We start from the raw sequence: 230686 nt of genomic DNA, 5'->3' as shown, positions 1-230686 counted from the left end.
TTGATCAACTGAAAGGAGATGTGATGGTGTCAGATCGTTTATCAGAAGTAAAACAAACGATCGATGATGCGGTTCAAACATATGAAGCACCATTTAAAAAAGCGAATCCACCTAAAACGTTTGAAGATATCCATGAACAGATTCAGGATGCTAACAAGCATATGAAAATAGCGATTTCTAAGATTAAAAAAGGATATGATAAAAAGGATAAGACGCTTGTTTCAGAAGGAAAAGCTACCTTACAGAAAGTAATCGATCAATTCAATGAAATACAGTTCCAATAAAAAAACTGGCATGATCCATAATATGAATCGTGCCAGTTTTCTTTTTGTATTATCTTCTTTCGATATTCTATATAATAAATGAAAGACTTTAAGTAATTATTTTCGATATGTCCACGCATCGCTTTTATATTTTTCCATTAAACGATTCGTCTCATCTCTTAATGCATCGGTCATTTCAAAAGGAACTAATTTTTTGTTTAAACCTTTTTCAAAACCTTTAAAGAATGCTTCTTCCATCATTTCTATCGTTATTTCTTTATCTGTTAGATCCTGTATACTGACCGCCTTAGAATAAAAGGCTTTTTTCATCTTATCTTTAAGTCTCGGATTTTGATATGTAAATAAGTCAAAAAGCTCGTCAACGTCAATGGACTGCAAAATAGAACCATGTTGAAGTATCACACCTTTTTGACGGGTTTGTGCACTGCCTGCAATTTTACGACCCTCTACAACCAGTTCATACCAACTAGGTGCATCAAAGCAGACTGAACTTCTAGGATCTTTCAGTTTAGCGCGTTGTTCTTCTGTTCTTGGAACAGCAAAATAAGCATCAAAGCCTAAATCAATAAAACCTTCGAGTAGACCTTGAGAAATAACACGATATGCTTCAGTAACAGTCTTAGGCATTTCAGGATGTTCTTCAGGTACGATAACGCTATATGTAAGTTCTTTATCATGTAGTACACCGCGACCACCTGTAGCACGACGTACTAAACCATATCCATTTGATTTTACCTTTTCTAAATCAATTTCTTTTTCTAATTTTTGAAAATAACCAATTGAAAGTGTCGCAGGATTCCATCCATAAAATCGAATAACAGGAGGCAGCTTACCTTCTGAAACAAAATTAAGTAATGCTTCATCCAACGCCATATTAAAATAAGGATCATTTTGCTTCGTATTTAAAAATAACCATTCTTCTTTTTTACTATTTTCCATCTCAATCAAACTCCCCAACGTAATCACACAAAATAAAAATAAAAAGAAAATAAAAGTAAAATAACTTTGAAATCATATGATTTTATTACTATAATAAATCTATGATTATAAAAGGAGGACTACTAAAATGACGATGTGGTATATTTTAGGAATCGTACTTCTTGCTTTGTTAGTTTACATTCTAATTAATTACTCTATCAATCGTAAAGCTGTTACTGAATTAAGTCAAGATGACTTTAAAAGCGGTTTAAGAAAAGCGCAGGTCATCGATTTACGTGAAAAAGCAGATTATGATTACGGACATATTAATGGTGCAAGAAACATTCCAATGACAATATTCAGAACGAGAATGCTTGGGTTACGTAAAGATCAACCGATCTACTTCGTAGATGCAAATGGTATCTCAAGTTATCGTGCAGCTCGTATGCTTAAAAAGCATGGTTACAATAATCTTTATATGCTGAAAAATGGCTATAAAGACTGGAAATATGATTTAAAAGTGAAAAAATAATTTTATAATTTTTTGACGAGACAAATTTGTCTCGTTTTTTTATTTTTAATATAAATAAGCAAAGCACGAAAGAATTCATGCTTTGCTTAAACTTAAAACTCTATATTACTTTTCAATCGTTCCTGAATATTTTAATACTGGTTTACGTGCTGCCATTGTTTCATCTAGACGGCCGATAACAGTATCGTGTGGCGCTTCTAATACGATATCTGGATTTTCTTCTGCTTCTTTAGCGATTTGAATCATCGTATCACAGAATGAATCCAATGTTTCTTTTGATTCAGTTTCAGTTGGTTCAATCATCATACATTCCTCAACATTTAATGGGAAGTAGATTGTTGGTGGATGGAAGTTAAAGTCTAACAGACGTTTTGCCATATCTAACGTTCTCACACCAAGTTTCTTCTGTTTAGAACCACTGATTACAAATTCATGCTTACAATGACGATCGTATGGTAATACGAAGTAGTCTTGTAATCTTCTCATCATGTAGTTCGCATTTAATACAGCCACTTCAGATGCTTCTTTTAAACCGTCTGGTCCCATTGTACGGATATACGTGTATGCACGTAAGTAAATACCAAAGTTACCGTAGAATGGCTTAACACGTCCAATAGATTGTTCACGATCATAATCAAATTTAAATCCATCTTCAGTCTTAATAATATGTGGTTTTGGTAAGAATGGTACTAAATCAGCTTTCACACCAACTGGTCCAGATCCTGGTCCACCACCACCGTGTGGTCCAGTGAATGTTTTGTGTAAGTTTAAGTGAACTGCGTCAAATCCCATATCTCCAGGACGTACTTTACTCATGATTGCATTTAAGTTTGCACCATCATAGTATAATTTACCACCGGCAGCATGAACGATTTCACGAATTTCTAAAATATCTTCTTCAAATAAACCTAATGTATTTGGGTTTGTTAACATGATCGCAGCTGTATCTGGTCCAACTACACGTTTTAAATCTTCAATATCAACTAATCCAAATTCGTTTGATTTTACTGTAACTGTTTCAAAACCAGCAACTGTTGCTGATGCCGGGTTCGTACCATGCGCTGAGTCTGGTACGATTACTTTTGTACGGTTGTGGTCTCCATTTGCTTCGTGGAACGCACGAATCATCATTAATGCAGTCCACTCACCATGTGCACCTGCTGCAGGTTGAAGTGTAACTTCATCCATACCAGTAATTTCTTTTAAGTGTTCTTGTAAATCATAAATCACTTCTAACGAACCTTGAATCGTTTTTTCATCTTGTAATGGATGCGCTGCTGCAAATCCAGCCATACGAGCAACTTTTTCGTTGATTTTTGGATTATATTTCATCGTACAAGATCCAAGTGGATAGAATCCAGAGTCGACACCGTGGTTTTTATTAGACAATTCAGTGTAATGACGCATTAAATCTAATTCAGCGATTTCTGGTAACATCGCACGTTCTTTACGAATGAACTTGCTATCTAAAATATCTTCAACTTTTTTATTTTCAACTTCTAATTCAGGTAATGAATAACTGAAACGATTTTCTTTTGAACGTTCAAAAATTAATGGAGAGCTTCCTTTAAGCATTGAACACACCTACTTTCGCGATAAATGTATCGATCTCTTCTTTCGTACGTAACTCGGTAACAGCGATTAACATATGATTTTCATACTTGCTATCCACTTGACCAAGATCATAACCACCAATAAATCCATCTTCTAATAATTTTTCATTGATTTCAGAAATTGGTGCGTTAAATTTAACTACGAATTCATTGAAAGTTGTACCAGCTAATACTGTGAAACCTTCAGCAATCATTTTTTCTTTCATGTAGTTTGCTTTTTGTAAATTTTGGTTCGCCATCTCGTAAGCACCGTTTTTACCTAATGCACTCATTGCAACAGAAGCTGCTAATGCATTTAAAGCCTGGTTAGAACAAATATTTGAAGTCGCTTTGTCACGACGGATATGTTGTTCACGTGCTTGTAAAGTTAATACGAAACCACGGTTACCTTCGCTATCTTGTGTTTGACCTACTAAACGACCAGGCATTTTACGCATTAATTTGTTTGTTGCTGCGAAATATCCACAGTGTGGTCCACCAAGTTGAGCTGGGATACCAAATACTTGTGCATCACCCACAACTAAGTCAGCTCCAAATTCACCTGGAGGTGTTAATAATGCTAAGCTCATAGGGTTACTTGATACTACGAATAATGCTTTTGTACCTTCTGTGTATGATTTAATCGTTTCTAAATCTTCAATACTACCAAAGAAGTTTGGATATTGAACCATAACACAAGCAGTATCTTCATCGATTGCTGCTTTTAAAGCATCTAAATCTGTCACAGTATCTTTAACATCGATTTCAACAACTTCTAAATGTTGACCCGTCGCATAAGTTTGTAAAACAGCACGTGATTGATCATTAACTGCTTTAGAAACAACAATTTTTTTCTTTTTCGTATGACCACATGCAAGCATTGCAGCTTCTGCAAATGAAGTTCCACCATCATACATAGATGAGTTAGCGCAATCCATACCTGTAAGTTCAGCAATCATCGTCTGGAATTCAAAGATAGCCTGTAATTCCCCTTGAGAGATTTCTGGTTGATATGGTGTATACGCTGTATAGAATTCACTACGAGAAATAACATGATCAACTACTGTAGGAATATAATGGTCATAGACACCAGCACCTAAAAATGATGCGTGTGTGTCACTCGTAATGTTTTTATTTGCAAGCGCAGATAATTCTTTTAATAAAGGTGTTTCTGCTTTACGAGGTTTAATATTTAGATTCCCTTGAAAGCGTACGCGTTCAGGAATGTCCTGGAATAATTCGTCGATAGACTGGATACCGATTGTATCCAACATTTCTTTTTTATCAGTTTCTGTTAATGGAATATAACGATGACTCATTTTTTCAACCCCTTAATTTTTATGGAATGGTGTTTTTACTACTTTAGCTGGTACTAATTTTTTACGTACTTGAACAAATACTTCATTACCAATTTCTGTTTGATCAATATTAATCAATGCTAACGCAATTGAACGACCAGTAGATGGTGATTGTGTACCACTTGTAACATAACCAATTTTATTTCCATCTTTATCTTGAACTTCATAATCTGTACGTGCGATGCCACGTTCTAACATTTCTAATCCAGCTGATTTACGAGTCAGACCTTCTTCTTTTTGTTTTGCAAGAAATTCACGACCAATAAAATCGCCTTTATCTAATTTTACGCTGAAGCCCATTTTAGCTTCGTAAGGAGTAATGTCAGTAGACAAATCTTGTCCATGTAATGGTAAAGCTGCTTCTAAACGTAATGTGTCACGCGCACCTAAACCACAAGGTACAACACCTAAATCTAATAAACCTTCCCAAATTGCAACTGTATCTTCTGCAGCACAGTAAATTTCAAAGCCGTGTTCACCAGTATAACCAGATTGACTAAAGATAACGTTCTTACCGAAGATTTCAACATCTTGAATAAATTCAAACATTTTTAATGATGCAATATCTTCTTTAACTTGTGACTTTAATACTTCCAAAGCTTTAGGACCTTGAACTGCAATTTGTCCGTATTCTTTCGATACGTTCGTTACAGTTACACCATCAATTGTGTGTTGTTGTAACCATTCAAAATCGATGTCTGTATTACCTGCATTTACTACTAATAAATATTTGTTTTCACCAAGTTTGTAAGCAACTAAATCGTCAATTACGCCACCATTTTCGTTACAGATCATTGTATATTGTGCTTTTCTGTCAGTTGTCTTCGTAATGTCGTTCGTTAAAACATTTTGAAGATATTCTACAGCTTTTTCACCTTCAACAATAATCTCACCCATATGACTTACATCGAACATTCCAACATTTTCGCGAACAGCAATGTGCTCTTCTTTAATGCTAGAGAATTGAACAGGTAAACCCCATCCAGAGAAGTCAATTACTTTTGCACCGTCTTCAATGTATTTATCATACAATGGTGTTTTCTTTAATTCAGTCATGATTATCCTCCTAAAAATATAATTAAAAAACAGCATAGCAAATGCTATCCTGTTGATTTCTTCAGGTTACGTCCGAAAATTATCCTTTTGCCTGAGAGTTTATATAGCTTGCCCCTTCGGCGATGATCACTCATTCTCTCTAATTTTCATCATCCGTCATTATTTGATTGTGAATTTCCTGTACACTTAAAGTTACATCATGTTCATTATTGACCTTGATGTATGCGATTTCATTATAACGTGAAATTCTGCTGTTGTACAACTTTTTAATTTCTTCAAACGATTTATTCTGAGCATTGGGACGGTTATTATCACCAACAATTCTATTATACACAGTATTAATGTTCGCATCTACCCAAATATTTAAATTATTTTGCTGTAATATTTCCATATTGTTCGGATTTTCAATTATACCTCCTCCAGTTGCTATGATAATGTTCTTGTTTATATATGTTTTTAATACATCGTGTTCCAATTTACGAAAATAGGCTTCCCCAAATTTTTCAAATATTTCAGGAATCGATAGATTCTCTAATTCAACTATGGCTTTATCCAAATCTATAAAGGGTATATGCATTTTACGAGAAAGTAATTCTCCAACGGTTGTCTTTCCAGCACCCATAAAACCAATTAATACGATTGCCATCATTTCCCCCCCTATTTAAAAAAAGCTATTTCTTTTGTGAAATAGCTTCAATAATTTCATTTAAATAATAATGCTCAAGATTATCTAATGTATTAAATTTTAACATGTATCTTGTGCTAAAGTAACTTAAAAAGAAAATTGTAAGCATTAACAACATCAGCATAGATGGAAAGATAAAGCCTTCAGATGATTTGATACGTAATTGTATGCTTGTTGAAACGTTCAATAGACAGGAAAACTGCATTATCACGTATTTCAAAATATGCATTTTTAACTCCTTCTAACATAATAATATATCCCTCTTGGTTAAGCTTTCTGATGATACGCTGTTTGTGATATAGATATTGTATAATATCATCCTCCGTATATATCCAAAGCTGATTATTTACTATTTCTACATAGTCGGCATTACTTAGTTCTTCATAAAGATCTCTTTGGAACATTGCATTATTAACATCAAAATGATCTGTGCTTTTTCCACTTAATTGATAAATATTCATATAAATGAGCGGTAACAAACTCATAATCATTATTATAATCGATAAATTGATCATCATTTCAATCATCGTGAAACCGTTACTTCTTCTTAATGCAGTATACTTTATCTTTCTTATAACAGATCTGGTCACCTTCAATGAAACCACCTCTTTCATTGATGACTATTTCTACATATGCCAAGCGATACTTTTCCAGAGATTGTTTCTTTTGCTCATAAGTATGAGATAATGTGAAATACATTGGCAATAAAGATAAAGTAATTAAAGCAACAACTGAAAAAGAAAGAAAACTATCAATCAGCATAAATCCATCATACTTTTTCAATTCGTATTCTTCCTCTGTGTAACTGTACAACGATTTGATAAAGTGTATCACCAATATAATATTTAATCGTTCCACCTGTTCTAACTCCATTATTCTTAAAAATGATTTCACTATTTGCTAAATTATTTCCTTCATATATTTCACCTTGATTAATTATATATTTACTATTAATCCCTAAAACTTTGGATTGAATATAGATTGTATCGTTCTTAGGTGGGAACGATACAACTATAACTTCACCTGTTTCATAAGATTTCGTCTGATAATAATTTAATAAAGAAATAATTTCATCGTTAATTTCTTCATCTTTTACTTTATTTTCATCAAATTTTGTAACTGGAACGATGATTATGATGATGACGATGATTAACAATACAAGTAATGATTCAATATAACTAAATCCATTATTGTTTTTGTGCCACCGCTTCTCCATTTTCAATATTGATTGGATCACCATTTTTACATTTCACCTGATTTTCCTTTAAAAATTCCGGTACAAGTTCATTAATCGACGTTGGCGTCTTTCCATTCTGAAGTTTATATGCTTCTATTTGTCCTTGTACCATCTTCACCTGTGCTGTACAGCCTGTATTCTGAACATTATCAGATTGTTTTGCGATATTTGGAATAATCACAATGATCAATACCGAAATAACAAGCAAAACAAGCAGCATTTCTATTAAAGTAAATCCATCATTCTTACTGAATTGATTTTTAAAAGATCGAACAAAATGATTACTATGTGTTTTAATAAATTTATACATTGTTATTCCTCCTATTGAATGCCTTCCATCATCTGGAGCATCGGTAATATAATGACTAAATACATTGCGACAATTAATAATCCTAAAACAATAAAGATGATTGGCTGGATACTTTTAATCAATTTGAAAATTTTCAGTTCAAATTTTTTAAAGACGTACTGGCTATAATATTCGAGTTCTCTATCTAACTTCGAATTCTTCTCGCCATGCTGGATAAATTGAATCATAGACTTTTCAAATAACTGCAATTTAGAAACTGCATCTGGAAGTGCTTCACCTTTGATCAATTCCTGGTTAATGCAAGCTGCAATATAACTTAACGTTTGATCATTCTTTTGACCTTCTAAAATTGAGATGACGTTTTTCATCATGACACCATTACTTAAAAAGAATGAAAGTTCAGCACTTACACGATAAGTTATAAATAAACGAAACAGTTGATTAATAATCGGAATTTTTTTAATGGTATAAAGTTGATTTTTAATATTGGATTTTTTAAAAATAAGAAAATAATAAAGTATAAGAAAAATGAGAAGTATTATTGTATATATAATTATTTGTGGAAGTGTATATAGTATATTTGTAAGGATTATGAGTTCTTTGCTTAAAGTCACACCCATAGAACTATACATATTTTTAAATTGTGGGAGTACAGTATGATTAACCGTAATGATTAATGCGATAAATATAATGATAAGTACTAACGGATATTGAATTGTCTTTATAAACTGCTGTTTCAGTTTCCGTTTTGAAAGATTATAAGCATAGCAATGTTTTAACGTTTCGTTAACGTTTCCAAATGATTCACTGAAATGAACCTGCATTACGATATGATTACTATAATTTAATAACTTCAGACAATCTGATAAAGATTTGCCTTGTTCAAGTGCAGTTAATACTAATTTCTTATCTGAAGATTTTACTTCATCATATTGAGAAAATAAAAATTTAATTGCTTCATATTGTGTAAAGCCGTTTTGTGTCATCTCACTTAAGCGGATTAAAAAATCATCTTCATATACTTTTAATTTGTTTCTATTCCAAAGCATAACGTTCATACTCCAGCTGCGTAATCTTTTCTTCGTCATGCAAAACTTGCAATTGTTCAGATAAAGGATGATAATGTTGAACTTTTCTATCATTTAAATAATCACGTACATCGCTTTTTATCAACTGCTCAAAAATACGTGTTCGATTTGTTGTAGTATTAACTAATCGCTGATTAATGATTATTTCCAGACACTGCTCAAGTTCAACTTTTGTTACCCCCATTTCCATCAACCGATGAATAGCACCAAAACATGTATTTGCATGAAGTGTTGACAACACAAGATGACCACTTAAACTTGCATTGATGACTTGTTTTGCAGTTTCAGCATCACGAATTTCTCCTATCATAATAATATCTGGATCACAGCGAAGAATGGCCTTTATTGCGTTCTGATATGTTATATTAGCTTTTTTATTTACATTGATTTGAATCATACCTTGAATTCTCTGTTCAACGGGATCTTCAATCGAAATAATCTGTTTATTTAAATTTAGCGCTGCATAATTTAACATTTGGTACATCAATGTACTTTTTCCGCATCCCGTAGGACCACTAATCAAAATTAATCCGCTTCCTTTATGCATTAAAGATAATAATTCCTGTTCGATTGAAATATTTTGACTAAATAATGCTGGAATTATTCGCATTACACAAGCTTCATGTCCAATCGTATGCGGTAATGTCGATGTTCTGATATTATAAAGTATTTCGTCCTTCTCATAGGTCAATATACCGCTCTGTGCTCTGTTTTTTTCAGAAACATCAAGATGCGTTATAAATTTTACATATGATAATAATTTTTCGAATTGTTCAGTATTTAACTGATTATAAGCATACATATTACCCCCAATTCTGAATTTCATCATGACATTATCTGCTGCGGGTATAAAGTGTACATCTGAAGTTTTTTTAGTGATTGCATCATTCAATATTGTATGTAATAGTTTTTCCATAAATCCCTCCTCTACATTAATATCGGGAACTTCTTCTATTTTATTTTTTTCCATCAGAATTTTTATTTCATTAATTTATTTTCCTATGAAACAATCGTATCAATCCAATTATTCCCATTGATTTTACAAAATTAGAGGTTTACTTATTAAATGCTTATCTTTATAATAATAAGTGATATGAAGAGTTTGAATATAGGGGGAATAACCATATGGATAAAGTTTTTAAAACTTTAGGATTCTGGACAGCGATATTTGCAGTAATGTTCTACGTTGGCGGTATGTCGATGATGTCATTCATTTTCGTTGCTCAAACTGGATTTTTTGTATTATTAGGTTACTTAAAATTAACTGAAAGAATGTATATGTATATTTTTGCAGCATACTTAGTAGTATGTTTCGTAGGATTCACATACTATTCAACTTTCTTATTAGAGCCAAGTTTTGGCCATCACGAATAAAACCTTCCTTAACGGAAGGTTTTTTTAATAGCCATTTAAAAACGGATTACGATTCATCTCATGTTGGATTGTCGTATAGGATCCATGTCCCGGACAAATAATAAATTGCTCATCTAGTGTCATGAGCTGTTGATCAATACTATTTAATAACTGCTGTGTGTTACCCTCGTATAAATCTGTACGACCAATACTTTCCTTGAATAAGGTATCCCCTACTATTGCAAAGTCATCAAATATAAAAGATTGACTACCTGGAGAATGTCCAGGTGTATGACGCACATCAAACGTAAATGAACCAATCGTTTGCTGCCCAAGTTGCATTATTAAAGGTTTTGTCTTCGCAATAACTGGTTCTAAACCATACTGCTTAAATTTTTCTGACCCATTTTTAATCGTATCCGTTAACCAGTATTGCTCTTCTTGCGAAACATAAACTGGTACATTAAATTGCTCACAAATCGCATCTACTGCGCCTATATGATCAAAATGTGTATGTGTGAGAATAACAGCGATCACTTTCTTCTCTAGTGGTAAAACAGCATCGATAATCTTTTCTGGTTCGTCTCCAGGATCAAATATTAATATTTCAGATTCATTATGTAAAATATAACAATTTGTTTGTATTTGACCTAAAGGTAATTTAATTTTATCCATAAGTAGTTCCTCCTAAAAAATGTACTCGACAAAGTTATTTATTAATTATACAATATTAATGATAATAAAAGTAATTTCATGGGGGTTATGTTATGCCGTTTATTAACACAGGCGAATTATTTGAAATCTTTGGTACAAAAATTCATATTGGTGTAAATATCTTTTCACTTTTAATGTTAGCAGTATTTTTCTTATCAATCAAAGCTTTATTAAATGCTGTTAAATCTAAAAATGTATTAGGCATTATCTTTGGCTTATTAGCTACTTTATCATTTGGATTCTTTTCACTAGCAACAATCTTCACATACGGATATCCAATTTTACATCACTAAAAATAAAACCAGGACATTTTGTCCTGGTTTTATTTTTTATTTCAGATGTTTATTTACTGCATCTATCTTGTCAATCATCTTTCGTTTTTTATCTCTTCTGTCATCAATTCTAATATTTGTACATACACGATCTAATCCCTGCTTAAAAGGTGACTCATGTATAGCTTCTAATGCCATAAGACACTCGTGTAGTTCTCCTTCAATCAATGTACTCATCGGTGTTAACATATAATCGATTTTGCCCTGCTGCTTTAATTCTTCTAATATTACTTGAATTTCCGCGATATACTTACTCACACTGATCGACTTACCATCCAAAGGAATTACTACTACATCAATAATTGCCATTATACTTGCTCCTTTTTCACATATTGTTTGATCAAACCTGCAGCACCAATAATTCCAGCATCATTGCCTAAAGTCGCTGTTACAATTTTAGTACCTTGCGTTGCAGGCGTAAATGTTATTTCACGATAAACATCTTCAATATGCTGAATTAAGAAATCACCAGCTTTAGATACACCACCACCAATGATGATATATTTAGGATTCGTTACAACACTGAATACACTTAATGCATACGCTAAATTTCTCGCAACTTTCTTTATAACGTATGTCGCAAATTCATCTCCTGCTTTAGCAGCATCAAATACCATTTTAGCCTGTAATGTTCTATTTTTTATCGCTTCTTCAATCACTGTCTGAAATTGTAGTTCAGCATAGTAATGATAAGATAGATTAACAACACCTGTTGCACTTGCAACTGTTTCTAGACAACCTTTCTTTCCACAATTGCATTGGAATCTTTCTTTAATATCAACTTTAAAATGACCCAGCTCTCCGCCAGAACCATTGTGACCATGGACAAGTTCATTGTTACTTATTATACCACCACCGACACCTGTACCAAGCGTCACGCAAATAACATCAGGTTCATTCTGTCCAGCACCTTTAAATTTTTCTCCTAAAGTTGCTACATTAGCGTCGTTGTCAACATAGACCGGTAATCCACTTAACTTTTCAAATTGTTCTTTTATATTGATTTTTCCATGCCAGTTTAAATTAATCGCTCCATTAACAACACCAGTTTTAAAATCAATTGGACCGGGAACACCTAAACCTATACCAAGAACATCCTCCATATTATAATTTTTGTGTTTCGCGTTAACTATAAATGAATCATAAACATTCTTCAAAATGCTTTCTCCATTATTTTCGGTTTTGGTTGGAATCTCCCATTTATGAAGAATTTCTAAAGTTTCATCAAGAACACCTAACTTGCAAGTTGTTCCTCCAATGTCCGCTGCTAAAATAATCATAATTTTCCCATCTTTCTCTGATTTAATATTAAACGTGCCTGCACAAACTGTTCATTCGTAATAATACCGGCATCATGTAAAGATTTTATCTCCTGATTCATCATTTCAATCGTGTCTTTTTCATCTTTAAAATATATAATAATACCAAATTGTTTAAGTAACTGTTGCACATCGTAAAATGACTGCATTGTTTCACCTGAATTCTTTAAATTCTTTTTGAAGTTTTATATAAGAAGATATTCTATTGCGTTGAATTGCCTTGTTCAAATATTTATTAGCGCTATCATAATCATCCATTGCACGCATAGCCAAAGCCATCTGATAGTTTAATTTATCGCTATCAGGAAACTTGTTCAATCCTTTTTTCCATTCAGCAATACCGTTTGATAAACTTTCCTGTTTTGTCTTCAGCAAACCATAATATACATATGTTTCGTCATTATCATAACCTTTTTGAATAGTAGTAGTTAGAATTTCCTTCGCATCCTGATCATTTCCTGCAGCTATGGCCTGTGCAGCAAATTCATTATAAATATGGTGTTCTTTTTCAGAAAAAATATTAAAGAGTAACAAAATTACTATAATACCTAAACCAGCACTCATCCATTTAAAATACTGACTTTTCATATTATATAAATGTATTAGCATTGCAATGAACAAACCGCCAAATAAACCACCAAAATGAGCATAGTTATTAACATTGGCAAATAAAGAACTTGCTGCAAGATAGATAATACTACCTATTAGTATTTGCATAATAAATTTTTTATCAAATTTCCCACTAAAGATGATATACGCTATTGCTGCACCCATCAATGCACAAATAGCTCCACTTGCTCCAACAGATATAGAAGTCGTATCAAATGCCAGAGAAACTAAATTACCTATAATACCACCACAAATATATATCAGAAGATACTGCCTTTTTAGATATAAATATTCTATAATTTTGCCGAGAATAAATAGTGACATCATATTAAACAATAAATGCTGAAAATCAAAATGGAGAAACATTGAAGATATCACTCTGTAATAATCACCATGCACAAAATTAAAATGCGTTAAGCCACCTTTTTCAACGAGCGTATCGACTTTATGCGTCATATGCCAAATATTCATTGCAATGAAACTAATGATATTGATTAAAATCAATAAATAAGTAAGCGGTGTAAACTTAATCATAGCAGTATCTATCGGATTTTTTTTGATCACTCTATTTTGATACCACGAGACAGATTGTGGCTTTGTTTTACTCGATATTGCTTTAAAAGGTGTATTTAGTGTTTGTTTCACTGACAGAGTATCCGGACATGATATCACTTTAATATTTAAAGGCATCTCATTGATTTGAATTTCCTGATTGATAAGCAATATTTCATAATGTTCAACCGGATGACTTACTAAATGCTCAATTTCTTCATGATGATCCATTATTTTCTGAACCATAAACATCGTTGATTGTGCTGTTTGTTTACTGAGTATTATACGTTTTAATGTTTTTTTACTACGACTATACAGCCATATATCATCCAATGCCTCTGAAGTTGTTATAAAATCATAATCAGTATATTTTATATATTCATAGATGTTTTTCCATATAAACTTCTCTGATATCATTGATTGTCCTCATTAATTATTATTCTTTTCTCAGTAATAAGCATTGAAACTGGTATATCATGTGATTCAATCAACACTTCACCAAGTTGAAGTTCGAAGATTAAACTTACTGTTTGCCCTGTATACTGACTTAAAAATTTATCATAATATCCTCCACCGTATCCAATACGATAGCCATATTCATTGAAAATGACACCTGGAACAATAAGTAATTCTGGCTGCGTACCAACTTCCTGCTGATGGTTCATGATATCTATACCAAATGAATCCTTTACAATATCTTCTTTAGAAGTAAATCTTACAAAATGCATCTGTTTCGTTTTATAGTCGCAATATGGGACATACACTTTTTTACCAAGACCTACTGCATATTCTATTAACCATCTCGTATCTAATTCATGATCCATACTCATCGTGATACCAATAGAATTCGCATTTCTAAATACATCTTCATTAATAAAAGTATGTATTATCGAATCTTCTTTTTCAGTTTTATTTTGGTTATGCTTTAACTGCGCAAGCATCGCTAATCGTAATTCTTTTTTATCTGAATTAATCGTCATTTTTTCACCTCATTTATATTATACAATATATCATACAGAATGGAATGCACATAAAAAAACAGACATGAAAATTCATGTCTGCTCAAAAAATTATTTAGTTTCTCTGTGTAAAGTTTTTTTATTGTCTCTTGCACAGTATTTTGACATTTCAATACGTTCTGGGTTATTACGTTTATTTTTTTTAGTGATGTAGTTTCTTTCACCACATTCAGTACAAGCTAAAGTAACATTAACGCGCATAGTTGTTCCCTCCTCACGTTTCTAAATATCCATACGACTTTTCTATAATAACATGTGTCGCATGAATTATCTAGTACTAATTTATGAATTAGTTAAATCTTTCACCAGTTATCGTGAAATAAACACTTTCAGCGATATTTGTGATGTGATCACCAATTCTTTCAAGGTAACGACCAGCTAAATGTGCTTGTCCAGAAATATATGGATCATTGTCGATTAAATATGCACTATTAATAATTTCTTTATATAAATCATCAATATCATTATCTCGCTCAATAATTTCTTTAACTAAATTCACATCATTATTTTTGTGTGCTTCTTTAAGATCAGCTAGCATTAACATACTAAGTTTTCCCATTGTTTTAAGACGCATCAAAATATATTCATCTTCAAATTTTACTCTTTTACGAATCTTAGCTATATTTACTGCATTATCTGCCATTCTTTCAAGTTCTGAAGATATTTTACTTGAAGATAAAATCATTCTTAAGTCTGTAGCAATGGGTTGTTGTTTTGTAATTAAACTGATAATCTGGTCGTCTATATCACTTTCGATAGCATTAATAACCTGATCATGTTCAATAATTTCTCTAGCAACAGATTTTTCATCATCACTTAATACATTAATACTTTTTTCGATAGCTCTATAAACTTCATCGGCAAGTTTTAAAACACTTTTTTCTAAATGTTGTAAACTTTCTTCGTATATTTCTCTCATATCAACCAAACCTTCCTGAAATATAACGTTCTGTTTGTTCGTCAGCTGGGTTAGAGAAGATTTTATCCGTTGTATCATACTCGTTTACATAACCATTTAAGAAGAATGCTGTTTTGTCTGAAATACGAGCAGCTTGTTGCATGTTATGCGTAACGATAATGATTGAATATTGATTTTTAATCTCCTGAACTAACTCTTCTACTTTTAAAGTTGAAATTGGATCTAATGCAGATGTAGGCTCATCCATTAAAATAACATCTGGTTCAATTGCTAAACAACGAGCAATACAAATACGTTGTTGTTGTCCACCAGATAAGCCATATGCATTTTTATCTAATCTATCTTTTGTTTCATCCCAAATCGCAGCACCACGAAGTGATTTTTCAACGATTTCATCTAAGATTTTTTTATCAGTGATCCCATGGATTCTTGGCCCATAAGTAATGTTATCATAAATAGATTTTGGGAATGGATTAGGCTTTTGGAAGACCATACCTACTCTAGTTCTTAAATGTTCTACTTTATAACTTTTATCGAAGATATTATCTCCACGGTATAGAATTTCTCCTGAAGTTCTTACGCTTGGAATTAATTCGATCATGCGGTTTAAAGTTTTAATATAAGTTGATTTACCACAACCTGATGGTCCGATAATTGCTGTAACTTCATTTTCTAAAATATCTAAATTGATATTTTGTAATGCATGATGATCACCATACCATAAATCTAAATTCTTTGTTTGATAAACAATATTACGATTTGTTGGATTTGGTGTTTGTCCTGTTACGATATTGCGTTCTTTTTTTACATTTTCACTACCTGCATTATTTACTGTTTCAGTTGTAACGATTACTTTTTCATTATTCTTTACATCATTTGAAACTTTTACGTTGTTATTCATTATAAGACCCCTCTCAATTTAAAAACTAGAATTTTTTCTGATATTTATTACGGATAAAAATAGCAATTGAGTTCATGGCAATTAACATGATTAATAGCACGATAATCGCAGCTGAAGATACAAACTGGAATTCAGCTTTCGGCAATTTAGCCCATGTAAAGATTTGCATTGGTAAAGCCTGGAATCTGTCCATAATACTATCAGGTGTTTTCATGAAGATAGTTGGAATACCGATTACTACTAATGGTGCAGTCTCACCAATGGCACGAGATAAAGCTAAAATTGTACCCGTTAAAATACCAGGAATAGAAGCTGGTAATACAACATTTGTAATCGTCTGCCATTTCGTTCCACCTAATCCTAATGAAGCTTCACGAATTGCATTAGGTACTGCTCTAATCGCTTCCTGACTAGAAACGATAATAACCGGTAAAATCATTAATGACATTGTAAGTGCTGCTGCTAAAACCGACTTTCCAAGTGAAAGTGATTCAATACCAGCACCACGTACAAATAACGTTAATCCTAATAAGCCAAATACAACTGATGGTACAGATGCTAAGTTAGCGATATTAACTTTAATAAATCTAGTAAATGCATTATCTTTTGCATATTCTTCCATGTAAATAGCTGTTGCCACACCTAAAGTTACGGCAATAGGTGCAATTGTCATCATTAGCCATAATGTTCCGATTAAAGCACCTTTAATACCTGCTTTTTCTGGTGTTGTAGATGAGAAGTTTGTAAAGAACTGAGGCGTTAAATATCCTGCCCCTTTACGAATAATATCAAATAATAAAATTGCCAGTACAACTAAACCAATCATTGTACATAAGAAGAAAAGAAATTTAACAATTTTATTTTTTGACAGTCTGCCAGAGAGTTTCTTTTCAACTGTTTCATGACTAATTAATTCCATATTAATACTCCTCTCTGAATCGTTTTGTAACCCATTGTGAAATGAAGTTCATAATTAATGTAAATACGAATAATGTAAATCCTACTGCATAGATACTGTAGTAGATATCAGATCCGTAAGTAGCATCACCAGTCGCAACCTGAACGATAAATGCTGTCATCGTTTGTAATGAGTTTGTGAAATCTAAAGAGAATTCTGGTGAACTACCAGCAGCAAGTGATACGATCATTGTTTCTCCGATTGCACGTGATACCGCTAATACGATAGAAGCTAAAATCCCAGATAATGCTGCAGGGAAAACTACTTTAATAGCAGTTTCTAATTTCGTCGATCCTAAACCTAAAGCTCCTTCACGAATTGCTTGAGGTACTGCACTCATCGCATCTTCAGATAATGAAGCAATCATCGGTACAATCATAATACCAATTACTAAACCAGGACTGATTGCATTAAAACTTCCTAAGTCTGGCCATACTGAACGTAATAACGGCGTTACAAATGTTAATGCAAAGAATCCATAAACGATTGTTGGAATCCCCGCTAAGATTTCTAAAATAGGTTTAATAATTCTTCTCGCACGGTCACTTGCATATTCACTTAAATATAATGCTGCACCTAAACCAACAGGGACTGCAAATATTGTAGCGATAAATGTTACTTTTAATGTTCCTAAAATTAATGAGATAATACCAAATTTCGGATTTTGGCCAAACGCATTCCATTCTTTTTCAAGGAAAAAGTCTGCAAATGAAACACGGGTAAAGAACGTAATTGTTTCAGTTAATAATGTAATCAGGATTCCAATTGTCGTTAAAATTGAAATTGAAGCAATGACAGCTAAAATTGTTGGAATCATCTTTTCAATGATGTTTTTCGAAGATCCTTTACTCTTGTTTTGAGCAATTAAATCTTGTACAGAAATTTTATTTTCCATAGTTTAGACTCCTTCATTTTAAAAGGGACGAAAAATTTCGTCCCTTAGAAAAATTTCATATTTGAATAATTATTAAGTTAATAATTATTTAATACCTTCTAATGTTTTTAAAGATTTTTCATATTCTGCATCTTCTAATGCAACATATCCAGATTCAGTTGAAGCATCTTTTGCTTTTTCTAAAGCAAATTTCATAAACTCTTTAAATGCCTTGTTTTCTTTTAAAGAATCATTTTTAGCATAGATGAATAATGGACGACTTAATGGATAAGAACCATCTTTAACTGATTCTTCAGTCGCTTCTACACCCTCACCTTTACCTTCTTTTTGAATTTTAACAGCTTTTAAGTTATCTTTGTTTTCTTGATAGAAATTATATCCGAAGAAACCGATACTAGTTTTATTATCTTGTACTGATTTAACGATTACGTTAGTATCAGCATTTTTCTCAGCTTTAATTTCACCTTCATCTAATACTTCTTCACTAAAGAAGTCATAAGTACCATGTGATTGGTCAGGAGAGAATGCTTTAATTTCTTCAGCTGGGAAGTCAGCACGAACATCTTTCCAAGTTTTAGCTTTTCCAGAGTAAATCTTAGCTAACTCTTCAAATGTTAAGTAATCTACAAAATCATTATCTTTATTTACAGCAACAGTTAATCCATCTGAAGCGATTTTAAATTCAGTATATTCAATTTTTTTATCTTCTAAAGCTTTTTTCTCTTCATCTTTAATATCACGAGATGCGTTAGAGAAGTCAGTTTCTCCAGCGATGAATTTCTCAAAACCACCACCAGTACCTGATGTTCCTATAGCAACCTCAACATTAGGATATTCAGCATTGAATTCTTCATTAATTTTTTCAGTTACTGGTGCAACAGTCGATGAACCGTCTCCAGCTACTTTACCTTCAATATCTTTAGCAGCTGTATCAGTACTAGCACCTTTATCTTCAGAAGCATTATTTTCTTTCTTGTCAGCTGCTCCACCACAAGCACCTAATAATAATGCAGTACCTAAAACAGTTGTTGAACCTACTAATTGCCATTTTTTCATTTTGAAAGTCCTCCTAATTGAATAGACGAATAATTTGTATTTGTTTATTACACTACTTACTATAGTGTAAGATTGTTAATTCAAGATGAATGTAATGTAAATTTTATGTAAAGAAAAAAGACAATGCATAATCGCATTGCCTTTTACTCAAGAAATCTTATTCATTTAAACCAATTTAATTTATGGATTTACTGCCTCAATATTACTTTGCTCTGCACCATTTGATATTGCACTTTGTACACCAGAAGTACCTGTTTCTATCAATTTAGTTCTCTTACCCGTTTTGTCTTTAAAATATTCATTTATTATATCTCTTCCCAAATCTCCTCCAGGTAACCAAGGTGGTGGAACAGGTTGATTTGTATAGATGATAGCGAAACTCATACTCGGTTTGTCCATAGGAGCATAGCCGATATACGTTGAATTAACACGAGATTTACCATCCTGGAAAACTTCAGCTGTTCCGGTTTTCCCAGCACTTTTTACTATCGTATTAGCAAAACTTTTATAGCCTGTACCTAGTTCGTTATTAAAGGCCATATCGAACCCATCTTTCACCTGATCAATTTCTTCTTGTGAATTATTTATTCGATTCAATACTTTTCCTTTAATACTTTCTTTAATTGGTCCTATTTTATCTGTCTTTGAAGCTGCACGAACTTCTTTAACTAGGTGTGGCTGTATACGATAACCATCATTAGCAATTGTTGAAACATACTGCGAAAGTTGTAAAGGAGTATATGTATCATATTGTCCGATCGCTAAGTCCAGATAATTACCCGGATTATTCTTCAGCGTACCTGTTTGACCTGTTACTTCATTTGGTAAATCAATACCAGTTTTAACACCTAATCCAAATTGATTTAAGCCTTTTCTTAGTTTTAATCCTACTTCTGTTATATCAGCAGGTAACGACATATTGTTAGAATAATTTAAACCCGCCATCTTTAATGCCGTCTTAAACATATATACGTTTGACGAGTGCATTAATGCTTCTTTATCATTGATTTCTATTTTGCCTGTTGGATTAAAATATGAACGTTTTTCTACGCCACCTTTAAATACTAAAGGTTGGTCAATCATATCCTCTCCAACATTTATCGCATTATTACTATATCCAGTAAGTAATGTTGCACCTTTTACCGTAGACCCAACTGCATATTGAGATGTAAATGTCCCATAATGATAGTCTGATATCTTACCATTCTTATCAATTTGCCTTCCAGCTAATGCAAGAATATCTCCATTATTAGGATCCTGTACGACTACTAAAACTTTATCCATCGATTTGGCATTCATAGAGCGTAAAAGTTGAATATGCTTATCTACTAATTTTTCAACTTGAAGTTGTAGATCTATATCAATAGATAAAACCAGATCATTTCCTCTTGATCCTTCAGAAATCACTTCTGAATTGATGATTTTCCCTGATTTATCTGTTAAATAACGCATCTTTTTCTTTTTACCTCGTAACACATTTTCATATTGAAATTCGAGATAACTTTGTCCTACTCTATCATTACGCGAATATCCTTTAGATAAATAATAGTCTACTAATTCTTTAGGTAATCCCTCTTCTTTTGATGAAACATTTCCAAACATTGTACGTAACGTCTTACCATAAAGATATTTTCTGTCCCAGTCCATCGTAGTATTCACACCAGGCAATTCACTTAAATTCTGAGAAACTAATGCATATTCTTTTTCTGATACATTATCGTTTCTAATAATTTGAGGACTTAACTGACTACCACTGCTCATTTCGCGAAAAATTGCTGCTATTTCTAATTCATCTTGTGACATTGATTTCAATTTCTCTTCTGTTAACTTTCTATAAACCGCTTCATTATATTCATCCTGAGAAATTTCACCGGTATCAAATAATTGTAATTCTTTCTTCATCAACTGATCCACTTCATCTTTATGCGTCAATATAAAGAAATCCTGCTTATCTCTTAAAGTCAATGCATCTGTAGGCATAGACATCAATTTATGTAATTTCTTTGCAGTATCAAGCATTTCACTGCGACTTGTCATACGGTCACGTGTGTATGTAATCGCTTTCTTTGAAGTATTATCAACCAACAGTTTACCATTGCGATCATAAATTCTGCCTCTTGGAACTGATTCATTTACTTCTATATTTTCATTATTATCCACTGCTTTTTTATACGTTTCACCTTTAACAATCTGAAGGTATCCTAATCTAAGAACAAGGATGATTAATAATGAAACAATTGCCATAAAAATAACGCTGATTCGACGGTTCATCAGTCGCTTTTGTTTAAGTTCATTTGATTCTTGTTTAACACGTTTCAAAGGAAATCCCCCATCACTAACCATTTATCTTTTAATAATATATGAATTAACACATATTTTCTATATTTTTGATATAAAAAGAAAAATAAAGAGACATTTCAGATGAAATGTCTCTCCATTATAACGAATTATGATTTACTACTATTTAGCAGCTAAATATAATTCGTTTACTTTTTCCCAGTTTACTACATTCCAGAATGCTGCAATATAGTCTGGACGTTTATTTTGATAGTTTAAGTAATAAGCATGTTCCCAAACATCTAAACCTAAAATCGGTGTTTTACCTTCCATTAAAGGATTCTCTTGGTTTGGTGTAGAAACTACTTCTAATTCTCCATTGTTTACTACTAACCAAGCCCAACCAGAACCAAAACGTGTTGTTGCAGCTTTAGCGAATTCTTCTTTAAAAGCATCTAAAGAACCAAATTTAGCGTTGATTGCATCAACTACTTCACCTGTAGCTTCTTTACCTGGTGCAAGTAAAGTCCAGAATAATGAGTGATTATAGTGTCCACCACCATTATTTACAACAGCTGTTTTCTTATCAGCAGGTACTTCGTTAATTTTTTTCATTAAATCTTCGATAGAAAGATCCGCAAATTCTGTTCCTTCTACTGCAGCATTCAAGTTAGTAACGTAAGTGTTATGGTGTTTCGTATGGTGAATCTCCATAGTTTCTTTATCGATGTGTGGTTCTAATGCATCATATGCATATGGTAATTGTGGTAATTCAAAAGCCATAATTAATCATCCTCCTTAAGTTTTAAGTACATATTTATCATATCAACTTAAGATAGCGTTCTCAACTACTTTGCTTATATATCAAAATGATTATTTTTGATAGAATAAAAGTGTTGTCTTATCTCCATACATCTAAAACATTCAAGGAGGAAATAATTTGTATTTTAAGCACCTGAAAAGGTTAATGAAGCCTAAACAATACCCTTTTTTCAGAACAGTAAAGCTCAGATATATTTTTTTACATATATTAATCATTGCAATTCTTTTCTCTATTCCAAATAGTATTCATTATTACAATGCCATTAATGTTGCAAATCAGATGGTAGAAAATAAACAGCATGAGATACCTGACTTTAAAATTAAAGATAATGTGCTTGTCTTGAAGGAAGAACAAATAATTGATGTCCCACCTTATAAAATTTTATTTTCAAATAAAAAACAATCACCTGAAAATCATGTCATGTCGTTTCAGAAATACGGGATACAGGTAGATGAATCAACTTTCTTGTCTTATTTAAATTTGCCGATGTTTCATGACAAAACGACTTTTATCACTTTTTTAAAAACATATACTGCTTCTAGTTACTTTTATCTGTCAATCATTATCGGTTTCCTGATTTTCATTCAATTTATCACTACTGTCATAAAAATTATTTTTATCAGTACAGTTGCTCATGTTATCTCAGTGTTATTCAAAAGAAAATCTCGATTTATGAACTGGCTTAAAATAACAACATTTTTATTAACACTACCTTCGATTATTTTATTTTTAGGGTTATTGAATATAAAATACAATGCGGTATTCATTATAAGCTCATGGACAGTACTAACAGTCCTCATTTTAGCGACTGTACATTATTTACCTCGTAAAAAGTAAAGTTTGAATCTTAAAACAAAACAATACAATTTAATGTTAATATTCTATATAATAAATATGTTATGACATTATTCATACTTAAAATTAAAGGAGTTTTATAAATGCCTGAAATCACACATAGAAGAAATACACGTCCAGTGAAGGTTGGGGATCTTACAATTGGTGGAAGTGATGAGCTTATCATTCAAAGTATGACGACAACGAAAACGCATGACGTTGAAGCGACTGTTGCAGAAATTAAGCGTCTTGAAGAAGCAGGTTGTCAAATTGTACGTGTAGCTTGTCCAAAAGAAGAAGATGCACTGGCAATTGCAGAAATTAAAAAACAAATTAATATCCCACTTGTTGTGGACATTCATTTTGATTATAAATTAGCTTTACTAGCTATCGAAGGTGGCGCTGATAAAATCCGTATCAATCCAGGTAATATCGGCCGTCGTGAAAAGGTAGAGGAAGTTGTAAAAGCATGTAAAGCAAAAGGAATACCAATCCGAATCGGAGTTAACGCCGGATCACTTGAAAAACATATCATTAAAAAATATGGTTATCCAACTGCAGATGGTATGGTTGAAAGTGCATTACATCATATAAAAATATTAGAAGACCTGGATTTTCATGATATCATCGTATCAATGAAAGCAAGTGACGTTAACTTAGCAATAGAGGCCTATACAAAAGCTGCACAAGCCTTTGATTATCCATTACATTTAGGTATTACTGAAAGTGGTACATTATTTGCAGGTACTGTTAAATCTGCAGCAGGTCTTGGTGCAATCATGAGTTTAGGCATCGGAAATACGTTACGTATCTCTTTATCAGCGGATCCTGTTGAAGAAGTTAAAGTAGCTAGAGAACTGTTGAAATCATTTGGTTTAGCAAGTAATGCAGCAACTTTAATTTCTTGTCCTACTTGTGGCCGTATCGAAATTGATCTCATCTCTATCGCAAATGAAGTAGAAGAATACATTTCAACGATTAAAGCTCCGTTAAAAGTTGCTGTGCTAGGCTGCGCAGTAAATGGTCCGGGCGAAGCACGTGAAGCAGATATTGGTATTGCAGGTGCGCGTGGTGAAGGCTTATTATTTATGAAAGGTAAAACAGTCAGAAAAGTACCCGAAGAAACAATGGTAGAAGAATTGAAGATTGAAATTGATAAATTAGCTGAGGAATACTTTAAAAAGCAAGCTGAAGAAAAATTAAATCAAGAGCAGGCAGTAAATGAATAAAAAGTTTCGTATGGGCATAGATATTGATGGTACAGTAACATGCCCTACTGCATTAGTACCTTATCTTCAAAGATCATTTAATAAGGATTTTAAATATGAAGATATTACCGAATATGATTTATCAAATGTACTGAACATTCCGGAATCAGAAATTTATCAGTGGTTTAAAGATTATGAACATGAAATATATAAATATTCTCCTGTTCATAATGATGCAGATCAGGTCTTATCGAATTGGGCCAATTATTATCAATTGATCTTTATTAGTGCCAGACATTCATACTTACACGAATTAACAATCGACTGGTTCAAAACACACAATGTTCCCTATCATCACATTGAACTTACAGGTTCGCATGAAAAGATAGAAACAGCAAGACGTCTGAAAGTTGATGCATTTTTTGAGGATAAACTTGATAATGCTATTGAAATTCATAACGCATTAAACATTCCAGTGTATTTATTTGATACACCTTATAATCAAAGTGAATTACCAGCTGGCGTTACAAGAATAAAAACCTGGGTGGAATTAGATACTTTAATTAAAAAACAATTTCCAATAAAAAATGGAGAAGACAGTTAATTGTCTTCTCCATTTTCTTATTTACATCGCTCACATAATCCATATAGCTCAATTTTATGACTATGGATTTCAACGTTATCAAGTTCTGCTTCAAATGTGGCAATCGGACAAAATTCAACGACACGTGTTTCACCGCATTTTTCACAAATAAAATGATGATGATGATGTGTCGTACAAGAGAGTCTAAATTTCTTTTCACCATCAAGTTCTGTCACTTCGATAATATTTAATTCATCAAATAAATTTAAATTTCTATAAATTGTATCAAATGAAATACCTGGATATTTCTCATTTAGAACTTCCTGCATTTGTTTGGCATTAAGGTATTTGCTTGTATCATGTAACATATTTATCATATCACGACGTTTGTCCGTATATTTATGTCCATTGTCTTTTAAAACTTTAATCGCATCATCAGTATTCATTTGACATACCTCCTTTTTCTTTCATATTACTGATTGAAAGGGCAAAAAGCAACACTAATACAAGCAGCATTACAATTACCCCACCGGGAGATATATCTAAATAAAAAGCAATAATAAGTCCGATTAAGACCGAACATTCGCCTATCACAACACTCCAAAGCATCAGATGCTTATAGCCTTTTGCAAAACGCATTGCACTTGCTACTGGAAGTGTGATTAAACTACTTACTAAAAGAATACCAACAACACGCATTGATGCAGAAATAACAAGCGCCACCATCAGCATAAATAAAATATGTACGAACTTCGGTACACCAATTATTGCTGCATATTCCTCATCAAAAGATAGAATAAACAACTCTTTATATAATACAAAGATAAATACAAGCACTAAAACAAAGATTGCTAAAATAATAAATACATCATTTAAAGTTACTGCACTGATACTTCCGAATAAATAGCCAAAAAGATCCTGATTAAATCCATCAGCAAATGAAATGAAGATAACGCTCAATCCAATTCCAAAACTCATGATTATCGGTATCGCCAACTCCTGATAATGCTTATAGAGAGAGCGCAATTTTTCGATTAACAGAGAGCCTGTTATTGAGAATAATATCCCAGTCCATACCGGATTAATTGTAACTGCAATAAGTTTAGATAATAGCATTCCAAATGCTATACCACCAAGTGTAACATGGCTTAATGCATCTGCAATTAAAGAAAGACGACGTACTACTATAAATGTCCCGATTAATGGTGCAAGAATTCCTATCAGCATCCCACTCAGAAATGAATAGCGGATAAAATCAAATTCCCACAAAGCTTCTATTAAGCTCATTGACAACACTCCCTACTATGATTATGGTCAACAAATTGTACAGGATGACCATAAATTTTAGAGATTTCAACTTCATCTAAAGACTTGAATTGATGTGTTGTCCCGTGGAAATGAAGATGTTGATTGAGACAGGCAACTTGAGTGGCTGTATCCACGACTACACCTATATCATGCGTAACCAGCAAAATTGTGATTCCTTCCATTTTAAGTTGCGCAAGTAATTCATAGAACTGTGCTACATGTTTTGCATCAATACCAACTGTCGGTTCATCGAGTACTAATACAGAAGGATTTGAAATGAGTGCACGTGCAATAAATACACGTTGCTGTTGACCACCAGAAAGCTGAGATATATTTTTATCTTTTAAATGCGTGATATTTAATCGTTCCAGCATCGCTTCAACTTTTTGTTCATCCAGTTTATTAAATTTTTTAAATAACGGTTTAATTTGAATTAAACCACTTCTTACAACTTCAAATACCGTAGCCGGGAAACCACCACTGCTCGCGTTTGCTTTTTGAGAAACATAACCGATACCTGTCAGTTTTTTTTGTGATTTCATATTTTTACCGTTCATATAAATGCTGCCTGATTGTACCCTTAATATCCCCAGGATTAATTTTAACAATGTTGACTTACCTGAACCATTCGGTCCTACAATCGCCAGAAAATCTCCCGGATAGATACTGATGTTAATATCTGATAATGCTACTTTATCTGGATATCGATACGATACATTTCGAATTTCAAATATTGGCTCCAATTGCTTCAGTCCTTTTTGAGATAAAAAACAAGCATTAATCAAAGATTAATCCCTGTTTTAAATTTTATTGATGAATAATTTTTTCTAGTAAATCTGCATCAAACTGATTATTTTTAATCATTTCAATTTCAAATTTATACGGTGGCTTTTTATTCTTTTTATCATCGCCAACTTGAACATATGGTGTCTCTAAAATCTTAGGTACTTCTTTAAAGACTTCATGATAAACAATTTTTGATAATGCATCAAAACCAATGTTGCCAAATCCAAAATTTTCATGACGATCTTTACGCGCACCTTGAACATTTTTTGAGTCGTTTACATGTACAACTTTAATTCTATCAATACCGATAATTTTATCAAACGCTTCCAGCACACCGTCAAAATCATTGATAATATCATAACCCGCATCATGTGTATGACATGTGTCAAAACATACTGATAAACGCTCATTATTCTTAACACCTGAAATAATTTCAGCAAGCTCTTCAAATGATTTACCACATTCAGAACCTTTACCTGCCATCGTTTCTAATGCAATACGAACATCATTATTGTTAGATAAAACTTCATTTAAACCTTCAATAATTTTCTTGATACCAGCCTCTTCCCCAGCACCAACATGAGCCCCAGGATGAAGCACGATATCTTTTGCTCCAATTGCTTCTGTACGCTCAATCTCTTTTTGAAGAAACTCAACACCCAGTTCAAAAACTTCAGGTTTTACTGTGTTAGCGATATTGATGATATAAGGTGCATGCACAACAATGTTCGATAAATTATTTTCTTTCATAAATGCAAGACCAGCATCTATGTTTAAATCTTCTATCGGTTTACGACGTGTGTTTTGAGGTGCACCTGTATATATCATAAATGTGGAAGCATTGTAGCTCGCTGCTTCTTCTGCTGCAGCAAGCAACATTTTTTTTCCGCTCATTGATACATGAGATCCAATTAGCATGTTAAATCCCTACCTTTTTTTATTCTCTCTATTCGTACGTTTAGAATGGGCTTTTTTCTCATTACGTTTTAACTTATCTAATTCATAACGGAATTTCTTCTTATAACCCGGCTTCACTTTTTTCTTCCCTTTTAATTTATGTTTTAAATTCTGTTCGATATTATCTTCTTTTTTCTTACGTGATTGGCGCTCAGTTCTATCTTTAATTTCGACTAATTCACCATTTTTAACGTCGCTATGAATGAATGAGAAACCACGTTTCTCAATTTGGTTAATTAAATCTTCTTCATCAGGCGTGTAGATCGTAATTGCAACCCCTGTATAGTTTCCTCGACCTGTTCGCCCTACACGGTGCGTAAAGAAAGCAATATCACGTGGAATATCATAATTGATAACATGACTAACACCATCAATATCAATACCACGACTTGCAAGATCACTCGCAACGACATATTGATATTCAAGATTTTTCACACGTTTCATTTGCTGTGTACGTTCACGTGGCGCAAGACCGCCATGAATCACCCCTACTTTTAAACCCTGTTCTTGTAAATATTCAGCTACTTCATCAGCACGTTCACGACTATTCGCAAAAATAATTGCGAGATAGGGATTAATCGTAGACATTATTTTAGTTAACTGTTCTTTACGATCGTTACTTTTCGTAGGTACAAGATAAAAAGTAATATTTTTATTCGTCTTTGCGTCAGGTTCAATCTCAATAAATTCCGGCTTAGATAAGTATTTATTTAAAAATGGATGCAAAGCTTTAGGTATCGTAGCAGAAAATACTGCGATTTGTGCTTCACGCGATACATTTGCAGCAATCTTATCAACAGACGGCAAGAATCCTAAGTCAATCATTAAGTCGGCTTCATCAATAACGACAGCTCTCGCTAAATGAATATGTAACACATTTTCTTCTGCTAAATCTTTTATTCGATTTGGTGTCCCGATAACAATTTGTGGCTGTACTTTTGATTTTTGAATATCTTTATTCTTATCAGTACCTCCAATATAAAGCCCTGCTTTAATGCCGTCTGTAAATGAAATTAAATGCTCTGCTGCATCATATAATTGCTTTGCAAGCTCTCTTGTAGGTGCAAGAATAATAATTTGAGGATGTTGTACCTCTTTATCAATTTTATTAATTAACGGTAGTAAAAATGCATGCGATTTTCCTGTACCTGTCTGTGATTGTCCAATTAAGTGTGTTTCTTTTTTTAATTTAGGAATAACTCTTCTCTGGATTTCTGTGGGCTGGTTGAAATTTAAATCTTCCACCGCTTCTACTAAATATGGTGCAAGTTCAAATAACTCAAATGGGTGTTTGTCCATCATAATCCTCCTTTTATGTTCATCTCATGTATTATATAGGAAAGAATACGAAAAAGAAAGCAATCATTGTTAAAATTAAAATATTCTAATCATCTTTAAAAGTTTGTTATACTATTTATTAAGCAGATTAATAGGAGGAAAATGCGATGGAAATTATTAAAATAACACCTCGTGGATATTGTTACGGTGTCGTTGATGCCATGGTGATTGCACGTAATGCTTCACTTGATAAAACATTACCACGTCCAATATATATTTTAGGTATGATTGTGCATAATAAACATGTCACTGATGCTTTTGAAAGCGATGGTATCATCACACTCGATGGACCGAACAGATTAGAAATATTAGAGAAAATCAATGAAGGTACCGTTATATTTACTGCTCATGGTGTGAGTCCAGAAGTGAAACGCCGTGCTAAAGAAAAAGGACTTGTATGCATTGATGCAACTTGTCCGGATGTTGAAAATACACATACATTAATTCGAAAGAAAAAAGCAGAAGGTTATCATGTCATCTATATCGGTAAAAAAGGCCATCCGGAACCTGAAGGCGCTGTTGGTGTCGCTCCGGAAATCGTACATCTCGTGGAAAATATCAATGATATCGACAACCTTGATGAAGATTTAAAAAACAATAAACTTATCGTTACAAATCAAACAACAATGAGTCAATGGGATGTAAAACATCTTATGGACGAACTACAAAAAAAATATCCACATATCGAAGTCCATAAAGAAATCTGTTTAGCGACACAAGTGCGCCAGGAAGCAGTTGCAAATCAAGCAGGACAGGCAGACGTATTAATCGTGGTTGGTGACCCAAAAAGTAATAACTCTAACCGTTTAGCACAAGTATCTAAAGAAATCGCTCATACAGAAGCTTACCGTATTTCTGACATTAGCGAATTAAAACTTGAATGGCTTCAGGGTAAGTCAACGATCGCTGTAACTGCCGGGGCTTCAACACCAACACCAATCGTAAAAGAGGTCATCGATTATATTAAATCTTACGACCCATTAAATATTCAGCCAATACCAGAAAAGTCAGGCGTACCAACAGAAAAAATCTTACCTAAAATTAAAAATGCAACACCTGTAAAAATTTTAGATTAATAAAACGATGCTTAAACCTTGTTTTAAGCATCGCTCTTTTTTTATATTACTTTAAATGGATTTGTATCTATTTGTGAAACAACGATATTTATATCTTTGATAAAAGTAGATAAAAGTGCTTTGAGGCCATCTTTCATAACATATTCAGCATAATGTGTGATATCAAGCGCAGCTAGTTCTGCCATTATTAAATCATGTGCTTCATGATATTTAATATCACCTGTAATAAACACATCAACACCTGCTCGCTTAACATCTTTCATGTAATCCATACCTGCCCCGCCAATTATCCCAACTGTATTAATAACTTTATCGTCACCTATCATTTTAATAACATCCAGATTTAATTTTTCTTTGGCAATTTTAGCAAAATCAGATAATAACAAAGGTTCCTTCAATGCTGCTTTTACTCCTGTCCCATATTCAGCCTGGACATCAATTGACCAAATATCAAAAGCAGGTGTTTCATATGGATGATATATTTTTATCGCTTCTAATACATCAGATTCCAAAGATGATTCAAAGACACATTCAATCTTCATTTCTTCTTCCACATGGATTTCACCTTTATTACCGACAAATGGGTTAGCATTTTCTAATGCACGAAATTCGCCTGTTCCTTTTACTGAAAAGAAACAGTGGTCATAATCACCAATTTGTCCAGCACCAACTTCTGCCAACGCTGATTTAAATTGTTCAGCATATGCTAACGGGACAAAAATCTGTAACTTTTGTATCGATCTTTGTTCAGGTAATAATATTTCTATATCTTTTAATGCCAGACGCTCAGCAATCATTGCACTAACACCTTTAGGATGGGCATCTAAATTTGTGTGTAGGGCGATCAACTGTATGTCGTTCTTTATTAAGCTTCTCATTACTTCTCCATAGCCAGAATGTACAATTGATTTTACACCACTAAAAATCAGTGGATGATGGCAAATTATTGTATTTATATTTTTTTCTTTAGCTTCCTGTACAACGTCTAACGTACAATCAAGCGCTGTTAAAATACCTGTAATTACAGCTTCTTCATCTCCAATTAGAAGACCTACATTATCCCACTCTTCTGCAGTTTGCAGTGGTATCTCCTGATTGATTTGTTTTAACAACTCTTTAATCAACATAACCTAACACCTCTTTTAATAATGAGATTTCTTCTTTTAGCTGTTCATGTTTTTGTGCATGAACAGGATCGTGTTCTATCGCTGATAATACTTTTATTAAATGCTGATATTCTCTATTCCATTTTTCGATAAACACTTCATTTTTATTTTGTAAAAGAATTGGGCCGAACTTCAGTGCTTTTTGTGTATATTCCACTTTTTCAGTCGCATATTCAGCAACGATAATTTCGTAGGTATGCTTTTTTTCCTTCATTATCTCTTCAGCGATAATTTCATAGCCAAGTGAAACAAGTGCACGACGAACTGCTTCTGTATGAATATTACTTTGCAGTACTAGACGAGGATGATTACTTAATTTATCTTTACCGGTAGTAATAATGTCTGCGATAAGTGGTCCACCCATACCACAAATAGTAATTACATCAACTTCACCCGGTTTAATGACTTCTAATCCATTACCAAGTCGTACGTCAATAGAAGATGATGCATTGTACTTTTTAACATTCTGAACTGCAGCTTCAAACGGTCCAGCAACCACTTCACCAGCTATCGCAGATCTAATCAGATTATTTTCTAATGCATATAAAGGTAAATAAGCATGATCGGACCCAATATCAGCTAAACGTTCATGCTGTATATATCGAGCTACTGTCTTTAATCTATTATTTAATGGTATCATTATATATCCTTTCAAAAAAAAACCTTTTGCACTTGGCAAAAGATTTTAATTTTTATTATTTTGCTTCTTTTAAGTACTTAACTAATGTATCTAAGTCTTTATCAGAAATTTGTGAAGCGTCGTGTGCTGGCATCGCACCTTTACCTTCACGGATAATCTTCTTAGCATTTTCAGTGTCAGAAATACCTGCTAATTTAGGTCCCATACCACCTTCTAAGTTTTGACCGTGACAAGATGTACAATTGTCTTTAGCGAAAGTTTTAGCATCAAACTTTTGCTCAGTTTTAGCTCCACCTTCACCCTCTTCTTCAGCTTTGTTAGCACCATGTGCTGACATAAAGAAGATTAAGCCTACGCCCATAAGCATAATAAGTAAAAACGGAATTACTGGATTACGATTCATTCAATTTACCTCCCTTTAATTTCACCATATACATATCTATTTTATATTAAAAACAGTGATTGTCAAAGACTTTTCACAATTTAAATTGAAATTTTAATCCATAAAATCTTTAAGACGTTTACTTCTAGAAGGATGACGTAATTTACGTAAAGCTTTTGCTTCTATTTGGCGTATACGTTCTCTCGTTACACCGAACACTTTTCCTACTTCTTCAAGCGTACGGGTACGTCCATCATCTAAACCAAATCGTAATCTTAAAACATTTTCTTCACGATCTGTTAATGTATCTAATACATCTTCCAATTGTTCTTTTAATAACTCATATGCAGCATGATCTGCTGGACTTTGTGCGTCCTGATCTTCAATAAAGTCACCTAAATGACTGTCATCTTCTTCACCGATCGGTGTTTCAAGTGAAACTGGCTCTTGCGCTATCTTTAAGATTTCACGGACTTTTTCAGGTGGTAAATCCATTTCTTCTCCGATTTCTTCTGGCGAAGGATCACGTCCTAAATCCTGAAGTAATTGACGTTGTACACGTATTAACTTGTTTATCGTTTCTACCATATGCACTGGTATACGAATTGTTCTTGCCTGGTCAGCTATCGCACGCGTGATTGCTTGACGAATCCACCATGTAGCGTAAGTTGAGAATTTAAATCCTTTCGTAAAATCAAACTTTTCTACAGCTTTAATAAGACCCATGTTACCTTCCTGTATTAGATCAAGGAATAACATACCACGTCCTACATAACGTTTTGCAATACTTACAACAAGACGTAAGTTTGCTTCTGCAAGTCGTGCTTTCGCTTCTTCATCTCCCTGCTCAATACGTTTAGCAAGTTCAATTTCTTCTTCAGCACTTAATAAATTAACGCGTCCAATTTCTTTTAAATACATACGAACAGGATCGTTAATTTTAACACCTGGAGGCGCAGATAAATCATTAAGATTGATTTTATCATCAGTATCATTCGCATCTTTCTCATTCATTAAAGTGATGTCATTTTCGGCAATCGCTTCAAAAAATTCATCCATCTGATCTGAATCCATCTCAAAATTTTGTAATTTATCAGCGATTTCTTCATGACTTAAATGTCCATTTTTCTTACCTGTCTCAAGTAATTGTGCTTTTACTTGTTCTAAAGTTAATAATTCTGCGATTTTTGTTGTCGTATCGGATTTCTTTGCAGCCATAATAAAACCTCCCAGTATGTCTAGTGCTTTTTCGTTCTTTGATATTGAATGATTTCTCTTACAATGTTATCGCGTGTTTCCATATCACCTATAGCAATGGCATCTTTTAACGCTTGTTTCAGCTGATTCAAATGTGTTAATTCATGCTGCTCTTCATTAAAGACATATACATAATCATTTATTTCATCTGTAGTAGGTTCGGAATTAACCAACATGCTGTCAATTGAAAAACATACCTCATGAATATCGTGAGGAATATGTGTGATGAATTGACTGAGATTAAATTGGTCTTCATTATCGTAATACCCTATTAAAGCCTCATAAATCACTCTATGGTATGCATTTGAGAAATGATGTGCAGGCAGCGAATCTTTATATTCTGTGAATAAATATTTATCTGTCATAAAATGTTTTAGTACAACCCGTTCAGCAGTCTCAATTTTGTTTAATGTTTCTTGTTTGATACCAACATTAATCTGATTAAACGGACGCTTCTTCTGATTTTTTTGTACTTGATATTTTAGACTGTCAAAATCTACTTTAAACAAATCACTTGCTTCATGCAATACTTTTTTCTGTAATACATCAGAATTCATAAGTTTAGCATCTTGAATAATATTATTCAAATGTTTTTCATAAGCTAAATCATTATTCTTTATTTCATTCTGATAATATTGCATATAAAAGCTCAAATAATTAATTTTATGCGTTTGAAAATATTCTAAGAACTGATTTTTCCCTAAATCTCTAATCATCTCATCCGGATCTTTTCCTTTGTGAATCGGTACTACAAACACATTTAATCCTTCTGAAAGTAATGTTTTACCTGATTTTAGTGTCGCTTCAATACCAGCTCTATCTCCATCAAACATTAAAGTTATATTTTGTGCGAGTTTTTTCAGTGATATTACATGCTCTCTACTTAATGCTGTACCCATTGTTGCTACCGCATTATGAATACCTACTTCACCAAGCTTTAATACATCCATAAAACCTTCAAGTAAAATAACTTCATCTGTTTCCCGAATTGGTTTACGTGCAACATCAATATGATAAAGGATATTTCTTTTTTGAAATATTGGTGTTTCAGGACTATTTAAATATTTAGGTTCACTTCCATCAAAACTTCGAGCAGAGAATCCAACTGTATCTCCACGTGCATTTCGTATAGGAAACATAATACGATTACGAAAACGGTCAAAATAACTGAAATTTTCCTCATTTCTGCTTAAAAGACCCGCTTCATATGCAAGTGATTCATCATATCCTCGTTTTTTTAAAAAATCTAATGCAAAATGACTTACATTCGGACTGAAACCAATTTTTTCTTTGGCAATCAAATCATCATCTATACCACGTTTTTGAAGATATTCTAAAGCTGGTTCAGCCTCTTCAATCGCTTTTAATACATAGTGATAATAATCATTTAATAAGTTATGCATTTCAACCATTTTTGTATGGTCATTTTCAACTGTTGGACTATCACTTTGGGCATCAATCTTGATATCAACATTTTCACCTAATATTTTAACAGCTTCAATAAACGATACATTTTCAATTTGTTCGATAAATTGAAAAACATTTCCACCCTTTTTACATCCGAAACAATGACAAATCTGTTTTTCAACAGAAACTGAAAATGATGGCGTTTTTTCATCATGAAAGGGACATAAACCGATATAGTTACGTCCCCTTTTTTCTAATTTTACATATTGACTTACAACATCTAAAATATCATTTTTTTCCCGTATTTCATTAATTATTTTTGGATCGATTTGCAAACTTCCACCTCATCATACCCATATTAATTTCTAGTAATTATTTTAATGATTTCATTCGCTGTCTCTTCAATTGCTTTATTCGAAACATCAATAACTTCACAATTAATTCTTGAGACAATCTCTTCAAAGTATTTTAATTCTTCTAAAATACGTTGATCTTTCGCATAATTTGCGTCATTTTTCAGTCCAAGTTGAGCTAAACGTTCAATTCGGATTTTATTCAATTTTTCAGGATCAATTTTTAATGCGATACATTTTTTAGGATCGATTTCAAATAACTGATCAGGCGGATCAACTTCCGGCACTAATGGTACATTCATTACTTTAAATCTTTTATGAGCCAAATACTGACTTAAAGGTGTCTTTGAAGTACGCGAAACACCGATCAAGACGATATCAGCTTTTGAAAGTCCGCGCGGATCTCGACCGTCATCATATTTTACAGCGAATTCAATCGCTTCTATCTTCTTAAAGTAATCTTCATCTAGTTTATGTACCATACCAGGCTCATTTAACGGTTTTTCTTCAAGCGTTTCTTCTAATAATCCCATTAATGGACCCATTAAATCTACGCTTTTAATATTGTGTTTCGCTAATTCAGACTGCATATACGCTCTGACATTCGGTTTAACTAAAGTGTATACAACGATAGATTTCTGTTCTTTAGCCAGGCTGATGACTTCATTTATATTTTCATGTGTTTCAATATATGGCAGACGAATTGTATCTACAACGTTATTTAACATATTAAACTGAGAAAAACATGCTTTTGTAACGAGTTCTGCTGTTTCACCAACTGAATCTGATGCAATAATTAATCTCATTTCATTCATAAAATAAATTCTCCTTATTCATCTTCGATTAGAGAAACAAATGCTCTCGTTATAGTAGTTTTGCTAATACGACCAGTAACTTCGTAATGTCCATCTTTTTCAACAACAACTGGAATTGAATCAATCTGTTTATCAATAATTTGTTTTGCAGCATAAAATAATAAGTCATCTTTATAACAAACAGAGACATTTGGGACACGCGTCATATAAACATGAATCGGTGTCGTATGAATTTCTTGCCCCCCCATCGAAGCACGGAGTAAATCCTTTCTGGAACATACACCGACAAGATGATTGTCTTTATTTGTTACAAACAAAGTTCCTACGTCATCCAGAAACATCGCACAGATAGCTTCATATGTACTTGAATCTTCATGAATAACGATTGGTACCGACTGGAAATCTTTCACCCGAAACTTCTTAATCGATTCTGAAAGTAGCTGAGTACTGGACTTTCCTGTATAGAAGTAACCAACACGAGGCCGTGCATCTAAATATCCAGCCATCGTTAAGATTGCAAGATCAGGACGTAAAGTAGCACGCGTTAGATTTAATTTCTCAGCAATCTTCTCACCTGTGATGGGGCCATTTTTTTTTACAATTTGTAAAATCTTTTCTTGTCTTTTATTTAACTCTATGACAATCACCCCAATAGTAGACATAGTTTATTTATTATATTATACCTACTCATAAATAAATTTACAAATGTATCGCTTAACAATTGAGCTCAATTAAATTTCATGTTATATTTTAATTAAGCGAGTTAAGGATGGTGAAAGCTTAACAATAAATTGGCGTACATTTACATTGTTAATAATTAAAAGCGAGTAAACACTAATTTGGGTGGAACCGCGGGTATATATACTCGTCCCAAGGCAATCAATTTGCCTTGGGACTTTTTGTTTACTCAAAAATAAATGGAGGATATCAACATGACTGAAAACAAAATGGAAACAATCGTTAATCTTGCAAAACATCGTGGATTTGTATTTCCTGGCAGTGAAATTTACGGAGGGTTAGCAAACACATGGGATTACGGTCCTCTAGGTGTAGAACTAAAAAATAATGTGAAACGTGCATGGTGGCAAAAATTTGTTCAGCAATCACCTTATAATGTTGGATTAGATGCAGCAATCTTAATGAATCCAAAAACATGGGAAGCAAGTGGACACTTATCAAACTTCAATGATCCTATGATTGATAATAAAGACTCAAAAATTCGTTATCGTGCGGATAAATTAATTGAAGACTACATGCATGCTCAAGGTGATGAACACTTTATTGCTGATGGTATGAGCTTTGACGAAATGAAGCAGTTTATCGACGAAAAAGGTATTGTTTGTCCTGAATCAGGTACTGCAAACTGGACCGAAATTCGTCAGTTTAACTTAATGTTTAAAACATTCCAGGGCGTTACTGAATCTTCTACTAATGAAATCTTCTTACGTCCCGAAACAGCACAAGGTATATTCGTGAACTATAAGAACGTGCAACGTTCTATGCGTAAGAAATTACCGTTCGGTATCGCTCAAATCGGTAAATCATTCCGAAATGAGATTACACCAGGAAACTTTATTTTCCGTACACGTGAGTTTGAACAAATGGAATTAGAATTCTTCTGTAAGCCTGGTACTGAAATAGAATGGCAGACATACTGGAAAGAATTTTCTGCTAAATGGTTAAAAGATCTTGGCATTAAAGAAGAAAATACTAAGCTACGCGACCATGACGAAGATGAGTTATCTCACTACTCAAATGCAACAACGGATATCGAATATAAATTCCCATTTGGTTGGGGAGAATTATGGGGAATCGCAAGCCGTACTGATTTTGACTTAACAGCTCATATGAATGCATCAAATGATGACTTCAAATATCACGATCAGGAAACAGGTGAAAAATACGTACCTTATGTTATTGAACCATCATTAGGTGCTGACCGTGTAACATTAGCATTCTTATGTGATGCATATGATGAAGAAGTTTTAGAAGGTGATGACAAACGTACAGTATTACGTTTCCACCCTGCATTAGCGCCTTATAAGGCAGCAATCCTTCCATTAAGTAAGAAATTGTCTGCTGATGCAATGAAAGTTTACGAAGAATTAAGCGCATACTTTGCGATTGACTTTGATGAAAGTCAATCAATCGGTAAACGTTATAGACGTCAAGATGAAATCGGTACACCATTCTGTATTACATTTGACTTCGATTCATTAGAGGATAATCAAGTAACAGTACGTGATCGTGACACAATGGAACAAGTACGTATGCCAATCAGTGAAGTAAAATCATTCTTAGAAGAAAAAATTAAATTCTAAAATAAATTTTAAAAGAGGGTGAGACATAAGTCTTAGCCCTCTTCTGTTTAACAGCTTAAACGGCGGCACAGCAGTTGCCACTACGACAAAAACCGAACAAAAACTATAAATCAAAGAGCGATTTATTAGTTTTGTTCGGTTTTTGCTTGTGGCAGAACACTTCTGTCCCAGCCTCTTTTTATTGTTGATTCATCTGATTTAACTGTTCAATAATTTTGCGAGATTTCAAATAGACGCCTACAAATTCATCATACATTTTAAAGACAAGTGATTCCATCTCTCGAACAACTTCGTCACTAATCTTCATTCCACTTACTTTATCCAGAGGTACTTCATCGAGTAAATAGAGCATGTACAATGCTTTATTTGAGATACGGATAGCATGAGGGTCATCTATTTCTCCAAACTTTGTCACGACACTGTTATATTTAAAAGAATATGCGACAAAATCTTTATGGTCCATCGCACCGTCATGGACACTATATTTAAAGTTGGGTTCATACCCATAAAGCGCCATCATCTTAAGTGAAACAAATAATGCAATTAATGCTTCATCATCACCCTGTGAAATCCTATCCAGGCCAAATTTCAATAACTGAAAAACCAGTTTATTTGACGTATCATCATCGAGACCTCTATCAATCAATTCAACAATATATTGCGCATATGTTAACTTCATTATGTCACTACGAATCGGATAATGACTTTCTATTGTATCTACAGAACTTAATGTTCCCATTCCTTTAAATTGTGAAAATATAAATAGATTTTCATAGAACAAATCTAAACCTGCACCAAACTTTGTTGATTTACGCGCATTTCTAGCCATCACTGCTACTTTTATACCAGCTTCATTTAAAAAAGTGATAATCAAATGATTATCACCATATTCAACTCTCTTGATAACAATACCAACAGACTTTTTAAGCATTAATATTCATCTTCTCTGTAACCGATTTGACGAATAAAGTTCGGTTTATTACGCCAATCTTTTTGTACTTTCACCCAAAGTTCCAGATAGACTTTTGAGCCTAGTAACATTTCGATATCTTTTCGTGCATTTTGACCGATTTGTTTTAACATCGAACCCTTCTTACCGATAATAATCCCTTTTTGAGAATCACGTTCTATATATATAGTCGCCTCAATATCTACCTGATCTTCTGAAACACGTGTCATCTTTTCAACCTGAACACCAATCGCATGCGGGATTTCCTGGCTTGTTAAATGCAGGGCCTTTTCACGAATTAATTCTGCTACGATAAATTCTTCTGGATGATCTGAAATTGTATCTTTCGGATAATACATCGGGCCTTCCGGCATATAACCTTCAATCACTTCCACTAATCGATCAACGTTATTTCCTTGTAGTGCTGAAATTGGCACTACTTCAGCGAACGGTAACAAGTCCTTATATTTTTCAATTTCTTTAATCAATTGATCCGGATGAACCTTGTCAATCTTATTTAAGACTAAGAAAATCGGTGTTTTGTTTGATTTTAATAGCTCAATGATAAATTCATCGCCACGTCCTAAACTTTCTTCCACATTCACCATAAATAATATTGCATCAACTTCTCGTAATGTATTTTTAGCAATCTTCATCATATAATCGCCTAATACATGTTTCGGTTTATGAATACCTGGCGTATCGATAAATATGATTTGAGATTGTTCTGTTGTTAGTACGCCTTGCACTTTGTTTCTTGTGGTCTGTGCTTTATCTGACATAATCGCAACTTTTTGTCCAAGCACTTTGTTCATAAAAGTTGATTTTCCGACATTGGGTCTACCAATTATCGCTACAAATCCTGATTTAAAATTATTTGACATCTTCTAAGTCCCTTCCTGAAAACCCTAACGGTAATAAATCATCTACAGTACGTTTGATTACATCACCTTTAATGTTTGTTAAGTATACTGGCATTTCATCATTGCATAGTTCTTTGATTACTTGTCTGCATGAGCCACAAGGAGATGATGGTGTAGGCGTATCGGTCGTCACAACTAACGCTTCAAAGTCCCCTGGTTTATATCCTTGTGCAATTGCTGAGACAAGTGCAGTACGTTCTGCACAGATACAATCACCATATGCTGCATTCTCAACATTGCAGCCATCAAATGTCGTACCATCTTTAGCGATTAAAAATGCACCCACTTTAAAATTTGAATACGGTGTATATGCTTTTTCTCGTGCCGTCTTAACACCATCTAGCCATTCATTTTTAAGATCCATAATATCCCTCCTAAAATAATTCGATTATATAAGGCATGAAAATAATAATTCCGATTATCGCACTCATGATTGATGATAATAAAACTGCAAAAGCTGCTGTATCTTTAGCATGCTTGGCGAGTTCATGATAATCTTCAGTAACAAGGTCAACGACATATTCTACTGATGTATTTATAACCTCCATAAATAAGACAGAAAAAATTGCAATTATCACAAACATCCATTCTACTTTTGTAATTTGAAAATAAAATGAAAAGATAATTACCATTACTGCAGCAATTAAATGAATCACAAAATTAACATCTTTTTTTAAGAGTGTTATGAAACCTTGTATCGGATATAAAAATCGTTTCATCATCATTCTCTCGTTAAGCCGTAAGCATTTAATATTTCATCCTGACGTCCAAACATTTTTTTCTCATCTGCTTCGTTCATATGATCATAGCCTAAAAGATGTAATAGTCCATGAACTGATAGGAATCCTAATTCACGTTCAAAAGAATGACCATATTCTTCTGCCTGCTCTTCGGCGCGTTTAACACAAATAATAATGTCACCTAAAACACGTGGTGCATCCGGCATTTCAAAATCTTCATCTTCCCCTTCTTCTAAGGCAAAGCTTATGACATCTGTAACACTATCCTTATCACGATATGCTTTATTGATACTTTGAATCTCATCTTCATCGACAAAAGATACAGCAACTTCAGCTTCTTCATGGATTCCCTCTTGATCTGCAGCAAATTGCAATAACTTTTCAATTTCTGTTAAATGATCTACAGCTATCATTTCATTATCATCTATAAAATCAACTGTTAACATTATTCATCACCTTCATATGCATTAATAATCTTCCCAACTAATGGATGTCTCACAACATCGGCAGCATCAAAATGATGCACTTCAATACCACTCACTTTACCAAGTCTCTGAACAGCTTCCACTAAGCCACTCTTTACACCTTTTGGTAAATCGATCTGTGTTTCATCGCCTGTTATAACCATCTTTGAACCAAATCCTAAGCGTGTTAGAAACATTTTCATCTGCGCATGCGTAGTATTCTGTGCTTCATCTAAGATAACAAAAGCATCTTCTAAAGTTCTACCACGCATATATGCCAGCGGTGCAATTTCGATCACACCACGTTCCATTAAACGTGCTGTATGTTCAGCACCTAATACAAAGTGTAATCCATCGTACAATGGTCTTAAATATGGATCAACTTTTTCTTTTAAATCTCCAGGCAGAAATCCTAATGATTCACCTGCTTCTACTGCAGGACGCGTTAGAACGATGCGCTTCACTTTACCATTTCTTAACGCTTGGGCAGCCATAACAACAGCTAAAAACGTCTTACCTGTACCTGCCGGACCTATGCCAAAGACGAGATCATTATGTTTGATATGACGAATATACAGTCTTTGTCCCATCGTCTTAGCTCGAATCGGTTTACCAAAAGCATCTTTCGTGATTTCTTCATCATATAGATCACTTAAATACTGCAAGGTGCCATTTGTTGCCATCTGTACAGCAGACTGAACGTCACGTAAAGAAATGGAAGTGCCTTTACGGATAACAGATAAAAGACTTTTCACTACGCTTTCAGCAACGACTACTTTCTCATCTTCACCATATATCGTTAATTCCTGACCTCTAGTATGAATCTCAACATCAAATGATTCTTCTAAAAACTTCAGGTGTTCATCTTGGTTACCAAGCAATGCTTGAGCTTCATTGATATTATCGAAGCGGATAATTTGAGACATTCAAAAACTCCTTTAATTATTGTTAATTTAACTTTATCAAACTCATGAATAACAAACAATTAATTATTACTGGACAGTTTCTTCAACGACAGGCTGCATAACCTGTTTTGTTAATTTTTTCATATTTTGTACATGAATATTCGGATTAATAGTTAACAGATGTTGTATAAAACGTTCTGCATCGACGGGTTTTACAACAATCTTTTTATTTTTTCTAACAATTTCGATATACGTTATATTTTTAACACGCACAATATTTAATAAATCAATATTCAATATATTTATCTGAGTTGATTCTAATCCTTTTTTTATCACTAAATAATTCGTTTGAATTACATAATATTCATGTAAGAGGATATAGATTAATATTATTCCGATTACAATTGAAGCAATCCCACTCGTCAAGAAATTCATAATACACGCTAAAATGATTAAAATGCTAACGATAAAAACCATTACTTTCTGGAAATTGTTGATGCGACTTTTATAGATCATAATATCACCCTCTTTTATTTTATCAAAAATTTCAAAAAAATAACTATGATACGCAAATTATTTTGCGCACCATAGTATTATCTTCTAGCTTTTGGAGGGCCGAGTATTTCACTGTAAATAATCCCTTTAAGCGTATTTTCTGGTGTGAAATCTACAAGTGAACCTGCTCTATCAATATCGTCTTCCATACGGATCATATTAATACGATTCATCTTCTGTCTTGGTGACAAATGCGGGTCTGCTTCAATTTTCGCAATACGTTCAGCTAGCGATAATTTTTCTTTAGTCTGAATTTTTTCTTCGAATGCCTGAATTTTCTTAGCAGCCGAGCGTTCCACTGGACGTTTTTGATCCTTTACTTCAGATGCTTTATTTTTCACTTGTTGTTCTAATTTTCGAGTTTGCTTAGAACCTGCATCAATACGCTTCTCAATTTCCTTTAATTTTGCTTCCGGATTATTCTTAAAATCGGTAAATTCTTTTTCTAAATTACCGATTGATTGTTGTAACTGTGAGAATACATTTTTAGAATTCACTTGCTGCTTCGTTGATATCGGACGTTTTGATTGATTTGCTTTCTTCTTATTAGCATTTTCATTGAGTGAAGTTACTACACTAATAATAGTAAAAATAATAAATATTATAAATCCTACATCCATCTAATCACCCTTTATTTTTTAGGAGTGTCACTACTATTCGGATCAGTCATTTTATTAATAGAATTTCTCATTCCTGTATCTGATTCAATATTCTTTAAGTTATAATAATCCATTACTCCGATATTTCCTGATTTTAATGCTTGTGCCATTGCTAAAGGTACTTCAGCTTCAGCTTCTACTACTTTCGCTCTCATTTCCTGAACCTTCGCTTTCATCTCTTGTTCTTGAGCAACGGCCATTGCACGACGTTCCTCTGCTTTTGCCTGTGCAATATTTTTATCTGCTAATGCTTGTTCAGTCTGTAAGTCTGCACCAATGTTCTTACCAATATCTACGTCTGCAATATCAATCGATAGAATTTCGAATGCTGTTCCGCTATCTAATCCTTTACCTAATACGGTCTGAGATATCATATCCGGATTTTCTAATACTGAAGTATGTGAAGCACTAGAACCGATAGTTGAGACGATCCCTTCACCAACACGGGCAACGATTGTTTCTTCACCAGCACCACCGACAAGGCGTTCAATATTTGCACGTACAGTAATTCTCGCTTTCGCTTTCACTTCAATACCGTTCATCGCAACACCCGCAATAAAAGGTGTTTCAATAACTTTTGGGTTAACTGACATTTGAACTGCTTCTAATACATCACGACCTGCTAAGTCAATTGCTGCACCGCGTTCAAACGGCAAATTGATATCAGCTCGTTGTGCAGCGATAATTGCATCGACAACGCGGTCAACGTTACCACCCGCTAAATAATGTGACTCTAATTGATTTGTCGTTAAATGTAATCCGGCTTTATGCGCTTTAATTAATGGATCGATAACACGTCTTGGAGAAACACGACGTAAACGCATTCCAACTAATGTTCCGATACCAACTTTAACGCCAGCAGCTAATGCCGAGATCCATAAACCAACAGGTACAAATGAAAATAAAATCATTAATAGAATTAGAACTACAAATGCTATAATACCGATTGTTATTAATCCTGCCATAAAGTTCACTCCTGTTTATTATATTTCTGTTACTACAACTCTTGTGCCTTCCACTTCAATGATACGAACTTCTTTCTCACGTTTAATAAATGCACCATCACTTACAGCATCAATACGTTTCCCTTGATGAATAATAATACCTGAAGGACGTAGTTCAGTTAATGTAGTTGCGGTTTGTCCAACAAGATAGCTTCTATCATCATGAGATGTGTATCCTGACTCTTTATTCGTTGAATCATAGAGGACAACTTGAGAGAAAATCGGTATCGTCTTCTTTAAAAATTTCACTAAGATCACCCACTCTACAATTGCAATAATTAAACAAATTGCTACAAAAACACCCATTTTAGCGACATTATCACCAATCAGTAAAAAACTTGTAATAATGCTTAGCATGCCTATAATACCTAATATTGCTCCCACAACAAAAAGCTCCAGGACTACTAAAATAATACCACCTAAAAACAAGATTATTGATAATGCTTCCATCTGGTTATTAAATAAATTTAGTCCAAGAAAACTAATTGCAGCAATACTACTGATGATGCCTGAAATACCTAGTTTCGGTGAATACAATTGCCACAGACCTGTAGATACCATAATAATCATGAGCAGTAATATCACATAATCATATGTACTGATTTCCAATCAAACACCTCCTTACTTATATTATAACTGAAATTATTTAATAGTCTGTAAATTAATAGCGTTTTTAAGGTAAATTTAAGGTTGAACATCAATTATACATACTTTTTTAAAAAACAAAAAACACACCACAAATGTGGTGTGTCTATCTATAAATAATATTTGAGGGAGCAATTATTATTTAAATTTACGTTTACGTGCTGCTTCTGATTTCTTTTTACGTTTAACACTTGGTTTTTCGTAGAATTCACGTTTACGAACTTCTTGAATTGTACCATTTTTTGAAACAGTACGTTTGAAACGACGTAAAGCATCTTCGATTGATTCGTTTTTACGAACTACAGTTTTAGACATTTAATTTCCCTCCCTCCAAATATCAACGGAACATATTAAACATAGATTTATTTAAATAAATATTTCTATGTACTAAAATATTATAATAGATTATCAATCTACGGTCAACACTCATTTTTTAATTTACAGTAAGTTCCTTATTTTCTGTAACCTTTTTATATATATTTGGAATTACTTTAACAAACTGTCCTTTATTCATCGGATAGCCAACTTCAGTTATCTTAACTTTTACAAGTTCACCAATCAAGCTTTCATCAGCTTCAAATTGTACCTTTAAGTAATTATCAGTGTAACCGACCAACATATTTTCAACACTTGCCTTTTCTTCAGGTATAACCTCTAATACTTCACCTTCAAATCTGCTAGCATATTCTTTAGCAAGCTGATCTGACAGACTAATTAAGCGATGTACGCGTTCATTTTTCACATTCTCATCAATTTGATCTGTCATACGCGCTGCTGGTGTACCAGTTCGCATTGAATATGGAAAAACATGCAGTTCAGAAAAACCGTGGTTCTGAATAAAATCATATGTTTCCTGGAATTCTTCCTCTGTCTCACCAGGGAATCCAACAATAACGTCACTTGTCACAGCAAGACCAGGCATAATTGCATGTAATTTTCTTAATCTTTCTGAGAAGTGTTCCATCGTATATTTACGACGCATACGTTTTAATACTGTATCACTCCCAGATTGCAGTGGAATATGCAAGTGACGCACGACTTTTTCACTTTTATTGATGACATCAATCACTTCATCCGTTAATTGACTTGCTTCAATAGATGAGATACGGATACGTTTTAATCCATCAATCGTTTCTAAGTCACGAAGCAGTTGTGCAAGATTATAATCTTTTAAATCTTCACCATAACCACCTGTGTGGATACCTGTTAAGACAATTTCCTGATAACCAGATTGAACAAGCTGTGTTGCTTGTCTTACAACTTCTTTCGGGTCTCTCGAACGCATCAACCCTCTTGCCCATGGGATGATACAGAATGTACAGAAATTATTACAGCCTTCCTGAATCTTCAGTGATGCACGTGTTCTATCAGTAAAATATGGTACGTCTAGCTCTTCGTACGTACGATTCTTCATAATATTTGTAACGCCGTTAATCGGTTGTCTTTCATTTCTAAACTGTTCAATATACGGTAACATCTTATTTCGATCTTGTGTACCGACAACGATATCAACACCCGCTATATCCATAATTTCAGCTGACGATGTTTGCGCATAACAACCAGTTACACAAATAACCGCTTCCGGATTACGTCTGATGGCACGACGAATAACCTGACGACTTTTCTTATCCCCGGTATTTGTCACGGTACAGGTATTAATCACATAAACGTCTGCATTTGTTTCAAAATCCACACGCTCATATGATGCTTCTTTAAATAATTGCCAGATGGCTTCAGTTTCATAATGGTTTACTTTACATCCTAAAGTATGGAAGGCAACAGTTGCCATTTATTTCACCTCATTTTATTTTCGTTCAATAAATCACATTATATAAAAATAACATTAATTGATAGGAATTTCAATCTAATCATTATAAAAGACAGTGGGATGCTATGTCCATCACACTGTCTTTTATAATAAATTTTTATGATAGTTCAATATGATAACTCATCGCACTCAGTAAATATAGTGGAGCAGTTTCTGCACGTAGTATTCTAGGTCCTAAACCAATTGTCGGTGCATTAAATTGTTTAATCTCTGTTTCACTCAAACCACCTTCTGGTCCAAAGATAACGATTACCTTCGTGCCAGATTCTAGTCTTTTTAATGTCTGATTAAGCGTAGATGTTTCACCATTCTTAGCAGTTTCTTCGTATGCAACGAGTACAACATCATAATCATCTAGTAATGCTGTTAAAGCAGTGCTATTCTTTACAACTTTAATTTCAGGTATCATTTGACGATAACTTTGTTCTGCTGCTTCCTTTATTATCTTCTGAAATCTTTCTACCTTTTTTGCCATTTTCTTTTCATCCAGCTTAATCACAGAATGATCAGATATAAAAGGCAGGAAGCGATATGCACCGAGTTCAGTCGCTTTTTGAATCATCCATTCATATTTATCGTTCTTTAATAAACCGCTCGCTATCGTAACTTGAACAGGGAGTTCTGTACATAGCTCTAATTGTTCACGGGTTATTACTGTAATTTGATTATCAATAGCAGTAATTTCACTTATAAAACTAGCATTGATAAAATTAATGATAATTTTATTTCCGACAGTTTGACGCATCACATTTTTTATATGATGAACATCATCTTTATCAATGATCGCATAGTTTTTATTATTTTCAGCTTCAGTATTTAGAAAATATCGCTGCATATTATGCCTCTTTTCTAGCGGCAATCGCAATCCAGCCATTTTCACGCGTAATTTCTTCTATCTTATAACCAACGCGTTCCAAATGTTCAACGATCATTTCTTCTTTTTCTAAAATGATACCTGAAGTGATCAGTAATCCATTATCATTCAATAATGCATAGCTATCATCAATCATTAGATCAACAATATGTGCTAAAATATTTGCAAAAATGACATCACGTTTTTCACTTTCACCTTTTAATAAGTTGCCTGGTTCCGCTTGAATCGCATCAGCACAATCATTTTTTTCAAAGTTATCCACAGCAACACGTACTGCAACACTATCTAGATCCAGCGCTTTAATGGGTGCAGCACCTAATTGATGCGCTGCTATACTTAAAATACCTGAACCAGTACCGACATCAATAACAGATTGATTTGGTTGAACATATTTCTCTATTAATTTTAAACACATCGATGTTGTAGCATGATCGCCTGTACCAAATGCCATGCCCGGATCAAGCTTAATGATAAACTCGTCATCATTTTGTTTCTCATAATTTTCCCAGCTTGGTACAACAACAAAACTTTCTGAAGCTTTAAATGCATGAAAATGATTCTTCCATTCATTTGCCCAGTCTTCTTCCTGAACTTCATCTGTAGAAATTTCTAATCTTGAGACTTCAACATCCTGTAATCCATTAATCTTTTCTTTAATTACATCAATGATTGCATCAGAATAATCTAATTCACTAAAATACACTTTTACACGCACATCAGATTCTGGGTAATCATCCGGATTTAACTCATAGATTTCACCGTACGTCTCAATACGACCTTTAACAAGTTCTAAACTATCTTCTATAACAACACCATTTGCACCAACTTCATTTAATATATCAGCTATAAATGGTTCAAGCTCATGGTTAACCATCAATGTTATTTCTTTATAGTTCATTATTATTCTCCTTTAAAGAAGCGTTTTGTTTTATCGAAAAAGTTTGAAGGTTGTTCGTTAATTTCCGTACCATCTATTTCAGCAAATTCTCTTAATAATTCTGCTTGTCTATTCGTCATCTTCACAGGTGTTACTACATTGACAGTGACATATAAGTCACCCTTACCATAGCCGTGTACATTTTGAATACCTTTTTCTTTTAATCTGAAGCGTTTACCAGTTTGTGTTCCAGATGGAATTGTAATCTTTGCTTTTCCGTCAAGCGTAGGCACTTCCACTTCATCACCAAGCGCTGCTTGAGCGATTGATAAGTTTAATGTATAGAAAATATCTTCCCCTGCACGTTCAAAATGAGCATGGTCAGCAACTTTGAAGACGACATATAGATCACCAGCAGGACCACCATTAATACCCGGCTCACCTTGACCCGCTAAACGAATTTGTTGTCCAGTATCAACTCCAGCTGGAACAGTTACTTTAATTTTAACGGTCTTAATTACTCGACCTGTACCGCCACAATCATGACATTTTTCATCAAATGTTTTACCAGTACCGCCACAATCATGACATGGTCGTTCAGTTCTTACACGACCAAATGGCGTATTTTGTTCAACCTGTACATTACCACGTCCATGACACGTTTTACAAGTATGCACTTCAGTACCTGGTTTTGCACCGCTGCCTCCACATGTATCACAAGTCACTTCTTTTTTAACTGATATTTCTTTTTCAGCACCAAATACTGCTTCTTCAAAAGATATATTCATCTGATATTGTAAGTCATCACCTTTTCGAGGTGCATTCGGATCACGTCTAGCACCACCGCCAAAAAATGAACTGAAGATATCTTCAAATCCACCGAAACCGCCAAAGTCCTGACCACCAAATCCAGCACCTTGGCCCATACCTGCGTGACCAAATTGATCATACTGTGCTTTCTTCTGATCGTCACTTAATACTTCATATGCTTCTGCGATTTCTTTAAACTTTACATCTGCATCCTCTTCTTTATTGATGTCCGGATGATATTTTTTTGATAGTTTTTTATATGCACGTTTAATCTCTTCTTTAGAAGCACCTTTTTGTAAACCTAGGACTTCATAATAATCTCTTTTCGCCACTTTTCATTCTCCTTTTCTTACTACTTAGTTAAATATGCTGAAAGAAAAAGCCAAAGTCAATAAATTGACTTTGACTTTATGTTATTACTTATTATTTTTTATCGTCATCTTTAACTTCAGTAAAGTCTGCATCTACTACATCATCTTCAGGATTTGTGTTTTGAGCACCTTCAGCACCTTGTTGTGCAGCCATCTCTTCATATAATTTCATAGATAATGCCTGAACGATTTCATTTAAACTATCTTTTTTAGCCTTAATATCTTCAATATCATTGCCTTCTAAAGCCTTTTTAAGATCTTCTTTAGCAGCTTCTGCTTTTTCAACTTCTGCAGCATCCACTTTACCTTCTAAATCTTTAATCGCTTTATCAGTAGCAAATACTAATTGATCTGCTTCATTGCGTATGTCAACTTCTTCACGACGTTTTTTATCTGCTTCAGCGTTAGCTTCTGCATCTTTAACCATACGATCGATTTCTTCGTCGCTTAATGAAGATGAAGATTGGATAGTAATTTTTTGTTCTTTTTGAGTGCCTAAATCTTTCGCTGTAACGTTAACGATACCGTTTTTATCGATATCGAATGTTACTTCGATTTGAGGCATACCACGTGGTGCTGGTGGAATATCAGTTAATTGGAAACGACCTAATGTTTTGTTATCCGCAGCCATTTGACGCTCACCTTGTAATACGTGAATATCTACTGCAGGCTGGTTATCTGCCGCTGTAGAGAATACTTGTGATTTAGATGTCGGAATCGTTGTATTACGTTCAATTAATACAGTAGAAACGCCACCCATTGTTTCAATACCTAATGATAATGGTGTTACGTCTAATAATACGATATCCTGAACATCACCAGTTAAGACACCACCTTGAATAGCAGCACCCATCGCTACAACTTCGTCTGGGTTTACACCTTTATTCGGCTCTTTACCTAATTCTTTTTTGATTGCTTCCTGTACAGCTGGAATACGTGTAGATCCACCAACTAATAATACTTCATCGATATCTGAATTAGATAATCCAGCGTCTTTCATTGCTTGACGCGTTGGTCCCATTGTACGTTCAACTAATTCACGAGATAAATCTTCAAATTTCGCACGTGATAAAGTTACTTCTAAGTGTAATGGTCCAGCTTCTCCAGCTGAGATAAACGGTAATGAGATTTGAGTTGAAGATACACCTGATAAATCTTTCTTCGCTTTTTCAGCAGCATCTTTTAAACGTTGCATCGCCATTTTATCACTTGATAAATCTAATCCATTTTCTTTTTTGAATTCTGCAACTAAGAAGTCGATGATTACCTGGTCAAAGTCATCTCCACCTAAACGGTTATCACCAGCAGTAGATAATACTTCAAATACACCGTCTCCAAGTTCTAAGATAGATACGTCAAACGTACCGCCACCTAAGTCAAATACTAATACTTTTTGTTCTTTATCAGTTTTATCTAAACCGTATGCAAGTGCTGCAGCAGTTGGTTCGTTGATAATACGTTCAACTTCTAATCCAGCGATTTTACCAGCGTCTTTTGTTGCCTGACGTTCTGCATCGTTAAAATAAGCTGGAACTGTGATAACTGCTTTAGATACTTTTTCTCCTAAATAGCTTTCTGCAGTTGCTTTTAAGTTTTGTAAGATCATTGCTGAAATTTCTTGTGGTGAATATTGTTTACCATCAATATTTTCTTTATGTTCTGTACCCATATGACGTTTGATTGAGATGATCGTGTTTGGGTTAGTGATAGCTTGACGTTTTGCTACTTCACCAACTTGCGTTTCACCATTTTTGAATGCTACTACTGATGGTGTAGTACGGTTACCTTCAGGGTTAGCGATTACTTTCGGTTCGCCACCTTCTAATACAGATACACATGAATTTGTTGTTCCTAAGTCAATACCAATTACTTTACTCATTATATAATTCCTCCATTATTTTAAAATTAATTTTTTAAAATTTTTAAGAACGATTACTCATTTACTTTAACCATTGAAGGTCTTAAAACACGTTCTTTTAATTTATAACCTTTTTGAAGCTCATCCAAAACAATTCCAGAATCCTTACTTTCATCGTGTTCCTGCATTACAGCCTGATGTAAATTCGGATCAAATGGTTGATACAGTGCTTCTATCACTTCAAGCCCATTATCTTTCAATGAACTTAACAGACTTTCATAAACCATCTCTACACCTTTATGTAAAGATTTAAATTCTTCACTTTCACCTTTTTGTGCAAGTGCGCGTTCAATATTATCTATTGCTGGTAAAATGTCTCGCAGTACACTTTGCGCACGATACGTTCTTTCAGTATCTAATTCTGCACGTGTTCGTTTTTTATAGTTTTCAAATTCAGCATAAAGACGTAAATATTTCTCTTCTGCTGCTTCTAATGATTTTTTCGTTTCAGTGAGTGCGTCAGTTGTTTCATCTTCTTCAGTAGCTTCAACAGGTGCTTCTGGTGCAACTGTTTCAGTTATATCCTGTTCTACTGCTTCAGTCGACTCATCTGTTTGATCAGTTTTTTCAAATGCTTGTTCTTCATGTTTTTCAGACAAGATATTTACCTCCTTATAACAAGTGATTAATACTTGCTAATTTATTAAAGACTTTTCGGTAACTCATTTGTGTCGGTCCAATGACCGCAATCTTACCATTCATATTATGGAGATGAATCGGTGAAGTTACAATTGAGATGCCTTCTAAGTTTTTATCAATTTCCTGGCCTAACGTTACCTGAATATGATCAGATTCAACCTGACTTAAAATAATCGGTAAGTCATCGGAATCAATTAATTTCAATGTTTCTTTTACAGCATTCAGATTATCAGAATCTATAATTTCATACAAATATTCTCGTCCTTCAAAATATATTGTATGAGATTTTGTACGCGCTTTTTTTACGATTTCAGATTTTAAATGCGTAAGCGGTAACTGTTTAAAGCCCTCTCGATTTACATCTAAATGAATATTACCTTCAATAATTGCAAGTAAATTCTGGTTTAGATAATTGTTCATGCGCTCAATCTCTTGTCTCGTTAAACGTACTTGCCATGAAATTTGTTGATGTTCAACATTACCATTTTCATAGACAATAATTAATACCAGATTAGTCGGTGTTAAATACGTCAAATGAATCTGTGAAATTGATCGTTTATCGATTTCAGTTGTTGTTGCAATTGATAGATATTGTGTATCCATCGCAATATCCTTAGCGAGCATTCTAAAATCAACAAAGTTTGTCTGATCTATAAAAAAATTCTCTTCATAAGGAAATTCTTTTTGCAACGCTTCAACATAAAACTTATAGCCCGCTTCTGAAGGAATTCTACCACTAGAAGAATGCATTTTTTCAATTAAACCATGATCTTCTAATCGCTTCATCTCAGCTCTAATTGTAGCAGGACTAACATCCAGATTATGTTGTTCAATCAGTTTCTTCGAACCGATAGGTGATCCACTATCAACAAAATCCTCAACAATTACGTTTAATAAATGTAATTGTCTATCTGTTAGCATAATTCACCTCGTTAGCACTCTATCACTTCAAGTGCTAATAACAATTTATCAAATTGGTCAAAGTATGTCAACATATAACACTTAATTTTTTTAAAATGAAAAAAAGTTCTTAAAAACCGTGATATTACACAGTTAATAAGAACTTTTCGAACACATCGTTACCATGCATTCTACCTTGTTCAGATAGTTTGACATGGTTATCCTCAACGATGATTTGACCTTCTTTTAGCAAACCTTGAACTACAGTGCCAAAAACATCATTAAATTTTCTATCATATCTTTTCTCGAAATCATTGATGTTGATGCCTTTATTCAATCTCAATCCTAAGAACATGAATTCTTCCATCGAAGCATCAATATCTACTGGAATAATCTCTTTAACAGCACTACCCGTATTCATCGCTTTAATATAATGTGGGACAGGTATTACGTTATAGTAACGTTTGCGGTCAATGTATCCATGGCTGCCAGCTCCTGCACCGTAATATTCTTTATTTTCCCAATAGACCTTGTTGTGCTTTGACTCAAAATCTCCTTTAGCATAATTTGAGATTTCATATTGATGGAACCCATGTTCTGCTAGGAATTTCATTGTATATTCATACATATCCTGGGCGAGAGTCTCATCAGGCATTTGCAGCATACCTTTTTTGTAGAGGTTATAAAATTGTGTCTTGGGTTCTAAAATGAGTGAGTAACTCGAAATATGATTAATATTAAGCTGAACCGCCTGTTCTAGATCGTATTGACACTCTTCAAGTGTCTGTGTCGGTAAATGATACATCAGATCGATGCTAACTGACTCAATTCCTAAACGGTTCGCTTCATCTACAGCACGTTTAATGTCACTTTCTACATGAGTTCTACCCAGTGATTTCAACAAACGATTATTAAATGTTTGCACACCAAGCGATAAACGATTAACACCATAACGTTTCATAATAGCAATTTTATCGGTTGTTAATTCATCAGGATTCGCTTCAACGGTAAATTCACTCGTGATTACAAATCTATCTGTAATATATTTTAGCAATCGTTCTAATTGTACGCCAGATAATGCTGTCGGCGTCCCACCTCCGATAAACACTGTATAAATTTCCTTCTCACTAATCATTCCCAGCTCTTTAATAAGCGCATCTAGATATGCATCGACTGGTTGGTTCTTAATTAAAAATTTATTGAAATCGCAATACGTACAGATACGATTGCAAAATGGAATATGAATATATAAACTCCTCATGCTACCACCTCCAAAATGAAAACACGATTGCTCTTTGAAAGATACAATCGTGTTTTTTTGCTATTCTTCGTCCATTTTTAACACAGCTAGGAATGCATCTTGTGGAATTTCCACAGAACCTACTGCCTTCATCTTTGCTTTACCGGCTTTTTGTTTTTCTAAAAGTTTACGCTTACGTGAGATATCCCCACCGTAACATTTAGCTAGTACGTTTTTACCGATTGATTTAATATTTGTACGTGCAACAATTTTTTGTCCGATAGCAGCTTGAACAGGCACTTCAAATTGTTGACGTGGAATTAAAGTTTTGAGTTTCTCTACAATAACTTTACCACGTTCATAGGCAAAGTCTCTATGTACGATGAAACTTAAAGCATCGACACTTTCACCATTGAGTAAGATATCCATCTTCACTAAGCGACTTTCCTGATAGCCAATTAATTCATAATCAAAAGAGGCATATCCTTTAGTATTTGATTTTAACTGATCAAAGAAATCGAATACGACTTCTGATAATGGAATTTCATAGATGATATTTACACGAATATCGTCCATGTAGTCCATCGTCTGAAAGTTACCACGTTTTCTTTGGCATAATTCCATTACGGAACCGACATAATCATTCGGTACCATAATACTCGCTTTTACATATGGTTCATAAATTTTATCAATCTTTTGAGGGTCTGGCATTTTTGAAGGATTATCTACAATTACTTCACTCTTATCTGTCATTTCACACTTGTAAATAACAGATGGAGCTGTTGCAATTAACTCAATGCCGAATTCACGTTCAATACGTTCCTGAATAATTTCCATATGTAATAATCCTAAGAAACCAACACGGAAACCAAAACCTAAAGCTTGAGAAGTTTCAGCTTCAAATTCTAAAGAAGCATCATTTAATTGGAGTTTCTCTAATGCTTCTCTTAAATCATTGTATCGTCCAGTATCAATTGGATAAATACCACAGAATACCATTGGATTCATCTTTTTATAACCTTGTAGGGGTTCATCTGCTGGATTATCCGCTAAAGTAATAGTATCCCCTACACTTGAATCTGCAACATTCTTAATTGAAGCTGCAATATAACCTACATCACCGACCGTTAATTCAGAAACAGGCAATTGTTTCGGTGTATTGATTCCAACTTCTACCACATCAAATGTTTTACCTGTAGACATCATTTTAATTTTATCTCCAGCTTTAACAGTGCCATCAATAATACGTATTGATGAGATTACACCGCGATAGGCATCAAATGCACTATCAAAGATTAAAGCTTTTAATGGCGCTTCAGGATCGCCCATAGGTGCTGGAACTTTTTCAACGATTTGTTCTAAGATTTCCTCAATACCGATATTTGCCTTAGCTGAAGCAAGTACTGCCTCACTTGCATCCAAGCCAATCACATCTTCAATTTCCTGACGCACACGTTCAGGTTCAGCAGCAGGTAAATCTATTTTATTAATAACAGGTAATAATTCTAAATCATTATCTAGAGCTAAATAAACGTTTGCTAATGTCTGTGCCTCGATACCTTGGGCTGCATCAACTACCAATATAGCTCCTTCACATGCCGCTAAACTTCGTGATACTTCATAGGTAAAATCGACATGTCCTGGTGTATCTATTAAATGGAAAATATATGTTTCTCCATCTTTTGCTGTATAATTTAATTGTACTGCGTTCAGTTTAATTGTTATCCCACGTTCACGCTCTAGATCCATAGAATCCAGCAATTGAGATTTCATCTCTCGTGAAGCAACAGATTTTGTATTTTCTAAAATTCTATCTGCTAAAGTCGATTTCCCATGATCGATATGCGCAATAATAGAGAAGTTTCTTATTTTTTCCTGACGGCTTAAACGCTGTTCATTATTCATCTTTTTGCCCAACTTTCTTAAATTGTACGTATATTTGATTATAACAACTCTTATACAGTTGTTCAATGAGTTTTAAAAAATATAGATTGCATATACTGTCTGAATTTGATAAAATATTTCTTGTTGCAATCAAAATATCTATTTTAAGTGCAAGACATTTCTAGGAGGTGACATTATGCCAAACATTAAATCTGCAATCAAACGTGTTACAACTAACAATAAAGCACAACAAGCAAACATTTCTCAAAAGAATGATATGCGTTCTGCTGTGAAAAATGCAAAAGCGGCAATTGAAAACAACGCTGACAATAAATCAGAATTAGTACAAGTAGCTGTTAAAAAGATTGATAAAGCTGCGAAAAGCAACTTAATCCACGCTAACAAAGCTGACCGTTTAAAATCACAAGTTATGCGTAACAAATAATATTTATAAAAAAAGCGACCTGAGGGTCGCTTTTTTATATTTTTAAGATAAACAATTCTAGTATCAATACTTTATCGAGATAACTGGATTTTAACGCATAGTCTGTAACAGCACATTCTTTCATGATATTTAGTAGTTGTTTCAAATCCATCGACCTTACTTTACGTAATGCTAGTTTCACTCGATATGGATGCACTTTTACTTGTTTCGCTATCTGTGCTTCACTAAATCCTTTTTGTGATAATATTTTCACCTGATAGAACAATCGATACTGACTACTTATCAATGCCAGGAGTTTAATCGGTTCTTCTTTCATATTAATCAAATCTTTCAATAAATGAACTGCTCTTTTCTTATCACCTTTAGCGATAAAGTCAGTGAGTAAAAAGACATTTTGCTCTAGACTTCTACTCACAACTTCAGTGACATCTTTCTTCGTAATGACTGGATTATCTCCAATAAATAATACTAATTTGTCCATCTCTTTTACAACGTTACTGTAATTGAGTCCTGTAAGATGTATCATCTCGTCTAATGCATCCGCTTTAATATCTTTAAACTGTTCATTGAAACGCTTTTTAATCAGCTGTTTCATCCCATTTTCATCTAGCGGTTCTATTTTCTCAGTTGTATGCAATTTCTTAATGCGTTTAACAATTTTCTTTCGCTCATCTAATTTATCCTGTAGCACTTTAAAGATGACAATGTTAGGTCCCTCATACTTTTCGAGAAAATCCACTACTTTATCTAAATTAATTTCATGTGCGATTTTTAATTTTTCACCTGTAAAAATAAAACTATTGTTGATTACAATCACTTTCTGGTCACTCAAAAATGGTAAAGTCATCGCATCTTCAGCAATCACTTCAAATGGTGTTTCCTGTAGATCATATCGACTAAAGTTAAAATCATCCTGTTCATCGATATATTGATGGATAATTTTATCAACTTTATCTTCAACTAACGGTTTTGTACTCCCATAGACTAAATAAATGTGACTCATTATGAGCACTCCTAACGTAAAAATCTTAATTTCATTATAGCTTTTTTCCGTTCATTATCATATACTTAAATAGATAGAAAAGTAGGGGGTTTATGACATGAATCATTTCGAAAAAAATACACAATCTAAAAACAATGACGTTCAAGACTCAGGCTATGCATTTTTAATTGGCTTTGGCGGATTCGCAACAATTTATATTATTGCTCAAATTTTCGACTTAGTAGCGAAATAATTTTTTTAAGGCGGTGAAATCACCGCTTTTTTTATTTATCATGAAATAATGTTTGATACTGTGTCTGAACAATCCCTCTATCTAAATCAATAGTTATTCTTCCATCTTTCTGTGTATTAAAAATTTTGATATCGTTATTGATTAAAGCAGTTACAGTTTCATTATGAGGGTGTTTAAATCGATTATGCCGACCCGCAGAAATAATTGCAAATTTAGGATGTCGGCTAAGTAAAGTTTCACTTGTGCTCGTTCTACTTCCGTGATGACCAATTTTCACTATATCTATAGCATCATCGATCTGACTTAAGATTTCATCTTCATAGTCTTTACTTAAATCACCTAAAAATAATATATTTCTTCCGGGTTTATCGTGTTTTAAAAACACAACGATACTGTCATCATTCTCTTCTCCAGTTTGACCTGCAGATAAAAATCTTAAAGAAACATTCTTGTTATTATTCTCATTTTGACGCACGAACTGAATTTGCGCTTCATGTAAATAATTATTCACATCAATCAATGCTATACCCTTTAATTGTGCTAAACGAATTACCTTCTTATACTTTTCACTGCCATGTGCTTTAGGATTTAAAATAATGCGCTCAACCATCCCTGCCATTATTAAATTTTCAGATTCTCCAAAGTGATCAGCATCAGGATGCGTCAAAATAAGCTCATCAATCTTAGAAATACCTCGGTATTTTAAGAAAGGTATCGTTACCTTGTCACTTATACTTTGTGCATTGCTGCGTCTTTCCCAATGTTTGCTAAAATCCAGCTTTCCTCCAGTATCAATCATTATCGTCTTTCTACCTAGCTCAAGAATAAATGCATCACCTTGACCAACATCCAGAAAGTGAACATAATTATTATTTTCTTTAATATTTTTATTTGTAAATATTAATAAAATTAGCAACAATGCAATGCTTAAACCTTTATAACTTTTTAATTTGCTAAATAGTAACGATAAAGCAATAAACATCAATACATAAATGAATATATGCTGTTGTTCTAATATAATTTCGACTCTGGAAAACTGCGTAAAAAATTTTGTTAACATGTCATTCAATATAAAAGAACCATCTACCCATTGATTTAACCAATTGATATGGATGTTTAACATATATAATAATAGGATGAGCGTACAAATCGGAAAGATAATAAAAGTAAATAGTGGTATGAAAAAAATATTTGTCAACATACCGATTAAATAATTGTTATTAAAATGATAGAAAAGAATTGGAATTGTTGCTAATTGTGAGATAAAGTTAATGAGGAAAAATTGAAAAAGCTTTGATTTTTCATTATATAACGGTAAGATAAGCAAAAAACTAAAACATATAACATAAGATAGTTGAAATCCAATATCATAAACTGTAAAAGGATCATATATTAAATTTAGTATAAATGTGAGCGATAAAAGATCGGTGAGCTGCGTCTTTCGACCTGGATTAAATAAGATCAGCAAAATAAAAATAGTGGACCTCCAAACAGACGGTTGGCTACCGGTAAAAATCATATACATAGGTAGCAACATTAGCATCATCATTTTACACACTATTATTGGAACATTTAATCTCCGTAAAACAAAATAGAACTGTACTGATATCAGTGCAACGTGACTCCCACTGATGGCATAAAGATGATAAATACCTAGTGTTTTAAGTAAGGACATCTCATCTTTATTTAAGTATGATGTGTCACCTAACGTTAAAGCGATTAAATATCCCTTATAAACTATATTGGATTGATACATTGCTAAAGCAACATCTTTTCTATATTTCTGAATATGTTCAATCATATTTAAATCTTGATAAGAACAATTTGGCCAGTCAACGTTTGTTAGCTTTAAGCTACCTTTTTTATGTGCATAATAGAGATAGGCATCATAATGGAAACCTGTAAAATTAGTATTTGGTAGAATATGTTGAAAACTCATTTGAGCTGAACAACTTAGAAATGTTAAACGCATCATTTGTAATCGTTCTTTTTCAGCTTCATTGTTTATCTTGTAGAAAAATTGATATTCTTCCTGTTGTAATGTTAATGATCCCATCAGTAAATTGCCGTCAATTTTTAAATCATCTGAAAATCTGAACTCACCTGTTTTACTGACTTTCGGCTCAAAATCAAATGGCAGTTTTTCACGTTTAAAATCATACATATTATAAAAATAAAACGCAATTAAAAATGCAGCCAAAAAAATTAATAACCATTTTTGTAGCTGCTTTTGAAATATGATTATACAGGAAATTATTATTAAAAAGATTGTAATAACGATAGAATAAGATGAAAGTATTCCTGCTAATACAAGTAATACAACAACTACACCCAAGACTACCTCCTATCTTTACATTTGTTCAAAATATCCTGCTACATGTTTAGGATTGAATTCAATCTTTTCAATATCTATATTAGCCTTTTTTAACAACTCAATTGCATAAGGATGATTCTTATAATCATTCGCATAATATATTTTCTTTATACCTGCCTGAATAATTGATTTCGTGCAATGAATACACGGGAAGTGCGTCACATATATATCAGCACCTTCAGTTGATACACCCATTTTTGAACATTGTAATAGCGCATTCATTTCAGCATGAATTGTACGAATACAATGGCCATTCTCTATGTAACATCCTTCATCGATACAATGTACTTCACCAGATACAGAACCATTATATCCACCTGCAATTACTCGATTATCTTTTACGATTGTTGCTCCAACGCTTAAACGTGTACACGTTGAGCGTAATGCTAATAATTGTGATTGTGCCATAAAATATTCTTTCCATTGAATTCTTTCCATAACATCACCTATGTCTTTTTGAACTCATTGTAATATTTATTCATATTTTATTCAAGGTGATCAAAATTCGTACAGACATTTAAATAGATATATAATCCTTTAAATTTTCAAACGTTTTATCCCCTATACCTTTTATCTCTTTAATTTCATCTATTGATTTAAAGCCACCATTCGTTTCACGATATTGAATAATTTCCTGAGCTTTTTTCGGTCCGATTCCAGGAATTTCTTCTAAAGTGCTTTGTTCAGACGTGTTTATATTAATTACTTTTTTATCAGTTAGATTATTACTATCATGTGTTCCTGCTTGTTGATACATCGAAAACTTATCCTGCTTCACTTCACCTTTAAATGGAACATAGACGACCATCGCATCTTTAACAGGTGCAGCGAGATTGACCGCATCAAGGTCAGCATTTTTAAGGGGTACTGCCAGATTAACAATATCATTAACCACTTGATTGGATTTGGCAGGATATACACCACTGAATTTCACGGCACCTTTGATATCTACTTTCAATTCCGTTACAACTTTCTGCTTATCACTCGTCAATTGAGATTGCTGGTCTACAGGTATTAAAGAAGCTTTTGTTTCTTTAGTATCCATTTGCGCAAACTGGCTTAGCGAAGTATCCTCCTGAATATTCTTTGATTGGTCATAATTTTGAAAGATGATTACTCCACTAAGCATGATAATAATTCCTATAAACAGACTGTACATCTTATTTTTCTCTATCCATGTTTTTATCATTTCTAAATACATAAAAAAACACCTCCACATTATTATCTGTAGAAGTGCTTAAAAATATTTTATTTGTCATAATTTAAATATTATTTCATTATTTCTTTCTTCCTTACAATAAAAAATACACGATCAAAATATGCTTCTTCATTTGAATCCACAACAAAATCAGGATCAAAATCTGCGAATATAGTGATAATCTCAAAACCAATCTGTTCAAGCATCAGTTTATAAGTATCAATATCAAATGTTCTCTGATAATGCTGTTCATCAAAACGATGATAAATATCTTGCTCAATATCTTTGATAAAGAATGTCAGATCATGATAAACAGAAAACGGTACCTCACCTTGAACAGCATGCCAAATATATAACATCTTATCAAGTTCATCACTATAAGTCTGGTTAACAAAATATGTTTCAAATTTAGCTGTGCTATGAACGTCAAAAATAAAGATACCATCATCCTCCAGATGATCTAAAACACTTTGAAACGTTTTCTGTACATCTTCTGGTGCAGCTAAATAATTTAAACTGTCACATAGACAAGTAATTAATTGAAATTTTTGATTGAGTTCCAGTTTTGTCATATCTTGAGCAATAAGGGTCACATCACTACGTTTTGATGCAGCAATCGCTAACATCTCTTCACTCAGATCAACACCTGTCACTTTAACATTGTGTGGTATTAAATCAAGTAAAGCACCCGTGCCTGTTGCTAAATCTAACATATTTTCTTTCAAATATGGTCTTATCACTTCAAGCCATCTATCATATGGCTGATCATACATAAACTGATCATAAATTGATGCAAATTGACCGTAAGACATTAAACTTGCTCCGGCATATACTCAATAATTTCCTGATCACGATATAACTTCTCTAAGTTATAATAGTCACGTTCTTCGTGATGAAATACGTGTACTACAACATCACCTAGATCCACTAAAATCCAGCGTGCTTCATTAAAACCTTCAAGTCGATTTACTTCGATACCATGTTTTTGTGCTTCATCTTTTACTTCACGTGCGATTGCCTGTACTTGACGGTCACTATTCCCTTCACAAATTACGAAATAGTCCGTAATACCTGTAACATTTGCTACATTAATTCCTATAATATCTTCTGCTCTTTTGTTATCGCAAGCGTTAAACGCAAGTTCCAATAATGCTTCTTTTTCCATTCAATCATTCCTTTTCTTTTACTTCTGTAAATTATAATAATTTAAACACTCTATCGTTTTAGGATATATCGGTTTATCATTTTCGATTAAATATAATGCAGTACGTTTAGAAATTTCATAAATTGCTTTATCTAAGTTCTTTTCTTCAAATACAATCTTGCGAATATCATCAACACCAGGTTGTGTACGTCCTGGTTCAATATAATCACTAATAAAGATAATTTTTTCGTTTAAACCCATTCCGGCGCGTCCTGTAGTATGATAATAAATCGCGTTATATATCTCTGAATCTATCTCATGTTTATCCATCATGTATGCAGCAGCTACCGGGCCATGTAATATTTCTGAGTTATATGACAATAAATCATTATCAAGATTATATTTCGTAACTGCCTGATATAACTTACTTAACTCATCGTATTTCGCATAGTCATGCAAAATACCAGCCATTTCAACTATATCTTTATCACCATCAAAAATGTCAGCCATTTTTAAAGCTGTTTCTGCAACGCGAATTGAGTGCTCATATCTTTTCTTAGGTAATTTCTCTTCAACAAGCTTTCTAGCTTTCTTCTGCTTCATATAGATGTTCCTTTCTGATCAATCGCTCAATCGTATCTATTACAAAACAACGGATTGTCTTGCGCTGTGCAATTCGATTACGAATCATTGTAGAACTAATATCCATTCTTGGTATATTAAACGCTATAAATGGTTCAGGCAATTCCTGCGTATCTACATCTCGGTTAACCACAATAAACCTAACCATTTCTTTTAGTTTTTCAATTTCATACCATTGTGCTAGAGATATGTACTGATCTGTACCAATTATAACCGATATGTCAGCACCCGGATATTTTTCTTGCAAATATCGCATTGTGTCATACGTATAGCTTTTACCTTCCCGATGCATTTCTATAGTTTCAATTTCTCCAAAACCTAGATAATCAATCGCTAGTTTCAGCATCGAAATACGGGCATCATTACTCGTATGAGCACCACTTTTCTTTAAAGGACTATGTCCTGTTGGAATAAATAAAAATAAATCTGGCTGTTCCTGATGAAACACTTCATTTGCTACAGTTAAATGTCCGATGTGAACAGGATCAAATGAACCCCCATAGACAATTATTTTCATCGTGGTAATTCAATCTTCTTATTATTTACTGATGGTTTATATAAAATAATTGTTGACCCAATAACCTGCACAAGTTCACCGTATACACGTCGAGCAATTGTTTCAGCAAGTTCTTGTTTGTCATCATCATTATTTTGTAACACACTTACTTTGATTAGTTCTCTTTTTTCAAGCACATCATTGAGCTGTTCAATTAAATTATCACTAATACCACCTTTTCCTACTTGAAAGATTGGATCAAGATGGTGTGCTTCTGCTCGTAAAAATCTTTTTTGTTTTCCTGTTAACATTTATTTCTTCCTTTCAAGGTTGTTTGCACTGCTTCACTCATTGCCAGTGAATCTGCTTTTAATCCCGTCCATAGCTCAAAGCTCTTAGCGCCCTGCATCACAAACATACCTAATCCATTTATTATTTTTAAATTGTTTGATTCTGCTTCCTTTAAAAATGCTGTTTTTTCCGGGGTATAAATAATATCACTCACTACACACGATTTTTTTAAATCATGGCACCGAATCAACGACATCTCATCAAATCCTGTCATTCCGACCGGAGTTGTATTAATGACTAAATCATATACTGAAAGGTCATTTAGCTTATCATATGTCACACCATTAACTTTGAAAGGCCACGTTTCAATACGTTTTAAAGTACGGTTTGCAACCGTGACACGATGATTTTGCATCATTGTATAACTAATCGCTCGACTCGCACCACCGGCTCCTAAAATTAATATATTCATATTTTCATTTAAAATATGATCTATGCTAGATAAATACCCTAATCCATCAGTATTATATCCAATCCAATTGCCATTCTTAATATGAACCGTGTTGACTGCACCAATCATTTTAGCAGCAATATCTATTTCATCACAATAAGCCATAATATCAACTTTAAATGGAATCGTAACATTAAAACCATCTATATTCTTTTGCGCAATGACTTCTTTAATATGATGAAAATGTTTCGGATCGATGTCTAATGCACTATATTCATCATTTCTTCCTAAAGCTTTAAAATTTGCATGGTGCATAACTGGAGATAACGAATGTCGAATGGGATGGCCAATGACTGCAAAATTCATTTCCCCACCTACTTTATAGAATACTTGGTCTTAAATATACATCGACTTGTTTCGGTGCATATACTTCTATAACTGCACCTTTTTCTACAGTTATAAACCCTAGACCAGAAATAATAATATCTTGTTTATCTTCTTTAATCGATAGTGTAGTTCTTTTGACATTATCGAAATCAAAATCTTTTGTGCCTGGTGGTGTTAGTAATTCTCCTATTTGTCGGTGCCATAGCGATTCAGCATTCTCCTGCTTCGTACGATGAATATTCAGCATATTTGAGACAAAACAGTTTAAGCTTCGACGACCACCTGTTAAGTAATCAACGCGTACTAATCCACCTAAAAATAATGTCTGACCCTCGTTCAACTGGAAGTTACGTGGTTTAATCTCATCTTTCGGCATAATCACCTTTAACTCTTTATCACTTACATAATGCGTCATTTGATGTGCCTGAATGATTCCTGGAGTATCATACATAAATGAATGTTCATCTAAAGGAATATCAATTAAATCTAACGTTGTACCTGGAAAATGAGAGGTCGTAATGACATTCTTTTCTCCGACGCTTGTTTCAATTAACTTATTGATTAAAGTTGATTTACCGACATTTGTCGTCCCAACCACATAAACATCTTTTCCTTCGCGGTGTGTTTCAATTGATTCCAATAATTCATCAATACCATGATTCTTTTGTGCAGATATGAGTACGACATCATCAGCTTTCATACCTAAATCTTTCGCCTGTTTTTCGATCCACAGTTTCACACGACGTTTATTAATTAACTTCGGTAATAAGTCCATTTTATTTGCCGCAATTATGACCTTTTTATTTCCGACGATTCGCTTTAAACCATTGATCCATGACCCCTGAAAATCAAATACATCGATTACATTAACGATAATACCATCTTTATCACTTAAAGCATTTAGCATGGTTAAGAAATCATCACTCGTTAAATGCACATCTTGTATTTCATTATAATGTTTTAATCTAAAGCAACGTTTACAAATGACATCCTCTTTATTCAAACTTGAATTTGGAACGTAGCCTGGCTTTGATTGGTCTGTTGACTGCAATGTTGCACCACAACCAATACATTTCATTTCATTACTCAAATAATGTTCCTCCTGAAAATATTTATCAATATATTTATTTTAGCACATAACGCCTACTAAGTATTGTAAGACAAAATAAAAGGGTTGTGCGAGTATGCACGACCCAGATTAAGCGGGTGATCGGAATCGAACCGACAACATCAGCTTGGAAGGCTGAGGTTTTACCACTAAACTACACCCGCATATATTAAATTCGTATAAATATAATAACGAAAATTATCTCTTTTGTAAAGAATAAAAAAATAAAGAGTTCAGGAAATCCCCGAACTCAAAATGACTACTTATTCAGATCTACGATAACGCCTTCTCCACCAATCGTAATCGGTTGCTTACCGTCCCATTTATCAATCATTTGTTTACGAATAATTTTATCTGTTAAAGATTTTTCTAATATAGCATTCGCTTTAGCCTGACCTTCTGCCTCAATTTGTTTTTTCTTAGCATTTTGCTCAGCGATTGCTCTATCTGTCTTTGCTCTTTCTAATTCCTGATTCGCTTTTACTCGTTCGTCAATTGCAGCTTGTGTTGCTTTATCAGCTTTTGGGCTTGAAATCGCAATGTCTTCAACAATAAATCCTTGATCTGTTAAGTTTTGCTGTAGTTGTTCTAACGTATTTTTCTTAATTTCTCCTGTTTTTACACCAAACGTCTCGATAACTGAGAAATTCGCAACGGATTGGCGTAAACCATCTAATACACGAGTTCGCAGAAACCCATTTTCAAGTCCTGTAATATCAGCGTTACCAAATTTATTAAAGATCTTCACAACTTTTGTAGGATCCACATGATAGTTCACACTAATATCCATATTTAAATTTTTACCGTCACTAGTGGCAACATTTAAATCTGTGTATTCTTTCGTCTGCGTACGAATTGGATAATGTACAGCTTTATCTAATGGAAAAATAAAGTGCCATCCTGCAGGTTTCGTTTCTTCTTTAACACCGCTGACTGAATAGATGACCGCTTGGTATCCTTGAGGTACCTTTTCTATAGACATAAATGCTAACATAATACCTAACAATAATAATAACCCAAGAATAGATGTGACTAAGAATGATTTTCTATTGATTGGTTTACGATTATTAGGTTTAATCGTCTTTACTGATTCTGTCGATGAGTTCATTAACTTCTTCCAGCTCCTTCTCTAAATATTTAATTTCTGCAATGTCACTAATCATACCGGTCTTTGCAAATATCTCACTTTCAAGCATCTTCTTTTTACTTCTTAAAGCAGCCTGATTCAATTCATATTTGCGCATATTTTCGATGTTTTGTTGCTCAATCTGTTCTTTCACTTCTCTATGGCTAAAATAATCATAAAGGCGACTTAATACAAAATAAAGAACCGTAAGTACAATCACTAAAATAAATAACCATATTAGAAAAAGTTTCAAATAAATCCTCCTCTTTATAAAGAAGTATTGTATCTATTTTACCATTTTATATTGTTTTAAAAGAATAAACTGACATTTTTAAGGTAAATTTAAGGTTAACAACAAAAAAAGAGACAATGCGCTTGTCTCTTTAAGCAAAAATAGATTTTAGTTTTCCCAGTTGATTAAACCTTTTTTCTTAAAATACGCTAAAAACTTACGCTCAATCATTCTGTTGACACGTGTTTTCCATTCATCATTAGATTTCACTGGTACTACCATTATTGAATAAAATCCATTAGAATTTGCTGCAAGCACATCCGTCATCATCTGATCACCGATAACTACAGTTTCTTCTGGTTGTACTCCCATTGCGACACATGCTTTCTTAAACGCTTGTCCCATAGGCTTGCGTGCGTTAAAAATATAATCTACTTCTAATGGTGTCGCAAATGTTGCAACACGTGCCTGATTATTGTTTGAAACGATCGTAACTTTAATATTGTGATCACGCATACTGTTAAACCAGTTAATTACTTCAGGTGTTGCTAAGGCAACGTCCCAGCCAACTAGCGTATTATCTAAATCAGTAATGATTGCCTTTACACCACGTCCTGATAATTCTTCTGGTGTAATTTCAAATATTGACTTTGCATATTTACTTGGTAATAAATATTTTTGAAATAATCCCATAAGTCACCTCTAAATTTTTTATTGCTTTGTTATACCCTTTTACACAATCAATAACCCCAATCCAATAAGGATTGGGGTATAATGTATTATTCGATTTCTTGATTTGGAGCGTAATCTACTTCAGTACCTGTGTAAATTAAAAATCCGATAATTGCCGTTGCTATTACTGATAATGCCATAATAAATATCATAATGTGCGCCTCCTATCCCCTTAAGCTGGTAATGTCTCTATTAATGATTTTACAATTTTAGAACTTGATACGCAAGCCACTTTTAAGAACTCTTCAAAACTCATCTCTGCCTCACCATTTGCAAGGTCAGAAATAGCACGTGTAATAATAAATGGAACCTCAAATTGATGACAGGTTTGTGCTACTGCAGCTGCTTCCATCTCAACTGCAAGGCTTTCATTAAAGTTTGTTATGATTTCCTGCTTTTGTTCAGATGAGCCAATGAAACTATCACCTGAAACGATGAGTCCGATATGTGCTTTAAGATTATTTTGTTCAATTGCCTGTTGTGTATATTCAATTAATTTTTCATCAGCAAGATATCGTGCAGGCATACCTGGTACTTGCCCTAATTCATAGCCAAAAGCAGTCGCAACAACATCATGATGAAGTACGCTTTGACTAATAACAATATCACCAACAGCTAAAGAAGCACCTAAGCCACCTGCACTACCTGTATTGATAATCATCTCCGGATGATAATTCTGGATAAGAAGTGTTGCACAGATTGCAGCATTAACTTTACCGATACCACTTTGCATTAATACAACATCTTTACCATATAAATGACCTTTAAAGATTTCAACATGGGCAATCTTTTCTGTTTGCAGTTCCTGCATATCACCCTTTAAAATTTCAATTTCTTCCTGCATAGCTCCGATAATTCCAATCACATGAATTCCTCCTAAATAAAAAGTAGATCATAAGATCTACTTTAATGTATATATAATATATTAGCTGATTTCAACGATTTTAACACGCATTTCATTGCCGTTTGGTAATGGAACGTTTACTTCGTCGCCAACTTTTTTACCAAGTAATGCTTTAGCAATTGGAGATTCATTTGAAATTTTACCTTCAAAAGGATCAGCTTCAGCAGAACCTACAATTTTATATGATTCTTCTTCATTACCAGGCACTTCAGTAAATGTTACTGTTCTACCTAATTGAACTTCTGATTTTGAACCATCATCTTCAATAATAACTGCATGACGTAACATCATTTCAATCTTAGTAATTTCCTGTTCAACAAAGCCTTGCTCATCTTTAGCCGCATCGTATTCTGAGTTCTCAGAAAGGTCACCAAAACTACGCGCAACTTTAATTTTTTCTACGACTTCAGGTCGTCTTACTGTTTTTAAATGTTCTAATTCAACTTCTAACTTTTCAAAACCTTCTTTTGTCATTGGGTATTCTTTTTGCATTTCCATGGATAAATCCTTCTTTCTACTAATTCACTCGAATTAATGATTGTATTTTTGTTGTCATAATATCGATAGCAACTGCATTACTACCACCTTCAGGTATAATAATATCAGCATATCGTTTCGTTGGTTCAATGAATTGATTATGCATCGGTCTAACAACAGTTAAATATTGATCAATAACTGATTCCATTGTTCGACCACGCTCTTCTATATCTCTCATCAGTCTCCTTAAAATACGAAGATCTGCATCCGTATCAACATAAATCTTAACATCCATTAAATCACGAAGTGTTTCATTTTCTAAAGCAAAAATGCCTTCTACTATAATAACATCTTTTGGCTCAAATGTAATCGTTTTCTTACTTCTTGTATGATTTGTATAGTCATAAGTTGGAACCTTTACAGTCTCACCATTACGTAAATCAATTAAATTTTGAATAAGTAAATCATTATCAAATGCTAAAGGATGATCATAATTGGTCTTTAAACGTTCTTCAAAGCTAAGATGATCCTGATTTTTATAATAATAATCCTGCTCTATTAAAGCTACACTATAGCCTTCTAAATTTTTAAGTATTTTAGAAGTTACTGATGTCTTACCTGAACCAGAACCTCCCGCAATACCAATGATTGTCGTATGCGCCATTAATTTAGTTCCTTCCTCATCATATTCATTGGATAGACTGGATGTTTTACTTTAATTTGTACGATTTGAAGTGGATGACGCGCTGCATCTAATTCTGAACCCTCTTCATCATAAATAACATCGATTACTTGCTTAAAGTTCTCTATTTCAGGACCAAAGAATTCAATTTCCTGTCCTGGTTTAAAATTATTACGTTGTTGAATTGTTGCGATTTGTGTTTCTTCAGAATAGTCTAACACTAATCCACAGAAATCAAAAGGTGTTTTTTTAGACTGTTCATGACCAAACATTTGCTCTTCAAAACCAGGAACCCCTTCGAAGAATGCACTTGCTGTATCACGATTAGCACATTTATCTAATTCAATTAACCATTCCGGATTAATCTTGAAATTTTCAGGGTCTGCACAATAAGCATCAATTACTTTGCGATAAACAGATACTACTGTAGCGATATAATGAATTGATTTCATACGACCTTCTATCTTCAATGAATCTACGCCGATATCAATCATCTTCGGAATTGACTCAACAAGCTTTAAATCTTTAGGACTCATTGCAAAAGGTGTTGCATCTCCATCATAAACAACATCAAGTTCACCATCATCAACTGTTAATAAATCATAATCCCAGCGACAACTTTGACAACAGCCGCCACGATTTGAATCTCGTGCTGTCATATGGTTACTTAATGTACAACGACCAGAGTATGCAATACACATTGCACCATGAATGAATGCCTCAATCTCGATATCAATTTTTTCTTTCATTTCTTTGATTTCTTCAGCACTCGTTTCACGTGCAAGTACGACACGTTCTAAGCCTTCTGACTTCCAGTATTCAACAGCTTTCACGTTTGATAGTGATTGTTGTGTGGAAAGATGAATTTCAAGTTTAGGCGCAACACGCTTACATGTTTCAATGATTAGCGGATCTGCTACGATAATCCCTGTTGCTCCAGTTCCTTCAAGTGCGATAAGATAATCTTCTAAACCATCCATATTTTCATCATGGGCGATAATATTGGTCGTAATATATATTTTAGCACCATATTTATTCGCAAAGTCTACGCCTTCTTTAATTTCTTCAATTGTGAAATTGTCAGCGTTTGAACGTAATCCGTATTCTTGTCCTCCAAGGAATACAGCATCAGCACCGTAATGTACGGCAATTTTTAATTTCTCAAGGTTACCAGCAGGCGCTAATAATTCTGGTTTCTTTATTATTTGTTTTGGTTGTTTAATTTCTAATTCCGTTTTCATCAAATCATTCCTTAATATACAGTTTGTTTAAATAAGAATCCTTGATCCAGTGGACGATGTTCTGGTTGAATTTCTTCAATCATATCTACAAGATCAAATTTAGCATCCTCATATGCTTCGACATCTTCATCATAAAGGTCAAGCGCTTGTCGATATGCCTTTGTCACTGTCGTAATATATTCTTCTGAATGTAATACGCCATCTATTTTAAATGAATCAATCCCAGCTTCAATTAACTCTTCTAATTCTTCGATAACGCAAATATCATTTGGACTCATAATATGTGTGCCATTACTATCTTCAAAAATTGGATATTTATTATTTCGTTCTTCATCATAAAGTAACATTGCATCTTTAATTTCACGATTTTCAATTTTCATTACTTTATCCTGATACATAAAATAATTACCTAGCAAACTACGTTTCGATTGGAACATACATGTCATGCCATGGACTTGCACTTCAATCGCAACATCACTATGCGCTTTAATGTTTAATACTTCATCAAGAGATAACTCACGTGCAAGTACCGCTCGGTTTGCACCACGTTGTCCCCAGTAGTTCACCTGGAAATAATTCGTTACTAATGTTTCCTGATTCCATTGTAACGGTATCGTATTGCCTAGTTCTCTTTCATACATTACGATTGCTGGATCTCCAAATAAAATTGCGTCTGGTTTTACAACATGTAAAAATTTCATATAATCTTCAACCGCATCTAAATGTTCATTATGAAAAATACCGTTTACTGCAACATATGCCTTCTTATTGTGTTCATGAATTAAATCTATTGCAGCCTTTAAATCTTCACGATTAAATTCTCCTGCCAGACGTAATCCAAATTGTTCTTCTCCGATAACAAATGCATCTGCACCTGCTTCAATTAAGTCACTAATATGAGATAAAGATTTAGGTGTTACTAATAATTCTGTCATAATGTACTCCTTTATTTTTTCACTGATATACTCATTCCATCACCTATATCGATGAAATTCGTATCATACCCTGTATTTTCACTTAACCAAGTATTATATTTCTCGATTTTTCGCACCATCTGTTTAATATTTCTACTGCGCACAATTTCAATATTGCCTACAAAATCGTGGTATAAAATATTATCAGTAATAATTAAACCGCCTTTTCTAACAAGCGGACTGTATAGTTCAAAAAACTTTAATGATTGCGCCTTAGCAGCATCGATAAATAATATATCATATTCTTTGTCGCTCACCTCATCAAATGCTTCAAGCGCATCTTTAAAGATAGGGCGAATTTGTTCTGCTCTGTTATATTGTTCAATGTGCTTTAAAGCATATTGATACATTATTTCATTACGTTCAATCGTTGTGATATGAATATTATCTTTTACTGATGCAAAATGTAATGCACTATATCCAATTGCTGTACCAATTTCTAATACAGAATTTGCATGATGTATGCGAATCAACTGCTTAACGAATTCTACTGATATTTTATCCATAATTGGCACATCATTTTCTTTTGCTACTTCAATTAAATCATCGATTGTACTGACTGGATTTAATTTACTGATATATGTCTCTTCTTTTATCAATTAAAACAATCCTTTAACGAAAAAATTACCAACCACAACGGCTGGTAGTAGTGTTTTATATTTTCATGATATTGTACCATAAAATAACGAAAATTGTAATAGTAAAATTACAACTTGATAAAATCAAAAAAGAATAGGACAAAATATCCTATTCTTATTGCTGACTATCAATATGTTTATCTTTAAGTTGTAAATGCTCTTCATATGTTTTAGAGAAATAGTTCTTACCGTCTTTTGCTGCTAAGAAGTATAAATAATCTGTCTTCGCAGGATTTAAGACACTTTCCATTGACTCTTTACCACTTGTCGCAATAGGTCCAGGTGGTAATCCTGTATTAATGTACGTATTATAAGGGGATTGAACTTTCAAATCTGCTTCATACGTAACAGCTTTATGGCGACCTAGCGCATATAACACTGTAGGATCTGTCTGCAGTGGCATCACTGGATTTGCTTCCATACGATTAATAAATACTGATGCTATCTTAGCTCGATCTGTTAGTCCCGTCGCTTCTCTTTCTACTAATGATGAGAATGTCAGGAATTCATGAAATGTGAGTCGCTTTTCAGTACCAGCTTCTGTCAATAAAATGCCACCATATTTATCCCATAAAGGAAAAGCATTTTCTTCAGTCGCCGTTAGCATTTTATCAACGATTTCTTCAGTCGTAGGATTCTTTTCAGTAAAATCATATGTCGCAGGATATAAATAGCCTTCTAAAGGTACTTTAACATCTTTATTAAAGACCTCTTTTGTGATTAACTTCGGATGTTTTTTCTGCATCTTTTTAATGAAAGCAGGATTATTTACCTCTTTAACAAAATCCGCTTTATTAATTGAAGTTTTCTTTTCAACAATCTCACCGATTTGATTGATTGTAATACCTTCAGGAACATTCATTTTAAAGACAACTGGAATGTATACTTCCCCTTTTTGAAGACTTTTTGAAATTTGTTTAAACGTCATAGAAGGTGATAATTCGTAATTTCCAGCCTGGAAATTAGAAATATTATTAAACTTCAAATAATACTTGAACATCGTACTACTTTTAATGATTTTTTCTTTTTCTAATTTTTCTCCAATCATCGTTGCAGACTCACCAGGTAATATTTCTATCTTTGTAGTAGATTTATCATCTGGATTCAGTGGCTTTTGGCTAGAGCTAATATAAAAATAACTACCAACTGCTAAAATACACACGCCTATTAAAATAATTCCGATAATGATAGAAGAAAGAAGTTTAGAGAAAGATTTTGAATCTCTAATTTCTTTGTTTCTATTCGACATAATCAAACTCCTTTAAGATTAAAGCTCTTCTTCTTCATCAAAGTTAGTGTTTACGAACTCTTCAATCATATCCCACTCTTCATCTGTTTCGATAGGAATTAATTTCCCGCCTTCTCCTTCGCTATCTGGTACATTGATCATTGGAATTAATTCGATTTCTTCCTCTTCATCTGAACCTTCTTCAGCTAAGATAACATATTCTTTCTCAAATCCTGGGTGGAAGAAACTAACAAGTTTACGGTATAAAACTTCGTTGCCTTCTTCATCAAATAAAGTTAATAACTCTTCTTCATTGTTGATATCTAATGTCGCTTCATTTAATTCTTGATTGTTCATTTCTTCTGTCATTTTAATCATCCTTTTTATTTTGAATTTAAATACCCTTGTAATATGAAAACTGCGGCCATCTTATCAATGACCTGCTTTCTTTTCTTGCGTGAAACATCCGCTTCTAACAGTGTTCTTTCAGCACCAACTGTCGATAAACGTTCGTCCCACATTACTATTGTAATGTCAGGACAAACTGCTTTCAACATTTCACTAAATCGAATTGACGCTTCTCCCCTTGGTCCTACTGAATTATTCATATTTTTAGGTAATCCAATAACGGCAGTATCAACATTATTTTCATCTATGATCTTTTTGAGTTCGGCTATCCCAAACTCTTCATTTGCTTCATCGATGCGGAGTGTAGTAAGACCTTGCGCAGTCCAACCCATGGCATCACTTAATGCAACACCAATTGTTTTAGAACCAACATCTAAACCGATAACTTTATTCATTACCTTTTTTCTCAGTTTGAATATAATTTGATACAAGTTGTTCCATAATATCATCACGATCTAAACGTCGGATTTGATTTCTGGCATCATTGTGTCTAGGAATATAAGCTGGATCTCCTGATAATAGATAACCAACGATTTGATTGATCGGGCTATATCCTCTTTCTTCTAAAGTATTATAAACATTCAATAATACAGTTCTTACTTCTTCTTTCGGTAGTTCATCAAAGTTGAACTTCATCGTTTTATCGAAATTTTCCACTGCAATACACTCCTTTGTATGACATTTATTCAATAATATCATACTATAAAACAATTTTTAATTACAATGTATTAATATAATCCTTCACAAATTGTAATGCTGTTGTAATACCAGCTGGATCATTTGCTGCACCTTGCGCAGAATCAGGACGGCCGCCACCTTTACCGCCAGTTGCATTTGCAACACCTTTTATAATGTCTCCAGCTTTCACTTGTGACGTTTTGTCTTTTGGTACACTCGCCATATAAGTCAACTTATCGTTAGCTGCAGCGATAAAGATTACTGCGTCCTGTAATTTAGATCTATAGTCGTCCATAAGTTCACGCAGCATTTTATTGTCTTCTGCATCTACTTCCACTGCTAATAACTTAAGTCCGTTAATTTCTTCAACTTGTTCTGTTATGTCACCCATCTTAAGAGATGCTACTGCTTTATTCAATTCAGTGATTGTTTTTTCCTGACCACGAATCGTAGCTGTTAATTCATCAATCTTACCTGCTAATTGTTCTTTCTGTTTTACTTTCACTTTTGGTAAAATGTCATTCACTGTATTTTGATATGTTGATAAATATTCAAATGCTGCTTTGCTTGTTACGGCTTCAATACGACGTACACCAGCCCCTGTACCTGATTCAGACACCATCTTAAATAAACCTATTTCACCAGTATTGCGTACATGCACACCACCACATAGCTCAATTGAATAATCACTCATTTCAACAACACGAACGATATCACCATATTTTTCACCGAATAAAGCCATCGCACCTTTTTCTTTTGCTTGTTTTATCGGCATTTCATTGATTTCAACCGGTAGATTTGCCCATATTTTTTCATTTACGATACGTTCTATTTTTTCTATTTCTTCATGTGTAACTGGACCGAAATGAGAGAAGTCAAAGCGAAGTCGTTCTGGCGTAACTAATGAACCAGCCTGATTGACATGTGTGCCTAAAACATCTTTCAATGCCTGATGCATTAAATGCGTCGCACTATGGTTTTTAATTACAAATGTTCTGAAGTTTGGATCTACTTGCGTCTTCACTTTAGCACCAACAGTTACTTTACCGAAACGAACTGTTCCTGTGTGCAGATTCTGACCATTTGGAGCCTTTGTAACTTCAGTAACCTCAATCTCAAAATCTTCATTTGATACAATACCTGTATCAGCAATTTGTCCACCACTTACAGCATAAAATGGTGTCTCAGAAAGGATAAACTGTATTGTATCTTCTTTTGAAGCATCTACACTTTCACCGTTTTCAACAATCGCTACTACTTCTGTTTCATTTGTTAAAGTATCATAACCAACGAATTTACTTTCAACTTTAATATTCGATAACACTTCATTTTGAACCTGCATACTTTGCGTCTTTTGTCTTGATTCACGCGCACGTGTTCGCTGTGCATCCATAGCCATTTGGAATCCTTCATGATCAACTGCAATACCTGCTTCTTCAGCTAATTCTTCAGTTAATTCAACAGGGAAACCGAATGTATCATACAATTTGAATACATCTTTACCTTTTAATCGTTTATCTGAATTTTCTGCAGCTTCTTTTAATGCATTGAAATGTACTAAACCTTCTTCAAGTGTTTCATGGAATCTATCTTCTTCAGATTTAATTACTTTTTTAATGAAATCTTTATTTTTATCTACATCTGGATAATATGGTTTCATAATGCTTGCTACGATATCAACAAGCTCATACATGAAAGGTTTATTAATATTTAATTTCTGAGCAAAACGAACTGCACGGCGTAGTAAACGACGTAATACATAGCCACGCCCTTCATTTGATGGTAGTGCACCATCACCAATTGCAAAGCTTACTGTACGGATATGGTCTGCAATCACTTTGAAAGCAATATCATCTTCTTTATTATTACGATATTTTTTTCCTGAAATTTGTTCTGTTGCTGCTATAATCGGCATAAATAAATCTGTATCATAGTTTGTCGGAACATCTTGAGAAATAGAAGCCATACGTTCTAATCCCATCCCTGTATCTATGTTTTGCTTTGGAAGCGGTGAATATGTGTGATCAGGGTTATGATTGAACTCAGAGAATACTAAATTCCATACTTCTAAATAACGCTCGTTCTCTCCACCTGGATACATTTCTTCTGCAGGATCATCTTGGCCATAGCTCTCTCCACGATCATAGAAAATTTCAGTATTCGGACCACTCGGACCTTCTCCGATATCCCAGAAGTTTCCTTCAATACGTGTAATACGGTCATCAGTTAAACCGATATCATTAACCCAGAAATCATACGCTTCAGTATCTTCCGGATGTATTGTAACGTATAATTTTTCTGGTTCAATCGCCATCCAGCGCTCACTCGTTAAAAATTCCCATGCAAATTCGATTGCTTCTTTCTTAAAGTAATCACCAATAGAGAAATTCCCTAACATTTCAAAGAATGTATGGTGACGTGCCGTAAATCCAACATTTTCAATATCATTTGTACGGATTGATTTTTGTGCATTTGTGATACGTGGGTTTTTTGGAATAACGCGGCCATCGAAATATTTCTTAAGCGTCGCAACACCTGAGTTAATCCACAAAAGTGTGTCATCATCAATCGGTACTAACGGTGCTGAAGGCTCAATCATATGACCTTTCTCTACGAAAAAGTCTAAATACATTTGTCTAATTTCTGCTGCAGTCAATCTTTTCATTATTATCTTCTCCTTTAAAATAAAAAAATACACGTTATCCCTAAAAAAGGGACGAACGTGTTCGCGGTACCACCCTAGTTATGACAAAGTCATCACTCGATTAATATTCATAATAATAAGATAAAGTAGCTTCAGTAATATCAAGCATATCTTTCACCAACCGATATGTCTCTAAGTCTTGAGGGATTACCTACTCAGCTTTAAATTTGATTAGTTAAATTATAATTGAATCACATGCTTATCGTCAACTTAAACATAATCATATGGAGATATATCTCCCATATTAATCATCGGTGAAACAAGATGCATATTCTCTTCGGTCATTTCACCAACCTGAAATGGTAATTTTTTAAATACTTCATTTTCTTTATTTTCATCAGTATCGCTGTCGTTTTTTACAATGTCTTTCTGATCATCTGTGCTAAAATAATCCATTAAAAACTGATAAAAAGAAGTGAATCTGGCATTACCCAATCTTTTTATACCATCATTAAATGCATTAACATCTCCGCAAAAGATAAGAGATTGTTTCGCACGCGTTAATCCTGTATATAATATATTTTTCTGCAGCATTCTAAAGTACTGATGGACAACCGGCATAATGACAATCGGAAATTCTGATCCTTGTGCTTTATGTATCGAACAGCAGTAGGCATGGGTAATTTCAATTAAATCAGCTTTTGTATACGTTACTTCATTCCCATCATAATCTACAATGACGACATCCTTATTCAGTGCATTTTCTGCTGCTTTAAAGATACCTACGATTTCTCCGATGTCTCCGTTAAATACACCATCTTCAGGTCGGTTTACAAGCTGTAAAACTTTATCGTGATTTCTAAAGACAACATCACCAAATTCCATTTCTCGCTTTTTATCTTCTGGTGGATTTAATATTTTCTGTAAAACTTTATTCAATGCACGAATCCCTGCATTACCTCGATAAATTGGCGCGAGCACCTGAATGTCCCGCATATCATAACCTTTATTAACAGCTGATGTAACGATTTTCTCGATAACTTCTGGAATTTGATCCGTTTGACATGGAATAAAACTTCTATCACTGTATCGTTTTGTAATATCGAATGGTTCATTTCGTTTAATCTGATGTGCTAGTTCTACAATAGAAGAGCCTTCCTGCTGACGATAAACTTCATTCAGTTCAATCTGAGGAATAATTTGAGACTCTATTAAATCTTTAAAGACTTGTCCAGGACCTACGGATGGCAACTGGTCCTGATCACCTACAAAGATGATCTGAGCGTCATTTGGTACAGCTTTCATCAATTGAAACATTAACCACGTATCAACCATAGACATCTCATCAATAATGATTAACTTTGCAGTAATTTCATTTTCTAAAATATCATCAGGTTTATTATCTCGTGTCCAACCGATCAATCTATGTATCGTCGTTGCTTCCAATCCTGTTGATTCATAGAGTCGTTTTGATGCACGACCAGTTGGTGCTGCAACAACGATTGGAAAGTCCTGACCATCATAGTCATTATAATCAAGACTTAATCCATGCAGTTCTGCATATAGTGTCACTATTCCACGGACAACCGTTGTTTTCCCGGTTCCTGGACCACCTGATAAAATCATCAGTTTACTATGCATCGCCTGCATTAAAGCTTCTTTCTGTTTTTCTGCATATGAAACTTCAAATAACTGTTCAATCTCTCCAATAGCAAGCATTATTTCAGATTGTTCAAATTGCTTCAATTGTTCCTGATGGTTCATTAATCGATGTAATATTTGAACGGTCTTTGTTTCAGAATAAAACAAGCTAGGAATATAAATATTTTTTTCATGTTCCACAAGTAATTTCTTCTCTTCGCAAAGTTCAGTTAAAGCATTCACTAAAGCATCAGGATTAACTTCAGAACCATTTTTAGTTAACAGATTGAAGCTTGTCTCAAGTAGAATCTGATCCGGAATGTAAGTATGCCCATTTTGTAATGACGCCTGCTCCATACCATAGACTAACGCTGCTTTTAATCGTTCAGGATGATTGTTATCTATACCGATATGACGGGCTAATTCATCAGCTTTATTAAAACCTATTCCTTCGATATCCATCACTAATTGATAAGGTGATTCTTTTATCACCCTTATCGTATCATCTTTATAAAATTGATAGATTTTCATTGCAAGCTGAGGACCAAAGCCCCAATCATTTAATTGAATCATGACTTTCTCAATCGCCTGATTTTCATTGATTGTATTGTAAATTAAATCTTTTTTATCTTGTGATAGTTTCGGAATCTGGTCCAGACTGCTTTTATCATCTAAAATAATGTTCAGTGCATCTTCGCCAAGTATTTCAACAATTGTACGTGCTGTTTTTTTGCCGACACCTTTAAATAAATCACTGGAGAGATAATGAATGATACCATCTTTAGATTGAGGTAAATCCTTCTCAAATTTCTCAGCCTGTAATTGTTTCCCGTACTTAGCGTGTAATATAATCTTTCCGGTAAATGTATAAGTATCACCTTCTGCAATTTGAGGTAGGAATCCTGTAACCGTCACTTCATCATCAAAATCTTCATTTGTATCGATTACTTCGGCCTTTAATACCGTATAAAAGTTATCGTTATTCTGAAAAAGTATACGGATAATAGTGCCTTTCACATAAGATTGATCAAATAAAGTGGCGTTCTCCAAGTTTATTCCTCCTTCATTGCTTTGAATGTTTTCAGTGCATGACCAGCTAGCAGATGATCAGGCTGAATATCAATAACACGCTCGAATTCAACTATAGCTGCATCGATATTTTCTGTCATCATATAATCTGCAAGTGCCTTATTATAAATCGCGTCTGTATGATCTGGATTATCACTTAGTACACGTTGTAAAGTTTTAGATGCTTCTTCAAACATATTCATCTGACACATCACTAGTCCATACTGAAAAGTAATTTCCGTGTCATCTGGTTTGAGTTCATGTGCACGCATTAAGAATGGCAATGCAGACGCGAAATCACTAAGATTAACAAATGACATACCAAGCATGTAATATGTATCACCATCTTCCAGTCCATTTTCAATGGCTTTGTGATACAATTTCACCGCTTCTTCAAATCGATCTGCATTATAATATATATTAGCCAGACCATAATATGCACCACCATGAGTCGGGTCTACAGTAATAGCTTTTTGAAAGAAACGTTCCGCTTCAATCGGTTGATTTGAATCCAGAAGTATCGTTCCCATATTAATATAATGGGTCACTTCTTCGGGTTCTTCATCAATTGCTTCTATTAATATTTTTAGTGCCTCTTCATATTGTTTTGTTTCAATCAATTGCATTAAACGTTCGTCATTCATAGTCGTTCTCCTCTATTATATTCATTGTATTATTATATCAAAAAATAAAAAAGAAGACATTGCTGTCTCCTTTGAAATTTATTGTGTCACCACATATGTTAACTGACCAGAATTTTTAAATACTTCATCAATCGTTGCACCGCCTAGACAAACTTCGTTCTGATAGAATACCACTGCCTGACCAGGTGTAATTGCTCTCACGGGTTCCGCAAAAATCACTTTAACCGTATTGTCATCGATACGTTCAACAGTAACATTCGTATCCTTTTGACGATATCTGAATTTAGCCGTACATTCAAATCCATTAGACAAATCAATATCATTGATAAATGAGACGTCAGATGCAATCAAGTAATCACTGTATAAAGCTTCGTGGTCAAATCCTTGCTCAACATACAATACATTTTCTTTTAAATTTTTACCGACAACAAACCAAGGATCGCCATCTCCACCAATACCTAGCCCATGACGTTGTCCAATGGTATAATACATTAGTCCTGAATGTTCTCCCATTTGAATGCCGTCTAAAGTCATCATTTTACCGTTTTGTGCAGGAAGATATCCACTTAAAAATTCTTTGAAGTTACGTTCTCCAATAAAACAGATACCTGTAGAATCTTTCTTTTTAGCAGTTGCTAAGTCGTTGTTAATAGCGATTTCACGTACTTCAGGTTTTTGCAGATGTCCTAAAGGAAACATGACATGTTGTAACTGTTCTTGTGATAACTGATTTAAGAAGTATGTTTGGTCCTTGTTATTATCAACACCACGTAACATTTCAACTGTACCGTCATCATTACGACGAATTTGAGCATAATGCCCTGTAGCGACAAAATCCGCTCCTAACGCTAATGCATGATCTAGAAATGCCTTAAACTTAATCTCTTTATTACACATTACATCCGGATTTGGCGTTCTACCTTTTTTATATTCATCCAGAAAATATGTAAATACTTTATCCCAATATTCTTTTTCGAAATTTACAGCATAATAAGGGATGCCGATTTGATTACAAACACGGATAACATCTTCATAATCCTCTGTTGCAGTACATACACCAAATTCATCAGTATCATCCCAGTTTTTCATAAAGATACCGATAACGTCATAGCCTTGTTCTTTTAGTAATAATGCAGTTACTGAGCTATCAACGCCACCACTCATTCCAACTACTACTTTAGTTTTTTCATTTGTCATTCTTATCTACTCATTTCTATTCATTTCATAAATTTTTTTAATTTGTAATGCAATATAATCAATATCTTCTTCTGTCATTTGATGTGAAAAACTAAATCGTATTGACTGTTTTGTACGTGGATGTTCACCAAACATTGCAGTAAGTACATGACTCGGTTCTATACTACCAGCAGTACATGCAGAACCACTTGATACAAACACGCCATTCATATCAAGAATTGTAAGCATTTTCTCTACATCACTGAATGGAAAATATAGATTAGTGATGTGAGGTAATGATGTATTCATGTCTCCGTTTAATTCAAACGGAATATCGTAAGACTGAAGCGCGTTAATAAAATGTTGTTTCAAATGTATCAATTTTAAACTTGATTGTTCAATATTATCTGTAGCCAATTCTAAGGCTTTTGCCATACCGCTGATATATGCGATATTTTCTGTACCCGCACGACGTTTAATCTCCTGTGCGCCTCCAAGCTGCTGAAATTGTAATGGTGTCTTATCTTTCACATATAGTAAACCCACACCTTTTGGGCCATAGAACTTATGTGCAGTGAGCGTAAATAAATCAACTTTCAGCGATTTTAAGTCAATCGGCATATGTCCAATCGTCTGAACACCATCAGTATGAAAAACTGCCTGATGATCATCTAATAGTTCAGCTATTTCATCAACTGATTGAACAGTTCCAACTTCATTGTTACCAAACATAATAGAAACTAATATGGTATCTTTACGCAGTGCATCTTTCAAAGTATCTACTGTGACAAAGCCTTGTGCATCCACAGGCAAATATGTGACTTCATACCCTTCTTTTTCAAGTTGCTCAAAGACGTGTAATACAGAATGATGCTCAATAGAAGAGGTAATCAAGTGTTTACCCTTATGCTGATTCTGGTATGCAACACCCTTAATTGCCAGATTATTCGATTCAGTAGCGCCACTAGTAAAGACAATTTCTCTTGGTGATGCGTTCAATATTTTTGCAATTTTCATACGTGACTGATCTAAAATTCTACGACCATCACGTCCGATATGATGTATTGACGAAGCATTACCAAAGTGATCACTTAATACTTCAGTTATTTCAGATACAACTTCCGGCGCAACATTAGTAGTTGCTGCATAGTCTGCATATACCTTCATGATTTATGAACATCCTTTCAATTTTTTCAATAACTTATCTTAACACCCTTTAAGAAAAAAAACTATCTAATTAACTTAATTGTAAAAATTGTAAAGATTCTTATTTTGAAAAATACTTTAACGATTTTCAACTATATATAAATAGGAGGAGATTTCATTTGGAACGAATCATATTAGAAATTCTAAATAGCCGTGATGTTGACTTTAACCAGTCAAAAAAACTAGAAAAGTTACGATTAGGAAATGCTGGAGAACAAAACGTTCGAGGAATCATAGCACAATTTGAAGAAATCGACACAATACATGATATTTTGTTTGAAGTTGATGGCAGTTATTTTCAAATTGATCATTTGATAATCTCAGGAAACCATCTGATTATTCTTGATGCTAAGTATTATAGTAGCGACGTTTATATCAAGAACGGCCACTGGTATCTGGATGATTTACAAATAAAGAATCCTTTGACGAGTTTGAATAATACCGTAAATCAGCATTTGAAAAAGTTACTCTATTATCATGACATACAATTAAAAATTTATGGCTATATAGTATGGTGTAATAAAAATGCCTATATATATGGCTTGGAGAAAAAGTTACCGATTATTCACTTGAATCGATTGGAGGAATGTCTTCAAAAATTATCGCGACATGGCGCATCAATGTATACTACTGCCGATATTTTCGAACTACGTTCGCGATATAACCCTTTCCTGAAACACTATCCTGAGAAATTACATACTTTGAAGAAAGGTTTGAATTGTCCTAAATGTTTCAGTCTACTCGGAGAACGCAGTCGAAAAAAATATATTTGTCGCAGTTGTGGAGCATCGTATCATTTAGAAGACATTGTATTTAAAAATTTACAGTATTATTGTCTGGTGAAGGGAGATAATGAAATAGATATTTATGATTTTTATAAATTTATAGATAAGCCTATTTCAGTTCGTACTTTAAATGATTATCTTAAGAAATGGATAGTTATAAATAAGATAAAATACTTTAAAAAGCGACACTATTACTTATTGGATAGTTTATTCTTTACAAAATAGAATAATATATATATTTATTTCGATAAAATTTTTTATGGCGGTATCGGAACTTTTTGTACTACGATTCCGCTATTTCTCATTACCTTTAGCGGTATCGGAACTTTTTGTACTACGATTCCGCTATTTCTCATTACCTTTAGCGGTATCGAAACTTTTTGTACTAAGATTCCGCTAAAATTTCATCTACTATACACAAGCATATAATTATCATAATTCCCGACCTAAGTGCTAAACTATCGGTACTATATTAAAAGGAGTTAATTATATGTCTAATCTCAATATTCCTATTTCTATTTTGAATTTAGCGCCAGTAAGAAAAGGTGACACAAACAAGGATGCAATCGATCAGGTGGTATCACTGGCTCAACTGGCTGAAGAACTAGGTTATAACCGATACTGGATTGCTGAGCACCATAATACACCGAGTCTTGTGAGTTCAGCAACAGTAGTGCTTATTAATCATGTGCTTCAACATACAAAATCAATACAGGTTGGTTCAGGTGGAATAATGCTACCGAACCATGCACCATTAGTTGTAGCTGAACAGTTTGGTACGATGGCAACAATTTATCCTGATCGATTGAATCTTGGATTAGGTCGTGCACCTGGTACGGATATGATGACTGCGAGTGCTTTACGTCGCGACCGTCACGATAGTGTATATACATTCCCAGAAGAAATTCAGGAATTATTAAAGTATTTTGGACCTGAAGAGAAACAAGGTTTTGTAAAAGCTTATCCTGGTGCGGATACGAATGTACCTATATTTGTGCTTGGTTCTTCAACAGATTCAGCACATCTTGCAGCGCGTCTCGGTTTACCTTATGCGTTTGCAGGACACTTTGCACCTGAACAGATGAAAGAAGCCATCGCAATTTATCGCAATCTATTCCAGAAGTCTGTTTATCTGGACAAACCTTATGTTATGGTTGGTACGAATGTGATTATCGGTGAAACTGATGAAGAAGCTGATTACTTGGCGACTTCCACGCATCAATTTTTCTTAAGTGTAATCCGTAATGCAAGACAACCGCTACAGCCACCAGTAAAAGATATGGATGCAATTTGGAGTCCTCAAGAAAAACAAATGGCATTGTCTCGAACTCAAACTGGTTTTGTAGGTTCTAAAGAAACTGTAAAACGAAAATTACAAGCTTTTCAGGATGAATTCAATGTTGACGAATTCATTGTCGTAAGCTATATCTATGATCTTGATAAGCAATATCAAAGTTTCAGATGGCTAAAAGAAATTACAGAAGAAAAATAGTTATCGCACATGCGATAACTATTTTTTCATGAACATACCTAAATGTAGAACATGTAACCTTCGATAATATCCTCTTCTTTATAGTTCATTAAATCTTCCAAAGTCGTTTCATCCAGCACTTTTTTTACGGCATCGCGTATATCAATCCACAATTGCTTTTGCGCTGGGGGTTCATCTTCAATACCTTCTACCGGTGTAATGGGTCCTTCAAGTAAACGGATAATGTCCGCTGCTGTTACTTCTTTAGGGGCTTTCATTAACATGTAACCACCTTTTGCACCTCTTACGCTTTTAATGAGACCTGCATTTCTTAATGGACCTACAAGCTGTTCTAAATACAAGTCACTTAAATTATTTTCTTCTGCGATAATTTTTAATGATACTGGTTTCGTCTGATATCGCTTGGCAAGTGATATCATCAAAGTTAAACCGTATCTACCTTTAGTTGAAATCTTCATAATTATTACGCCCCTTTTCAATAAATCAATTTTATCACATTTTGGCATAAAATAAGGTACACTTTTATTAAAGGAGTGAATATATTGGAACCTTTAGCATATAGAATGCGTCCTTCTTCTATTGATGAAGTCATCGGACAGCAGCATCTTGTAGGTGAACAAGGAATTATACGAAGAATGGTCAATGCTAAAAGACTTTCTTCTATGATTCTTTATGGACCTCCTGGTGTCGGTAAAACAAGTATTGCCAAAGCAATTGCCGGCAGTACAGCAGTAAAATTCAGACAATTAAACGCAGTAACCAATACAAAAAAAGATATGCAAATGATTGCAGAAGAAGCTAAAATGAGTGGACAAGTTATCCTCCTTTTAGATGAAATTCATCGACTAGATAAAGGAAAACAGGATTTTCTGTTGCCTCATCTCGAAAATGGTCAAATTATTTTAATCGGTGCAACAACGAGTAATCCATACCATGCAATTAATCCTGCGATAAGATCAAGAACACAAATATTTGAGCTTTATCCTTTAACAGAAGCTGACATTAAAACAGCACTACTTCGCGCGATAAACGATAAGGAAAAAGGTTATGGAAATGAAGATATCGAAATTGATGAAGCAGCAATCAATCATTTCGTGCAAAGTGCTCAAGGGGATATTAGAACGAGCTTAAATGCATTAGAGCTGGCAATCCTATCAGCTGAAACTAAAAATCCAATAAAAATCACATTAAAAGATGCGAAGGATTGTTTACAGAAATCCAGCTTTCAATTCGATAAAGATGGTGATATGCACTATGACTTGATGAGTGCTTTCCAAAAATCTATCCGTGGTAGTGATGTTGATGCAGCACTACATTATCTTGCGCGTCTCATCGAAGGTGGCGATTTACCAACGATAGTTAGACGTTTACTTGTCATAAGCTATGAAGATATCGGACTCGCTTCTCCTTCAGCAGGCTCAAGAACACTTGCAGCGATTGAATCTGCTGAACGACTCGGATTTCCCGAAGCACGTATTCCACTCGCGCAAGCTGTCATCGAACTTTGCTTATCACCGAAATCAAACTCTGGCATCTCCGCAATTGACGCTGCTTTATCTGATGTACGAAGCGGCAAAATTGGTGCCATCCCTAAACACTTAAAAGATGCACACTATCAAGGTGCGAAAGATTTAGGGAATGGTGTGGGCTATCAATATCCTCATAGTGCTGAGTCAGGATTTATCGCTCAGCAATATTTACCGGATACGCTTAAGAAAAAACAATACTATGTACCAAAGACTACTAGCAAGACAGAACAACAATTCAAACAAATCTATGATAATATTAAACAACAGCAAAACAGGCATTGAGCAATGACTCAATGCCTGTTTATTAGTTTGCTACATCTCTTTTATTAAAGATCCATGCTGCGACTGCTGTTATAATTATTAATATTACAATATCATACGTTAAACTAAAGCCAAATGATAAATCTTTATCTGCTAGTTCTGCTGGATTATTCGGTAGGTACTGAGATAAATTCCAGTTGGCCGGCCATAAAAATTCAATCAACTTCGTTTTCCCTTGCAGGAACATAATGATTAAATCCCCGAAGAACATTAACGCAAAAGTTACACCTAAGCTTAAAGCAGTATTCTTAAAAATAACTGATAAAGCATAAGCAACGATAGCAAAAGTGATGATATAAATAAAATTAGCAAAGATTTGTTGACCTAGTAATTCATATACATTGATCATCTTATAACCTTTATTGCCTTGTACAGCTAGTTCAGTTGTGGGGTTCATCTTTGTTGTAAAGAAAGAAATGATTGCTGTCATTACATAAGTAAAGACTAAAAATATAAGTGATGCTAATAGTGCAAAGATAAATTTAGAAAAGAAAATCTTTAATCTGGATGCAGGACGAATTAATAACAACTTAATTGTCCCTTGCTGATGTTCACGCGACATTAAACTGCTGCAGATGATAATCAGCATGATTGTAACAAATGAAATAAATCCATTTGTATCAATAAGTGTCTGATAAAAATTATTCTTAGCTGGTGGTTGAACATCTTTTTTCAGGTAGAATTGTAATTCAGCTACACGGTCACCTAAAGTCATTTCATCCGTAAATTCTTTCATAGATTTCTTATCTTCTGGTTTTTTAGCGATTTCTGCTAATCGTTTCTGATATTTCGAAACATCTTCTTTAACTTCTGACTTCCAGTTATCCGAATAAGTCTTATTATCAATACTGCTCGCAAACTGCATATTCAACACTACACCTAAAATCATAAATGCAACGATAATTCCCAGCATAATATATGTACCAAGACGATTAAAATACTTATTAAATTCATTTACCACTAACTTAAACAATGCTACCGCCTCCTTCTTTTGTTAATGCCATGAAGCGATCTTCAAGTGAAAGTTTTTCTTTTGTAACACCATAAATATCGACATCAGCTTTTACAAGATCACGTACAAGTTGCGGTACATCTTTTGAGGCAATGTCAATTGCTAGCATGTTATTATTCAATTTAAATGGCACACCTTTTTCATTTAGGAACTTAACTGCCTGATCGATTGGATAGACATCAAAATCATGTTTTACGATATCACTCGCAGTAACAACTGTGTTAACATCCTCAATACGAATCATTTGTCCATTCTTAATTATCCCAAATCTATCACACATGAGTTCCATCTCACTCATTAAATGACTCGATACGATAACTGTCATATTTTCTTCTCGTGCTAGCTTTTTAATATAATCACGAATTTCACGAATACCCGCAGGATCTAAACCATTGGTTGGTTCATCCAAAATCAAAATTTTTGGCTTATGTAGCAACGCTTGCGCAAGGCCTAGACGTTGTCTCATACCTAATGAATAACGTCCAACTTTTTCTTTAATCCGATTTTCAAGTCCTACTAACTTTACGACACGGTCAATATCTTCTTTAGAAATTCCATCCTGCATTCTTGCAAACTGCTTTAAATTTTCTAAACCTGATAAAAATGGATATAATTCCGGGTTTTCAACGATTGCACCGATATCTTTCATGACTTCACTACGATTCGCTAATACTGAACGTCCTAAAACTTTAACATCTCCAGAAGTAGGTGTTGTAAGGCCCACAATCATACGAATTGTTGTTGTCTTACCTGCACCGTTCGGACCTAAAAAGCCAAATACTTCACCTTTTTTTACTTCAAAGCTTAAATTTTTAATAATATGTCTTTTGTTAATCGTCTTATTTAAATTGCTAACCTGTAAACTATATTGATTTTCTTCCATTTTTACACCTCCGTTATATTCATCATACATGAAAAATCCAGTCATTTACTTTTTATCAGCAACTTTTAAGGTAAATTTAAGGTTGTATCATACAAAAAGCTGAAGTGAAATCATCATTGATTTTACTTCAGCTTTTTAAGATTAACCATTAAACTATTATCTATCTTTTACACGTGTCACCGGAAAGTCTTTTAATATGTCATTAACAACCCAGCTGGCACAAATCAGCCCAACAACGCTTGGTACGAAAGCATTACTTGATGGCGGCATCTGCGCTTTTCTTACAGGGGCATCTGCATTTCCAACATAAGCCTTAACATCTTCACGAATAACGATTGGGCTTTCATCACTAAATACGACTGGAATCCCTTTATGAATACGATCTTTCTTTAATTTTGTACGAATAACTTTCGCCATAGGATCTGTATGTGTTTTTGAAATATCTACAATTTTAAAGCGTGTTGGGTCTGTTTTATTCGCAGCACCCATACTTGAAATCATTTTAATATTACGTTTTAAACATTCTTTCATTAAATGAATTTTATACATAATCGTGTCACTTGCATCTACAACATAGTCAATATTATATTTAAATATTTCTTCGTATGTTTCATCTGTATAGAACATATGAAGCGGTGTAACTTTACATTCAGGATTAATGAGTTTAATACGCTCTTCCATTAATGTAACTTTTGACTGACCAACCGTCGTAGTTAATGCGTGAATCTGACGGTTAACATTTGTAATGTCCACATCATCTTTATCAATCAGAATAATGTGTCCAATGTTTGTTCTTGCAAGTGCTTCAGCCGCAAAAGAACCCACACCACCGACTCCTAATATCATTACAGTCTTGTTATTAAGTGCTTCTAAACCTTCTTTACCATAAGCAAGTTCATTTCTTGAAAATTGATGTTTCATTTCATTTCTCCATTCCTTTTTGTCAATAAATATATCCTATCATATTAGTAAGCTTTAATCATTACAAAAAAAGACGAGAGACAAAAGTCTCTCGCCTTACGATAGTATCCAAGTGAGCCGTCGTTTTAAGTGTTGATCATTTTGGCCTGCTATAAACAGGTGGGTGTCCCGTTTCTAATTTTGCAAGTCCTCCATGTGAGGCGTGTGCGCTAAAAGAAAACCTATTAGACTCCCGATCAAAAAGTGTTAGGTCAAAATAGAATAAACAAACATCGAACTCTTCAGACACCTATCTTATGACTATATAATATCACATATTTAATTAATTGCAACTATTTCGTATCTTCTTTTTCTTCTTCTGTGTTCGCAGTTTCCTTAATGTTTAATGCAATGTGTAGATCATCTAACTGTGCTGTTGCTACTGCACTTGGAGCTTCTGTAAGAAGATCAGTTGCAGATGCTGTTTTAGGGAAAGCAATAACGTCACGTAAGTTAGTACGTCCTGCAAGTAACATCACCATTCTGTCTAATCCGAGTGCAATACCGCCATGTGGTGGTGCACCGAACTTAAATGCATTCATCAAGAAACCAAATTGTTCTTCCGCTTCTTCTTTCGTAAAGCCAAGTGCTTCAAACATTTGCGCCTGAACTTCCTGATCGTGGATACGAATTGATCCTCCACCTAATTCATAACCATTTAGTACAACATCATAAGCATTTGCTTCAGCAGCTTCAGGATTTGACTTCAATAAATCTAAATGTTCGGGTTTTGGAGCAGTAAATGGATGGTGTGCCGCAAAGTAACGATCTAGCTCTTCGTCATATTCAAATAGTGGCCAATCTGTCACCCATAAGAAATTAAATTTATTTTCGTCAATCAATCCTAAATCTTTACCTAATTTGTTACGTAAGTTTGCTAGACTCGCATTTACTACCGATGATTTATCAGCGACAAATAATACTAGATCTCCATTTTCAGCACCAGTAAGTTTAATCAATTCTGCTGTAATAGCTTCATCAAAGAATTTAGCAATTGGCCCGTTTAATCCATCTTCAACAACTTTTACCCAGGCAAGTCCTTTAGCACCGTAAATTTTTGCGAACTCTTGTAATGCATCAATATCTTTTCTTGAATATTTATCAGCAGCGCCTTTTACGACGATTGCTTTTACCGCACCACCGTTTTTCACTGCTTCACTAAATACTTTAAAGTCCATTTTAGAAGCTAAGTCATTTAATGTTTTTAATTTCATATCGAAACGTGTGTCAGGTTTATCAATACCGTAATCACGCATTGCTTCAGCATATGTCATACGCGGGAATGGAGTAGTAATATCAATCCCTTTCACATCTTTCATAATTCGTGCCAGCATACCTTCGTTCATTGCCATCACATCTTCCTGATCAACGAAACTCATCTCGATATCGATTTGAGTAAATTCGGGTTGACGGTCCGCACGTAAATCTTCATCACGGAAACATTTAACGATTTGATAGTATTTATCGAATCCACCGATCATCAATAGCTGTTTAAAGATTTGTGGTGATTGGGGCAATGCAAAGAATTTACCTTCCTGCACACGTGAAGGTACTAGATAGTCACGTGCACCTTCTGGTGTTGACTTTGTAAGTACTGGCGTTTCAACTTCATAAAACCCTGATTCATCCAAATAGTTACGAACAGCACGTGTAATTTGATGACGCATCTTGAACGTATTCGCAAGTGGTTCACGACGTAAATCTAAGTAACGATATTTTAAACGGATATCTTCAGAAATATCAGTTTCTGCTTCGATTTGGAATGGTGGTGTCTCAGATTTATTGATGATGTTGACTTCAGCAACCTGAACTTCAATTTTTCCTGTTTTGATTTTTGAATTTACAACAGCTGCAGCTCGCTCCGTTACTTTTCCTCTTACTTCAACAACGTACTCAGAACGAATCGTTTCTGCTATTGCTAATGCATCTTGAGAGAAATCTGGGTTAAATACAACTTGCACGATACCTTCTCTATCACGTAAATCAATGAAAATTAATCCACCTAAATCTCGTCGTTTTTGTACCCATCCTTTTAATATAACTTCTTGTCCTATATATTTTTCTGTAACTAACCCACAGTATGTTGTTCTTTTCTCCATGTTATTTTTCTCCTTTTATAAATGATGCTAGTTTTTCTATCTCAATTTCGGTGCTTTCACCAGTTTCCATCGATTTCACATTTATCTTACCGCTTTCAAGTTCATTTGAACCAAGCACTATCGTATTTTTGGCATGAATTCGATCTGCTTGTTTCATTTGTCCTTTCATTTTACGGTTTAAATAGTCGATATCAGCTTTAATACCGTTGTTACGTAAATCTGCTAAAATCTTAATACCGGCATCCACTGTTTCAGGCATAGTAACGATATATAAGTCGATAGCTTCTTCAGTTTCAAGCTCGATACCTTCTGCTTGGATTGCAAGTAGCAGACGTTCAATACTGAGAGCAAATCCAATTCCAGTTTCTTTCGGACCGTCAAGCATCTCTAATAATCCATTATAACGGCCACCACCACATAGTGTCGTAATCGCGCCAAATCCTTCTGCATCGCTCATTACTTCAAATGCAGTATGGGTATAGTAGTCTAAGCCACGCACTAAATTAGCATCCTCTACATAAGGTATTTCTAATATATCTAAATAACGTTTTACTTCGTTATAGTAATTTAAAGAATAATCATTTAAGAATTCCGTTATTTTTGGTGCATTTTTAACTGATGGTTGATCACGGTCAACTTTACAATCAAGAATACGCATTGGATTTGTGTGTAATCGATTTTTACAATCATTACAGAAGTGCTCGATATGTGGTTCAAAATGCTTTACTAATGCTTCTTTATAGATGTTACGGCTTTCCAAATCACCAATTGAATTTAATACAATTTTTACGTGTTGTAAGCCAAATGACTTATAGATCGAATACACCATATGGATGACTTCAGCATCCATAGCAGGATTTTCTGCTCCTATTGCTTCTACACCGAACTGAACAAATTGGCGATAACGTCCCTTTTGTTTACGTTCATAACGGAACATCGGACCATTATAATATAATTTAATTGGTTGATTCGCATCACCATTCATCTTGTTCTCAATATAACTTCTAACTACAGCTGCTGTACCTTCAGGACGCAGTGTGATACTTCTATCACCTTTATCTTTGAACGTATACATCTCTTTTTGTACGATGTCTGTTGTATCACCAACACCTCTCGCAAATAAATCTGTCGATTCAAATATTGGTGTACGAATTTCCTTATAATTAAATGATGCAGCAATTGCATGTAATCTATCTTCAATATATCGCCACTTCGGAGTTTCTGTCGGTAAAATATCCTGTGTTCCTCTTGGTATATTAATCATAAATTTTCCTCCTAAAAAAATAAGTCCCTTATGCATCATAAATAATGCATAAGGGACGTAAAATTTTCCGTGTTGCCACCCTAATTGGTACAAATGTACCCACTCTAGTACATTTAACGCATGTAAAACGGTGATACTTTCATATCACAACCTCATCTATTGTTACATCTTATAAGAATTTATCATCTAATTTCAGCAGCATAGATGTCTCTATTCAATAAATTTCCTATAAATGATAGACTAAAACGGTATTTGTTAAGTTTGAATAGGTTTATATTACTAAGTTAATCTGCTAAAGTCAAGTTAATATAAAAAGTAATTACGCAAACCATCAACAATACTCGTCGTAATAATTTGACGGTACACTTTGTCATTCATCAGCTTTTCATCGGTAGGATTACTGATATAGCCCAGTTCTAATAAAACTGCAGGTGACTTCGTTTGACGTATCACCTGGAAGTTTTCCTGGCGGACACCACGATCAGATAACAGTGCTTTTTGTTTAATCGCCATATGCAATGTGTCGGCAAGCACCTTTTGATTATCATGATGATAATATACGGTTAAACCATGTGGACTAGATGCTTCTAAAGCATCTGCATGAATGCTGATAAATACATCTGCAGCACCTTTTCTATTTTTTAACTTGATATATTCATCACTGTTTCTTGTCATCAATACAGTAGCACCTTCATCTTCTAACTTCTGTTTCAACATTAAACTTGTCTTCAGAGTAATGACTTTCTCTATCGTCCCGTCTTTACTTGAAGCACCCTGATCATTTCCACCATGACCAGGATCTATCATGATGACTTTCCCTTTAAATGGATTAGCACCAGCAATCTTATCTTTTTTTATATTGAGATTTGTGTGCCACCCAGCAATCCATCCCTTTTTCTCCCCATTATCGACGTAATACCATTTACCGGTATGCTTTATAATATCAAAATGGTCGCCCTTCTTCACATCAAAAATAATAGGATAAAACGCTTGTGGACCAGTGCGAAGGGCACCATCTTCTATCATCGATAATGTTGTCGGTTTATTATTTTGCTTCGTAAACAACCAAAATAATAAGACGATCAGTAATATAGTGACTAGCGCTAAAATCACTAGTCTTAAAACTCTTGAACGTTGGATAGGTCTTAAATCAATCTTCTTCATTGTATCTTCCCCTCAACGCTCTCAAATAAAATCGTTACAGGACCATCATTAATTAAAGATATATCCATCATTTCACCAAATACACCAGGGAAAACTTCAAGTTGATGTCCTCTTAATATGTCATTAAATTTTTCATACATCTCTTTAGCTATTTCAGGCGACTTGGCATCTGTAAAACTTGGGCGATTACCTTTTTTGACATTTGCATATAAAGTAAATTGTGATATCGATAAAATCTTGCCACCAACGTCATTAATCGATAAATTCATCTTTCCATGTTCATCTTCAAAAATACGGGTATTGACAATTTTCTTTGCAACAGCATTTAAATCTTCTTCTGTCGTATTTTGTCCTATTCCAACCAACAAACAGTAACCTTGATCAATCGATTGAAAATAATCTCCTGCAGTGACAGAAGCTTGTTTTACTTTTTGTAATACTACACGCATGTTTGACACCTCAATTTAATATCCTAGTTACTGTGTATATATCACTCAACTGCTTAATTTTTTCAACAACGCGCATCAGTTCACTGACATTCTTCACCATAATACTTATATTTATCTTAGCATTTTTATCGATATCAGCTTTACCAGAAACTTGTGTTAAAGTTGTTTTCGTAGCATTTACTGCCTGTAATACTTCATTTAATAAGCCAAGTCGATCATACGCTGTGATTTCTAAGTCTACTTGATAAGTCTTGTTCTCTGAAGATTTTACCCATTCAACATCTATCAAACGTTCAGTTTCATTTACGACATTTGGGCATTCGGTACGATGGACCTTTACCCCGTGACCTTTTGTGATATAACCAACGATGTCATCTCCTGGTACAGGGTTACAACATTTTGATAATTTTATCAGCATATTGTCCATGCCTTCAACATAAACACCAGTTTCTGTCTGAATATCACGTTTAACATTTAACGTTTTATTAACTTCCTGTACTTGATTTAACTTTTGTTCCTTTTCTTTGATACGGTGTCTTTCAGTTAATTTATTAACTACTGCTGATGCTGTTAATCCACCAAATCCAACAGCAGCATATACATCATCAATTGATGTGAAATTGTATTTTTCAATCACTACAGCAATATTTTCATCAATCATCACATCATCTATATTGATACGCTGCTCTTTTAACTCTGCTTCAATCATGAACTTTCCTTTTTCTACATTACTCGAACGGTCCTGTTTCTTAAAGAAACTTTTTATCTTACTTTTAGCGCTAGCTGATTTACAGATTTTCAACCAGTCCCGACTTGGCCCATAAGAATGTTTTGAAGTTCTAATCTCAATGATGTCACCCGTTTTAAGTTCATAATCAATCGGAACGATTTTACCGTTTACTTTCGCACCGATCATTTTATTTCCGACTTCACTATGTACCGCATATGCGAAATCAATCGGAACAGCACCAATAGGCAATTCTACAACATCACTTTCCGGCGTAAATACGTATACTTTATCCGACTGTAGATCATACTTAAGTGATTCCATAAATGCTTCAGCATCCGGTGATGTAGAATCTGTTTCTTCAATTTCTTTCATCCAGCTCATCTTGCTTAAATTTTTCGCTTCATCTGGATTGACTAATGTTTTACCTTCTTTATATGCCCAATGTGCAGCTACCCCATGTTCTGCTATTTCATGCATTTCATGTGTTCTTATCTGTATTTCTAATGGATCACCATTTGGTCCGACAACTGTTGTATGAAGGGACTGATACATATTTGGTTTAGGCATCGCAATATAATCTTTGAATCTTCCCGGCATCGGTTTCCACAATGTATGAACTAATCCTAATACTGCATAACAATCTTTAATTGAGTCCACTAATACACGAATCGCTAGTAAATCAAAAATCTGATCGAAGTGTTTCTTTTGTTTAACCATCTTACGATAGATGCTATAAATATGTTTAGGGCGACCGGTGATTTCCCCCTGGATGCCCATAATTCCCATCTCTTTGCGAATATTTTCAATGGCATTTTCTATGTATGCTTCTCGCTCACTGCGTTTCTTCTTCATTAAATGGACGATTCTAAAATATTGAATACTGTCAATATATCTTAGTGAAATATCTTCTAACTCCCATTTAATCGTATTGATCCCAAGACGATGAGCAAGTGGTGCATAAATTTCTAATGTTTCCTTTGCAATGCGTACTTGTTTTTCGTGAGGCATTGCTTTTAATGTACGCATGTTATGTAATCTATCAGCGAGTTTAACTAAGATAACACGCACATCTTTTGCAATAGCAATAAACAATTTACGATGGTTTTCTGCCTGTTGTTCTGCTTTTGAACGATATTTTACTTTTTCTAACTTTGTAACGCCATCTACAATATATGCAACTTCTTCGTTAAACATTGCCTTTAAATCCTCATACGTATATGGTGTATCTTCCACAACATCGTGTAAGAATCCAGCAACAATTGTCGGCCCATCTAATTTCATCTCAGCTAATATTCCAGCTACTTGAATAGGATGCATTATGTATGGCAAACCATTTTTTCTAAATTGACCTGTATGAGCTTTTTCGGCAAGTTGATAGCTTTTAACAACGAATTGATAGTCCTCTTCAGATAAGTATGCTTTTGTCATCTCAAGAACATCATCTTTTGTATATGGATATTCATTGTTCATTCTATCACCACCTCTTTTTATAATGTATTAATAATACTATATTATGATTGATTTTTAAATGAAATATAAAAAAGACTGAGTCAATTTATTGCTACTCAATCTTTTTCGGTAAATTATTATTCCTCGTCATACTCTACCAATGTTAAAACATCGTATCCTTCTAACTTCTGCATACCGTTTAAATATTTTAAATCTATAATAAAGGCAATACCTGCAACAATTCCACCTAATTGCTCAATTAATTGAATCGTTGCTTCTATCGTACCACCTGTTGCCAGTAAATCATCTGTTATTAAAACACGTTGACCCGGTTTAATCGCATCTTTGTGCATCGTTAACACATTACTTCCATATTCAAGATCATATTCATAACGAATAACTTCCCTTGGTAATTTACCTTCTTTTCTAACAGGTGCAAAGCCAATGTTCATTGCATAAGCGACTGGACATCCAATAATGAATCCACGTGCCTCTGGTCCAACTACGATATCAATCTCTTTTTCACGTGCGAAATTAACGATCTGATCTGTAGCATAGGCATATGCTTCACCATTATCCATCAAAGTTGTTATATCTTTAAAGCTAATTCCTTCTTTTGGCCAGTCTTTCACTTCTGCAATATACTTTTTTAAATCCATCTTTGTGCCTCCACAATAAAATTCATTTATTTTTTTAATATTATTCCATAATTTGTTGTTTTAAACTGACAAATGTTGAGAACAGGAAAGTCTGTTCTAATTTCAAAGCATTTAATCTTTTTTTATACGTTCCTGACGACTGAATTTCCGCCTTTTCAATCGTTTCATTTAAATGATATGTTAATTCAGATTGATAAATAAAGTTTAAATCTTTGTATACTTCTAACATAAATAGTAAAGTATCAGGTTTCACCTTCAGTAAATCAATAAGATAACCCCCATCTGTCTTTAAATCAATGACAGGCTTCATTTTAAAACATTTAAATAATAATTTGAATTTTTCGATACTTGGCATACCTTCAAAGTAAATTTGATTTTTCTTATGAAAAATTAAATACATAGTATCAGCATCATTTGTATCAAAAGTTCTTTTGAAACTGTCAAAATCATGTGGGATATCTCTAAATACTATTTTATCATGCCCAAATACAGATTCGCCATAATAATAGTAATTTTCGTTGATTTTTTGCTTACCTGGATGGATAACATAAGCAACTTGTTCATCCTTTAAAAATTCAAATTTTCTTGGATGCGCATTACGAAAATCAATCATTTTAATATTATCTGATTGCATAGCCTGCACAATCATTTGCGGTGAAACATTGCCATTCCATTCATTGAGTTGAAGTGAACCTGCTAAATTAACAACAGCTCCTGAAGGAAATTCATTGATTAAGTCACCTTGTTTCCACATTAAACAATTCAAATCAGACATTGTTTTAAACTTTAAATGTGCTGCATTTTGCCCAATTTGTTTAATCTCATTGATTGTCTGGTCATATAAACCTATTACCGGTGCTTTAAAATCTGTTCCAAATGGTCGTAGTAATTCAATATCACTAATATTTTTTACTGTAATATCATCCATATCAATAACAGTATCGATATATAACTGAGAAGTTATCGGTTCACCATCTAATACGCTTTCCAAATACTGATTGATACTACGTTCTAATTGTTCAATTTGATCGATTGGTAACGTCAAACCAGCTGCCATATGATGACCACCAAACTTCGTAATCAATTCTCGTGCCTGGTCAAGACTTTCATACATGGATATCTGTTCAACACTACGTGCTGAACCCTTTGCGTAGTCATTCACATAATCTATATTTAAAACGATGGCCGGCAGATTATATTGTTCAACGATACGACTCGCAACTATACCAAGGACACCTTCGTTCCAATTTTCTTTAGCAAGCACTAAAAAACGATTACCGTTACTGATTTTCTCTTCTGCTTCAATCATCGCTTCCTGTGTAATTGTCTCTACAATCGCTTTACGTTCAACATTGAAACTATCAACTTGTTCAGCCATCCATTCCGCTTCCTCAGGGTCATCCAGCTGTAAAAGTTCTGCAGCAATTCTTGCATCATCCAGACGTCCAACAGCATTTAATCTCGGACCAATAATAAAACCTATTGTCTCTTCATCGATCATTCCTGAGAAACCTGCTTGTTTTAATAGCGCTGCTACTCCAACAGGTGGCGTCTGATTAAGTATTTTAAGGCCTCGCTTTACCAACGCTCTATTTTCTCCGGTCATTGAAACAAGATCGCTGATTGTTCCTATCGCAACAAACGGTAAATATTGTTCATTTTGTTCTCCAAGCAGTGCATGACTTACTTTATATGCAACCCCCACTCCTGCAAGATGTCCAAAAGGATAAGTACCTTCGGGGTGCATCGGATGAATGATTGCAAAAGCCTTCGGTAAAGTCTCACCAATTTCATGATGATCAGTAATAATGACATCTATTCCAAGTTCATTGGCAACATCAATTTCATGATGACCTTGAATGCCATTATCAACTGTAATAATTAATTTAACGCCTTCATCTGCTGCCTGACGAAATGCATCTTCATTCGGTCCATATCCTTCAGTAAATCGATTCGGAATATACCAGCCGACTATAGCGCCCATGGATTCTAAAGTTTTAACAAGTACTGTAGTACTTGTCACACCATCTGCATCATAATCACCATAAACAAGAATCGGTTCACCGTTTTCAATTGCTGTTTTTATTCTTACTATTGCTTTTTCCATTTCAAACATTAAAAACGGATCATGAATACTACCTTCAGAAAACACATCATTAAGCTGTTCGTCTGTAACAATATTTCGTGCATTTAATATTTTTTGATTGATACTAGAAATTTTATATTTTTTAATTAAGTCATCAGGAATTGTATTTTCTATCCTTGACACTTGCCATTTCATTTTCTTCATAACAATCCCCCTACACTCTAGAATTATACATGAAGGCATTCATTTTAGAAAATGAATGCCTCCAAATTAACTTACTTTTTTATCTAGTTTTTTAATCACATCATAATAAATATTAATAGCAGTAAATATCGATTCTTTATCATATTTCATTTCAGGATGATGTAATCCGTGATTCATATTACATCCTATACCTAGCATCGTCGTTTTTATTTCAGGTAATGTGTTAGAATATGTATGAAAATCTTCTGCACCAGGCGTTACAATCGTTTCAATATAATCATGCTGCTGTTCACGTAACACTTCTGTTAAGATATTTCTTGCTTCATCACTTACTTCAGCTGCTACTGTATTACTTGTATAATAATATTTTAATGTACACTCATACTGGCCTTTTATCATTTCACAGATGTTATCTATATTTTCTTGTAAAGCAGCCATTTTATCATTGTATTGTGCTCGTACATCAAACACACAATTTACCGTTCCAGGAATCGTATTATGTGTGCCTCCAAGTGTTTCAATCGTCGTCATCTTCACAGAATAAGATCTGTCTTTTTCATTGTTCAGTGCTTTTATTTTTTGATTTAGTGTCATTGCAATATCAATGCTATTGATAGATTCCCATGGTCGACCCGCATGACCTTCAGTCGTTGTTATATCTACGTGAAGCGTTGCGCTCGCTCCATGCTGGATACTGCTCGAGAATTCATTTCCTTTCAATTCATTTTTAGGTCTGACATGCATACCAAACATATATTCAACATCATTTAAAATATCATGTTCTAAAACATATTTTGCACCGCTTCCAGCTTCTTCAGCTGGTTGGAAGATGAATAATAAATTATATTTTGGTTGATAGTTTGTTAATTTCAGTTTAAATAACAGACCGATCAATGTCGTCATATGCGCGTCATGACCACACGCATGGATTACTTTCAAACCATCTTCAAAATTATAAGGCAGCGCATCAATATCACTTCTAAATGCTACTGTCTTATCAATTTCACCAGGTATTTTTATATATAGTCCCGTCTTGTTAAAACGATGTACTTCATAGTCATCTCTAAATAACTTTTCAATGTATTTCGTTGTTTTCTCTTCATCCCAACTTACTTCAGCTCTTAAATTCAGTTCACGATTAATGTCTAATATCCTATCATGAAAATCTGTGTTATTCATGTTAATCCCCTTTTTATAAAATTCTTTAAATATATTTATTATTTAAATTATATATTATTAATTATCAATATAATTAATAATTAAATTATTCATACTTCAAATTTTTTTACAGTTAATGCTGCTAATGTTTCTTTATTGATAGTAATACCTAATCCAGGTGCATCCCCTAAATCAACAAACGGTATATCATATTTTAAATCGCCAATATCCTGACTGAATAATAAAGGTCCTGTAAGTTCCGTGGATTTAACATTATTTAATGCCATTGCTGTATGATACCCTGCAGCACTACCAATAGAAGATTCCACCATTGATCCGATTTGACATTCAATGCCTAAACCTTCTGCAAATCGTATTAACTTAACCGCATTATGAATTCCGCCACACTTCATTAATTTCACATTTAATAAATCAAAATGTGGTGTTTTGAGTCTTGCTAAATCATGGACATCTTTAATCATTTCATCTGCCATTAGATTTACATTCATATTTTCATATAAATATTTCATGCCTTCAATATCATTATATTTCAATGGTTGTTCAATCCATTTTAATTTCGAATCTTCTATTGATCTCAAAGCTTGTACGATTGTCTTTGGATTTGACCATGCTTGATTACAGTCAACACGAACAGTTGCATCTATGTCTTTAATATATTCTAAAATCTGTTTTAATTTCAAAATATCATCAAATATATTTCCACCAAGCTTAACTTTTATAACCTTATACCCGGATTCGAGTAAAATATCGATATCTTCTTTAGTTTCTTCAATATGTTTAACACTTAATACTTTTGCGTAATCCAGTCTATCAACAGTTTTACCTCCAAGCAGCTGATAAATTGGTAAATTAGCGTGCTTACCTAAAATATCATACAATGCGATATCTATACTTGCCTTCAATGCGGGATTACCTAAAATCATTTCATCGAGTAATAAATGAATTCCTTCAATATTTAATGGATTTTTTCCGATAAGCTTAGGCACTATTATTTCCAGATTAGCATATATGCCAGCTGCACTTTCCCCCGTAACATGCTCATCAGCAACGCCTTCACCATATCCTACAATACCCGTATCCGTATGTATTTCTACGATTACTGAGTGCATGCTATCGTAAGTAGCATAATTAATAATAAAAGGTTCTTTCAAAGGTAGTTGAATATAATGGCCAATAATTTTTGTGATTTTCATAATTCTCCTCCAAATGACTGTTATATTCATCATAATAAAATTTTAATGTAATTTGTGAAATTTATACAAAAAAAAGAAAAATCATGACTATACATGATTTTTCCTTTTTTATTTATACATATATCTTTTCATCATTCGCTTTCTTTTCTTCATATACTGTTAATCGTCCGCCATTTGCTTTAAGTTGACGTTTTTTCAGGATACCCCAAAGCGGAACAGCAATAAAGATTGAACTGAATACCCCGGAAATTAAACCGACAAGTAATGCAAGCGAGAAGTTAAAGATACTAGATGCTCCTAGTAACATCAGTGCAAAAACTACGATAATTACAGTTAGAACAGTGTTGATTGATCGCGTTAATGTTTGTCGAATAGAACTATTAACAATCTCATCAATCTGTTCCGGACGTGTAATTACTTTCATCTTATGAAGATTCTCACGCACACGGTCAAATGTAACGATTGTATCGTTAATTGAGTAACCGATAATTGTCAGAATCGCTGCGATAAATGTAACATCAACTTCGAATCTGAAGATACTGAAGAAAGCTATAATTAAAAATGCATCATGTAGTAACGAAAGTACAGATGTTAAACCCATTCTCCATTCAAATCGGAATGTTACATAGATGATGATACCGATCGAAGCAATGATTACAGATTTAATCGCATTTTTTGCTAATTCTTTACCAATTTCACTAGAAACAGTATTTACATTCGGCTCATGTCCGAATTTCTTATCAAAGTCAGATTTTAAATCTCTAATTTGATTTTTAGTCAAAGGATCTTTAAATTGAATTACAGCTGTTTTATTTGTATCAGAATTAACAATAATATTATCAGTTTCTAAATCTAAAGATTTTAATGAGGTTTTCACATCGTCGACTTTTATCACTTGATCGCTCTTCACATCTACACGTGATCCTGATTTAAAGTCAATGCCTAAATTTAATCCCATTAGCGCAATGATAATACTTCCGATAATAATTGAGGCTAATGATCCTGCAAGTAAAGGTTTCGCAAGTTTTACAAAATCAATACGGTCCCATCGAGTCTTCAGGTCATGTACATCGATGCCTTCAGAAAGGTGATGTCGCTGTTTACTATTCACGCCGAAGAAACTAAATTTCTTATCAAAGAATCCAGAGTTTACAGCAAGACCTAATAATATACGTGTAAAGAATACTTGTGTAATAAAGATCATTAAGATACCTAGTAATAGCATTGTCGCAAAACCTTTAACACTACTTGTTCCTAAGAAGAATAATACTAAAGCAGCAAGTACTGTCGTTAGGTTGGCATCGAGTATCGTTAAAAATGATGAACTAGATCCTTTTTTAAATGCCTGTTTTACGCTACGCCCAATCTTCAATTCATCTTTAATACGTTCATACATGATGATATTAGCATCAACGGCCATACCTACACCTAACACTAACGCTGCAATACCCGGTAACGTAAGTACACCATGAATCATATTAAATGCAATCATCGTTAACCAAATATAAGCAGATAAAGAGATGACAGCTAATATACCTGGTAGACGGTAATAAAAAATCATAAATAAGAAAATTAATCCTACTCCGACTGCAGATGCTAACATTGTATCATGTAACGCATCTTGACCAAACTGAGCACCAACAGAAGTTGAATAAACTTCTGTTAGTTTAACAGGTAGTGAACCTGAGTTTAATAAGTCAGCAATTTGTTTTGCACGTATTAATCCTTCTTCACCCTGGAATCCACCTGAAATCTCAACATTTTGCGAATTGATTTCCTGTGATACGCCGGCAGCACTCACATATTTCGGTTCTTTTCCAGCCTGTTCACGCTTAGCTTCTTTTTTATAGCTATCTTTACCTTCTTCAAAGTCCATCCAGATAACCATTATATTAGGGTTCTGTTTTGAAATCTTACGTGTAACATCAGCAAATTTTTTCGCTGATTTTAATTTTAAGGTAACAACAGGTGCATTGCTATTTTGATCAAATGCTTGTTTAGCACCACCTTGTACTAAATCTTTACCTGAAAGAAGTAATTTATCATTAGCGTCACGAATCGTAAGGTTCGCACTTGTAGATAAAATCTCTCGTGCTTCATTTTGATTTTTAACACCAGCAAGCTGAACACGAATTCTGTCATTATTTTCTATCTGAATTTTTGGTTCTGATACCCCTAAAACATTGACACGCGATTCAAGTGTCTTACTCGTCGCTTTAACGACTTCACTATCGATTTTGTCGTTTTTATCTAATTTATCTACTTTATAAAGTACTTCAAAACCACCTTGTAAATCTAATCCCAGATTTACTTTCTCCATAATACCTTTTACTGTTACACCCATTGAGCTAAACAAAAGTATTGTTAATAACAGTAACGCTATTAATCTGCTACGTTTTTTCACAGTTCCACCTCAAAACTCAAATTTAAAAACACATTTTACCAATGTAATAAATAATAACATAACCTCAACTTAAAACGATATTAAAGATGTGTAAAATTTGATAAATATATAAAAATATTTAATTTATTACGATTTTTTTGGCTAAAATTTTATGTAATTTTAATAGTCAATACCATTACTTAGCTTTTTTGATTGCCATCTTATCAAAAGTCATTTCTGTACCTTTGTTATTGACAATGATCGTTACAAAGTTTGCATCAACTGATTTCACAGTTCCTTGTAGCCCACCAATCGTTGCAACTTTGTCGCCTCTTTTTAAGTTTCTAAGTAGTTCCTGTTGTTCTTTTGTTCTTTTTTGCTGTGGTCTGATCATTAAAAAATATGCCACAAATAATAATACGATTAAAGGTAATATTTGTACGATAATTGCCTGCATTTCTGGTGTCATAATAGTCCTCCTAGAAGTTTTTTGGATTTTCAACATTTAAACCGTATGCTTCAAAGAATTCTTCCTTGAAATCAAGTAGACGATCATTACGAATTGCTTCTCTTACCTGTTCCATCATATTCAATAAGAAATGTAAATTATGGATTGTCGTTAAGCGAATTCCAAAAGTCTCATCAGCTTTAATTAAGTGACGAATATATGCTTTCGTATAATTTTTGCAAGTGTAACAATCACAATTTTCATCAAGTGGCGTATAATCACGTTCGTATTTCGCATTCTTTACGACAACGCGTCCTTTGCTTGTCATACATGTGCCATTACGTGCAATACGTGTTGGCAATACACAGTCAAACATATCAATACCACGAATTGCACCTTCAATGAGTGCATCAGGAGATCCAACGCCCATTAAATAACGTGGTTTATCAAATGGCATGAGTGGTGTCGTATGCTCTAACATTCTATACATGATTGGTTTAGGTTCTCCTACAGATAAACCACCAATCGCGTATCCCGGAAAATCTAATGAAACTAAATCTTTCGCAGATTGTGTACGTAAATCCTCATATTCTCCACCCTGGATAATACCGAATAATGCCTGATCATTTGGTCTTTGATGCGCTTCTAAACAGCGTTCAGCCCAGCGACTAGTCCTTTCGATACTCGCTTTTACATACTCATACGTAGCAGGCATTGGTGGACATTCATCAAATGCCATCATAATGTCTGATCCTAAATCATTTTGAATATGCATTGCTTTTTCAGGACTTAAGAATAATTTAGAACCATTTAAATGATGTCTGAAATGTACACCTTCTTCTTCAATCTTACGCATATCACTTAAACTAAATACTTGAAAGCCACCGCTATCTGTTAAGATGGGTCTATCCCAGTTCATAAATTTGTGTAATCCACCCGCTTCGCGAATGATATCACTCCCTGGTCGAAGCCATAAGTGGTATGTATTACTTAGAATAATTTTAGCGTTCATTGCTTTTAATTCTTCCGGACTCATCGTTTTTACTGTTGCTTGCGTTCCAACTGGCATAAACATCGGTGTTTCAAAAGAACCATGTGGTGTATGGACAATACCTAGTCGCGCTCCAGATTGTTTACAAGTTTTTATATGTTCATAAGTTACTGCTGGCATAAATGTTCTCCTTTTTAATAAATAAACATTGCATCTCCGAAACTAAAGAAGCGATATTCTTCTTTAACAGCTTCATGATAAGCATCTAATATAAATTCTCTTGTTGCTAAACTTGATACTAACATTACAAGTGTTGACTTAGGCAGATGGAAGTTTGTTATCATTGCATCTATCGCCTTAAATTTATAACCTGGATAGATGAAGATATCTGTCCATCCACTTTGTGCTTCAAAGTGACCATTTTCATCTGCAATCGTCTCTAGTGTTCGTGTTGAAGTAGTACCTACAGAGATAATGCGTTTGCCACTCGCTTTTGTACGATTTAACAATTGTGCAGTTTCTGTAGTCATCTCGTAGTATTCACTGTGCATATCATGATCTTCAATCGAATCCACACTTACTGGTCTGAATGTCCCTAGACCGACATGCAATGTGATATAAGCAATGTTAACGCCTTTTTCTTCTATTGCTGCTAATAATTCTTTTGTAAAGTGAAGACCAGCCGTAGGTGCTGCAGCTGAGCCAACAGCTTTTGCATACACTGTTTGATAACGATCCTGATCATCAAGTGTTTCCTTTATATAAGGTGGTAACGGCATTAAACCTAATTCATCAAGTCGTTCCTGTAAAATCCCATCATACTTAAGCTGCATGATACGACCACCTTGTTCAAGTATATCAACACATGTCGCAATAATCTTACCATCCCCAAAATATACTTCAGTTCCTTTTTGAACGCGCTTTGCGGGTTTAATCAAAACTTCCCAGCCATTATCGTGTTCAGTAAGCATCAACATTTCTATTTTGGCACCTGTATCACTTTTAACACCAAAAAGACGTGCCGGCATAACTTTCGTATCATTAAGAACAAGCGTATCACCTTCATTTAAATAATCAATTATAGATTTAAAATGTGTATGCGTGATCTCTCCAGTTACTTTGTTTAAAGCAAGTAATCGACTTGCTGTACGATCAAGCAAAGGCGTTTGTGCAATTAATTTTTCTGGTAGTGCAAAATCAAATTCATTTATATCCAACTTTATTTCCTCTTTTCATTATCAAACGGAATATTAAAATGTTCATAAGCAAGTGGTGTGGCTACACGACCCCGTTGTGTACGTTCTAAAAAGCCTTTTTGAATTAAATAAGGTTCATAAACATCTTCAAGTGTCATGCGTTCCTCACCGATGGACACTGCTATCGTATCCAGTCCAACCGGTCCACCGTTATATCTTTCAATGATAGCCATTAATATTTTATGATCGATATGATCTAATCCATACGCATCAACCTGTAATAAATTCAGTGCATTTGATGTGATTTCAAAATCAATATGACCATCATTTTTAACTTGTGCAAAATCACGTACACGACGTAACAATCGATTAGCGATACGTGGAGTACCACGGCTACGCATGGCCAGTTCTGTGACTGATGCATCATCAATTGCTACATCAAACACATCAGCTGTACGGCTCACAACTTGAGACAAATCATCAATAGAATAGTAATCAAGTCTTAAATGGACTCCGAAACGGTCACGTAAAGGTGCTGAAAGACTACCGGCACGCGTTGTCGCACCAATCAAAGTGAAAGGTGGTAATTCGATACGAATACTTCTTGCCTCTTCACCTTTACCTACCACGATGTCTAACATAAAGTCTTCCATAGCAGGATATAATACTTCTTCAACTACTCTACTTAAACGATGAATTTCATCGATAAAAAGCACATCTCCTGCATTTAAACTTGAAAGAATTGCTGCTAAATCTCCCGGACGTTCTATAGACGGTCCTGAAGTCGTCCTAATATTGACATCAAGTTCATTCGCTACAATTGTAGCAAGTGTTGTCTTACCTAAGCCGGGTGGACCATATAACAGCACATGGTCTAGTGATTCGTTACGCAATTTTGCTGCCTGAATAAATACATCCAGATTATGTTTAATCTTTTCCTGGCCAATATACTGAGAAAGTTTTGTCGGACGCAGACTTAATTCATCTTGCAGTTCCTCTGAGTTTAAAAGTGTATCATCTATAATTCTGTCATCCAATCATTTCAACTCCTTTATGAGACAAGCATTTGAAAAGCACGTTTGACATTTTCATCAACAGTTGCTAACTGTTCTTGTTTTAACACTTTTTCAACTTTTTGAAGCTCTCGTTTCGTATAACCTAATGCCTCAAGAGCAAGTAATGCTTCTTCGATAACTTCAGTCTTCTGATCATTGATTTCTTTAAATACTTCTGTCTCATCCGTAATAATCAATTTGCCTTTTAAATCGAGTATCATTTGTCGTGCTGTCTTCTTACCGATGCCAGGAAACTTAATTAAATAACTATCATTTTCACTTTCAATCGCATTTTTAATTTCTTTTGGTGAGCTTGATGCTAATATAGCTAAAGCAGACTTTGGACCTATACCAGTTACTTTATTTAACGATAAAAACAACTGTTTTTCTTCCATTGAATCGAAACCATATAGTGTATGTGCATCTTCACGCACAACCAGCTGCGTAAATAATTTAAAATCTTTATTGATATATTTTTGAAAGCGGTATGGATTTGGTACATGACATTCATATCCAATACCGTTTACACCAACAACTAGATGTGTCGGTAAAATCTCGTTTAATTGACCTTCTAAATAAGCGTACATCGTACCCTCCTATAAACTCATACCAAGTAGCTGCACTTGATTAACATAATCAAGTGCTTCAATCTTTTCAATCAGTTCATTAATCGTTAAATCCATATTTGTAGCATTTAATGAAATTGTAATCGTCGCTTTATCTTTAATTGGAATCGTCTGGTGAATTGTTAACACCGAACCATTCTCACTTGCGATAAATTCTAATATACGACTTAACAAACCTACTTTATCATCTACCTGGACCATCATTGTAATGTTACGTTCTCGTGTTTTTTCATCTACTGGAAATATCGTATCTTTATATTTATAAAATGCACTTCTGGATAAATCATATGTTTTAACTGCATCAAATATTGATAGCTTTGGATTTTTATCAAGTAAATCTTTTATTAATAATGTTTTCTTTACTGATTCAGGCAATACATCTTCGCGAATTAAATAAAACTTTTTATTTTGATCCGTCATATCTCCACCTGCTACTCTACAAATTCAAACTCACCGCGCATAATTCGAACGATGTCTCCATTTTTACAGCCACGTTCACGTAATGCATCATCGATACCCATCGTACGCATTTGACGTGCGAAACGACGCACAGATGCATCACGTGTGAAGTCTGTCATCTTGAATAAACGTTCGATTGAGTTACCACTCACAACATAAGCACCATCATCTGCTCGTGTAATTTCAAAGTGATCTGCAGATTTTTCATGTTTATACATTACACGGTGAACTGCAGTATCTTCTTCATCAATATCATAATCAACATCTTTCGTTGCATCTAATAAGTCTGCTGCTCGATATAATAACGTATCTATGTTTTGGTAAGTTGCTGCGCTTAATTCAATAATTTCAACTTCATCACCAATTTTTTCTTTGAATTCTGCTAAATATTCATCCGCATTTGGCATATCCATCTTGTTTGCAACGACAATTTGTGGGCGTCGCGCTAATTTCTTATTATAGTTTTCTAACTCTTTATTGATAGTAACATAGTCTTCATAAGGATCTCTTCCATCAGTACGTCCCATATCAATAATATGAATAATAACGCGTGTACGTTCAACGTGTTTTAAGAATTGATGCCCTAATCCAACACCTTCAGAAGCACCTTCTATTAGACCAGGTAAATCAGCCATTACAAAACTACGGTTATCTTTTGTTTGTACAACACCTAAATTCGGTTTAATTGTCGTAAAATGATAAGCACCGATTTTCGGCTTTGCTTTCGAAACAATTGAAAGTAAGGTAGATTTCCCAACACTTGGATAACCAACTAAACCAACGTCGGCTAATAATTTAAGTTCTAAAGAAACTTCTAATTCTTCACCAGGTTCACCATTTTCACAGAAATCTGGTGCAGGGTTACTTGCTGATGCGAAACGTGAATTACCACGTCCACCGCGTCCACCTTTAGCGACTACTGCACTTTGTTCATGTAACACTAAATCTGCAATAATCTCTCCGGTTTCAGCATTTTTAACAATCGTGCCAGGTGGCACTTTTAATATTAAATCTTTTGCTCCTCTTCCATGCATGTTGCTTGTCTGACCGTTCTCACCTTTTTCAGCTTTGAACATACGTTGGAAACGGAAATCTAATAATGTACGTAACCCTTCATCTACCTGGAATATAATAGAAGCGCCTTTACCGCCATCTCCTCCAGCAGGACCACCTAATGGTACATACTTTTCACGACGATATGCAACGATACCGTTACCACCGTCACCTGCTTTTAAATTAATCTTGACCTGATCTATAAACATATAAACACCTCTTATTTTCTTATTTCTAATTTGTATTCAATAATTTCGTCATTCACAATTGTACAACTTGATAATACATCTGACGTGTCTTTAATATTGCCTGTTAATGCAAAAATACATTCAATCTCATCATCTGTTTCAAATAAACTTATTGTAACCAATGATTTAGTATCGACTCTATTTTTGTAATCCATAATACATGTTTGAATAAACGCTTTTAATATTTCATCATAATTGCCAATTGCACTGGTTAGAAGCTCAATTTCAAATGACCATTCAAATAAACGTTCATCTAATGTAGTATCAACGTAATACTGTATGGATTTGGGACAATTTAATTTTAAAAATTGTTGTTCATCTCTAAACTTTGCAATGATGTTTTTGGATAAACGCTCAGCTTTATCTTGTTGACCTAATGTAAAATAAGCATCTAACAACTGCAATTGGTTCGCTAAATCATGTTTAGTTTTCATATAAGTTTCAACATTATGCATTAAATCACCTGTTCATATTATATCATGGATTAAATAATTGTACGACTGAGGTAAACAAATGAAAAAAGAACTGAGACATGGTTATGTCTCAGTCCCTTATCATCTAATTATTTTGCTTCAGCGTATACTGAAACTTTCTTTTTGTCGCGTCCGAAACGTTCGAATTTAACAACGCCGTCGATTTTAGCGAATAAAGTATCATCGCCACCACGTCCAACGTTTTCACCTGGATAAATTTTAGTACCGCGTTGACGGTATAAAATAGAACCACCTGTCACGAATTGACCATCAGCACGTTTAGCACCTAAACGTTTTGATTCAGAGTCACGTCCGTTACGTGTAGAACCTACCCCTTTTTTCGATGCGAAGAATTGTAAGTTTAATTTTAACATGAGTTACACCTCACTTATAGTTTAGTTTAATATATTGTCCGTATTCAGCTTCAATCGTCTGTAATGACACGAGCATTGATTGAATAATCAGTTGTGCTTCTTTATTGTTAAGGTCAACGACCCTTGCAGTAAAGTAACCACCATCATCCGCATAATCAATGTCCGGTCGTTCATCTGTCAAACCAATCACTGCATTCATACTACCAAAGACGATAGCTGAAGCGCCTGCACAAACAAGATCTTGTCCGTGTGGTGCACTATCTGCATGTCCTTCCATAGTAAACTCAGTCACTTGACCTTCATCATTTACTAAGATAGTAACATTAATCATTACGCGTTAATCGCTTCAATAACTAATTTAGTGTAAGGTTGACGATGACCTTGTTTACGTTTGTAGTTTTTCTTTGGTTTGTATTTGAATACAGTGATTTTTTTACCGCGTCCGTGTTTTTCAACTTTCGCTGTAACAGTAGCACCTTCAACTACAGGTGAACCTACTTTAACTGAATCTCCACCAACCATTAATACTTGATCAAACGTGAATGTTGAACCAGCTTCTGCGTCTAATTTCTCAACCCAGATTTCTTGACCTTGTTCAACTTTTAATTGTTTTCCACCAGTTTCAATAATTGCAAACATACTTGCACCTCCTATTTTATTTAAGTCACGCCATCTTCAGGTGGATTGCTCACTTGAAACCTAAAGTTGTGCGGTTGTATGTAGCTTTTGAAACTACTCAACTTCAATATATTATCATTTTAATCATTCATCGTCAATCATTATTTCATATACTTATCAAGTAATTTTAGGATAAATGGAAAGACGACTAATATTAAAATGAAGTTGATTAGTAAGGACGGTAAAACATGTGTCCACAAAAATACAAAATAATTGATATGTGCTATTCCAAGAATTGCAAAAACAATATAATAAAAGTTTTCAAACAGAAAGATAAATCCTAAAAACAACACAATCATCATTTTTAAATCTTTATAAAAGACTTTAAATAATTGATCCATCAGAAGTATCGCAATAATAAAACCGAATAAATATATTCCATAGATTGTGCCAAAATAAATATCTGAAATAATACCAAATAACACACCTAGTATCAATGCTACTTTCGGATTTTTGTAAACAGTAATTATAAGTAGATACATAAATAATAGATGCGATTTAAAAAAATAATCAACATTCAATATAGAGATTGGCCAGATTGAATTGATTAATGAATCAATATAAAACAATATAAGCGCAATAAGCGGCATAATTACAAGCTGCATTATTCGCCACTTCCTTCTAATGAAATCACTTTAGGACTTTTTTTAGCAACATATACTTGTGTGAGTTCATTAATATCAGCCTGCGTCTCCACATATGCAATTTGACTCAATCCAAATTCATCATTTTCAACTTTCTTTACCTCTCCAATTAAGATACCTTTCGGGAATTGACCACCAAGACCACTAGTAACTATTTTTGTTCCTAGTTTTACTTTCACATTATTATTAATATCAGATAATACAAGTAAATTTTTACTTTCATCAAAATGATCAATCATTCCAAATATATCTTGACCTTCTTGCTGTAAAGTAACACTAATCTTACTAGATTTTATACTAGACGTGATTAATTCTACTTGTGAAGAATAACTGTTAACTTTCTTGATACGACCTACTAAGCCTTCAGTTGTAAGCACAGCCATATTTTCACGAATACCAGATGATTCACCTTTATTTACGATAAAAGTATTCATCCATTGATCTTGATTTCTAGCGATTATCGTAGAAATCACCGGATCATACTCTGAAATACTATCCGTTTTTAAAGCTTGTCTTAGTTCCTGATTTTCTTTCTCTAAACGATAATTATCAGCTTCTACTTGCGCGAAACCTTTTATCTTTTCTTTCAACTTCTTATTTTCTTCATTTGCATCCCACATATTAATGAGATTACCGAAATTACCTGTTACAAACAGTGCAGGATATGACACGATTCTTTGACCGATGGCAGTCGTATCTCCTACAAATGATTCAACTGTCGTCGTTTCTCTTTCTCTTAGCGAAAATCCAACTAGGACCATAAATATGATGAGTCCAAAAAGAAAGAAAACTAATTTATTTCTCTTATAAAAATTGGGCAAACTCAACACCTCATTAAAATGACTTTAATATATTATACGATACCATATTTTTGCTTTAACTTGAGTATTTTTTGAACATTTTCATCAATAATTTTCTCATCTATCTTACCGGATTTGACTTGTGATTTAATGAATTCTATCTGATAACGAATATCACCAATATCTGAACCAATCAATAAACATGTTTCCCCGGCATTTATTGCATTCATTAGTGCCTGCTCTCGAGAGTAATTTTTAACAACAGCACCCATAGCCAGATCGTCGGTAACTATGACACCTTTATAACCTAATTTTTGCTTGAGTATGTCTGTAACCATAGCTTTACTCATTGAACTTGGGGTGTTTGCATCAATTGACGGGAATAATATGTGGCTGACCATAATCATATCGATATCATCCTTAATCGCTGATTTAAATGGTTGTAACTCACTATCAAATAAACGTTTCTCTGTCAGATGACTTACCGGTAAAGATTCATGACTATCAGTAAAAGTATCGCCATGTCCCGGAAAGTGTTTCGCGCTTGTAATGACATTCTGATCATTAATGCCTCTATTAAAAGGTATGCCATACTTTATGACGTCCTGATAAGTCGTACCAAAACTACGATCACCGATTACTTTATTAGCAGGATTACTCCAAATATCTAAAGAAGGTGCAAAGTCTACATTGAATCCTAATACATTTAATTGTCTTCCAATGTATTCACCTTTGTCATAGGCAACGCGCGGATCACCACTGCTACGAATTTGAAATGCTGGTTCAATATTCTGCATGCCTGCGGGGAAACGATTCACACGTCCACCCTCCTGATCCACCGCTATAAACATTGGAATCCCTTTATTATGCTCGTAAATTGTTTGATTAAGCAGTCTCGTTTGTTCAGCTGTCTGAATATTTCGGGCAAATAAAATCACACCACCAATATTCAGCTGATTGTATTCTTCCAATACATTATTATATGTTGTGCCGTGAAACCCTAAAATAAATTGCTGGGCAATCTTTTGTTCTAATGTCATCTTACTCATTATATACGGCAAGAGCGAAACTTGATTAAGCGGTTTTATAGGCGGAGTACTGTGCTGTGACTTAAAATTATATTGTTGATTACATGATGATAATATGAGACAAACAATAGCTAAAAATAATATGCGGATCGGTTTATTAAAATAAAACAAAAAAACATCTCCATCCAGTAGAAATAATTGATGTTACTAGTTATACCGTATTTATTATAAACAAAAATATTTAAAAAACAAAATAAAGGTCTGGAAATAAATATTATCTCCAAACCTTTTATAATTGCTAAACTTTAATAAAAACTTTTATCTTTCATATCAACTGATTGCTGACGTTCACTTAGAGCATGATATAAATCATTTTCTGATTGAAATACAGATACTTTATTTTCACCAAATCGATACATGATAAAGTCACTGCCACGCTGACCAATCAAGTATTCATCATTATAACCCATTCGAGTTAATCCGGACACATCCATAAATTCCTGCTTATCCATAAAATTAAATGCATTCTTCACCTGAGATAATGGGATGTTTCTAAACAGCACATTATCTTCTAATGTATAAGTTGATGCATTTTGAACTGTTTCATTTACTGTTTGATTTTCCTCACCATTAAAAGGATTAGTGACAAAGATAAAATATATCATAACACCTATAACTACAAGTAGACTTAGCTTAATAAGTCTTCTAAATAACTTAAACATTGTATCCCCTTCTTTCTGATACAATCTTACCGTTAAAAAGAAATAGTTTCATCAGTCCTGGGATTGATTATAGCACATTACAATAAATTTAATAGCTTCATTATCAATCGTTTCGTAAAATGTATTTACTTCGTAAAATCCCATTCTTTCATATAGTTTAATACCTCTTATATTGAATGAAGCTACCGTTAACCGAAATATATGAACGTCATAAAGTCCATGATAATACTGGAACATAATGTTTAATAGCTGTTCACCCATTTTTTTACCGATCCATTTCGGATTTAATGCGAAACCAACATCTAAGATATCATCATCTTCAGGATATGTTTCATTGATTCGAGCGCTTTCACCATCACAGAAAAAACCAAATATTTCATCATTTTTATAGACAATATAATAATGACCATTCAAAAATGTTTCTATGACATATGGATCTTCTTCTATGTTATAAAATTCATATCCTTTGCCAAAATCCCATCTGCTTATTTCTTCTGCAGCAGTTCGATGCATCGGAATAATGTTATACATATTTACACCTCGATTATTTCACACCTGATTGCAATGCATACATTTTAGCATATGTGTCGCCTTTTTCGACTAATATATCATGTGTGCCGCGTTCGATGATTTCCCCTTTATCCAGAACAATAATTTCATCTGCATGTTTAATGGTAGATAATCGGTGTGCAATAATAAATGTCGTTCGACCTTCTTTTAAGACGTCCATCGCTTGCTGTATGACAGATTCTGTTTCTGAATCAATACTCGCTGTCGCCTCATCTAATATTAATATTTTAGGATTGAACGCCAGCGCCCTTGCAAATGATATTAACTGGCGTTGACCACTCGAAAGCGTTGAGCCACGTTCTACTACTTCAGTGTCGATTCCATTTTCTAGTGACTGTAACACTCTGTATCCACCCACGCGCTCCAGTGCATCAATCGCCATCTCTCGAGTAATTTTAGGATCATTTAAAGTGATGTTTGAAAGAATCGTTCCAGAATAAAGATACGGATCCTGCAATACAATACCCATAAATTGACGCATTGATTGTTTAGTAACAGTCGTAGTATCAATACCATCAATTGTAATGCGACCAGTTGTCGGATCATAAAATCTGAAAAGAAGATTCATAATTGAACTTTTACCAGAACCGGTATGACCAACGAGACCAATCGTCTCACCAGGTAAAGCATCGATATTAATATTTCTTAATACAAGTTCGTCAGGTTTATATCCAAATGATACATCCTCAAATTTCACATGACCAGCACAACCCGTCATTATTTTATCTTCCTGAACTTCTGTTGTTTCATCCATCATTTCAAAAACACGATTACTTGAAACACGTGCCTGCTCTAAAACACTGAGTTGATTAACCATATTGAACATTGGATTAAATAGACGTGTTAAATAATCAACCAATATATACATCATACCAGCAGTAAGCGTTGCTTCATCACTTAAGAATGTTTGTCCGAAGATGTAGATCATCACTAAAAATACGAATGAACGAATCGTACCCATAAGGTTATGACTCGTAAAAGAATCAAGTTGAATAATCTTGCTGTAATTCTTTAGATACTCTTCATTTAACTGATTAAATTCCTGTTGAATCTTTTCTTCCTGATTAAATGCTTGAATAATCGTCATACCATTTATCGATTCATTTAACATGGCATTCATATCACTATTACGTTCTCGAACAATATTATTATATTTATCACTGATTTTTCGGTATATTAATAACCAGCCAAATAATAGTGGCACTACAATAAGTGCCAGTAATCCAACTTTAACATTAAAGTAAAATATTACTGCAATAATTCCGACGATATTTGTAATACCAGCAATATATGTTGGAAGCATCACTGTGAACAACTCTAATATTGTCTGTGTGTCATTGGTGATACGTGCTACAACTTTTCCAGCTGGTAAATTATCAAAAAACTTAATCGGAAGTTTCTGTATATGACTGAATAAGTTTGTTCTTAAGTGTTTGATAACATTTGAACCCGCTGTCTGGAAATAGATTGTCTGATAATAACTTAATATCGCATAGATAATTGCAATGATGAAATATACTGCTAACAATAAAAATATCGGCTGCATATTAATAATACCTTCTGTTGCCGTCTTGATATGGTGATCGATAATATACATCCCGATGACAGGACCAATAAGCTCCATAATGACAGCAAAGAATAATATGATAAAACCAATGATAAATAAAGTTTTCTCTTTCTTGGCCTCTAAATATAAACGTTTAGTAGTCGACATTTAAGAGACACCTCCTAACTGTTGACGATCGAATTGCGACTTGTACCAGCCATTATTCGTAATCAGTGCTTCATGAGTACCACGCTCAATAATTTTTCCGCGATCTAATACCACAATTAAATCTGCGTGCTGTACAGCTGAAAGTCGATGCGTTGATATAATCGTCGTCTTTCCGCTTCTTGAAGCCTGAATATTTGCTATGATCGCTGTCTCCGTTTTTGCATCTACAGCACTTAATGAATCATCTAATATTAATATATCTGGATTTTTTATCATCGCACGGGCAATAGAAATACGTTGTTTTTGTCCACCTGAAATTGCGATTCCTTTTTCTCCAACGAGCGTTTCTAACCCTTGAGGCAATCTTTCAACATCTTTTGTAAAGTTTGCAAGACGAATTGCTTCTGCAATTTCTGCGTCAGTCGCATCCTCCTTACCAAACTTAATATTTTCTTTTACTGTTCTCGAGAATAATATATTTTCCTGAGAAACATAGCCTATCTTATTACGAACTTCATACTTGGATAAATCTTTCACGCTTAAATTACCAATAGAAATGTTCCCTGCTCCCATCGGATATTCTTTTAAAATCTGCTTGATTAAAGTCGTCTTACCACTTCCCGTTGGACCGACAATACCTAATGTTTCGCCTAGCTTAATCTCTATATCGATATCCTTTAAATTCTCTTCTTCACTAGATGGGTACTGGAAAGTTACAGCATCAAAGGAGACGTGATGATCCTTTGGAATTGAAGCGTCGATCGGATCTTCCATGACATCTTGAGTATTTAATGTATCCATTACACGGTCTAATGATGCATTACCACGTTGCATAATATTAAATAATAATCCAATTGCAAACATCGGCCACACAAGCATATTTAAATAAACAATAAATGCGATTAAATCACCTACTGTAATCTCACCTTGATTAACAAGGTAACTCCCATAACCAAGACCTATCATAAAACTTAATGATGTAACAATTATCGTAATCGGTTTGAATAGAGCATCCAATTTTTCTACATGAATGAATTTGTTAACCACATCAGTCGTCATATGTTTAAAATGAATATCTAAATGATCTTCCTGTGCAAAAGCACGTGTTACCCTGACCCCTTCTATCGACTCCAACACACTGTCATTCATGTCACCGAATGCATCCTGACTCACAGTGTAACGTTCATGAATCATTTTACCGAGACGCTGTTCAATGTATGCTAAAAATGGTAAAGGAATAAGCGCTGCTAACGTCAATTTCCATGAAATCGCAAAAGCCATCATCGCAATAATCGTTACCATATATGTTGTACTATCGATTAATGTCAAAATACCAAAACCGACTGTTTGACGAATGGCACTCAAATCATTTGTAGCCTTTGCCATAAGGTCACCAGTTCTATTCTTTTCGTAAAAACTCGGACTCATCGTTAAAAACTTTGCCATAATTTTCTTGCGCATAATACTTTCCAGCAATTGTGAACCATTAAACAAAAGATATCGCCATAAGTAATTGATGAAATAACTCAACACAAGCGTCACAGTAAATACGACTAATATCCATTTAAAAGTATCTTGTGTTAACGTTTTTAAGTTGACGTAATCAATCGTTTTTCCAATTAGCCAAGGCGGAATGATCTCTGTAACATTCGCACAAAGGAGTAAGATTACCGCAAAAACATATCTCTTTTTTTCCTGCTTGAAAAACCATCCTAACTTAAATAAAACATCTAACATGTGTCACACTCCTTGTTCACTCATAAAAAAATACACATACTCATATGATGAGCATGTGCACATTTTTAGAGTGGGATTAACTCCCACAGACAATCAAAAAAATACATAATCATTTCAATATTAATATCGTCGAAAAGATTATCGTGCTATTTTTGATTCGTATGCAGGAGGAAAATATAAAATTGATGATAAATAAACATACTGTCGTCTAACGTTGTTCATTGTATTTTCCTCCTTTCTTTATTAGTTGTTTTAATCATAAATTAATCTTCTGAAAATTTCAATAGTTCATACAAATAAATTTCGTTTTACGAACAAAATTAACAATAAATTTACAAATTCTAATAATCCGCCTGATAAAATATATCATATTTCTTCCGGTCAACCTGTAACAAACGCTTTAAATCTTTATATAGCTGATCGATATATTCAAAGTAAATATAGCCATAGTCGTAACTCCCAAAAAATGGTCCGTAATACACCGGTAAAGCTTTAGGTGCAACATTAGCATTCATTCGTATGGCATTGACCTTAAACATGAGATTCGTAAGATCATCCTCTGCAATCTCAATACTACATGGATTATCCAGGTTATATTTGATATCAAAGTATCCGTGTAACGCGTTAAATTTTCTAAAATAAGAGAATTCAATCATTTCTTCAGTAGATTTATCTTTTAAGTAGATATACATATCCAGACCCATTATAATTGTCCCCTTTCTTTAATACTGACAAAAGTGCCATCTCCGATAATAATATGATCCAGTAAATCAATGCCGACGAGTTCTCCGACACTTACGAGTCTTCGTGTCGCTTCAATATCTTCATAACTCGGTTCTGCACAACCTGATGGATGATTATGAACTGCAATGATATTCGCCGCACTTCTTTTAATGGCTTCTCGAAATATTTCACGCGGATGAACGATGGATGCATTTAATGATCCGATAAAGATTGTATGCTCATGTATGACGTAATTCTTTGTATTTAACATCAATACTATAAAATGCTCCTGAGTAAAATATCGCATGCGTTCCATCAATAAATCTGCTACACATTGAGGTGAGTTAATCTTAATCCTCTGTTCCAAAGAATGTGTATGCATACGCTGTGCCAGTTCTATTACAGCAAGCATTGTTGCTGCTTTTTTGTCACCGATACCTTTAACTTGTGTAAGTTCCTGCAGGGTTAAATATCTCAAATCCTTTATGTTATCTATTTGATTTAATAAATTTTCTGAAACTTGATATACAGATTCGTCACGTACACCACTGCCGATAATCAATGATAACAGTTCCTGGTTTGTTAACTTATCAGCACCATAGACCATTAGTCGTTCTCTAGGTTTATCAATATCTAAGGGAATATCAATCATCAGACAAATCCTCCAAAATATAATATTTTGATTTGTTCATATAATAGGAGTACAACAAAAAATGATGTCGTTATAAAAGGGACAAGCGGTACTTTTTTAAGTCCTGTCTTATAACTTAAAAAGATGATGCAGCTTAGACCTCCGATTAAATATGTAATAAAAAATAACGATATAAAAAATGGAATAGGTAAAAATAGAAGGAGTATTGAAAATAATTTAATATCTCCATATCCAATACACTTTGAGAGAAAGAAAAATAAATGAAGTAGTATAAAAATTAGTAGTTTATATAGAATAACATCATAGGAAAAATATATTTGATAGATTAACATGTCTTTTAAATAAATTAGCATTAACGTAAAAAATAATAAAATGAGCATTATATTAGGTATTTTTAAATGTTCAGTATCATATATTGATAATGGAATAAGCACAATAGCAATTGTAGTTAATAAATCAATATTGAATTGCTGATTCATACTTAAATGAACAAGCGCCAGTCCAGTTAATATTTCGCAAATTACATATTTAATTGATAGTTTACAATTGCAGTATCTGCACCGACCCCAATTCAATAAGAATGAAAATACAGGTATTAAATCCATCCATGCAAGATTGTGATGACATTGGTCACACCTTGATTTCCGAAACAAACGATGCGTTTCATAAGTCAGACAAAGCATAAATGAACCAATGCATGACCCTAAAGTAAACCAAATGATTATATAAAACTTGTATCCACTTTCTTCTCCTCCTTTCATATATGTCACGACTAATATAGAACAAAAATAAATTGTTGTAAAAATGCAGCAATTTAATAATTGCATTAATTTTTATACAAATAATAAAGTAAAAAGCTTCAAAATTAAAATTCTGCAGAAAATAAATACAGAATTTTAATTTTGAAGCAAATATTAATTCTAGAAAAAATAAGTATATACAATTAAACTTGACAGACAGATTACAGCCCAAATCAATGAAATCTTCCAGACAAATTTTAACCATTTTGAATACGGTATACCAGCTACTGCAAGTAATCCCATCAAAGAAGCGGAAGTAGGAATAATGTTATTGCTGATTGCATCACCATATTGAAAAGCAAGAACTGCAACCTGACGATTAATACCAAGTAAATCACTGATTGGTACCATAATCGGCATTGTAGTCATTGCCTGACCTGATCCAGAAGGAATAAAGAAATTTAATACTAACTGTGTTATGAACATCGCTATAACTGAAAATGCTGTCGGAAGATGATCAATAAAATCAGTCATATAGAATACGATTGTATCGATAATTTTACCTGACGTCAGAACAACGACAATTGCTTTTGCAAATCCTACGATAATTGCACCAAATAAAATATCTTTCATTCCTTCAAGTAATGCATCAAATGTACCGTTTAAACCCAATCCTCCGATGAGGCCAGCAACAATTCCCATCAATAAGAAGTTTGCACTCATTTGTGACAAGAACCATTCATATTTAAAAATACCATATACATTAATAATAATCGTTATTGTAAGCAATATTAATATCATCGCATGTCGCTTTCTAAATGAATCAAACTTAGTATTTAAAACATCCTCACTCATTGTACTACGTGCTTCAACATTAATATTACTTAACAAACTTTTTCCTGGATCATTTTTTACTTTTCTTGCATATAACATCACATATGCAATCCCCGAAATAAGGACAAGTAAATATACTACTGTTCTAAAACCCCAACCAGAAAATAATTTTACTTCTGCTATCTTCTGTGCGATTCCTACTGTGAAAGGGTTTATCATGCCTCCCAGGAATCCAATCCCAGCACCAAGTGCAATCATACTCGCTCCCACCATCGCATCATAACCAAGCGCTGTCGCAAGTGCGATTCCTATCGGTACAAAAATTATCGTTTCTTCACTCAGCCCAATTGAAAATCCTAATATACTAAAAATAATCATAGTTATTGGAATCAACCATTTACCATGTTTTCCAATTCGGTTCATCAAAGAATTAACACCTGTTGTAATAGCATCTGTGCGATGAATAACACCAAATGCGCCTCCAACGATAAAGATGTAAAAAATAATTTCCGCGCCTTCAATCAATCCTTGTGGAACAGCTCTAAATATCTCGATTGGCTGTACTGGAGATTGTGCCACTTCATGATATGACCCATTTACGACAATATTTTGTTTATCTACGACTTTTCTATCAAATTCACCTGCAGGTATAATATATGTCAGTACTGCAGCGACACAGACAATCAATAATAATAAAAAATATGTATGGGGCATTTTCAACTTTTTTTCCATATAAATTCCTCCTTTAGAATATCATTCCCTAATTTTCTGAAATTTCTGCATAAAAAAACAAAGAATCTAAAATTAGATTCTTTGTTAAAATATTTATCCATTATTTTTCAATTTATCTTTTACCGCACTGATAAAATATAAACTTCCTGTAACAAGCAATAAGTCTCCATCGTACGATTTAATAAAATCTGCATTGTCTTTAATTTTAACTTTCTTTTCATGCTCTACATTCTCATATATTGTATCAACCGGTAATGCTTTCGGGAAATCAAATGCTGTCACGTAAAATGTATCGGCAATTGATTCCAGCGCTTGTAGCATCTTGCCGATGGGTTTCCCATCAATTGCTGAGAATAACACATCGATACGTCGATCAGAATAATATGTTTTCATCGTATCTACTAATACATCAATAGATTCCTTGTTATGCGCTCCATCAAGAATAATCGTTGGATTCTCCTGAACAGTTTCAATACGACCAGTCCATGTTGTATTTTCAATCGCATCGATCATTTTATTGAAATTAAGCATAATCATTCCTCGATCAAACATTTCTAATAATGTCGCAATCGCAAGTGAAGCATTTTCCTGTTGATGTGTTCCAATCATCTTCAATTCAATATTTTCTAGTTCATAATCTTTATATCTGAACGTAAATTCCTTACCGTTTGAAATACATTGAATATCTCTTTCAAGCTTAATACCTTTTACATGCTTCTCTTCTACGACTGAATTTAAATATGCTTTTGCTTCGTCGTTTTTAACTGCATATACAAATGGTACGCCGGCCTTAATTACACCAGACTTCTCTTTAGCAATATCAAGATAAGAATCTCCGATAATATTAGTATGATCCAAACCAATACTTGTTAAGATGGTCATGATAGGCATAAATACATTCGTCGAATCATTCTTTGCTCCGAGACCAGCTTCTACAATCACGAAATCAACAGGATGAATTTGACCAAAATAAACAAACATCATCATCGTTATGATTTCAAATTCCGTAGCGACTCCTAAATCCGTTTCGGCGTCAAGCATTTCACTCACCGGTTTTACGATACTTACCAGTTCAACGATTTCATCATTCGTAATCGGCAAACCATTAAGACTGATACGTTCATTGAAAGTTTCAATATAAGGTGATGTAAAAGTTCCTACCGAATAGTTATTTTCAATTAATGCGTTCTTTAAATAACTTACGGTTGAACCTTTACCATTTGTACCTACTACATGAATCCCATTAATATTTCTCTCTGGATGATCTAATCGGTCAAGCATCCATTCCATACGTTTAATGCCCGGCTTAATACCAAATTTATAACGTTCATGGATCCAATATAAGCTCTCTAAATAATTCATATGATTACTTCCTGTTCAATTGATTTAATCGTGCTTGAACACTTTCATATTTTTCTGTATAAAGTGCTAGTTTTTCTTTTTCTTCGTTTATTATTTTCTCAGGTGCTTTTGAAACGAACTTTTCATTACTTAACTTTTTATTTACACGATCTAACTCAGAAGCCCATTTCTTTAACTCTTTCTCTAATCGTTCAATTTCTTTGTCCATGTCAATTAAACCTTCTAATGGTAAGATAACCAATCCACCTGTTACAGCTGTAGTCATCACTTCTTCAGGCATATCAACTTCAGTGCTGATTGTTAATTCACTTGGATTACAGAAACGCATGATAAATGGTCTTTCTGCTTCAAGTCGTTCAGTCGTTGTCTGATTATTCGTTTTAATCATCATCGGAATCTGCTTACTCATTGGTGTATTTACTTCATTACGTGTATTTCTAACTGCACGAATGATTTCCATAAGTTGTTCCATAGATTTCTTGCTCTCAATATTCGAAAGCTCAGGACGCACTTCCGGCCAGCTCGCTGTAACGATCGAATCACCTTCAACCGGTAAGTTCTGCCAGATGCTTTCTGTAACGAAAGGCATAAACGGATGCATCATTCGCATAATTGAATCTAAAGTATATGCTAAAATTGAACGCGTCATTTGTTTTGCTTCTTCATCTTCACCGTTCATCGGTATTTTACTCATTTCAATATACCAGTCACAGAATTCGTCCCAGATGAAATTATATAGTACTCGACCAACTTCACCAAATTCATACTTATCTGCTAAACGTGTTACTTCTTCTATCGTTTCATTTAGACGTGTTAAAATCCATTCATCCGCAAGTGATTTTTTTCCATCTAATTTAATATCGCTCGCTTTAAAATCTTCTCCGATGTTCATAATACTGAATCGAGAAGCATTCCATATTTTATTGATAAAGTTCCAAGTTGCTTCAATCTTTTCTGTAGAATAACGTAAATCCTGACCAGGAGTTGATCCCGTTGCTAAGAAGTAGCGTAAGCTATCAGCACCATATTGTTCAATAACATCCATCGGATCTACACCGTTGCCTAATGATTTACTCATTTTACGGCCATCTTCGGCACGTACCAGTCCATGAATCAATACTTCATTAAAAGGTTTCGTCTCTGTAAATTCAATACCCTGGAAGATCATACGAGCAACCCAGAAGAAGATAATATCATATCCTGTAACAAGCACATTCGTCGGATAGAAACGTTTGAAATCTTCTGCATCCACATTTGGCCAGCCAAGCGTAGAGAAAGGCCAAAGCGCACTTGAGAACCAAGTATCCAGCACATCTTCATCCTGTGTCCAGTTTTCAATATCAGCAGGTGCTTCTTTACCGACATAGATTTCTCCTGTTTCATTATGGTACCATGCAGGAATTTGATGTCCCCACCAGAGCTGACGAGAGATTGTCCAGTCGTGAATATTCTCCATCCATCGGTTAAATGTGCCTTCAAAACGTGGCGGAACAAATTCAATTTTTTCATCAGTCTTTTGAAAATCTAATGATTGCTCTGCTAAAGGAGCCATTTTTACGAACCATTGTTTTGAAAGATAAGGTTCTACAATCGCGCCGCTTCTTTCACTATGACCAACCTGATGCATATGTTTCTCAATTTTAATCATCAGACCAGCATCCTGTAAGTCTTGCACAAGCGCCTTACGACATTCAAAGCGGTCCAGACCAGCATATTTGCCAGCTAATTCGTTCATCGTACCGTCTTCATTCATTACATTGATGCGTTCAAGATTATGACGATTACCGATTTCAAAGTCATTTGGATCATGCGCTGGAGTAACTTTCATTGCACCACTACCAAAATCCATCTCTACATAATCATCACCTAAAATAGGTAACTCACGTTCAACGATTGGCAAGATAACTGTTTTACCGATTATATCTTTATATCGTTCATCTTCTGGATGTACAACAACAGCAGTATCACCTAGTAATGTTTCAGGACGTGTTGTTGCAATTTCAATAAATCCTTCACCTTCTGCATATGGATATTTAATATGATAGAATGCGCCTTCAACTTCCTCATGTATAACTTCGATATCACTTAATGCAGTTCGCGCTGCCGGATCCCAGTTAATAATACGCTCGCCACGGTAAATTAAACCTTTATCATACATTTTAACGAATACTTCTTTAACCGCTTCACTTAATCCTTCATCTAAGGTGAATCGTTCACGAGAATAATCTAGCCCTAAGCCAAGTTTCGCCCATTGGTCACGAATAAAACCTGCATATTCTTCTTTCCAATCCATCGTATGTTCTAAAAATTTTGTACGACCAATATCATGACGTGAAATACCATCTTCACGTAACTTCTCTTCAACTTTGGCTTGTGTCGCAATACCGGCATGATCCATACCAGGCAAGTACAATGTATTATAACCTTGCATGCGTTTTATACGCGTAATAATATCTTGTAAAGTTGTATCCCATGCATGTCCAATATGCAATTTACCTGTAACATTCGGTGGCGGAATCACTATAGTAAATGGCTTCTTATGATCGTCCTCTGTCGCTTTAAATAAACCTTTATCTAACCATTCCTGATATCGTCCTTGCTCTACTTGTTGTGGATTGTATTTTGTATCCATAGTCATTCCTCCAATATTAATATTCCAAAATCTCCTGAAAAAAAATCCCGTCCTATAACAATAGGACGGGATAACCGTGGTACCACCTAAATTCAGCTTACGCTGCACTCATATCGATTAACGCTCTCACACGTGTACTTCTACTTAGTTTCAAAGTACATTTTATGTCAGGCTACCTTCATTAAATTTCAATATGCATTTCCACCAGCCATGCACTCTCTTGGATATCCGTCTAACTACTCTTCCTGTAGGAATATTTAGTTAAACATATTGTATAAGATTATCATTTAACTGTCAATCAGCATTGTCTATATCACTATTCAGTCTATGCGTTAAATACCAGGACATTATTGGCGCTACAATTAATAAAATAAGAAAGATCCTAAAAATATGATAGCTTGATATCATTGCAACATTTGCCCCTGTCTCAAGTGCGACTACAATTATCTGTGCCATCCCACCTGGCGCTACACTTAAGAATACATCGTTAAAATTATGATCCGTAAAAATATTGATAACGATACTCAAAATAATAGCACAAATGATAAGCAGTATATTTTGTACAAAAATCCCTATAAACAATCTTTTATTTATCTGACTAGATAAATCATACATTTGCAATCCAATACGTACACCAAACAATAATTGTGCAAAGTTTATCAATGGCATTGGAACAGTAAAATTTAATCCTGTACTTAAATTCCAGATTAAGATGGCAAATGTCGGACCTAACATATCTGGCACAGGGAAATGAATAAGCTTTAAAATATATATACCTGCCGCAATCATCGCAACTATCATTACTATCTGATCAAGCGTTAACACTTCAAATACTTGCTTTGCTTTGTTACTTTGATAATGCGCGTGATTGTCTGAAGTCATACTAGAAATAAACGGTACAATCATAATTACGAACAATAAACGAGACGTTTGAGCAAGCGTCACAACTAAGATGTTGGCATTTTTATTTTCTTCTGCCATTACGATCATTTGATTTAATGCACCAGGAATAGATGCCAGTAAAGCTGTTTCAGTTGTACACTTCACGATGCGTTTAAATAAAAATGAAATAACAACAGCACAAAAAATAATCATTACACTTAAAAATATGACAGACCAGAAATCATTAGCAATATCTACAAAAATTTCTTTCGTAAAAGACACACCAATTTGCGCGCCAAGAATATATAATCCGATATCACCAAGCCACTTTGGCCACCTATATGTTAATGCGGTAAATTTCCTGAGAATTATCGTAGCTAAAATCGGACCAAATAACCATGGTAGTATCATACCTATCTGATTTAATATGAAGCTAAAAGTGATACTGATTAAAAATAATAATAAATAACTCATAAAGACACTTCCATCTAATTAATCATATCTTCAAACACTTACTATTAATAAACTCTTATTACTACTAATATATATATAACAATAAATTTTTACATATAAATTGCTTATAACGCAAAAAAACAGGACTCATATCGAGTCCTATTAATTAATTATATTAAGCAGCTAAGTCAAAGTTTGTGATTGTTGCAAGATCAAACTTTTTGATTGAAGCTTCTTCAGTTGTTGCATCTTCAGTAGTTTCTACTTCTTCAGTTGTAGCTTCTTCTGTAGTTGCTTTTTCTTCAGTAGTTGTTTCTGTATCTGTTTTGTCTTTATCATCATTATCGTTGTTGCATAGGTTCATTAATAATGGAATTGCAATTAATAATAATAATAATGGAATTAACCATGCCCATGGGCTTTTCTTCTTAGGTTCACGTTCGATGTGATCATGACGTACACGGTCACGTTCTTCAACTACGACTTTATCATGATGTTCACCTTCACGAACTTTACGGCCATCTTTGTAAGTGTCGCCGTCTGCTTGATGCGTAACGTGCGTTTTTTTACGATCAGTTTCTGAATTATAAATTACATCTCTGTCTTGATTATTTCTGTTGTTATCGTTTCTATTGTTTGACATGATAACTACCTCCACAATTTGTTTTTATGTAATTGAAAATTAATTACATAAGTAAGATAACCTTAAAAACATAGTTATAAACATCTTTGTTCGAAAATATTCAAAAAAATGTTGAAAACCCTTTAATATCAATGCATAAAACGATAATATTTTATCATTTTTAATTTATAGAAGGCAGTGTCCGAAAGAAATTTTCAATATATTCAATAAAATATGTTGTACTATATTCTTTCAAATTACAATAATAATAAAAAAGGAACAATAATCAAATACAATCGATTATTGTTCCTTTTCAAAAATATTTATATTTAATTTTTTATTTTTTTACTTTAGATAATGACATATCAAATGCATTTAACGTCTTATCAATATCTTCGCTAGTATGTTGTGTAGACATAAACATCCCCTCAAATTGTGAAGGCGGTAAGAACACACCATTATTCGCCATTTCTTTATACATTGCGGCAAATAGTTTTAAATCTGATTTAGAAGCAACTTCAAAGTTTTTTACTTTCTCTTCATTCAAGAAATAACCAATCATACTGCCTGCTCTATTAACAGTAATCGGCACGTTATGTTTATTAAATACTTCATACAATCCTTTTTCTAACTGATCACCTAATTGATTAAAGTGCACATAGCTCTCCTTAGTTAATTGGCTTAAAGTATAATATCCACCTGTCATAGCTAAGGGATTACCGCTTAACGTTCCCGCCTGATAAATACTACCGGCTGGTGCGATGTTCTCCATAATTTCACGTTTACCACCAAAAGCCCCAACAGGCAGTCCTCCACCTATAACTTTTCCAAGACACGTTAAATCAGGTGTCACACCAAAGTATCCTTGTGCACAATTATAATCTACTCTAAACCCTGTCATCACTTCATCAAAGATAAGTAATGCACCGTATTGTGTCGTAATATCACGTAAGCCTTGTAAGAACCCTTCGACTGGTGGCACGACGCCCATATTCCCTGCAACAGGTTCTACGATAATACAAGCAATATCATCACCATACTTCTCAAAAGCAAGTTGAACTGCGTCCAGGTCATTATAATGGACTGTAATCGTGTTCTCAGCAGTTCCTTTAGGCACACCTGGTGAGTCAGGTAATCCAAGCGTTGCTACACCAGAACCTGCTTTAATCAATAATGAATCACTATGTCCGTGATAACATCCGATAAACTTTAATATTTTATTTTTTCCGGTATATCCGCGTGCTAAACGCAAAGCAGCAAGTGTTGCTTCTGTCCCACTTGATACCATACGAACCATCTCAACTGACGGCACACGTTCAATCACAAGTTTTGCCATTTCATTTTCCAGTGTTGTAGGTGCCCCAAAACTACTACCTTTCAAGATAGCTTTTTGAAGTTCATCCGTAACTTTTTCATCAGCATGACCTAAAATTAACGGTCCCCAGCTTAATACATAATCGATATATTCATTGCCGTCGATATCATATATTTTTGAACCTTTACCGTGATCCATAAATATTGGATCCATATCTACACTTTTAAATGCACGAACTGGGCTGTTAACACCTCCAGGCATTAGTTCTACAGCTGACTTGAATGCATCATGTGATTTATTAAAATTCATATTAGTATTCTCCTTTATCGATGTAATTACAAATGTCTTTCGCAAAATAAGTAATAATCATATCTGCACCAGCACGTTTCATTGAAAGCATCTGTTCCATTACAACGCGTTCTTCATCTATCCAGCCATTTGCTGCAGCAGCTTTTGTCATTGAATATTCTCCGCTGACATTATATGCAACAATCGGAAGATTACTATTATTACGTACATCACGAATAATATCTAAATAACTTAAAGCTGGTTTAACAATCATCATGTCGCAACCTTCTTTTTCATCACTTTGTAGCTCACGTAGTGCTTCAAGACGATTTGCCGGATCCATTTGATATGTCTTTCTATCACCATGGCTTGGCGCACTCTCAGCTGCATCACGGAATGGACCGTAAAATGCTGACGCATATTTAATACCGTAGCTCATAATCGGAATATTAATAAAGCCAGCTTCATCTAAACCTTTACGAATTTCTGCAACGAATCCATCCATCATATTACTTGGTGCAATGATATCTGCACCTGCTTTCGCTTGAGATACTGCTGTCTTAACAAGAAGTGGTAATGTTTCATCATTGATGACGTCATGTGTATGATCATCTAGCACACCACAATGACCATGGTCTGTATATTCACATAAACAAGTATCCGCTAATACGAGTAAATCCGGATATAGTGATTTCGCTAAACGCGTTGCTTTCTGAATTACACCATCATCATCAAATGCACCTGTTCCACATTCATCTTTATGATTCGGGATACCAAAGAACATAATTGCACGAATACCTGAATCATATGCATTTTTTATTTCTTCTTCAACAATATTTAAACTCCATTGATAAATACCTGGCATTGATGCAATTTCATTTTTTACATCGTCTTTTTCTACGACGAATATTGGATAGATTAGATCTCTTTTCGCAATACTCGTTTCTCTTACCATGTTTCGCATATTAATTGAAGAACGTAATCGTCTATGTCTATCAAAATTCATTATAATCCACCTTTTCTGTTATTTTCTATATTCAATATAGTATCAATCATACTCTTCTTCGTTTCTATCTGACTTACATAATGCTCAATATTTAATTGATTTAATGCACTGCTCGTAACATGGCCAATCGCCATAACAGATATATGCTGTTCTAATTTCTGCTTACCAAACGCTTTGACACTTGATGGCGACATGAATGTTATCCAGTCTACCTTGCCTGTTTTTATCAATTGTAATGCTAAATTTATATTTTTATCATTTTTTACAGGTCTATATAAATCAATTCTATCGACATCTGCCAAAGATTTCAATGCATCAAACATTTTCGGTCTCGCTTCTGTTGAAATAGGTAAACACACTGTGCTGTGATTAAATAAATTACCCATTTCATCGATGAAACTTTCCTGATTAAATTGAGACGGCATAAATGCTACTTTATGATTGTAATGTTCAATATGTTCTTTTGTTTTTATTCCTATCGCAGCGATATTTTCAAAAGTAACATGAGCATACAGTTTAAAAAAGATTTCTACTGCATTTTTACTCGTAAAAATAAGCCAATCATAGTGTTGACGTGTAGGTTGTACAGGAAGAGGTTCAACACCGATAAACGGTAAGTGAATAATTTCAACGCGCTCATCCTTATACAATTTACTATCTGTCATCAATACAATTGGCTTCATGGTTACCATCCTCTAATTTGATTTTGGCGTATTATTTAAAGTTTCGATAATCTTCTGTGCACCATTTCGTTGCATGGCATCAGCTACTTTCGCTCCTAATGCTACAGGGTCAGTTCCTGATTCAGTTACTTTATATTTCTCTTTACCGTCTGTAGACATAATCAGACCGGTAAAAGTAATTTCATCATTAGACATTACTGCATGTCCCGCAATCGGTACTTGACAGCTGCCATCCATAAGTTTTAAAAATTCGCGCTCTGCCTGTGTACATACCTCAGTTTCACTGTTGTGAACGGTAGCAAGTAATGAAAGTGTCTCTAAATCATCAATACGACATTCAATCCCTAAAGCGCCTTGTCCAATAGCTGGAAGCATTGTTTCAGGATCAAGATATTCTGTTACAATATCTTCACCCCAACCCATACGGTTAAGTCCAGCCGCAGCTAATATAATGGCATCAAAGTTTTCAGTTTCAAGCTTTTTAAGTCGTGTATCAATATTTCCACGAATCCATTCTATATTAAGATGTGGGTATAAATTTAAAATTTGAGCACCACGACGTAAAGACGATGTCCCTACAATTGCACCCTCTTTTAAGTCAGATAACTTAACGTGTCCTTTAGAAATAAATGCATCTCGTGCATCTTCTCTATCTGGAATACAACCTAATGTGAGCCCTTCCGGCAATACACTCGGTACATCTTTTAAAGAATGAATCGCAAAATCAATTTCTTTGTTATAAAGCGCCGCTTCAATTTCTTTTACGAACAAACCTTTTCCGCCAACTTTAGATAATTGAACATTTACGATTTGATCACCTTTTGTCACAATCTCTTTAATTTCAATCTCTACGCCTGGATTCTTTTCTTTAAGTTTAGCGATAAACTGCTTGCTTTGAGTAAGCGCAAGCTGACTTCTTCTAGAACCAACGATAAATTTTTTCATATTAGCCTCCAAAGATTAATAGAATAACTGGTGGAATCCTGAAAAACGAGAAACGATTAAATAATTGATGAGTAGTAATAAGAATAACACGATATTATAATCCATCAATCTATGCATCATCAATTTGTTTTTTTGATGTAAAAAAATATATACGGAATAACCGATAAGCAGTAACAGTGAACCTAACACTTTAGAGTCCGTCCAGATGGATTTACCTTCAAATGTGATACCCCAGTATATACCTAATATTAACGAAATCAATAGCATAACGCAGCCAATTATCGAGAATATTTGTACAAATCGACTCAAGCTCTCTAGATCACTTATTCTGAAAAATTTATGATTAAATTTCTTTTGTTTTAATTGGTGCATCTGTATTAAGTATAACACGGCATGCAAGGCAGCTATCAAGAACATGACATAAGATACTATTGCAAGTGTCACATGTATCCACAATAATTCATTCATCATATGTGATACAGTAGTTCCTGTAGAAAGATCTAAAGGCTGAAACGTATGAATCATCATAAAGACAAATCCAATTAAATTCATCAAAAATATAAAAAATTCAGTCTGAATAACTTTAGATAATATTAATGATATCAAAATAATGAGCCACGTAAAAAAATAGAAACCTTCATTGATCGTTTCTATAGGAATCCGTCCAACTATAAAAATAAATAAGATAATCGAAATTGACTGCAAAACAAATACGCTAAGCAATAATAGATATCCATAACGTTTAAGTCGGGGTGACTTCTGGACAAAGTCAAAGAAATAACAAGCAATACTTATCATATATAGAATAAGTATTGCTTCATGTAAACGCATTAATAATAATTCATTCATTTTATCACCTAGTGTTTAGGACTTAACGTAAAGCTCTCTTCCGTACGATGTACCATCGTTACATTTTGATTTAAACTTTCAACTTCATTTGAGATATTAAAGATATCCTGGAAAAACTGAAGTTCTGCTTCTCTATTATCAGAACCACTAATTTCTTTTGCCTGCGAAATTGGATCTTTTAACATTTGATTGATAATACTCTTCATATGTTTAGAAATTACTTTTCTTTCACGATCTGTTAAGTCCGGCATTTTACGATCAATACTTTCCATCGTTGTTTCCTGAATACGAAGTGCTTTTTCTCGTAATGCAGTAATAACAGGTACAACACCTAACATATTGATCCAGGCAATAAAATCTTCAACCTGTGTATCAATCATCGTCTCGATAATATTTGCTGCTTTTTGACGCTCAGCTAAATTTGCATCCACCAAACCTTTTAGATCATCAACATCATAATTAAAGATAAGGTCAATATCATTAACATCAGGATCAATGTCACGTGGCACTGCAATATCAATTAATACGATTGAACGATTGTTACGCATCTTCATTAAATCATACATCATCGGTTTTGTAATAATAAAGTCTTGTGCGCTCGTAGAAGAAATAACAATATCATTTTCAATTAATGCACATTGTAATTCTTCCATAGATTTTTGACTACCACCGTATTTATCTGCAAGAGAGATTGCTTTTTCTGCTGTACGATTAATTACGGTGATCTCTGCTGCCCCTGAACCTACTAAGTTCTCTAAGGCAAGCTCAGCCATTTCTCCAGCACCAATGATTAAGATTTTTTTGTTTTCTAACGTGCCTAAGACTTTCTTAGATAATTCAACTGCTGCATAAGAAACAGATACTGCTTTTGAAGAAATATCAGTTTCAGCATGCGCACGTTTTGCAAGTGTAATTGCATCTTTGAATAAACGATTAAAGATCGTACCTGTTGTACCTTCTGTTTGAGCAAGTAAGAAGCTATCTCTCATTTGACCTAAAATCTGAGTTTCACCTAGTACAATTGAATCTAATCCTGTAATCACTTTAAACAGATGATAAATTGCAGCATGTCCAACTTTGACATCTGTCACTGATTTAACGATGTCAAAATCCACATCGAACCATTCAGATAAAAATGATTTTATATAATATCTACCTGTATGTACCTGATCAACGACAGCATAGATTTCTGTTCTATTACATGTAGATAGGATTACACCTTCTAACACTGACTTTTGATTAATAAGTGCACTATGTGCACGTTCAATCGTTTCATCTGAAAATGTAAGTTTCTCCCTCAAACTCACATCAGCTGTTTTGTGATTGACACTCACAACAACGATATGCATGTATTCCGCCCCCATTTTTTTACCATTACTTCTATATTAACATTTCTTTTATGTTTTATTTACAATATATAAATATTCGTCATTAAAAATTCACAAATTATTTTAAGTACTTCTCGATTGCATTAAGGATTAAATCATTCTTGGCATTACTTAATGAAGAATAACTAATAAGTGTATCATCTGGATCCATATCCAGATCTTGTTTAATCACTTTAAGATGTTTCTGAACTTTTCCTTTAGGAATTTTATCTTCTTTCGTAGCGATAACGATTGTTGGTATATCATAATGTTTTAAAAAGTCGTACATTAATCTGTCATCTTCACTAGGATTATGACGTATATCAACAAGTTGAATAACAACCGCTAAAGACTCACGGGTCGTAATGTATGTCTCAATCATCTTTCCCCAGCGTTCACGCTCTGTTTTAGAAACTTTTGCATACCCATATCCAGGTACATCGACAAAGACTAATTGGTCATCAATCTTAAAGAAATTTAATGTTTGTGTCTTACCTGGCTTTGAAGAGATACGTGCCATACTCTTACGGCCAATCATCGTATTTATAAAAGATGATTTACCAACATTCGAACGTCCAGCTAAAGCAACTTCCGGTAAACCTGTATCTGGATACTGTTCAGGTTTTACTGCGCTGATTAATATTTCTACATTATTTGGATTTATATTCATGACTTTCTCCTGTTCTTCATTTACATCTTACTATTATACACGATTTTTTAATAAATATATGATAATTGATTTATAAATAGTAAAAAACCCACCATACGGCAGGTTTTATGCTGAAGTTACAATATCATTAATTAATTTATTATCTGCATCATACATTTCTGGCACAGCATCATCTTTTATTGCAGCTTCTGTAATAACAACGCGTTTAACATTTTCTAGTGAAGGAATATCAAACATTACGTCCATCATGGACTCTTCAATAATAGAACGTAATCCACGCGCACCTGTTTTTCTTTCAATTGCTAACTGGCTGATCGCTGTTAAAGCTTCCTCAGTAAACTCTAATTCAACTTCATCTAAAGCAAGCATTTTAGTATATTGCTTAACCAAGGCATTCTTAGGTTGTGTCAAAATACTTTTCAGCGCTTCAACATCAAGTTGTTCCAGGTTAGCGACTACAGGAATACGACCGATAAATTCAGGTATTAAACCATAACTTTGTAAATCTTCTGGTTTAATTTGTGATAAAAGCGTCGCATCATCAAAATCTTTCTCTTTAATTCCAGTAAATCCAATAACTTTTTCACCAAGACGACGTTTAATCACTTCATCAATACCATCAAACGCGCCACCTAAAATAAATAGAATATTCGTCGTATCAATCTGTATAAATTCCTGGTTTGGGTGTTTTCTACCACCTTGTGGCGGAACACTTGCAACAGTACCTTCTAAAATTTTAAGTAACGCTTGTTGTACACCTTCACCACTTACATCGCGCGTAATCGATGTATTTTCTGATTTACGGGCAATCTTATCGATTTCATCGACATAGATAATCCCTTTTTCAGCACGTTCAATATCAAAGTCAGCCGCCTGAATTAAACGGAGCAAAATGTTTTCAACGTCTTCACCTACATAACCCGCTTCAGTTAAACTTGTTGCATCTGCAATTGCAAATGGAACGTTTAATGAACGTGCTAAAGTTTGTGCTAATAACGTTTTACCTGAACCCGTTGGACCAATTAAAGCGATATTACTTTTTTGTAATTCAACCTCTTCTTCATCCATCGGTTTAAAAATACGTTTATAATGATTATATACTGCAACAGACAGCGCTTTTTTCGCTTTTGTCTGACCAATTACATATTCATCTAATAAAGCTAACATTTCATGTGGTTTAGGAATTTCAGTGATTTCTTCATGTTCAATCGTTTTAAGTTCTTCAGCAACGATTTCTGAACATAATTCGATACATTCGTTACAAATGTATACACCACTACCTGCTACAAGTTTCTTAACCTGATCTTGATCCTTACCACAGAATGAGCATTTTAAGTTCTCTTCTTCATTAAATTTAGACACACTTAACACCCCTATCTTTTAAAGAATATACTAAAGTTTCCTGTTGTTTGCAAACTTTTAATTCGAAAATCATCTGCTTTTTATTTATCTATAATTTAAATTAATCATTATCATAACAAAACCGAACAAACTTAAAAATCAAAAGCGATTTTACGGTTTGTTCGGTTTCTGATTATATTGATAGTTAAACTTTATATAATACTACTTATTATTTAGTTTTAGATTCAGAAACTAAAACGTCAATTGCTTTTTGGATACGAAGATCATCTTTTAAGATTGCACCATTGCCTAAAGCAGCTTTAATATCTTCAACTGACATACCGAATTGTTCGCTCATTTTTGATAATTCAGCGTCAACATCAGCGTCACTTACTTCAATATTTTCAGCATTAGCAATCGCAGCTAAAGTTAAGTTCGTTTTAACACGTTGTTCAGCATCAGCTTTCATGCTCTCTTTTAATTGTTCTTCAGTTTGACCTGAGAACTGGAAGTATAATTCTAAATTTAAACCTTGTTGTGCAATACGTTGTTCAAATTCCTGCATCATACGATCTAATTCTGTGTTGATCATTGCTTCAGGGATATCTACTTTAGCATTTTCAACTGCTTGCATTACTAAGCTTTCTTTCGTATCGTTTTCAGCTTGTAATTTCTTTTGTTCTTCTAAATCTGCTTTATATTTAGTTTTGTAAGCATCAACTGAATCAACTGACTCATCTAATTCTTTAGCCATTTCATCATCTAATTCAGGTACTTCTTTAGATTTAACTTCGTTGATTTTTACTTTAAATACTGCTTCTTTACCAGCTAATTCTTCAGCATGGTATTCTTCAGGGAATGTAACGTTAACGTCTTTTTCGTCGCCAACTTTAGTTCCAACTAATTGCTCTTCGAAGCCTGGGATAAATTGACCTGAACCGATTTCTAAATCGTATCCTTCAGCTTTTCCACCTTCGAATGCTTCATCATTAACATAACCATCAAAGTCTAAGTTAACAACATCGCCTTCAGCAACTTCGCCTTCTTCTTTAACAACTAATTCAGCTTTACGTGCTAAATCAGCATTGATTGCTTCATTTAATTCTTCTTCAGTTACTTCAGTCTCAAATTTTTCAACTTCAAGACCTTTGTAATCACCTAATTCAACTTCAGGTTCTACAGTAACTTTAGCAGTAAAGATTAATTCTTTACCTTTTTCCATTTGTTCTACATCAATTTCAGGACGATCAACAGGGTTGATACCTACTTCATCGATTGCGTTAGCATATGCATCCGGTAAGATGATATCTAATGCATCCTGGAATAAAGATTCAACACCGAAACGTTGTTCGAACATTTGACGAGGCATTTTTCCTTTACGGAAACCTGGTACGTTAACTTGTTTAACAACTTTAGCAAATGCTTTATCTAATCCAGCTTTAACTTCCTCTTCAGGAACTGTTACTGTTAATAATCCTTCATTACCTTCTTGTTTTTCCCATTTTGCTGACATGTGTAATTCCTCCACGTTTTTCTAAAATTTTTTCAACTCATTAATTATAGCATATAACAATCTTGCTTCAACATTTTTAGCTGAAATTACAAACTATAATATCATTTTTTATATTTTTTTATCAATATCATTATAATACTTACGTCAATCTATGGAGCTATCATGTTACTAATCATGTATCAGATTATAATTTTCTAATAAATTAATAGCTTCAATTATATCTTCAAAGTGTGTATCAGACAAATCTATCGCACTATCTTCAATATTAAATAGTCTATTAAACAATGCAATATAAGCATTCACAACAGTTTGAGTAGCGCTATTAAAGAATGTCTGAAAGTGAATTGGATGCATTACAGTATTGTGTAACTTCATCGTTTCTACAATAACATCAACAATGTTCGGACTATTGTTCTCATAGTATGCTTTAACTTCTTCAACTACTTCAGACATAAATGATGAATGGACCATCGTGTTTAAATTCGAAACATTGATTCTAGTATCGATATTGAGCTTTGTAAATTTCACTTCACCTTTAAAGTTCGATAATAATAAATACTCTATCATCATACTGCTAATTACAGGATGTATTTCATTATATTCTAATAGCTGAACAAAGCTCATCTGGAATCGAAAATCTTCAGATTCTATCAACTCCATAATCAATTCAAGCTGTTTATTGTAATCATTATCTTTAAAAGTCTGTATAAACTTTAAATGTGCATCATTTCTTTTATTCAACTGATGATTTGCCTCATCATAAAAAGGCATAAGTGACACTATCAGTTTGTGATCAACATCTTCACTACGCAGCCCTTCAATTAACTCAATCACCGTTTTATATTGTTTCAATTTTAATAAACTTTCTATAAAATACGGAACAATTGTTGAATATGCGTAATGTCCTTGATTAAGCAATATACTAGATTCTTCACGTAATTCAAGGAAACTCTCTAACTGATAAAGACAATCCAGTTTTATAAGATGCTCATCTTCAGTTAACTCGAAATGCTTTTCATAATCATTGAATAAATCATATGCTGTTTCATAATCTGCACGCTTCATCGCTGCTTTTATCTGTCTCATTAAATTTCCTTGCAACTTCGGAAAGATAATAATATCAGACATACTAATGACCTACATTATATATAGATTCTATGATAATACGTGACCATGATTCATATTCAGCACCTTGCATTAAAGTATTTTCCGGTTTCCATTCTATCTTTAAAGTATCTGTTTCATTCACATAAACTTCAGACGCTTTAACCTTTAGTTTGAATACTAAACCGATATGTACACGACCAACTTCATTGTCATCATCGTTAATAAAACCGATTAAGTTCAAATTTAGTGGATTAACATCTTTAACGCCGACTTCTTCCTCTAATTCACGTGCAGCATTATCTAGTAACACCCCTTCAATCTGAGTATCATCTAGCTGATTCATATGACCGCCGATACCAATTGAGCTTAACCCATGAAGACGCGCTTCACCACCACCTGTTAAACGTTCATATACTAATATCTCATCGTTTTCATTTTCGAGGATACAATATGAAATCAATTGTTTATATGAAGGATCCTCTTCCATATCACCGCGACGTTTCACTTCGTATTTAGATAGTGTTTCATAAATTTCTAACGCCTTTTGATCTTCTATAGAAATAAAGCCATTAAAATGATTTTTCTCATGATTAAAGATGGTTTCACGATTCACCACTATTATTTGTTCATCAAATTTATTCATACAATACTCCTTAAATCTGTCTTAGTTAAATTTTAACCAAATTTCTATGCTAACTCAAATATATTTAAGCTTATTAAAATGAGATAACAATTCGAAACGATTACTAAACTCACAAATGTTGATTATATCTGAATTCATACAAAGTTGCAAAATTGAGCACAATCACGCGTCATGATAAACTTATTATATTGATGAAAGGAGAAGAATAATGCGTATCCAACAATTTAAACAAGCATTACTTGATAGTAAGAAAATCGTGTTCTTCGGTGGAGCTGGCGTATCAACAGAAAGTGGCATACCCGACTTTCGCTCTGCAAACGGAATATTTATGCAGGAAACTAACTCAGATTTTTCACCTGAACAAATTATTTCTCATTCATTCTTTAAACGATATCCAAAGCATTACTTTGATTTCCACTTCGACAAACTTGTATATCCAGATGCACAACCTAATTTAGCACACAAGTTTCTTAAAACACTCGAAGAATATGACAAAGAAGTCACAATTATAACTCAAAATATAGACGGATTACATCAATTGGCCGGTTCATCTACAGTACTAGAGTTACATGGCACAGTAATCAATAACTATTGTATTGAATGCAATCAAAATTATTCACTTAATGAATTGACATTAGATGAAACAGGTATTCCAAGATGCCCTGAAGATGGAGGTATTGTAAGACCAGACATCGTTATGTATGAAGAAGCGCTGGATGCAGGCACTATTGAAAGTACGATTCAAGCAATTTCAAATGCAGATATGTTAATCGTAGCAGGTACATCATTATCTGTATATCCAGCAGCAGGCTTTGTAGACCTTTTCAATGGCGAACACCTTGTAGTCATCAACAAGACGCCATTAAGAGCGGTTAGACATGATGCAATTGTATTTGAAGATAATATTAGTAATATATTTAATCAAGTAATCAATAATTACAATTAAAGATCAAACATCAGTAAATGTTTGATCTTTTAAATGCATTATTTTACTGGATAATCCTTTTTAAATACGTAATCTTTTAATCCATCTCTTGCAATCACTAATGTTACAGGAGTCTTTTCATCTTCTAACACACGTGTGATCACAACCTCTCTCGTATCGTTTGGCTTGAAAGGTTGGCGATCAGATTTTCTTTCTATTTCTCCTAATTCATGTTTAGAAGGTAATAAACCAATAGCTAGAACATTATCACTATTTATCTTCCCCTGGTAAAAATGTACTTTGCCTACTAGACCTGCACCATATTCAAAAGTTTCCTTTGACTTGTTTTTCACATGCAGTAATATGGATACTTGTTTTTCTGGAATAATATGATTTTCATCAGCTTCAATGAAAAATACTTTTTTTACTTCAACATCGAGTTTATATTTCTTATCAAGATCTTTAAATTCAGTTGAAATTTTTTCATTTTCTAAGCTTTTTTGTTTAGACTCGGTTTTCGTTTGAGAAGCAGTATTTTTTTCTTTTTTGTCAGTCTGCGCATCGTTACATCCTGTTAAAATAATAGATGATGCTAATAAAGAAATTCCTAAAGTTTTAAAATTCATCCTATATCCTCTTTTCTGCAAATTTATTTACACACTACAATAAAATAATAACAATGATACCTTTTTCAAACAATATAATTCAAAAAATATCAAATTTATAAATATAAAAAAGAACAGGTGCCAAAAAAGTTAGAGCATACACTCATGACACTTTTTCAACACCTGTTCACTTAATAACAAAATTGTTATCTATTAGCGTCCTGGGAGGGATTCGAACCCCCGACCGACGGCTTAGAAGGCCGTTGCTCTATCCAGCTGAGCTACCAGGACTTAATTTTTTAAGACAAGATTAATTATAATCAACTTCTGACTATAAAGTCAATAACATTTGGTAAGGAAATTAATTGATAACCATAATAAATAAAGTATATTTACACATTTATTCTAATATAACAACAAAAATTAAGATAGCATCACTGTTATCTTAATTTTTATCGTTCAATTGACACTCTAAAAAATTAATATCTCTTTGCCAACAATATCATGCTGCTGATTATAGAAAGTTACCATCTTATCACTTTCATCAAAAGTTAAAACAGCGTATGTTTCTTCTTCCTGACTTCTTGACTGTGCAATAGAGCCTGGATTAATACATACTATACCTTCAACTACTTCAACACGTTTAACATGCAGATGACCATATAAAGCGATTTGACAATCTGCATCACGTGCAACACTGGCTAAACGTTCACGCCCATTACCAACTTGATAAAGATGTCCATGCGTTAAAAATGCATTTATATCTTTTTGCTGTAATTCAAATGTATCATAAAAATCTTTTCCGTAATCACAGTTTCCTTTTATTTTAATATAAGGCTTTAATTCAGCATCATTATAATCAAATTCTGAATCACCAAGATGAATATAGACGTCTGCATCATCATGAATGGATACAATATCGGTTAATATATTTTTCATAGAATGATTATCACTCACAACAACCCACTTCATTATAACGCCTCCTCGATTATGCCAGAATCCAGCATTTTTTGTATTGCTTTACCTCTATGTGAAATCTGTGCCTTTTCTTCTCCAGTCATTTCTGCTGTCGTCTTACCTTTACTTTCTACATAAAATATCGGATCATAACCAAATCCATTTTCCCCTTTAGGTTCATGTAGTAATTCTCCTTCTACTTCACCACGGAAAGTGCGTGTCTCTTTACCTGGAATACTGACTGCAATCACACATACAAATCTTGCCTGACGATTATCTTTATCCTGCATATTTTTAAGCACAAGCTCAAGATTCTTCTCATCAGTCGCATCTTCTCCCGAATAACGTGCTGAATATACGCCAGGTGCATTATCAAGTGCATCAACTTCTAATCCTGAGTCATCACTGATTACAATTTTATTTAACACTTTTGTTCCGTATTCTGACTTTAACGCAGCATTTTCTTCAAATGTTGTTCCCGTTTCTTCTACATCGAAGTCTGGAATCAAACTTTTAATACCTACAACATTATAGTCTTTAAAGATATGTTTAAAATCATTGATCTTTCCTTGATTACCTGTTGCGATTACGATATCTTTCATATATCCTCCAAATGTATTGATTGTATTTTTAAGCTTTCATCGTTTAACCATTCTTTAGCGATACGGGAAAATTTCTCTGTTGGCCCATTAACATAAAATTCATGATGTGGCGTTTCATTATATTTCGCATGTTCCTGACTAAATGTAAGTAATGCACTTACTTCTCTGGCCGTTTCTAATCCAGATGAAATTACTTTCTTTTCACCTTCAAAATACTTTTCAATATAATCCTGTAATAATGGATAGTGTGTACATCCTAAAATGACTGTATCACTCTTATCATGACGCCAGTCGCGTAAAGTTTTATGGATAACGATATTTGATATTGTAGGATCTTTATATCTTACCTGCTCAACTAAAGGCACAAAATCCGGACAACTTACACCATTGACGTCTATTTTAGGATTGATGGATTTAATCTTATCACGATAGGCCTCAGATTTAATGGTACCTTCAGTACCTAATACAAGTACTTGATTGTTTGTTGTGGTCATGATTGCCGTACGTGCGCCTGGTTCTATTACACCGATTACAGGAATTGAGAGCATTTTCTGCAAAGGTTCCAATGCAACAGCAGTTGCAGTATTGCAAGCAATTACGAGCATCTTAATATGTTTCGTTAATAGAAATTCAGCAAGCTGAATTGTAAAATCTTTCACTTGTTCAGGTGGTCTTGGTCCATAAGGACAGCGACTGACATCACCTAAATAACAAATTGATTCATTTGGCAGCTGACGCATAATTTCTTTAGCAACTGTCAAACCACCTACGCCAGAATCAATTACACCAATTGGAGCTGACACTACTTTCCACCTTCTTCTGTTGCACTGTACAACTTATGTATTTGTTCCTTAAATATTGGTATTGTTTCAATCATACTCTCTTCTACAATCTTCTTCAAAAATTTTTGTCTTTTGAGGATAACCGATTGAATTACTGATTCACCTTTTTTAGTAAGTTGAATACTTACTTTGCGTTTATCATCCGTTTGTTTCACACGCTCTGCAAATCCATTGTTACTAAGTGCATCAACAAGTTCAGAAGTGGATGAAATCGCTAAATTCATGTGCTTTGCAAGTGTTCCGATATTTAAGGGACCTGCTTCTTTAATCCACTGAATTGCAATAAACTGTGTTTCTGTAATTTCATGTTTTTTTAATTCACTACGGCCCTCATTTTTAATAATTTCAGCAAGCCTTCTTAACTCATATTCTAATGTGACAATCGATTGATCCACTGCGCTACACCTCTATTCACCTTTAAACTTATCATATCAAATAATGTGCAAATAAAAAAAGGTTTTGAGATATTAGCATCTCAAAACCTTTTATAAGGGCTAAACGCAAGTTCGATAGCCTCTTATCGGAAACGGCATCTTCAAAGCAGTCTCTAGTTAAACTTCAACAAACACTTCGAAATCAAAGAACGATTTCTTGAGTTTGTTTCCAGTTTACTTGAGACTTAACGCTTTGGCGATAGCCTCTTAGTTAACCTGATGATCCGATCCAAAGAACGATTTGAACATCTGGAATGTTGCTTCACGGTTCATCGCAGCGATTGATGTTGTTAAAGGAATGCCTTTTGGACAACTTCTTACACAGTTTTGTGAGTTACCACATTCTGCTAATCCGCCTTCTTCCATTAACGCATGAATTCTTTCATCTTTATTCATGCTTCCAGTTGGATGTAGGTTGAATAAACGTACTTGTGAAATAGGTTGTGCACCCATAAATTTAGAATTTGCATTCACGTTCGGACATACTTCTAAACATACACCACACGTCATACATTTAGATAATTCATATGCTGTCTGACGTTTCTTCTCTGGCATACGTGGTCCTGGTCCTAAGTCATATGTTCCATCAATTGGAACCCATGCTTTAACACGCTTTAAGTTATCGAACATTTTCGTACGATCAACTTGTAGGTCACGAATAACAGGGAATGTTGCCATAGGTGCTAAACGAATTGGTTGTTCTAATGTATCAATAATTGTTGAACAAGATTGACGTGCTTTTCCATTGACTACCATTGAACATGCGCCACAAACTTCTTCAAGACAGTTCATATCCCATGTTACAGGCGTCGTTTTTTCACCACGTTCATTTACTGGATTACGTTGAATTTCCATCAACGCAGCAATAACGTTCATATTTGGACGGTAAGGAATCACAAATGTTTCATCATAAGGCTTAGAATTTTGATCTTTTTGACGTGTAATGATCAGTTTAATCGTTTTTTCTGCCATGATTATTTACCTCCTTTTGACTTCTTAGAGTAGTCACGTACACGTGGTGGGATTAAGCTAACATCAACTGGCTCATAGTAGAATTCAGGTGCTTCTTTAGCGCCTTTAAACTTAGCCATTGTTGTTTTTAACCACTCTTCGTCATTACGTTCAGGGAATTCAGGTTTGTAATGTGCACCACGTGATTCATTACGATTATACGCACCGATTGTCATAACACGTGCTAACACTAACATGTTCCATAATTGACGTGTAAAGAATACTGCCTGGTTGCTCCATAACGCAGTGTCTTCCATATCAATATCATGGTAACGTTCCATTAATTCTACAATTTTCTTATCTGTTTCTAATAATCGGTCATTATGACGTACAACTGTTACGTTAGCTGTCATAATTTCACCAAGTTCTTTATGCAGTTTATATGCATTCTCAGAACCTTTCATATTTAATAAAGCATCGAAACGGCGTTGCTCTTCTTCAACTTTACGTGCATAGATATCATCTGATAAATCCGTATATGATTTTTCTAATGTTTTAATATATTTAATAGCATTTGGTCCTGCTACCATACCGCCGTAGATTGCAGATAATAAAGAGTTCGCTCCTAGACGGTTACCACCGTGTTGAGAGTAATCACATTCACCTGCTGCAAATAAACCTGGAATGTTCGTCATCTGATCGTAATCTACCCAGATTCCACCCATTGAATAATGTACCGCAGGGAAAATCTTCATCGGTACTTTACGTGGGTCATCACCAGTGAATTTTTCGTAAATTTCGATGATTCCACCTAATTTAACGTCTAATTCATGTGCATCTTTATGACTTAAATCAAGGTATACCATGTTCTCGCCATTGATACCTAATTTTTGGTTCACACACACGTCAAAGATTTCACGCGTTGCGATATCACGAGGTACTAAGTTACCATAGTCAGGATATTTCTCTTCTAAGAAGTACCAAGGTTTACCGTCTTTATATGTCCAGACACGTCCACCTTCACCACGAGCTGATTCACTCATTAAACGTAATTTATCATCACCAGGGATTGCTGTCGGGTGAATTTGAATGAATTCACCATTGGCATAGATTGCACCTTGTTGATATACAACAGAAGCTGCAGATCCTGTATTAATCATAGAGTTTGTAGACTTACCAAAGATAATACCAGGGCCACCTGTTGCCATAATCACTGCATCTGAACCAAATGATTTAATTTCAGAAGTTGTTAAGTTTTGAGCAACGATACCACGTGCAGCGCCTTCGTCATCAATAACTGCGCCCAAGAATTCCCATCCTTCATACTTCGTAACTAAACCTTCAACTTCAAATTTACGTACCTGCTCATCTAATGCATATAGTAATTGTTGTCCTGTTGTCGCACCAGCGAATGCTGTACGGTGATATAACGTTCCACCGAAACGACGGAAATCAAGTAATCCTTCTGGTGTTCTGTTGAACATAACACCCATACGGTCTAATAAATGAATGATACCAGGCGCTGCTGCTGTCATCGCTTTAACAGGTGGTTGGTTTGCTAAGAAATCTCCACCATATACTGTATCATCAAAGTGAATTAAAGGTGAGTCACCTTCACCTTTCGTATTTACTGCACCATTAATACCGCCTTGTGCACACACTGAGTGAGAACGTTTAACGGGTACTAATGAGAAAAGATCAACACTTGTACCTGCCTCTGCTGCTTTAATTGTTGCCATTAATCCGGCTAATCCACCGCCGACAACAATGATATTACTTTTTGCCATTATATTGTCACTCCCCTAAATTTCTTATCCTACATAAATGCAAATAACGCGCGTAATCCGATGAAAGTAATGACTAAAAATGCACCTAATGACACATAAGCCATAATTTTTTGTGAACGATCTGACTGTGTAATACCCCAACTTACTGCAAATGACCATAAGCCATTTGAGAAGTGGAAGATAACACTCACAATACCGATAACGTATCCGATAACATTAATCGGACTATTGAATAAATCTGCCATCATGTCGTAATTAATGTGATGTCCTAATGCTGCCTGAACACGTGTCTGCCAAACGTGAATCGCGATAAAAATAAAAGCGATAATACCTGTAATACGTTGTAACAAGAACATCCAGTTTCTAAACGTCGAATAATGTGTCACATTATTTTTAGAAGTAAATGCGATATACACACCATAGACTGCATGGAATAAAATTGGTAAATAAATAACAAGAGTTTCTAATACAATCTTAAACGGTAAATTCCACATAAAGTCTGAAGCATTATTAAAAGCTTCCGGACTGTTTACTGCAAAGTGGTTGATCACTAAGTGCTGGATTAAGAATACACCTAATGGAATCACACCAAGTAAAGAATGTAACCTACGTAATGCAAATGATTTTTCTGAGCTTGCCAAGTGAAGTCCCCCCTACACATCTTTTTAAGTAAATTCACAATTTCAATAATACGCCTGTTCAAACGGTAAATCAAGAAACCGATTACAATTTCGTATAAAAAAAGTTTGTGAAATTTAATTTTCATCATCATTGTACCACTCTTTAACGTTATGTGGGGCATGAAAATGATTCTCAATTAAGTAATTTCACAAACATTTTAATTTAATATTATTCTTTATTTTTCACTGTGATGTTCAACTTTTTCCTGTTCTGAATTTAAAGTATTGTGTATTTCAGTCGCTAGTTTAATAGGCACTCCGATTTGATTTATTTCTTCAATGGATGCTTCTTTAATACGACGCACTGAACCGAAATGTTTCATTAGCATTAATTTTCTCTTTGGACCTATACCTTCAATCGCATCTAGTTGTGAAGATAAACCTGTTTTTCTACGTGTATTTCTATGAAACGTAATCGCAAAGCGATGGACTTCATCCTGAATACGTTGTAGTAAGTAGAAGCTTTGACTCTTTTTATTTAATGGAATGATATCAAAGTCTTCACCGTATAGTAATTCAGCAGTCATATGTTTGTCATTCTTCTTTAAACCTGCAACTGGAATATCCAGATTTAACTCATTAACAAGCACATCGATAACACTGCTCATATGCCCTTTACCCCCATCGACAACGATTAAGTCTGGTAAGGGTAAATTTTCTCTTAGCACGCGTGAATAACGGCGACGAACGACTTCTCGCATACTTTCATAATCATCTGGTCCTGTTACAGTCTTAATTTTATATTTTCTATAATCTCGTTTACTTGGTTTACCATCAACAAAACACACCATTGCAGCTACTGGATCGACACCTTGAATATTTGAGTTATCAAAGGCTTCAATACGGACTGGTGTTTCAATGCCCATTGCATTACCAAGTTCTTCGATCGCTTTTACAGTTCTTTCTTCGTCACGTTCAATGATCTCAAACTTATTTGACAAAGCAATCTTCGCATTTTTAACTGCAAGATCGACCATCTCTTTTTTCTTACCACGCTGAGGTTGAATGACTTTTGTATCTACAACAGACTTAATCATATTTACATCCAGTCCAGTAGGTACATGCACTTCAGCCGGCAATAAATTTTCGGCTAAACCATAAAACTGTCCGATAAAATTGTAAAAATGTGACTTTGAATCATCAATCAACGGAATCATCGTCACCTTTCTTTCAATGAGATTACCTTGGCGAATAAAGAATACCTGTATGCACATCCACCCTTTATCAACCGCATATCCGAAAACGTCTCTTGTAGTCATATCACTCGTCATCATCTTTTGCTTGAACATAAGTGACTCAACGTGAGAGATTAAGTCTCGATATTCTTTTGCTTCTTCAAACTGAAGATTTTCAGCACGTTCATTCATCTTTGCACGTAAGTCATCAATAATTGCTGTATCCTGACCATTTAAAAAATCCGTCACAACCTGAATGTAATGGCGATACTGCTGTTCTTCAACATTATAGACACATGGTCCTAAACATTGTCCGATATGATAATATAAACATAATTTATCCGGCAGATGATTACATTTACGTAGTGGAATAATACGGTCTAATAATTTTTTAGTTTCATGAGCGGCATATGCGTTCGGATAAGGTCCAAAATATTTACCACTATTCTTTTTAACCGTACGCGTAACTAACAATCTCGGGTGTTTCTCGTTCGTAATTTTAATAAAAGGATAACTTTTATCATCCTTTAACAAAATATTAAATCGTGGATAAAACTTCTTGATAAGTGTCAGCTCTAATAATAATGATTCAATTTCTGTATTCGTCACAATGAATTCAAAATCACGTATTTCCAACACGAGACGAGTCGTTTTTTCATCATGTGCACCTGAAAAATATGAGCGGACACGGTTACGTAAATTTTTTGCTTTACCGACATAGATGACTTGGCCATTCTTATCTTTCATCTGATAACATCCTGGTTCATTCGGTAGCACCGCTAATTTACGTTTAATATTTAATTCATAATCTTCCATTACGTTCACCACATTTCTTTACTTAACACTAGTAAAACACACCAAAATAAAAAGAGCAAAATCAAAAGATTTCACTCTTAATATATTAATGCGCTAAATCTTAGTAATGTTTTTCTAAAACAGCTTGTAATTGTTCTTTTGGTTGGAAACCAACAACTTTATCAACTGCTTGACCGTCTTTGAATACGATAAGCGTTGGAATACTCATCACTTCAAATTTAGCAGCTGTTTCCTGGTTTTCATCAACATCAACTTTAACGATGTTAGCTTTACCTTCAACGTCTTTCGCTAAATCTTCTAAAACTGGTGCAATCATTTTACAAGGTCCACACCAAGGTGCCCAGAAGTCTACTAATGTTACGCCTTCTTTAATGTTTTCTTCAAAGTTTGTATCAGTTCCTTTAATAATAGCCATAATATAATTTCCTCCTAGTATTTCTGTTTAATATAAATGGAGTATAGCAAATTAATATTCGTTGGTCACTACTTTTGCTCACTCTAATATTGTTATACCCTATAATGCAATAAATAAATATATGACACCCGCAATTAACATTAAAATTGAAACAACGATCAATACTTTTGCGAGTTTGTACATATCAAAGTTATCCAAATCAATCGCCTCACGTTATATTATTTTAATTCCACAACAGTAACACCGAAGCCACCTTCAGAAGGCATGCCGCCTCTAAATGATTTTACGGCCTTTGATTGCTTTAAATACTGCTGAACGCCTTTTTGTAGTGCACCTGTTCCTTTACCGTGGATAATCGTCACTTGTTCATAATTTGATAGAATCGCCTGATCTAAATACTGTTCAACTTTATACAATGCATCTTCATAACGTTCACCACGAAGATCAAGTTCCATCTTAATCGTTTGACGATTGGCGCGCGGTACAACGCGGTGTTTCTCTTGTTTTGGTGGCGCTTCTTTTTCAAGTTCATTTAATGGCAGTTTCATCTTGATAATCCCCATCTGAACGACAGCTTCTTTACCATCAACATCTAAGATAACACCTTTTTGTCCATAACTTAAAACTTTAACATGATCACCTTTTGCAATGACTTCATCCTTAGTCGACTTTTTATTTTGTTTAATCTTTGTTTCGTGATACATACCTGATAATTTTGAACGTTGTTCAATCAACTCGTTTTCTTTAATATCCGCATTTGATTTCAGATTACGCAGTTGCTTTAATAAATCATCCGCTTCTTTTTCAGCTTTTTTAACAATATCATTCGCTTGCTGCTTTGCATTTTCAATTAAGTTTTCTTTTTGTTTTTCGTAACTTGAGAAAGCTTTGTTTAAATCTTTGTGCAGGTTCTGAGCTTCAATCTTTAAAGTTTCTGTCAGAACGCGGTCATCTTCAATTTGCTTTGCATTCTTCTCTAATGAAGCAATCATATTATCAATTTCTTTATTATCCATATTGATCATTTGACGTGCTTCCTTGATGATTGACAAATCAAGTCCAAGTTTTTTTGCGATATCAAAAGCATTACTCTTACCAGGAATGCCCATCAACAGACGATACGTCGGACTTAATGTCTCTACATCGAACTCCACACTTGCATTCATCACATGATCACGGTTATAACTGTATGCTTTAAGTTCAGGATAATGGGTCGTTGCCATCGTCATAACGCCTCTGTTTAAACAACGGTCAAGTATACTCATCGCAAGTGCTGCACCCTCAGCTGGATCTGTCCCTGCACCTAGTTCATCAAACATTACAAAGCTTTGCTCAGTCATATTTTCTAATATCGATACAATATTAGTCATATGACTTGAGAATGTTGAAAGTGACTGTTCGATAGATTGTTCATCACCGATATCACAGAATACTTCATCAAATATACTTATTGTTGCCCCTTCAAATGCGGGAATCATCATACCACTTTGTGCCATTAGAATAATAAGTCCGACTGTCTTTAACGTTACAGTTTTACCACCGGTATTCGGACCAGTAATAATCACAGTGTGAATGTCAGGGTAAAAAACAATATTATTTTTAACGACCGTCTCTTTCGATAACATCGGATGCCATGCTTGCGGCAAATCAATTGTGCGTTCATCTGCAATATTAGGCATAACCATCTTATTGCGGTTACCATATTTCGCTTTGGCAAGATTGACATCAAAATCAGCTAATACTTTCGTTGAATATGTTAGTGCATTATCATACTCTGCTACTTCGTTTGTCAGTTCATAAAGAATACGTTCTACTTCTTCGTTTTCTCTATGTGTTACACTGTTTAATTCTGTTGACAGCTGAACGATGCTATTCGGTTCAATATAGAATGTCTGACCACTTGATGATGTATCATGGACGATTCCAGGGAAATCCTGTTTGTATTCACTTCTTACAGGGATAACTTGTCGACCATTACGCACAGTGACAATTGCATCAGACAATTTCTTTTGATTGTTTGAACTACGCACAATTTGTTCTAATTTTTCTTTGATTTTACGATTGATACGATTCATTTCCTGACGAATCTGAGCAAGTTCTGGAGATGCATTGTCATATAGACTCGTTTCATCACACTTCGCCTGAATTGATTCGGCAAGTTCTGTTATCGTTGGTAATTGCTTTAATTGATTGTAAATGAGCGGAATCTCTAATTCGCGCTCTTCAAATTGATTAAAGATATAAGTTTTGTATCGATTAATGACTTTAATATTATTTTTAATTTTATTGAGTTCGATTACAGATAAGACCGAACCGATGACAGCACGTCGCACAAGTCCTTCAATATCAGAAAGCATACTCATACCCGGTTCGCTTTGCCCCATCTCTATCACACGGGCTTCTTCCAGGTGCGTCATCATTTCACGTACTTCATTAATATTTGAAGTAGGATGTGTAGACTGTAAAATACGTGAAGACAGTTCATTTTGAGAAAATTCAACAACACGTTCTATAATTTTATCGTATTCTAAAATATTTAATGCTTTTTTATTCATAAATGTTACTTCCCTTTTGTTACCCATTCTTTAAACGTTGCACGGTCCATCGTATTGATAACCTGATTTTTCTTCACACGACCTTTAATTGCCGTGCCTACGCCATAAGGCATTAAATCAAGTTGATTGATTGCATGTGCATCCGTATTAATGGTTAATTGTAAATCCGGATATTGTCTTAATATGTCCGCTGATAAATCTAAGCGCATTGGATGTGCATTAATTTCCAGTACCGTATTTGTTTCTTTTGCCATTTGGATCAATTGTTCAATATTCACAGCATACCCATGTCTTTTACCGATTAATCTCCCTGTTGGATGTGCAATATGTCTGACATATGGATTTTCGCAGGCATTTTTAAGACGTTTCATAATATCCTCTTCAGATTGTGTGAGCGATTGATGTATCGCACCGATAACATAGTCGAGTTCTTTTAATATATCATCATTATAATCCATCGAGCCGTCACCTAATATATCCATTTCAATACCTGAATAGATGTCTATCTCATTATATTGTTTGTTCAAAGACTTAATCAATGCATTTTGCTCAAGCAGACGTTCTTCAGATAAACCATTTGCTACAAATAAACTTTTAGAATGATCAGTAATTGCTATGTATTCATATCCTTTTTCAATTGCACGTTCGATCATCTGTTCGATAGAATGCGCACCATCGCTATAAGTCGTATGCATATGAATATCACCCTTAATATCATTTAAAGTGATGATTTCATTAAGATTTTGAATATCAAATTCTGAACCGTCTGTGCGCATTTCAGGTGGTATATAGTTGACATTAAAGTGTTTATAGATTTCATCTTCTGTTGCATATTGAATAAGCGACCCATCTTCTTTAGTTATACCGTATTCATTAATTTTTTCATGCCTTGCTTTTGCTAACTGTCTGATACGAATATTATGATCTTTACTGCCAGTGAAATGCTGAAGCATATGCGCATAGCCAATGGTATCTGTAAATCTGAAATCTGCTGTCGTCACTAAATCATCACGCTCAACCTGCACTGTAATCTTTTCATTTCCTTGTAGATCAACTTCTTTTATAAAAGGTGCTTCACTAATATATTTTGAAATTGCTTTTCTATCAGTGGTACTAATGATGTAATCAATATCACTCGAGAATTCATTTTTCCTTCTGAAACTTCCTGCTGCATCAAATTGTAATATGTCTTTTGACTCAGCGAGATACGCATCTATCATCTGTGTAAATTGATGCATTTGATAAATGCTTAACTTTTCAGTCATCGTAAGCATCTCATCAATACCTTTTAATATATTTTCTTCACTTTTTTTGCCGAATCCCGGTAGTTCTCTTATCTTATTATCAATACATGCCTGCTTCAATTGTTCAATATCTTCGATACCCAGTGCTTCATTAATCTTCACAATTTTTTTAGCACCTAGATTACGAATTTTAAGCATCTGGATTAATCCTTGCGGTGTTGATTCTTTCAAAGTTAATAATAGTGAAGATTCACCGTTCTGCTTGATATCATCCAGCACTTCAGCAACACCTTTACCAACACCTTTTATTTCTGTGAAATTTTGAAGCGTGTTAATATCTCCCTGAAAAGTTTCGATATTCGCTGCAGCTTTACGATATGCAGAGATTTTAAATGGATTTTCACCTGATAATTCGAGATACGTAGCAATTGTTTCAAGTTGCTTTATATAATCTTTTTTATTTAACATGTTCATCCTCCATAATAAAAGTCATAGACACTTTTGCCTATGACTTTATTTGAATATTTGAATCAATCCGATATTTTCCCACCACGACTTAGCAATTCCGCTTAAGACAGGCGTATAGTTGACGATAAAGTTAGAAATAAAGCTACCTTGCAAATGTTCCTGAATCCATCCATTTGGCATCATCGAAAATAAAAATAGTACGATGAATAATAGCAGATAACATTCGATAAAACCTAGAACTGCACCCAGTGATGCATTTAATTGTTTAAGCAGTGGTAACTGCGAAATATAATCAAAGACAGTTGCAACAATTTGTAAAATCACTTTACTCAAAAAGAAAATGATAATAAAACTCACGACATTATAAAATGTCATCTCATTCGTAACCATATTTAAAAATTCGGATTTATAATTACCTTCAGCTGAAGGAAAAGGAATAATGAGTACAAGATGCTTAGCAAGTTCTGCATAATACATACGTGCAATAATCAGTGAACCAACCGTCCCCAGTAAGTGCAACGATTGTAATATAAAACCTCTTCTTAATCCAATCACAGTACCCAGGATTAAGAAAAATAATAATAATAAATTAATCATTTTGTTCGCCTATTCTTTCTATATTGATTAACTTTTGTTTTAAGATTTCGTACTCTTCTTGTAACTTCACATAATCATCCATTATATTTACCGCCGCTAGCACTGCTTTACGTGAAGTATCAAGTCCAGCGCTCATACGGGCAATTTCATTGATTCGGTCATCTACGAGACTTGCCACGTGTCGGATATGACTCGGCTCATCTTCACCAATAATCGTATAATGTTGGTCATATATTGTTACAGTGATACGATTTTTAAATTCTCCCATAAAATCACTCCAACATCGTCTTTTATTACTGTTTATGTTACCATTTTTAGAGGAAGTTATACAATAAAAACATATAAGTGAAGAAAAAAATACGGAGTGACATAAAAATGAGCTCAAATGTTTACCAATTAGATGAAAATACCGCAAGTAAATTAATTCGTTTTTTGTCAGAAAGCGATAGTAACTTACCAGCGGGCGCAAAATATCGCAAGAAAATTGAAGGACATACAGTAACAATTTATAATTCTAATAAATTTATGGTACAAGGTAGTGCCAGTGAAACGCTTGCTATGAAATTACTTGGAAATGCAGGGATTAAAGTAGCTGGCAGTAGTGAGACGAAGAAGAATGTTGCCGGAAAAACAATAAGTTATGATGCGTTTAACTGCATCGGTAGTGATGAAGCAGGATCAGGAGATTTCTTCGGCCCAATGACTGTAGTGGCAAGTTATGTTTCAAAGAAAAATGCAGATATATTAAAAGTGCTTGGCGTTATGGATTCTAAAAATTTAAAGGATGATAAGATCATTGCGCTTGCAGAACAAATTATCCCGATTATCCCTCATTCACTGTTAGTATTAGATAACCCTAAATATAATGACCGAAAAGCGATTGGATGGTCGCAAGTTAAGATGAAAGCTGTGTTACATAACCAGGCGATTACGAATGTATTGAAGAAAATTGATGGCGCACCACTCGATTATATTGTGATTGACCAATTTGCAGTGCAAGGGGTTTATGAGAATTATGCATTAACTGCAATTCCGGAAAGTGAGAAAACCCGTTTCGAAACAAAAGGAGAATCAAAGTCTATCGCGATTGCAGCAAGTTCTATTATTGCGAGATACGCTTTTGTTAAGTATTATGATCAGATTATCCGTGAGACTGGTATTCATATCACAAAAGGTGCAGGACCTAAAGTTGATTTAGAAGCAGCAAAGATAATTGAAAGAAAAGGGATTGCTTATTTAGACAGTATTACAAAAAAAGACTTTAAAAATCGCGAGAAAGCATTAGGTATAGTCAATAAAAAAAAATAGGAGTAAAAATATGATAATGGATTACTTATACATGACGTTAGGGTTATTAGTTTTTGTGTATTTATTGTGGTATATCAAAGTGAATCTAATCGATAGACGCAGGAAATGAGATTATCATTAGAGGAAGCGGCTGTATTTTTTTGTTACAGCCGCATCCTTTTTCATTCGCTGTTCTTTTATTGAGTACGCGGCTGTATTTTTCTGTTACAGCCGCATCCTTTTTCATTCGTCGTTCTTTTTTTGAGTACGCGGCTGTATTTTTCTGTTACAGCCGCATCCTTTTTCGTTCGCTGTTCTTTTATTGAGTACGCGGCTGTATTTTTCTGTTACAGCCGCATCCATTTTCGTTCGCTGTTCTTTTGTTGAGTACGCGGCTGTATTTTTCTGATACAGCCGCATTGTAATTTATTCTTATGTTAAAAACTACAAAACATAAAATTCTACATCATATTTCTTTTTTGTATATTCAACTTCATTTTCTCTAATAAGAAAATCATCAACTTTGTGAGGTAAATATTTACTATCTTTAAAAGTTCCCAATTTGTGATATTCTTTCCCGAGTACTTCTTTAACTAAAGTTCTACCCACCCCAGTAAATTCAACGACATCTCTAACGGTAACACCACTATTTTTCAAAATATATATTGCGTCAAATGCAAGACGAACAAGTTCTTTCTTTGTCATTTTACAACCACATGTACACTTCGTTTTTTTCGCACTCTTTGGAACTTTTGGTAAAAATGCACGACATTTCGGACACTTTACACCCTTTTTCAATTCATTAAATGGATAGTAATGTATGCGTGGACTTCTTCCTTTATGATCATAGTGGTCCGCAAAAATACGAGCGATTTTCAATTCTTCTGATGTTACTTCTCGCTGATTTAAATTCTCTACAATTCTATTTATATCTTGATCAAATAATATTCTTCTATCACCATTAAACCCACTTACATTAAATTGTTCACCAACAAAAATAATAAAACTCAACACTTGATAACCAATATCCATTTTATCTACAAATCGCACTAATCTCATATGTTGTTTTGTTTGCAGCGCTAAAGGATTATGAATGACATAGCCATTTTCACTTATAAAATTACCATCAACATAATTATATTGTCCTTCATAATATTTCGTATCAAAATGCATAATCTTCCCATTTGATATAATAATAAAATCATACTGTGACTGACCATTTAGTCTAAGTCGCATATCCCACAACTTAGCTCCTCCACTACAATCTTTGATCCGCTTATAAAATTGTTCTTCACCTAGTAATCCTTTCTCAGTAGTAAATAAATTTTCTTTGTCAAAATCATCCATTTCATAGCGTTCTGCAACTTCTAAAATATACCGCTCTTATTGATTTAATATCCGTGTCTTCAAAAACAAAGCTTTCACCTCATTTAACATATGTTAACACAAAATAAATATACAACATTCCTCTTAAAAAACACAACAAAAAAGAAGCCATCTTAAATGATGACCTCTTAACAAATATTATCCTCTTAACTTCGCACCAGTTGCAGTTAAGTTTTCTAACACTTTATCGTAAATTGGTTTAATATCTTCATCTGTTAATGTTTGTTCCGGGTTTAAGAATTCTAAACGTATTGCCACAGATTTCTTATCTGACGCAATATGTTCTCCTTCATAAACATCGAATACTTTTGCTGATTGTAATAACTTACTATCTGTTGCTTCAATCACTTTAATTAATTCACCAGTATTTAATGAACGCTCAACTTCTAATGCAATATCTCTACTTGTGCCAGGGAACTTAGGAATCATGTTATAGATAATCTGCCCTTGAGCATCATTTAATAAAGCTTTTAGGTCAAGTTCGAAAATATACGTTTCATTTAAGTCGTTTTCTGATTCAAATGAAGGATGTAACTGTCCGATAATACCAATCTTTTTATCACCGACAAATATATCAGCACTGCGTCCTGGATGTAATAATTCCTCTTCTGAACGACGATATTCAAACTTAATACCTAGACGTTCGCTAATCGCTTCGACAATTCCTTTTACATGGAAGAAATCAACGGTTTCTTTTTTACCTTGATGATAACTTGGTGTTACCTCTCCAGTGATAATACCTGCAACATGTTCCTCTTCTGAAGGTAATTCAGAACCTTCAACTTTAAAGAACGTGTTTCCTACTTCGTAAAATGCAACATTCTTCATTTGACGAGCATTATTGTAAACGACAACATCAACTAAGTGCGGAATTAATGATTGACGTAATTCAGCATGATCAGCACTCATCGGCATTAATAACTGAACAGTTTCAGCTGATTTTAAAGCAAACTGCTGTGCTTTTTCTTTAGAAACTAACGCATATGTAATCGCCTGGTTTAATCCTAATCCTTGTAATAAAGATTTCACTGCACGACGTTTCACTTGATAATCTGTAAGTCCAACTTGTTTATTCGTTTTCGTTACAGGTAACGTTGCAGGTAACGCATCATATCCATATATACGAGCGACTTCTTCAACAAGATCTTCTTTAATTGTAATATCACCGCGACGACTTGGTACTATGACACTAAATGCATCACCATCCACTTTAGATTCAAATCCGAGACGCTCAAAAATATTTTTAATTTCAGTGTTTGAAATTTCAAATCCGATTAAACGGTTAATATCTTCTGTAGTAATTTCTACATTTGTCGTTAATTCAGGTAAAGTACCTCCTGAAACGATACCGCTTAAAACTTCACCTTGTGCATTTTCCTGTAAGAGATAAGCTGCACGGTTTAACGCATCTTCTACAAATTCAGCTGCTACACCTTTTTCAAAGCGACTTGAAGATTCTGAACGTAAGTTTAAGCGCCCAGCAGTTTTACGAATATTAAGTGGTGCAAACATCGCTGATTCAATTAATACATTCACTGTATTATCAGTAACTTCTGAGAAATCTCCACCCATCACACCTGCTAATGCTACTGGTTTTTCACCGTTCGTAATTACGATATCCGATGATAATAATTTACGTTCCTGATCATCTAACGTCGTCATTACTTCACCATCATGCGCATAACGCACTAAAATTTCTTTAGAGCCAATCTGGTCGTAATCAAACATATGTAAAGGTTGACCAAATTCAAGCATCACATAGTTTGATACATCCACGACATTATTAATTGGTCGAACACCAGCTTTAATTAAACGGCTTTGAATATATTCCGGAGATGGTCCGATTTTTACATTTTTAACAATACGTGCTGCGTAATATGGACTTGCCTGCACGTCATCAATTTGAATAGAAATGTAATCACTTGCTGCTTCCGTAACTTCATTAATTTCAGAAATCGGGAAAGATAAGTTTTCTTCATATAATGCACTTGTCTCAAATGCTGTTCCGATCATAGACATACAGTCACTACGGTTTGGTGTAAGACCTAATTCCATCACCTCGTCATTTAAATCCAATGCTTCCAAGGCATCCTGACCTGGCTTAACATCGCTTGTAAATACATAAATACCTTCAGAATATTTCTCTGGAACTAGGTTTGAAGCAATACCTAATTCACCTAGTGAACAAATCATACCATTTGATTCAACACCACGTAATTTTGCTTTTTTAATCTTAATACCACCTGGTAAACGCCCACCCGGTAAACAAACGATGACATGCTGTCCTGCATCAACGTTAGGTGCACCACATACGATTTGTAATGTTTCCTCACCAACATTAACCTGGCATACATTTAATTTATCAGCATCCGGATGCTTTTCTTTTGACTCGACATAACCGACAACTAAATTTTTTATATCTTTTTTATAATCAATAATTTCTTCTATCTCAATACCGCTTCGCGTGATCTTCTCAGCAAGCTCTTCTACTGGTAAATCAACTTTAACGTAATCACTTAACCATTCTTTACTTACTAACATCAACATTACCTCCATCTTCAGCACGTAAGAACTGTGTTACAAATCGTAAATCATTTGTATAGAAATGACGAATATCTTCAATACCATATTTCAACATTGCGATACGGTCTGGCCCCATCCCAAATGCGAAACCAGAGTATTTCTTAGAATCAAAGCCAGCCATCTCTAATACGTTCGGGTGCACCATACCTGCACCTAAAATTTCAATCCAGCCGGTACCTTTACAAACGTTACAACCTTTACCTTTACATTTGAAGCATGAAATATCGACTTCAACAGAAGGTTCTGTAAATGGGAAGAAACTTGGACGCAGACGAATTTCACGATCTTCACCGAACATTTTTTTCGCAAAGTATTCTAATGTTCCTTTTAAATCACTCATTTTAATATTTTCATCAACAACTAAACCTTCGATTTGTGTAAATTGATGTGAATGTGTGGCATCATCTGAGTCACGACGGTAAACTTTACCTGGACAAATAATCTTTACAGGACCTTCGCCTTTACGTGATTCTAACGTACGCGCTTGAACAGGAGATGTATGCGTACGCATTAATACTTCTTCAGAAATATAGAAACTATCTTGCATATCACGCGCCGGATGAGATTTCGGTAGGTTGAGTGCTTCAAAGTTATAGTAATCACTTTCAACTTCATAGCCTTCAACAACTTCATAACCTAATCCAACAAATAGATCTTCAATATCTTCAACAATACGATTTAATGGATGACTCGCGCCACTCGTAAGTGCTTTACCTGGTAACGTTATATCTACTGTTTCACTTGCTAATTTTTTATTGATCATCTCACGTTGAATCTTCTCTTCTGCTTCAGCAATTGCCTTTTCAACAGTTTGACGCGCATCGTTCACAAGTTGACCAAACTTTGGTTTCTCTTCATTCGGTAACGACTTCATTTCTTTCATTAAACCAGTGATGACACCTTTTTTACCTAAATAAGATACTTTAATATCCTGTAATTCTTTTTTCTCAGAAATCGACTGTACTTTTTGAACAGCTTCTTCTTTCAATGCTTGCAATTTATCCTTTAACTCCATCGTGATGCCTCCTTAAATTTTTAGAAACAAAAAAATCCTTCCCATCCCTGAATAAGGGACGAAAAGAATTCCGCGGTACCACCCAAATTTGCACTAATGTGCACACTTGTTGATGATAACGGTATCCACCGGCTTAACTTCTTATTAAGCAACCAAAAAGATGAAAAAAATATGTATCGATGACTATCTCTCACCAAATGATAGCTCTCTGAACAAGTCAACATATTACGTCTTTTTATCGGTTCTTTATTTCATTAACATTTATTATAATCAATAAAAAAATTATATTCAACCTATAAATCATTGCGTTTATCACGCTTTTCTAAATCTCGTACGCGTTTGTCAAGTTTATTTAAGTTATTAAGACGTCGTGAATAATAGAAAATCAATGAAATGATTAACAACATCATTACCAATGAATAAATACTGAATAGTAACGTACCCCATTCTACACTTGAAGACGCGTTTAACAGCAGCTGGAAGTTATATATGTTCTCCATGTATTTTATACAGCTCCTTCTCTTCTTCAGTTTCAAAAGAATTATTACCAAATACAAGATTTAACATCACGACAAAGAAGATAATTTCATGTGTAAAAGCTACTTTACCTTGCTGGTATCGATAAAAACTCCAGAAAATGATAAAACTAAATCCAATAACTAGAATGATGATTCTAATCACCCAATTAATACCTTTGAAATTAGCACGTTTAATTTCAAAGGGTAATTGAATGACTTTCATCATTATTACAGCCAGAGTAAATAACAGAGAAAACTTGAAATCATCTAACGAACTCAATCGATCTTGTTCTTTAATCGGCAAATCGTAATATGCATCTGACTGTATAAAGATATCATTTAAAAAGAAGACATAGATTAAAAAAATTGCAAGCGGAATAAATGTTAGTACAGAAATATAAAGTCTTTGGTTACGATATTGCTTAACACCCATCTTGTATTTTGTATCGAAGAGGGTGGCGAAGTAAAATGCTAGTTCTCTTTTTAATTGTGTGATCATTATGTTTCTCCTTCCAGAAGTTCATCATTTCCAATCCACAAAAACTGAGACAATATTAAAATACCAAATGTTGTTCTCATTAATTCAGGTTGTCTGTTCAGAAATAATATTATGTTCAGAACGATATATACTAAATATATTACAGCCATGTAAAATAGCGGCTTTCTCCAATTTTTTCCTCGTGCATTATTACGATGTATTTCATTAGGGAGTTGAACCATATGAATGAACATAAAAAATATACCTGTAAAGACAACATAAAATATACCTTGATTCATTCTATACTTTTCATAGTCTTTATCTTCCATTTTCATCAAAAGCAAGGTCGCCATAAAAATGATTAAACAAAAAGAATGATGGAACAGCAAGTAACAGAATAATAATAAATTCAATCGTACTTTGTTTCTTATATCTTTTTCTATCTACACTCACATTAACATCAAAGAAATTTTTGAAATAAAACGCAATTTCTTCTTTCATCAAAATCATCTCCTTGTGGCAACAGTAACACTAGTACTAATTAATTACATTTTATTATAGTATTTGTAAAAAATAAACAAAAAAAAACAACCCTTATTAGAAGGGTCATCTTAATCTTTTAATCCCATTACCATATCGAAACGTACAAGTTTATTACTTGTTTTTTCTTTATGAAAATACATCGTACATAACGCTTTATCTTCTAATAATTCATGACGTTCGTTCTCTCTTATTATTTCTGTCACCACAATATTACCATCTGTACGATTCGCTCTATACATGACTTCAAAGCGCCAATCCTGATCGTCTTTGAATCTTTGCTGGAATAAATTCATCAATTCATCATAATTCATTTCGTGGGTATTACAATCTTCTTTAATAAAAACCGCACAAATATCTTTCGAAATAATTTCTTTCATTTTATCAATATCCTGATTTCTCCAGGCAGCTAAAAGATGAAAATACGCCATGTTCACACTTCTCTCTATTTTATTATATTAAATGATACATCAATATACCAGCGCATACTGATACATTTAAACTTTCAGCATCACCATATATCGGTACATATAAATTTTGATCCGTTTGTTCAAGTATTGCTCCATCTACGCCTTGTCCTTCATTACCTAACACAAGCATAAATGACTCTGGCTTTTCTATTGATTTAAAATCAACGCCATTATGTAAACTTGTGCCAAATACCTTCCCGTTAACTTTAGAACAAGCTTCTTCAAACGCCATTTCTATAACCGGAATATGGAATACACTACCTTGTGATGCTCTTAATACTTTGTCATTATATATATCAACAGTTCCTTTTGCAATAACAACTGCATCCATTCCCGCTGCATCTGCTGTACGAATAATTGTTCCGACATTCCCAGGGTCTTGTATGCGGTCTAAGTAAAGTACTTTGTCGAACTTCGTATTTGCAACGTCCGGCATATTACATACTGCATATATCCCTTGTGGCGCTTCTGTTTGTGATAATTTTTCAGCAATTTTAAATGTAATTTCATATTGCTGTTTACTGTTTTCTACCATGATTTCTGTTAATTTGTCAGGGTTAACTGTTAATATCATTTCAATATCGATGTGACTTTTTGCAGCTTCCTCTACTAAATGGAAACCTTCGACGAGAAATTGATTTGATTTCTTACGTTCTTTTCTTGTATGTAATTTTGCGATTTGCTTAATTTTTAAATTATTAACTGATTCAATTAATTCCATCCTTGCACCTCTATTTTCTTATAATTATTATTATGACTCTTTTCCATTCATAATGATACTAAATCCTTCTCTTTCTTGTGAAAGACCTTCCATCACACTATGCCAATCATGGCCATATTGATCAAACATGTTATCCATTAAATCACGCTGCGCTTGATTGAGTTTTTCAATCAGTTCATTTCCCGCTTCAGTTGGATATAATTCTTTTAATCGTTTATCGCTCGGTGAAGGTGTTTCTGATATAAGTGCTTTTTCTTTCAATACTTTTAATGTATTATGTGAACCTTGCTTAGAAATTTCTAATACTTGAAGTAACTCTTTTTGCGTAATGCCTGGTTTCTTACATATAAAAAATAAAAAACGATGATGTTGACGTTGCATTCCATATTGTTCAATGATTCTATCTGCAGTTGTAATATATGTTTTATAAGCAAAGTAAAATAATAAATGCTCTTTATCTCTACCGTGTAACAAGCTGATCACTCTCCTAGTTCACTTTACCTCATTATACGCACTCTTATCATTTTTCACAATTAATAGGTCAATGATGTTGACTTATTAATAACGAAGTATTATAGTAGTGAAGTAAACATTTAAAAGAAGGAGAGATTATTGATGAAACAAAGAATCGGTCAATTATTATTAGATACACTAGCAGTAAATGGCGTAGATAAAATGTTTGGTGTGCCAGGTGACTTTACATTAGCCTTTTTAGATGATGTTGTACGACATGACAAAATTGAATGGATTGGTAACACGAATGAATTAAACGCAGCGTATGCAGCAGATGGTTATGCACGTGTTAAAGGATTAGCTGCAGTGAGTACAACTTTTGGTGTAGGTGAATTAAGTGCAGTGAATGGTATTGCCGGAAGTTACGCTGAACGCGTACCAGTTGTAAAGATTGCTGGTGGACCATCAAGTATCGCTCAACAAGAAGGACGATACGTTCATCATTCATTAGGTGAAGGTGTATTTGATTCATATTCAAAAATGTATGAACACATCACTTGTGCAACGACAACTTTAACAGTTGAAAATGCGCAAACAGAAATCCCACGTGTGATCAATGCAGCGATTCGTGAACGTCGTCCTGTTCATATTCATTTACCGATAGATGTTGCATTAACTGAAATTGAAGTCACAGATGCTCCTGTTGCGTATCAGCACGCAGCAAAAGACGTATCACAGTATATCGAAGCAGTTAAAGAAAGATTATCAAAAGCAAAACAACCAGTATTTATCGTTGGTCATGAAATTAATTCATTTGATCTACACGATAAATTAGAACAACTTGCAGATTTAACAAATATTCCGGTAGCTCAATTATCACTCGGTAAATCAGCTTTTAATGAAGAAAACGATAAATATTTAGGTATCTTTGACGGAAAAATTGCTGAGGAAAATGTACGTAACTATGTAAATAACTCAGACTGTATTATTAATTTAGGAGCAAAATTAACTGACTCAGCGACTGCTGGATTCAGCTATGAATTTGACGTTAACGACGTTATCTACATGAATCAAAATGACTTTAAAGCTGGCAGTGTTGTAAGTGATGATGTTTCAATCATCGATTTAGTTGATGGATTATTGACATTAGACTATAAAAATAGTGCGGACTATCCTCAATTTAAACGCTCTGAGATGGATTATGTATTAAATGATGAACCTTTAGTTCAGGAAAACTATTTCAAATTAGTGAATGCCTTCTTAGAAAAAGATGATATCTTACTTGCTGAACAAGGTACATCATTCTTTGGCGCATATGATTTATCACTGTATAAAGGCAATCAATATATCGGACAGCCATTATGGGGATCAATCGGTTATACATTCCCGGCATTGCTTGGAAGCCAACATGCCGATGTAAACCGTCGTAACCTATTACTAATTGGAGACGGTTCATTACAATTAACAGTACAAGCATTATCTACAATGATTCGCACAGGCATTAAACCAATCATCTTTGTTATCAACAATGATGGCTATACTGTAGAAAGATTAATTCACGGTATGGAAGAACCATATAACGATATTAAAATGTGGAACTACAAACAGTTACCAGAAACATTCGGTGCAAAAGATGAAGTTGTTGTACACGATGCGAAAACTTCCAACGAATTGAAAGCTGTAATGGATAAAATTAAAGCGGATAAAGATCACTTACATTTCGTTGAAATCCATATGGCAGTTCAAGATGCACCGAAAAAATTAATCGACATCTCTAAAGCATTTGCAGAAGCAAATAAAAAAGCATAATATTTAACCCCCGTTTACTCATAAATATGAGGAGACGGGGGTTTCTTTGGTTATGGATACCATTTTATGGCTGCATGTGCCCACTTTTAATAAATAGAGTGCATCTGATTACTTATATTTACAAATATTGCGCAGAGTCCAACAAGAGTGCGCAAGAATTGTAAATTAATTGAATTCCGTGCGCAAACCACGCTTAGTATGCGCAACATTTTCAAATTTATTACAACATATCATATATATTTAACCACTGCTTTTCCACCAATTTCATATTCAAATACATCTGGCATGTTCATTTCACAGAAATCTTTATAACCAAACGCTCCATCAGTCAGATGATTAAACAATACTGAAAAAGAAGTACCATGACCACAAATAATTAAGTCACTTTCTCTCCCTTTAATCAAATCTTCAAACGCCGGGACAATTCTTTGTTTAACTTCATTCAATGATTCACCATTCTCAAGTTTATAATCAAAATCCTTCCACTGACGTTCTGCAAATTCTGAGAAATTATCAATCCATTCACTAACCGTACGTTCATAAAAATTATCTATAACCTCTATCTTCAAACCTTTATTTTCAGCAATCGGCATGACTGTATCCAATGCACGTTTATAAGGGCTAGAAAAAATCCCTGCAATTTCTTTATCTTTAAAAATCTCAATCAAACCTTGAGCAAGTCTCACACCATCTTCAGTCAATGGTGCACTTTCATCATGTTTATACGAAATATCTCTAATAGAGTGTCTTATAAAATATACTTTAGCCATTTAACTATCCTCTCATTTAAAACATCCTTTTAAATCATATTTATATTGCTTCAGAATTCGGAAAATGTTCTAGCAATTCATCATGAACTTTCTCATCATCTATTAAAATTATCGTTCTTGAACTATCATCGCTATAAATTCGAATATTTATTTCCTTATCATTAATAAATTATTCTTGATTATTTTTTCTTTTATCATCACTGGACAAAAGCGCTGTGCACAAATTACCAATAAAATCTATTAAATCCGCTATTATAGAAATCATCGTTTCACATTATCTTTTTTCATATCTCTTTTAAAATAAATAAATGCTATTGTTCCAAATAGTACATTCATAACAGTATATGTTATAAGTGAAGCATTAATATAATCTTCATTCTTCGGATTTCCACTTGTGAAAAATTTAGGAATTAATTCTGGCATAATGATATAAACTAATACTCCAATAAAAAACCAATTTTTTAATATAATGCAAACTACAAAAAATATTAAAGAAAGAATCAGTCCAATTATCAAACTATATTTATCATCAATATTTGCTAAAGACTTACTTGGAAACTTTGACAATAATAGTTCTCCAATTGTCATTACAGCAATCATTATAATTGACATTATAAAACCAAAAACATAGATAGTTCTAGTGTCGCCATGTCTCACTAAAAGTGTTTTTAATATCCATAATTCTAATGGTGCTAATACAAATATAATAATTGCATAAAATATCAATCTATTCAGACTTAAATCTAAATCTCCAGATATTAATCGAGGTATCGCTAATAAAGCTAATATAGAGATTAGCATCAAAAACATAAAACTAAATATCCCTTTATCAAATGGTAGTTCATTCGAAATTGACTTAATGTAGTCTTTTACCGATCCTCCTGTTACACTTTCTACACTTTCACCACGTGATTCTGCTTCGTACAAATGATCACGTAATTCTGCTTCAATCGCATCAATATCTTCGTCTTTCTTACCTTTCGATGCCAACTCTAATCTTAATTGTAATAAAAAATGTTCTGCTTCATTACTTAACATCATCAACACTCCTCATCAAATTATTTATGCCTGTATTCAGTAAATCCCACTTTTCCTTAAACACTTTTAATTCTTCCAAACCTTCTTTTGTAATTGAATAATATTTTCTCTTTGGACCACCGGTATCTGATTTAATCATTCGCGTACTGACATACCCTTTTTTATCTAATCTAAGTAATACCGGATAAATACTACCATCACTAATTTCAGGAAATTCTTTTTCTTTTAATTTTTCTAATATCTCATATCCATATGTTTCACCTTGAGAAATCAAACCAAGAATTGCTCCATCTAATAATCCTTTCATCATTTGATTATGTACAGACATTTGAAACCTCCTTGCTTCAGATAGCTATCTTATAATATAAGATAGTCCAGAAATTAAAAAAGTCAACTATCTTATTATAAAAGATAGCCACTTTTTAAATTAACATATTGATCCAACCACGCTCTCTGTCTTTCCTCAAGTACTGGAAATACATTTTGATAATCATATAAATCTTTTTCTCTGACATCACTGCTATCCAACTTATAAAGCAATTGAATTTCAGGTTGTATTATTTTCATATCATTCTTAACAAAATATATTTCCTCAACTCTTTTCCTAACAGCATCGTCTCTTTTATAGATCCAATGTTCTGCTTCTTCTTCAAAAAATAAAATTTGAATAATAAATGATTCTTCATCATCTTTTGCAATCCACAAACTGTCAGTAGAATGAACTTCATTAAATAAAGAAAAACTTAAAGAACCATTCCTTGCTGTATAGATTTTATAATTCTTAAAAAAATCTAAAATCCGTTCTAAATATTTAAAGTTCACCAATATATCCATATCTTCATGATCTCTTGTTTTCCTACCTAGAAACTCATCCAGTGCAATCCCTCCAGCCAAATACCAATCAAAATCTGCATCACACATTATTTGCTTTAAAGATGCTATACCGAGTAATTCCCAATTATTTAAATCCGTCCTCATTCTCTCCTCCAAAAAAATACCCACTTCTCAGTGGGTATTTATGATGATTTCGCTTCAAATTTATAAGCTTTTGTGAGCTCGTTTGTAATGATTAACTCATAATCAACGCCGCGTGATTCTGCACCTTCAACCAATATATCAATTTCCTGCTGATTAAAATATCTTTCAGTCGCTACTAAAGACACTATCATTATTAATGACAGCATGATAATTACTATTAGACCTTTAGTAATTGCTTTCATAATTACCACCTTAGTTGTTTTTTATCATCTTATCATAAACAACCAAATTTATACAATATTAGTATGTTTGTCCTATAATCTTATCCACTATTGCATCATCCAGTCCTTCAACAACTGCTGTCATCAACTTCACCGCTCCGGCATAATCTTCTCTATTCATCATCGACACATTACTATGTATATAACGTGTTGGTACAGCGATTGTTACAGCTGGCACACCAGTGTTACTTTGTGCGACGTGTCCTGCATCTGTGTAGCCACCTGTTAAGTGATCGAACTGTATTGCAATATTGTGTTCTTTAGCGACATCAATAATATATTGTTTCAATGCCACATGTGCGATATTCCATGCATCAGCAAGAATAATAACCGGTCCTCCACCCATCTTCGCATTGCCCGCATCTTCCATACCCGGTGTTAACGAACAGAAACACACGTCCATTGCAATCGCGAGACTAGGTTTAACTAGGTTTGCAGCCGTCTTTGCCCCTCGTGACATTGTTTCTTCTTGTGTTACGGCTCCAGAATATAGATTAATCTTTGGTGATGGCACATTCTTAACGACTTCGTATGCAAGTGCACATCCAAAACGATTATCAAATGCTTTTGCTAACAAATAATTTGGATTTTCCATCATTTCAAATTCAGTATATGGTGTAATACAATCTCCAACTTTAATACCTGCAGCGATTGTTTCATCAAGTGATGCTGTCCCTATATCTATAAACATATTTTCTAGATTTACTTTGTTTCTATCTTCAGCACTTAACACGTGTGGCGGTTTACCTCCGATTACCCCTCTTATATCCCTGTCTTTCGTATGTATCGTTACTTTCTGACTTGTCATCACTATCGGTGACCAGTATCCGAGACTTGTAAACTTTATAAATCCTCGTTCAGTGATGTCAGTAACCATAAAGCCAATCTCATCTAGATGACCTAATAACATAATAGCGTGTTTACTATTCGCTTTACGGACACCAAATATACTGCCAGTGTTATCACGTACTGTTTCAACGTTAATCGTTTCAAATAATTGCTGCATTAATTGTGTCATCGGCAATTCAAATCCCGCCGGTGCATTACATTCTGTCATTTGTTTGAGTAGTTCTAGTTGCTGATCCATCAATACATCTCCTAAACCATATTTAGTTTTTTAGTTATTTATGTTTGTTCACCTTTCCAAAATTAACTTTACATATACTGTCCAAAAAATACTCCTAACGCTGTGCCGACATAGTTACCAATAATATATCCGAGTGTACCTACAACGAGAATCGGTCCGATTAATTTATGCCACCCTTTAGCAATCGCTAATGCCGCTGCAGTCGTCGGTCCACCAATATTGGCGTTACTAGCAAGTAATATTTCCTCTAAGTCTGCGCCAATTAATTTACCGGCAACTAAACTTATGACAAGATTTAACATTGCAATAATAAACACAAACAATAATAGCAATGGTGCTGTCTGGATAATTAAAGGTATTGAAGCTGGAATTCCTAATACGAAGAAGAAAAGATATATAAGAAATGTTCCAAATTCACTACTACCATTTAACTGTTTAAAGAATTTAGGGAATAGTAATAGCAATATAAATATAAACGTCGTTAAGATTAAATATTTATCTGTTACAAGACCTGTAAACATTTCATATAAAATATTGCCATCCGCTTTCGGCAAAATATCAGTCATAATTGCTGACAGTTTAAATGATACAGCTACGATAAAAAATGCTGCACCGAAATTTAACGCAATATCGAGCAGCGAGATTTCTTTACGACTGAAATAATCATCCTGCCCTGCAATATGTGTTCCTTCTACTTCATCAATGTGCGGTGTATTAAATTTCTTTCTAAAGAAATGCATTGTAGGTATCGTCATTAATGTTAAAATAAATATCGCTGTCATTAGGTTATCTGCAACTACTGCAGCTGATATTACATCTTTAGGTGGATCAAACTTTAATGCCATCGCAGCAAAATTCACGCCCCCACCAATATAGCTTGCACTCATCATCGCACTTAATTTATCGAGATAAGGGATATGTTCTTTTAGTAAAAAGAATGCAGCAAAAGTTCCAGCAACCGTTCCTACAGAACTTAATAAAAATATACCGAGTAAGCGTCCGCTTTCTTTCCATATAGCTTTAATATCTATTTGAAATAATAATAACGGTAAAGCTAATGGAATAATAAACCCCCATACTTGGTCATAGACAACGGACTCTGTAGGAATCACTTTAAAGTTTGAAAGTAACAGTGCAAAGATTAAGGCAATAATAGCCCCTGAAACTTTGGCAGCCCATTTGTATTTTAATTCAAGGTAAATACTTAGACTGCTGAATATTACTATAATCGCCCATAACGTCATTACATCGTCTGCTGCAAAAAGTGTCTTCATCGTTTACCTCCTCAAAAACATTATAGTTCTAATTTATCAGAATATTCTATATTATTGAAGAGGTATTTCTTTATTATAAACGTTTCACAAACTTTTCTTTGTGTTCTTTAGGCAAAGCATTAACTTTTAATGCTTTTTCAATGAGATTTTTATTATGCTTATCACCGTATACTAATTCATTAAACTCATGTAACGTCAATCCATTTTCATCTTTCTTCACAAGTTCTAACCTGCTATTTGGTGCAACTACACCTTCAATAAGCACTCTAAAGTAACAACCTGTTGCTCGACTAGCAGCCATCATCTTTACAATATTCGGAACATTGTGAACCTGTGCAATTGTATTACATGGTCCACGTCCTTCAGTCACTTGAATAAGAGCCTCTCCAAGTTTAAACGTATCACCAATACAAATCGTATCTTTATCCAGTCCAACAGTCGTAATATTCTCACCGAACAAACTAAATTCTGTATCTATATCCATGTAATCTGACCATAAATCATAATCATTATAATCATATAAACAGACCGCTTTATTGACACCTCCATGACCTTTATAAACATGTTGATCCCCGACAAACCCCGTAACAGTGAGTTGTACTGTATTCTCAATAGGATATTTATAATAAGCAGTTTTCTTCTCTTTACCGTTTACATCAATCTTTTCTATACCGCCGATACAAATTCTTTTTAATTCATAATGCATACGCTCACCTCTAATTTTGTATTACTTCAAGTTTATTATTATCAAATACATAAGTAAATATAAAACAGCCACTCAAGTGAGCAGCTGTTATTTCATAAAATTCCTATTTTCTCTTCTTTTTCTTCTTACTTTTCTTCTGAACCACCTGTATTTTACTACGTTTAAACTCTGGCATTTCACTTACTTTCTTACCACCCAAACGCCATAATCTTACTTCAGTGTATACTTCTTTCAACAGCTTCGTTAACTTTTCAGTCGGTACAATACTGATCATATGCTTCGCGCCGAGATCAGCAATAAATTCAAATGCTGTCTCAAAACTATCAGTTACACGGAACGTCTCAATAATCTCTGAATAAAGTGCTTCAACTTGTTGATTGTAAATTACTTCACCTTTCATATTGCGTTTTAATTCAACTTTCAGTTCACGTGTATTATTACTTGGTTCAACATATGCGTTTAATACATATTTATATACCGCTTCTTTCGTCCCCGGTATGTGATACTCCATATTGGTAAACATTGCGTCTAATTCAAGTTGTTGATGTGAATAAAGTTCATGTTTAATCCAATTCCCTTTCATGTTTGGTACAAGATTAGGAAAATAATTTTGTATATCTTTTAAAATCTCATCACGGAGAAGAGGCTTACCAAATAATTTGTCATAAACTTTTTGCATCACATCAATGCGTGTAAAACCATATAAATTAAATATTCCGCGATAAAATTTAATCTTTTCAATATCTTCTAATATAAAGCCTTGTTGCTTCTTATATGATTTAATATGATTTGCAACGTCTATCGGTAAAAATAGAATCTCATTAAATGTCGGTGCATATAAGAATATTTCTCGTGTCGCACCTTTCATATATGTAAAATTGTCATAATCAAACTGCAATGCATTTTCGATATTAAGCAGTAATTCATAATCCATATATTTTATCATTTTGCCTAGCATCGTAAAGTCTTTAAAGAAGTTGTCGTTGATGATATTTATTTGTTCAGTTTTATCATCTGTTAAATCGAGTTGATAAAACATCGCAATCGCCTTTAAATCTTCTATCGGAAGTTCATTTAAGAAAGATTTCAACGGTTGTTTCGAATAACTTGTAACCATTTCATCAATACGAGCTTCCATTTTCATCTGCTCATTGTATCCAGTAATATTCTCGTTAAACAACTCAATTTCACGTTCGATTTCTTCATCTGTTGGCGGTTTAATTTCAGGATACTCATTACTTAGGACATGTTTGTTAAATGCATTAATGATTTCTATCGGCATAAAAAATATTGAACCATGTGTTGCTTCAATTAACCCGGCTGCTACTAAATTCGGTAATATTTCCTCTGTTTGTATACTATCACGATTTATATTTAATCCTCGCGCCGCGAGTAATGATAAGTATACTTGTTCTGTATTATTTAATTTTGGTAACGTATCTATAATTAATTGTTCATTGATCGCCATATTATCTCCTTGATATGAAAAAGCTTGAACTTATTTGTTCAAGCTTTCATTTATTTTTATTTTTGATGGATTAATCTTTATATTGTACATCTCTTCAACTGATGTAATTGAATCAAGATGATCTGCAATAACTTCATCAAAGCCATGAATCGACAATATATCCTCATGAATGTGCTTATATTTATTTTGAAATGTTTCATTATTTAACTGATCAATTACATAATAAAATCCACCTTGATCATACATTTCTAAAATCATTTCTTTATCAATCGAATCCAGTGATACATAAAGCTTTCTCACACCGAACTCAGGTAATTGCTCATACCATGATAACCCGTCACGTACATTTACAACATCACCGATTATGATCATTGCGGGATGCGTTATTCTAGCTTCAGTGACTAAATCAATAATATTTGAAAGATTACCAATGACCGTCTTTTGGTAACCGTAACTCGCATTCCCAATCACTGCTACTTTCAAGTGAGCATCCATATTGCTCGATAATACTTGAACGATTTCTGGTAAAGCTTTCATCCCCATGTATAATGCTAATGTACCACCTTTTGCTAGTGCCTGAAAGTCAATTTCTTTCATGCTATCTTTTTGAAGGTGACCTGTAGAAAATGTAACATGCGGTGAATAAGCTCGATCTGTTAAAGGAAAACCAGCATATAATCCAGCAGCACTGGCACTCGTAATACCTGGTATTACAACATGCGGATATTTACCATTTAAACTATCAATTTCTTCAGATAGTCTACCAAATATTCCTGGGTCTCCACCTTTTAATCGTACAACCGTTAACCCTAAGCTTGCTTTCTCATTAATGATACGATTGATTTCATCTTGTGCTTTATACTTAACATCAGGATTTTTACCAACATAAATGAGTTCACATTCTGGTTTAGAAAGCTGTAACAATATTGGGTTCACTAATCGATCATAGATGATGACATCTGCTTGTTTAATACTTCTGATCGCTTTATAAGAAACAAGACCAGGGTCACCTGGTCCAGCTCCTACAAAAATAACCTTACCTAATCCATCCATATAAATAACTCACCGTTATCTACTTCTACTTTAAATGTTGAAACACAACCATCTGCTTCGTCAGGTGCTTGAACTTGCCCGTCATTTAAATCGATTTTTCTGTCATGTAACGGACAGAATACGTAATGTTCACTTACAGTCCCTTCTGATAATGGACCATTTTTATGTGGACAGCGATTGCTAATTGCTTTAATTTCACCTGATTCTAATAAGAAAATCCCGATTTCCTGCTCTTTAACAAATACTTTCTTACCGATTTGAGGTTCTAACTCTGACACATTGAATAATTTGATTTTTTCCATGATTATACGCGCTCCACTTCATACATTTTTCGTTTTTCTTCATTTGTTGCGATATCTTTCCATGGTTCTTCCTGGCGTGCTTTATTCGCATCCATTAAGCGGTCATATAATTCTTTTTGACGTGTTGGATCTAATAATACATCTTTCACATTATCAAATCCTAAACGTTCCATCCATGGTGCTGTACGTTCTGCATAAATACCAGTTTCACGGTAATATTGCATCATAGCTCCACATAATTGTACAACGTCATCTTCTGTAGGTACTGTAGTAAGTAATGTACCTGCTTTAACTTCAGTACCACCGTTACCACCAATAAAGATTTGGAAACCATTTTCTACTGCAATAACACCGAAGTCTTTAACACCAGATTCTACACAACTTCGTGGACAACCTGACACACCAATTTTAAATTTATGCGGTGTGTCAATATATTCAAATGTTGATTCTAAGCGAATCGCAAGTTTAGTTGTATATTGCGTGCCGAAACGACAGAATTCTTTACCAACACAAGATTTAACTGAACGTAATTTTTTACCATATGCTGATGCTGAACGCATACCTAAATCTGCCCAAACTTGAGGTAATTCTTCTTTCTTAATACCATATAAACCGATACGTTGTGCACCAGTAATTTTCACTAAAGGTACATCATATTTCTTAGCAACTTCACCTAATTTAATTAATTGATCCGGGTTTGTTACCCCACCTTGCATCTGTGGGATTACAGAGAATGTTCCATCATTTTGAATATTTGCATGGAAACGTTCGTTTGCATAACGTGAATCTTTTTCGTCTTCATGCTCATGTGGCCAGCACATATTCAAGTAGTAGTTGACTGCCGGACGACATTTTGGACATCCGCCTAAGTTTTTAAATCCTAATACGTGTCGTACTTCTTTAGAAGTTTTTAATCCTTTAGCTCGAATTTGTGTTACAATCTGGTCACGTGAAAGTTCTGTACATCCACAAATTCCAGTTGGTCCACCCGCTTCAAATTTATCACCTAATGTATAAACGAGTAAATCAGCGATTTGTCCTTTACATTTACCACATGATCCACCGGCTTTTGTATGCGCTGTAACTTCTGCAACAGTCGTTAATCCTTTTTCGTGTACTGCTTTTACGATCTGTCCTTTAGAAATACCGTTACATCCACAAATCGTTTCATCATCTGCCATCGTTTCAACACTGATTGCATCAACTTCACCAGCTTTGTGTAATAAAGATACTAACGTGAATTCCTCAATCGCTTCTTCTTTTTTCATCATATTGTAGAAACGGTTACCTTCTTCAGTATCTCCGTAAAGTACAGCCCCAACAACTTTTCCTTCTTCTACGAATACTTTTTTGTATACATTATCTAAACCGTTAAATACTTCAATACCACGTGTCTTTTCACCTTCGTAAATCTTACCGGCAGAGAATAAGTCACAGCCTGATACTTTAAGTGAAGTAAATGTAGTTGATCCGTGATAACCATCTGTTGGATTCCCTGTGATATGATCTGCTAATACTTTTCCTTGTTCGTAAAGTGGTGCTACTAATCCGTAAACTTTTGAGTTATGTTCAGCACATTCACCAACGGCATAAACATCCGGGTCACTTGTCTGCATAAAATCATTAACAACAATACCACGACCGATTTCAAGTTCAGCTGCACGTGCTTGTTTCGTTACCGGACGAATACCTACTGCCATTACAACTAAATCTGTTTCAATTACTGAACCGTCACTTAAACGGATTGCTTCAACACGATCTTTACCGATAATTTCTTGTGTGTTTCCTTGTAATTTAAACTTCATGCCTTGTTTTTCTAAATCAGCTTTTAACATTTCTCCAGCTTTACGGTCTAACTGCATTTCCATTAACCATTCGCCTAAATGTACAACAGTAACATCCATGCCCTGGTCTAATAATCCACGAGCACATTCTAAGCCGAGTAATCCACCACCGATGACAACAGCTTTTTTGTAATGACGCGCCTGTTCAATGATGTATTCTGTATCTTTAATCGTTCTCCAGCCGATAACACCTTCAAGTTTCACACCATCGATTGGTAACATGAATGCAGTAGAACCTGTAGCGATAATTAACTTATCGTATTCAACTGTAACACCTTTTTTCGTCGTAACAGATTTGCTTACACGGTCAATTTTTTCAACTTTATCATCATTAATTAAAGTGATGCCTTGTTCTTTATACCATTCATAATCATTTAAGATTGTTTCTTCAACACTCATTTTCTTTTGTAAAATATTAGAAAGCATAATACGGTTATAGTTCGGATATGGTTCTTCCCCAATAACTGTAATTTCAAATAAATCTGGATTACGATCTAGTATTTCTTCTATCGTACGAATACCCGCCATACCATTACCAACCATTACTAATCTTTGTTTCATATTCTTTGCCCCATTTCTAATATACTGACTTATTTATTTAAAAAATCTTTAATACTTTGTTTTAAATTTTTACTTTTCTCTGGGCTGACACCATCACTTGAAATCATGACACGCATACCATCATGCTTAAACGATGCAACATTAAAAAAGTTAGAATTCTCTTTGTTAGAACAGTCATTTACAAGTTGATGCTTCTGCACACATTCCATCACTTGACGATTAACGCTTTCTTTATTTGTTGCAATAAACACAATATCGTACTGGCTAATATCTTGTTTCGTAAATGGATATGGAATACATTCAACGTTCATTGCTATAATTTCTTCATCGATTTCTGGTGCAATAACGGTAATATGCGCGCCTTCTCCCACTAATCCATTCACTTTACGTTTTGCGATGCGCCCACCACCAACGATTAATACTTTCTTATCCATTAAGTTAAGCATAATGGGATACATTGCGTTCTGCCTCCAGTTCAGCGAGTTTATTTAACACACCTGCTGTCATACTTAAATCTAAATCAAGTGTTTCAGTAAATGTAATATCATAACCATCTTCTATTAACGGTTCGCTTAATCGTTTTATTTTTCTAACGAGATGACCATCGAATAAGAAGTATGGCATGATGATAATGCTTTTATCTTTATCCATTACTTTTAACTGCCGCTTGAAATTTAAAGCTCCATAAAGCATCGCTGGCACAAGATTGAGACCCGTTTCATCTTTCATTTTGTCAACCATTGCAATTAAACGTTCGTCAGGTTCAGTAAATCGCTTATTACCATGTGCAGTAATTAATATTGTTTTATCTTTGTATGAAGAAACGATACGCTCACATACTTGATAAACAGCAGGTTCATCCCCAAAACAATCTGCAATCTTATACGTTATGTGAGGATAATCTTTTAATACTTCATGGAGCTGAGCGGGAATATCTTCTACTGCATGCATTGCGGGAAATAATAACATCGGCATTACAAGAAAATGAGTAACACCTGCATCAATCATACGCTGTGTAATAATTGGAACATTTTCATCATCTTTTTCTAGAAAAGCTAACTGCTGCACTGATTCTGGCCTGGATTCAATAATATGATCAACAAAATCTCTGAACAGTTGATTTTTATCCGGCATTTTAGAACCATGCGCAATGTAAATGATACCTTGCACATACATCCCCCCTAAATCACAATACACTTATATTATAGCTCAATTTAATGTGAATATGTTCACATTAATATATATATAGGGATATCCCTATATAAATATATTTGCAAGTAATAACATATTTTAAACACAAAAAAACACGCTAAGTCATTTACTTAGCGTGTTTAATAATCTTTATTATTTGTTTAAAGCTGCTTTAGCTTGGCTAACGATTTCAGCGAATGCTTTTTCGTCAGTGATAGCGATTTCTGATAACATTTTACGGTTGATATCGATTCCAGCAACTTTTAATCCGTTCATTAAACGGCTGTAGCTGATGTCATTTTGACGCGCAGCTGCGTTGATACGTGCGATCCATAATTTACGGAAATCACGTTTCTTTTGACGACGGTCACGGTATGCATATTGACCTGATTTCATTACTTGTTGTTTTGCTACTTTATATAATGTATGTTTTGAACCAAAGTAACCTTTAGCTAATTTGATTGTACGTTTACGACGCGCGCGTGTAACTGTTCCACCTTTAACTCGTGGCATTATAATTCCTCCTCAGTGTTTCTAATTTTATTATTTTACGTAAGTTAACATTTGTGCTACTCGTTTTTGATCGCCTTTAGATACTAATGACGCTTTACGAAGTCCACGTTTTTGTTTAGTTGATTTGTTTGCGAATAAGTGTGAAGTGTAAGCTCTTGAACGTTTTAATTTTCCTGAACCAGTTCTTTTAACACGTTTAGCTCCACCACGGTGAGTTTTCATTTTAGGCATGTTTTGTTCCTCCTAGTTTTGTTTTTTGTCGACGATTGGTGCTAACATTAAGAACATTGAGCGACCATCCATCTTTGGCTTTTGTTCAACTGTCGCAAGATCTTTACATTCTTCTGCAAATTTCTCTAACACACGTTGACCAAATTCTTTATGCGTGATTGCACGACCACGGAATCTGATTGATACTTTAACTTTGTCCTGCTTTTCTAAGAATTTACGAGCATTTTTAAGTTTCGTATTAAAATCATGATCTTCAATCGTTGGACTTAACCTAATTTCTTTAACGACAACAACTTTTTGATTTTTACGTGCTTCTTTTTCTTTCTTTTGTTGTTCAAATTTGAATTTACCGTAATCCATAATTTTGGCTACTGGTGGTTTCGCATTTGGAGCAACTAACACGACATCAAGGTTAACACGTTCTGCAATTTCAATTGCTTCGAACTTAGTTTTAACGCCAAGTTGTTCACCATCATGACCGATTAAACGAAGTTCTCTCGCACGAATTTTGTCATTGATTTGAGTTTGATCTTTAGCTATGGTTGACACCTCCTATTTGATTTACGAAGACAAACAAAAAAGCGAATGCATAATGCACCCGCTAAAAAATAGACATGTCTAACCATGTTATTTAACCCTGTAACTGCCTTTGCGTCTTCAGGGCGAGAAGCGGGATGCTTCTACTTGTCCGTTTCGTATTCAACAGACTTAAGTATAACAGGCTAATATTTATAAGTCAACATCTATTTTTTCATATTCACTCATATCTGTATCTTGAGATAAATCAACTTCTGTTAAAGGAATCTTACGCGTTTTATATTTTAGTTTGTGATAGAAATAGAACGCTAAGAAAATTGGAATACCCATATAAGTAATCAAGAATCCGTTAAGATCGAACTTACCACCTAATATCAAATCAGAATCCTGACCGATAATTACAAATAAACATAGAATAAATGCAAATATAGGACCAAATGGGAACCACATCGCTTTATATTTTAATACTGATGTATCTTTGTTCTGCGCATAAAACGCTCTTCTAAATCGATAATGACTAATTGCGATACCTAGCCAAGCGATAAATCCAGTTAAACCACTTGCTGCCACAATATATTCGTAAGCACCACTGGCAACACGTTCTACTAAGAAGATAATCAGCACCACAATAAACGTTGCAAGTAAACTCGGAATAGGAACGCCTTTATGATTTGTTTCCGAGAATTTACGTGAAGCTAAACCATCTTTACCCATCGCATATAACATACGCGTTGAAGCATACATACCACTATTACCCGCTGATAGAATAGATGTTAAGATAACAGCATTCATAAAGGATGCTGCAAATGCAAGACCAGCATTTTCAAATACTAACGTAAATGGTGACTTCGCAACACTATCTCCACCCATTAAGTTAGGATTCGTGTAAGGAATGATTAATCCGATGACTAAAATAGAAAGAATGTAAAAAATTAAAATTCTCCAGAAAACTTGTTTAATCGCTTTTGGAATTGTTTTTTCCGGTTCTTCTGATTCACCTGCTGTAATCCCAACAAGTTCTGTACCCTGGAAACTAAATCCGGCTACTAAGAACACACCAAGAATCGTTAAGAAAGACCCTGTTAAACCATGACCGACAAATGGAGCATCACCTGTCGTGAAGTTATCAAAACCAATAAACTTGCCACCTAAAATTCCAACGATTGTTAGTAATCCTATAAATAAAAATAATATAACAGTAGCAACTTTTATAATCGCAAACCAATATTCACTTTCACCATAAACTCGAACTGACAATGTATTTAAAAATAAAATAATTGCTAGAAATACTAAGCTCCATGCCCAACCCGGCAAGAAATCCATCGGTGCCCAGTACTTTATGACGCTCGCAGCGATACTCACATCTGCTGCAACTGTAATCACCCAGTTAAACCAATAATTCCAGCCAAGCGCAAATCCAAGAGATGGATCGACGAAGCGTGTTGCATAGGTAGAAAATGAACCTGAAATCGGTAAATATGTTGCCATTTCACCAAGACTTGTCATTAAGAAAAATACCATAATACCAATAATCGTAAACGCAAGTAACGCACCACCTGGGCCAGCATCACGAATCGCTCCTCCAGAGGTCATAAATAAACCTGTGCCGATACAGCCACCAATAGCGATCATCGAAATATGGCGCTGCTTCAATTTTCTTTGTACTCCATTCGTACTTTGCATATATTGACTTCCTTTCAAATATAAAAAATGAGCACACGTATGATACGCGTACTCATTTGAAAGTATAATCATCAAAATTAAGTAGCGCATCACAAATGTGACAGTCTAACACTTGTTCAATGTTAGCCCAGGATATAATGTTCATACACATTATTCCTTCGGCACTGTTTCCTTTCGATAAACTTCGTTTATGTGTATGACATATCCATCATCTACTCATAAACAGTGCAACCTCTACCTCAACGAGGAATATTAAGTTAGTTACTAATATACATGACATCACTTATTATTTCAACCTCTTTTTTTAATACGTTAAAACATTAAATGATGATTTTCCTTTAAAACATAGACTCATAAAAAATCAAATCATTATTTTTTTAGACGAATCTCATCAACTAAATTCCAGATAAACTCGTCGCGATCTAAAGTTTTAGAATCTTTAGAACCATATTGACGCAGGTTTACTTCATTATTCTCAACTTCTTTATCTCCTACTACAACCTGGTAAGGGACTTTATGCATTTGTGCTTCACGAATTTTGTAGCCCATCTTTTCATTTCGGTCATCAATATGACAACGAACACCTTGAGATTTTAACTCATCATATAATTTACGCGCATAGTCATAATGCACTTCATTGGAAACCGGAATAATTTCTAATTGATTTGGAGCAAGCCAAGTAGGATATGCACCTTTATATTCTTCTGTTAAGAAAGCAACAAATCGTTCCATTGTTGAAATAACACCACGGTGAATAACTACCGGACGATGTTTCTCGCCGTCATTACCAATGTATTCTAAATCGAAACGTTCCGGTAATAAGAAGTCTAATTGAACTGTAGATAAAGTTTCTTCTTTACCTAACGCTGTTTTAACCTGTACATCGAGTTTTGGACCATAGAATGCAGCTTCTCCTGGTGCTTCTTCGTAATCTAAGCCCATTTCATCAACCGCTTCTTTAAGCATTGATTGCGCTTTTTCCCACATTTCATCATCCTGGAAATATTTTTCAGTATCTTCTGGATCTCTATAACTTAGACGAAATTTATAATCTTTAAATTTGAAGTCTTTATATACATCTATTACAAGTTGCACGACACGGATAAATTCATCTTTAATCTGATCCGGACGAACGAAGATATGTGCATCATTTAAAGTCATACCACGAACACGTTGTAATCCACTTACAGCACCACTCGCTTCATATCTGTGCATTGTACCAAGTTCAGCGATACGGATTGGTAATTCACGGTATGAATGTGGTTTATTTTTATAGACCATCATATGGTGTGGACAGTTCATCGGACGTAATACCATTTGCTCATTGTCCATCTCCATAACCGGGAACATGTCTTCCTGATAATGATCCCAGTGTCCAGAAGTTTTATAAAGATCAACTGAACCCATAACTGGTGTATACACGTGGTCATAACCTAATGCAACTTCTTTATCAACAATATAGCGTTCTAATTCACGACGGATAGTAGCACCATTTGGTAACCATAACGGTAAACCAGGTCCAACAAGTTGATTTGTAGTAAATAACTCTAATTCTTTACCAATCTTTCTGTGGTCACGTTCTTTACGCTCTTCTAATACCTGAAGATGTTCTTTCAAAGCTTTTTTATCGAAGAAGGCAGTACCATAGATACGTTGTAACATTTTGTTGTTCGCATCGCCTCTCCAGTATGCACCGGCTGTAGATAATAATTTAAATTCTTTAATTTTCGCAGTTGATGGCACATGTACTCCACGGCAAAGGTCAGTGAATTCACCTTGAGAATAGATTGTTACATTCTCATCAGCAGGAATCGCATCGATTAACTCCTGTTTGTATGGATCATCTGCAAAAATTTGTTTAGCTTCATCACGACTTACAACACGACGTTCAATCGCAATATTTTCTCCGACAATCTGACGCATAGTCTTCTCGATTTCCGGTAAATCTTCGCTTGAAATCTTATGCTCTGTATCGACATCGTAATAGAAGCCTTCTTCAATAACAGGACCTACACCGAAATGTACATTACCATACATACGCTTTAGCGCTTGAGCCATTAAATGGGCAGTTGAATGACGTAATACTTCAATACCTTCAGGAGACTCAGGCGTGATGATTTCGATGTCTCCATCTGTTTCAAGTGCTGTTGATAAATCAACCATCTGTCCATTAAATTTTCCTGCTAAAGCTTTCTTCTTTAAACCTGGACTGATTGATCCTGCGATTTCTTCAGTTGTAACGCCAGCCTCAAAACTTTTTACATTACCATCTGGAAACTTAACATTAATTTCACTCATTCAAAACGCCTCACTTTTTTATTTTATTTTAAACAACAAAAAAAGACCCCATCCCAAAAAGGGACGAAGTCAATTCGCGGTACCACCCTAATTACTGATCACTCAGCAACTCTGCATAAGATAACGGTCTTGAGCCGGACAATGATTAGTTGTCATACCAATAAGGGAGTAACAATCTACCTTAATTACTGATTCTCAGCACCATCAGCTCTCTAAAAATTAATGATAGACTATCTTATCCTTACAATTTATATATACGAATTTAGTTTTGTTGTTTGTTAATACATATTATACACTTATTATCGTAATTTTCAAACTTATTTCTCACGGCGATAATTTTTCCCTGATAACATATATTCATCACTTAATGTTTCGATACGCTCCATAATACGTCGCGCCTTCGTTTGTTCTGCACCTTGTTTCGTTATTGATAAATGATGACTTAGTTCTTTAAAATCAAAATTAGAGCTAAAGAAAGTCGGCATATTATTCATCATACGATAATTTAATATCGGCCCTAACACTTCATCACGTACCCATGGTGTTAAATCTTCTGCACCGATATCATCGAGCATAAGAACAGGCGTATTCTTTACTCGATTTAATCGCTCGGTATATGTACCATCGTTAAAACCAGATTTTAATTCACGGATAAATTCCGGAAAGTACATTAACGTCGTATAAATATGACGCTCTTTCAATTCATTTGCGATTGCACCTAAAATAAATGATTTTCCGGTACCGAATGGTCCATGGATATACATACCTTTCGTATCGACACCCTTTGCGATATCTCTGCATACCATCCCTGCACGTCTCACAATATCTATTCTCGTTTTATCATCGAGATAAATATCTGCAAGCTTTGCATTCAGGACATCTTTTGGCATATGAATTGCCGTTATAAACTGCTTCATCTTTTGTTCTTCATCATAAGCAAGCTTAGAAGGGCATGGTAAATGTCTGATCTTAATGTGATTATTTTCAATATATAGTTCAGGTGTGTGACCAGGGACAAAGTTCTTACACTGGCCATAAGATGCACAATCCTGGCACATAATTGAAGAATCTTTATATTCCTGGAGGACAGATAAATCATTATCTATCATCTGCTCAGTAACATGATTAGCACCAATAAACGCACTTATTTCAGGATCTTTTATCGTTTCCTGTTTAATCTTTTCAATACGCTTAAAAATTTCACTGTTAGCGTTTAATATTGATCCCATTGGTTTCATCATTTATCCTCCTCCCATAATTGATTGAGTTCTTGCTGTAACTTACGACGTTCCGCTTCCAGATCGACATTTTCATCAACTTTATTGCTTGCTATCGATTCATCCGTTAACCATTTAGGTGTCATCTCTTTAGAAGGCGGTAAATATTGTTTCGGTCTACTTGATTTATCTTTACGTTCAGTACGTTTCTTATCCATCGATTTTACAAAATGATAAGCTTCCTGACTTGTTTTTAAATTTTGTTTCTTCCAGTTAGAGGCTATCTCTTCAATATACGCCTGCGGTAGTTTCATATCCTTTGTAAACAATACATATTGAATAAGAATATTAAACACGCCATATGGCAGTTGTTCACGTTCTAATATAGATTCAATCATGCGTTTCTGCTTTAAGGTCGGTTCTGATTTACTGAATGAAGTAAGCATATCGATTGGACTGGTTGTATCCAACATTTCAAACCAGTTCAGTAGAGTGCTCGCTTCCTTATCTTCAGACTTTATATTATCTGACTGTTCCTGAACCTGCAAAGTAGGTAATGCACCGTCGTGTTCTATCTTATAGAAATCACGTGCATTTTTACGCAATTCTTCATGAGAGATCGTTTGATTGCTTGTAAGTGACTTCAAGATAATCTGACGCATTTCTGTAGGTGCAATATCATATAATGCAGCAAGCTGAGAAATTAAATCACGCGTCTTCTTTGGTAACTGTTCACTTGTGATTAAATTCTGTGACAACAATGTTTCAAGCATATCAAAATCAAATGTCTGATGATGAATAGGAATACCATATGGGTCACTTTGTTTAATAATCTCACTATTATATTCGAATACAACGGGTTCAGGAGATTTCGGGGTACCAAATACGTCCATATATTTACTTGAAATATCACGATAACCATCATAATCTATATTATTTGTAAAATATCTGCTTTTCAACACTTGATAACGATGCTTACCTACCTGCTGATATAAGAACACAGAAAGCATAGGGTCATTAAAAAATTGTGCAGGCATTACAGGACTGATTAATTTATAGATAAACTTCTGATTACTATCATCTATCCTCATATACGTCTTAAGTAAACCAATTGCTTCAAGCCGTTTGCGAATCACTTCGAAATGACTCAAATTCATCTTCAGCTCACTTAAGAAAATATAATGTGTGTAATCGTTACTAACCTGGTTATAGTCATTTAAAAACTGACTTAAGAACTGGTAGACACCGACACATTCAATACCAATTAAAGGTGTATAAAGTGTCTTAAGAACATCTTCTGTCAGATGCGTACTAATATAGTTTGTCGTGACGGTAAACTGATCCGTACCATTTAATTCCGTAAAATAATGCTGCATGCTGACACCTACTTCTTATCTTTATCGTTCAATAGACCGCTCATTGTACGTAATAACTGATCGACATCTTTAAATTCTTTATAGACAGACGCAAACCTTACATAGGAAACCTGATCTAAAGTCATTAGATGCTCCATCACCAATTCACCGATATCAACCGAAGACACTTCCGTCTTACCTTTTTCACGTAAAGCAGTCTCAACATCTGTCGTAATTTTTTCAAGTGATTCAAAAGCAACAGGTCGCTTCTCACATGCACGGACTAAACCATGTAACACTTTATCACGGTTGAAAGCTTGTCTTGTGCCGTCTTTTTTTACGACGATTAATGGCTGTAATTCAATTCTTTCGAAAGTAGTAAAACGTGTACCGCATTCTTCACATTCTCTACGTCTTCTGATTGCAGTCAAATCGTCTGCATGTCGTGAATCAATCACCTTCGATTGATTAAAACCACATTTTGGACATTTCAAGACAATCACCCCTTTTTTTATTATTATTTAATTATACATGAATACGAAACAATTAAAAATCCATAAGATTACACTGTTATGGGTATATAATAAACTATATGAATAAGTTAAAATTAATAAATTAAAAACTTTCCAAAAGGAGAAAACTGATGAGACCGAATTATATCCATTTACCAAAGTTAGAAGAAGGACATCCTGTAAACAAATTAAGAGAAAGCTTTAATCATAGAAATGAAGTGATACTTTATCATAACGACCCTGTAGGAATCGTCTTTATCGGTGATTCAATTACTGATTACTGGGATATAGAAAGCTACCTGCAATTAAACAATGGCAAACGAATGATTAACCGTGGCATTGGAAACGATCGTACGCAATGGGTACGCGACCGATTTACAGCAGATAGTATCCAGTTGAAACCCGATTGGATTGTCTTATCGATTGGCATTAATAATACGAAAGAGCTCGACATTGATCAAAGCGATGACAACCAGCAACAAATCAAGTCACGCATCCTTGAAGATATTGAAGCAATGATTATGATGGCAAATGAAAATAACATAAATATTGCAGTTACTACACTCACATCAACGAACCGACCTAAATTAGAAGGATTTATAACGCGCTCAAAACTTGTTCAGATAATTAATCACGAAATTAAACAACTATGTACAGAACATGATGCATTATTTATCGATTACTATACACAGATGACTGAAACGAAAGATGGCATCGACTATTTACGAAATGAACTTACAGATGACGGACTACATCCGCATGTATTCGGCTACGACATTATGGCAAATGTTATTGAAGCAACATTTACCGATATTTATCCGATACAATTAAAGCAAAGATAAAAAAGTGTCACACACCAAATACGGTATGTGACACTTCACTTTTAATGCAACAACTTCAATCCAATAGTACTCGCTAAAATTAAGCCCATAAAAAATAAACGTAATACATTCTTCGATTCTCCGTAAAACAAAACCCCTACAATTGCTCCACCTACTGCACCAATACCCGTCCATATAGCATATGCAGTACTCATCGGAATTGCGATTAACGCAACGGAAAGAAAATAAAGACTACATGCAAATGTAAATATCAGCAATAAAACATAACGCTTTTGATGTGTATTTGAATACATATTAATCACGACAACACCCAGCATTTCAAAGATACCGGCAAGTACTAAAATTAACCAATACATTACTTCGCCTCCTCTGGTGTTGCCATCTTAAGGCCGATGACACCGATAATTAATACACTAATTAATATAACTTTCTCAAAACCTAACGGCTCATTGAAAAATACTACATCTGCAATCGTTACTAACGTTGCGCCAAGACCAACGAATACAGCGTAGCTTGTACCAACAGGTAAATATTTCGATGCATTCAGCAACAAATAGAAACTGATCGAAACACTGATAACAGTAAGTATCCACTCATACGAATTATCAGCATGGGCTAGACCAATTACCCAGCACATCTCAAAAATCGCCGCAACGATAATTTTAATCCAGTTCATAACATACCTCACTATCAACATAATAGTGAATAGTATAACATATACAAAATTTCATTTTAAGAAATGAGTTTTCCGAACTTAATTCAATGATAAAAACATCTAAATCCAATAAATTTCAGCTGAAATATTGAATATAAGTTTATCGATATACTAATAAGTATCTTGTACCCTTATTTGAGGACATTATGTTCAATTCTATATTTAACTTCTCACATATATTTCTTATTATTTTATTTCCTTTAGTATCATTAGAAACTTGATTCACGTCATACCCTATACCAAAATCAATAATCTCCAATTTATTTTGGTTAAGATTTATAATTAATTTTTCAGTATGTGAATGTCTAATAATATTTGAAAAAATATTATCTAATAATCTTTCAAAAAACAAAGCTTCTGATTTCCAAATTACATTTTCATCCAAATTCGTTTTAATACTTATTTTATTCTTCTCTAATAAATAATTCCACTTCATTAATGAATTTATTACAAATGAATCTATGCTACAATCAACCATAAAAATATACTGATCTATGTAATCAATTTCTTCTGTTTCAGAAACTTTCTTCACTAATTGATTAGTGTACATTATCTTAGAATATATTTGATTGGTTTTTTCTTCAGGTATTTCATATTCAATAGCGAGTTCATAAAGTTCTAACATTATCGCAGTAAGCGGAGTGTTGATATCATGAGATAATTGTTTAATATGTTCCTTTTTCGTTTTATTTTGCTGTTCTAATAACGCCTCCTTAAACCTCAATCTATCAATCAATTTATTAATTGCACCTGATAAGGCATTAATTTCATCTTCACTATCTAAATGATATATTAACTTGTCAGGAAAACTTTCATCATATGTTATACGTTCAACAGTAGAGTGGATATTATTAATTCTAGATATTACCTTTTCAAAATACTTAGACCCTATCCAGACTAGAAATAACAAAAAGATAAAATAAAAAATATAAAAATTGACGTAAAAGAATGAACTTTGAAATTTCCAATCAAAGTTAAAGACATAAGTAAAACCAGTATAAGTTAATAAGAATAAATAATTTAATAATATAAAAGTAACAGGAATCAAAAATACACCAAATGCCATAATATAAAAATACTTTTTCAATAGCTTTTTATTTTTCATTCTCATTCAACCTATAACCTATACCATAAATTGTATGAATAATTTTACCATCATGATCATTTAACTTATCTCTTAACTTTTTAATATAAACATTTAAACTATTTTCATATGTATCACCTTTTGGCCATACATAATCAATTATTTTTTCTTTTTCTAAAATGACATTTTTATTCTGAAATAAATAAAAGAATAAATTTCTTTCTGTTTTTGAAAATTCTATTTCATTATCGTGGCCATCAAATACCATTTTATTTATTATATCAATTTGAAAATCATAAAAATTGTCCATAGATTTTGAATATGTAAAATTTATTATATTTTCAATTCTTGCAATTAGTTCTAACGGATGAAAAGGTTTTGTTAAATAATCTTCGCCATTCCTTAACCCATCTAATTTGCTTTCAATATCATTCCTTGCAGATAAAAAAATAATAGGGATATTATTATTACCTTTTCTAATTATCTTTGTCAGTTCAATTCCATTATCAAATGGTAACATGATATCCATCAAAATAAGATGGATATCATCTAACTGCTCAATTACATTTTCCCCTGTCGGATTAACAAATACTTTTGCACCTTTTAATTCTATTAATCGTTTTATGCTTGAAGCAATAATACTATCGTCTTCAACAATGAGAATATTAATCCCTTTCATAAAGATCCCTCACATCTTAATTAACTAAATATAAGCCCAATGCGTAAAAAATAATATAACCTAACATTAGATATACAAGTATGATATTACGTTTTTTAGTAAATATTTTTTTATTATTAATATTTGAATCATGATCAATGAAATGCATAAAAATGAAACTTACCGCAAGTATAAATGCTAATCCTAATAAACACATTGCAAAAACCATTAATAATGAACCGAAATTTCCTATCATATTATTACCTTCTCTCATATTTTATTAAGCAGATTGAGATTACTAATCCTGCTTAATAAAAATATAAGCGTCAATTCTGAAAAACTTATGAATAAATAGTCAATTCTATAAAATTTTAAAATATTTTATTAAATATTAATTTCTATTAGCAGACATTACTTCATCCCTCTTAATATATGCGTCGTAATAATATTTGTATCCCATTGTTTTTCACCAAAGTCATATAAACGCATACGCTCAGCATACTTCTGATTTACACGTTGTATCATTTTATCAACTTGTTCAAAAAATAGATTATCTTTATTTTGATTTCTAACACGATTCAATATTTCTACTTTCGTTTTAAGTTCAGATTCAATTATCGTTATCGCCCACGTTCGATCACTTGCAGGATGGTCCGGTGTAAACTGTTGCGTTACATAATCAGAACTTACATTATGAAATTTATATTGTTCCATCTGCTTTGACAGTTCCGCTTCATTCAATTTATATTTTGCTAAATTATAAGATGCTAATTCATTTCTATCTGTCTCAAGCTTTGCCCAGAAATTATTCTCAAATACATCATTCTCAATACACTTCGCTAATCTTCTAATATTAGTTACATTTGATAAACAGATACAAATACCTTCAGGCTTTAAGATACGTCTTTGTTCATTGAAGAATACAGAAGTTTCAACATGTTCACATACTGTGTTTGAAATCACAACATCAAAGCTTTCATCATCAAACGGCAGCTTACTGATATCTCCAATAATAAAGTTAACATTATTTATATTATCTTTGGCAAACTGAATAAATAATTCATCTCTGTCCACACCTGTTATTTCAGCGTTCGGATACCAACGTTTTAATGACTCACTAAGAGCGCCAGGTCCACAACCAATTTCAAGAACTTTTATATCAGATTGTGGTAAATCAAAGTGTTTCATATAATCATATTTAAAACGATCATCAAATCTTAATTTGCGGCTTAAATATAACGTATCGATTCCTTGAATTTTGCTAGACCAAACTGTACTCATCATCCTCAGCCTTTCTCCGTACATCTTTACTCCATTTTAACTTTTTATATAAAATAAAAACACCTCTCAATCAATAGAGATGTCTTATTCTTTATCTTATGTTATCAAACTACTTATATTGCTAAAGAACATCACAAATTCATTTCTACTCACATTCATTCTTAATGAAAATCCAGATTCAGTTGCCACGTACGACGTCAACTCACCATAGTCTATATTTATATAAAAAGTGACATCTTCTCCAGAAACATCAATTGTAGTAATCCAGATATTTGGTTCAGTAAAATAATGGTCACCTATTTCCAGTAAATTATTAAATACCGGTAAATCTATATCCATAAAATATGTTGTAACAGGAATAGAAATTGCTGAACTTTTTAAAGTAAATTCTACTTCTACTAGTTCATCCTCAACGGATAGTTTTGCTGTAAGTGATAATTGATTATCATCAAAATTTTTGTCTTTTAATTCGAATATTTTTCTCATAAGCTTCTCCTGATTAACTTTAATAACTATACTTTCAATACACATCTTTTCTCTATTTTAACTTTTTATATAAAATAAAAACACCTCTCAATCAAGAGAGATGTCTCATTTTCTAGATTAATTCGCTAATTTTTCACCCATTAATACTGCTAATTCTACAACACGGGTTGAGTAACCCCATTCATTATCATACCAAGATAATACTTTCACTTTAGATCCTTCCATAACGATTGTTGATAATCCATCTACAATTGAGCTATGTGGATTTGTATTAAAGTCTACTGATACTAACGGCTCATAAGTTACATCTAAAATACCTTTAAGTTCGTTGTCAGCAGATGCTTTAAGCGCTTCATTTACTTCTTCAACAGTTACTTCTTTCTCTAAATCTACAACTAAGTCTACTAAAGATACGTTTGTTGTAGGTACACGTAACGCCATTCCATGTAATTTACCTTTTAATTCAGGTAATACTAATGCTAAAGCTTTCGCTGCACCTGTAGAAGTTGGAATAATACTTTGAGCACATGCACGTGCACGGCGTAAATCTTTATGTGGATTGTCTAAGTTCTTTTGGTCATTTGTATACGCATGAACTGTCGTCATTAATCCGTTCTTAATTCCGAATTTATCATTTAACACTTTCGCTACTGGCGCTAAGCAGTTTGTAGTACATGAAGCATTTGAAATAACATCATATGTATCTACATCTAATTGTGCACAGTTCACACCGCGAACGATTGTTTGAACATTTCCTTTACCTGGAGCTGTTAATAATACTTTCTTCGCACCTGCTTTAATATGAGCTGACGCTTTCTCTGCATCATTAAATTTACCAGTTGCTTCGATAACAATATCAATATTTAACTCTTTCCATGGTAATAATTCTGGATTACGTTCGGAAACTAATTTAATTTCTTTACCATCAACGATTAAAGCATTGTCACCAGGTTCTACATCTAATTCAAACTTACCATGAGTAGTGTCGTACTTAGTTAAATGTGCTAGTGTTTCTGGAGGATAGCTCGCGTTGATCGCAACTACTTCTAAATTATCATTTAATAGTGCTGCACGGAACACCATTCTTCCAATTCTTCCTAACCCATTAATCGCTACTCTTGTTTTCATCATATCTTCTCCTTCGCAATGTGTTATACTAATCTCTTTCATTAGTATAGCACAATGATTGCGTTAAGGAAGCGTTTTCTTTAAGAAAATTATTTTCATAATTTTCTTAAAATTAACGTTTATACATAGGGTTGAATGAGCAATTCCAGTTGATGATACAATGATTGTAAGCTACCGCTATTATCAATGACTTTATCAGCTTTTTGTTTCTTTTCTTCAATTGATAGTTGTGATGATACTCTTGACACAGCTTCTTCCAATGATAACTGATTACGTGCCATTAATCTTTCAATCTGAACTTCTTTTGGAACATAAACCACCCAAACTTCATCAACTGTATGCTCTAATCTATTTTCAAAAAGTAATGGTATGTCCATTACTACGGGTTTATCAAGTGCTAGCCCCGCTTCTTTTTCCGCTTCCATAATATCTCTTACACGTGGATGAACGATCGCATTTAACTTTTCTCGTTGATTTTTATCTTTAAAGATTATCTCACCGAGTGCTTTTCTATTTAACGTTCCGTCTTCCTGTATTACTCCATCTCCAAATACTGTTCTAATTTCTTCTAATCCAGATGATCCTGCTTCGACTGCTTTGCGACTTGCAATATCTGCATCAACAATGATGAATCCATTGTCCGCTAAATATTTTGCGACTGTCGACTTCCCACTTGCGATACCACCTGTTAAACCTATAACTGTCACATTCACACCTACTTTTGACATTTTTCGCAGAAATGCGTATTTCTTGTTGCAATCACTTGTGTCGTTATATCACTATTACATATCTTACATTGCTTTAAGCCATACACATTAAATTTACTTTGCATATTGCCGCTTTCACCTTCTACATTGCGATAGTCCGAAATACTGGATCCTCCATATTCGATACCTTTATTCAATACGTCCACTATCGCTGAAAAGAGTTTCTTCTTTTTCTGAGTGGATAATGTATGTGTAATATGCGTCGGTAAAATACCTGCTAAATGTAATGCTTCACATGCATATATATTGCCACATCCACTTACAACACCATGATCCATAATGACCTGTTTAATCGGTTTATTCATATATTTATTGAGTTTCGATTGCTGTATGAAATGTGCCATTGCGTTATTTTCAAAAGGTTCTGGTGCAATAGCCTGATCAAAGGTTGCAAAAGCTGCTTCATCTAGTATTTTAAATTCTCCAAAACGCCTGATATCTGAATAGATCATCTTCTGTCCATCTGATAATTCAAACTGAACATGCCAGTGTTTCTTATAATTTGAGATCGGAATTTCTTCAATACTGCTTTTCACAAAGAAAGCGCCGGCCATCCCTAAATGGCCGACTAAATATATTTTAGATGTTTGTTGCTGCTCTAATACTTGTTCTTGCTCTATGAAATGGCTTCCTGGTTTCATTAATTCAAAAATAATATATTTACTTCTACGGTTTACGCTTTCAATAACTGTATTACTTACAATGGCCTTAAAGTCATCCAGCTCAATCTGCTTAATGATTGTTTCTTTACCTTGTGCTTTACCACGTTTAACCGCTTCTGAGAATGCTACGTTTATTATTGCTTTATTTAACACATGCGGTCTTAAACCTCTTACCACATGTTCGACTTCCGGTAGTTCCGGCATATTTCCACCTACTTTGCTTCATACCAACTTTCACCAGAATCATATTCTACTTCAAGTGGTACATTAAGTTCAATTGCATGCTCCATAATATCTTTTACAAATAGACTAAACGCATCTATTTCATCTTTTGGAACTTCAAAGATCAATTCATCGTGTACTTGTAATAACATCTTCGCTTTAAAGTTTGTCTCTTTCAGCGCTTTATCAAACTGTACCATCGCAAGTTTAATAATATCTGCTGCACTACCCTGGATTGGCGTATTCATCGCAGTTCTTTCTGCAAATCCTCTTAAATTAAAGTTCTTACTCGTAATATCAGGAATATATCTTCTTCGCTGCATAATTGTAGTTACATAACCATCCTGCTTCGCTTTCTGAATAATATCATCCATATATTGTTTCACTTTCGGGAAGCTATCCAGATAATCATCGATAAATTGTTGTGCTGCTTTTCGTGTGATACCTAAACTTTGACTAAGACCATAATCACTAATGCCGTAAACAATACCAAAGTTAACAGCTTTTGCCTGACGACGCATATTGCTGTCTACCTCATCTTTTTCAACATCAAAAACTTCCATCGCTGTCTTCGTATGAATATCAATACCATGTGTAAATGCTTCCATCATACTCGCATCTTCTGTAATGTGAGCAAGGACACGCAATTCAATTTGAGAATAATCGGCAGCAAAGATTACCATGTCATCTCCACTCGGAACGAAAGCTTTTCTAATCTTTCTACCTTCGTCTAATCTAACCGGTATATTCTGCAGGTTCGGATCTATTGAAGATAGACGACCCGTTTGTGCGATAACCTGATTAAATCGTGTATGAATCTTCTCATCATCACCTATTAATCGTTGTAACCCTTCGACGTACGTTGATTGTAGTTTAGATAATGTACGATATACTAAAATATCATCGATAATCGCATGACTACCTTGTAACTTTTCTAACACATCCACAGCTGTTGAATAACCTGTCTTCGTCTTCTTAATAATCGGTAACTTTAACTCTTCAAATAGAATCACACCTAGTTGTTTCGGTGAGTTAACATTAAATGATTTGCCGGCATGATTATAGATACTTTCTGTTAAAGCATCTAATCTTTCTTGTATTTCACCTTGCATCTCAATTAATGTCTCTTTATTCACTTTAATACCTTGAAGTTCCATCTTTGCAAGCACTAGAGCAAGTGGTAATTCAAGTTCGTCATGTAGCGCGAGTTGTTCATGGGCAATTAGCTTTTCTTTAATCATAGGTGTTACGTCATTTATAAGATGCACTTCATTTGCAATGTGCTGATACAAAATTTCTCTGTCAGGTACATGCGCTTTCGCACCTTTACCGAAAATATGATCATCAGATTCCACATAGTTTAATCCAAAATCATGTCCGAGTTGCGCTACATCAACCACTGTAGATGATGGATTCAATAAATAATTGGCCAGCATCGTATCAAAGGCGATACCTTCAACATTTATGGATAAGCGTTCGAACATTACTTTAACTGCTTTCGCATCATACACATGTTTTTTTACATTTTCATCTTCCAGCAATGTGATAAATGACTTATTCTTCGTAATATCTTCAGGTTGTACAACAAATGTTTCGTCATTGTATATAATACCTAATCCTAATATTTCATTCTTCAAATAATTGTCCTGATAGCATTTTAAGTGTAGCGCTATAGCATCAATGGATTTAAATTCAAATGACTGATAATCGCCATTAATTACGATTTCTTTACTGCTCTCAATTTGACTTGTTGTATCAAGATTTTCCAGCATTTGCTTAAATTCTAATTCTCTGAACAGTTCAATTTTTTTCGTTTCATCTTTATCCGGAATGACAGTATCAGCTAATGTTACTTCTATCGGTGCATTCGTCTCAATTGTTGCAAGTTGCTTACTCATGATGGCATCCTCTTGATGATTTGTAAGATTTTCATTAAGTTTCTTCGCAGTAATCTTATCTAAATTCGCAATTACACCCTCAACAGTATCATATTCTAATAACAATTTAATCGCTGTCTTTTCTCCGACACCAGGTACGCCAGGGATATTATCCGACTTATCACCCATTAAGCCTTTAAGATCGATAATTTTCTCAGCACCAAATCCATATTTTTCTTGAATGAATTGAGGTGTATATTTATCAATATCTGTAACACCTTTTTTAGTGTAATAAACGGTTACATAATCATTGACGAGTTGCGTTAAATCTCGGTCACCGGTTACGATAATTGTTTCCATCTTTTGTTCGGCTGCTTCTTTTGAAAGTGTTCCGATAATATCGTCTGCTTCATAATTATCTAATTCGTAATGCTTTATTTGGTAAGCTTCTGCAAGTCGTCTAATGTGCGGGAATTGTTCACTTAATTCCTGAGGTGTCTTCTGACGTCCTCCTTTATATTCTCCAAACGTTGCATGTCTAAATGTTGTCTTCCCTGCATCAAATGCGATTAAGAAATGCGTTGGTTTTTCTTCTTTAATTAACTTTTCTAAAATTAACGTAAAACCATAAATTGCATTCGTATGTAACTCTGATGAATTCTTTAGTAAAGGTAATGCATAAAAGGCACGAAACGCGATACTATTTCCATCAATTAATATTAGTTTTTCTTTCATTCTTCTACCTCCATCGTATGTCTCTTATAGTCTATCATATCTTGAATTCAGGACATATTTAAAGGGACAGCATTTTGAAAATAAAAAAACACAAGTGATTGCTTCAGGATCACTTGTGTTTATCTTCTTCTAAAATGAAGGGGTCTATGTGCAATTATAGTTGAACATTGTTAATTTAATGTAAAGGTGAAGTAAATATGAAGTAAAGTTTCAAGTTGTAAAATAAATATTAATATAAATAATGAAATATTAATATAAATGTTGTTTTAAAATTACTCTAAAAGTAGTACCTACACCTACTTCACTTTCCACTTCGATTTCGCCTTTAAAGACTTCTACAATGTGCTTTACGATCGCAAGCCCTAATCCTGTACCACCTGAATCACGGCTACGTGCTTTATCTACGCGATAGAATCTTTCAAAGATACGTAGTTGTTCTTCTGGTGCAATACCGATGCCTTCATCTGTTATCTCTAATATACAATTACGATCTTTCTGATAAACTTTTACCGTAATCGTAGCGTCTTCGTATGAATAATTAATCGCATTCGATAATAGATTTATTACGACTTGTTTTAATTTGCTTGATTCAGCTAACACATATAAGTCTTTTTCGAAATCCAGGTTAAATTTAATATTTTTCTTTTCTGCGAGTGGGTGCACAACTTCAACGCTGTTAAATACTTTTTGAGGTAAATTGACTTTCGTCATTTCAAAATGATTCGCCTGTTCAATTTTAGACAGTTCGAGTAATTCACTTACAAGCACCTGGATACGATTAGACTCTTTCAAAATAATCTCTAAAAACATATCAAGTGTTTCAGGCTCATTTTTAGCTCCATCGATTAATGTTTCAGTAAAGCCTTTGATACTAGTGATCGGTGTCTTTAATTCATGAGATACATTTGCCACGAAGTCTTTACGCATCTGTTCTAAAGACTTAAGTTGAGTAATGTCGTGTAATACGATAACGATACCTTCTATTTTCTTTCGTTTCTTTGATAGTACTGGTACTACAGCAACATCAAAATATTTCTTGTGGACGTTTACTGTAATATTCAATGTATCGTTGACCGGTTTTTCTATCGCTATCGCTTCTTTAATCATCTGTTTAATCGATTGATTTTTAATTACTGTTTCATAATGACCATGCGTTATCGGTTGACGTTTATTAAAAAGATTAATATATGTTTCGTTGGCAATTGCCACTTCTCCATGATTGTTTACAAGCATTGTTGCACTTGGAATATTCTGTAATGTTGTCTCTAATCGATTACGTTGTAATTTCTGCTCATTGTTCAGATTCTGGAGTGTTCTGGCTAGAATATTTGTAGATCTAAATAAATCTTTTGTCTCAGTAACACTACTTTCAGGTACGCGTACTTTATAATTACCGTCAGATAATAACTTTGAAGCATATGTCACTTCTTTAATCGGCTGGATATAGCTTTTATTGATATAACGTACAATGATAAATATTATCGGAAGCATACATAATAATCCGATACCAAAATATTTTATGATGATCTCTTCAATGTCATTGATTGTTTTTATTTCACTCAAAATATATACAGTTTGTTTATTCTTATAACGCAGTAAACTTTTCTCGTTTGAACCATCATAACGATAATTTACTTTATCTTTATTTTCTAATGTATATTTTGTAATAAAACGATCAAATTCATGTTTCGATATCCCAGACGTTTTATAAATAATATGCTGATCTTTATCGAGAATAAGAATTGATGAATTGTATGATTTTTCATATTCATGTATTAAATCTTCAACACGTTTGTCGCCACTTACATACGCTTCAAAGATCTTTGCATCTTTTGTTAACCCTGCTTTATCTCCATCAATAAATTGCTTCGCAAGCGTAAGATACAAAAGTGTTCCCAGTAAAAGAAAACTTACAACAATAACTGTTGTAAGTATTAATAACAATTTACTTTTAAAACTGATCATTCGCGTTTTGGACTTTCTAATTTATATCCAAGACCTCGAACAGTCTTAATGTATTGTGGCTGTTTTGGATTATCTTCTATCTTTTCTCTTAAGTGACTAATATGTACATCAACGATGCGAGAATCACCAGCAAACTCGTAGTTCCAGACTGAATTAAGCATATGTTCACGTGTAATTACTCTTCCTTGACGTTCTATCAAATATATTAATAATTCAAATTCTTTAGGTGTTAAATCAAGCAATACATCATTACGATAAGCTTCAAAATGTTCAGGTAATACTTTAATCTTACCGATAATAATTTCTTTATTATCCTTTTCATCTTCGACTGTCTTAATCGTGTTTGATCGACGAAGAATCGCTTTTATTCGAGCAATAACTTCCCTTGGAGAAAACGGTTTCGTCATATAATCATCTGCACCTAATTCTAATCCAAGTACTTTATCAAATTCATCATCTTTGGCAGTTAACATTAAGATCGGTACTTGATTTTTCTCGTTTCTAACAGATTTACATACTTCTACGCCGTCCATTTTAGGTAACATTAAATCTAATACTACGATATCTGGTTTTTCACTGAAAATCTTTTCTAGGCCTTCTTCACCATCATAAGCTGTTACAACTTCGAATCCTGATTGTTGCAAATTATATTGTAGTAAAGTTACGATAGATTGTTCATCGTCTACTACCAGAACCTTTTGACTCATCCAATCCCTCCAAATAATTATCATATTCATTATATATTAAAAGAATATTGAAATGCTACAACAAATCAACATTCTTCAAGCTATAACAGAATAATTTACATTCTCTTTACAATTAGAAGGATTATCAATCTATCGTTTAAAATATTCATATTAATTTGAAGACTTTAATGATTGGATCGTATCTTTAACAGCATCTGCAGACTTATTAAATGCTTGTTGTTCTTCATCTGTAAGTTGCAATTCAACGACGCGCTCAACTCCATCTTTATTTAACTTAACTGGTACACCGATATAAATATCTTCCTGTTTATATTCACCATTTAAATATGCAATAGCTGGCAATACACGGTTACTATCATTGATAATTGCTTCAGCCATCTCAATCATCGCCGCAGCTGGTGCATAATAAGCAGATCCCGTGCCTAATAAATTTACAATTTCAGCACCGCCATTACGCGTTCTTTCAATGATGCCATCAATTGTTGCTTCATCCATTAAGTCTCCAATCGGTACGCCACTCACCGATGAATAACGGATTAATGGCACCATCGTATCACCGTGTCCTCCTAACACAAATCCAGTAACATCAGTCACTGCCACATCTAATGATTGTGCTACAAATGTTCTAAAGCGAGCTGTATCCAGCACACCTGATTGACCGATAACACGATTCGGTTCAAATCCAGATGCTTTATACACAGCATAAGTCATTGCATCTACCGGATTCGTAAGCACGATAATTATACAATTCGGTGAGTATTTTACAATTTCTTTCGTCGCAGCTTCTACAATACCTTGATTAGTCTGAACTAGATCATCACGCGTCATACCTGGTTTACGTGCGATACCTGAAGTTATCAATACAACATCTGAATCTCTCGTATCGGCATAATCATCACTTGCTTTTATGTCGACATTTTGATGTAATATTGGCATCGCCTGCATAATATCTAATGCCTTTCCTGTTGTAGGATCTTGACTTCCATACGTATCAACAAGGACAATATCAGCTAATCCTTTACTTGCAGCAATAAACGCAGCTGTAGAACCAGTAAAACCACTTCCTACAATCGAAATCTTTTTCTTTGTCATGATTAATCCCCCTTATTATTTTAAAAAAAGGATAGTAACTATGAATTTCATTCATAATACTATCCTTTAAAGTTAGACTACTTTACTCATTACATATTTTTAATTAATTCGTCAGCGAACTCTGAACATTTCACTTCAGTTGCACCATCCATTAAACGTGCAAAGTCATACGTTACGACTTTAGAAGCAATTGATTTCTCCATTGCTTTTGTGATTAATTCTCCAGCTTCTTTCCATCCTAAATGATCTAACATCAATACACCACTTAAAATAACAGAAGATGGATTTACTTTATCTAATCCCGCATATTTTGGTGCAGTACCATGTGTTGCTTCAAAGATAGCATGCCCAGTTTCGTAGTTGATGTTTGCACCTGGTGCAATACCGATACCACCTACTTGTGCTGCTAATGCATCACTAATGTAGTCACCGTTTAAGTTCATTGTAGCAACAACATCGAACTCAGCTGGACGCGTTAAAATTTGTTGTAAGAAAATATCAGCGATTGAATCTTTCACTAATAATTTACCAGCAGCAATTGCTTCATTTTGCGCTTTATCCGCAGCTTCTGCACCTTGTTCAGCTTTAATTTTGTCGTATTGATTCCATGTAAATACTTTATCACCAAATTCACGTTCAGCTAAATCATAACCCCACTGTTTGAAAGCACCTTCAGTAAATTTCATGATATTCCCTTTGTGTACTAATGTTAACGACTTACGACCTTGCTCAAGCGCGTAGTTTAATGCTGCTCGAACTAAACGTTCTGTTCCCTCTTTAGAAACTGGTTTAATACCGATACCTGAAGTTTCAGGGAAGCGGATATTTTTAGCACCCATTTCATTTTGTAGGAATTCAATCACTTTCTTAACTTCGTCAGATCCTTCTTTGTACTCAATACCAGCATAAATATCTTCAGTATTTTCACGGAAAATAACCATATCAGTATCTTCAGGACGTTTAACAGGTGAAGGAACACCTTCAAAGTAACGTACTGGACGTAGACATACGAATAAATCTAATTCCTGACGTAATGCTACGTTTAAAGAACGGATACCTCCACCAATAGGTGTAGTTAATGGTCCTTTAATCGCGATTAAGTATTCTTCAATAGTATCTAAAGTTTCTTGTGGCAACCATTCACCTGTGTTATCGAATGCTTTTTGACCTGCTAATACTTCTTTCCATTCAATCTTTTTCTCACTATTATATGCTTTTTCTACCGCAGCATCTAATACGCGAACAGCAGCATTCCAAATATCCGGACCTGTTCCGTCACCGATAATAAAAGGTACGATTGGATTATTAGGTACGTTTAAAACGCCATTATTATTCGTAATTTTTTCAGCCATTTTTATTTTGCCTCCATTATTAATATTTCTTACTTTAGTTTACCTTATAAATGCACTTTTAATCATTTTATCTTTCTTCAATCGGGACATATTTACGACCAACTTCACCAACATAAGTTGCACGTGGACGAATAATTCTATTATCACTATATTGCTCTAAAATATGCGCAATCCAGCCAGAAGTACGTGATACTGCAAAGATTGGAGTGAATAAATCATGTTCAATACCCATTGAGTGATAAACTGTTGCTGAATAGAAATCAACATTCGGTAATAAACCTTTTTCTTCTTTTAAGATATCGGCAATACGCACAGACATATCAAATAATTCTTTTTGACCAGTTTCATCAGTAATTCTTCTAGACATTTCTTTTAAATATTTAGCACGTGGATCTCCATTTTTGTAGACACGGTGACCAAAGCCCATAATCTTCTCTTTTTTAGCAATCTTATCTGCGACATAGCTATCCACATTATCTAATGAACCAATTTCATCCAGCATCTTCATAACCTGTTCATTAGCACCACCATGTAATGGTCCTTTTAATGCGCCAGCTGCAGCGACAACACCTGAATACATGTCAGATAAAGTAGAAACAGCAACACGTGCTGTAAATGTAGAAGCGTTTAATTCATGATCCGCATGAAGAATTAACGCTTTATTGAAGCCTTCTTCCTGTACTGCTGTTGGTTCTTCACCAAATAACATATATAAGAAGTTCGCAGCATAACTTAAATCTTCTTTCGGCTTCACGACTTCTTTACCTTGGCGAACACGAGCGAATGCTGCAACAAGTGAGGCTACTTTAGCCTGAATACGAATTGCTTTATTCATATGTGCATCTTCATTAAATTCATCTGCACGAGGATCAAAATGTGCTAAATAAGATAATGATGTACGCAATCCTGTCATAGGGTGTACATGATCCGCTGCATAATCTTCAAAATGACTGTACATTCTTGGATGCAAAGTCATATTTTCAAATAACTGTTTTCTAAAATCAGCTAATTCTTCCGCATTCGGTAAACGGAAGTTCCATAATAAGAAGACAACTTCTTCAAATTTTGCGTTTTCTGTTAAATCATCTATTTCATAACCTGCATAAGTAAGTTGATCACCAATAATTGAACTTACTTTAGTGTTTGAAGCAACAATACCTTCAAGGCCCTTCACTAATTCTGCCATTTTTGACTCCCCTTTGCACCATATTTTTTGTTATGCCAAATGTAACGGCTTTCACAACTCAATTATATCTAATGTCCTCACATTTGTGAATGAATTAGGAACTTAGAAAATTTTTATCTTACGTGATAACTTTTACTTATATTTAAATTTTAATTTTATCATTTAATTAATTCTTAAAAATATTAAGAATATTTTAAAAAATGTTTGTAATTTTCAGATTTTAGTAAGATAATATAGATACTAAAAATGAAATGGGGATTAGTATGGCAAATCATAATCGTAGTATCGAAGAACGAAATGATTTACAACGTTCGTTGTCAAATCGACATATTCAACTGATTGCGATTGGGGGCGCAATTGGTACCGGACTATTCTTAGGTGCAGGAAAATCAATCAACCTGGCTGGTCCATCTATTTTATTTACTTATTTAATTATCGGACTCTTTTTATTCTTGTTTATGAGAGCATTAGGAGAATTACTATTATCTAATACAAACTATCATTCGTTTACTGATATTGCACGTGATTATCTAGGAGACTTCGCAGGATATATTACCGGCTGGACTTACTGGTTCTGTTGGGTCGTAACTGGAATGGCGGAAGTTACAGCCATTGCTAAGTATGTGCAGTTCTGGTGGCCCGACTTTCCGACATGGTTATCATCACTTTTATGTATTCTTGTGTTAATGTTCTTAAACTTATTAACTGCTAAATTATTCGGAGAATTAGAATTTTGGTTTGCATTGATTAAAGTTATTACAATCATTGCATTGATCATTACAGGTATTGTGCTTATTGTCATCGGTTTTAAAACAAACTTTGGAGTAGCAACGATTACAAACCTTTGGTCACATGGTGGATTCTTCCCGAATGGCACGAACGGATTCTTATTAAGCTTCCAGATGGCAATATTCAGTTTCGTTGGGATTGAGTTAATCGGTGTAACAGCCGGTGAAACCCAAGACCCTGAAAAAACTTTACCAAGAGCAATTAACAGTGTACCAATGCGTATTGTATTGTTCTATATTGGTTCATTAATCATCATTATGAGTATCACACCTTGGGATAAAATCGATCCGAACGAAAGTCCTTTCGTTAAATTCTTCGGATTAATTGGCATTGGATTTGCAGCAAGCTTAATCAACTTTGTAGTAATCACTTCTGCAGCTTCATCTTGTAACAGTGGTATCTTCTCTAACAGCCGTATGTTATTCGGGTTAAGTAAGAACTATTCAAAAGGAAACGATAGTTTCTTCCAACGTACGAATAAAGGAGGTGTACCTGCCAACGCAGTAGTATTCTCAAGCGTGTTGTTATTACTATCAGTATTACTGAATTACTTTATGCCAAATGCAAATGCAGTATTTACATTAGTAACAACTGTTGCGACAGTGTTCTTTATCGTTGTGTGGTCTATCATTCTTGCAGCATATCTTGTTTACTTAAAACGTAGACCACAATTACATCAGTCAAGTATTTATAAATTACCAGGTGGTAAAATTTCTGCTATCGCTATTCTTTTATTCTTTGTATTTATGTTCGGTCTATTGTTTATGGCTGAAGATACGAGAATGGGATTATTCGTATCACCATTGTGGTTTTTATTATTAGCAATAATGTATGCAGCACAAGGTGGATTTAAAAAGGGAAATTTTGATCCACATAACTATGATAATAAATAATATAAACTAAGAAGCACAGGACATCAGTCCTGTGCTTCTTAATTTATATTCAAATTCACCTAGATATATAACAATTAATTTACTTTTGCATGTCCAACATAAACTTTATTGTGCTCTGCATCCACTGTTACTAAAGTACCAGTTTCTAGTTTTTCCATAACGTCTACAACGCCAACAATCGTTGGCTTACCTAACGTTAATCCAACAACTGCTGCATGTGATGTTAAGCCACCTTCTTCAGTTACGATTGCTAAAGCTTTTTCAATGTATGGAACCATGTCAGCATCCGTAGAAGGCGCTACAATGACTTTGTCTGATAAGTCTTTATCTGCTAGTTCTTCTGCAGATCTAACAGCTAATACTTTACCAACTGTTGCATTACGGCCAATACCTTGTCCAGCTGCAATGACATCTCCAATTAAATGGATTTTCATTAAGTTCGTTGTACCAGCTTCACCAGTAGGGATACCTGCAGTGATAATTATTAAATCTCCATTCTCAACAGTTCCTACTTCAATTGCTGCCTGAACTGCTTTATCTAATAATTCGTCTGTCGTTGATTTCCCTGTCTTAATCACTGGAATAACACCCCAAACAAGTGCCATATGACGTGCAGTTTCTTCATAAGGTGTTACTGCAATGATATGAGCATGTGGGCGATATTTAGAAATTGTCTGTGCAGTTGTTCCACTTTCAGTTGCAGCAACAATCGTTTGAACATCTAAATTTAATGCAGTATGTGCTACAGATACACCAATTGCATTGACCATTGAAGGCTGATTTAATTTCGTTCTGTCAGATAATAAACGCTTATAATCCTGAGCTTCTTCTGCTGCAAAAGCAATGTTATGCATCGTTTTAACTGACTCTTCAGGATATAATCCTGCTGCAGTCTCACCAGATAACATGACAGCATCTGTTCCGTCATAAATCGCATTTGCCACGTCACTTGCTTCTGCACGTGTACAACGCGGATTACGTTGCATAGAATCTAACATTTGTGTCGCAGTTATAACTGGTTTACCCACAACATTACATTTTTGAATCAAATCTTTTTGCACTAGTGGTACTTCTTCTGCCGGAATTTCTACACCCATATCTCCACGAGCAACCATTAATCCATCCGAAACTTCTAAAATCTGATCAATATTTTCAATACCTTCTTCATTTTCAATTTTAGGAATAATATTGATGAAATCACAATTTCTATCCTCTAAAATTTTACGTATTTCTAAAACATCACTTGCACGACGAACGAATGATGCCGCAATGAAGTCAACGCGCTGTTCAATACCAAATATAATATCCTGCGCATCTTTATCTGTAATCCCTGGTAAATTTACTTTAACACCTGGTAAGTTAACACCTTTTTTATTCTTTAATTCGCCTGCATTGATCACATCACAGATAATTCTGCCTTCTTCATGCTTGATATCTTTTACCGTTAATTCAATTAATCCATCGTCCAGAAGAATCGTTGAACCTACATGAATATCGTTAATTAAATCTTCATATGTCACAGAAAATTCTGCTGGTGTTCCTAATACTTCTTTCATATTAATTGCAACTGTAGAACCTTTAATTAATTCAATCTTGTCGTTTTCCATGTTATGTGTACGAATTTCAGGTCCTTTAGTATCTAAAAGAATCGCTACAGTTTTATCTAATTTTTTAGCGACTTCACGAATCGTGTCGATACGTGCTTTGTGCTCTTCATGACTACCATGCGAGAAGTTTAAACGTGCTACGTTCATTCCAGCGTTCATTAATTTCTCTAACATTTCTGGCGATTCTGATGCTGGTCCTATCGTACATACTATTTTAGTTTTTCTCATGTTTATGAGCCTCCGGTAACTTTTTTTTATTCTATTCAATTAAGAAAGTTAATTCTAATTCAGTATTCATTCAACAGTGATAATAAACAATTATATTAAATTGATAACTCATTTGATAAAGCATACATTTGTTCATCTAAAGTATGCGTTGCAGAGAAGATATCATCAAATGATGTTTTAGATAATTTGTTATTCTGAATACCAACAGCTAACCCTGTTTCATCATTCATTAATAATTCTACAGCATAGCCACCTAGTCTACTTGCTAATACTCTATCTAATCCTGATGGAGATCCACCGCGTTGCATATGTCCTAATACTGATATACGCGTATCAACGTTAATATACTTCTTAAGCTGTTCACCACATTCGTGACCCATCATAACACCTTCAGCAACAACAATGATTGAGTGTTTCTTACCACGCTCAATACCTTGTTGTATTTTATCTGCAATTTCTTTAATATCTTTCTTATGTTCTGGAACTAATACTGTCTCAGCTCCACCAGCAAGTCCTGACCATAAAGCAAGGTCTCCTGCATTTCGTCCCATTACTTCAACAATAAATGTACGTTCATGACTTGACGCAGTGTCACGAATCTTATCAATTGCTTCTATAATTGTATTTAATGCTGTATCGAAACCGATTGTAAAATCAGTACCATTAATATCATTATCGATTGTACCCGGGATACCAATCGTCTTAATACCTTCTTCATTCAGACGTTGCGCACCTCGGTAACTACCATCTCCACCAACTACAACTAATCCTTCAATGCCGAGTTGTTTTAAATTATCAATACCTTTTTGGCGCACTTCTGGATCTTTAAACTCAGGGCAACGCGCCGACTGTAAGAACGTACCACCACGTTGAATTTTATCTCCTACGGTACCACGTTCCATCTTATGAATATTATTATTCACTAAACCATGATACCCTTGATAAACACCATAAACTTCAATATCATGGTACATTGCTTTACGTACGACTGCACGCACTGCAGCGTTCATGCCTGGTGCATCCCCACCACTTGTTAATACTGCTATCTTTTTCATAGTATTATCCTCACCTTTTGTCTATTGATACCTTTAAATTAACACAATCCAATATTTATATCCATTAAAATCATGTATTATAACAGATGTAAACGTTTTATCTTTGAACAAATTAAAAACCCGATAGAATAAGCTTCTACGGGTTTCACTTTAAGCGTTTTCATTGTTTTCCGATAATTTACATAACAGCATTTACTGACAAATAAGTTTACATTACACTGCCAATTTTTCTAAATTTATCATAGCGTTGATTTTTTAATGCCTGTTTATCTAATTGCATTAATTCATTTAAATGTTTTTCAATAGAAATATCAATATGTTCACTTTGAGCAGCGATATTTAAATGTGCGCCACCTTTAACTTCGGTAATCAGTTCATCTACAATATTTAGTTCCAGTAAGTCTGGTCCCGTAATTCTCATACTTTCTGCAGCGAGCTGTGCTAAACTACTATCCTTCCATAACAATGCTGCCGCACCTTCAGGTGAAATAACAGAATACGTTGAGTTCTCAAGCATTAATAATCGATTACATATCCCTAAACCTAATGCACCACCACTACCGCCTTCTCCAATAACAATCGAAATAACCGGTACTGAAAGACCCGCCATTTCAACTAAGTTTCTGGCAATAGATTCGCTTTGTCCACGTTCTTCTGCTGCTTTACCGGGGTATGCACCTTTCGTATCAATAAATAGTATAATAGGACGATTAAATTTATCTGCCTGCTTCATTAATCTCAATGCTTTACGATATCCTTCCGGATGTGCCATCCCAAAATTTCTATATATATTATCTTTAGTATCTTTTCCGCGTTGATGTCCTATCACTGTGACTGGTTGTCCTTTATATCGTGCTATACCTCCAATGATTGCCGGATCATCTCTAAAATTGCGATCTCCATGTAGTTCAATAAAATCTTCGAACAAATAATGAATGTAGTCCTGTGTTGTTGGACGTTCTGTAAGTCGTGCAATTTGAACGCGTTGCCAAGGTGTAAGGTTATCATAGATTTCATTAAATTTTTCTTCTCTCGAAATCTGTAATGTTTTTACTTCATCACTTAAGTCTACACCTTCAGTTGCCATATATTTCTTTAATTCTTCAATTTTTCGATCGAGTTCAATTAATGGTTTTTCAAATTCAAGCGCCATCGTTATACTCCTTTCGTATGCATCTGGATGAGTTTACTTAACGTTTCTTTCATTACTTTACGATGCACTACTTTATCCAGTTGTCCATGTTCAAGTAGGAACTCAGCTGTTTGAAAGTCGTCTGGTAGTTTCTCATTGATCGTCTGTTCAATAATACGTCGACCTGCAAAGCCAATTAACGCTTCTGGTTCAGCTAAATTGATATCACCTACAGAAGCAAAGCTCGCAGAAACTCCGCCAGTTGTCGGATGTGTCATATATGAAATAAATAAGAGTCCTTTTTCGCTATGTCTTTCTATCGCTACACTTGTTTTAGCCATCTGCATCAGAGAAAGAATGCCTTCCTGCATACGTGCACCACCACTGGCAGTAAATATGACAAATGGAAGTTCATGATCCGTACAGAAATCGATCACTCGGCTTATTTTTTCACCCACTACAGTACCCATAGACCCCATTCTAAATCTTGAATCCATCACGCAGATACCAAATCGATTTCCATCTATTTTACCGACACCAGTTACAACCGCTTCATTCAATCCAGTCTTTTCTTTATCGCTTTCTAACTTCTCTGCATAATTTGGAAATGAAAGTGGATTTTGAGAAGCAATCACTGCATCAAATTCTTCAAAACTATCTTTATCAGTAACAGCTTCAATACGTTCATACGCACTTAATGCCATATGATGATCACAATGAAAACACACATTTAGGTTCGTACTTAATTCCTTTGTATACATAATCTTCTTACATTTAGGACACTTGACCATGATGCCTTCAGGAACTTCTGTATCTTTCATGTTTTGTACAGCTACATATTTTTTCTTCTTATTACGCTTAAATATATCTTTGAACATATCCATCACTCCTCTACATCATATGTCTTTTCAAACTGTTTCAATAATTTCCATACACGAAACATGATGGTATTACGTGATTCAATCGCATCACTTAAATGTTGTACTTTCGTACCCTCAACAGTTACGATTGATTCTATCATATGTATAAAATCAGTAATTTCAGCTTGCTGTGTTTCTGTTGTCACAACATAGCCTGCTATCATTTCTATAAATTGATTATTATCCATTTCTGTTAAATAAGTACCTTCACCACGTCGTGTTTCAATCACACCAAGCATTTCTAAAGCTCTAAGTGCTTCACGAACACTTGACCTGCTAATATTAAGATTTTCACTCAAATAACGTTCAGAAGGTAGCTTATCGCCAGCAGTTAAATTTTTAGTTTTTATAATTTCATTAATCGCAGTAATTACTGCATTAAATCCTTTGTTTGGTATTGGATTCAAGGTTTTTCCCCCTTCGCATCAATAAAAAAACCTTAGTGGTCAGACCACTAAGGAATACTATACCATATATTAAAATGATTTGAAATGTTAAATTAGACGAATATCTGCCTTATCATATCGAGACATAAAGTCATCTAGTTTGTCTCTCTGAATAAATCCAATCGATTTCATTTCATTCTGCTCAAACTGAATCACTTCAATATCACCTTGTTTATTAATTTGTTCTGTATTTTGAAGTGGCACTCTTACAAATAACTGCTTCGCATTCAAATGAATATTCTCAACAAAATCATCAACTTTAATGACTTCGTTTACAATGATTTGATTATCTTTCTTATCATCAAATTTCCCTTTTACAATAAGAGGCTTATTGGTTTGAATCAATGGCTCGTATTGGTGGAATACTTTTGGAAAAACAACAAGGTCCATCTGCTGGATACCATCCATCGCTTGTACAAATGCCATTGGCTGACCTTTTTTTGTTCTAATCCTTCTGATTCCTTCAACCCAGAGTAAGATATACTGATCATTGACTTTTTGACTCATACGATATAAAGGCAAGTATTGTAGTTCATTAAACATGGCTTCAATTGGATGTCTGGAAATATAGAATCCAAGATACTCCAGCTCATAACTTGCCTTTTGATCATCCGACATCTCTTCATGATAATGATAGATTTTCTTCTTATTGAGTCCTAATGATTCGAGAAAGTTCATTTCACCAAAAGCTTCTTTTTCGACATCAAGAATCGCATCAAGTGAAGCAAGCAAAGTTGCACGATTTTCTTCAAACTTATCAAAAGCACCGACATGTATCAATGCTTCCAGCAATGCTTTAGATTTAACGCGTTTCGGTATTCTGGCACAAAAGTCATAAATATCTTTGTACGGTCCTTTTTTTCTTTCTTCAACAATTTCAACCACACTTCTGTAACCGACACCCTTAATCATACCGAGTGACATCATGATACCTGTCTTCTGCGCTTTGTAATACCAGCCCGCCTGATTAATATCAGCGGGATAAATATTGATCATCCTTGATTTAACTTCAGCGATAATTTCTTTTGTTTTATGCTCAACACCAATTTGATTACTGAGTGTCGCAGCATAAAATATATTTGGGAAATGCACTTTAAAATACATCATAATATATGATATTTTTGCATATGCGACAGCATGTGCTTTATTGAATCCATAATTAGCAAACTTTAAGATTAATTCATAAATCGCCGTCGCATCTTGTTTTGAATAACCATTCTTCATGCTACCCGATACAAAATGCTCTTGTTCCTCCAGCAACGTCTGATGGTTCTTCTTACTCATAGCTCGTCTTAAAATATCCGCTTCACCTAAACTAAACCCAGCAAATCGATTTGCAATCTGCATAATCTGCTCCTGATAGATGATTACACCATAAGTAGGTGATAGAATATCCTCTAAATCTACATGAGGTAACTGAACAGTTTGCTGATGATGACGTCTTTCAATATATAACGGTATTTGTTCCATCGGACCAGGACGATAAAGACTTAAAACTGCAACGATATCATTGAAATTTTCTGGTTTTAATCGTTTTAATACATTGCGTATTCCTTCTGATTCTAATTGGAATATCCCCATTGAATCTCCACTGGATAACTGCTCATAAACTTTTATATCATCCATCGGAATTTGTTCAATATTTATTGACTTACCATATTGTGCTTTAATAGAACGTAATATATTGTGTATGATCGTTAAATTACGTAAACCAAGAAAATCAATTTTAAGTAATCCAACCGCTTCTACTTCAGTCATATTCCATTGGGTAAGTGGGTATTCTTCACCCATCAATAAAGGTACATAATCAGTAAGTAACTGGTCATGAATGATAATGCCCGCAGCATGAGTTGATGTATGTCGTGGTAAACCTTCAAGTGATTTCGCAATTTGATACCATTTTTTGCGTCGTTCATTATAATCAATAAATCTGGAAAATGCATCATCTTCATATGCATCGATTAAATTATTAAAGCTTTTATTACTCAATATTAAACTTGCTTCTTTTAACTCACTTTCTGAGAACTGCAGTATACGTCCTACGTCACGCATCACTGCTTTCATAGACAGATGACCGAATGTCACGATACCGCTCACATTGAATGCACCATATTTCTGAATGACATAATCAATTACTTTATCGCGCTCTTTATCTTCAAAGTCAATATCAATATCCGGCATCGTTACACGTTCGGGATTTAAAAAACGCTCAAAAAGTAAATCATGTTCAATCGGATCAATAGTAGTGATCCCAAGGACATAACTTACGAGAGAACCACTTGATGATCACGCCCAGGACCTACCAATATATCATTTGTCTTAGCAAAATGGATTAAATCACTAACGATTAAAAAGTAATCAGAAAATCCCATGCTTTGAATGACTTCATATTCATATGTTAATCGTTCTTCATATCTTTCATCAAATTGAGGAAACTTTACTTTTTGCTTTTGCAAAAGTTCATTAAGATATGCATCACTTGATAAATCATTAGGAACCGGATATTTAGGTAAATGCGTTGATTGCTCAAGCGTAACATTACATGCTTCAGCAATTTCTTCTGTTGCCTGGACGACACTCTCAGAAATACCCAAATCTAATAATATTTCATCTGATTTAATATATTTTGTTCCGGACTTTAATTGAATTGTCTCAAGTGGTATCTTTTTATTATCATCAATTGCGTTTAAGATGCTTAAATCTACGATACCATCCGGCGATAAATATCGCACATCATCGATATATACACGCCTAGCTTCAATTGTACTATCGTGACTGACATAATAATCGGCATCTTCCAACACAAAATGTTCCTGATTCACATCTAATTGTTTATAAATAACGATTAACTGGTCAGTATATTGACGCAGTACATCAATTGATATTTTTTGTAGATTTTTCAGTTGTATACGTGAAGATAACTGCATCAGGCTTTTAAAACCCTCATTATTTTTGGCTAATAAAACTGTATAACAATTTTCAATCCCGTCTGTCAGGATGATTTCCATACCAATAATCGGTTTAATACCAGCATCGATGCAAGCTGAATAAAATGACTGCACACCAAATAGTACATTTAAGTCAGTAATCGCAACTGCTTTTTGTCCAAGCGACTTGACACGATTAATCAAGTCATCAATCTTAACTGTTGAATGGAGCAGATCATATGACGTATGAATATTTAAATGTACTACCAAGAAATTCACCTCATTTTATTAAGCATTTACTAACGCTTTTAATTGCGCGATTAATCTTTCTAATTCCTCTACACTATAAACAGATGCACCACTCGCCAATGGATGGCCACCACCATTATATTCTGCTGCAAGTTCATTGATAACTACACCTTTACTGCGAAGACGAACACGAATTTCACTTGACTCATCAATGGCAAACGCCCAAGCTTTAATGCCTTGTGTATCCGCAAGACTATTAACAAATAAAGATGCTGCACTAGCAGAAATATTAAATTGTTCTAATATTTCTTTCGTAATGAATATATATCCTACACCTTCCTCAAATATAAAATGTTGCAATACATACCCTTGAAAACGTATAGATGTTAGGTCACGTTGCTGCATTTGATTGATCATCTGGGTATGATCTATATCGTATTTCAATAGTTCTGAAGCAATCGCCATCGTTCTACTCGTCGTATTATTAAACAAGAAACGACCTGTATCACCTACGATACCGATATATAGACAGCGTGCAACTTCTCGTGTAATTAAGTCCGTACCATAACCGATATTCAACAGAATTTCATAGATTATTTCGCTTGTTGAAGAACTATCAGTATTAACGATATTAATTTCACCATATTGATCTACCGGGGGATGATGGTCTATCTTTATGATAGATTTACACAACTTATAACGCTCATCATCAATGCGTGGTGCATTTGCCGTGTCTAACACTAAAGCAAGTGCATCTGTAAATATCGCATCATTGATTTCATCCATTTCACCGATAAAGTTTAAATTGTCCACCGAACTTCCTACAGCATATACATTCTTATTTGGAAATAGCTTCTGTATTGCATGTTTAAATCCTAGTTGAGAACCTATTGCATCTGGATCTGGACGTACATGTCTAAATATAATGATCGTGTCGTAAGCATTAATTTTTTCAATCAATGCTCCTATTTCAGTTTTATTCATAATTTCTCCTTAGTTTGATAGATTTACAGGTCTTAAAGATATGCTATAATCTTTAAGACTGGAGGTTTAAAGATGGAAACAATTTTCCCTTATATTATCATGATCACTGTTACAGTGATGATCTTTTCTTTTATTTTCACAGTATATAATATCGCGAAATATTTTAGAGAAGTGAAAGATGTACGTCGTGCCTGGTATAGAGCACGTGCACGTCAATGTTTTTCAATCTTCATGTTTGCCTTTGCATGTAATCAAATATTACTATTCCCAAATACACTGACTTATATCATTTGCGCATTACTAATTGCCTATGCCATTTATAATTATCAGTACGCAATAAAGGCCAAAAAGTATTTTGAAAGCCATTTTGATGAAGAAGATGCAGCATGGGAAGCATTACGTAAAAAACAGCAAGGCAGAAGATAATAATCATGATTAAAAAGAGAGGCTGGGACAGAAGTGTTCTGCCACAAGCAAAAACCGGACAAAACTAATAAATCGCGCTTTGATTTATAGTTTTTGTTCGGTTTTTGTCGTAGGGGCAACTTCTGTTCCGCCATTTAAGCTGTTAAACAGAAGAGAGCTAAGACTTATGTCTGACTGTCTTTTTTTAATTAGTAATAATGTTCAATCACTTGAAGAATCGTCATTGCTTTTGCTACTGCATTATTATTCTGCATAATCGCAATTTCAATCTTTGCAAACTTACGTCCAATATCCAATAACTTTACTTCAACATCCAGAATAGAATCTATCTGTACTGTACGGATGAAAAAGATATTGATACTATCAATCAGTACATCACCACGAATTAACTTCTTCATATGAAATTTAACTGATTCCTCAATAATAGCAAGAAATACAGATTTACTTAAACTACCATATTGATTAGACATTTGAGGTGTGATCTGTATTGAAATTTGATCATTATTAAACTTCATCTTCTTTAATATCTGATCATTAAATGTATCTCCCATATGTGGCTGTCTATCCGCTGATTGCATCGCCTTCAATACATCTTCTCTTGAAACAACACCGATTAAGTTATTATAACGTGATACGACCGGCAAAAGTTCGATACTTTCCCAGATCATAATATGCGCACAACTTGCAACAGTCGTATTTAAGTTAACAGTAACCGGTGACTTAGTCATAACCTTCTTAATCTTTTCAGAAGGATTTTGATTGAAGATATCTTTACTTGTTACCATGCCGCTCAATTTATTGTTTGCATCCAAAACTGGAAAACGCGTATGTTTAGAGCTTTCTGATAACGCGTGCCAATCGCTGATTGAATCATTTTCCTTTAAGTAACGTGTTTCATCTAATTTAATTAATATATCTTGTGCCGTCAGCACTTCTTTTTTGATTAATTGATCATAAATCGCACGATTAATCATATTTGCAACGGCAAATGTATCAAAATTAGAAGAAATAATCGGTAATCCTAATTGATCCGATAAATTCTTAACTTCTTCAGCAGTATCAAATCCACCGGTGATTAAAACTGCTGAACCTTTACTTAAAGCAAGCTTTTGAACTTCGATTCGATTACCTACAATCAGTAGTGTATTTTCTCCGATATACTTACTGACTTCTTCTACTTCCATAGCACCAATTGCAAATTTCGTCAGTGATTTGTGCAGACCACTTCTGCCACCTAATACTTGTCCATCTATAATATTAACAATTTCGGCAAAAGTCAGACGGTCGATTGAGTTTCTTGTTTTCTTTTCGATTCGAACAGTTCCAACACGTTCTATCGTTGAAACGATACCGTTATTCTCTGCTTCTTTTATTGCACGATATGCTGTACCTTCTGACACATTAAGATCTTTTGCAATCTGTCTAACCGAAATTTTACTACCTACTGCTAGACCTGATATATGCTCGATGATTTGTTCATGTTTTGTCAATTTGCCACCTAGTTTCCATTACTTTTAATGCTTAAAGTGTTACTGATTGTCCTGCATCCAGAATTTCTACCGGACTTTTAACTTGTGATTTAAATTCATTAGGATCCACTTCAATGTACGGGAATGTATTGTAATGAATCGGCACAGTCAATTTCGGATTAATAAATGTGTTGATTGCATATGCTGCATCATCAATCCCCATCGTAAAGTTATCACCAATCGGTATAAAACATAAATCAACTGGATGACGTTCTGCGATAAGCTTCATATCTGAGAATAAGCCAGTATCTCCTGCATGATAAATTGTCTTACCTTCTACTTCAATGATAAGTCCGCAAGGCATCCCAAAATATATAATATTTCCTTCGTCATCATATAATGAATTACTATGAAAGGCTTGTACATACTTTACAGTACCGAAATCAAATTTCCATTTACCACCGATATTCATCGGATGTGCATGCTCAATCCCATGTCCACCTAAATATGAAACAATTTCTGGTGTTGCAACGACTGTTGCATTTGTTCTTTTAGCAATCTCAACAGTATCACCAATGTGATCACCATGGCCATGCGTTAATAAAATATAATCCGCCTGAACAGTTGAAGCATCTAAATCTGATAATTTATTGCCTGTAATAAAAGGATCTACTAAAACCTTTTTTCCATTACTTTCAAAAGAAATACAAGATTGTCCATGAAAATATACTTTCATATTTAGCACCTCTTCCTATTTATTAAGTTCATTATACATTATTCATGAATGTTTTAAAAAGATTGTAAAACACTATTGATTGAATAATGTCCTTATCTTTCATAAACTAGAGTTACTCAGAAATAAAAGGAGCATGATTATGAAACAAACATTAAAAAATTTACAGCAATTGATGCAATCTCAATCCATTGAATATGCATGGATTACGACACCAGATAACATTAATTACTTCAGTGGATTCCTATCAGATCCACATGAACGACTTACTGCTTTATATGTAACTCAAGACAACGCTTTACTCGTTGTACCAAATATGGAAGTCGAAGATGCGCAGAAAGCATCAAATCTTACTGCATATGGTTACTCTGATACTGAAGATGCATTTGAAGTTGCAAAGCAAAATACTAAATTCCCGGATAACGAAGTGCTATATATTGAAGAAGAACATGTTACTGTTAAGCGTGAAAAAGCCTTACTTAATACTTTTAAAGCCACACAATTAAATGCATTAGATCAGATCATCAAAGATATGCGTAATATTAAAACAGCAGATGAAATTGAAATCTTAAAAAGTGCTGCACAATATGCTGATAAAGCATTGCAAATCGGTGTTTCTCATTTAAAAGAAGGTGTTACGGAAAAAGAAGTAGCACAATATTTAGAATCGGAAATTTTAAAAATTGAAGGTATCAGCGGTATGAGTTTCAATACGACTGTACTTTTCGGAGACCACGCAGCAAGTCCTCACGGGACACCAGGTAACCGTAAGCTAAAAAATGATGAGTATGTACTATTTGATTTAGGCGTTATCTATAATGGATACTGCTCTGATATTACAAGAACGATTGCTTTTGGAAATCCGCCAGCATATCATCAGGAAATTCATGCGATTGTTACAGAAGCAAATCAACGTGCAATTAAAGGTGTTAAACCTGGTGTAAAAATTAGTGAAATCGATGCACTCGCACGTGACTATATATCTGAAAAAGGATATGGTGAAGCATTCCCACATCGTTTAGGGCATGGCTTAGGTATAACTGTGCATGAATTTCCAGATATTTCTTCTGCTAATGATGATACATTAAAACCAGGTATGTGCTTTACAATTGAACCGGGTATTTATTTACATGGTGAAATCGGGGTACGTGTGGAAGATGATATTTTAGTGACTGAAGAAGGTTATGAAGTATTGACAAGGTATGAAAAATGATAAAAGAAGCGGTAGTAGAAACATTTGACGAAATCATCCATGCAGCAAATCATGGTGCAAATCGTATTGAACTTTGTGATAATCTGTTTGTTGGTGGTACAACACCAAGTTTCGGTCTTGTAAAACTTGCTATAGAATATTGTCATCCACTAAATATCGAAGTAGCAGTAATGATACGTCCACGTGGTGGTGATTTTACCTATAACTTATTTGAAAAAGAAGTGATGCGAGAAGATATTATCACATTACAATCATTAAACGTTGATGCATTCGTCTTTGGTGCTTTAACAAAAGATAATGATCTGGATACGTTAACGATGCATGAATTAAGAAAGACAGCACAGGAGATACCTTGTGTGATGCATATGGCTTTTGATCAGATTCCAATAAGGCAGCAACTAAAAGCAATGGATGCTTTAATCGATATGAATTTTAAGCGTATATTAACACATGGTAGCGAAGACAAATCAACACCAATACTTGATAATGTTAATCAATTAGGGCGATTATTAAGACATTCTAAAGGAAATATAGAAATCATGCCTGGTGGCGGATTAAATAAAGATAACCTAAATGATTTACTTGAACTTATTCCTTTTCAGGAAGTCCATGGTACAAAAATTGTATAAAGATTAAGAGGAGTGCGAAATCGCACTCCTCTTTTACATACAACATTTAATTACTTTTCTAATAATGATTTTGCATCAACATATTCTAAACCTTGATCATCAGCTACAGCTTTGAAAGTAACATTACCATCTAAAGTATTGAAGCCTTTTAAGATCGCTTCATTATCTAAAGCTGCTTGTTTATAGCCTTTATTTGCAATTTGTAATGCATAAGGAATCGTAGCGTTCGATAACGCCATTGTTGAAGTACGAGGTACTGCTCCAGGCATGTTTGCTACTGAGTAATGCACCACATCATGTTTAATGAATGTTGGATCATCATGCGTCGTAATACGATCTGAAGTTTCAAATATACCACCTTGATCGATAGCGATATCAATTACTACTGAACCTGGACTCATCGTTTTAATCATTTCTTCCGTTACTAACTTAGGCGCTTTAGCACCAGGAATTAATACAGCACCGATAACTAAATCACTATTTTTAACTGATTCTGCAATATTTAAAGGTGTAGACATTAACGTTTGAACCTGACTACCGAACAGATCATCTAATTGTTGTAATCTAACTGGAGATAAATCTAAGATGGTAACATCTGCTCCAAGACCTACAGCCATCTTCGCTGCGTTAGTTCCAGCTTGACCACCACCAATAATAGTCACTTTACCTTTTTCAACACCAGGAACACCTGCTAATAAAATTCCTTTACCACCATTTGTTTTTTGTAGAAATTGTGCACCAATTTGAGTTGCCATACGTCCTGCAACTTCACTCATTGGAGATAATAATGGCAGTCCACCTGTAGGTAATTGTACTGTTTCATAAGCAATACCAACCACTTTTTTCTCTAATAAAGCTTTTGTCAATTCCACTTCAGGTGCTAAATGTAAATAAGTGAATAAGATTAATCCTTCTTTAAAATATCCAAACTCTGCTGATAACGGTTCTTTTACTTTAATCACCATGTCAGTATCCCATGCTTGCTCAACAGAAACGATTTCAGCACCCGCTTCTTTATAATCCTCGTCAGTGAAATAAGACCCCATACCTGCACCTGCTTCAACGCGTACAGTATGTCCATTTTCAACTAAAGCATGTACCCCAGCTGGTGTTAAACCTACACGGTTCTCGTTGTTTTTAATCTCTTTTGGAATTCCGATAATCATTAAAATTCATCCCCTTAATTTATAAATAATAACGCTTACATCACCATATTAGCACTTTGATGCTAAAACGCAAACCCTTTTGTTTTAAATTATATTTAAATCATCAGAAAGAAAAATTTGACGACGGTGTCACATACATTGTCAATAATTAGTGGTATAATTAAAGTGTAGAAAAGATTCGCAATATATAAAAATGGAGGGATAGTCATGTTAGTATATAAAAACATCTTAATTGCAGTAGATGGTTCAAGCGAAGCTGAATGGGCATTTAATAAAGCAGTCGAGGTTGCTAAACGTAACGATGCAACACTTCACATCATCAATGTTATCGATACTAGAAGTTATGCAAGTGTTGAGGCATATGACCGTTCTATTTCTGAACGTGCAACACAATTTGCTGAATCATTATTAGATGGGTACAAGAAAGTTGCTGGGTCTCGCGGTGTAAATAACGTTGAAACTTTAATTGAGTATGGATCTCCAAAAACAATTATTCCTAAGAAAATTGCTCAGAAATTAAATGCTGACCTTATCATGTGTGGTTCAACTGGATTAAATGCAGTGGAACGTTTCATCATCGGATCAGTTTCAGAAGCAATTGTACGTCATGCTGAATGTGATGTGTTAGTTGTAAGAACTGAAACTATGCCGGATAATTTTGAACCAGAAGTAGCTACGAAAGAATTTATGGATCAGAACAAATAAAATAAATCAATACGGAGGTGTGTAAAATGGAAATTGCAATTATTTTAGCAATTCCAACTTGCTTCTATTGTGCATTCGTTGATTTACAGAGAAATCACAAGATACCTAGATAACAATCCTCCGAAAATAATAGAGCTAAAATGATCATCGTCATTTTAGCTCTATTTTTGTTGGTGTATATAATAAATGCATGTTCGGAAACGGTTGTATTTTGTATTTACTACCGCTTTCGGTACAGCTAACGCTTCCACAATAAAAAAACTACCTATTCAATACAAATAGGTAGCATCTTAAATATATTAACCTAACTCCCCGAATTCCATAACGTCACGCGCGATCATTACTTCTTCATCTGTAGGAATAACCATTACTGTTACACGAGAATCATCTGTTGAGATAATTGCTTCTTTACCACGTAAGCCATTATTTTTCTCAGGGTCTACTTTAACGCCTAAGAATTCTAATTTTTCACATACTGCTTCACGGATCGTATCAGAGTTCTCACCTACACCAGCTGTAAATAAGATACCGTCAACACCACCCATAACTGCTGCATATTGACCGATATATTTTTGAATTCTATCTACATAGATATCCAATGCAAGTTGAGCGCGTCCTTCATTTTTTTCAGCTGCGATTTCAATATCACGCATATCGCTTGAAATACCTGTAATACCTAATACACCAGACTCTTTATTATATACATTTAATAATTCTTCAGCTGATTTATGCAATTTTTCCATTAAATAAGGAATTGTAGCAACGTCAATATCTCCTGTACGTGTACCCATCGTAATACCAGCAAGTGGTGTGAAGCCCATAGAAGTATCTACAGATTTACCATCTTTTACTGCTGTAATTGATCCACCGTTACCGATGTGACAAGAGATAATTTTTAAACCTTCTTCAGGTTTTCTATCCATCATTTCTGCTGCACGTTGTGCTACATATTTATGACTTGTACCATGCGCACCATATTTACGTACTTTATGTGCTTTATAATATTGGTATGGCAAGCTATATAAAAATGCCGTTTCAGGCATTGTTGAGTGGAATGAAGTATCAAATACTGCAACGTGTGGAATATCTGGTAACATTCTTCTGAAAGCCTGAATACCCATTAAGTTTGCTGCGTTGTGTAATGGCGCAAGTTCAATTAACTTTGCGATTTTTTCTTCAACGTCACGATTCACTAATGCTGAAGTCGGGAATAAATCTCCACCTTGAACAACACGATGTCCTGTTCCATCTAATTCATCGACACTTTTAATAATATCGTAATGAATCATGCGTGCTAACATCATATCAACCGCTTCTTCATGATCTTTAATATCTATAGTTCTTGTGCGTTTTTCACCATCAACCGTAATTGTAAATACTGAATTTTTCAATCCTATTCTTTCTACTAAACCTTTAGTTAGTACTTTTTCTGATGGCATTTCGAATAATTGGAATTTTAAAGACGAGCTACCGGCATTAATTGCCATAATTTTCTTCATGAAAATCCTCCTAAATAATTTTTAACACTCTTATTTAATCATTAATACAGGTTTAAAGCAACAATAATACAGTAATTATTTAGTACGATTTTCTGAATACCATGTATCAAGTTCATCTAAAAAGGCTTTCATTTTTCTTTCATCTTTAAAATCCGGTATATTTGCCAGTAAAACTTCCACTGGCTTTGAATCTGTCACCTTTTTATTCTCAAGCACTAATAAACTTTTGCGCAAATTTTCTGACTTAAATAGACTCGTAGGAAAATTTAAAAATACCTGCATAACTGTTTCTGTAGCAATAAATTTTTGGAGCTGTTCTACATTATCACCTTCAAACAACATGCTCGGAACGATTAAAAATGCATGACCTCCTGGTTTTAATGAAGCAATCGCTTGTTCGATTAGTAGATGATGGCTATAGCTATGTCCTTCTTTAAAGCCAAGCTTCATTTGATGACTGCGTTCATCAATCGGATAATAACCAATCGGAAAATCTCCTACAGCTATATCAAAATCACCTTCTGGTAATGGCATAATGGCATCTTGCGGGAAAACATCCATCGGCACTTCTAAAAAGTTCGCTAAATGTACACTTAATCTTGATAATACAGGATCTACTTCTACTAATACGTGATCAAATGTCGTTTCCGGATTTTGTTCATGTATTGTCGCAGATAAGTGTCCAGTACCACTCGTCAGATCAAGCATCTTAATTTCTTTATTATTCTGCATAAATAATCGAATGACATATGCTACTAAATAACCGATACTGTCCGGTGTCATCTGATGATTTGGTTGGATCATCTCTTCTTTTAACATGCTTAAATAGCTGAATTGAAATGCTTTACGTCGGTCAATAACCGTACTACGTTCTAAAGTTTCACGTTCATTCATATAAATATCTTCAAGTGCCAGACCTAAATTCTCAATGAAACTGTGTCCATTTTCTTTCTGAAATGCTTTAGCTTTATCGTCTATAAGTTTAAATAATTCTTCTATCATCATTGTTTCCTTTCAAATAAAAACTGCCCACTCGGGGCAGCATCTATACATTATTATTGTAAATTAGATTGATTTTAAAGCTTCGATTGCTTTATCATAATCCGGATGGTTCGTTCCTTCTGAAACGATTTCAGTGTAAACTACTTCATTAGCATCGCTTAATACGAATACAGAGCGTGCTAATAAACGTAATTCTTCCATCACTACACCGTAGTTTGTACCAAATGATAAATCTTTATGGTCACTTAATGTAACGACGTTATCTAAACCGTTCGCTGCACACCATTTCTTTTGAGCGAATGGTAAGTCAGCTGAGATAGTGATTACAACTGCATTATCAATGCTACTAGCTTCTTCGTTGAATTTACGTGTTTGTTGTTCACATACACCAGTATCAATTGAAGGGATAACTGAGATTAATTTTTTCTTACCTTCAAAGTCAGCTAGTGTCTTAACATTTAAATCTGTATCTAATACTGAAAAATCAGGCGCTGCTGTACCTACAGTTACTTGCTCACCTAATAATGTTACCGGGTTATTTTTAAAAGTTACTTGAGTCATTTGTCTTCCTCCTTAAGTGTTATTCACTTAATAATTTACCATGAACAGGACAAATTATAAAACTAAAAGCATTATTTTAACGGACGCCTTCATTTAAAATAAATTGTCTGATTTGCTCCTTATCTTCTCTTACAACAAATGTATCACTCAGTAAATCGTGAATCCCACGTTTCTTCGGATTGAATAATACAACAAGATAAAGCAGTGACCAAAAGAAATTACTAATATATCGACCGAATAATTCTCTTGTAAGTACTGTACCGATAGAAAGCTTTTCTTCTTTCAAACTTAACACTTTTAGTCCAAGTATCATCTTACCTAAAGTCGCTCTAAAGCAGTAAGTCATCAATACAAAATAGCTGAAATAAATGATCGCACTTAAAATATTTTCTACCGAGAATAATCTTATGCCAAAATAAGTATCCTGTAATCCGCCTAGTCCAACGATCGGTCCAATGATAATCCCTTTAATACTTGAAATGAGGATGAGATCAATAAGATATGCTATTAGACGAATACCGAATCCCGCATGGGTCAACGCTAAAATTTCATCTTCAAGTTTACGCTTATGACTATATGTACCGCTAGCTCTTTCGCTTACATATTGATCACTATCGACTGGAGAATATTGACGGACTGTATTACTTTCATTAAAATGTTCTGTCATTTTTCTCACCTACTCCCCGTAAAGATACATTGGCTCTAAACCTTGACGTTTTGACAGGATTTGTTGAACACGATCAACATCACTTTGTCCCATCAATTGTTTAACGAATGTATTTGCTGCAAAGAAATCTTTACCGAAAAATGAATCATCCGCATTAAATTCGATGACTTCTGCATGCTTTGCTTTCAAATCTGCTTTCATTGCTTTTAATGCATCTTTTTCCATACCGATTTCATCAATTAAATTTAATTTCTTAGCTTGTAATCCAGAATAAATTCGGCCATCAGCTATTTTTTTCACTTGTGCTGTATCGATATTTCGACCATCACTGATAACTTTTACGAATGCATTATAACTTTCGTCAACAAAGCTCTGTAAAATCTTGCGCTCTTCCTCATCCATCTCTTTTGTCGGACTCATAATATCTTTATGTGGTCCACTTTTAATCGTATTAAATTTAACACCATATTTGTCAGCTAATTCTTTATAATTCATAGACTGCATAATTACACCAAGAGAACCCGTAATTGTTTCACTTGAAGCATAAATTTTATCAGCTGGTGCAGAAATATAATATCCACCAGAAGCAGCCATATTTTTCATCGTAACATACACTTTTTTACCTGATTTTTTTATAGCTTCTACTGCGTCATGAATTTCAGCACTTTCATATACTCCACCACCTGGAGAGTTCACTACTAGCATCAGACCTTTAATATTGTCATCGTCTTTAATTTGTTCTAAAGTCTGTAATGTCTTCGTATGGTTGTATCCTGCTTCATCAAATAATCCTGGAACTCCAGTATCCTGAATTACACCATCTACTTCAACACGTGCAATTTGGTTAGATCCATCTGTACCTTCAAGCACTGTAGTACTGAGTTCATCACTTTTTATACTTGTAGCTTCTTCAAATGATTTTGAAAAATTCGTTGTTACAGCACTTGTAAAGAAACTTACAGACGTTCCTAAAATAAATAAAACTGCCGCAATAATCATTGCAATAACTCTTTTACTCATCAATTCATCCTCCAATATTTTTATTCTACTTAATCATAACAGATTATTTTTAGCGGAGAAGGATATCCATTCGCTTTTAAGGTAATTTTAAGATTCTTTACAAAAAAGAATACCTAGTAGTTTCTACAGGTACTCCTTAATGTAATCAAATATATTTTTACCGATTAATAATACAGTCACACATACAAATAGTACTTTTACGTAAGATACCCCTTTGCGTATAGCAAACTGGCTGCCGACATAACTTCCAGCAATCATTGCTGCACCCATGCTTAGTCCATATGTAAAGTTGACTTGCCCTAATACAATAAATAACAAAAGCGCACCTAAGTTACTCGCAAAGTTTAAGACTTTCGCATTTCCTGCAGCGCTTAAAAAGTCAAATCCGATAATTAGAAAGACAAACAATAGGAAACTACCTGTTCCTCCACCTAAAAAACCATCATAAAAACCAATTAAACCTATGATAACTATAAATAAAAACAATTTTTTCCTAGTAAGTTTCTGATAAGTTGAAATATCCCCCCAGTCTTTCTTAAATAATGTGTAGATTAAGACAAGAGACAACATAATAATTGCAAGCGGCTTTAAATATTCTGGCGGTAACTTTGTTGCAACAAATGCACCAATTATAGATAAAATAAATGATAACGGAAACAATTTGGCAACGATATTAAAATCCACTTTACGTGAACGGATAAATGAAATCGCAGATGTAAATGATCCAAATGATGATGCGAGTTTATTAGTACCTAAAGCCATAGAAGGCGGCATACCTGTGGCAAGTAATGCAGGAATACTGATCAGTCCCCCACCACCTACAACTGAATCGATAAATGCAGCTAAAAAACCGAAAATAATTAAAATGAGTAATATTTGTATATCCATATTGAACGCCCCTTTAGTTACTACTATAATAGTAACTATAAATTAAAATTGAAATAACGTAAAGAGGTGTTTTTTTGGAACAAGATATCATCAAACAAATGATGCATCTTGGATTAAGTAGCTATGAAGCAAAATGTTACTTAGCCTGTATCAAATTAGGTAAAGCAAACGGGTATCAAATCAGTAAACTTTCTGCAGTACCCCGTGCCAGAATATACGATACGCTTGATAAATTAATCGAAAAAGGAATTGTTACAAAAATTGATGAAGCAGAACAAATCTATTATGTAGCACTCCCATATCAAACTTTTATCGATCGTAAACGAATGGAATATGAAAGTACGATGAATGACTTACAAACTAATTTAAACAATATTAATACAGTCACACCAGAAGATATTATTATAAAGACTTACCAAACAAAAGTTGATATTATCCAGAAAATAAAAGAGATGATCAACAATACGAAAGAAACACTATATGTTTCTTTATGGCCAGGTACACTCAGCAATATTGAAGATATTTTAAAAGACAGAAACATAGCTATAAAAGGTATTATCTTCAGTGCTAATCACACTTTAAATCACAAAAATAATCAACTTTTTGTCCATAGACACA

At 34.1% G+C, this 230686-nt stretch carries 238 protein-coding genes, 2 tRNA genes, 1 other RNA gene, 1 pseudogene, 2 riboswitches and 5 other annotated features (2 of these 249 cut by a window edge); of the genes and pseudogenes, 24 read left to right on the top strand and 218 right to left on the bottom strand.

Going from position 1 to position 230686, the window contains the following annotated elements:
- Positions 1-284, top strand: the 3' end of a protein-coding gene (locus BFS35_RS01805) for an LXG domain-containing protein (protein ID WP_099578417.1). Its footprint begins 307 nt before the window's first position; only the last 284 of its 591 coding nucleotides appear in the window; its start codon lies beyond the left edge, outside the window; it ends in the stop codon at positions 282-284.
- A gap of 96 nt (positions 285-380) precedes the next feature.
- Here the strand turns inward: BFS35_RS01805 and BFS35_RS01800 are convergent, their stop codons facing one another.
- Entirely contained in the window at positions 381-1223 is an 843-nt protein-coding gene (locus BFS35_RS01800; protein WP_099578419.1) for a lipoate--protein ligase family protein, read from the bottom strand.
- A gap of 127 nt (positions 1224-1350) precedes the next feature.
- Between BFS35_RS01800 and BFS35_RS01795 the strand changes: the two genes are divergently transcribed.
- A complete protein-coding gene (locus BFS35_RS01795; protein WP_096076370.1) occupies positions 1351-1734 on the top strand; it encodes a rhodanese-like domain-containing protein in 384 nt (127 codons plus the stop codon).
- A gap of 105 nt (positions 1735-1839) precedes the next feature.
- Here BFS35_RS01795 and gcvPB read toward each other — a convergent pair whose 3' ends face one another.
- The 10 genes from gcvPB to comGA all read right to left on the bottom strand — a co-directional run bounded on the left by gcvPB (position 1840) and on the right by comGA (position 9976).
- Positions 1840-3309, bottom strand: coding sequence for an aminomethyl-transferring glycine dehydrogenase subunit GcvPB (gene gcvPB, locus BFS35_RS01790; RefSeq protein WP_099578421.1), 1470 nt, complete (start codon positions 3307-3309; stop codon positions 1840-1842).
- On the bottom strand, positions 3302-4645 hold the full coding sequence (gcvPA, locus tag BFS35_RS01785) for an aminomethyl-transferring glycine dehydrogenase subunit GcvPA (protein WP_099578423.1): 1344 nt from the start codon (positions 4643-4645) through the stop codon (positions 3302-3304). The genes gcvPB and gcvPA overlap by 8 nt, the downstream gene beginning before the upstream one ends.
- Before the next feature lie 12 nt (positions 4646-4657).
- On the bottom strand, positions 4658-5743 hold the full coding sequence (gcvT, locus tag BFS35_RS01780) for a glycine cleavage system aminomethyltransferase GcvT (RefSeq protein WP_099578615.1): 1086 nt from the start codon (positions 5741-5743) through the stop codon (positions 4658-4660).
- A 66-nt stretch (positions 5744-5809) separates the two neighbouring features.
- Positions 5810-5893: riboswitch (glycine riboswitch) on the bottom strand.
- A complete protein-coding gene (locus BFS35_RS01775) occupies positions 5880-6386 on the bottom strand; it encodes a shikimate kinase (RefSeq protein ID WP_099578425.1) in 507 nt (168 codons plus the stop codon). (Overlaps the previous riboswitch by 14 nt.)
- 182 nt (positions 6387-6568) lie before the next feature.
- Complete coding sequence (locus tag BFS35_RS01770) at positions 6569-7015, bottom strand: competence type IV pilus minor pilin ComGF (RefSeq protein WP_158554229.1); 447 nt, start codon at positions 7013-7015, stop codon at positions 6569-6571.
- Positions 6963-7208: a hypothetical protein gene (locus tag BFS35_RS13750; RefSeq protein ID WP_133446746.1), complete on the bottom strand. Its 246-nt coding sequence runs from the start codon at positions 7206-7208 to the stop codon at positions 6963-6965. The genes BFS35_RS01770 and BFS35_RS13750 overlap by 53 nt, the downstream gene beginning before the upstream one ends.
- Positions 7195-7665 (bottom strand): hypothetical protein, encoded by a 471-nt coding sequence (locus tag BFS35_RS01765; protein WP_158554228.1) that lies wholly within the window; start codon positions 7663-7665, stop codon positions 7195-7197. The genes BFS35_RS13750 and BFS35_RS01765 overlap by 14 nt, the downstream gene beginning before the upstream one ends.
- Complete coding sequence (gene comGC / locus BFS35_RS01760) at positions 7613-7972, bottom strand: competence type IV pilus major pilin ComGC (protein WP_099578431.1); 360 nt, start codon at positions 7970-7972, stop codon at positions 7613-7615. Before comGC ends, BFS35_RS01765 begins: the two co-directional genes overlap by 53 nt.
- 11 nt (positions 7973-7983) lie before the next feature.
- Entirely contained in the window at positions 7984-9060 is a 1077-nt protein-coding gene (gene comGB / locus BFS35_RS01755; protein WP_158554227.1) for a competence type IV pilus assembly protein ComGB, read from the bottom strand.
- Positions 9008-9976, bottom strand: coding sequence for a competence type IV pilus ATPase ComGA (gene comGA / locus BFS35_RS01750; RefSeq protein ID WP_099578435.1), 969 nt, complete (start codon positions 9974-9976; stop codon positions 9008-9010). The genes comGB and comGA overlap by 53 nt, the downstream gene beginning before the upstream one ends.
- Positions 9977-10185: 209 nt before the next feature.
- Between comGA and BFS35_RS01745 the strand changes: the two genes are divergently transcribed.
- Positions 10186-10434 carry a DUF2626 domain-containing protein gene (locus BFS35_RS01745; protein WP_099578437.1) on the top strand — a complete coding sequence of 83 codons (249 nt, stop codon included), beginning with the start codon at positions 10186-10188 and terminating at the stop codon, positions 10432-10434.
- A gap of 24 nt (positions 10435-10458) precedes the next feature.
- On the opposite strand, the gene BFS35_RS01740 is transcribed toward BFS35_RS01745, so the two are convergent.
- Complete coding sequence (locus tag BFS35_RS01740; RefSeq protein WP_099578439.1) at positions 10459-11088, bottom strand: MBL fold metallo-hydrolase; 630 nt, start codon at positions 11086-11088, stop codon at positions 10459-10461.
- Between the two features lie 92 nt (positions 11089-11180).
- On the opposite strand from BFS35_RS01740, the gene BFS35_RS01735 reads away from it, so the two are divergent.
- On the top strand, positions 11181-11420 hold the full coding sequence (locus BFS35_RS01735) for a DUF2759 domain-containing protein (RefSeq protein WP_096076359.1): 240 nt from the start codon (positions 11181-11183) through the stop codon (positions 11418-11420).
- A gap of 36 nt (positions 11421-11456) precedes the next feature.
- Here the strand turns inward: BFS35_RS01735 and BFS35_RS01730 are convergent, their stop codons facing one another.
- The 13 genes from BFS35_RS01730 to BFS35_RS01670 all read right to left on the bottom strand — a co-directional run bounded on the left by BFS35_RS01730 (position 11457) and on the right by BFS35_RS01670 (position 22747).
- On the bottom strand, positions 11457-11768 hold the full coding sequence (locus BFS35_RS01730; RefSeq protein WP_099578441.1) for an MTH1187 family thiamine-binding protein: 312 nt from the start codon (positions 11766-11768) through the stop codon (positions 11457-11459).
- A complete protein-coding gene (locus tag BFS35_RS01725; RefSeq protein ID WP_099578443.1) occupies positions 11768-12739 on the bottom strand; it encodes an ROK family glucokinase in 972 nt (323 codons plus the stop codon). The genes BFS35_RS01730 and BFS35_RS01725 overlap by 1 nt, the downstream gene beginning before the upstream one ends.
- Positions 12736-12927: a YqgQ family protein gene (locus BFS35_RS01720; RefSeq protein WP_099578445.1), complete on the bottom strand. Its 192-nt coding sequence runs from the start codon at positions 12925-12927 to the stop codon at positions 12736-12738. The genes BFS35_RS01725 and BFS35_RS01720 overlap by 4 nt, the downstream gene beginning before the upstream one ends.
- A gap of 4 nt (positions 12928-12931) precedes the next feature.
- Positions 12932-14356: a rhomboid family protein gene (locus tag BFS35_RS01715; RefSeq protein ID WP_099578446.1), complete on the bottom strand. Its 1425-nt coding sequence runs from the start codon at positions 14354-14356 to the stop codon at positions 12932-12934.
- Positions 14353-14919: a 5-formyltetrahydrofolate cyclo-ligase gene (locus BFS35_RS01710; protein ID WP_099578448.1), complete on the bottom strand. Its 567-nt coding sequence runs from the start codon at positions 14917-14919 to the stop codon at positions 14353-14355. The genes BFS35_RS01715 and BFS35_RS01710 overlap by 4 nt, the downstream gene beginning before the upstream one ends.
- Before the next feature lie 90 nt (positions 14920-15009).
- Positions 15010-15159, bottom strand: a complete 150-nt coding sequence (gene rpmG, locus BFS35_RS01705) for a 50S ribosomal protein L33 (protein WP_096076353.1) — start codon at positions 15157-15159, stop codon at positions 15010-15012.
- 88 nt (positions 15160-15247) lie between these two features.
- Positions 15248-15886 carry a phosphate signaling complex protein PhoU gene (gene phoU, locus BFS35_RS01700; protein ID WP_170137292.1) on the bottom strand — a complete coding sequence of 213 codons (639 nt, stop codon included), beginning with the start codon at positions 15884-15886 and terminating at the stop codon, positions 15248-15250.
- Positions 15879-16778 (bottom strand): phosphate ABC transporter ATP-binding protein PstB, encoded by a 900-nt coding sequence (gene pstB, locus BFS35_RS01695; protein WP_240628323.1) that lies wholly within the window; start codon positions 16776-16778, stop codon positions 15879-15881. Before pstB ends, phoU begins: the two co-directional genes overlap by 8 nt.
- A 25-nt stretch (positions 16779-16803) precedes the next feature.
- Entirely contained in the window at positions 16804-17697 is an 894-nt protein-coding gene (gene pstA / locus BFS35_RS01690; RefSeq protein WP_099578452.1) for a phosphate ABC transporter permease PstA, read from the bottom strand.
- Between the two features lies 1 nt (position 17698).
- On the bottom strand, positions 17699-18631 hold the full coding sequence (pstC, locus tag BFS35_RS01685) for a phosphate ABC transporter permease subunit PstC (protein WP_099578454.1): 933 nt from the start codon (positions 18629-18631) through the stop codon (positions 17699-17701).
- A gap of 84 nt (positions 18632-18715) precedes the next feature.
- Positions 18716-19687 carry a PstS family phosphate ABC transporter substrate-binding protein gene (locus BFS35_RS01680; protein WP_099578456.1) on the bottom strand — a complete coding sequence of 324 codons (972 nt, stop codon included), beginning with the start codon at positions 19685-19687 and terminating at the stop codon, positions 18716-18718.
- Between the two features lie 180 nt (positions 19688-19867).
- A complete protein-coding gene (locus tag BFS35_RS01675; protein ID WP_240628369.1) occupies positions 19868-21958 on the bottom strand; it encodes a peptidoglycan D,D-transpeptidase FtsI family protein in 2091 nt (696 codons plus the stop codon).
- Between the two features lie 189 nt (positions 21959-22147).
- Complete coding sequence (locus tag BFS35_RS01670; protein ID WP_099578460.1) at positions 22148-22747, bottom strand: superoxide dismutase; 600 nt, start codon at positions 22745-22747, stop codon at positions 22148-22150.
- A 157-nt stretch (positions 22748-22904) separates the two neighbouring features.
- Here BFS35_RS01670 and BFS35_RS01665 point away from each other — a divergent pair, with 157 nt between their 5' ends.
- From BFS35_RS01665 to BFS35_RS01655, 3 genes are all read left to right on the top strand, one after another.
- Positions 22905-23624, top strand: a complete 720-nt coding sequence (locus tag BFS35_RS01665) for a DUF1189 family protein (RefSeq protein WP_099578462.1) — start codon at positions 22905-22907, stop codon at positions 23622-23624.
- A 110-nt stretch (positions 23625-23734) separates the two neighbouring features.
- The gene (ispG, locus tag BFS35_RS01660; protein WP_199798213.1) at positions 23735-24850 is read left to right on the top strand and encodes a flavodoxin-dependent (E)-4-hydroxy-3-methylbut-2-enyl-diphosphate synthase; all 1116 of its coding nucleotides are present in this window, start codon (positions 23735-23737) and stop codon (positions 24848-24850) included.
- Positions 24843-25433 carry an LNS2 domain-containing protein gene (locus BFS35_RS01655; RefSeq protein WP_099578466.1) on the top strand — a complete coding sequence of 197 codons (591 nt, stop codon included), beginning with the start codon at positions 24843-24845 and terminating at the stop codon, positions 25431-25433. The genes ispG and BFS35_RS01655 overlap by 8 nt, the downstream gene beginning before the upstream one ends.
- Positions 25434-25450: 17 nt before the next feature.
- Here the strand turns inward: BFS35_RS01655 and BFS35_RS01650 are convergent, their stop codons facing one another.
- From BFS35_RS01650 to BFS35_RS01630, 5 genes are all read right to left on the bottom strand, one after another.
- A complete protein-coding gene (locus tag BFS35_RS01650) occupies positions 25451-25858 on the bottom strand; it encodes a Fur family transcriptional regulator (RefSeq protein ID WP_099578468.1) in 408 nt (135 codons plus the stop codon).
- Positions 25848-26699 carry a metal ABC transporter permease gene (locus BFS35_RS01645; RefSeq protein ID WP_099578469.1) on the bottom strand — a complete coding sequence of 284 codons (852 nt, stop codon included), beginning with the start codon at positions 26697-26699 and terminating at the stop codon, positions 25848-25850. Before BFS35_RS01645 ends, BFS35_RS01650 begins: the two co-directional genes overlap by 11 nt.
- Positions 26696-27463 carry a metal ABC transporter ATP-binding protein gene (locus tag BFS35_RS01640; protein ID WP_099578471.1) on the bottom strand — a complete coding sequence of 256 codons (768 nt, stop codon included), beginning with the start codon at positions 27461-27463 and terminating at the stop codon, positions 26696-26698. Before BFS35_RS01640 ends, BFS35_RS01645 begins: the two co-directional genes overlap by 4 nt.
- Before the next feature lie 64 nt (positions 27464-27527).
- A complete protein-coding gene (locus BFS35_RS01635) occupies positions 27528-28424 on the bottom strand; it encodes a deoxyribonuclease IV (RefSeq protein ID WP_099578473.1) in 897 nt (298 codons plus the stop codon).
- 9 nt (positions 28425-28433) lie between these two features.
- Positions 28434-29762 carry a DEAD/DEAH box helicase gene (locus BFS35_RS01630; RefSeq protein ID WP_099578475.1) on the bottom strand — a complete coding sequence of 443 codons (1329 nt, stop codon included), beginning with the start codon at positions 29760-29762 and terminating at the stop codon, positions 28434-28436.
- 146 nt (positions 29763-29908) lie between these two features.
- On the opposite strand from BFS35_RS01630, the gene BFS35_RS01625 reads away from it, so the two are divergent.
- Positions 29909-30877: a 4-hydroxy-3-methylbut-2-enyl diphosphate reductase gene (locus BFS35_RS01625; RefSeq protein WP_099578477.1), complete on the top strand. Its 969-nt coding sequence runs from the start codon at positions 29909-29911 to the stop codon at positions 30875-30877.
- 41 nt (positions 30878-30918) lie between these two features.
- Here the strand turns inward: BFS35_RS01625 and BFS35_RS01620 are convergent, their stop codons facing one another.
- From BFS35_RS01620 to BFS35_RS01590, 7 genes are all read right to left on the bottom strand, one after another.
- Positions 30919-32004, bottom strand: a complete 1086-nt coding sequence (locus BFS35_RS01620; RefSeq protein ID WP_099578479.1) for a Nif3-like dinuclear metal center hexameric protein — start codon at positions 32002-32004, stop codon at positions 30919-30921.
- Complete coding sequence (locus BFS35_RS01615; protein WP_099578481.1) at positions 31994-32683, bottom strand: tRNA (adenine(22)-N(1))-methyltransferase; 690 nt, start codon at positions 32681-32683, stop codon at positions 31994-31996. Before BFS35_RS01615 ends, BFS35_RS01620 begins: the two co-directional genes overlap by 11 nt.
- Before the next feature lie 55 nt (positions 32684-32738).
- Complete coding sequence (locus BFS35_RS01610; RefSeq protein WP_099578483.1) at positions 32739-33086, bottom strand: c-type cytochrome; 348 nt, start codon at positions 33084-33086, stop codon at positions 32739-32741.
- Positions 33087-33179: 93 nt separating this feature from the next.
- Positions 33180-34283, bottom strand: a complete 1104-nt coding sequence (gene rpoD, locus BFS35_RS01605) for an RNA polymerase sigma factor RpoD (protein WP_099578485.1) — start codon at positions 34281-34283, stop codon at positions 33180-33182.
- Positions 34284-34303: 20 nt separating this feature from the next.
- On the bottom strand, positions 34304-36064 hold the full coding sequence (gene dnaG / locus BFS35_RS01600; RefSeq protein WP_099578486.1) for a DNA primase: 1761 nt from the start codon (positions 36062-36064) through the stop codon (positions 34304-34306).
- A 23-nt stretch (positions 36065-36087) separates the two neighbouring features.
- A complete protein-coding gene (locus BFS35_RS01595) occupies positions 36088-36897 on the bottom strand; it encodes a pyruvate, water dikinase regulatory protein (RefSeq protein ID WP_099578488.1) in 810 nt (269 codons plus the stop codon).
- Positions 36898-36911: 14 nt separating this feature from the next.
- Complete coding sequence (locus BFS35_RS01590) at positions 36912-37559, bottom strand: helix-turn-helix transcriptional regulator (RefSeq protein ID WP_275068210.1); 648 nt, start codon at positions 37557-37559, stop codon at positions 36912-36914.
- A gap of 270 nt (positions 37560-37829) precedes the next feature.
- Here BFS35_RS01590 and BFS35_RS01585 point away from each other — a divergent pair, with 270 nt between their 5' ends.
- The gene (locus BFS35_RS01585; RefSeq protein WP_099578490.1) at positions 37830-39218 is read left to right on the top strand and encodes a glycine--tRNA ligase; all 1389 of its coding nucleotides are present in this window, start codon (positions 37830-37832) and stop codon (positions 39216-39218) included.
- Positions 39219-39396: 178 nt separating this feature from the next.
- Here BFS35_RS01585 and recO read toward each other — a convergent pair whose 3' ends face one another.
- From recO to lepA, 20 genes are all read right to left on the bottom strand, one after another.
- On the bottom strand, positions 39397-40149 hold the full coding sequence (gene recO / locus BFS35_RS01580) for a DNA repair protein RecO (RefSeq protein WP_099578492.1): 753 nt from the start codon (positions 40147-40149) through the stop codon (positions 39397-39399).
- Positions 40149-41051, bottom strand: a complete 903-nt coding sequence (gene era / locus BFS35_RS01575; protein WP_099578494.1) for a GTPase Era — start codon at positions 41049-41051, stop codon at positions 40149-40151. Before era ends, recO begins: the two co-directional genes overlap by 1 nt.
- On the bottom strand, positions 41041-41454 hold the full coding sequence (cdd, locus tag BFS35_RS01570; RefSeq protein WP_099578496.1) for a cytidine deaminase: 414 nt from the start codon (positions 41452-41454) through the stop codon (positions 41041-41043). Before cdd ends, era begins: the two co-directional genes overlap by 11 nt.
- A 10-nt stretch (positions 41455-41464) precedes the next feature.
- On the bottom strand, positions 41465-41809 hold the full coding sequence (locus tag BFS35_RS01565) for a diacylglycerol kinase family protein (RefSeq protein WP_099578621.1): 345 nt from the start codon (positions 41807-41809) through the stop codon (positions 41465-41467).
- 2 nt (positions 41810-41811) lie between these two features.
- A complete protein-coding gene (gene ybeY, locus BFS35_RS01560; RefSeq protein ID WP_099578497.1) occupies positions 41812-42276 on the bottom strand; it encodes an rRNA maturation RNase YbeY in 465 nt (154 codons plus the stop codon).
- Entirely contained in the window at positions 42276-43220 is a 945-nt protein-coding gene (locus tag BFS35_RS01555) for a PhoH family protein (RefSeq protein WP_099578499.1), read from the bottom strand. Before BFS35_RS01555 ends, ybeY begins: the two co-directional genes overlap by 1 nt.
- A 66-nt stretch (positions 43221-43286) precedes the next feature.
- Entirely contained in the window at positions 43287-43715 is a 429-nt protein-coding gene (locus tag BFS35_RS01550; protein WP_099578500.1) for a hypothetical protein, read from the bottom strand.
- Positions 43716-43792: 77 nt separating this feature from the next.
- Complete coding sequence (locus tag BFS35_RS01545; protein WP_099578502.1) at positions 43793-44374, bottom strand: hypothetical protein; 582 nt, start codon at positions 44372-44374, stop codon at positions 43793-43795.
- 11 nt (positions 44375-44385) lie between these two features.
- Positions 44386-45378, bottom strand: a complete 993-nt coding sequence (gene floA, locus BFS35_RS01540) for a flotillin-like protein FloA (RefSeq protein ID WP_099578504.1) — start codon at positions 45376-45378, stop codon at positions 44386-44388.
- A gap of 18 nt (positions 45379-45396) precedes the next feature.
- Positions 45397-46026: an NfeD family protein gene (locus BFS35_RS01535; protein WP_099578506.1), complete on the bottom strand. Its 630-nt coding sequence runs from the start codon at positions 46024-46026 to the stop codon at positions 45397-45399.
- 174 nt (positions 46027-46200) lie between these two features.
- Positions 46201-46377 carry a 30S ribosomal protein S21 gene (gene rpsU / locus BFS35_RS01530; RefSeq protein ID WP_041636032.1) on the bottom strand — a complete coding sequence of 59 codons (177 nt, stop codon included), beginning with the start codon at positions 46375-46377 and terminating at the stop codon, positions 46201-46203.
- Positions 46378-46495: 118 nt separating this feature from the next.
- Entirely contained in the window at positions 46496-47851 is a 1356-nt protein-coding gene (gene mtaB / locus BFS35_RS01525) for a tRNA (N(6)-L-threonylcarbamoyladenosine(37)-C(2))-methylthiotransferase MtaB (RefSeq protein ID WP_099578508.1), read from the bottom strand.
- Between the two features lie 136 nt (positions 47852-47987).
- The gene (locus BFS35_RS01520; protein WP_099578510.1) at positions 47988-48725 is read right to left on the bottom strand and encodes a 16S rRNA (uracil(1498)-N(3))-methyltransferase; all 738 of its coding nucleotides are present in this window, start codon (positions 48723-48725) and stop codon (positions 47988-47990) included.
- Position 48726: 1 nt separating this feature from the next.
- Positions 48727-49662: a 50S ribosomal protein L11 methyltransferase gene (prmA, locus tag BFS35_RS01515; RefSeq protein ID WP_099578512.1), complete on the bottom strand. Its 936-nt coding sequence runs from the start codon at positions 49660-49662 to the stop codon at positions 48727-48729.
- Between the two features lie 2 nt (positions 49663-49664).
- Positions 49665-50783, bottom strand: a complete 1119-nt coding sequence (gene dnaJ, locus BFS35_RS01510) for a molecular chaperone DnaJ (protein ID WP_099578514.1) — start codon at positions 50781-50783, stop codon at positions 49665-49667.
- 91 nt (positions 50784-50874) lie between these two features.
- Positions 50875-52701 (bottom strand): molecular chaperone DnaK, encoded by a 1827-nt coding sequence (gene dnaK / locus BFS35_RS01505; protein WP_099578516.1) that lies wholly within the window; start codon positions 52699-52701, stop codon positions 50875-50877.
- A gap of 53 nt (positions 52702-52754) precedes the next feature.
- Positions 52755-53339 carry a nucleotide exchange factor GrpE gene (grpE, locus tag BFS35_RS01500; protein ID WP_099578518.1) on the bottom strand — a complete coding sequence of 195 codons (585 nt, stop codon included), beginning with the start codon at positions 53337-53339 and terminating at the stop codon, positions 52755-52757.
- 13 nt (positions 53340-53352) lie between these two features.
- The gene (gene hrcA / locus BFS35_RS01495; protein ID WP_099578520.1) at positions 53353-54300 is read right to left on the bottom strand and encodes a heat-inducible transcriptional repressor HrcA; all 948 of its coding nucleotides are present in this window, start codon (positions 54298-54300) and stop codon (positions 53353-53355) included.
- Positions 54301-54424: 124 nt separating this feature from the next.
- On the bottom strand, positions 54425-55540 hold the full coding sequence (hemW, locus tag BFS35_RS01490; RefSeq protein ID WP_099578522.1) for a radical SAM family heme chaperone HemW: 1116 nt from the start codon (positions 55538-55540) through the stop codon (positions 54425-54427).
- Between the two features lie 60 nt (positions 55541-55600).
- The gene (lepA, locus tag BFS35_RS01485) at positions 55601-57424 is read right to left on the bottom strand and encodes a translation elongation factor 4 (RefSeq protein WP_099578523.1); all 1824 of its coding nucleotides are present in this window, start codon (positions 57422-57424) and stop codon (positions 55601-55603) included.
- Positions 57425-57599: 175 nt separating this feature from the next.
- Here lepA and rpsT point away from each other — a divergent pair, with 175 nt between their 5' ends.
- Positions 57600-57848, top strand: coding sequence for a 30S ribosomal protein S20 (rpsT, locus tag BFS35_RS01480; RefSeq protein ID WP_096076311.1), 249 nt, complete (start codon positions 57600-57602; stop codon positions 57846-57848).
- Positions 57849-57882: 34 nt separating this feature from the next.
- On the opposite strand, the gene holA is transcribed toward rpsT, so the two are convergent.
- Positions 57883-58854, bottom strand: a complete 972-nt coding sequence (gene holA, locus BFS35_RS01475) for a DNA polymerase III subunit delta (protein WP_407943220.1) — start codon at positions 58852-58854, stop codon at positions 57883-57885.
- Positions 58855-58948: 94 nt separating this feature from the next.
- Here holA and BFS35_RS01470 point away from each other — a divergent pair, with 94 nt between their 5' ends.
- The gene (locus BFS35_RS01470; protein WP_096076310.1) at positions 58949-59083 is read left to right on the top strand and encodes a YqzM family protein; all 135 of its coding nucleotides are present in this window, start codon (positions 58949-58951) and stop codon (positions 59081-59083) included.
- 31 nt (positions 59084-59114) lie between these two features.
- On the opposite strand, the gene BFS35_RS01465 is transcribed toward BFS35_RS01470, so the two are convergent.
- From BFS35_RS01465 to BFS35_RS01325, 29 genes are all read right to left on the bottom strand, one after another.
- Entirely contained in the window at positions 59115-61418 is a 2304-nt protein-coding gene (locus tag BFS35_RS01465) for a DNA internalization-related competence protein ComEC/Rec2 (RefSeq protein WP_099578527.1), read from the bottom strand.
- Positions 61419-61433: 15 nt separating this feature from the next.
- Positions 61434-61895 carry a ComE operon protein 2 gene (locus BFS35_RS01460; protein ID WP_099578529.1) on the bottom strand — a complete coding sequence of 154 codons (462 nt, stop codon included), beginning with the start codon at positions 61893-61895 and terminating at the stop codon, positions 61434-61436.
- Positions 61896-61974: 79 nt separating this feature from the next.
- Positions 61975-62658 (bottom strand): helix-hairpin-helix domain-containing protein, encoded by a 684-nt coding sequence (locus tag BFS35_RS01455; protein WP_158554226.1) that lies wholly within the window; start codon positions 62656-62658, stop codon positions 61975-61977.
- Positions 62659-62726: 68 nt separating this feature from the next.
- Positions 62727-63467, bottom strand: coding sequence for a class I SAM-dependent DNA methyltransferase (locus BFS35_RS01450; RefSeq protein WP_099578533.1), 741 nt, complete (start codon positions 63465-63467; stop codon positions 62727-62729).
- Positions 63467-63820, bottom strand: coding sequence for a ribosome silencing factor (gene rsfS, locus BFS35_RS01445; RefSeq protein WP_096076305.1), 354 nt, complete (start codon positions 63818-63820; stop codon positions 63467-63469). Before rsfS ends, BFS35_RS01450 begins: the two co-directional genes overlap by 1 nt.
- An 18-nt stretch (positions 63821-63838) precedes the next feature.
- Complete coding sequence (gene yqeK, locus BFS35_RS01440; RefSeq protein WP_099578535.1) at positions 63839-64402, bottom strand: bis(5'-nucleosyl)-tetraphosphatase (symmetrical) YqeK; 564 nt, start codon at positions 64400-64402, stop codon at positions 63839-63841.
- A complete protein-coding gene (gene nadD, locus BFS35_RS01435) occupies positions 64383-64958 on the bottom strand; it encodes a nicotinate (nicotinamide) nucleotide adenylyltransferase (RefSeq protein WP_099578537.1) in 576 nt (191 codons plus the stop codon). Before nadD ends, yqeK begins: the two co-directional genes overlap by 20 nt.
- Positions 64955-65248: a ribosome assembly RNA-binding protein YhbY gene (gene yhbY / locus BFS35_RS01430; RefSeq protein ID WP_099578539.1), complete on the bottom strand. Its 294-nt coding sequence runs from the start codon at positions 65246-65248 to the stop codon at positions 64955-64957. Before yhbY ends, nadD begins: the two co-directional genes overlap by 4 nt.
- Positions 65242-66045 carry a shikimate dehydrogenase gene (gene aroE / locus BFS35_RS01425; RefSeq protein WP_099578541.1) on the bottom strand — a complete coding sequence of 268 codons (804 nt, stop codon included), beginning with the start codon at positions 66043-66045 and terminating at the stop codon, positions 65242-65244. The genes yhbY and aroE overlap by 7 nt, the downstream gene beginning before the upstream one ends.
- 13 nt (positions 66046-66058) lie before the next feature.
- Positions 66059-67156, bottom strand: coding sequence for a ribosome biogenesis GTPase YqeH (gene yqeH, locus BFS35_RS01420; RefSeq protein ID WP_099578543.1), 1098 nt, complete (start codon positions 67154-67156; stop codon positions 66059-66061).
- 111 nt (positions 67157-67267) lie between these two features.
- Positions 67268-67338 (bottom strand) — tRNA-Gly (locus tag BFS35_RS01415).
- A 95-nt stretch (positions 67339-67433) separates the two neighbouring features.
- The gene (locus BFS35_RS01410) at positions 67434-68282 is read right to left on the bottom strand and encodes a prohibitin family protein (protein WP_099578545.1); all 849 of its coding nucleotides are present in this window, start codon (positions 68280-68282) and stop codon (positions 67434-67436) included.
- On the bottom strand, positions 68248-68553 hold the full coding sequence (locus BFS35_RS01405) for a hypothetical protein (protein WP_099578547.1): 306 nt from the start codon (positions 68551-68553) through the stop codon (positions 68248-68250). Before BFS35_RS01405 ends, BFS35_RS01410 begins: the two co-directional genes overlap by 35 nt.
- Positions 68554-68700: 147 nt before the next feature.
- Positions 68701-69225 (bottom strand): YqeG family HAD IIIA-type phosphatase, encoded by a 525-nt coding sequence (locus BFS35_RS01400; RefSeq protein ID WP_099578549.1) that lies wholly within the window; start codon positions 69223-69225, stop codon positions 68701-68703.
- 211 nt (positions 69226-69436) lie between these two features.
- Complete coding sequence (mtnN, locus tag BFS35_RS01395) at positions 69437-70129, bottom strand: 5'-methylthioadenosine/S-adenosylhomocysteine nucleosidase (RefSeq protein WP_099578551.1); 693 nt, start codon at positions 70127-70129, stop codon at positions 69437-69439.
- A 60-nt stretch (positions 70130-70189) separates the two neighbouring features.
- Positions 70190-70666 (bottom strand): transcription elongation factor GreA, encoded by a 477-nt coding sequence (greA, locus tag BFS35_RS01390; protein WP_099578553.1) that lies wholly within the window; start codon positions 70664-70666, stop codon positions 70190-70192.
- 19 nt (positions 70667-70685) lie between these two features.
- Complete coding sequence (gene udk, locus BFS35_RS01385) at positions 70686-71309, bottom strand: uridine kinase (RefSeq protein ID WP_096076294.1); 624 nt, start codon at positions 71307-71309, stop codon at positions 70686-70688.
- Complete coding sequence (locus BFS35_RS01380; protein ID WP_099578555.1) at positions 71309-72568, bottom strand: peptidase U32 family protein; 1260 nt, start codon at positions 72566-72568, stop codon at positions 71309-71311. The genes udk and BFS35_RS01380 overlap by 1 nt, the downstream gene beginning before the upstream one ends.
- A gap of 11 nt (positions 72569-72579) precedes the next feature.
- Positions 72580-73503 carry a peptidase U32 family protein gene (locus BFS35_RS01375; RefSeq protein WP_099578557.1) on the bottom strand — a complete coding sequence of 308 codons (924 nt, stop codon included), beginning with the start codon at positions 73501-73503 and terminating at the stop codon, positions 72580-72582.
- An 11-nt stretch (positions 73504-73514) separates the two neighbouring features.
- Positions 73515-74141 carry an O-methyltransferase gene (locus BFS35_RS01370; protein ID WP_099578559.1) on the bottom strand — a complete coding sequence of 209 codons (627 nt, stop codon included), beginning with the start codon at positions 74139-74141 and terminating at the stop codon, positions 73515-73517.
- A gap of 154 nt (positions 74142-74295) precedes the next feature.
- A complete protein-coding gene (mltG, locus tag BFS35_RS01365; protein ID WP_240628321.1) occupies positions 74296-75429 on the bottom strand; it encodes an endolytic transglycosylase MltG in 1134 nt (377 codons plus the stop codon).
- An 18-nt stretch (positions 75430-75447) separates the two neighbouring features.
- Positions 75448-75777 (bottom strand): DUF1292 domain-containing protein, encoded by a 330-nt coding sequence (locus BFS35_RS01360; RefSeq protein ID WP_096076290.1) that lies wholly within the window; start codon positions 75775-75777, stop codon positions 75448-75450.
- A 14-nt stretch (positions 75778-75791) separates the two neighbouring features.
- A complete protein-coding gene (gene ruvX / locus BFS35_RS01355) occupies positions 75792-76211 on the bottom strand; it encodes a Holliday junction resolvase RuvX (protein ID WP_099578561.1) in 420 nt (139 codons plus the stop codon).
- On the bottom strand, positions 76204-76473 hold the full coding sequence (locus BFS35_RS01350; RefSeq protein ID WP_099578563.1) for an IreB family regulatory phosphoprotein: 270 nt from the start codon (positions 76471-76473) through the stop codon (positions 76204-76206). The genes ruvX and BFS35_RS01350 overlap by 8 nt, the downstream gene beginning before the upstream one ends.
- A 61-nt stretch (positions 76474-76534) precedes the next feature.
- Positions 76535-79159, bottom strand: coding sequence for an alanine--tRNA ligase (alaS, locus tag BFS35_RS01345; protein ID WP_099578565.1), 2625 nt, complete (start codon positions 79157-79159; stop codon positions 76535-76537).
- Positions 79160-79408: 249 nt separating this feature from the next.
- Positions 79409-81829, bottom strand: a complete 2421-nt coding sequence (gene recD2 / locus BFS35_RS01340) for an SF1B family DNA helicase RecD2 (RefSeq protein WP_099578567.1) — start codon at positions 81827-81829, stop codon at positions 79409-79411.
- Between the two features lie 2 nt (positions 81830-81831).
- Positions 81832-82491, bottom strand: coding sequence for a tetratricopeptide repeat protein (locus BFS35_RS01335; RefSeq protein WP_099578569.1), 660 nt, complete (start codon positions 82489-82491; stop codon positions 81832-81834).
- Positions 82492-82569: 78 nt separating this feature from the next.
- A complete protein-coding gene (gene mnmA / locus BFS35_RS01330; RefSeq protein ID WP_099578571.1) occupies positions 82570-83688 on the bottom strand; it encodes a tRNA 2-thiouridine(34) synthase MnmA in 1119 nt (372 codons plus the stop codon).
- A 6-nt stretch (positions 83689-83694) separates the two neighbouring features.
- Positions 83695-84834, bottom strand: coding sequence for a cysteine desulfurase family protein (locus BFS35_RS01325; protein ID WP_099578573.1), 1140 nt, complete (start codon positions 84832-84834; stop codon positions 83695-83697).
- A 158-nt stretch (positions 84835-84992) separates the two neighbouring features.
- Here BFS35_RS01325 and BFS35_RS01320 point away from each other — a divergent pair, with 158 nt between their 5' ends.
- Complete coding sequence (locus BFS35_RS01320) at positions 84993-85883, top strand: nuclease-related domain-containing protein (RefSeq protein ID WP_158554225.1); 891 nt, start codon at positions 84993-84995, stop codon at positions 85881-85883.
- A 265-nt stretch (positions 85884-86148) separates the two neighbouring features.
- Positions 86149-87150, top strand: a complete 1002-nt coding sequence (locus tag BFS35_RS01315) for an LLM class flavin-dependent oxidoreductase (protein WP_099580132.1) — start codon at positions 86149-86151, stop codon at positions 87148-87150.
- Between the two features lie 38 nt (positions 87151-87188).
- Here BFS35_RS01315 and cymR read toward each other — a convergent pair whose 3' ends face one another.
- Positions 87189-87608, bottom strand: a complete 420-nt coding sequence (cymR, locus tag BFS35_RS01310; RefSeq protein ID WP_099580130.1) for a cysteine metabolism transcriptional regulator CymR — start codon at positions 87606-87608, stop codon at positions 87189-87191.
- Between the two features lie 105 nt (positions 87609-87713).
- On the opposite strand from cymR, the gene BFS35_RS01305 reads away from it, so the two are divergent.
- Positions 87714-88961: a replication-associated recombination protein A gene (locus BFS35_RS01305; RefSeq protein ID WP_099580148.1), complete on the top strand. Its 1248-nt coding sequence runs from the start codon at positions 87714-87716 to the stop codon at positions 88959-88961.
- A 22-nt stretch (positions 88962-88983) separates the two neighbouring features.
- Here the strand turns inward: BFS35_RS01305 and BFS35_RS01300 are convergent, their stop codons facing one another.
- The 51 genes from BFS35_RS01300 to BFS35_RS01050 all read right to left on the bottom strand — a co-directional run bounded on the left by BFS35_RS01300 (position 88984) and on the right by BFS35_RS01050 (position 142889).
- Entirely contained in the window at positions 88984-89973 is a 990-nt protein-coding gene (locus tag BFS35_RS01300) for an ABC transporter permease (protein ID WP_099580128.1), read from the bottom strand.
- Positions 89966-90895, bottom strand: a complete 930-nt coding sequence (locus BFS35_RS01295) for an ABC transporter ATP-binding protein (RefSeq protein WP_099580126.1) — start codon at positions 90893-90895, stop codon at positions 89966-89968. The genes BFS35_RS01300 and BFS35_RS01295 overlap by 8 nt, the downstream gene beginning before the upstream one ends.
- Positions 90896-91051: 156 nt before the next feature.
- Positions 91052-91816: a tRNA threonylcarbamoyladenosine dehydratase gene (locus BFS35_RS01290; RefSeq protein ID WP_099580124.1), complete on the bottom strand. Its 765-nt coding sequence runs from the start codon at positions 91814-91816 to the stop codon at positions 91052-91054.
- 101 nt (positions 91817-91917) lie between these two features.
- Positions 91918-92107: non-coding RNA, 6S RNA (gene ssrS / locus BFS35_RS01285), on the bottom strand.
- Positions 92108-92148: 41 nt separating this feature from the next.
- On the bottom strand, positions 92149-93954 hold the full coding sequence (gene aspS, locus BFS35_RS01280; protein WP_099580122.1) for an aspartate--tRNA ligase: 1806 nt from the start codon (positions 93952-93954) through the stop codon (positions 92149-92151).
- Position 93955: 1 nt separating this feature from the next.
- Complete coding sequence (hisS, locus tag BFS35_RS01275) at positions 93956-95218, bottom strand: histidine--tRNA ligase (protein WP_099580120.1); 1263 nt, start codon at positions 95216-95218, stop codon at positions 93956-93958.
- Positions 95219-95521: 303 nt separating this feature from the next.
- Positions 95522-96382, bottom strand: coding sequence for an N-acetylmuramoyl-L-alanine amidase (locus BFS35_RS01270; RefSeq protein ID WP_099580118.1), 861 nt, complete (start codon positions 96380-96382; stop codon positions 95522-95524).
- On the bottom strand, positions 96379-96831 hold the full coding sequence (gene dtd / locus BFS35_RS01265; protein ID WP_099580116.1) for a D-aminoacyl-tRNA deacylase: 453 nt from the start codon (positions 96829-96831) through the stop codon (positions 96379-96381). Before dtd ends, BFS35_RS01270 begins: the two co-directional genes overlap by 4 nt.
- Before the next feature lie 10 nt (positions 96832-96841).
- Positions 96842-99031, bottom strand: a complete 2190-nt coding sequence (locus BFS35_RS01260) for a RelA/SpoT family protein (protein ID WP_099580114.1) — start codon at positions 99029-99031, stop codon at positions 96842-96844.
- 116 nt (positions 99032-99147) lie between these two features.
- Positions 99148-99669, bottom strand: coding sequence for an adenine phosphoribosyltransferase (locus BFS35_RS01255; RefSeq protein WP_099580112.1), 522 nt, complete (start codon positions 99667-99669; stop codon positions 99148-99150).
- Between the two features lie 40 nt (positions 99670-99709).
- A complete protein-coding gene (gene recJ, locus BFS35_RS01250) occupies positions 99710-101965 on the bottom strand; it encodes a single-stranded-DNA-specific exonuclease RecJ (RefSeq protein WP_407943219.1) in 2256 nt (751 codons plus the stop codon).
- A gap of 60 nt (positions 101966-102025) precedes the next feature.
- Positions 102026-103138: an amidohydrolase gene (locus BFS35_RS01245; protein WP_099580108.1), complete on the bottom strand. Its 1113-nt coding sequence runs from the start codon at positions 103136-103138 to the stop codon at positions 102026-102028.
- An 89-nt stretch (positions 103139-103227) separates the two neighbouring features.
- On the bottom strand, positions 103228-104331 hold the full coding sequence (locus tag BFS35_RS01240) for a mandelate racemase/muconate lactonizing enzyme family protein (protein WP_158554224.1): 1104 nt from the start codon (positions 104329-104331) through the stop codon (positions 103228-103230).
- A 112-nt stretch (positions 104332-104443) separates the two neighbouring features.
- Positions 104444-106735, bottom strand: coding sequence for a protein translocase subunit SecDF (gene secDF, locus BFS35_RS01235; protein ID WP_099580104.1), 2292 nt, complete (start codon positions 106733-106735; stop codon positions 104444-104446).
- A gap of 175 nt (positions 106736-106910) precedes the next feature.
- The gene (gene yajC / locus BFS35_RS01230) at positions 106911-107183 is read right to left on the bottom strand and encodes a preprotein translocase subunit YajC (RefSeq protein ID WP_372486727.1); all 273 of its coding nucleotides are present in this window, start codon (positions 107181-107183) and stop codon (positions 106911-106913) included.
- Between the two features lie 10 nt (positions 107184-107193).
- The gene (gene tgt, locus BFS35_RS01225; RefSeq protein ID WP_096076267.1) at positions 107194-108333 is read right to left on the bottom strand and encodes a tRNA guanosine(34) transglycosylase Tgt; all 1140 of its coding nucleotides are present in this window, start codon (positions 108331-108333) and stop codon (positions 107194-107196) included.
- A gap of 14 nt (positions 108334-108347) precedes the next feature.
- Entirely contained in the window at positions 108348-109370 is a 1023-nt protein-coding gene (queA, locus tag BFS35_RS01220) for a tRNA preQ1(34) S-adenosylmethionine ribosyltransferase-isomerase QueA (RefSeq protein ID WP_099580102.1), read from the bottom strand.
- 2 nt (positions 109371-109372) lie between these two features.
- The gene (gene ruvB / locus BFS35_RS01215) at positions 109373-110386 is read right to left on the bottom strand and encodes a Holliday junction branch migration DNA helicase RuvB (RefSeq protein ID WP_099580100.1); all 1014 of its coding nucleotides are present in this window, start codon (positions 110384-110386) and stop codon (positions 109373-109375) included.
- Positions 110387-110400: 14 nt separating this feature from the next.
- Positions 110401-110991 carry a Holliday junction branch migration protein RuvA gene (gene ruvA / locus BFS35_RS01210; protein WP_099580098.1) on the bottom strand — a complete coding sequence of 197 codons (591 nt, stop codon included), beginning with the start codon at positions 110989-110991 and terminating at the stop codon, positions 110401-110403.
- 9 nt (positions 110992-111000) lie between these two features.
- Positions 111001-111450 carry an ACT domain-containing protein gene (locus BFS35_RS01205; RefSeq protein ID WP_099580096.1) on the bottom strand — a complete coding sequence of 150 codons (450 nt, stop codon included), beginning with the start codon at positions 111448-111450 and terminating at the stop codon, positions 111001-111003.
- Between the two features lie 11 nt (positions 111451-111461).
- Entirely contained in the window at positions 111462-112751 is a 1290-nt protein-coding gene (gene obgE / locus BFS35_RS01200; protein ID WP_099580094.1) for a GTPase ObgE, read from the bottom strand.
- A gap of 11 nt (positions 112752-112762) precedes the next feature.
- Positions 112763-113245 (bottom strand): Spo0B domain-containing protein, encoded by a 483-nt coding sequence (locus tag BFS35_RS01195; protein WP_099580092.1) that lies wholly within the window; start codon positions 113243-113245, stop codon positions 112763-112765.
- Positions 113246-113352: 107 nt separating this feature from the next.
- Positions 113353-113637 (bottom strand): 50S ribosomal protein L27, encoded by a 285-nt coding sequence (gene rpmA, locus BFS35_RS01190; RefSeq protein ID WP_096076260.1) that lies wholly within the window; start codon positions 113635-113637, stop codon positions 113353-113355.
- 10 nt (positions 113638-113647) lie between these two features.
- Positions 113648-113968 (bottom strand): ribosomal-processing cysteine protease Prp, encoded by a 321-nt coding sequence (locus tag BFS35_RS01185; protein WP_099580090.1) that lies wholly within the window; start codon positions 113966-113968, stop codon positions 113648-113650.
- The gene (gene rplU / locus BFS35_RS01180) at positions 113968-114276 is read right to left on the bottom strand and encodes a 50S ribosomal protein L21 (protein WP_096076258.1); all 309 of its coding nucleotides are present in this window, start codon (positions 114274-114276) and stop codon (positions 113968-113970) included. The genes BFS35_RS01185 and rplU overlap by 1 nt, the downstream gene beginning before the upstream one ends.
- 13 nt (positions 114277-114289) lie before the next feature.
- Positions 114290-114362: a sequence feature (ribosomal protein L21 leader region), on the bottom strand.
- A gap of 54 nt (positions 114363-114416) precedes the next feature.
- Complete coding sequence (gene mreD / locus BFS35_RS01175; protein WP_099580088.1) at positions 114417-114920, bottom strand: rod shape-determining protein MreD; 504 nt, start codon at positions 114918-114920, stop codon at positions 114417-114419.
- A complete protein-coding gene (gene mreC / locus BFS35_RS01170; protein ID WP_275068209.1) occupies positions 114920-115789 on the bottom strand; it encodes a rod shape-determining protein MreC in 870 nt (289 codons plus the stop codon). Before mreC ends, mreD begins: the two co-directional genes overlap by 1 nt.
- 23 nt (positions 115790-115812) lie before the next feature.
- Entirely contained in the window at positions 115813-116799 is a 987-nt protein-coding gene (locus BFS35_RS01165) for a glycoside hydrolase family 3 protein (protein WP_158554223.1), read from the bottom strand.
- A 293-nt stretch (positions 116800-117092) separates the two neighbouring features.
- Positions 117093-117509 carry a DUF4930 family protein gene (locus BFS35_RS01160; RefSeq protein WP_099580082.1) on the bottom strand — a complete coding sequence of 139 codons (417 nt, stop codon included), beginning with the start codon at positions 117507-117509 and terminating at the stop codon, positions 117093-117095.
- A gap of 51 nt (positions 117510-117560) precedes the next feature.
- Positions 117561-118040, bottom strand: coding sequence for a GNAT family N-acetyltransferase (locus tag BFS35_RS01155; RefSeq protein ID WP_099580080.1), 480 nt, complete (start codon positions 118038-118040; stop codon positions 117561-117563).
- Positions 118041-118053: 13 nt separating this feature from the next.
- Positions 118054-119793, bottom strand: coding sequence for an ABC transporter ATP-binding protein (locus BFS35_RS01150; RefSeq protein WP_099580078.1), 1740 nt, complete (start codon positions 119791-119793; stop codon positions 118054-118056).
- Positions 119794-121530 carry an ABC transporter ATP-binding protein gene (locus BFS35_RS01145; protein ID WP_099580076.1) on the bottom strand — a complete coding sequence of 579 codons (1737 nt, stop codon included), beginning with the start codon at positions 121528-121530 and terminating at the stop codon, positions 119794-119796.
- A gap of 341 nt (positions 121531-121871) precedes the next feature.
- Positions 121872-122234, bottom strand: coding sequence for a hypothetical protein (locus BFS35_RS01140; protein ID WP_099580074.1), 363 nt, complete (start codon positions 122232-122234; stop codon positions 121872-121874).
- Complete coding sequence (gene radC, locus BFS35_RS01135) at positions 122234-122905, bottom strand: RadC family protein (protein WP_099580072.1); 672 nt, start codon at positions 122903-122905, stop codon at positions 122234-122236. The genes BFS35_RS01140 and radC overlap by 1 nt, the downstream gene beginning before the upstream one ends.
- Complete coding sequence (locus tag BFS35_RS14255) at positions 122905-123666, bottom strand: prepilin peptidase (RefSeq protein WP_158554222.1); 762 nt, start codon at positions 123664-123666, stop codon at positions 122905-122907. The genes radC and BFS35_RS14255 overlap by 1 nt, the downstream gene beginning before the upstream one ends.
- A 159-nt stretch (positions 123667-123825) precedes the next feature.
- Positions 123826-125211 (bottom strand): YfcC family protein, encoded by a 1386-nt coding sequence (locus BFS35_RS01125; protein WP_099580069.1) that lies wholly within the window; start codon positions 125209-125211, stop codon positions 123826-123828.
- A gap of 93 nt (positions 125212-125304) precedes the next feature.
- A complete protein-coding gene (locus tag BFS35_RS01120; protein WP_099580067.1) occupies positions 125305-126573 on the bottom strand; it encodes a bifunctional folylpolyglutamate synthase/dihydrofolate synthase in 1269 nt (422 codons plus the stop codon).
- Positions 126574-126577: 4 nt separating this feature from the next.
- Positions 126578-129211 (bottom strand): valine--tRNA ligase, encoded by a 2634-nt coding sequence (locus BFS35_RS01115; RefSeq protein ID WP_099580065.1) that lies wholly within the window; start codon positions 129209-129211, stop codon positions 126578-126580.
- A 52-nt stretch (positions 129212-129263) separates the two neighbouring features.
- Positions 129264-129467 (bottom strand) — a binding site (T-box leader).
- A gap of 32 nt (positions 129468-129499) precedes the next feature.
- Positions 129500-130561, bottom strand: a complete 1062-nt coding sequence (locus BFS35_RS01110; RefSeq protein ID WP_099580063.1) for an AbrB family transcriptional regulator — start codon at positions 130559-130561, stop codon at positions 129500-129502.
- Between the two features lie 154 nt (positions 130562-130715).
- A complete protein-coding gene (locus BFS35_RS01105) occupies positions 130716-131183 on the bottom strand; it encodes a hypothetical protein (protein WP_099580061.1) in 468 nt (155 codons plus the stop codon).
- 316 nt (positions 131184-131499) lie between these two features.
- Positions 131500-132786: a glutamate-1-semialdehyde 2,1-aminomutase gene (hemL, locus tag BFS35_RS01100; RefSeq protein ID WP_099580059.1), complete on the bottom strand. Its 1287-nt coding sequence runs from the start codon at positions 132784-132786 to the stop codon at positions 131500-131502.
- A 1-nt stretch (position 132787) separates the two neighbouring features.
- A complete protein-coding gene (hemB, locus tag BFS35_RS01095) occupies positions 132788-133771 on the bottom strand; it encodes a porphobilinogen synthase (protein ID WP_099580057.1) in 984 nt (327 codons plus the stop codon).
- The gene (locus BFS35_RS01090) at positions 133771-134454 is read right to left on the bottom strand and encodes a uroporphyrinogen-III synthase (protein WP_158554221.1); all 684 of its coding nucleotides are present in this window, start codon (positions 134452-134454) and stop codon (positions 133771-133773) included. Before BFS35_RS01090 ends, hemB begins: the two co-directional genes overlap by 1 nt.
- A gap of 12 nt (positions 134455-134466) precedes the next feature.
- A complete protein-coding gene (gene hemC, locus BFS35_RS01085; protein WP_099580052.1) occupies positions 134467-135399 on the bottom strand; it encodes a hydroxymethylbilane synthase in 933 nt (310 codons plus the stop codon).
- Positions 135400-135414: 15 nt separating this feature from the next.
- Positions 135415-136248, bottom strand: coding sequence for a cytochrome c biogenesis protein CcsA (ccsA, locus tag BFS35_RS01080; protein WP_099580050.1), 834 nt, complete (start codon positions 136246-136248; stop codon positions 135415-135417).
- 8 nt (positions 136249-136256) lie between these two features.
- Positions 136257-137597, bottom strand: coding sequence for a glutamyl-tRNA reductase (gene hemA, locus BFS35_RS01075; RefSeq protein WP_099580048.1), 1341 nt, complete (start codon positions 137595-137597; stop codon positions 136257-136259).
- Positions 137598-137694: 97 nt separating this feature from the next.
- A complete protein-coding gene (yihA, locus tag BFS35_RS01070; RefSeq protein WP_099580046.1) occupies positions 137695-138285 on the bottom strand; it encodes a ribosome biogenesis GTP-binding protein YihA/YsxC in 591 nt (196 codons plus the stop codon).
- 105 nt (positions 138286-138390) lie between these two features.
- Complete coding sequence (gene clpX / locus BFS35_RS01065) at positions 138391-139647, bottom strand: ATP-dependent Clp protease ATP-binding subunit ClpX (RefSeq protein ID WP_099580044.1); 1257 nt, start codon at positions 139645-139647, stop codon at positions 138391-138393.
- Positions 139648-139855: 208 nt separating this feature from the next.
- Positions 139856-141139 (bottom strand): trigger factor, encoded by a 1284-nt coding sequence (gene tig / locus BFS35_RS01060; RefSeq protein WP_099580042.1) that lies wholly within the window; start codon positions 141137-141139, stop codon positions 139856-139858.
- Between the two features lie 168 nt (positions 141140-141307).
- The gene (locus tag BFS35_RS01055; RefSeq protein WP_099580040.1) at positions 141308-142267 is read right to left on the bottom strand and encodes a hypothetical protein; all 960 of its coding nucleotides are present in this window, start codon (positions 142265-142267) and stop codon (positions 141308-141310) included.
- 1 nt (position 142268) lies between these two features.
- A complete protein-coding gene (locus tag BFS35_RS01050; protein WP_096076232.1) occupies positions 142269-142889 on the bottom strand; it encodes an NUDIX domain-containing protein in 621 nt (206 codons plus the stop codon).
- Positions 142890-143097: 208 nt separating this feature from the next.
- Between BFS35_RS01050 and BFS35_RS01045 the strand changes: the two genes are divergently transcribed.
- A complete protein-coding gene (locus BFS35_RS01045) occupies positions 143098-143835 on the top strand; it encodes an NAD-dependent protein deacylase (protein ID WP_099580038.1) in 738 nt (245 codons plus the stop codon).
- Positions 143836-143873: 38 nt separating this feature from the next.
- Here BFS35_RS01045 and BFS35_RS01040 read toward each other — a convergent pair whose 3' ends face one another.
- From BFS35_RS01040 to zapA, 15 genes are all read right to left on the bottom strand, one after another.
- Entirely contained in the window at positions 143874-144440 is a 567-nt protein-coding gene (locus BFS35_RS01040; protein ID WP_099580036.1) for a hypothetical protein, read from the bottom strand.
- A gap of 196 nt (positions 144441-144636) precedes the next feature.
- A tRNA-Arg gene (locus tag BFS35_RS01035) sits at positions 144637-144710 on the bottom strand.
- Between the two features lie 180 nt (positions 144711-144890).
- Positions 144891-145391 carry a YfcE family phosphodiesterase gene (locus BFS35_RS01030; protein WP_099580034.1) on the bottom strand — a complete coding sequence of 167 codons (501 nt, stop codon included), beginning with the start codon at positions 145389-145391 and terminating at the stop codon, positions 144891-144893.
- Positions 145391-145978, bottom strand: a complete 588-nt coding sequence (locus BFS35_RS01025; protein WP_099580032.1) for an XTP/dITP diphosphatase — start codon at positions 145976-145978, stop codon at positions 145391-145393. The genes BFS35_RS01030 and BFS35_RS01025 overlap by 1 nt, the downstream gene beginning before the upstream one ends.
- Entirely contained in the window at positions 145975-146781 is an 807-nt protein-coding gene (gene racE / locus BFS35_RS01020) for a glutamate racemase (RefSeq protein WP_099580030.1), read from the bottom strand. The genes BFS35_RS01025 and racE overlap by 4 nt, the downstream gene beginning before the upstream one ends.
- Positions 146781-147215, bottom strand: a complete 435-nt coding sequence (locus tag BFS35_RS01015; RefSeq protein WP_099580029.1) for a MarR family winged helix-turn-helix transcriptional regulator — start codon at positions 147213-147215, stop codon at positions 146781-146783. Before BFS35_RS01015 ends, racE begins: the two co-directional genes overlap by 1 nt.
- Before the next feature lie 246 nt (positions 147216-147461).
- Positions 147462-148226 carry a succinate dehydrogenase iron-sulfur subunit gene (sdhB, locus tag BFS35_RS01010; RefSeq protein WP_099580027.1) on the bottom strand — a complete coding sequence of 255 codons (765 nt, stop codon included), beginning with the start codon at positions 148224-148226 and terminating at the stop codon, positions 147462-147464.
- A 2-nt stretch (positions 148227-148228) separates the two neighbouring features.
- The gene (sdhA, locus tag BFS35_RS01005; RefSeq protein ID WP_099580025.1) at positions 148229-149992 is read right to left on the bottom strand and encodes a succinate dehydrogenase flavoprotein subunit; all 1764 of its coding nucleotides are present in this window, start codon (positions 149990-149992) and stop codon (positions 148229-148231) included.
- 29 nt (positions 149993-150021) lie between these two features.
- Positions 150022-150633, bottom strand: a complete 612-nt coding sequence (locus BFS35_RS01000; RefSeq protein WP_099580023.1) for a succinate dehydrogenase cytochrome b558 subunit — start codon at positions 150631-150633, stop codon at positions 150022-150024.
- Between the two features lie 215 nt (positions 150634-150848).
- The gene (gene uvrC / locus BFS35_RS00995) at positions 150849-152663 is read right to left on the bottom strand and encodes an excinuclease ABC subunit UvrC (protein ID WP_099580021.1); all 1815 of its coding nucleotides are present in this window, start codon (positions 152661-152663) and stop codon (positions 150849-150851) included.
- Between the two features lie 100 nt (positions 152664-152763).
- Positions 152764-153078: a thioredoxin gene (gene trxA, locus BFS35_RS00990; protein WP_096076221.1), complete on the bottom strand. Its 315-nt coding sequence runs from the start codon at positions 153076-153078 to the stop codon at positions 152764-152766.
- Between the two features lie 218 nt (positions 153079-153296).
- Positions 153297-155633, bottom strand: a complete 2337-nt coding sequence (locus BFS35_RS00985) for an endonuclease MutS2 (RefSeq protein WP_170137291.1) — start codon at positions 155631-155633, stop codon at positions 153297-153299.
- A gap of 5 nt (positions 155634-155638) precedes the next feature.
- Positions 155639-157345: a DNA polymerase/3'-5' exonuclease PolX gene (gene polX, locus BFS35_RS00980; RefSeq protein WP_240628318.1), complete on the bottom strand. Its 1707-nt coding sequence runs from the start codon at positions 157343-157345 to the stop codon at positions 155639-155641.
- 45 nt (positions 157346-157390) lie between these two features.
- Positions 157391-157942, bottom strand: coding sequence for a CvpA family protein (locus tag BFS35_RS00975; protein WP_099580015.1), 552 nt, complete (start codon positions 157940-157942; stop codon positions 157391-157393).
- Complete coding sequence (zapA, locus tag BFS35_RS00970; RefSeq protein ID WP_096076217.1) at positions 157935-158210, bottom strand: cell division protein ZapA; 276 nt, start codon at positions 158208-158210, stop codon at positions 157935-157937. The genes BFS35_RS00975 and zapA overlap by 8 nt, the downstream gene beginning before the upstream one ends.
- A gap of 107 nt (positions 158211-158317) precedes the next feature.
- On the opposite strand from zapA, the gene rnhC reads away from it, so the two are divergent.
- Entirely contained in the window at positions 158318-159250 is a 933-nt protein-coding gene (rnhC, locus tag BFS35_RS00965) for a ribonuclease HIII (protein ID WP_099580013.1), read from the top strand.
- Positions 159251-159673: 423 nt separating this feature from the next.
- On the opposite strand, the gene BFS35_RS00960 is transcribed toward rnhC, so the two are convergent.
- From BFS35_RS00960 to BFS35_RS00915, 10 genes are all read right to left on the bottom strand, one after another.
- On the bottom strand, positions 159674-160576 hold the full coding sequence (locus tag BFS35_RS00960; protein ID WP_099580011.1) for a nuclease-related domain-containing protein: 903 nt from the start codon (positions 160574-160576) through the stop codon (positions 159674-159676).
- A gap of 177 nt (positions 160577-160753) precedes the next feature.
- Positions 160754-163156 carry a phenylalanine--tRNA ligase subunit beta gene (pheT, locus tag BFS35_RS00955; RefSeq protein ID WP_099580010.1) on the bottom strand — a complete coding sequence of 801 codons (2403 nt, stop codon included), beginning with the start codon at positions 163154-163156 and terminating at the stop codon, positions 160754-160756.
- Complete coding sequence (pheS, locus tag BFS35_RS00950; RefSeq protein ID WP_099580008.1) at positions 163143-164213, bottom strand: phenylalanine--tRNA ligase subunit alpha; 1071 nt, start codon at positions 164211-164213, stop codon at positions 163143-163145. The genes pheT and pheS overlap by 14 nt, the downstream gene beginning before the upstream one ends.
- A 51-nt stretch (positions 164214-164264) precedes the next feature.
- Positions 164265-164461 (bottom strand) — a binding site (T-box leader).
- Positions 164462-164506: 45 nt separating this feature from the next.
- The gene (locus tag BFS35_RS00945) at positions 164507-164713 is read right to left on the bottom strand and encodes a hypothetical protein (protein WP_099580007.1); all 207 of its coding nucleotides are present in this window, start codon (positions 164711-164713) and stop codon (positions 164507-164509) included.
- Positions 164697-165230: a hypothetical protein gene (locus tag BFS35_RS00940; protein WP_099580005.1), complete on the bottom strand. Its 534-nt coding sequence runs from the start codon at positions 165228-165230 to the stop codon at positions 164697-164699. Before BFS35_RS00940 ends, BFS35_RS00945 begins: the two co-directional genes overlap by 17 nt.
- Positions 165230-165544 (bottom strand): hypothetical protein, encoded by a 315-nt coding sequence (locus BFS35_RS00935; RefSeq protein WP_099580004.1) that lies wholly within the window; start codon positions 165542-165544, stop codon positions 165230-165232. The genes BFS35_RS00940 and BFS35_RS00935 overlap by 1 nt, the downstream gene beginning before the upstream one ends.
- Complete coding sequence (locus BFS35_RS00930) at positions 165528-165710, bottom strand: hypothetical protein (protein ID WP_099580002.1); 183 nt, start codon at positions 165708-165710, stop codon at positions 165528-165530. The genes BFS35_RS00935 and BFS35_RS00930 overlap by 17 nt, the downstream gene beginning before the upstream one ends.
- Before the next feature lie 110 nt (positions 165711-165820).
- Positions 165821-166180: a nuclear transport factor 2 family protein gene (locus BFS35_RS00925; protein WP_099580000.1), complete on the bottom strand. Its 360-nt coding sequence runs from the start codon at positions 166178-166180 to the stop codon at positions 165821-165823.
- A 22-nt stretch (positions 166181-166202) separates the two neighbouring features.
- Positions 166203-166940 (bottom strand): TrmH family RNA methyltransferase, encoded by a 738-nt coding sequence (locus tag BFS35_RS00920; RefSeq protein WP_099579998.1) that lies wholly within the window; start codon positions 166938-166940, stop codon positions 166203-166205.
- Between the two features lie 30 nt (positions 166941-166970).
- Entirely contained in the window at positions 166971-167414 is a 444-nt protein-coding gene (locus tag BFS35_RS00915; RefSeq protein ID WP_240628316.1) for a MarR family winged helix-turn-helix transcriptional regulator, read from the bottom strand.
- Positions 167415-167555: 141 nt separating this feature from the next.
- On the opposite strand from BFS35_RS00915, the gene BFS35_RS00910 reads away from it, so the two are divergent.
- Entirely contained in the window at positions 167556-169202 is a 1647-nt protein-coding gene (locus BFS35_RS00910) for an alpha-keto acid decarboxylase family protein (protein WP_099579996.1), read from the top strand.
- A gap of 230 nt (positions 169203-169432) precedes the next feature.
- Here BFS35_RS00910 and BFS35_RS00905 read toward each other — a convergent pair whose 3' ends face one another.
- The 22 genes from BFS35_RS00905 to nrdR all read right to left on the bottom strand — a co-directional run bounded on the left by BFS35_RS00905 (position 169433) and on the right by nrdR (position 190083).
- A complete protein-coding gene (locus BFS35_RS00905) occupies positions 169433-169972 on the bottom strand; it encodes a histidine phosphatase family protein (protein ID WP_099579994.1) in 540 nt (179 codons plus the stop codon).
- A 261-nt stretch (positions 169973-170233) separates the two neighbouring features.
- Positions 170234-171013 carry a hypothetical protein gene (locus BFS35_RS00900; RefSeq protein WP_147329896.1) on the bottom strand — a complete coding sequence of 260 codons (780 nt, stop codon included), beginning with the start codon at positions 171011-171013 and terminating at the stop codon, positions 170234-170236.
- Positions 171000-171338 (bottom strand): PadR family transcriptional regulator, encoded by a 339-nt coding sequence (locus BFS35_RS00895; RefSeq protein WP_099579990.1) that lies wholly within the window; start codon positions 171336-171338, stop codon positions 171000-171002. The genes BFS35_RS00900 and BFS35_RS00895 overlap by 14 nt, the downstream gene beginning before the upstream one ends.
- 74 nt (positions 171339-171412) lie before the next feature.
- The gene (locus BFS35_RS00890) at positions 171413-171988 is read right to left on the bottom strand and encodes a nucleotidyltransferase domain-containing protein (RefSeq protein ID WP_099579988.1); all 576 of its coding nucleotides are present in this window, start codon (positions 171986-171988) and stop codon (positions 171413-171415) included.
- 38 nt (positions 171989-172026) lie between these two features.
- Positions 172027-172230 carry a hypothetical protein gene (locus tag BFS35_RS00885; RefSeq protein ID WP_099579986.1) on the bottom strand — a complete coding sequence of 68 codons (204 nt, stop codon included), beginning with the start codon at positions 172228-172230 and terminating at the stop codon, positions 172027-172029.
- 58 nt (positions 172231-172288) lie between these two features.
- Positions 172289-173356 carry a M42 family metallopeptidase gene (locus BFS35_RS00880; RefSeq protein ID WP_099579984.1) on the bottom strand — a complete coding sequence of 356 codons (1068 nt, stop codon included), beginning with the start codon at positions 173354-173356 and terminating at the stop codon, positions 172289-172291.
- 68 nt (positions 173357-173424) lie between these two features.
- Complete coding sequence (locus tag BFS35_RS00875; RefSeq protein WP_099579982.1) at positions 173425-174630, bottom strand: DUF819 family protein; 1206 nt, start codon at positions 174628-174630, stop codon at positions 173425-173427.
- A gap of 73 nt (positions 174631-174703) precedes the next feature.
- On the bottom strand, positions 174704-175336 hold the full coding sequence (locus tag BFS35_RS00870; RefSeq protein ID WP_099579981.1) for an MOSC domain-containing protein: 633 nt from the start codon (positions 175334-175336) through the stop codon (positions 174704-174706).
- A gap of 103 nt (positions 175337-175439) precedes the next feature.
- A complete protein-coding gene (locus BFS35_RS00865) occupies positions 175440-176804 on the bottom strand; it encodes a hypothetical protein (protein WP_099579979.1) in 1365 nt (454 codons plus the stop codon).
- Positions 176805-176834: 30 nt separating this feature from the next.
- The gene (cobA, locus tag BFS35_RS00860) at positions 176835-177857 is read right to left on the bottom strand and encodes a uroporphyrinogen-III C-methyltransferase (RefSeq protein ID WP_099579977.1); all 1023 of its coding nucleotides are present in this window, start codon (positions 177855-177857) and stop codon (positions 176835-176837) included.
- Positions 177845-178159, bottom strand: coding sequence for a nitrite reductase (NAD(P)H) small subunit (locus tag BFS35_RS00855; RefSeq protein WP_099579975.1), 315 nt, complete (start codon positions 178157-178159; stop codon positions 177845-177847). Before BFS35_RS00855 ends, cobA begins: the two co-directional genes overlap by 13 nt.
- Positions 178160-178161: 2 nt before the next feature.
- Positions 178162-180564 carry a nitrite reductase large subunit NirB gene (gene nirB / locus BFS35_RS00850; protein ID WP_099579973.1) on the bottom strand — a complete coding sequence of 801 codons (2403 nt, stop codon included), beginning with the start codon at positions 180562-180564 and terminating at the stop codon, positions 178162-178164.
- A gap of 29 nt (positions 180565-180593) precedes the next feature.
- Complete coding sequence (locus BFS35_RS00845; RefSeq protein WP_099579971.1) at positions 180594-181022, bottom strand: precorrin-2 dehydrogenase/sirohydrochlorin ferrochelatase family protein; 429 nt, start codon at positions 181020-181022, stop codon at positions 180594-180596.
- Positions 181003-181734 (bottom strand): sirohydrochlorin chelatase, encoded by a 732-nt coding sequence (locus tag BFS35_RS00840; RefSeq protein WP_158554220.1) that lies wholly within the window; start codon positions 181732-181734, stop codon positions 181003-181005. Before BFS35_RS00840 ends, BFS35_RS00845 begins: the two co-directional genes overlap by 20 nt.
- Before the next feature lie 174 nt (positions 181735-181908).
- Complete coding sequence (gene rplT / locus BFS35_RS00835) at positions 181909-182268, bottom strand: 50S ribosomal protein L20 (RefSeq protein ID WP_096076190.1); 360 nt, start codon at positions 182266-182268, stop codon at positions 181909-181911.
- 30 nt (positions 182269-182298) lie between these two features.
- A complete protein-coding gene (rpmI, locus tag BFS35_RS00830; RefSeq protein WP_012657249.1) occupies positions 182299-182499 on the bottom strand; it encodes a 50S ribosomal protein L35 in 201 nt (66 codons plus the stop codon).
- Between the two features lie 12 nt (positions 182500-182511).
- Positions 182512-183048, bottom strand: a complete 537-nt coding sequence (gene infC, locus BFS35_RS00825) for a translation initiation factor IF-3 (protein WP_099579968.1) — start codon at positions 183046-183048, stop codon at positions 182512-182514.
- An 18-nt stretch (positions 183049-183066) separates the two neighbouring features.
- Positions 183067-183191, bottom strand: a sequence feature (ribosomal protein L20 leader region).
- Between the two features lie 37 nt (positions 183192-183228).
- Positions 183229-184719, bottom strand: coding sequence for an amino acid permease (locus BFS35_RS00820; protein ID WP_099579966.1), 1491 nt, complete (start codon positions 184717-184719; stop codon positions 183229-183231).
- A gap of 74 nt (positions 184720-184793) precedes the next feature.
- Positions 184794-184964, bottom strand: a riboswitch (Lysine riboswitch).
- A gap of 124 nt (positions 184965-185088) precedes the next feature.
- A complete protein-coding gene (thrS, locus tag BFS35_RS00815) occupies positions 185089-187017 on the bottom strand; it encodes a threonine--tRNA ligase (protein ID WP_099579964.1) in 1929 nt (642 codons plus the stop codon).
- 56 nt (positions 187018-187073) lie between these two features.
- Positions 187074-187268, bottom strand: a binding site (T-box leader).
- A 66-nt stretch (positions 187269-187334) separates the two neighbouring features.
- Positions 187335-188255 (bottom strand): primosomal protein DnaI, encoded by a 921-nt coding sequence (gene dnaI, locus BFS35_RS00810; RefSeq protein WP_170137296.1) that lies wholly within the window; start codon positions 188253-188255, stop codon positions 187335-187337.
- A complete protein-coding gene (locus tag BFS35_RS00805; protein ID WP_099579960.1) occupies positions 188255-189610 on the bottom strand; it encodes a replication initiation and membrane attachment family protein in 1356 nt (451 codons plus the stop codon). The genes dnaI and BFS35_RS00805 overlap by 1 nt, the downstream gene beginning before the upstream one ends.
- A gap of 8 nt (positions 189611-189618) precedes the next feature.
- Entirely contained in the window at positions 189619-190083 is a 465-nt protein-coding gene (nrdR, locus tag BFS35_RS00800; RefSeq protein WP_099579958.1) for a transcriptional regulator NrdR, read from the bottom strand.
- Positions 190084-190232: 149 nt separating this feature from the next.
- Between nrdR and BFS35_RS00795 the strand changes: the two genes are divergently transcribed.
- On the top strand, positions 190233-190943 hold the full coding sequence (locus tag BFS35_RS00795; RefSeq protein WP_099579956.1) for an SGNH/GDSL hydrolase family protein: 711 nt from the start codon (positions 190233-190235) through the stop codon (positions 190941-190943).
- Positions 190944-190984: 41 nt separating this feature from the next.
- On the opposite strand, the gene BFS35_RS00790 is transcribed toward BFS35_RS00795, so the two are convergent.
- The 16 genes from BFS35_RS00790 to BFS35_RS00715 form a co-directional block, all read right to left on the bottom strand.
- A complete protein-coding gene (locus tag BFS35_RS00790; protein WP_099579954.1) occupies positions 190985-191299 on the bottom strand; it encodes a DMT family transporter in 315 nt (104 codons plus the stop codon).
- Positions 191299-191619, bottom strand: coding sequence for a DMT family transporter (locus BFS35_RS00785; RefSeq protein ID WP_099579952.1), 321 nt, complete (start codon positions 191617-191619; stop codon positions 191299-191301). The genes BFS35_RS00790 and BFS35_RS00785 overlap by 1 nt, the downstream gene beginning before the upstream one ends.
- A gap of 139 nt (positions 191620-191758) precedes the next feature.
- Positions 191759-192763 carry a sensor histidine kinase gene (locus BFS35_RS00780; RefSeq protein ID WP_099579950.1) on the bottom strand — a complete coding sequence of 335 codons (1005 nt, stop codon included), beginning with the start codon at positions 192761-192763 and terminating at the stop codon, positions 191759-191761.
- Positions 192753-193421 (bottom strand): response regulator transcription factor, encoded by a 669-nt coding sequence (locus BFS35_RS00775; RefSeq protein ID WP_099579948.1) that lies wholly within the window; start codon positions 193419-193421, stop codon positions 192753-192755. Before BFS35_RS00775 ends, BFS35_RS00780 begins: the two co-directional genes overlap by 11 nt.
- Before the next feature lie 16 nt (positions 193422-193437).
- Positions 193438-193656, bottom strand: coding sequence for a hypothetical protein (locus tag BFS35_RS00770; RefSeq protein ID WP_099579946.1), 219 nt, complete (start codon positions 193654-193656; stop codon positions 193438-193440).
- Between the two features lie 155 nt (positions 193657-193811).
- Positions 193812-194684, bottom strand: a complete 873-nt coding sequence (locus tag BFS35_RS00765) for a class I SAM-dependent methyltransferase (protein WP_158554219.1) — start codon at positions 194682-194684, stop codon at positions 193812-193814.
- Positions 194685-194777: 93 nt separating this feature from the next.
- Complete coding sequence (locus BFS35_RS00760) at positions 194778-195167, bottom strand: hypothetical protein (RefSeq protein ID WP_099579941.1); 390 nt, start codon at positions 195165-195167, stop codon at positions 194778-194780.
- Between the two features lie 117 nt (positions 195168-195284).
- A complete protein-coding gene (locus BFS35_RS00755) occupies positions 195285-196295 on the bottom strand; it encodes a glyceraldehyde-3-phosphate dehydrogenase (RefSeq protein WP_099579939.1) in 1011 nt (336 codons plus the stop codon).
- Between the two features lie 119 nt (positions 196296-196414).
- On the bottom strand, positions 196415-197023 hold the full coding sequence (gene coaE / locus BFS35_RS00750; RefSeq protein ID WP_099579937.1) for a dephospho-CoA kinase: 609 nt from the start codon (positions 197021-197023) through the stop codon (positions 196415-196417).
- A complete protein-coding gene (gene mutM / locus BFS35_RS00745; RefSeq protein WP_099579935.1) occupies positions 197011-197928 on the bottom strand; it encodes a bifunctional DNA-formamidopyrimidine glycosylase/DNA-(apurinic or apyrimidinic site) lyase in 918 nt (305 codons plus the stop codon). The genes coaE and mutM overlap by 13 nt, the downstream gene beginning before the upstream one ends.
- Before the next feature lie 8 nt (positions 197929-197936).
- Entirely contained in the window at positions 197937-200558 is a 2622-nt protein-coding gene (gene polA, locus BFS35_RS00740; RefSeq protein WP_099579933.1) for a DNA polymerase I, read from the bottom strand.
- A 249-nt stretch (positions 200559-200807) separates the two neighbouring features.
- The gene (pnpS, locus tag BFS35_RS00735) at positions 200808-202523 is read right to left on the bottom strand and encodes a two-component system histidine kinase PnpS (protein ID WP_099579932.1); all 1716 of its coding nucleotides are present in this window, start codon (positions 202521-202523) and stop codon (positions 200808-200810) included.
- Positions 202520-203230 (bottom strand): response regulator transcription factor, encoded by a 711-nt coding sequence (locus BFS35_RS00730; RefSeq protein ID WP_099579930.1) that lies wholly within the window; start codon positions 203228-203230, stop codon positions 202520-202522. Before BFS35_RS00730 ends, pnpS begins: the two co-directional genes overlap by 4 nt.
- Positions 203231-203380: 150 nt before the next feature.
- On the bottom strand, positions 203381-204322 hold the full coding sequence (mdh, locus tag BFS35_RS00725) for a malate dehydrogenase (protein ID WP_099579928.1): 942 nt from the start codon (positions 204320-204322) through the stop codon (positions 203381-203383).
- An 89-nt stretch (positions 204323-204411) separates the two neighbouring features.
- On the bottom strand, positions 204412-205680 hold the full coding sequence (gene icd, locus BFS35_RS00720) for an NADP-dependent isocitrate dehydrogenase (protein ID WP_099579926.1): 1269 nt from the start codon (positions 205678-205680) through the stop codon (positions 204412-204414).
- 61 nt (positions 205681-205741) lie between these two features.
- On the bottom strand, positions 205742-206860 hold the full coding sequence (locus BFS35_RS00715; RefSeq protein ID WP_099579923.1) for a citrate synthase: 1119 nt from the start codon (positions 206858-206860) through the stop codon (positions 205742-205744).
- Positions 206861-207123: 263 nt separating this feature from the next.
- Between BFS35_RS00715 and BFS35_RS00710 the strand changes: the two genes are divergently transcribed.
- Positions 207124-208542, top strand: coding sequence for an amino acid permease (locus tag BFS35_RS00710; protein ID WP_099579921.1), 1419 nt, complete (start codon positions 207124-207126; stop codon positions 208540-208542).
- Between the two features lie 74 nt (positions 208543-208616).
- Here BFS35_RS00710 and pyk read toward each other — a convergent pair whose 3' ends face one another.
- The 7 genes and pseudogenes from pyk to BFS35_RS00675 all read right to left on the bottom strand — a co-directional run bounded on the left by pyk (position 208617) and on the right by BFS35_RS00675 (position 218090).
- Positions 208617-210377: a pyruvate kinase gene (gene pyk / locus BFS35_RS00705; RefSeq protein ID WP_099579919.1), complete on the bottom strand. Its 1761-nt coding sequence runs from the start codon at positions 210375-210377 to the stop codon at positions 208617-208619.
- 95 nt (positions 210378-210472) lie between these two features.
- Positions 210473-211432, bottom strand: a complete 960-nt coding sequence (gene pfkA, locus BFS35_RS00700) for a 6-phosphofructokinase (RefSeq protein WP_099579917.1) — start codon at positions 211430-211432, stop codon at positions 210473-210475.
- A 208-nt stretch (positions 211433-211640) separates the two neighbouring features.
- Positions 211641-212585, bottom strand: coding sequence for an acetyl-CoA carboxylase carboxyl transferase subunit alpha (accA, locus tag BFS35_RS00695; RefSeq protein ID WP_099579915.1), 945 nt, complete (start codon positions 212583-212585; stop codon positions 211641-211643).
- Positions 212586-212587: 2 nt separating this feature from the next.
- Complete coding sequence (gene accD, locus BFS35_RS00690) at positions 212588-213442, bottom strand: acetyl-CoA carboxylase, carboxyltransferase subunit beta (protein WP_099579913.1); 855 nt, start codon at positions 213440-213442, stop codon at positions 212588-212590.
- A 5-nt stretch (positions 213443-213447) separates the two neighbouring features.
- On the bottom strand, positions 213448-213891 hold the full coding sequence (locus BFS35_RS00685; protein WP_099579911.1) for a FadR/GntR family transcriptional regulator: 444 nt from the start codon (positions 213889-213891) through the stop codon (positions 213448-213450).
- Positions 213892-213978: 87 nt separating this feature from the next.
- Positions 213979-217127: pseudogene (locus BFS35_RS00680) on the bottom strand (DNA polymerase III subunit alpha).
- Between the two features lie 18 nt (positions 217128-217145).
- Positions 217146-218090: a DHH family phosphoesterase gene (locus BFS35_RS00675; RefSeq protein ID WP_099579909.1), complete on the bottom strand. Its 945-nt coding sequence runs from the start codon at positions 218088-218090 to the stop codon at positions 217146-217148.
- A 72-nt stretch (positions 218091-218162) separates the two neighbouring features.
- Between BFS35_RS00675 and BFS35_RS00670 the strand changes: the two genes are divergently transcribed.
- Entirely contained in the window at positions 218163-218516 is a 354-nt protein-coding gene (locus BFS35_RS00670; protein ID WP_099579907.1) for a YtpI family protein, read from the top strand.
- 188 nt (positions 218517-218704) lie between these two features.
- Here the strand turns inward: BFS35_RS00670 and BFS35_RS00665 are convergent, their stop codons facing one another.
- Entirely contained in the window at positions 218705-220006 is a 1302-nt protein-coding gene (locus BFS35_RS00665) for a DRTGG domain-containing protein (RefSeq protein WP_096076163.1), read from the bottom strand.
- A gap of 31 nt (positions 220007-220037) precedes the next feature.
- Positions 220038-220721 (bottom strand): metal-dependent hydrolase, encoded by a 684-nt coding sequence (locus BFS35_RS00660; protein WP_099579905.1) that lies wholly within the window; start codon positions 220719-220721, stop codon positions 220038-220040.
- 139 nt (positions 220722-220860) lie between these two features.
- On the opposite strand from BFS35_RS00660, the gene BFS35_RS00655 reads away from it, so the two are divergent.
- Together BFS35_RS00655 and BFS35_RS00650 are read left to right on the top strand one after the other, a co-directional pair.
- On the top strand, positions 220861-221931 hold the full coding sequence (locus BFS35_RS00655; RefSeq protein WP_099579903.1) for a M24 family metallopeptidase: 1071 nt from the start codon (positions 220861-220863) through the stop codon (positions 221929-221931).
- Positions 221928-222560: a copper homeostasis protein CutC gene (locus BFS35_RS00650; protein WP_099579901.1), complete on the top strand. Its 633-nt coding sequence runs from the start codon at positions 221928-221930 to the stop codon at positions 222558-222560. The genes BFS35_RS00655 and BFS35_RS00650 overlap by 4 nt, the downstream gene beginning before the upstream one ends.
- Positions 222561-222610: 50 nt before the next feature.
- Here BFS35_RS00650 and ald read toward each other — a convergent pair whose 3' ends face one another.
- Entirely contained in the window at positions 222611-223726 is a 1116-nt protein-coding gene (gene ald / locus BFS35_RS00645; protein WP_099579899.1) for an alanine dehydrogenase, read from the bottom strand.
- A 207-nt stretch (positions 223727-223933) separates the two neighbouring features.
- On the opposite strand from ald, the gene BFS35_RS00640 reads away from it, so the two are divergent.
- Positions 223934-224431 (top strand): universal stress protein, encoded by a 498-nt coding sequence (locus BFS35_RS00640; protein ID WP_099579897.1) that lies wholly within the window; start codon positions 223934-223936, stop codon positions 224429-224431.
- Between the two features lie 299 nt (positions 224432-224730).
- Here BFS35_RS00640 and BFS35_RS00635 read toward each other — a convergent pair whose 3' ends face one another.
- The 6 genes from BFS35_RS00635 to BFS35_RS00610 form a co-directional block, all read right to left on the bottom strand.
- Positions 224731-225930, bottom strand: a complete 1200-nt coding sequence (locus BFS35_RS00635) for an acetate kinase (protein WP_099579895.1) — start codon at positions 225928-225930, stop codon at positions 224731-224733.
- 75 nt (positions 225931-226005) lie between these two features.
- Complete coding sequence (locus tag BFS35_RS00630; protein WP_170137290.1) at positions 226006-226935, bottom strand: class I SAM-dependent methyltransferase; 930 nt, start codon at positions 226933-226935, stop codon at positions 226006-226008.
- A 60-nt stretch (positions 226936-226995) separates the two neighbouring features.
- Entirely contained in the window at positions 226996-227493 is a 498-nt protein-coding gene (gene tpx / locus BFS35_RS00625; RefSeq protein WP_099579893.1) for a thiol peroxidase, read from the bottom strand.
- 76 nt (positions 227494-227569) lie between these two features.
- Positions 227570-228160, bottom strand: a complete 591-nt coding sequence (locus BFS35_RS00620; protein ID WP_099579891.1) for an RDD family protein — start codon at positions 228158-228160, stop codon at positions 227570-227572.
- 9 nt (positions 228161-228169) lie between these two features.
- Complete coding sequence (sppA, locus tag BFS35_RS00615; protein WP_099579888.1) at positions 228170-229183, bottom strand: signal peptide peptidase SppA; 1014 nt, start codon at positions 229181-229183, stop codon at positions 228170-228172.
- A gap of 120 nt (positions 229184-229303) precedes the next feature.
- Positions 229304-230068, bottom strand: a complete 765-nt coding sequence (locus BFS35_RS00610) for a sulfite exporter TauE/SafE family protein (RefSeq protein ID WP_099579886.1) — start codon at positions 230066-230068, stop codon at positions 229304-229306.
- A 74-nt stretch (positions 230069-230142) separates the two neighbouring features.
- Between BFS35_RS00610 and BFS35_RS00605 the strand changes: the two genes are divergently transcribed.
- Positions 230143-230686, top strand: partial view of a TrmB family transcriptional regulator gene (locus tag BFS35_RS00605; RefSeq protein WP_099579884.1) — the 5' portion only. Its footprint extends 239 nt past the window's final position; the window shows 544 of its 783 coding nt (coding positions 1-544); it begins with the start codon at positions 230143-230145; its stop codon lies beyond the right edge, outside the window.

This window comes from Macrococcoides goetzii (assembly GCF_002742385.2).
Taxonomy (GTDB): domain Bacteria; phylum Bacillota; class Bacilli; order Staphylococcales; family Staphylococcaceae; genus Macrococcoides; species Macrococcoides goetzii.
This window is presented reverse-complemented; position numbering and strand designations above follow the sequence as displayed.

Excerpts from the sequence above, each read along its gene's own strand:
- BFS35_RS01150 (WP_099580078.1), bottom strand. The coding sequence starts at position 119,793 with ATGTCGACTACTAAACGTTTATATTTAGAGGCCAAGAAAGAGAAAACT.
- BFS35_RS01290 (WP_099580124.1), bottom strand. The coding sequence starts at position 91,816 with ATGAAACATCAATTTTCAAGAAATGAACTTGCTTATGGTAAAGAAGGT.
- thrS (WP_099579964.1), bottom strand. The coding sequence starts at position 187,017 with ATGAGTGAAATTAATGTTAAGTTTCCAGATGGTAATGTAAAAAGTTTT.
- BFS35_RS01305 (WP_099580148.1), top strand. The coding sequence starts at position 87,714 with ATGCGTCCTTCTTCTATTGATGAAGTCATCGGACAGCAGCATCTTGTA.
- BFS35_RS01115 (WP_099580065.1), bottom strand. The coding sequence starts at position 129,211 with ATGACTATGGATACAAAATACAATCCACAACAAGTAGAGCAAGGACGA.
- BFS35_RS00930 (WP_099580002.1), bottom strand. The coding sequence starts at position 165,710 with ATGAAAGAAGAAATTGCGTTTTATTTCAAAAATTTCTTTGATGTTAAT.
- BFS35_RS01630 (WP_099578475.1), bottom strand. The coding sequence starts at position 29,762 with ATGGACAAACACCCATTTGAGTTATTTGAACTTGCACCATATTTAGTA.
- rpmG (WP_096076353.1), bottom strand. The coding sequence starts at position 15,159 with ATGCGCGTTAATGTTACTTTAGCTTGTACTGAATGTGGTGAAAGAAAC.
- BFS35_RS01380 (WP_099578555.1), bottom strand. The coding sequence starts at position 72,568 with ATGAAAACGGAATTAGAAATTAAACAACCAAAACAAATAATAAAGAAA.
- BFS35_RS01795 (WP_096076370.1), top strand. The coding sequence starts at position 1,351 with ATGACGATGTGGTATATTTTAGGAATCGTACTTCTTGCTTTGTTAGTT.
- BFS35_RS00975 (WP_099580015.1), bottom strand. The coding sequence starts at position 157,942 with ATGATTAATTTATTATTATTATTTTTCTTAATCCTGGGTACTGTGATT.
- BFS35_RS01090 (WP_158554221.1), bottom strand. The coding sequence starts at position 134,454 with ATGAAGCCAATTGTATTGATGACAGATAGTAAATTGTATAAGGATGAG.
- BFS35_RS01675 (WP_240628369.1), bottom strand. The coding sequence starts at position 21,958 with ATGAACCGTCGAATCAGCGTTATTTTTATGGCAATTGTTTCATTATTA.
- rplT (WP_096076190.1), bottom strand. The coding sequence starts at position 182,268 with ATGCCACGAGTTAAAGGTGGAACAGTTACACGCGCGCGTCGTAAACGT.
- mdh (WP_099579928.1), bottom strand. The coding sequence starts at position 204,322 with ATGACAAAGAAAAAGATTTCGATTGTAGGAAGTGGTTTTACTGGTTCT.
- BFS35_RS01195 (WP_099580092.1), bottom strand. The coding sequence starts at position 113,245 with ATGCATAATGTTGAAACTTATATGAAAACTAAACATGATTTAGCGAAC.
- BFS35_RS01255 (WP_099580112.1), bottom strand. The coding sequence starts at position 99,669 with ATGGATTTAAAAAAGTATATTGCAGAAGTGAAAGACTGGCCAAAAGAA.
- BFS35_RS01740 (WP_099578439.1), bottom strand. The coding sequence starts at position 11,088 with ATGGATAAAATTAAATTACCTTTAGGTCAAATACAAACAAATTGTTAT.
- cdd (WP_099578496.1), bottom strand. The coding sequence starts at position 41,454 with ATGGATCTTAAAAATGAATGGCTAGATGGTGTTAAGACGGCACGAGAA.
- BFS35_RS01325 (WP_099578573.1), bottom strand. The coding sequence starts at position 84,834 with ATGAAGGTATATGCAGACTATGCAGCAACTACTAATGTTGCGCCGGAA.
- BFS35_RS01160 (WP_099580082.1), bottom strand. The coding sequence starts at position 117,509 with ATGTTTAAGTTATTTAGAAGACTTATTAAGCTAAGTCTACTTGTAGTT.
- BFS35_RS00865 (WP_099579979.1), bottom strand. The coding sequence starts at position 176,804 with ATGGCGATCAATGAACAATTAATTATAGATACGTTACCAAAATTAAAT.
- comGB (WP_158554227.1), bottom strand. The coding sequence starts at position 9,060 with ATGACGAAGAAAAGATTACGCAGCTGGAGTATGAACGTTATGCTTTGG.
- BFS35_RS01800 (WP_099578419.1), bottom strand. The coding sequence starts at position 1,223 with ATGGAAAATAGTAAAAAAGAAGAATGGTTATTTTTAAATACGAAGCAA.
- rsfS (WP_096076305.1), bottom strand. The coding sequence starts at position 63,820 with ATGGAAAAAGAAGCATTATTGGAACTTGCGTTTAACGCTTGCGATAAC.
- comGC (WP_099578431.1), bottom strand. The coding sequence starts at position 7,972 with ATGTATAAATTTATTAAAACACATAGTAATCATTTTGTTCGATCTTTT.
- radC (WP_099580072.1), bottom strand. The coding sequence starts at position 122,905 with ATGATTGATATTCCCTTAGATATTGATAAACCTAGAGAACGACTAATG.
- pstC (WP_099578454.1), bottom strand. The coding sequence starts at position 18,631 with ATGGAAAATAAAATTTCTGTACAAGATTTAATTGCTCAAAACAAGAGT.
- cobA (WP_099579977.1), bottom strand. The coding sequence starts at position 177,857 with ATGGATGGATTAGGTAAGGTTATTTTTGTAGGAGCTGGACCAGGTGAC.
- yqeK (WP_099578535.1), bottom strand. The coding sequence starts at position 64,402 with ATGAAGCAGAAGAAAGCTAGAAAGCTTGTTGAAGAGAAATTACCTAAG.
- BFS35_RS01555 (WP_099578499.1), bottom strand. The coding sequence starts at position 43,220 with ATGTCTCAAATTATCCGCTTCGATAATATCAATGAAGCTCAAGCATTG.
- BFS35_RS01645 (WP_099578469.1), bottom strand. The coding sequence starts at position 26,699 with ATGAGCTTAATAGAAGCTTTGTGGGAATTTGATTTTATCCGCTATTCA.
- BFS35_RS01240 (WP_158554224.1), bottom strand. The coding sequence starts at position 104,331 with ATGAAAATCACAAAAATTATTGGCCATTATATTCAACTACCTTTGAAA.
- BFS35_RS00785 (WP_099579952.1), bottom strand. The coding sequence starts at position 191,619 with ATGAACTGGATTAAAATTATCGTTGCGGCGATTTTTGAGATGTGCTGG.
- BFS35_RS00935 (WP_099580004.1), bottom strand. The coding sequence starts at position 165,544 with ATGAAAATGGAAGATAAAGACTATGAAAAGTATAGAATGAATCAAGGT.
- ruvA (WP_099580098.1), bottom strand. The coding sequence starts at position 110,991 with ATGTACGCTTATTTAGAAGGTCAATTAAACGAGATTTTACCGACACAT.
- BFS35_RS00960 (WP_099580011.1), bottom strand. The coding sequence starts at position 160,576 with ATGGATGATTTTGACAAAGAAAATTTATTTACTACTGAGAAAGGATTA.
- BFS35_RS01460 (WP_099578529.1), bottom strand. The coding sequence starts at position 61,895 with ATGGAAAGAATTCAATGGAAAGAATATTTTATGGCACAATCACAATTA.
- alaS (WP_099578565.1), bottom strand. The coding sequence starts at position 79,159 with ATGAAAAGATTGACTGCAGCAGAAATTAGACAAATGTATTTAGACTTT.
- yihA (WP_099580046.1), bottom strand. The coding sequence starts at position 138,285 with ATGAATATAAATCCAAATAATGTAGAAATATTAATCAGCGCAGTAAAA.
- tpx (WP_099579893.1), bottom strand. The coding sequence starts at position 227,493 with ATGACTCAAGTAACTTTTAAAAATAACCCGGTAACATTATTAGGTGAG.
- BFS35_RS01720 (WP_099578445.1), bottom strand. The coding sequence starts at position 12,927 with ATGCAGTCATTTTACGATGTGCAACAGTTACTTAAACAATTTGGTATT.
- dtd (WP_099580116.1), bottom strand. The coding sequence starts at position 96,831 with ATGCGTGTAGTATTACAAAAAGTAAAACAAGCTTCTGTCACTGCAGGA.
- tgt (WP_096076267.1), bottom strand. The coding sequence starts at position 108,333 with ATGCCAGCAGTAACTTATGAACATATAAAAACTTGTAAACAATCTGGA.
- greA (WP_099578553.1), bottom strand. The coding sequence starts at position 70,666 with ATGGAAATGCAAAAAGAATACCCAATGACAAAAGAAGGTTTTGAAAAG.
- BFS35_RS00910 (WP_099579996.1), top strand. The coding sequence starts at position 167,556 with ATGAAACAAAGAATCGGTCAATTATTATTAGATACACTAGCAGTAAAT.
- rpmA (WP_096076260.1), bottom strand. The coding sequence starts at position 113,637 with ATGTTAAAATTAAACTTACAATTCTTCGCATCGAAAAAAGGGGTAGGT.
- tig (WP_099580042.1), bottom strand. The coding sequence starts at position 141,139 with ATGTCAGCAAAATGGGAAAAACAAGAAGGTAATGAAGGATTATTAACA.
- BFS35_RS01635 (WP_099578473.1), bottom strand. The coding sequence starts at position 28,424 with ATGCTAATTGGATCTCATGTATCAATGAGCGGAAAAAAAATGTTGCTT.
- gcvPB (WP_099578421.1), bottom strand. The coding sequence starts at position 3,309 with ATGCTTAAAGGAAGCTCTCCATTAATTTTTGAACGTTCAAAAGAAAAT.
- aroE (WP_099578541.1), bottom strand. The coding sequence starts at position 66,045 with ATGAATTTTGCAGTCATTGGCCATCCCATTCGACATTCGTTATCTCCA.
- sdhB (WP_099580027.1), bottom strand. The coding sequence starts at position 148,226 with ATGGCAGAAAAAACGATTAAACTGATCATTACACGTCAAAAAGATCAA.
- BFS35_RS01595 (WP_099578488.1), bottom strand. The coding sequence starts at position 36,897 with ATGAATGAAATGAGATTAATTATTGCATCAGATTCAGTTGGTGAAACA.
- dnaI (WP_170137296.1), bottom strand. The coding sequence starts at position 188,255 with ATGAAACCAATGGGATCAATATTAAACGCTAACAGTGAAATTTTTAAG.
- polA (WP_099579933.1), bottom strand. The coding sequence starts at position 200,558 with ATGAAAGAAAAACTAATATTAATTGATGGAAATAGTATCGCGTTTCGT.
- zapA (WP_096076217.1), bottom strand. The coding sequence starts at position 158,210 with ATGGGAGAATTTAAAAATCGTATCACTGTAACAATATATGACCAACAT.
- BFS35_RS01455 (WP_158554226.1), bottom strand. The coding sequence starts at position 62,658 with ATGTATTTAGAAATGATAAAAACATGGATAGAGAAAAATAAGATGTAC.
- pheT (WP_099580010.1), bottom strand. The coding sequence starts at position 163,156 with ATGTTAGTAAGTAAAGAATGGTTAAGTGATTACGTTAAAGTTGATTTA.
- BFS35_RS01735 (WP_096076359.1), top strand. The coding sequence starts at position 11,181 with ATGCCGTTTATTAACACAGGCGAATTATTTGAAATCTTTGGTACAAAA.
- yajC (WP_372486727.1), bottom strand. The coding sequence starts at position 107,183 with ATGACACCAGAAATGCAGGCAATTATCGTACAAATATTACCTTTAATC.
- BFS35_RS01710 (WP_099578448.1), bottom strand. The coding sequence starts at position 14,919 with ATGACGATTAATTCAGATAAAAAAGAATTACGATTAGCGATGCTTGCG.
- BFS35_RS01545 (WP_099578502.1), bottom strand. The coding sequence starts at position 44,374 with ATGGATGTAGGATTTATAATATTTATTATTTTTACTATTATTAGTGTA.
- yhbY (WP_099578539.1), bottom strand. The coding sequence starts at position 65,248 with ATGTTAACAGGAAAACAAAAAAGATTTTTACGAGCAGAAGCACACCAT.
- rpmI (WP_012657249.1), bottom strand. The coding sequence starts at position 182,499 with ATGCCTAAAATGAAAACTCACCGTGGTGGAGCTAAACGTGTTAAAAGA.
- pheS (WP_099580008.1), bottom strand. The coding sequence starts at position 164,213 with ATGGAGTTAAAGGATAAATTGCAAGCATTGAAAGAAGAAGCTGTTCAA.
- BFS35_RS01125 (WP_099580069.1), bottom strand. The coding sequence starts at position 125,211 with ATGGAAAAAAAGTTGAAAATGCCCCATACATATTTTTTATTATTATTG.
- BFS35_RS00845 (WP_099579971.1), bottom strand. The coding sequence starts at position 181,022 with ATGTATCCCATTATGCTTAACTTAATGGATAAGAAAGTATTAATCGTT.
- BFS35_RS01565 (WP_099578621.1), bottom strand. The coding sequence starts at position 41,809 with ATGAAACGATTTTTATATCCGATACAAGGTTTCATAACACTCTTAAAA.
- BFS35_RS01260 (WP_099580114.1), bottom strand. The coding sequence starts at position 99,031 with ATGAACAATGAATATCCATATACAAAAGATGATGTTCTTGAGATGACA.
- BFS35_RS00630 (WP_170137290.1), bottom strand. The coding sequence starts at position 226,935 with ATGATGATAGAAGAATTATTTAAACTTATAGACGATAAAGCTAAAGCA.
- mtaB (WP_099578508.1), bottom strand. The coding sequence starts at position 47,851 with ATGGCAACTGTTGCCTTCCATACTTTAGGATGTAAAGTAAACCATTAT.
- BFS35_RS01155 (WP_099580080.1), bottom strand. The coding sequence starts at position 118,040 with ATGTATAACATTATTCCGATGCATCGAACTGCTGCAGAAGAAATAAGC.
- pstA (WP_099578452.1), bottom strand. The coding sequence starts at position 17,697 with ATGGAATTAATTAGTCATGAAACAGTTGAAAAGAAACTCTCTGGCAGA.
- BFS35_RS01615 (WP_099578481.1), bottom strand. The coding sequence starts at position 32,683 with ATGATACCATTAAATAATAGATTAAAGACAGTAGCTCGATATATACAG.
- gcvPA (WP_099578423.1), bottom strand. The coding sequence starts at position 4,645 with ATGAGTCATCGTTATATTCCATTAACAGAAACTGATAAAAAAGAAATG.
- nadD (WP_099578537.1), bottom strand. The coding sequence starts at position 64,958 with ATGAAAATAATTGTCTATGGGGGTTCATTTGATCCTGTTCACATCGGA.
- BFS35_RS00675 (WP_099579909.1), bottom strand. The coding sequence starts at position 218,090 with ATGAATAAAACTGAAATAGGAGCATTGATTGAAAAAATTAATGCTTAC.
- ybeY (WP_099578497.1), bottom strand. The coding sequence starts at position 42,276 with ATGTTAACAGTTGATTTTATAGATGATAATGAAATGATAGCTGTAGAT.
- BFS35_RS00640 (WP_099579897.1), top strand. The coding sequence starts at position 223,934 with ATGTTAGTATATAAAAACATCTTAATTGCAGTAGATGGTTCAAGCGAA.
- recO (WP_099578492.1), bottom strand. The coding sequence starts at position 40,149 with ATGCTTAAAAAGTCTGTTGGTATTGTTATCAAGAGAGTTGAATATGGT.
- BFS35_RS00635 (WP_099579895.1), bottom strand. The coding sequence starts at position 225,930 with ATGAAGAAAATTATGGCAATTAATGCCGGTAGCTCGTCTTTAAAATTC.
- BFS35_RS00945 (WP_099580007.1), bottom strand. The coding sequence starts at position 164,713 with ATGGAGAACATATATAACTTCCAGCTGCTGTTAAACGCGTCTTCAAGT.
- pyk (WP_099579919.1), bottom strand. The coding sequence starts at position 210,377 with ATGAGAAAAACTAAAATAGTATGTACGATAGGACCAGCATCAGAATCG.
- BFS35_RS00905 (WP_099579994.1), bottom strand. The coding sequence starts at position 169,972 with ATGGCTAAAGTATATTTTATAAGACACTCTATTAGAGATATTTCGTAT.
- BFS35_RS01105 (WP_099580061.1), bottom strand. The coding sequence starts at position 131,183 with ATGTCAAACAATAGAAACGATAACAACAGAAATAATCAAGACAGAGAT.
- BFS35_RS00885 (WP_099579986.1), bottom strand. The coding sequence starts at position 172,230 with ATGAAAGCAATTACTAAAGGTCTAATAGTAATTATCATGCTGTCATTA.
- BFS35_RS00775 (WP_099579948.1), bottom strand. The coding sequence starts at position 193,421 with ATGAAAGGGATTAATATTCTCATTGTTGAAGACGATAGTATTATTGCT.
- coaE (WP_099579937.1), bottom strand. The coding sequence starts at position 197,023 with ATGTCAAAAGTAGGTGTGAATGTGACAGTTATAGGTTTAACAGGTGGT.
- BFS35_RS01270 (WP_099580118.1), bottom strand. The coding sequence starts at position 96,382 with ATGAAGAAGATTGATTTAAGACCTATCCAACGTTCAAGAGTTTTAAGA.
- BFS35_RS00985 (WP_170137291.1), bottom strand. The coding sequence starts at position 155,633 with ATGAATAAAAAAGCATTAAATATTTTAGAATACGATAAAATTATAGAA.
- BFS35_RS01620 (WP_099578479.1), bottom strand. The coding sequence starts at position 32,004 with ATGTTGATTAAAGAGTTGTTAAAACAAATCAATCAGGAGATACCACTG.
- lepA (WP_099578523.1), bottom strand. The coding sequence starts at position 57,424 with ATGAATAATGAACAGCGTTTAAGCCGTCAGGAAAAAATAAGAAACTTC.
- BFS35_RS00895 (WP_099579990.1), bottom strand. The coding sequence starts at position 171,338 with ATGTCTGTACATAATCAAATGATGAAAGGATTATTAGATGGAGCAATT.
- mnmA (WP_099578571.1), bottom strand. The coding sequence starts at position 83,688 with ATGACAAATGAAAAAACTAAAGTAGTAGTTGGAATGAGTGGTGGCGTT.
- BFS35_RS01610 (WP_099578483.1), bottom strand. The coding sequence starts at position 33,086 with ATGAATCGTAATCCAGTAATTCCGTTTTTACTTATTATGCTTATGGGC.
- BFS35_RS01295 (WP_099580126.1), bottom strand. The coding sequence starts at position 90,895 with ATGGAAGAAAATCAATATAGTTTACAGGTTAGCAATTTAAATAAGACG.
- trxA (WP_096076221.1), bottom strand. The coding sequence starts at position 153,078 with ATGGCTATTATTAAAGGAACTGATACAAACTTTGAAGAAAACATTAAA.
- rpsT (WP_096076311.1), top strand. The coding sequence starts at position 57,600 with ATGCCAAACATTAAATCTGCAATCAAACGTGTTACAACTAACAATAAA.
- mreD (WP_099580088.1), bottom strand. The coding sequence starts at position 114,920 with ATGCAGCTTGTAATTATGCCGCTTATTGCGCTTATATTGTTTTATATT.
- BFS35_RS00795 (WP_099579956.1), top strand. The coding sequence starts at position 190,233 with ATGAGACCGAATTATATCCATTTACCAAAGTTAGAAGAAGGACATCCT.
- BFS35_RS01585 (WP_099578490.1), top strand. The coding sequence starts at position 37,830 with ATGACTGAAAACAAAATGGAAACAATCGTTAATCTTGCAAAACATCGT.
- BFS35_RS01315 (WP_099580132.1), top strand. The coding sequence starts at position 86,149 with ATGTCTAATCTCAATATTCCTATTTCTATTTTGAATTTAGCGCCAGTA.
- BFS35_RS00765 (WP_158554219.1), bottom strand. The coding sequence starts at position 194,684 with ATGATGAGTACAGTTTGGTCTAGCAAAATTCAAGGAATCGATACGTTA.
- BFS35_RS01470 (WP_096076310.1), top strand. The coding sequence starts at position 58,949 with ATGAATCATTTCGAAAAAAATACACAATCTAAAAACAATGACGTTCAA.
- hemA (WP_099580048.1), bottom strand. The coding sequence starts at position 137,597 with ATGCATATCGTTGTTGTGAGTGTCAATCACAAAACAGCTGATGTGAGT.
- sdhA (WP_099580025.1), bottom strand. The coding sequence starts at position 149,992 with ATGGCAAAAAGTAATATCATTGTTGTCGGCGGTGGATTAGCCGGATTA.
- BFS35_RS01590 (WP_275068210.1), bottom strand. The coding sequence starts at position 37,559 with ATGTCTACTATTGGGGTGATTGTCATAGAGTTAAATAAAAGACAAGAA.
- BFS35_RS01400 (WP_099578549.1), bottom strand. The coding sequence starts at position 69,225 with ATGGGATTATTTCAAAAATATTTATTACCAAGTAAATATGCAAAGTCA.
- BFS35_RS01055 (WP_099580040.1), bottom strand. The coding sequence starts at position 142,267 with ATGTCTGATATTATTATCTTTCCGAAGTTGCAAGGAAATTTAATGAGA.
- BFS35_RS01360 (WP_096076290.1), bottom strand. The coding sequence starts at position 75,777 with ATGACAGAAGAAATGAACAATCAAGAATTAAATGAAGCGACATTAGAT.
- polX (WP_240628318.1), bottom strand. The coding sequence starts at position 157,345 with ATGTTAAATAAAAAAGATTATATAAAGCAACTTGAAACAATTGCTACG.
- BFS35_RS00900 (WP_147329896.1), bottom strand. The coding sequence starts at position 171,013 with ATGATGTTAAGTAATGAAGCAGAACATTTTTTATTACAATTAAGATTA.
- pfkA (WP_099579917.1), bottom strand. The coding sequence starts at position 211,432 with ATGAAAAAGATAGCAGTATTAACAAGTGGTGGGGATGCACCAGGCATG.
- BFS35_RS01185 (WP_099580090.1), bottom strand. The coding sequence starts at position 113,968 with ATGATTAATGTTACTATCTTAGTAAATGATGAAGGTCAAGTGACTGAG.
- hemL (WP_099580059.1), bottom strand. The coding sequence starts at position 132,786 with ATGAATTTTAATAAATCACATGATGCATTCAAGTCAGCTGTAGAACTA.
- BFS35_RS01655 (WP_099578466.1), top strand. The coding sequence starts at position 24,843 with ATGAATAAAAAGTTTCGTATGGGCATAGATATTGATGGTACAGTAACA.
- BFS35_RS01745 (WP_099578437.1), top strand. The coding sequence starts at position 10,186 with ATGGATAAAGTTTTTAAAACTTTAGGATTCTGGACAGCGATATTTGCA.
- BFS35_RS01145 (WP_099580076.1), bottom strand. The coding sequence starts at position 121,530 with ATGTTAGATGTTTTATTTAAGTTAGGATGGTTTTTCAAGCAGGAAAAA.
- BFS35_RS00925 (WP_099580000.1), bottom strand. The coding sequence starts at position 166,180 with ATGGCGTATTTTCATCTTTTAGCTGCCTGGAGAAATCAGGATATTGAT.
- BFS35_RS01670 (WP_099578460.1), bottom strand. The coding sequence starts at position 22,747 with ATGGCTTTTGAATTACCACAATTACCATATGCATATGATGCATTAGAA.
- BFS35_RS00820 (WP_099579966.1), bottom strand. The coding sequence starts at position 184,719 with ATGCAAAGTACGAATGGAGTACAAAGAAAATTGAAGCAGCGCCATATT.
- aspS (WP_099580122.1), bottom strand. The coding sequence starts at position 93,954 with ATGGAGAAAAGAACAACATACTGTGGGTTAGTTACAGAAAAATATATA.
- BFS35_RS00715 (WP_099579923.1), bottom strand. The coding sequence starts at position 206,860 with ATGGCAGAATTAGTGAAGGGCCTTGAAGGTATTGTTGCTTCAAACACT.
- BFS35_RS01335 (WP_099578569.1), bottom strand. The coding sequence starts at position 82,491 with ATGAATGACGAACGTTTAATGCAATTGATTGAAACAAAACAATATGAA.
- BFS35_RS00760 (WP_099579941.1), bottom strand. The coding sequence starts at position 195,167 with ATGAGAAAAATATTCGAATTAAAAGACAAAAATTTTGATGATAATCAA.
- uvrC (WP_099580021.1), bottom strand. The coding sequence starts at position 152,663 with ATGGAAGATTATGAATTAAATATTAAACGTAAATTAGCGGTGCTACCG.
- era (WP_099578494.1), bottom strand. The coding sequence starts at position 41,051 with ATGTCAAATAATTTTAAATCAGGATTTGTAGCGATAATTGGTAGACCC.
- hemC (WP_099580052.1), bottom strand. The coding sequence starts at position 135,399 with ATGAAAAAATTTATCGTTGGTTCTAGAAGAAGTCAGCTTGCGCTTACT.
- hisS (WP_099580120.1), bottom strand. The coding sequence starts at position 95,218 with ATGATTAATATACCAAGAGGAACACAGGATATTTTACCGACAGAAACT.
- accD (WP_099579913.1), bottom strand. The coding sequence starts at position 213,442 with ATGTTCAAAGATATATTTAAGCGTAATAAGAAGAAAAAATATGTAGCT.
- BFS35_RS01050 (WP_096076232.1), bottom strand. The coding sequence starts at position 142,889 with ATGAATAAATTTGATGAACAAATAATAGTGGTGAATCGTGAAACCATC.
- BFS35_RS01045 (WP_099580038.1), top strand. The coding sequence starts at position 143,098 with ATGCGTATCCAACAATTTAAACAAGCATTACTTGATAGTAAGAAAATC.
- hrcA (WP_099578520.1), bottom strand. The coding sequence starts at position 54,300 with ATGCTAACAGATAGACAATTACATTTATTAAACGTAATTGTTGAGGAT.
- ald (WP_099579899.1), bottom strand. The coding sequence starts at position 223,726 with ATGATTATCGGAATTCCAAAAGAGATTAAAAACAACGAGAACCGTGTA.
- BFS35_RS00770 (WP_099579946.1), bottom strand. The coding sequence starts at position 193,656 with ATGATAGGAAATTTCGGTTCATTATTAATGGTTTTTGCAATGTGTTTA.
- BFS35_RS01120 (WP_099580067.1), bottom strand. The coding sequence starts at position 126,573 with ATGAATTATTTAGAGAGCTTATATTGGATCCATGAACGTTATAAATTT.
- rplU (WP_096076258.1), bottom strand. The coding sequence starts at position 114,276 with ATGTTTGCAATTATTGAAACTGGTGGAAAACAATTAAAAGTTGAACAA.
- BFS35_RS00780 (WP_099579950.1), bottom strand. The coding sequence starts at position 192,763 with ATGAAAAATAAAAAGCTATTGAAAAAGTATTTTTATATTATGGCATTT.
- BFS35_RS00855 (WP_099579975.1), bottom strand. The coding sequence starts at position 178,159 with ATGGAAAAAATCAAATTATTCAATGTGTCAGAGTTAGAACCTCAAATC.
- BFS35_RS00790 (WP_099579954.1), bottom strand. The coding sequence starts at position 191,299 with ATGTATTGGTTAATTTTAGTACTTGCCGGTATCTTTGAAATGCTGGGT.
- mltG (WP_240628321.1), bottom strand. The coding sequence starts at position 75,429 with ATGTCGAATAGAAACAAAGAAATTAGAGATTCAAAATCTTTCTCTAAA.
- udk (WP_096076294.1), bottom strand. The coding sequence starts at position 71,309 with ATGGCGCATACGACAATCATTGGTATTGCGGGAGGTTCTGGTTCAGGT.
- BFS35_RS00870 (WP_099579981.1), bottom strand. The coding sequence starts at position 175,336 with ATGCATTATGAATTAAAAAGAATTTGTATCGGCGGTATAGAAAAGATT.
- comGA (WP_099578435.1), bottom strand. The coding sequence starts at position 9,976 with ATGGAAAAACTATTACATACAATATTGAATGATGCAATCACTAAAAAA.
- prmA (WP_099578512.1), bottom strand. The coding sequence starts at position 49,662 with ATGAACTATAAAGAAATAACATTGATGGTTAACCATGAGCTTGAACCA.
- BFS35_RS01680 (WP_099578456.1), bottom strand. The coding sequence starts at position 19,687 with ATGAAAAAATGGCAATTAGTAGGTTCAACAACTGTTTTAGGTACTGCA.
- BFS35_RS01520 (WP_099578510.1), bottom strand. The coding sequence starts at position 48,725 with ATGCAGCGATATTTTCTAAATACTGAAGCTGAAAATAATAAAAACTAT.
- BFS35_RS00610 (WP_099579886.1), bottom strand. The coding sequence starts at position 230,068 with ATGGATATACAAATATTACTCATTTTAATTATTTTCGGTTTTTTAGCT.
- BFS35_RS00730 (WP_099579930.1), bottom strand. The coding sequence starts at position 203,230 with ATGAGTCAAAAGGTTCTGGTAGTAGACGATGAACAATCTATCGTAACT.
- BFS35_RS00655 (WP_099579903.1), top strand. The coding sequence starts at position 220,861 with ATGAAACAAACATTAAAAAATTTACAGCAATTGATGCAATCTCAATCC.
- BFS35_RS01140 (WP_099580074.1), bottom strand. The coding sequence starts at position 122,234 with ATGGGTCTGGATATGTATATCTACTTAAAAGATAAATCTACTGAAGAA.
- BFS35_RS00940 (WP_099580005.1), bottom strand. The coding sequence starts at position 165,230 with ATGATCACACAATTAAAAAGAGAACTAGCATTTTACTTCGCCACCCTC.
- BFS35_RS01625 (WP_099578477.1), top strand. The coding sequence starts at position 29,909 with ATGGAAATTATTAAAATAACACCTCGTGGATATTGTTACGGTGTCGTT.
- BFS35_RS01715 (WP_099578446.1), bottom strand. The coding sequence starts at position 14,356 with ATGATATCAGAGAAGTTTATATGGAAAAACATCTATGAATATATAAAA.
- BFS35_RS01205 (WP_099580096.1), bottom strand. The coding sequence starts at position 111,450 with ATGACGGATCAAAATAAAAAGTTTTATTTAATTCGCGAAGATGTATTG.
- BFS35_RS00620 (WP_099579891.1), bottom strand. The coding sequence starts at position 228,160 with ATGACAGAACATTTTAATGAAAGTAATACAGTCCGTCAATATTCTCCA.
- BFS35_RS01650 (WP_099578468.1), bottom strand. The coding sequence starts at position 25,858 with ATGAATACTGATGATGCGATTAAAGTTTTAAAAGACAATGGACATAAA.
- BFS35_RS01375 (WP_099578557.1), bottom strand. The coding sequence starts at position 73,503 with ATGACAGAATTATTAGTAACACCTAAATCTTTATCTCATATTAGTGAC.
- BFS35_RS00755 (WP_099579939.1), bottom strand. The coding sequence starts at position 196,295 with ATGAAAACAAGAGTAGCGATTAATGGGTTAGGAAGAATTGGAAGAATG.
- BFS35_RS01040 (WP_099580036.1), bottom strand. The coding sequence starts at position 144,440 with ATGAATTTTAAAACTTTAGGAATTTCTTTATTAGCATCATCTATTATT.
- rpsU (WP_041636032.1), bottom strand. The coding sequence starts at position 46,377 with ATGTCTAAAACTGTAGTTCGTAAAAACGAATCAATCGAAGATGCTTTA.
- BFS35_RS00710 (WP_099579921.1), top strand. The coding sequence starts at position 207,124 with ATGGCAAATCATAATCGTAGTATCGAAGAACGAAATGATTTACAACGT.
- BFS35_RS00650 (WP_099579901.1), top strand. The coding sequence starts at position 221,928 with ATGATAAAAGAAGCGGTAGTAGAAACATTTGACGAAATCATCCATGCA.
- BFS35_RS01730 (WP_099578441.1), bottom strand. The coding sequence starts at position 11,768 with ATGGCAATTATTGATGTAGTAGTAATTCCTTTGGATGGTAAGTCGATC.
- BFS35_RS00805 (WP_099579960.1), bottom strand. The coding sequence starts at position 189,610 with ATGCAGCATTATTTTACGGAATTAAATGGTACGGATCAGTTTACCGTC.
- rnhC (WP_099580013.1), top strand. The coding sequence starts at position 158,318 with ATGAGCTCAAATGTTTACCAATTAGATGAAAATACCGCAAGTAAATTA.
- obgE (WP_099580094.1), bottom strand. The coding sequence starts at position 112,751 with ATGTTTATAGATCAGGTCAAGATTAATTTAAAAGCAGGTGACGGTGGT.
- BFS35_RS01410 (WP_099578545.1), bottom strand. The coding sequence starts at position 68,282 with ATGAACTCATCGACAGAATCAGTAAAGACGATTAAACCTAATAATCGT.
- BFS35_RS01550 (WP_099578500.1), bottom strand. The coding sequence starts at position 43,715 with ATGATCTATAAAAGTCGCATCAACAATTTCCAGAAAGTAATGGTTTTT.
- pstB (WP_240628323.1), bottom strand. The coding sequence starts at position 16,778 with ATGAATAACAACGTAAAAGTTTCAAATGATGTAAAGAATAATGAAAAA.
- BFS35_RS00880 (WP_099579984.1), bottom strand. The coding sequence starts at position 173,356 with ATGGATCAGCAACTAGAACTACTCAAACAAATGACAGAATGTAATGCA.
- BFS35_RS01245 (WP_099580108.1), bottom strand. The coding sequence starts at position 103,138 with ATGAATAACACAGATTTTCATGATAGGATATTAGACATTAATCGTGAA.
- ccsA (WP_099580050.1), bottom strand. The coding sequence starts at position 136,248 with ATGAATGAATTATTATTAATGCGTTTACATGAAGCAATACTTATTCTA.
- BFS35_RS01110 (WP_099580063.1), bottom strand. The coding sequence starts at position 130,561 with ATGAGTTATTTATTATTATTTTTAATCAGTATCACTTTTAGCTTCATA.
- pnpS (WP_099579932.1), bottom strand. The coding sequence starts at position 202,523 with ATGATCAGTTTTAAAAGTAAATTGTTATTAATACTTACAACAGTTATT.
- BFS35_RS00660 (WP_099579905.1), bottom strand. The coding sequence starts at position 220,721 with ATGAAAGTATATTTTCATGGACAATCTTGTATTTCTTTTGAAAGTAAT.
- BFS35_RS00920 (WP_099579998.1), bottom strand. The coding sequence starts at position 166,940 with ATGGAATTAATTGAATCAGTTAATAATTTAAAAATTAAGCAAATCGCA.
- accA (WP_099579915.1), bottom strand. The coding sequence starts at position 212,585 with ATGGCGCTTGAATTTGAAAAACCATTAATTGAACTCGATCGAAAAATT.
- BFS35_RS01450 (WP_099578533.1), bottom strand. The coding sequence starts at position 63,467 with ATGTCTTACGGTCAATTTGCATCAATTTATGATCAGTTTATGTATGAT.
- rpoD (WP_099578485.1), bottom strand. The coding sequence starts at position 34,283 with ATGGCTGCAAAGAAATCCGATACGACAACAAAAATCGCAGAATTATTA.
- BFS35_RS01165 (WP_158554223.1), bottom strand. The coding sequence starts at position 116,799 with ATGACATTAGAACAAAAGATTGCCCAGCAATTTATTTTAGGGTTTCAC.
- cymR (WP_099580130.1), bottom strand. The coding sequence starts at position 87,608 with ATGAAGATTTCAACTAAAGGTAGATACGGTTTAACTTTGATGATATCA.
- BFS35_RS00875 (WP_099579982.1), bottom strand. The coding sequence starts at position 174,630 with ATGAAGACACTTTTTGCAGCAGACGATGTAATGACGTTATGGGCGATT.
- BFS35_RS14255 (WP_158554222.1), bottom strand. The coding sequence starts at position 123,666 with ATGAAAGGAGGAGAAGAAAGTGGATACAAGTTTTATATAATCATTTGG.
- BFS35_RS01030 (WP_099580034.1), bottom strand. The coding sequence starts at position 145,391 with ATGAAGTGGGTTGTTGTGAGTGATAATCATTCTATGAAAAATATATTA.
- ruvX (WP_099578561.1), bottom strand. The coding sequence starts at position 76,211 with ATGAATAAAGTTATCGGTTTAGATGTTGGTTCTAAAACAATTGGTGTT.
- mutM (WP_099579935.1), bottom strand. The coding sequence starts at position 197,928 with ATGCCGGAACTACCGGAAGTCGAACATGTGGTAAGAGGTTTAAGACCG.
- BFS35_RS01725 (WP_099578443.1), bottom strand. The coding sequence starts at position 12,739 with ATGATTATTTTAGCAGCGGACATTGGAGGAACAACTTGCAAGTTAGGT.
- BFS35_RS00890 (WP_099579988.1), bottom strand. The coding sequence starts at position 171,988 with ATGAGGACGGATTTAAATAATTGGGAATTACTCGGTATAGCATCTTTA.
- dnaK (WP_099578516.1), bottom strand. The coding sequence starts at position 52,701 with ATGAGTAAAGTAATTGGTATTGACTTAGGAACAACAAATTCATGTGTA.
- nirB (WP_099579973.1), bottom strand. The coding sequence starts at position 180,564 with ATGAAACAAAGATTAGTAATGGTTGGTAATGGTATGGCGGGTATTCGT.
- BFS35_RS01775 (WP_099578425.1), bottom strand. The coding sequence starts at position 6,386 with ATGGCAATCGTATTAATTGGTTTTATGGGTGCTGGAAAGACAACCGTT.
- BFS35_RS01025 (WP_099580032.1), bottom strand. The coding sequence starts at position 145,978 with ATGAAAGATATCGTAATCGCAACAGGTAATCAAGGAAAGATCAATGAT.
- hemB (WP_099580057.1), bottom strand. The coding sequence starts at position 133,771 with ATGAATTTTGATAGACATAGACGATTACGTTCTTCAATTAATATGCGA.
- floA (WP_099578504.1), bottom strand. The coding sequence starts at position 45,378 with ATGGCAGGATTAATAACAATCGGTATTATAGCATTTGTAGTTCTAATT.
- hemW (WP_099578522.1), bottom strand. The coding sequence starts at position 55,540 with ATGAGGAGTTTATATATTCATATTCCATTTTGCAATCGTATCTGTACG.
- BFS35_RS00670 (WP_099579907.1), top strand. The coding sequence starts at position 218,163 with ATGGAAACAATTTTCCCTTATATTATCATGATCACTGTTACAGTGATG.
- BFS35_RS01765 (WP_158554228.1), bottom strand. The coding sequence starts at position 7,665 with ATGGTGATCCAATCAATATTGAAAATGGAGAAGCGGTGGCACAAAAAC.